Source organism: Xanthomonas hydrangeae (assembly GCF_032697525.1).
GTDB classification, from domain to species: Bacteria; Pseudomonadota; Gammaproteobacteria; order Xanthomonadales; family Xanthomonadaceae; genus Xanthomonas; species Xanthomonas hydrangeae.
In genome coordinates, this window is record NZ_CP103836.1 from 865,071 (window position 1) to 1,095,756 (window position 230,686).

A 230,686-nucleotide genomic window follows, 5' to 3' on the forward strand; every position below is an offset into this window, starting at 1 on the left:
CCTGGTGCGTCTGGCGCTGGAAGAACACGTCATCGCCGAGGGCGCCGGGGCACTCGCCTTGGCCGCCGGTCGCCGCGTTTCAGGCAAACGCAAATGTGCGGTGGTCTCTGGCGGTAATATCGACGCAACTGTGCTGGCCACCCTCTTGTCCGAGGTGCGGCCGCGTCCGCCACGCAAGCCGCGTCGTCGCAATACCGAGCGACTGCGCAACGAACGCAGCGCCAAGGCACTTCCCGAAACACCCGTTCTTTCCCGCCCATCCGCAGTCGCTCCAACGCCTGTCACCGCCATCGCCGTAGAGGAGTCTTCCTGGTGAACACGACCGTATCCAACCAGACCCCGCGTATCCGAATTTTCGACACCACCCTGCGCGACGGCGAGCAATCCCCCGGCTGCAGCATGACGCCCCAGCAAAAGCTGGTGATGGCGCGCGCGCTGGACGAGCTCGGCGTGGACATCATCGAAACCGGCTTCCCGGCCAGCTCGCATTCCGACCGCGAAGCCGTCGCGATGATCGGCCGCGAATTGCGCCGCCCCACGCTGGCGGTGCTGTCGCGCTGCCTGCAGGCCGATATCGAAACCTCCGCACGTGCACTGGAAGCAGCCGCCAATCCTCGCCTGCATGTGTTCCTGTCCACCAGCCCATTGCACCGCGAGCACAAGCTGCGCATGAGCCGCGAACAGGTGCTGGAGTCGGTGCACAAGCATGTGACGCTGGCGCGTGGCTACATCGACGATGTCGAGTTCTCCGCCGAAGACGCCACCCGTACCGAAGAGGATTTCCTGGCCGAGGTCACCCGCGTGGCGATCGCCGCCGGCGCCACCACGATCAATCTGCCGGACACGGTGGGCTTCACCACGCCGGAAGAAATCCGCGGCATGTTCTCGCGCCTGATCGCCAGCGTGGAAGGGGCCGACACCGTCATCTTCAGCGCGCACTGCCACAACGATCTGGGTCTGGCGGTGGCGAATTCGCTGGCGGCGATCGAAGGCGGCGCACGGCAGGTCGAATGCACCATCAATGGCATCGGCGAGCGTGCGGGCAACTGCGCGCTGGAAGAAATCACCATGGCACTGAAGGTGCGCGGTGCGTTCTACAACATCGATACCGAGATCAACACGCCGCGCATCGTGTCCACTTCGCAGTTGCTGCAGCGCCTGGTCGGCATGCCGGTGCAGCGCAACAAGGCGGTGGTGGGCGGCAATGCGTTCGCGCACGAGTCGGGCATCCACCAGCACGGCATGCTGCGCCATCGCGGCACTTACGAAATCATGCGTCCGGAAGACGTGGGCTGGGAGTCCTCGCAGATGGTGCTGGGCCGTCACAGCGGGCGTGCGGCAGTGGAGCAGCGTCTGCGCGCCTTGGGCTATTTGCTGGAAGAAGACGAGGTCAAGTTGGTCTTCGAGCAGTTCAAGGCATTGTGCGAGAAGCAGCGCGTGGTCACCGACGCCGATCTGCAAACATTGATGCAGGATGCCACCGTGCAGGAAGGCTACCGCCTGGCCTCCATGACCATCAGCGATGTCGGCAGCCGTGCGAACGCGCTGGTGGAGTTGTCCGATCCGGAAGGCAATCGCGTCGCCGAAACTGCGCAAGGCAATGGTCCGGTGGATGCGCTATTCGGTGCGCTGGCCTCGGCCACCGGTGTGAAGCTGGAACTGGACAGCTACCAGGTCCACAGCGTGGGCATCGGAGCGGACGCACGCGGCGAAGCCAGCCTGAGCGTGCGCCACGACGGCGTGGAATACGAAGGCACCGGCACCAGCAAGGACATCATCGAAGCCAGCGCGCTGGCGTGGTTGGATGTGGCCAACCGCCTGTTGCGCCAGCGCCAGCGTTGCGTGGTTGCCGGCAAGACGGCCGCGGTGGCGTAGCGCTGTCATCTGCTAAACGATGTAAATCTGACGGCCGGCGGAGTGATCTGCTGGCCGTCTTGGCTTTTGGTGGTTGGTGATTTGAACGTTTTCTAAGAATGTATTGCTTGCCGATCAGCAGCCGCAAAGAGTGGGAGCGCGGCGCCGCATCGACCAATCCCACGCACGACGTCTGCCGGTTTCGCGCAAACGCCTCGATCACTGAGGGCGCTTGCACGCGTACCGGCGTGGGACACGCCGCAAGTACGTCCGTGTAGGCTCTTACGCGGCATCCATGCCGCGTAAGGTCCCACGCCGGTACGCGCGCAAGCACCTCCGAATATTGTTGGTGGCTGAAGGAGAAGCGTTACTTGATTGATTGATCATGCTTTGGAGCGCGACCTTCGCTGGCGGAATATGGCAAAGCAATAGACGAAAAACTGCATCGACTACCGACTACCGACTACCGACTGCGGAATCTGCAAGCATCACGCCTACCAAAAGGCATTGCTTGCCGATCAGCAGCCGCGAAGAGTGGGAGCGCGGTGTCGCGTCCGGGGGCGGGACCGTGTGGCGGCATGGATGCCGCCACCGAGCCTACATGGACGTACTTGCGGCGTGTCCCGACACTGGATGCGGCACCGCGCTATTGATGACCCTCAAAAACGAAAGCGGCCATCGCCCAATAAAGCGATGACCGCTGCTAGCTCAACGAAAGACAAGCTGTACGATCACGCTTACAGCGCAGCAACCACCGCATCACCCATTGCGACCGTGCCGACCTTGGTCGTGCCTTCCGACCAGATGTCGGCAGTGCGCAGGCCTTGGTCGAGCACCTTGCCGACAGCCTGCTCGATCGCATCGGCAGCGGCGGCCTGCGCGAAGGTGTAGCGCAACATCATCGCCACCGACAGGATGGTCGCCAACGGATTGGCAATGCCCTTGCCGGCGATGTCCGGCGCCGAGCCATGACACGGCTCGTACATGCCTTTATTGTTGGCATCCAGCGAGGCCGAGGGCAGCATGCCGATCGAGCCGGTGAGCATCGATGCTTGATCGGACAGGATGTCGCCGAACATGTTGTCGGTCACGATCACGTCGAACTGCTTGGGTGCGCGCACCAGCTGCATGGCCGCGTTGTCCACGTACATGTGCGATAGCGCAATGTCTGGATAATTCTTCGCGACTTCCTCCACCACCGCACGCCATAGCTGGCTCGATGCCAACACATTGGCTTTGTCCACCGAACACAACTTCTTGCCGCGCAAACGCGCCATCTCGAAGCCGGCCTTGGCGATGCGACGGATTTCGCTTTCGCTGTACGGCAAGGTGTCGTAAGCCTGACGCTCACCATTTTCCAGCGTGCGCGTACCACGCGGTTGACCGAAGTAAATGCCGCCGGTGAGCTCGCGCAGGATCAGTAGATCCAGCCCCGCAACGACCTCCGGCTTGAGCGTAGAGGCATCGGCCAGCTGCGGATACAACAGCGCAGGACGCAGGTTGGCGAACAAGCCCAGCTGCGAGCGGATCTTGAGCAACCCACGTTCCGGACGCAGCGACGGATCGATGGTGTCCCATTGCGGCCCGCCGACCGCGCCCAACAGCACCGCATCGGCAGCGCGCGCGCGCTCCAGCGTTTCGTCGGCCAGCGGGCTGCCGTACTTGTCGTAGGCCGCGCCACCCAGTTCGTCGTACACCAGGGTGAAACCCAGGCCATGTTGCGCGTCGATCCGCGTCAGCACCTTGACCGCTTCGGCCATGATCTCCGGGCCAATGCCGTCGCCAGGAAGAATCAAAATCTGCTTGCTCATGCAATCCTCGTGAGTTGGCGCCGTAGCGCCGTTTGAATCAATGCAACGCAGCACGCATCTGGCGCGACTAATCGTTGATGGATGCTGCCGAATTCACTGCAGTGTGCCGAACAACCACGGTTGGCGCACGCGATGGCCTTGTTCGAAGCGACCGATCGCATCGGCGTCCTGCAAGGTCAGGCCGATGTCGTCCAGCCCGTTGAGCAGGCAGTGCTTACGGAACGCATCGATCTCGAAGCTGTATTCCACGCCATCGGGCCGGCGCACGCGCTGCGCGTCCAGATCCACGGTGAGTTGGTAGCCCTCGGTCGCCAGGCATTGTTGGAACAGCGCATCCACTTCCGCTTCGGCCAGCACGATCGGCAGCAGGCCGTTCTTGAAGCTGTTGTTGAAGAAGATGTCGGCAAAGCTCGGCGCAATCACCGTGCGGAAGCCGTATTCGTCCAGCGCCCACGGCGCGTGCTCGCGCGAGGAACCGCAGCCGAAGTTCTCGCGCGCCAGCAACACGCTGGCACCCTGATAGCGCGGGAAGTTGAGCACGAACTCCGGATTGAGCGGGCGCTGGCTGTTGTCGCGACCGGGCTCGCCGATATCCAGATAGCGCCACTCGTCGAACAGGTTCGGACCGAAGCCGGTGCGCTTGATCGACTTGAGGAATTGCTTGGGAATGATCTGGTCGGTATCGACGTTGGCGCGATCCAGCGGCGCGACCAGTCCGGTGTGTTGAGTGAAAGGGGTCATTGAGAGGCCGGGATTTGGGATTGGGGATTCGAAAAGGCTGGGGATGGCGGAGCGGTTTTTTACGAATCCCGAATCCCCACTCCCGAATCCCCGAGTTCACGCACATCGACAAAATGACCGCTCACCGCCGCTGCCGCTGCCATCGCCGGGCTGACCAGATGGGTGCGACCACCGGCGCCCTGGCGGCCTTCGAAATTGCGGTTGGAAGTGGACGCGCAATGCTCGCCGCTGCCCAGCTTGTCCGGGTTCATCGCCAGACACATCGAACAACCCGGCTCGCGCCATTCGAAGCCGGCGTCCAGAAACACCTGGTCCAGGCCTTCGGCTTCGGCCTGCGCTTTCACCAAACCCGAGCCCGGCACCACCAATGCTTGCTTGATGGTGGAAGCGACCTTGCGGCCCTTGGCAACCGCAGCGGCGGCACGCAGGTCTTCGATGCGCGAGTTGGTGCACGAGCCGATGAACACGCGATCCAGATGGATCTCGGTGATCGGCTGATTGGCGCGCAAACCCATGTATTTCAGCGCGCGCTCGATCGAGTCGCGCTTGGTCGGATCCTGTTCGGCGGCCGGATCCGGCACATGCTGATCCACCGCCAGCACCATCTCCGGCGAAGTACCCCAGCTGACCTGCGGCTTGATGTCTTCGGCGCGCAGTTCCACCACTGTGTCGAAGTGCGCATCGGCATCGGACACCAGCGTGCTCCACAACGCGACCGCCGCGTCCCAGTCGGCGCCCTTGGGCGCGAATGGGCGACCTTTGACGTAGGCAATCGTCTTGTCGTCCACCGCCACCATGCCGACCCGCGCGCCGGCTTCGATGGACATGTTGCAGATGGTCATGCGGCCTTCAATCGACAAATCGCGGATCGCGCTGCCGGCAAATTCCAGCGCATGGCCGTTGCCGCCAGCGGTGCCGATCTTGCCGATCACCGCCAGCACGATGTCCTTGGCGGTCACGCCGAACGACAACGTGCCCTCCACCCGCACCTGCATGTTCTTCATCTTCTTGGCGATCAGGCATTGCGTGGCAAGCACATGCTCGACCTCCGAGGTGCCGATGCCATGCGCCAGCGCGCCGAACGCGCCGTGCGTGGAGGTATGCGAATCGCCGCAGACCACGGTCATGCCCGGCAAGGTGGCGCCCTGCTCCGGGCCGACCACATGCACGATGCCCTGGCGCGCGTCGTTCATCTTGAACTCGAGGATGCCAAAGTCGTCGCAGTTCTCGTCCAGGGTCTGCACCTGCAGGCGCGAGACTGCGTCGGTGATCGACTCCAGCCCGCCCTGACGCTCGGCACGCGTGGTCGGCACGTTGTGGTCGGGCGTGGCGATATTGGCGTCGATGCGCCAAGGCTTGCGCCCGGCCAGGCGCAGGCCTTCGAAGGCTTGCGGCGAGGTCACTTCGTGCAGGATGTGGCGGTCGATATAGATCAACGACGAACCATCGTCACGGCGCGTGACCTCATGCAGTTCCCACAACTTGTCGTACAGCGTCTTGGCAGTCATCGCAGCAACCCGATTGGCGGATGGTGGGTGCGCCCACCTGGCTGAGTTCGATGCTAGGAGCTTGCCTTGGATAACGCAAATTCATATTGTTTATTCAACAAATGAATTTCAGGAATAGTAATGGACCTGGGCAGCCTCAGCGCGTTCGTGGCAATTGCCGAGAGCGGTAGCTTCTCTGCCGCCGGCGAGGCGCTGCACCTCACCCAACCGGCGGTGAGCAAGCGCATCGCCCTGCTGGAAGGGCAATTGTCTGCACGCCTGTTCGATCGCCTCGGCCGCCAGGTGGTGCTGACCGAAGCCGGCCAGGCCCTGCTGCCACGCGCGCAACGCATCCTGGCCGAGCTGCAGGACACCCGCCGCGTGCTGGAACACCTTGGCGCGGCGGTCGGCGGGCGCCTGAGCCTGGCCACCAGCCACCACGTCGGCCTGCACCGTTTGCCCGCCCTGCTGCGCCGCTTTGCTGCAGAACATCCGCAGGCGGCGCTGGACATCCAGTTCCTGGATTCGGAACTGGCCTATGCAGCCGTGCTGCGCGGAAAGGTGGAACTGGCGGTGACCACGCTGGCGCCGGACACGCGTGCGCCGCTAAGCGCGCGGCCGATCTGGCATGACCGCCTGCAGTTCGTGGTGGCGCCGGATCATCCGTTGGCATCACTGCGCGCAGTGACGCTGGAGGATGTGGTGGCGCACCCTGCGGTGCTGCCGGACCCGGGCACCTTCACCCATCGCATCGTCGCCGGCCTGTTTGCCGAGCGCGGGCTGGTGCCGAGCCTGCGCATGACCACCAACTATCTGGAGACGATCAAGATGCTGGTGTCGGTGGGCCTGGCCTGGAGCGTGTTGCCGGAGCGCATGATCGATCATCAGATCGTGGCGCTGCCGCTGGCCGATGTCGCGCTGTCGCGCGAGCTCGGCTGCGTGACGCATGGTGGGCGCACCTTGTCGCGGGCCGCGCAGGCATTTGTTGCACTGTTGCATGCGGAGGCGGATCAGGGGCAGCTGTAAACATCACCGCCCCACCAAGCGATCCCGCCCCTGCCGCTTGGCCTGATACAGACGGCGATCGGCCAATGCCAGCAATTCGCGCCGGCTGGGCGCTTCATCGCTCATCGCCATGCCCATGCTGGCGGTGCAACGCACGGTGGTGCCCTGGGCGTCGACATCGATCGTTGCAAGCCGTTGGCGCATGCGCTCGAACAGCGCGCGCGCCTGCGCCGCGTCCAGGCCGATGGCCGCCAGCAGGAACTCTTCGCCGCCATGCCGGGCGGCAAAGCACTGCGCCTGATCGTGTTCGCTCAATGCCTCGCCAATCGCAGACAACACCGCATCGCCGACCTCATGGCCGTAAGCATCGTTGATGCGTTTGAAGTGATCGATATCCATCAGCGCCAACGCCAATGCCGCACCACCGGCGCGCGCTTCGTCGAACCATTGCTGCAGCACGCGCTCGGCCTCGCGCCGGTTGGGTAGCGCGGTGAGCACGTCGTGGCTGGCGCGATACTCCAGCTGGCGCATCAATGCTTCGCGCTCCTGGCTGGCCTGCTGCAGCGCGAGGTTCTTGTCGCTCAACTCGCGTGTGCGCCGGTCGATCACCGTGTTGAGCTGACGCTGGCGTCGGCGGTAACTGGCCGTGCGCCATAAGTAAAACATGTAGATCACACTGCCCAGGCCAAGGATGCCCAGCGCGATCACTTCGCCACGCCGCCACCATGGCGGCGCCAGTTCGATGACCAGGCTGGATTCGCCCAGCAACGCGGTCTGCCGCCAGTCCACCGGCAGCGACATCGCCTGCACACGGAAACGAAAGCGGCCCGGCGGCAGATTGGTGTAGATCGCCTCGATGGCGCTGTCGGCATCCACCCACTCCGGATCGAAGCCTTCCAGCCGGTAGCGATAACGCACCTTGTCCGGCCCACGAAAATTCAACCCGGCATAGCCAATGGCGATACGCCGGGTGTCTGCGCCGAATCGATGCGGGTCGTTCAACGGCTGCACCATGCCATCGACCAGCAAGCGCTCGAACACGATCGGCAAGCGATGGCCTTGCAAGGTGCCCACACGCGCCGGATCGATCACCCCAAGACCGGCTGCGGTAGGAAACAACAGCTGCCCAGACTGCGTCATCCAGCCAGCCGGCGCGCTGCTGCCGTTGCCCTGATTGCCAGGCATGCCGTCGCTGCGATCCACCACTTCCACACTCAATTGCTCGCGCGTGCCCGCATCGAGCTGGTCGAAATCGCTGCGCGCGATGCGGAACACGCCATGGTTGCTCGACAACCAGAAATAGCCGCGGCCGTCGTCGATCACCCGAAACACCTTGTCGCGCGGCAGCCCGACCCGATGGTCGTAGACGCGGAATGTCTCTCCGCGCAAGCGCAACAGGCCGCGATCGCTGGCGATCCACAGATCGCCATTTGCATCGCGCAGGAAGTCGAAGGCGTTCTGCCCGGGGAAATCCTGCTCGCCCAGCCATGCGCGGGTGCTGCCGTCCGGCGACAGCGCGGTCATGCCGCGATCGGTGCCGCTCCACACGATCCCCTGCGCATCGCGGTACAGCACCTGCACCGAACCGTCCGGCACGCCGTCGGCGGCGGTGTAGTGACGCGCCTTGCCGTTGCGCCAACGCACCAGCCCGGCGGTGGTGCCGATCCACAGATCCTCGCCATCGGGCAGCACCGCGCGCACCGACATCGACGGCAAGCCCTCGGCTGCACCGATGCGCACCAGCACGCGGCCTTGGGCATCCAGACGCACCACGCCCTGGCTATAGGTGCCCGCCCACACGCCGCCGTCGCCGGCGTCGGCCAGCGCCAGCACCGACTGTTCCAGCACGCGCCCGCCCTCGCTGGGCGACAACGACACCCGGCTGATCTGCTCGCCGCGCCAGCGGTCCAGGCCCACCGCGCTGCCCACCCACACCGTGCCATTAGGCGTCTGCAGCACGCTGCGCACGTAATCGGAGGTGAGGCCATCCTCGTGGGTGACACCATGCGCGGCGCCTTCGGCAACCCGGAACAAGCCGTGTGTGCTGCCGACCCAGATCAGGCCTTCGGCATCTTCCAGCAAGGCCGGGCTGGCCACACCGGAAATGGCGATCTGCTCGTCCGGATCGTCCGCGCCGCTATGCACCACCAGCAGCCCGGTCGACAGACTCATCCATAGATGCCCGCGTCGATCCAGCAACAACGAATCCACGCGCTGGCCCTGACGGAAGCGTTGCAGGCCGCCGCCGCGGCTCCACCACCACACCCCGTCGTCGCCAGCCACCAGCAACCCACCTTCGCGGTCGCTGGCCAGCCGTCGCACCGGCGCATCGCGCATGCCATGCGCCTTGCCCCAGGCGGTTGCCTGGCTGCCATCCTGCGGCAGGCGATACAGCCCGACCTCGGTACCCACCCACAGATCGCCGTCGTCGTCTGCCGAGAGCGCGGTGACGCGTGCACGCGGCAGCCCGGCCTGGCGGCCCACATCGACCACCCGCCCATCGGCCTCGATCCGGTACAGCGTCTGCGGGGTGCCCACCCACAACGCGCCATCGGCACGCCGCAACAATGCGCTGACCGCCAGATGCCGCGCGGAGGCATCGCCCAGCTGCTGCCAGTGGCCGTCCTGATAGTGGTAGACCCCATCGAATGCGGTGCCGAACAACATCCCGCCGGTGCTGTCGCGTACCACCACGAACACACCGCCCAGCTCGACGCCCGGGGTGTTCTGACGGTCGTAGACCGTAAAATCGCGGCCGTTGAAGCGCGCCACGCCTTCCCAGGTGCCGAGCCAGATCAGGCCGTCTTCGCCCTGCGCCACCGCATGCACCAGGTTGTGCGGCAGGCCGTCGTCCATGCTCCAGCGGGTGACGGTGTGATACGCGGTGTGTTTGAGCGGCTGGCCGAAGGCGGGCCAGGCGCCGAGCAGCAGGCCGCACAGCAACGCGCATCGCCACAGCGACGGCCACAACGGCCCGATCCGCAGCACGTACCTGCTGCGGACGCAGCCTGTATGCGTTTGCGCCCCGACCCTGTCCACGCCTTCGTCCCTCGTCCGTCCCGTCTGAAGGTCGCCGACATACGCCGACGTACCGTCAGTCAATCTATCACCGGGGTTTTTTCAGCGCCCTAGGGGGATCCCCTACAGCGGCCAGGCGGACGATGACACCGGGAGGCATTCAGATGAAACAATTAACGGCGATAAGCAAGCCGGTGCGCGACGCTCAGCAACGGTGGCGGGGCAGATGCCACAGTTTATGAGCGCTTCAATGCATCCCATAGGCATCGAGTATAAATATAGAACCCGATGGTCTAGTATTGGCGATATGTCCAGTTCGCCCCCCCTCAAGTCCAAGACCAAGAGCAACGGTCCTGGGCGTCCCAAGGATCTTGGGAAACGCGCCGCCATCCTGGGCGCCGCCCGCACCATGTTCATGGAGCAGGGCTTTGCAGGGGTCAGCATGGACGGCATCGCCGCAGCCGCCGGCGTCTCCAAACTGACCGTTTACAGTCACTTTGGCGACAAAGAAAGCCTGTTTTCCGAAGCGATCCGCGCACAATGCCAACACATGATGCCGGACGATCTGTTCGACCACGCCCCCAAAGGCAACTTGCGCGACCAGCTGATCGAAATCGCCAATGCCTTCTTTACGATGGTCAGCGCCGACTCGGCGATCGCCACCCACCGCATGATGATGGCGCCCGGTACCGGCGACGTGCATGTGCGCGAAATGTTCTGGGATGCCGGCCCCAAGCGGACCCAACAGGCGCTGGCGGATTTCCTGTCGGCGCGGGTCGCCGATGGCCAATTGGAAATCCCCGAGCTGGAGCGCGCTGCTTCACAGTTTTTCTGCCTGCTGAAAGGCGAGCTGTATGCGCTGATGATGTGCGGCCTGCATGGCCAACCCACCCGCGCACAGGTGGATGAGCACATTCAGGCCAGTGTGGATTTCTTTTTGAGGGCGTATGCGCCGCGCTGATAGCACCGCGACGTTGGTGGCGATGACTTCCGGCACTGCGTGCTTTGGCCGCGCGCGGCGATGCTAGATGCGCCAGTTGCCTCGCGCACCGGTAAAATGCCTGCCCCACTGCGTTGGATAGCCGCACCATGACGATCGATTTCTCCCAAGCCCGCGAAAAAATGGTCGAACAGCAGATCCGGCCGTGGGATGTGCTGGATCTGCGCGTGCTCGACGTGCTGGCGCGCCTGCCGCGCGAGGCCTTCGTGCCGGAGGCTTACAAGACCCTGGCCTACGTCGACGTGGAAATTCCGCTGTCGGCCGGCCACAAGATGATGAAGCCGGTGGTCGAAGGCCGCATGCTGCAGGCGCTGGATCTGCAGCCGGGCGAAGACGTGCTGGAAATCGGCACCGGCAGTGGATTTTCCACCGCCTGCCTGGCCGCACTGGCCCGCGAAGTGGTGAGCCTGGAGATCGATCCGGCACTGGCCACCGCCGCACGCGCCAATCTGGACAGTACCGGACTGGGCAGCAACGTACGCATTGAAACCGCCGACGCGTTCGGCTGGCAGAGCGAGCGTCGTTTCGATGCCATCTGCATCACCGGCGCAGTCGACACCCTACCGACCCAGTGGCTGCAGTGGTTGCGCCCGAATGGCCGGCTGTTTGTTGTGCGTGGTCACGAACCGGTGATGGAAGCAGTCCTGGTGCGTGGCGACGTCAACGCTCCGCGCATCGAATCGTTATTCGAAACCGACCTCGCCTATCTTCAGGGCGCCGCGCCGACGCCCCGATTCCAATTCTGATTCCCAAGGAAGCTTCCCCGATGATCCGCCGATCCCTCGTTCTGGCCCTGGCCGCCGCCCTGTCTCCGATGGCAGCACATGCCACCGATCTGCTGCAGGTCTACGAAATGGCCCGTAACGGCGATCCGCAGCTGGCCGTGGCCGAGTCCACTCGCCTGGTCAATCGGGAGGGTCAGGTACAGGCGCGTGCGGCGCTGTTGCCGCAGCTCAACGGTGCTTACGACTACAGTAAATCCCACCGCGAAATCGAAGGCCAAGATGGCCGCATAACCACCTCGTCGCGCTCCAGCCAAATCCAAGGCTCCCAGACGATCTTCAATTGGGCGCAGTTCTCCAACCTGCGCGCTCAGCGCGAAGTTGCAAGGGCAGCCGACTTCACACTGGCATCTGCCAATAATGACCTGATCACCCGCACCTCAGCGGCGTATTTTCAGGTCCTGGTGGGCATCGAGTCGCTGGCGGCTGCAGAGACCAACGAAGCCGCAGCCAAGAAGCAGTTCGACTACGCCGACAAACGCCTGGAAGTGGGCCTGGCCCCGATCACCGACGTGCATGAAGCGCGTGCTCAGTACGACCAGGCGCGTGCAGATACGATCAACGCCCGCAACACGCTGAAGGACTACTACCAAGCACTTACCGAGTTGACCGGCCAGCCGGTAGTTGGTCTACGTGCACTGCCGGAAGAGTTTCGCCCCGAGGTGCCTGCCGCCTACAGTGACGTCGACCAGTTGGTGGCGACTGCCATCGCAGACAACCCGGCGTTGAAGGCGCAGCAATTGCAGGTCAGCGCGGCCGAGGCCAGCATTACCGCAGCACGTGCCGGCCATTTGCCCACCGTCAATCTGACCGGCAGCGTGGGACGCAGCAATAGCTGGGGCACAGGGGCTGCGGAAAGCGGTGTGTTTACGACCCAAGGCCGCGACATCGATACCGATTCGATCGGCATCAGCGTGTCAATTCCAATCTTTGCCGGCGGCGCAACACAATCCGCAGTACGTCAAGCACTCTCGCAGCGCGATATCCAGCAAGATACCTACGAGCAGCAGAAGCGCGCACTCGATCGCAACACGCGCAATGCGTATCAGACCGTGGTCGCCGGCATCAGCGAAGTGGAAGCACGTCGTCTGGCCGTGGTCTCCGCACAGGCCGCATACGACGCGTCGCAGGTGGGTCTGGAAGTCGGTACGCGCACCGTGCTGGACGTAGTGCAGAACCAGCGCACCTTGTTCCAGGCTCAGCTGAACTATGCGCAGTCACGCTACAACTTCCTGCAGAACCGTCTGCTGCTGGGCCAGGCCATCGGCAAGCTCGACATCACCGATCTGCAGGATGTGAACCGCCTGCTGTCGCAGGACGCCGAGTCCAAGCTGCAGGGTAGTGGCTCGCTGCAGTAAGGCACTAAACAAAGCAAAAGCAGAAGGTGGGCTTAAGCCCACTTTTTTTGCGCCAAGTACACCGTAATCAACAGCACATGGCGCTAACTCCCACATAAAAAGTAGGGGAATCCCTACCAAACAACCAGACATCACATTACAGCTCAGCGCTGCATTGAGCCCGAACATCGTGGAGCCGGATGTAGATTCGCAAGAATTACTGAATCAAACAGGGCATCTTTAACTATGGAGCTGACATGAAAAAAATTATTTCCTCCGTTTTAGTAGCCGCCACTACCGTCTTAATCTTCCCTATGGCCCAAGCGGTAACTTACCAGACTGTTACCGAGGGCTACGCGCGCGATATTCAAGGAACTGTTGATGCAACTCCCCAGTGCCCAGCTGGATTCACCCCAGTATCTGGAGGATGGAATACAGGAGACCCTAACTCAGTGCGATTTTGGGGAAGGCGAGCCGAGAATAGCAACTTACAGGAAAACATGAACCTCGGTCGTTTTGCTGTCGTTGGCAGCTATCCATCAGGGAATGGCTGGCGCACTTACGGTTACACCAATGGCCCAGTTGTTGTAAATATCTATACCGTATGTGCTTCCAGCTAAAAGCTCGCATCTCAGCCACACATTCCCCCAGACATAATTAGCCGTAGTCGAGCCACCTAGTAACTGTGAAGCTCGCCGATTCGCTTAGTCCGACCGGCTTCACAGTTACCACTTCTTTTTCCGAATCTTTGTGCTACCTGGTGATTTACGCGCCTAGATAGCACTACTTCCGGCACCTGCCACACTTAGCCAAGCGCTTAGCCCCCCAACCTATGCGCTTTAAATATTTGAAGCGGAAAGACAAGAGATTGCATTAACCGACTGAGCCCCCCCCTCCCCCGGCATAGTGCGCACCAGCGACCCACGCCACAATTAAACGCGGGAATGCAAATATGTGTCCGCCAATACTTTAGGAGGCCATGCCATCACTCACCACCGGCGGCAGGTCCGGCGCAATCTGCACCAGCGTGCGCGTCACTGCGCCCTTGCCGTTGGCGACCAGCGCCAGGCCTGCGGCCGCCATCGCCTCGCGCTGGGCCGGGTCACCGAGCAGGCGCGCAAGATCGTGATACACGCTGTCGGCATCGTCGCAGATGGTCACCGCATCGGCCTCGCGCATGCGCCGCGAGATCTCCGAGAAATTATGCAGATGCGGGCCGGTGACTGCCGGCGTGCCGACCGCTGCCGGTTCGAGCAGGTTGTGCCCGCCGATCGGCTGCAGACTGCCGCCGACGAAGGCAACCTGCGCGCAGGCATAGAAACTCATCAGCTCGCCCAAGGTATCGATGATGAATACCTTGTCATGCGCCTGCGGCCACTGCTGGGTCTTGCGTGTGGACACGGACCAACCACGTTCGCGCGCCAGCGCCTCGACCTTGGGAAAGCGCTCGGGATGCCGCGGCGCCCACAACATCAACAGATCAGGAAATTGCAGTAGCAGGCGCGCGTGGATGTCGGCCACGGCTGCCTCCTCGCCTTCGTGCGTGCTGGCGGCAATCCACACCGGTCGCGTTACCGGCACGTGCGTATGAAACTGCGCGACCAGAGCCTGCAACTGTGCGGGCGCGGCGATATCGAATTTGAGATTGCCCAGCGCGATCACCTGATCGGCGCGCGCGCCCAGCGTGAGGAAACGCTCGGCATCGTCGTGCGATTGCGCCGCCACGCAGGTGACGGTGCGCAGTGCGCGGCTGATCAATGGTGCCAGCACGCGATAGCCGCGCAGCGAACGCGCCGACAGCCGCGCGTTGAGGATGTACACCGGAATGTTGCGGTCGCGGCAACCGAACAACATGTTCGGCCACAGCTCGGTTTCCAGAATCAACGCCAACCGCGGGCGGAAATGCTCCAGGAACCGACCCACGCTGCCAGGCACGTCGTAGGGCAGATAGACATGGTCCACCGCATCGCCCCACACCGCGCGCACCCGCTCGGAGCCGGTGGGGGTAATGGTGGTGATGACCCAACGGATATCCGGGCGCTGCGCACGCAAGGCATTGACCAGCGGCGCGGCAGCATTGACCTCGCCCACCGACACCGCATGCACCCACACGCGCGGGCGACCGCAGGCATGCGTGTAGGACGCATAGCGCTCGTTCCAGCGATTGAAGTATTCGCGCACGCGAAACCCGCGCCACACCAGGTGGTACACCGTCACCGGCAGCAACAGGTACAACAGCGCCGAGTACAGCCCGCGCAACAGCCATTCGATCGGGTCTTTCCGCATGCGTGCAGGATACGGGAGCGCCCACACGTGCGCATGTGCACGCTGCCAGGCGCACGCAATCACTTAGAATTAGGCCATGTCCGAGCCCGCCAACGTCGCCGTCCGCCCTTCCCTGGGCACCCCCAAGCACTGGCCGATGTATCTGGGCCTTGCATTGATGGTACTGGCCGGGCGACTGCCCTGGATGCTGCAACGCGCATTGGGCCGCGGGGTCGGCTGGCTCACGCTGCGCCTGGCCGGCACACGTCGGCGTGCGGCCGAGGTCAATCTCAAGCTGTGTTTTCCCGAACAGGACGATGCCTGGCGAGCGCGGCTGTTGCGCGATAGTTTCGATGCGCTGGGCGTGGGCCTGTTCGAATTCGCGCGCGCCTGGTGGGGCAGTATCGATGCCATTCGTCCGGGCGTGCAGGTCGAAGGGCTGGAGCATCTGCAGCGTCTGCAGGAGCAGAAGCGCGGCGTGTTGCTGGTGTCCGGCCACTTCATGACGCTGGAAATGTGCGGGCGGCTGCTGTGCGACCACGTGCCGTTGGCCGGCATGTACCGCAAGCACCGCAACCCGGTGTTCGAATGGGCGGTCAAACGCGGGCGGCTACGCTATGCCACGCACATGTTCGCCAACGAGGATCTGCGCGCCACCATCAAGCATCTCAAGCACGGCGGTTTTCTGTGGTATGCGCCGGATCAGGACATGCGCGGCAAGGACACCGTGTTCGTGCCGTTCTTCGGGCATCCGGCCTCCACCATTACCGCCACGCATCAGCTGGCGCGGCTGACCGGCTGCGCGGTGGTGCCGTATTTCCATCGGCGCGAGGGTGGCCGCTACATCCTCAAGATCGCACCGCCGCTGACAGACATCCCCTCCGACGATGTGATCGCCGATACCACGCAGGTCAATGCGGCGATCGAGGACATGGTGCGCGAGGCACCGGACCAGTACCTGTGGATCCATCGGCGCTTCAAACGCCAGCCGGGCGGGCGCAGCGATTTCTATCGGTGAGGTAGACGCAGCGCAGCTGCGTCACGCATGCATTCGCAGATGACTGCCTTGGTTTACGGAACCAGCCAGGCGTGCGTCGCGAGCGATCGTCGGGATGAGTGCGCACGTCGCGCACGCAACCGCAGTGGACGCGTGATTCCCGCCTGCCGTGTCGATCTCCCGCTAGGCGCAATCGTCTTGAGCGCCAAGCCTATCGCGACGGCGGCTGATCTGCGTCGTCATTGAGCAAGGCACCGGCATACAAGCCGGCCAGCATCAGGCTCAGGCCACCCCAGAAGCTGGAATAGAACGCCAGATGCGTGTTGAGCGGAAAGACCGTTGCCACCAACGCGATCATCGCCGGACGCGCCTGCTCACGCGCCGCAACGCTGGAATAGCGCCACGCGCGCCACGCCTGCGCCGCGCCGGCCAGCCATAGCAGCAATCCGATGACGCCGGTTTCGGCAAGAATTTCCAGCACGATCTGGTGCGCATGGAAGGCAGGGCCGCCGCCCCATGCCGGCGCCTGTTCGGGTGCCGGATCGCAGGCCGGATATGCCTGGCGGAACCCGCGCGCGCCCACACCGTTGAGCGGATGCGCGCGGATCATGCACAGCGCCGCGCCCCAGATCTGCGCACGCCCGGACAAGGCCTGGTCGACGCCTTGTTCGCCATTGCTGAAGGCCAATGCGGTGCGCTGGATGCGCTCGCGCGCTTGCGGTGCCATTGCCACCACGCCGACGGCCAACAGCGTGCCGACCACCGCCACCGCGAGCAGCCGACGGCCGCCCAGCAACTGCCAGCCGGAGAGCAGCACGATCACGCCGTAGGTGATCCACGAGGCGCGTGAACCGGCCAAGACCAGCACCACGCCCACAGCTGCCGCAGCGCCCGCCCACGCCCAGGCAGTGCGCCGCCCGAGCGCAAGCAGCAGGAACGGCGACAAACTGGCCAGGGTCTGCCCGAACTTGAGATTGCACGGGCCCAGCACGCCGCTGAGGCGGTCGACCAGTGCCAATTCTTCCGCCGTACACAGGCCATGCCCGCTGATCCATTGCTTGATCTGATCCAGGCCGAAGAACAACGGGCTGCTGCCGAATGCGGCCTGCAGTAGCGCGTCCAGCGTCCACACCCCGCCGATCACCGCCAGGCCGATGAAGGTGCGCCGGCGGCGCTGCGCATTGGCCACCGCGATCGCGCACAACCACATGAAAGGCAGATAGCGCAGATCGGTGGCCGATTTACGCAGCGCGCGCCCCACGTCCACCGCATCGAATGCCGACAACATCTGCGGCAACCAGTACGCGAAGAACAACACACTGGTCAGCGCCCAGGCAGCGCCGCTGAGCAACCGCGTGCCACCACGGAAACGCGCATGCAACAAGCGATAAGCGGCGAACACTGCGCCCAGCGACAACACCGTTTCGGCCAGCCCGGGCGTGGGCCATAGCGCCACGAACAGGATCACCCACAGCGGTGCCCAGCGACCGGCATCGGGCGTCAACGTGGGCGCGGGTGGGATGGCCTCAGCGGCGGAGTTCGTCATAGACCTTCAAGGTGGCCGACTGCATGGCCTGCAACGTATAGGGGAGCACAGCTGGCGGTGTCGGCGCCTGCTGCAGCATGCCGAGTGCCTGAGTGCTTAGCGCCTGGGCATCGAACGTCGGCACTGCGCCGGCAGGCTGCAGTTCGGCCAGCAACTCGCCGACACCACCGTGTGCCCAGCCCAACACCGGCCGGCCCACCGACAAGGCCTCCACCACGGTGCGGCCGAACGCCTCGGGCTTGCGCGAGAGCTGCAGCACCAGATCGCTGGCCGCATAGGCCTCGGCGATGCGTGCGGTGGGCTCGGTGAAGGCGACCGCCTCGGCCACGCCCAGTCTGCCAGCCTCGGCTTCCAGCTCGCGCACATAGGCTTCGCGGCCCGGCTCACGCGCGCCCGGCAGCCACAACCAGGCCGGCACGCCGGCAGCGCGCACGTCGGCCAGCAGTTGCAGGCCGTCGGCATGTCCTTTCAGGCGCGTACCGCGCCCGGGCAGCAGCAGCAAGGGCGCATCGGCCGGCAAACCGGGCAACAGCGTCCGTGCCCACTTGCGCGCACGGTGATCAGGGTGCGGGCGACGCGGAAACTGCGCGATATCAACCCCGCGCGGGATGGTGCGCAAGCGTGCAGTATCGGTCTGCGGATAGTGCGTACACACGTAATCGCGAACCGTCTGCGAGACACAGATCACCCGCTCGCCGTATGTCATCACCGCGCTATAGCGACTGGGCGAATTGAGCCCGTGCACGGTGGTGACAAAGCGCGGCCGCGTGGCCTGGGGCATGCCGCGCAGCGCGTACCAGCCCAGCCAGGCAGGCAGGCGCGAGCGCGCGTGCACGATGTCGGCACCGAGTTCGGCAAAGAGCCGGCGCAGGCCGACCACATGGCGCAAGGTCAGCAGCGACTTGCGCCCGATCTCCAGAGTGAGATGTTCGCCGCCCGCCTCCAGCAGCGGCTGGACCAGGCGACCGCCGGCCGAGACCACCACGGCGCGGTGGCCGGCACGCACCAGCGCAGCGGCGATTTCCAGGGTGGAGCGCTCGACGCCGCCGGACTGCAGCGCCGGCAGCAGTTGCACCACGGTCAGGCGGTGCATCCGGCCAGGATCAGTCGGCGAGCACGAACAACGCGCCGCAATACGGGCACTTGGCTTCGCAGTTGGGCTCGTCTTCGATCGGCAGGTACACGCGCGGATGCGAGTTCCACAGCGCCATCTGCGGCGTCGGGCAGCTCAGCGGCAGATCGCCGCGGTGCACGGTGTAACGCGATTCGGCATTGGCGGGCGCGGTGGCGGTCTGGCTCATGGCGGCACGATCGTAAAGGCAAGGCAGAGTGCGGATTCTAGCAGCCTGCGTGGTGAGCGGCCCGTTGACCGCGCTGCGTGGGTTGGGATTGCGATGGTCTCGGCGGGAGGCCGGACGGCGGCGGATGGCGCTGTGGCTGGTCCGGCAATGACCTGCCGCGCCGCCGGCACGGCAGCGCCACGCCACCACGCCGGAACATCGCGCTTATCATCACTGGGCAATTGCGCATCGGGATCGGATTGGGTGATCTGCAAAGACCGCGCACATCCGTCAACCGTACATGCCCTGCTACGTCGCTAGCCAAGGAGACATCACTACGTGACCTCGCCTGTCGTTCTGCTGCGTCCGCGTGGCTCGTTGTTCTCGATTGCCGTTGTCCTGGCCTGCGCTGCGCCACTGTCTGTCAGTGCGGCGACCGGCTTTTCGAGTTCGTTCGAAGAGGGTGAGCCCTTGCCGGTCGGCGCTGCGGCAGGCGATGTGCAGATTGCGATCGGCACGGGCCCCGCTGCACCGTATGCAGCCAGGCCGAACGCCGGCTACAGCGGTGCGCATGCGTTGCGGTATGACAGCCGTGGTGCAGGTGGGCGATGCACCTTGTTTACCAACGATGCTCTGATCGGTGCCGATACGACGCTGTCGTGGCTGGTGTTGCCGGAAAGTGTGGGCAGCGATCACGTGGCCTCGACCTATGTGTCGTTGGATCTGCTGCTGGACGACGGCACGCGCGTGTCTGCCAGGGCTGCGCGGGATCAACATGGCGTCGCACTTGGTGCACGTGCGCAGGGCGATTCGAAGACGCTGTATCCGCAGCAATGGACGCGCAAGGCGGTACGGCTGGGGGACGTGGCCGCTTTCCGTGGGCACCGCGTGGTGGCGATCGAATTGGAGGTTGCGCCGCCTACAGGTGCGACCAGTGCCGGTTGGATCGACGATATCGCCATTGCCGATGTGCCGCTCACTCCTGCAACGCGTCCTTCGGACTGGGTGCTGACCACGCGCGGCACACAGTCAAACGGCACGTTCTCGCGTGGCAATAATTTTCCTGCAACCGCAGTGCCGCATGGCTTCAACTTCTGGACGCCGGTGACCGATGCGGGAACGCTGACCTGGCTGTATCGCTGGAACGAGCACAACGCTGCGGACAACCGCCCGCGCCTGCAGGCGCTGTCGCTCAGCCATCAGCCCAGCCCGTGGATGGGCGACCGCCAGACCTTTCAGGTGATGCCGTCGCTGAGTAAGGGCGCGCCGGAGGCCGATCGCAGCAAGCGCGCCCTGGCCTTCTCGCATGACACCGAAATCGCGCGACCGTATCGCTACGCGGTGCAGTTGGACAACGGAATCCAGGCCGAGATCGCACCGACCGATCATGCAGCGCTGTTCCGCTTTCGCTTCCCGGCGCTGGGCGATGCCAATCTGCTGTTCGACAATGTGGACGCGCGCGGTGGATTGCACCTGGATGCTGCGACACAGACGCTCTCCGGCTACACCGATGTGCGTAGCGGCCTGTCGACCGGCGCGACGCGGATGTATGTCTATGCCAGCTTCGATACGCCATGGAAAACCAGCGGACTGAGCGACACCGGCCGGCCCACCGGTTGGATCAAGTTCGATGCGGGCAGCACGCGGCAGGTGCAGATGCGCATCGCCACTTCGCTGATCTCGCTCGATCAGGCCAGGCGCAACCTTGCGCTGGAGATCGCGCCGCAGGCGACCTTGGAGCAGATCGCTGCGCGTGCGCAGGATGCATGGGATGCGCTACTGGAGCGATTCGAAGTTCCCGACGCCACTGCCGGCCAGAAGACCACGCTGTATTCCAATCTGTACCGGCTGCATCTGTATCCCAACTCCGGCCATGAAAACGCCGGTAGCAACAGCGCGCCGGACTGGCGTTACGCCAGCCAGAGCAGCTGGTCGGACGACAACATCGATGGCAGTGCGGTGCGCAGTTTTGCGCCTATCCGCGATGGCCGGGTCTACGTCAACAACGGCTTGTGGGACACCTTTCGCACCGCGTGGCCGGCGTATGCGTTGTTCGCATCCGACGATGCCGGCGCATTCGTACAGGGCTTCCTGGAGCAATCGCGTGCAGGTGGCTGGGTGGCGCGCTGGTCCTCGCCCGGTTATGCCGATCTGATGGTGGGCACCAGTTCCGATGTGGCGTTTGCCGATGCGTGGCGCAAGGGCGTGCAGGGTTTCGACCCGGCCGAGGCGTACGCTGCCGCGCTGAAGAATGCGACCGTGGTGGCGCCGGATCGCCACGTCGGCCGCAAAGGCATGGCGCGTTCCACCTTTCGCGGTTACGCCGATACCGACACGCACGAAGGCATGTCGTGGTCGATGGAAGGCGCGCTCAACGACTTCGGCATTGCCAACATGGCCGATGCGCTGTCCAGGCAAGCGACGACGGCAACAGCGCGCGAGCGTTATGCCACCGAAGCGCTGTATTTTCGCCACCGTGCGGCCGGGTATTCGGCGTTGTTCGATCCGGCGATCGGCTTTTTCCAGGGCCGCAAGGCCAATGGCGATTGGCGTGTGAATGCTGCACAGTACGACCCGCGCGTGTGGGGCAACGATTACACCGAATCCAGTGGCTGGACGTTTGCATTCACCGCACCGCACGATGGCGAAGGCCTGGCCACGCTGTATGGCGGGCGCGCGGGACTGGCCGCGAAACTGGATACGTTCTTTACCACGCCCGAAACCGCCGAAGCCACGTTTGCCGGCTCGTATGGCGACACCATCCACGAGATGACCGAAGCGCGCGACGTGCGCATGGGCATGTATGCGCACAGCAATCAGACCGCGCACCATCTTCCGTGGATGTATCTGTACGCCGGGCAGCCGTGGAAGACGCAGCGCATCAGCCGCGAGATCCTCGCGCGCTTGTATCTGGGCAGCGAGATCGGCCAGGGCTATCCCGGCGATGAAGACAACGGCGAAATGTCGGCGTGGTATCTGTTCGCGGCACTTGGGCTGTATCCGCTGCGCATGGGCGCGCCGGAGTATGTGATCGGCTCGCCGCTGTTCAAGCATGCCAGCGTGGGTCTGCCCAAGGGCGGCATGTTAGTTGTCAATGCGCCACAGAATTCGCCGCAGAACGTGTATGTGCAATCGCTCAGGCTCAATGGAAAACCCTGGCGCAAGACCTGGTTGCCGCATGCGGACATTGCAAAGGGCGCGACGCTGGATTTCGTGATGGGGCCGACGCCGTCGCGCTGGGGCACCGGGCCTGACGATGTGCCGCCGTCATTGACTGCGCCTGGGGAGCGCCCTGCCCCGCTGCAGGATCTGCTTGGAAACACTGCGCGCATCACGCTGGACGATGATGGCGATGTCGCTACGTTGCATGACGACGATGCGGGAACGGTCGCTGCAGTTGCATCGACATCGACGCTGACGTTCAGCGGCATTACGCCCGGCACGCCGACGCTCTACACACTGACCAGCGGCAATACGGCGATTTCTGCAGGTGGGTGGACCTTGGAAGCCCGTGCGGCTGGTGGTGCGTGGACGATGATTGATCAGCGTCGTGATGAAGCGTTCGATTGGCCGTTGCAGACGCGGCCGTTTCGGATCGCTCGGCCTGGAGCGTATGTGGAATATCGACTGCGCTTCAGCGCGCCTGCGAAAGTGCAGCTGGCGGAGCTTGAGTTGTTGGGTGTGAAGCCTGCGGTGCGTTAAGGCTGGCGCTGTCCGCGATCCATCGTCGCGTTGTCATGGCATGACGATTTGCCGCACTCAGACAGGCGCAGGTTGCGCTCGCGCAGTTGTGGAGCACAGGCTCTGCTGCTGTCATAGAGAATCGCGCAGTACGGAAAACAAAGCGGAGAATTCGCTTGCCTTGACTGAGTCATGTCAACGACGCGCCAAGGCGGCAGCGTGGCCGGGGATTGGCGGAGAGCGGCACACGGATGTGCCGCGGCGGCGAGTCAGACAGGATGTCTGACCGAGCCGAAGAGCCGATTCCCGGACGCGCTGGCGCCCCTCACCGAAGCCAGAGACCGACAGCCGTTGCTTGGCACTCCCTGGAGAAACCGTACCCTCACCCCAACCCCTCTCCCGGGGGGAGAGGGGCTTTCGAGCATTGCTTGCTCAGCCGCCGCTTTTCATGGCCTCGGCCGCTGCCTTTCCTATCGTTGCTTTATCAGCAACCGATCTCTCAACCATTCCCCTTATCGGCTATCGCTTTTTCGGCATCGCGCTGCTTGCGGATCTGCGCATCCACCGCCGCGATCGCCGTCATGTTCATCACCCGGCGCGAGGTGGCGCTGGTGGTGAGGATGTGCACCGGCTTGGAAATGCCCATCAGGATCGGCCCGATCGCCACGCCGTCGGTGAACACGCGCACCAGGTTGTAGGCGATGTTGGCCGCTTCCAGGTTCGGCAGCACGAACAGGTTGGCGCGGCCCTTGAGCGTGCTGTTGGGCATGATCTGCTTGCGCAGCGCTTCGTCCCAGGCGGTGTCGCCCTGCATTTCGCCGTCGATGTTGAGCTCGGGCTTGCGCTTGAGCAGTGCTTCGCGCACCGCACGCATCTTCAAGGCATCGCGCGAATCGTGGCTGCCGAAGTTGGAGTGCGACAGCAGCGCGATGTTGGGCTCGATGCCGAACAACTTGAGGCGATACGCGGCCTGCAATGTGGCTTCCACCACTTGTTCGACCGTCGGGTCTTCCTGCACATGCGTATCCAGGAAGAAGAACACGCCCAACTGGTTGATCACCCCGGTCATCGCCGAGGTGGAGCTCACCCGCGGTTCCAGCGGAATCACGCTGCGGGCGTAGCCCAGCTTCTTGTGGAAGCGGCCGACCACGCCGGACAGCATCGCATCGGCCTCGCCACGCGCCACCATCACTGCGGCGATCAAGGTCGGGCGCGAGCGCATCAACTCCTTGGCGGCGGTGACGGTCACGCCACGACGTTCGGTCAGTGCGTGGTAATACTGCCAATACTCGTTGAAGCGCGGGTCGTCGTAGATGTTGGTGATTTCAAAGTCCACCCCTGCGGTCAGGCGCAGACCCATGCGTTCGATACGCGCCTCGATGACGTCCGGGCGGCCGATCAGGATCGGGAAGGCCAGGCCTTCGTCGACCACGTTCTGTACCGCGCGCAACACCACTTCCTCTTCGCCTTCGGCATACACCACGCGCTGCTTGTCGGCGCGCGCGCGGTCGTAGACCGGCTTCATCATCAGGCTGGTGCGGTAGACGAACTGGCCGAGCTTGTCGCGGTAGGCCTCCATGTCGTCGATGGGCCGCGTGGCCACGCCCGAATCCATCGCCGCCTGCGCAACGGCGGACGACAGCTCCACCAGCAGGCGCGGGTCCAGCGGACGCGGAATCAGGTATTCCGGGCCGAAGCTCGGAGTCTCGCCGCCGTAGGCCGCGCCCAGGTCGGAGGCCTCGCGCCGTGCCATCGCCGCGATCGCCTTGACGCAGGCGATCTTCATCTCTTCGTTGATGCCGGTGGCGCCCACGTCCAGTGCGCCGCGGAACAGGTACGGGAAGCACAGCACGTTGTTGATCTGGTTCGGGTAGTCCGACCGGCCGGTGCCGATGATGCAATCCGGGCGCACCGCCTTGGCCGTTTCCGGGGTGATCTCCGGATTGGGATTGGCCAGCGCGAAGATCACCGGCTGGCGCGCCATCGTGGCGACCATCTCCGGCTTGAGGATGCCGGCCGCCGACAGGCCCAGGAAGATATCGGCGCCCTCGACGATTTCGGCCAGCGTGCGCTTGTCGGTGTCGCGCGCATAGCGCTGCTTGTCCGGGTCCAGATCGGTGCGGCCGGTGTGGATCACGCCGTCGCGGTCCAGCGCCAGGATGTTCTCCGGCTTCAGGCCCAGCGAGACCAGCATGTTGACGCAGGAAATGCCGGCCGCGCCCATGCCGGTAGTGGCCAGCTTGACCTCTTCGATCTTCTTGCCGGTGACCACCAGCGCGTTGAGCACGGCGGCGCCGACGATGATCGCGGTGCCGTGCTGGTCGTCATGGAACACCGGGATGTTCATGCGCTCGCGTAGCTTGCGCTCGACGATGAAGCACTCCGGCGCCTTGATGTCTTCCAGGTTGATGCCGCCGAAGGTCGGCTCCAGGCTGGCGATGATGTCCACCAGCTTGTCCGGGTCGTTCTCGTTGATCTCGATGTCGAACACGTCGATGCCGGCGAACTTCTGGAACAGCACGCCCTTGCCTTCCATCACCGGCTTGGACGCCAGCGGGCCGATGTTGCCCAGGCCCAGCACTGCGGTGCCGTTGGTGATCACCGCCACCAGATTGCCGCGCGCGGTGAGCTCGCTGGCCTGGGTGGGTTCTTCGACGATCGCCTCGCAGGCGAAGGCCACGCCCGGCGAATACGCCAGCGACAGATCGCGCTGGGTCAGCATCGGCTTGGTCGCGGTGACCTTGATCTTGCCGGCCGGCTGCTGGCGGTGGTAGTCGAGGGCGGCCTGTTTGAAGTCGTCGTTGGACATCGGCTGTGTGGGTCTCGAAGGCGCAGGAGGGCTGAATTCTACCCTCCTGCCTGAACAAGGGCCTGTCGCGCAGCTGTCAGCGCGGCAGGGAAATCGCATGCTGCAGCGCGTCGCGCACTGCGGCCAGGGTCTGGCTCAAAGCGAAAACGGCCCTGCATCCCGCCGGCAGTGCCGACGGAAGACAGGGCCGCAGGAAGCATCAGCGTGCGCTGATCGGGGCGACAACGTCGGTCGAGGCCACCGGTGCCTGCAACGGCGGCGAGCCGCCATCCAGCACCAGCTTGAGCTGATCGCGGTCCAGTGCATTTTCCCAGCGCGACACCACCACCGTGGCGACCGCGTTGCCGATGAAGTTGGTCAGCGAGCGGCACTCGCTCATGAAGCGGTCCACGCCCAGGATCAGCGCCATGCCGGCTACCGGCACGTCCGGCACCACCGACAAGGTGGCGGCCAGGGTGATGAAGCCGGCGCCAGTCACGCCGGCCGCGCCCTTGGAGCTGAGCATCGCCACTGCCAGCAGGGTGATCTGCTGGCCCAGGCTCAGGTCCACGTTGGTGGCCTGGGCGATGAACAAGGCGGCCAGGGTCATGTAGATGTTGGTGCCATCCAGATTGAACGAATAGCCGGTCGGCACCACCAGGCCCACCACCGACTTCTCGCAGCCGGCCTTTTCCATCTTCTCCATCAGCGAGGGCAGCGCCGACTCCGACGAGGAGGTGCCCAGCACCAGCAGCAGTTCGGCCTTGAGATAGCGGATCAGCTTGAGCACCGAAAAGCCGCACAGGCGACAAACAATGCCCAGGATCACCAGCACGAAGAACAGCGAGGTCACATAGAACGAGCCCACCAGCCAGGCCAGATTGACCAGCGATTCCACCCCGTACTTGCCGATGGTGAAGGCGATCGCACCGAACGCACCGATCGGCGCGGCCTTCATCAGCATGTGCACCAGCCGGAACACCGGCGCGGTCAGCGCTTCCAGGAAGCTCAGCACCGGGCGGCCACGCTCGCCGACCAGGGCCAGCGCGATCCCGAACAGCACCGCCACGAACAGCACCTGCAGGATGTTGCCATCGACGAACGCGCTGACCAGCGTGGCCGGGATGATGTCCATCAAAAAGCCGACCAGGCTCAGCTCGTGCGATTTCTGCACGTAGGTGTTGACCGCGCTCTGATCCAGCTCGGCCGGGTTGATGTTCATGCCGGCACCGGGCTGCACCACGTGCGCCACGATCATGCCCACGATCAACGCCAGCGTGGAGAAGAACAAAAAGTAGGCCATCGACTTGGCGAAGACCCGTCCCACCGTCTTGAGGTGGGTCATGCCGGCGATGCCGGTGACGATGGTCAGGAAGATCACCGGGGCAATGATCATCTTCACCAGCTTGATGAAGGCGTCGCCCAACGGCTTGAGGCTTTCGGCGAAGGCCGGCTCGAAATGGCCGAGCAAGGCACCCAGGACGATCGCCACCACCACCTGGAAGTACAGCTGGCGGTAGAAGGGGACAGACGCCGGCAACGGGCCGGCAGGCTTGCTGATGTGCATGACACCACTCCGAGGGAACAAAGAGGGCGCCTGAGCAGGCACCCGGTGCACGCATTCTGGCCGCACGTCACAGCCAGGGCCGATAGCCCATTGGTACTACGCACTGTCCGCGGGCTGAACGCCGTCTTACACTTCAGCGGCGCCACCGCCGGCCGTTAATTTCGTTTAACACAGACAACGATTCCCTGTGCGTTCGATGCCCGGAACCTGCGCGCTTGCTGAAGCTGTTTATTGCGACCGCCATGGCAGGACGCCCGGCCCCTTCTCATTGCCGAAGATCATTCCTATGCGCCTCAATCCGCTCGTTCTTGCGTTGGCCATCGCCGCCGCGCCCGCTGCCGCCAATGCGGCCACCTCGATCGAAAACTGGCCGACCAAGTACACCTTCGGTGATGGCACCGAGCTGGGTCTGACCGGCAACTACGCCTACGACGACAATAACTTTTCCGGCGACGACCGCCTGGAAGACCGCACCGATTTCCGCCGCAAGGAATTCGGCGCCACCCTCAAGAAGAAGGGCGTCTACGACGCCATGGTGTACTTCGACTTCGAAGCCAAGCTGTGGCTGGACGTGTTCTACCGCTTCGAGACCAAGGCGCTGCTGGGCCAGGATTACGGCCGCGTGCGGCTGGGCTACATGAAGGTGCCGGTGGGTCTGGAAGCGGTGCAGAGCTCGCGCGCGGGCAGCTTCATGGAGCTGGGCCTGCCGGTGCAGGCGGTGTTCCAGGGCCGGCGGACCGGTGTGGAGTGGACCCTGGAGCGTCAGCAGTACCTGCTGCAGGCCGGCGCGTACGGCGGCCAGGATCTGCAGGGCGACAACCCGGGCACCACCCAGGCCGTGCATGCGGCATGGACCCCGTTCAAGGCCGAAGGCGACGTGCTGCACCTGGGCATCGCCGGCTCGGTCGAAAACCCGCGCGGCTTCAGCGACGGCCGCGGGGTGTCCTTCAGCCCGCGCGTGCGCCTGCGCGCCCGCCCGGAAGCCGGCCTGACCGACGTGCGTCTGATCGACACCGGCACCATCCTCGATGTGGATCACGTGATCCGCACCGGCGTGGAAGCGGTCTGGATCCACGGCCCGTTCTCGCTGCAGAGCGAAGCGCTGCGTGCCGAAGTGGCGCGTAACGACAACCTGCCGCACTTCATCGCGCAGGGCCAGTACCTCTACGGCACCTGGTCGCTGACCGGCGAGTCGCGCACCTATGCCGGCGGCGTCCCGGGCAATATCAAGCCGGCGCACGACTACGGCGCGGTCGAGCTGACTGCCCGCTACAGCCGTCTGAATCTGGAAGACAACAACGTCCACGGCGGCCGCCAGCACGACACCACCATCGGTGCCAACTGGTACCTCACCAGCCACTTCAAGATGCAGGCCAACTACAGCTGGGTGGATTCCTCGCGCAATGGCGTGCATGAGACCCCGCACGTGATGGAACTGCGTGCGCAGGTGCAGTTTTAAGCGCTGTTGAGCAGATGCAACGCGGGCCTGGTTGGCCGCGCGTTGTCTTGGTTGGCCGCTTCAACGCGGTGATGCTGTAACGCACACCAGCGTGTGTGCCTATGCGGCCGCATCCTTCCGAGGATGCGGCCGCAGTCGTTTGTCGGGGGCTCGTTTGGTGGTCATGCGGGGCGGTCGTCGGTGCGGATATCCGCGGCGACAGCTGCACGATGTACCAGCGCACCGCCATACTTGGCGCATGTACGCCTCGCAACACCGCCGCCTGCTGTTCACGCTGTCCATCGTATTGGGCGGCATGTTGGTGGCCATGTTCGCGGCCGGGCATTTTGTCGAGCAGAACGCCTTGCGCGACGAAAGCGCCACCGTGCGGCGTCAGCTGCGGCTGTATGCGCAGGCCTTGCAGCAGCGTATCGATCGCTATCGCACCTTGCCCCAGATTCTGGCGCTGGACCCGGAGCTGCGCGCTGCGGTGTCCGGGCCGTTGTCGGCCGCGCAGGTGGAACAGCTCAACGCCAAACTCGAACGCGCCAACAACGTCACCCAATCGTCCACGCTGACGGTGATCGACCGCAGTGGTATCGCGTTGGCGGCCAGCAACTGGCGCGCGCCGCGCAGCAATGTGGGCGTGGACTACGCGTTCCGCCCTTATTACCAGCAGGCACTGGCCACCGGCAGCGGCAGCTTTTACGGCATCGGCATGACCACCAGCGAGCCGGGGTATTTCCTGTCGCAAGCGATCGTCGACTCTGCCGGCCAGGTGCAGGGCGTGGTGGTGATCAAGATCGCGCTGGCCGCACTGGAACGCGAATGGCTGCAGACCCCGGACATCGTGCTGGCCTCCGATGCGCACGACGTGGTGTTTCTGGCCAGCCGCCCCGACTGGCGCTACCGCATGCTGGCACCGCTCAGCCTGCGCGATCGCAGCGAATTGCAGAGCACCCGCCAGTACGCCGACCAGGGATTGCTACCGTTGCAGCGCCGGCTGATCGAGCAGACCGGCAACGGCGGCGTATTGGCCGAGGTCCGCGAGCCAGCGCTCGCCGGCCCGGTGCTTTGGCAGACTCTTGAATTGCCCGAAAGCGGCTGGCGCCTGCATCTGCTGCACGACACCCGCGCCAGCGCAGCCGCCGGCCGCGCCGCTGCGATTGCCGCCGCCGGTGCGTGGCTGGCACTGGCCTTGCTGTGGTTGTTCGTGCAGCAACGGCGGCGGCTGGCGGCTTTGCGTCAGCGCAGCCGGGACGAACTGGAAACACTGCTGCAACAACACGCCGAAGAACTGCGCACCGCCCAGGATGGCGTGGTCACCGCCGCGCAGCAGGCCAATGCCGGCTTGAGCCGCAGCCTGGAACACCTGCCGCAAGGCGTGGTGGTGATCGACGATGCGCTCAATCTGGTGGCGTGGAATTCGCGCTATGTCGAGCTGTTCCGCTTCCCGCCGGAGTTGCTCAAGATCGGCCGCCCGATCGAAGACCTGTTCCGCTTCAACGCACGCCGTGGCCTGCTTGGTCCGGGGCCGATCGAAGCGGCCATCGAGCGCCGTTTGAACCATTTGCGCAGCGGCAAACCGCATATGCGCGAGAGCGAGAAGGAAGACGGCACGGTGCTGGAAATCCGCGGCAACCCGCTGCCCGATGGCGGCTTCGTCACCAGTTACGCCGACATCACCAGCTACAAGAACGCCGCGCGCGAACTGCGCTCGTTGGCCGACGCGCTGGAACACCGCGTGGCCGAACGCACCCGCGACCTGGCCGCCGCCAAGCGCGAGGCCGAGAGCGCCAACCGCTACAAGACCCGCTTCGTCGCCTCGGCGGTGCACGACCTGCTGCAGCCGCTCAACGCCGCGCGCATGTTCGTTTCGGTGTTGCGCGGGCAGGTGCGCGAGACCGGCAGCGCACGTGTGGTCGACAACATCGAAGGCGCGCTGGCCGCGCAGGACGCCATCCTCAACAGCCTGCTGGATATCTCGCGGCTGGAAGCGGGCAGCCTGAAAACCCAGGTGCGCGATTTTGCCATCGCCCCACTGCTGGAAACGCTGGCACGCGAGTTCGGGATCCTGGCCGAAGACCGCGGCCTGGTGCTGGATTGGGTGCCCACCTCGGCGGTGGTGTTGAGCGATGAAAACCTGCTGCGGCGCATCCTGCAGAACTTTCTCTCCAATGCGATCCGCTACACCCCGCGTGGGCGGGTGCTGATCGGCTGTCGTCGCCGTGGCGGCTGGCTGCGCATCGAAGTGCACGATCAAGGGCCCGGCATTCCCGAAACACTGCAGCATGAAATCTTCGAAGAATTCCGCCGCCTGGACGATGGCGTGGCCAACGATCGCGGCGCCGGTCTGGGGCTTGCCATCGTCGAACGCATCGGCCGCCTGCTCGGTCACCGCATCGGTCTGCATTCCACGCTGGGGAGCGGCAGCGTATTTTCGGTCACGCTGCCGCTGGGCGAGCGTGCCGCCATCGCCAAGCAATTGCCGCCGCCCACCACCACTGCAGAAAACGCCAACGACCCGATCCTGCACGGCTGCCGCGTCTGGTGCGTGGACGATGAGCCACGCGTGTGCGAAGCCACGCGCGTCTTGCTCGAACGCTGGGAATGCCGGGTGGATTTTGCCGGTGGCCCCGACGATGCACTGGCCGCCGCCAACGCCGACGATGTGCCGGAACTGCTGTTGCTGGACGTGCGCATGGGCGAGCACTACGGCCCCATCTTGCTGCCGCAGTTGGTGCAACGCTGGCAACGCGAACCGCGCGTAATTTTAGTCACCGCAGAACCCGATCCCGCACTGCGCGAGCATGCGCTGGACCTAGGCTGGGGATTGTTGTCCAAACCGGTGCGCCCGCCGGCACTGCGTGCGCTGGTGACGCAGATGTTGCTGCGGCGTGGGTAATGCTGCACGCAGCCACACACGCCACGTTCGGATCGTGCAGCACGGCTTCGTGCTCGCTGGTGCAGCAGCTCAGAATCTGCTCGACCATTGCAGCCTGCCCCCGAAAGCTGGAAATGCGATGTTCAAGACAACGCTACCGCTGCTGATGTCACTGCTCTTTGCGAGCTGTGCAGGGGGATTTCCAGCGCAGGCGGAAACGTCCTCCGGCGTCACGCAGCCAGCGCCGCCATCGCGCGTGACCATGGATCCCTACACGGTCAATAAATTGAATGCCGTGCTGGATCAGGCCTCAAACCATAGGGGATTAAGCCTGGGCCACCTGATCGACGCGATCTCGGCAGAATTTCTAGGCACGCCCTACCGCGACCATGTCTTGCAGGGCTCGGCCACCACGCCAGAGAAACTGATCATCGACTTCACCGGATTGGACTGCTTCACTTATCTGGATTACGTCGAGGCGGCGCGAAAGTCCTACTCACAGCAGGATTTCGTCAATCATCTGGTGCTTACCCGCTACGTCGAGGGCGTTGTCAGCTTTACCCATCGCAAGCATTTCTTTACCGATTGGGCCAACAGACCGTACGAGCTCGCCACCGATATCACCGCAATGGTCAGCCCCAATGCGGTCAGCGTCGCCAAAGCGCTCAACCGAAAAGCCGATGGCAGCAATTATCTTCCAGGTCTGCCGGTGGTTGACCGGACCATCACTTACATTCCCACCGAACGCGTCGACAGCACGGTTGTCAGCCGGCTGCGCACCGGCGACTACATCGGCATCTACACGCCTCTGGCTGGGCTGGACGTCACCCACGTCGGGTTTTTCATCATGACCGACAAGGGCCCGGTGCTACGCAACGCCTCATCCCGCAAGGAAAACATGAAAGTCGTGGACTCTCCGTTCATGGAGTATGTCGCAAGGACCCCGGGCATCATTGTCTATCGGGCCAAGAAGTGACCACGCACCACCGCCAGGCTCGATAAGCGCCGGCGCCCGGCGGCATCTGTGGACGCAGCTGCCGCACGCGCCGCGCCTGCCGCATCGACGCGCGTGGGAGCCGAGCACCGCTGCAGCGTGTGCTGATGTTCAACCTGCATCAGTCGATGAGAAAGCAGCAATTATCAACATCGGCCATCTCCACCAGAATCGATCGCCTCAGATGTTCCGCACATGCATACCTGTCGTGGAGGGCGATCTATGCAGACTTCCAGCCTTGAGGCAAAGGGGCAGTCGAAACTGGGAATGGTGCTGAGGGTGACCTCGGGCAACTTTCTTGAGCAGTTCGATTTTTTCCTGTTCGGTTTTTACGCAACGCAGATCGCCGCGGTGTTCTTCCCGGCAAGCAACGAATTCGCTTCGTTGATGATGACCTTCGCCGTGTTTGGCGCAGGCTTTCTGATGCGTCCACTGGGTGCAGTGATCCTGGGCGCGTATATCGATGATGTGGGCCGCCGCAAGGGCCTGATCGTCACCCTGGCAATCATGGCCAGCGGCACCGTCCTGATCGTGCTGGTGCCCGGCTATGCCAGCATCGGTTTGTGGGCACCGGCCTTGGTATTGCTCGGGCGGTTGCTGCAAGGTTTTTCGGCAGGTGCCGAAATGGGCGGCGTGTCGGTGTATCTGGCCGAGATGGCGACGCCGGGGCGGCGCGGCTTCTATGCGAGTTGGCAATCGGCCAGCCAGCAGGTTGCCATCGTCGCTGGCAGCCATCGGGTATGCGCTCAACCAGCTCATGGCGCCGCAGGATCTGGCGCAATGGGGCTGGCGGATTCCCTTTGCCATCGGTTGCGTCATCATCCCCTTCATCTTCTTGCTGCGGCGCAGCCTGGAAGAGACTGCGGCGTTCGCGCAGCGCACGCAGCGCGTCACGATGCAGCAGGTGATGCGCGGGCTGGCCAACAATGCCGGCACCGTGATCGCCGGCGGGTTGATGGTGGCGCTGACCACGACCGCGTTCTATCTGATCACCGTCTACGCACCGACCTTCGGCAAGAGCGTGCTCAAACTCAGCACCGGCGACGCATTGATCGTGACGCTGCTGGTCGGCATCTCCAACTTCATCTGGCTGCCGATCGGCGGTGCGCTCAGCGACCGGTTCGGCCGCAAACCGCTGCTGGTGACCATGGCGGTGGTGTGCGTACTGAGCGCGTATCCGGTACTCGCGTTCCTGGCCGCCGCACCGAGCTTTGCGCACATGTTGCAGGCGCTGCTGTGGCTGTCCTTCATCTACAGCATCTACAACGGCGCCATGATTCCTGCGCTCACCGAACTCATGCCGGCGCATGTACGGGTGGCGGGATTTTCGCTTGCCTACAGCCTGGCCACGGCGGTCTTTGGCGGCTTTACGCCGGTGATGTCCACCTGGTTGATCCATGTCACCGGCGACAAGGCCGCCCCTGGCTATTGGCTGGTATTTGCGTCCGTGTGCGCGTTGTTGGCAACGCTGTTTCTCTACCGACGCCATGGCAACGCAGCGACAGCGACCGGCCTCGACGCTGCTGCGGGAGCGGCGAAATGATGCGGGCTGTGTGGAAAAAATGGCTGGGTGCGGTTGTCGCCATTACCCTGCTGTCGCCGGCCGCAGGCGCGCAGGATCTGACCGTGATGACCTCGGGCGGCTTCGCTGCCGCCTTCGAGCGCCTGGCGCCGCAGTACAGCACGCAGACCGGCACGACGCTCGAGACGCTGCATGGCCCTTCGATGGGCCAGACGCCGCAATCCATTCCCAGACGGCTCGCACGCGGCGAGCATGCCGATGTGGTGATCATGGTGGGCAGTGCGCTGCAGAAGCTGATCGATGCAGGATTGGTGGATCCCGCATCGCGGGTGGAGCTGGCCGATTCCAGGATCGGCATGGTGGTGCGCAGCGGCGCACGCAAGCCGAAGATCGGCAACGTCGCACAGTTCAAGAGGGCGCTGCTGCAGGCCGATTCCGTCGCCTATTCCGACAGCGCCAGTGGCGTCTACATCGAGACCACGCTGTTCAAGCGGCTGCAGATCGAAGGACCGATGATGGCAAAGAGCCGCAAGATCGAGCGCATCCCGGTGGGCGCGGTGGTGGCCAACGGCAGCTACCAGCTCGGGTTTCAGCAGGTGGCCGAACTGCTTCCGGTGGCAGGCGTGGATTTCGTCGGCAAGATCCCCGAGCCGCTGCAGTCGGTCACGCGCTATGCGGCAGGCGTGCCGGTCACTGCGGCGCATCCGCAAGCGGCAAAGCGCCTGCTTGCCTACCTGCAGTCGCATGAGGCGCAAGCGGTCGCGCGCGCGACCGGGCTGGATCCGGTCTCACCGTGAGCGCGCGGGCATCCGTCGCACCAGTGCAGCCAGTTCGAGCGCGGCAGGTGTCAACGTGCGTCCCCGGCGTTTGAGCATCCCCACATTACGCGCTACCTCCGGTTCGACCAGCGGCACCGCCGCCAGCAGCGGATGCGGGCGGGAGGGCATTGCGATCGAAGGAACCGCGGCAATGCCGACGCCTGCTTCCACCAACCCCAGCAAGGTGGTGACATGGCGGGTTTCGCAGATGCTGGGCCGGTCCGGCGTAAAGGCAGACAGCGCCCGATCGAGCACCAGCCGATTGCCCGATGTCTTGTCGAGCGTGATGTAGTCGTGGCCATAAGCCTCCTGCCAGCTGACCTGTTCGCGCCGGGACAAGGGATGGTCGTGGCGGCACGCGATTACATAGCGCTCCTGCAGCAACGGCTCGAACTCGACCTCCGGTGCCAGGTTGCCGCTGAAGCTGACGCCGAAATCCGCTTCGCCGGAGGCCACTGCCGCACTGACATGACTGGCGCTGCCGTCGAACAGCCGGATGCGGATCTTCGGAAACAGCTGATGCAGCCCGTGAATCGCCTGCGGCATGAAGTAGTACGCCGCGGACGGCACGCACGCCACGGTCACGGTGCCCATCCTGCTCGATCCGGCATCGCCGATGCTCATCAACGCCAGATCCAGATCGTCGAGCATGCGCTCGACCTGCGGCATGAAGGCCTGGCCGACCGTGGTGAGCGCCACCTTGCGCGTCGTACGCTCGAACAACTTGACGTTCAACGCCGACTCGAGTTTGTCGATCCTGCGGCTGAGCGCCGGCTGGGTGATCCGTATCCGTTCGGCGGCGCGGCGAAAGCTGCCGTTTTCGGCAACGGCGCGGAATGCCTGTAGATCGTTGAGGTCGAATTTGATGGTCACGGTGCCGCAGCTGCGATGTTCGATGGCGGTCGGCATAGCATAGACAGTTGCCTGCTTTGCTGCGCAAGCATGCCCGGGCAGACGCATCGCGCACAGCTTGCAGCGTGAGTGCAGAACGTCGTCGAGCTAGGCCTGCACGCGCTGCTGAGCACACAGCGACTGCCTGCACTCGCATCGCAGTGCTCCGGCAGCGTAACGATGCTGCCAAGGCGTGCAGTCGCATGCTCGCAGCAGAGCGGCATGCCGGACGCCGTGGCGCCAGCGCCTGCTAGAATATCGATAATGATTCCCATTTGATCGTCACTTTCGCCCCGGCTTGCGTGTCCTGCACGCGTGCCGCCGCGTTTTGGAGTTCCTTGCACGATGAAATCTCCCGTCTCCGCATCGGCCGGTATGCCGCTGCTTGCCTCGCTCTGCCTGCTCGCCTCTGCCACCGCGTCCGCGCAATCGGATGTCACCGATACGCTGGATACGGTGGTGGTTGCCGCCTCGCGCTCCAACATGACCGTGGCCGAGTCGCCGCAGACGGTGCTGATCATCGACAAGGCGCAGATCCAGCAACAGCTGACGATCTCCAGCAACTCCTCCGACGTGCTCGCCAACCTGATTCCCTCGTACACGCCCAGCCGCGGCAAGATGAACGGTAGCGGCGAAACCCTGCGCGGGCGCACGCCGTTGATCCTGATCGACGGCGTGCCGCAGTCCAATCCGATCCGCCCCACCGGTCGCGAAGCGCACACCATCGACTATGCGATGGTCGAGCGCATCGAAGTGATCCAGGGCGCCAACGCGATCAACGGCCTGGGCGCCACCGGCGGCACCATCAACATCATCACCCGGCGTCCGCAGGATGGTGAACTGAACCAGCACGTCGACGTGCAGGCCACCGCGCCCACCTCGGAAACGCGTGCGGAAACCGCAAGCGTCGAGACCCGTTACCGCGTGGACGGCCGCACGGACAAGCTCGATTACCTGTTCTCGGCCAGCTACAGCGACCAAGGCCTGTATGTGGACGGACAAGGCCGGCCGATCGGTGCCGACAACACCCAGGGCGACCTGATGACGTCCAAGAGCTACGACGTGCTGGCCAAGCTCGGCTACGCGCTCACCGACGCGCAGCGTCTGAGCGTCAGCGTCAACCGCTACCGCATCAAGAACGACAACGACTACATCGGCATCGCCGGCAACCGTGCGCAAGGCCTGCCCACCACCTCGGTGCGCGGCACCCCGCAAGGCACCGCGCCCTGGAACGATGTACTGACCTCCAGCCTGTCGTACACCCACGACGACCTGGCCGGCATGCAGCTGAGCGCGATGGTGTTCAACCAGGAATTCGAAGGGCTGTTCGGCGCCGACAACTCGTCCACGTTTCAGGACCCGCGCATCGCACCGGTCGGCAGTTTGTACGACCAATCGCGTTCGGTCGCCTCCAAGTGGGGCAGCAAGATCAGCCTGACCAAGGATGATCTGCTCGATGGCCGGCTCAAGCTCACCGGCGGCGTCGACCTGCTGGCCGACACCGGCAAGCAGGATCTCTACGGCACCGGGCGCACCTATGTGCCCGAGTCGGACTACCGCAACCTGTCGCTGTTCGTGCAGGGCGAATACAAACTGCTGCCCGAGCTGACCCTGCACGCCGGCGTGCGCCGCGAAGAAGCCGAGTTGAAGATCGACAGCTACCAGACGCTGTGGCGTTACAACCGGGTCGCTGTCGAAGGCGGCACGCTCGACTTCAACCAGACCCTCTACAACGCAGGCCTGGTCTACACACCGGCCGAGGGTGTGAGCTTTTTCATCAGCTATTCCGAAGGTTTCGGCATGCCGGACGTGGGCCGCGTGCTGCGCGCGATCAACACGCCAGGCACGCGCGTGGCCAGCCTGAGCACGCTGGAGCCGATCCTGACCAAGAGCGTGGAAGCCGGCACCCGCCTCACGCGCGGCGCCTTCGATGCGGACCTGAGCTACTTCCAGTCCAACTCGGATCTGGGCACGCGCGTGGTGCCGATCAATGGCGCCTTCATGATGAGCCGCGAAAAGACCCGCGTGCAGGGTGTGGACGCCAGCCTGGGGTATCGCCTGGATGCGGCGCATCGCCTGCGCCTGTCGTACGCGTACACGCGTGGCCGCTACGACAGCGACAACGATGGGCAACTGGATGCCCGCCTGGATGGCCTCAACGTGGCGCCCAATCGGGTGATTGCCTCGTGGTCGGCGCAGTGGACACCGAAGTTCTCCTCGTTCGTGCAGGCCCAGCATGCCTTCAGCCAATCCTTCGACGAGGCCGACAAGCGCTTCAGCGGCTACACGCTGGTGGATGCGACGTTCAACTACGCGTTGCCGCGCGGTGCAGTGCGCATGGGTGTGTCCAATCTGTTCGACAAGCAGTACATCACCTACTGCCCTGGTCGAACCGCTGCGCTACTTCGCCGGGCGCGGCCGTACGTTTACGCTGGGTTATTCGCTGGATTTCTGATGGCGTCGCGTGACTGTCGGCAGCTTGCGCACGATACGCCTGCGTAAGCGTGCTGCTGCGCCTGGATATCGAGTCGTAGCGCCGCTTAGATGCAGTCAGCAGCCAGTTAGTCGAATGCGCGGTGCCCTCACCGCCCGCGGGACACGCCGTGAACCCGTCCCTGAAGTGACCCCCAAAAGCTGGACAGTTGGGCGATCAGGCGACCAGCTTGCTCTGCTCCCGGTATTTTACCGGACTCAGGCCCTTCAATTTGAGCTTGATCCGGTCTTCGTTGTAGTACCTGATGTACTCCACCAGCCCGGCTTCCAGACTTTCGACGCTGTCAAAGCTGTTTAGATAAAAGAATTCGGACTTCAGCGTCCCGAAGAAGCTCTCCATGGCCGCATTGTCCAAGCAGTTGCCGCGTCGGGACATGCTTTGTTTCAGAGAGTGCTTTTCGAGTTGATGCCGGTAGTTCTCGTGCTGGTAGTGCCATCCCTGGTCAGAGTGGATCATCGGCCGAGCGTCGGGCGAAAGTTTTTTGATTGCCTGATCCAGCATCTGGCCCACCAGGTCGAATACCGGTCGGCGTTTCATCTGATAGGCCACGATTTCGCCGTTGTACAGATCCATGATCGGTGAAAGATAGAGCTTCATGCCCTGCACCTTGAACTCGGTGACATCGGTCACCCACTTCTGGTTGGGCATCTGAGCTTCAAACTGGCGGCTCAGTTCGTTGGCTACGATGACATTGGCTGCGCCCTTGAATGCGCGATAGCGCTTGATGCGCACCCGCGATCGCAGCCCCAGTCCGGCCATCAGGCGCTGCACCCGCTTGTGGTTGATCCTCTCACCCTGATTGGCCAGTTCCAGTGCGATGCGGCGGTAGCCATAGCGCCCTTGGTTTTCATCGTAAATCGCGCGGATGCGCTCACACAGGTCGATCTCACCTTCATCGGGACGGGCCAGGGCACGAATCTGGTAATAGAACGTGCTGCGCGATAGCTCGGCCGCCTTGAGCAAAAGCGGCAGTGCGTAGGTCTGCCTCAATCCGTGGACGGCTTGCGCTTTGCGCGCTGCGCCGCCTGCTCTTCCTGGATCAAGGCATCGAGTTTTTTTAAGTAGGCCGTCTCCGCACGCAGGTAGGCCACTTCCTTAAGCAGCTCATCGCGGCTCATGTCCTCGGCGGGCTTGGACGAGCGTTTTTTTTTCATCGGCTTCTGGGGCGGCGATAACGCTTGGGCGGCGCCGTCAGCATACAGCCGTTGCCAATGCGCTACCGCACCGGCGCTGCCTATCTGGAAGTAGGTCGTGGCCTCGCGCGCAGACATCCCCTCTTGGCGCATCTTTTCAAGAACTTCCAGCTTGAACGCAAGATCATAGGAGCGGGCCTTGCGGTGAAACCCGCGCCAACCGTGCAACTGATAGGTCGCTGCCCAACGCCTGACCGTGGAGAACTCCAGACCATGACGGCGAGCCACCGCCTTGACCGAGATGGAGGTCTTGCAGGCCTCCTTGGCGACCTGAAGTTTGAAGCGAGCGTCATATCTGTGCATGAAATCCTCGGAGTTGGACGGAGTGTCCAACTTCCGGGGGTCACTTCACCCTGGGGGCTCGGTGCCGGCATCCATGCCGCCACACGGTCCCGCAATCGGCGAGGGCACCGCACCAGAGAGTTGCTCGGCTGCTTTTCTTAAAAGCTTTTCCGTTGCTCGGCCTGTGTTGGGAACATGATCGGACGCGTCGTATCCGAACAACGCACGTCGTGCATTGCCTGTACCTTGCACACCGACCATCTCGACAGGTCATTGCCCGCCCACCGTCGCGGGACCTTACGCGGCATGGATGCCGCGTAAGAGCTTACAGGGACGTACTTGCAGCGTGTCCCGCGATGGTGGGCGGGCAAGGGCCCTGCAGCGAAGTCGCAGATCCTGGCGTCTTGGTCGCTCACTCGCCGCCCAGCAGGGCGCACCCCTGCCTGTCTGTGATACTCCCGCCCAGTGCGGGCCGTGCGAGCGCTGCGCGCGTGTTAGTCGGCGCATTGCAATCAACGTAGCAATGCGCCATGCACATCGCATGCAAGGCTTTGTCTTGCGCGATGGTGCTGCGTGGACGATTCGGACGATCAGGCAAGGATGCCGGATAACCAGGCTCACGCTGACTCACCGGCCCGCGGCACAGTGCATCGCATGACGCACGACGCCATTACCGGGAGAACCAACGCATGAGTCGAACATTTTCGCTGGACCACTATCGCTTGCTCGGCCGCTCCGGGCTGCGTGTTTCGCCGCTGTCGCTGGGCACCATGACCTTCGGCGAACAATGGGGCTGGGGGGCAGACGCGGATGAATCCAGGCGCATCTTCGATGCCTATGTGGACCTTGGCGGCAACTTCATCGACACCTCGGTCAATTACACCAATGGCGGCTCCGAGCGCATTCTGGGCACGCTGATCAAGGACTGTTGCGAACGCATCGTGTTGGCGACCAAGTTCACCATGTCGCGCGATGCGCACAACATCAATGCCGGCGGCAATCATCGCCTCAATCTGATCCGCTCGGTCGAGACCAGCCTGCGACAGTTGGACACCGATCGCATCGATCTGCTGTATCTGCATGCCTGGGATTTCACCACCTCGCCGGAGGAAGTGATGCGCGGTCTGGACCATCTGGTCCAATCGGGCAAGGTGCTCTACCTCGGCATCTGCAACACCCCGGCCTGGCGCGTGGCGCAATTGCAGACACTGGCCGATCTGCGCGGCTGGTCGCCCCTGGTGGCGCTGCAGATCGAATACAGCCTGGTCGAACGCAGCGTCGAACACGAGTTACTGCCAATGGCACGCGCACTGGGCCTGGGCGTGCTGCCATGGTCGCCGCTGGGCGGCGGCATCCTGACCGGCAAATACAACCGCGCCGCTCTCTCCGACGACAACGCGGCCGAGGTTTCGACCAGCCGCAAGGGCGTGATCGCCTCGACCGGGCATCTCAACGCGCGCTCGCTGGACATCGCCGATGTGGTCGGCACCATCGCCGACGAACTGGGCGCCTCGCGTTCGCAGGTGGCGCTGGCCTGGACCTTGCGCCATCCAGCCGTGGTCTCGCCGGTGATGGGCGCACGCACGCTGCAACAGGCCGAAGACAATTTCGGTGCGCTGGAGATCGTCTTGAGCGACGAACAACTGGCGCGACTGAATCAGATCAGCGCGTTGCCGCCGATCTTTCCACAGCGTTTCATCGGCCGACCGATGGCACAGCAACTCATCTACGGCGCCCACAAGGTGCAGTTGCGCAGTTGATGGATGCATCGCCATGGCAGATTCCTCGGCAGCGATGAACTTCCTCACGTGGAATGATCTTTCACCGACAACGGCACGACCGATCTACCCGTCGCGTCATCCCGCGTTCGCATCGCCGTTCTGCACGGCGCTGCGTCCGAGCGCGCCATGGTCATCGCAACACACGATGCAGCACACGATCACCAGGAGCACTCAGCCCTCGCCTTCCGGCTCCAGCGCCTTGACCAGTACAGCCGCTTGCGTGCGGCTGTAGCAGTCCAGCTTCTTCAGGATCGCGGTGACGTGCACCTTGACGGTGTTTTCGGCCAGCCCCAGCTCGTGCGCGATCTGCTTGTTGAGCAGGCCGTCGGCCAGGCTCAGCAGCACGCGAAACTGTTGCGGGGTGAGCTGGGCGAGTTTGGAGGCCAGTTGCGCGTCGGCCTCGGAGCGCTCGGCGGTCATCGGCGGGAACCAGGTGCCGCCCTCCAGCACGCTGGCCACCGCGGTACCGATCGATTCGGCCGGGGTGGATTTGGGAATGAAACCGGCCGCGCCGAACTGCTGCGCGCGCCGGATCACGCGTGGGTGATCGTTGGAGGAGATCACCACTACCGGGATGTCCGGGTGCTCGCCACGCACGTGCAACAGCGCCGAGAAGCCGCGTGCGCCCGGCATCGCCAGGTCCAGCAGCACCAGCTCGGCCTGCGGGTGCGAACGCAACATGGCGCTCAGCGTGGCGGCGCTGGAGGCTTCCACCACATCGGCCTGCGGCAAGGTCTGCTGCAGCACGTGGATCACGGCGGCACGGAACAGCGGGTGGTCGTCGGCGACGAGGATGGTGAGATCGGCCATGCGCCAAGTCTGGCACATGGTTGCGACCGATGCCGCGCGCTAGCGCGGCGGCTGCGTGCTGGCGCGCCAGGCGTCCAGGAACTGCCGGCGCTTGAGCTTGTCCAGATACACCAGCAGGCCCGGGCCCAGCGGGATCGGGCGGAACGGCGGTTGCGCCGAGCCACCACGCCCACCGGCGGCCGGCAGGATCGGCATCAATCGCGCCTCGCGCGAAAGCACCTGCTGGCCGCGTGGCGAAAGCAGATAGTCGAGGAATCTGCGCGCCTCGGGCGCATGCGGCGCGGTCTTGGGGATCACTGCGGTGCGCAGCGCCACCAGCGTGTAGTCCTGCGGCTGCACGATGCCCAGCGGGGCGCCGGCATCGATGCGCGTCTGCGCGTATGAGCCCAGCACGTTGTAGGCCAGCAGCAGCTCGCCACGGCTGACGCGGTCGAGCAAGGTGCCGGTGCGTTCTTCCAGCCTGACCTGGTTCGCGCCCAACGCGGCCAGCAGCGCGCCGGCGATGCTGCCGACCTGCCCGTCCTGGGTGGCGAACAGATAGCCCACGCCGCTGCGCTCGACATCGTAGGTGCCGACCCGGCCGCGCAGCGGCGCATCGGGCGCGCGCAACAGGGCCAGCAGCTGTCTGCGCGTGCGCGGCACGCGTGCGGCCGCCAGCTTGCGGGTGTTGTAGACGATGGCCACCGGCTCGTAGCTGATGCCGAACACTTCGTGCCGCCACTGCGCCCACGCCGGCAACGCTTCGGTCTGTACGGAGCGGTGCGCCAGCGCGTGACCGTCGTTCACCAGCTTGGTCTGCAGATCCATGCTGGCGCTGATCAGCATGTCGGCGGCGGGTGTGGCCTTGCCTGGATGCAGATAGCGCGCATAGATGTCCCAGGCGATCACGTCTTCGTAGATCACCTCGGTGCCCGGATGCAGGCGCTGGTAATCCTGGATGACCGCGCCGAACACTTCCAGATCGGTGGAGCCCTGCACGCGCAATTGCGCCTGCATCGGGCCCTGCGCGGGAAACCGCCGTACATCGCCGGGCGCGGCGCAGGCGATGCCATGTGCCAGCAATACCACCATCAGCAACAGCACGCGCATCAGCGTGTCCCTCCAGGAAAATGCAACGAGGCGATCAGCCCGCCGCCGACGCGGTTGGCCAGATCGATGCGCCCGCCATGCGCCTCGACCACGCGTTTGACGATCGCCAGCCCCAGCCCCGCACCGCCGGCCGGCGCATCCGGCCCGCGCGCGAAACGTTCGAACACGCGCTCGGCTTCGGCTGCAGGAATGCCGGGGCCGTGATCGGCGATGGTGATGACGTGGTGGCTGCCATCGCTGGTAAGCGCCACCTGCAATGGCGCGCCGCCACCGTACTTGCAGGCGTTGTCGATCAGGTTCTTGAGCGCCTCGCGCAACAGCAAGGCATCGCCATGCAACAGCGCCGGTTGCGGGTCGATCGCCAGGTGCACGCGCGGCGCCCTGTCGCTACGCGGTAGCGCTTCGTGCAAGGCCTGGTGCAAGACCTCGGCCAGATCCACCGTGGCAAAGCGCTGCAGATTGGCGCGATGGATCACGCTGGCATCGCTGAGCAATTGATTGAGCAGCCGGCTCATATGGCTGGCATTGCGCTCGATCGCCACCAGGCTGCGCTGCATCTCGCGCGGGTCGTCCTCGTCCATCGCCAGCTGCGCCTGCGCGCGCAAGGCAGCCAGCGGCGTACGCATCTGGTGCGCGGCTTCGGCCATGAACGCGCGCAAGGTTTCGTTGCTGGAGGAGAGCCGCGCCATGAAGCGATTGAGCGCGGTCACCATCAGCTGCATTTCCTGCGGTGCCGACACGCTCAGCGGTTTCAGGTCGGAGGGCTCGCGCCGCGACAGATCGCGCTCGATGCGCTGCAACGGGCGCAACGCGCGATACACGCCCAGCCACACCAGGCCCAGGGCGAGCAGCGACAAGACGCCGATCGCCACCAAGGCATTGAGCACCACATCGCGCGCCAGCGCATCGCGCGCGCGGCGTGTCTGGCCCACCTGCACGCGCACCTCGCCCTGCCCGGACGCCGATGCCACCCGATGCATCACCACCGCAAAGCGCACCGGCTCGCCGCTGTAGTCGGCATCGAACAACAGCGGGCGCTCGTCGCTTGGCGGGCGCGGCGGCAGAGGCAAATTCTCTTCGCCGGTGATGGTGCGGCCTTGCGCATCGAACACGCGATAGAACACGCGGTCTTCCGGCGCCATGCCGAGCAGATCCAGCGAGGCATACGGCAGATCCACCTGCCAGTCGCCGCCGACCAGGGCCACGCTGTCGATGATCGACAGTGCCGAGGACACCAGCAGATGGTCGTAGGAGCGATTGGCCGCACGCTCGCCGTAATCGCGCGCGGCAAAGAACAGCACTACCGCGCCGAGCAGCGACAGGCTGCCCAGATACAGCAGCAAGGTGCGCCTGATCGACGGCGCCACCGTCAGCGGCTCAGCCATCGACGCCCGGCTCCACCGGCGCGTGCGGGTCGGCTTCTTCGAGTTTGTAGCCGGCGCCGCGCACGGTGACGATGCGCAGCGGCGCCCCCGCCAACTTGCGACGCAGGCGGCCGACATACAGCTCGATCGCATTGGGCCCGGCATCGTCGTCGAAACCGAACAAGCCGTTGCCGATCTCGTCCTTGCCCACCACCTGCCCCAGCCGCCCGATCAGGATTTCGAACAGCCGGTATTCGCGATTCGGTAATTCGATCGGCACGCCGTCCAGCACCAGCGTGTGCGCGGCGTTGTCGAACACGAAACCGCCGATCTGCACCACCTCGCTGGCCTGGCCACGATTGCGCCGCAGCAGCACCCGACAGCGCGCTTCGAACTCGCGGAAGTCGAACGGCTTGCCCAGGTAATCGTCCGCCCCGACATCCAGCGCCTGCACGCGGTCTTCGATGCCATCGCGCGCGGTGAGCATCAGCACCGGTGTGGTATCGCCGCGCTCGCGCATCCCGGCCAGCACCCGCAAGCCATCCAGCTTGGGCAAGCCGATATCCAGCACCACCAGATCGAAACTCTGATAGCGCAACACACTCGCCGCCGCCAGGCCATCGGACTGCCAATCCACCGCATGCCCGCTACGGCGCATGCGCCGCACGATGGCATCGGCGAGGTCGGCGTTGTCTTCGACTAGCAGCAGGCGCATTGGGCGGGCAATCGAGAATGGAGAATGGGGAATCGGAACGGCGGTTGGCTGCGGCCGGAAGGTAACAGGCCGCGCAGACAAAAGCTCTTAACGCTCTTGCGATTCCCCATTCCCGACTCCCCATTCCCGCCCCAACGACAGGTCCATGACAGCTTCGCCGGACTAGGCTGCAGCCAACGCGCCGCAGAGTGGTTGTGCGGTGCATCGCTGAACGTGATTCACACATGTACCTGGGAGGGTCTGTGAGCAACGACACCTTGCGTCTGCGCGTCTTCACCGCCTGCGCCGCGATCTGCCTGGCACCGGCTGCCCGCGCGGCCGATGGCGACGGTCCGGTCACTGCCGAGGTGGGTGGGCGCGTGCACTGGGACTTCACCATGTTCGACAACGACGAACGCGGCACGCCCGAGCGCAACGACACCCAATTCCGCCGTGTGTGGCTCGATGTGGCGGGCAAGTTCTATGGTTTCAACTACAAGGCCGAAGCGGAATTTGCCGGCCTGCAGTACGAGTCCGGCAGCCGCGGCATCCTGGCGCGCGATGTGTATATCGCCAAGAAGTTTTCCGCCGGTACGCTGACCGTGGGTCAGTTCAAACAGTATTTCTCGCTGGACGATCGCACCGGTTCCAATTACGGCCCGTTTCTGGAACGCGGCTATGCATCGACCACGCTGGCGCCGATCTATCGCAAGGCGATTTCCTGGCAGGCCAGTCGCCCCGATGCGACCTGGTCAACGGCGGCCTACAGCCTGGAAAGCATCGACAATTCGTCCACCAAGGGCGGTGCGCTCGGCACCCGCCTGACCTTCGCACCGGAGATGGGCGAGGCGCGGCTACGCCACCTGGGCGTGTCGCTGGCGCACGAGCGCTATTCGCATCCGGGCAGCGGCGGTGCGGCGCCGTTGCTGATCCGCCCACGTCCGGAGAACGATCTGGCCAACAACAGCCGCATCACCCTGGCACGCTTTGCCGATGGCCGCGATACCGATTTCGACAAATGGTCGCTGGAATACGCCGAAGTGCTGGGCCCATGGTCGTGGCAGAGCGAATTCAGCGGCGGCCTGCTCGATGACGGCGGGCAGCATGCCAAGGTGTTGGCCAGCTACGGCTTGGTCAGCTGGTTCGTCACCGGCGAGTCGCGCGGCTACGACCGCAAGACCGGGCGTTTCAGCCGCATCAAGACGCCCAATCGCCCGTCCGGCGCGTTCGAGCTGGCCTTGCGCTACGACTACATGCGCGGCGACCAGCACATGGATGGCCAGCCCAACTTCATTGACGCCAGCACGCAGTCATGGACGCTGGGCGGCAATTGGTATTTCAAGCCGAACCTGCGCGTGATGCTCAACGTGATCGACAGCCGCAACCGCGACCGCATGGTCGATGCAGTGGTCGATCACACGCTGGCGGTCACCGGTCGTTTTCAGTACGACTTCTGATGTGTCGTTCGTGACCGAGCCAGATTTCAGGCAACTGCATTCGCGTCATCGCTTCCGCGCTGCATGCGCACGCTCCACCCTCTCCCTGTTGCACGTCTCAAAGGATTTTCCCGCATGCTGACCGCGCTCGGTTTCGGAATGGTGATCACCTTCATGTACCTGATCATGAGCAAGCGGCTGTCGCCGTTGGTGGCTCTGATCACGGTGCCGATCGTGTTCGCGTTGCTGGGCGGCTTCGGCACCGGCATCAACGAGATGATGCTCGACGGCATCAAGAAGATCGCGCCCACCGGCGTAATGCTGATGTTCGCCATCCTCTATTTCGGTGTGATGATCGACGCGGGCCTGTTCGATCCGCTGGTCGGCCGCATCCTGCGCCTGGTCAAGGGCGATCCATTGAAGATCGTGATGGGCACGGCGATCCTGGCGATGCTGATCTCGCTCGATGGCGACGGCTCCACCACCTACATGATCACCGTGTCGGCGATGCTGCCGCTGTATCAGCGCCTGGGCATGAACGCACTCAACCTCACCTGCGTGACCATCCTGGCCAGCGGGGTGATGAATCTGACTCCGTGGGGCGGCCCCACGGCACGCGCCGCTACCGCCCTGCATGTGGATCCGGCCGATGTGTTCGTGCCGCTGGTGCCGGCGATGGCGATGGCGATCGCCGGCATCATCGCGCTGGCCTGGTTGCTGGGCATGCGCGAACGTCGTCGCCTGGGCGTGGTGCGTCTGCCGGCCGACGGCAACTGGCTGGACACCAGCCTGCCCGAGGAAAACGACGCGTTGCCGCGCGTAGAAGACACCGAGTACATGAAGCGGCCCAAGCTGCTGTGGGTGAACCTGATCCTGACCCTGGCGCTGATGGCCGCACTGGTGGTCGGCGTGCTGCCGATGCCGGTGCTGTTCATGATCGGCTTTGCGCTGGCGCTGATGATCAACTACCCCAACCTGGCCGAGCAGCGCCGCCGCCTGGTCAATCACGCCGGCAATGTGCTGTCGGTGGTGTCGCTGATTTTTGCCGCCGGCATCTTCACCGGCATCCTGTCCAACACCGGCATGGTCGAAGCGATGTCGCGCAGCTTTCTGGCGGTGATCCCCGACAGCTGGGGCCCGTATCTGGCGGTGATCACCGCGATCGTCAGCATGCCGTTTACGTTCTTCATGTCCAACGACGCGTTCTACTTCGGCGTGCTGCCGATCCTGTCCGAAGCGGCCGGCCACTACGGCATCACCCCGGTGGAAATGGCCCGCGCCTCGCTCGCTGGTCAACCGGTGCATCTGCTCAGCCCCCTGGTGCCCTCGACCTATCTGCTGGTCGGCCTGGCCAAGGTCGACTTTGCCGACCATCAACGCTTCACGCTGAAGTGGGCGGTGTTGATTTCGATGCTGATGTTGGCGGGCGGATTGTTGTTCGGCTTGTTCCCGTTGGCGCGCTGATCGCGCGCCGGGAATGGGGAATCGGGAGTTGGGAATCGTAAGGGCGGCGCTGTGCTGTCGTGTCGATTCCTGACTTCCACATGGACAACAGACACCGCAAGCGCGGCTCCTGCTCTACCGATTCCCCACTCCCGATTCCCCATTCCCAAACTCCGAAGGAGTTACACCAATGACACTTCGCATCGCATACGTCACCAGCGGCATGGGCAGTGTGGGTACCGCGATCTGCCAGAAGCTGGCGCGCAGCGGGCATACCGTGGTCGCCGGGTGCGGTCCCAATTCGCCGCGCAAGACCTCCTGGTTGCGTGAGCAGCGCGAACAAGGCTTCGAGTTCGTTGCCTCCGAGGGCAATGCCGCCGATTGGGATTCCACCGTGGCCGCGTTCGCCAAGGTCAAGGCCGAGGTCGGCGAGATCGATGTGCTGGTCAACAACGCCGGTGGCAGTCGAGACACCTTGTTCCGGCAGATGACGCGCGACGACTGGAACGCGGTGATCGCCAGCAATCTGCACTCGTTGTTCAACATCACCAAGCAGGTGGTCGATGGCATGACGTCGCGCGGTTGGGGACGCATCGTCAACATCGGCTCGGTCAGCGCGCACAAGGGCCAGATCGGGCAGATCAATTTTGCCACCGCCAAAGCGGCAATGCATGGCTTCAGTCGCGCGTTGGCGCAAGAGGTTGCATCGCGTGGCGTCACCGTCAACACCATTTCGCCGGGCTATATCGCCAGCGCCTCGATCAGCAGCTTTCCACCCGACGTACTCGACCGCCTAGCCACCTCGGTGCCGGTGCGCAGGCTCGGCAAACCTGCAGAGGTCGCAGGTTTGTGCGCGTGGCTGGCTTCCGATGAGGCCGCGTACGTGACCGGTGCGGACTATGCCGTCAACGGCGGCCTCTACATGGGCTAGAGCGGCCATCAAAACTACTGCGCTCACCGCCAGGCGTGCGCGGCCGGTGCACGCTACGTTTTGTCGGCCACTGTGAAGCGTCATGCCTGGCGAGTGGCAAGCACACGCTGCAAGGTGTGCACTTGCACCGGTGTGCGTACTTGCAGTGGGTCATCGCCCGCAAGCAACCGCCACTGCGATGAGTAACCCGCCTGCTGCGCGAACTGATTACACTCTGGTTTTCCGCAGCGCGTTGTCATGGCCAAACCTTCAGAACGCGCAACGCCGGGCGCCCGCCCGCAGATGGCCGATATCGCCCGCATGGCGGGCGTGTCCGAATCCACCGTGTCGCGCGCACTCGCCGGCAGCCCGGTGGTGGCCGAGCGCACACGCGCCTACATCAAGCAGATTGCCGCCGATGCCGGCTATCAGGTCGATCCGATCGCACGCAGCCTGCGCGCCAAACGCTCCAACACCGTGAGCGTGGCAGTGCCGATGATGCATGCACTCGATCAGCCGTTATCCGATCCCTTCATGATGACCATGCTGGCGTTGCTGGCCGAAGAACTGACCGGGCGCGGCTACAGCATGCTGCTGTCCAAGCTGGATCGGCATCAGGATGGATGGGTCGAACAACTCGCACGCGGCAGCCGCTCCGATGGCGTGATCGTGCTCGGGCAAAGCTCCGAACACGATGCGCTCGATGCCGCCGCGCGCGACGGTCTGCCGATGGCGGTATGGGGCAGCAGGATCGAAGGGCAGTCGTACATCAGCGTGGGCAGCGACAACTTTCAGGGCGGCGCGCTTGCCACCGAGCATCTGATCGCCAGCGGCCGTCGCCGCATCGCCTTTCTGGGCGACGACCAACTGCCCGAGGTCGCACCGCGCTTTGCCGGGTATCGGCACGCACTTGAGCAGCACGGGCTCGAATTCGACACGCGCCTGCATGCACGCAGCCACTTCCTCAGCGAGGACGCCTACCGCCTGACCCGCGCGATGCTCAAGAAGACCGACCCACCGGACGGGCTGTTCGCGGCCTCCGATGTGATCGCAGTCGGTGCGATTCGCGCCCTGGTCGAAGCCGGCCATCGTGTGCCGCAGGACATTTCGCTGGTGGGCTTCGACGACATCCCGCTGGCCGCCTACAGCCAGCCGCCGTTGACCACGGTGCGGCAGGATCTCGGGCTGGCCGCACGCCTGCTGGTGGACCGGCTGCTGGCGCTGATCGCTGGCGAGTCGGTGGAATCAGTGGAGATGGCGGTGAAATTGGTGGTGCGCGAGTCGGCGTGAAGCGGGGAATCGGGAATCGGGATTGGGGAATCGCAAAAGCGGAGGCGCTGCGCGCAGCCGTACTTCCTCGCCTCCGCGAGCGCACTCGACGGCGCCCGGTATGCAGCAATGCAGGCGTGGCGACTAAGAGCGGCCAAGAAACCTAGCGAGCGGTCGCCTGTCAGTGAGTGCAGTGATTTTGTCTGCCGCATCTTGGTGGATGCAGTCAAAAGTCCAGGTCGAACGCTGAGTCGGTCGAGGGCGCGGTGCCCTCACCGCTCACGGGACACGCCGTAAATCCATCCGTCGAGGCTCGGTGGCGGCATCCATGCCGCCACACGGTCCCGCAATCGGCGAGGGCACCGCACCAGAAAGATTGCTGCTCGCTTTGTTGAAAGCCATGCACACCGACCATCTCGACTGGTCCTTGCCCGCCCACCGTCGCGGGACCTTACGCGGCATGGATGCCGCGTAAGAGCCTACACGGACGTACTTGCGGCGTGTCCCGCGATGGTGGGCGGGCAAGAGCCCTGCAGCCAAGCCACAGATCAGCCGCTCTGCCTTGCGGCGTGTCCCGCGATGGTGGGCGGGCAAGGGCCCCGCAGCCAGGCAGCCAGGCAGCAGATCAGCCGGCCTGCAGTAGACCGGCGTGAAGTCGTTTCGTCAGTCGCTCTAAGCCGCCACCGCCTTGGGCTTGCGGACGCGCACGCATAGCATCGCGATCGCCGCGGCCAGCATCAGCGCACCGGCAAGCCGGATCACGTTGCGCGGGTCACCCTGCAACAGCCGCTCGTAATACAGCGGCAAGGTGACGATCTGGATCAGCATCGGCAGCACGATGAACAGGTTGAACAGGCCCATGTACACGCCGGTGCGCTCGGGCGGAATGCTGTCGGCCAGCATCAGATACGGGTTGCCCATCATGCTGGCCCAGGCCAGGCCAATGCCGATCATCGGCAGCAGCATCAGCCAGCGGTCCTGGATGCCCGGCAACACCCACATGCCGATCCCGGCCGCGACCAGACAGGCCGCATGCGTGTATTTCGGGCCGAAGCGGCGCACCACCGGCACCATCGCAAACGCCGCCAGAAACGCGATGAAATTGTAGAAGCCACCGATCTGCCCGTTGACCAATCCTGCCTCACGGAAGCCATGCGAGTTGGCCTCGGTGGTGCCGAACAACGTGGTCGACAGCGACAGCACGATGTATTGCCAGTAACAAAAAATCCCGTACCACTGGAACAGCATCACCGGTGCGAGCTGACGCATGGTCGGTGGCATCGCGCGCAAGGCACTGACGATTTCGCGCACCGTCGCGCCCAGGCCCGCGCCGGTCTGGCGCATACGGGCAATCTCTGCCGGCGCAATCGCCGGCTCGCGCACGCTGCGCGCGGTGAGCAGGATCGAGGCGGCAGAAAACCCCGCGCCAATCACGAACGCAGCGATGGTGACGTAGGGAATATGGTGCGCATTGGCGGCGTCCTGATTCATGCCCAGCCACACCAGCAACGGTGGGGTGAGATAGGCCAGCGTCTGCGCAAGACCGGTGAATGCACTTTGCGTGAGATAGCCAAGCGGCCGCTGCGGCGGCGCCAGCACATCGCTGACCAGGGCACGGTACGGCTCCATCGCCACGTTGTTGGCCGCATCCAGGATCCACAGCAGGCATACCGCCATCCACAACGCAGTACTGAACGGCATCGCCAGCAGGCACAGGCTGCATACCAGCGCGCCCAGCACCATGTATGGCATGCGCCGGCCCCAGCGGGTCACCGAGCGGTCGCTCCACGCGCCCACGAACGGCTGCAGCACCAGCCCGGTGATCGGCCCGGCCAGCCACAGGTACGGTAGGCTGGCGTGGTCGGCACCCAGATAGTTGTAGATCGGGCTCATATTGCTCTGCTGCAACCCGAAGCTGTATTGCACGCCAAAAAAGCCGGCGTTGAGCGCCAGGATGCGCAGGAAGGAAAGCGGTGGAGCGTTCGACGACATACAAGATCCTGAGCTTGGGTGCGGCGATCGGTGGCCGCAGCGCACTGTACGCTGACGCTGATGCAATCGATTGTAACGCTGCGATGCAACACGCTTCCGCTTTGAAGATTATGTCTTTTCAGCATGCATTGGATTGCTGCAATGCAGGATTGCAATCGATTGTATTGCAGCGTATTACTGCGCTCGCACTGCAGGCCACACGGCCACTCCCTGGGAGGGGACGATGCAGCGATCGGCACACCACCATCCGTGAGAGAGAGAACCGCGATGTCCACTTTGCACACCCTTCGCCTGCATGCCCTGGCCTGCGCGGTCGCCTCCTGCCTCTGCGTGCCCGCCGCGCTGGCGCAGGACGCCACCAGCGCAACCACCACCCCGCCGGCCGCCGACAGCGCCGCGGTCAATCTGGATTCGGTATTCGTTACCGGCACCTCCACGGCCACCACCAAGCTCAAGTCCAGCGTGTCGGTCAGCACCGTCGGCGCCGAGGCGATCGAACAATCGGCGCCGCGCAGCACTGCCGAGATCTTCCGCAACATCCCCGGCATCCGCTCCGAATCCAGTGGTGGCGAAGGCAACGCCAATATCGCCGTGCGCGGCCTCCCCGTCGCTTCGGGCGGCGCCAAGTTCCTGCAATTGCAGGAAGACGGCTTGCCTGTGATGGAGTTCGGCGATATCGCCTTCGGCAACTCGGACATCTTTCTGCGTTCGGACTTCACCCTCGATCGCATCGAAGCTATTCGCGGTGGCTCGGCGTCGACGTTCACCAGCAATGCGCCCGGCGGCATCATCAACTTCATCAGCAAGACCGGCGACACCGAAGGCGGCAGCGTCGGCGTGAGCCGCGGCGTGGATTACGACAGCACGCGCGTGGACTTCAACTACGGCGCACCGTTTGCCGAGCATTGGCAGTTCAATATCGGCGGCTTCTTCCGCCAGGGCGATGGCGTGCGCGACGCCGGTTACACCACCGAAAAGGGTGGCCAGCTCAAGGCCAACCTCACCCGCCTGTTCGAGAACGGCTACGTACGTGTGTACGGCAAATACCTCAACGACCGCGCCGCCGGCTATCTGCCGGTGCCCACCTCCGTGCGCGGCCGCGACGGCTCGCCGGACCTGGGCGGCTTCGCCGGCTTCGACCCCGGCAACGACACCTTGTACAGCCGCAATTTTCGCAGCGATGTGGGCCTGGATGGCAACAATCAGCCGCGCCGCACCGACCTGGGCGACGGCATGCACCCGATCTCGCGCACCATCGGCGCCGAAGCCTGGTTCGACCTGGGCAACGGCTGGAACCTGAGCGAGAAATTCCGCATCGCCGACAACAGCGGCCGCTTCGTCAGCCCGTTCCCGGCCGAAATCACCGATGCCGCCTCGCTCGCCTCTTCCATCGGCGGCGCTGGCGCGCAACTGGTGCAGGCCAGCGGTGCAGATGCGGGCCAGGCCTACACAGGCAACGCAATCCGCACGCATCTGTTCAACGTGGCGATCAACGACCTGGGCAACGTCACCAACGACCTCAGCGTTTCGCGCGCGTTCGACGGCGATGGCCGCACGCTCACCCTGCGCATGGGCTATTACAGCTCGCGCCAGACCATCGACATGGACTGGACCTGGAATTCCTACGTGCAGACCCTGGGCCGCGATTCGCGCCTGCTCAACGTGGTCGATGCCGGCGGCGTGTCGCGCTCGCAGAACGGCCTTTACGCGTACGGCACCCCGTTCTGGGGCGACTGCTGCATCACCCGCAGCTACGACGTGCGCTACGACGTCAACGCGCCGTACATCGCGCTCACCTTCGACAGCGGCAAGTTCAGCATCGACGGCAGCCTGCGCTACGACATGGGCGATGCACGCGGCAACTATGCCGGCACTGCGATTGCGCAGAACCTGGACGTCAACGGCGACGGCGTGATCCAGCCGGTGGAACAGCGTGTGGCCACGGTCGATACCGCCAACGCGCGGCCGGTGGATTACGACTGGAATTACCTGTCGTATTCGCTGGGCAGCAATTACCTGATCAACGACGACCTGGGCGCCTTCGCCCGCATCAGCCGCGGCGCACGCGCCAATGCCGACCGCCTGTTGTTCGGTGTGGTTCGCGACGACGGCTCGGTCTCTTCCGACGAAGGCGTCAACGTGGTCCGCCAGGCCGAAGCCGGCCTGAAGTGGCGCCGCGACGGCCTGAGCCTGTTCGCTACCGCCTTCTCGGCACGCACCGAGGAACAGAACTTCGAAGTCACCAGCCAGCGCTTCTTCAACCGTAGCTACGAGGCGCACGGCGTGGAGCTGGAAGCCAGCTACCGCTACGAAGGCTTCACCGTCAACGGCGGCCTGACCTGGACCGATGCAGAGATTTCCAAGGACCAGATCACGCCGGAAAACACCGGCAATGTGCCGCGCCGCCAGGCCGATGTTGTCTGGCAGCTGACTCCCAGCTACCGCGGCGACGGCTATCAGTTCGGCGTGAACCTGATCGGCACCACCGATGCCTACACCCAGGATTCCAACCAGCTGAAGATGCCCGGCTATACGCAGGTGAACCTGTTCGGCGACTACCGCGTGACCGATGCGCTCACCGTCGCGCTCAACGTCAACAACCTGTTCAACACGTTTGGCCTGACCGAAGCCGAGGAAGCCACCATCCCAGCCAACGGCATCATCCGCGCGCGTTCGATCGCCGGCCGTACCACCAGCATCAGCCTGCGCTACGACTTCTAAGGACCCCTCGCCGGATTCTTCCCGGCGCTTGCCAATGAGTACCTCCCCCATCGATTTCACTGTAGTGCGCGCAGCCTTTGCTGCGCCGTTGGATGCGCAGCGTGCGAATGCGCTGTTGCCGCGCTTCGATCAGCATGCGCCGCGTCTGCTCGACGCGCTGCAAGCGCTGTATGGGCAACGCCCGGACTATGCGTCGTGGTTGACGCAGTGGTTGAGCGCGCTCGGCAACACTGCGCAACAGCGCCCGCAGCCACTGCAACAACTGGACACAACGCGTCAGCCCGGCTGGTTTGGCGAACAACACATGCTGGGCTACAGCGCCTACGTGGACCGCTTCGCCGGCACGCTGCAAGGCGTGGCCGAGCGTGTGCCGTATCTGCAGGAACTGGGCGTACGCTATCTGCACTTGCTGCCGTTCCTGCGCGCGCGCGCCGGCGATAACGATGGCGGCTTTGCGGTCAGCGATTACGGACAGGTCGAACCGAGCCTGGGCGACAACGACGACCTCATCGCACTCACTACGCGCCTGCGCGAGGCCGGCATCAGCCTGTGCGCGGATTTCGTACTCAACCATACCGCCGACGATCACGCCTGGGCAAAGGCCGCGCGTGCGGGCGACGCACGCTATCTCGATTACTACCATCACTTTGCAGACCGCGCGCTACCCGATCAGTACGAAACCACGCTGGGGCAGGTCTTCCCGCACACCGCCCCTGGCAACTTCACCTGGGTGGACGACACTGCGCAGTGGATGTGGACCACCTTCTATCCCTATCAATGGGATTTGAACTGGAGCAACCCGGCGGTGTTCGGCGAGATGGCGCTGGCGATGCTGCAGCTGGCCAATCTGGGCGTGGAGGCATTTCGGCTGGATTCCACGGCATATTTGTGGAAGCGCACCGGCACCGATTGCATGAATCAGCCCGAGGCGCACACCTTGCTGGTGGCGCTACGCGCGGTCACCGATATCGTGGCACCCTCGGTGGTGATGAAGGCCGAAGCCATCGTGCCGATGACGCAGCTGCCGCCCTACTTCGGCACAGGTGCGGACCAGGGACACGAGTGCCATCTCGCGTATCACAGCACGCTGATGGCAGCCGGCTGGTCGGCCTTGGCGCTGCAACGCGGCGACATTCTGCATACCGTCATCGCGCATAGCCCGCCGTTGCCGCACAACTGCGCGTGGCTGAGCTATGTGCGCTGCCACGACGATATCGGCTGGAATGTGCTGCAGCATGAGGCGGCCGGCAATGCCGAGCAGCCACCGTTTGCGTTGCGCGATGTCGCGCGCTTCTATGCCAACGATGTGCCGGGCAGCTACGCGCGCGGCGAGAGCTTCCAGAGCAGTGGCGACGGCGTGCACGGTACCAATGGCATGGCCGCTGCGCTTTCGGGGATCCAGGCGGCACAGGAGGCAGGCGATGCGGTGGCGTTGGACACTGCGGTGGATCGGTTGGTGCTGCTCTATGCGATCGCGCTTGCAATGCCGGGCGTGCCGTTGATCTATATGGGGGACGAACTCGCCTTGCCCAACGACATCAGTTATCGCGGTGACCCGCACCGTCAGCACGAAGGCCGCTGGTTGCATCGTCCGGTAATGGATTGGAAGGTTGCTGCTCAACGTGAGACTGCGGATAGTTTGAGCGGCAAGGTGTATCGCCGGTTGCGTGCATTGATCCGGCAACGTGCTGCGCTTTCTGCTTTGGCAGCCGATCAGGCATTGGGCAGTGTGGCGCTGGGCGATCCGCGACTGTTTGCGTTGACGCGTGGCGATGGTTTCTTGGCCGTCCACAATTTCGGCGATCAGCCGCTGACGGTGGAGCTTGCTGCGATCGGGGATGGCCGATGGACACTGCTGGCTGATGACAGCGACGCAACGGTCGAATCGCTGAGCGATGACATGCGGCTGGTGCTGCCGGCTTATGCGGTACGCTGGTTGGAGCGTGGTGCCTAAGCGGTTTTGGGCAGTTGTGAAGCGCACTTCAAAGCGGATGATCTGCCAGAGCGGGCGATCTGCGGCTTGGCTGCAGGGCCCTTGCCCGCCCACCATCGCGGGACACGCCGCAAGTACGTCCGTGTAGGCTCTTACGCGGCATCCATGCCGCGTAAGGTCCCGCGACGGTGGGCGGACAAGGGCCAGCGGAGATGGTCGGTGCGCTTGGTTGCGTTGCGAGCACTTGATTGCGTCGAGCTGTCGGATGCTGCGGAATTCTGAAAGCGCACGACCAAGAGTTGAAAACGCACGACCAAGAGCAGCTACAAAACTGCTGCTCTCACCGTCAGTCGGGCGCGGCTGGTGCTCGGCATCGACATGTACAACTCGTACGTGCCAGCTCCTTCGCCCCGTCCGCACCCACCTGACGACTAATCGCTACGTGTTGTCAGCCGCTCCAAGTCAAAAGGCGCGGCTTCCTCCGGCGGTCGATGCACGACCACACGACGACCGCAAAATCAGCGCTTCAACAGCTCGAGCAACGTCTCGGCGGCCTTTTCGGAAGAGGCAGGATTCTGCCCTGTCACCAGCGTGCCATCGGTCACCACATGCACGCCCCAGTCGGCGCCTTTCTCGTAACTGCCACCGAGTTCGGTCAGCACGTCTTCGACCAGGAACGGCACGATCTTGGTCAGGCCAACGCCCTCTTCTTCGCCATTGGTAAAGCCAGTGACGCGGCGGCCATTGACCAGCGGTTTGCCATCGCTGCCCTTGACCCGACGCAGTACGCCCGGCGCGTGGCAGACCAGGGCATGCGGTTTCTCGGCAGCGGCGAAGGCTTCGATCAAGGCGATCGACTGCGCGTCTTCGGCCAGATCCCACAACGGTCCGTGGCCGCCCGGATAGAACACCGCATCGAAGTCCTCGGCCTTGACGTCCGCCAGACGATGCGTGCTGGCCAATGCCTGCTGCGCGTCGGCATCCTGCTTGAAGCGCTTAGTGGCGTCGGTCTGTGCGTCGGGTTCGTCGCTCTTGGGATCCAGCGGCGGCTGGCCGCCCTTGGGCGAGACCAGCGTGATGTCGGCGCCAGCGTCCTTGAACACGTAGTACGGCGCGGCGAATTCTTCCAGCCAGAAGCCGGTTTTCTTGCCGGTATCGCCGAGTTGGTCGTGGGAAGTGAGCACCATCAGGATTTTCATCGCATTGCCTCGTGTCGTTGCCCATCTCGGGCGAGGCGAGCAGTGTGTGGATCAGCCCGTTGCAACATCGTGTAGAACGTGTCGGCACGATGCATACGGTTCAGCGCCACTTCCGGCGAGCCACACAATCGCAAGGCCCGCTGCATCCGCAAGGGACGCGCGACTACCAAGAGCGGCTAACAACGCGTAGCGATTAGGCCTCAGGTGGTGCGGGCGGCACGGAGAAACCGGGGTGTACGAGTGGCCATGCCGATTCCGAGCATTGGCCGCGACCGCCTGACGGTGAACGCAGTGGTTGTTTCAGCCGCTCTAAAATTGCGGTGCGTGTTCGCACCTACCCGGCAAGTGTTCGCACCCTCTCGTAACGACGCTCAGACATTCATCGCCGGCGGCTGCAGCTGATCCATGCGGATGCGATTGGCGAACAACGAAAACGCCAGCATGCCGGCCAGCCCGCTGACCCGGCTCACCCACGGCGGCAGCCAGCGCGGTGCAACCAGCACGCCGCTGTCGAACAAGGGCGCAAAGCGCGCCACATCGCCCAGCGCCATCTTGCCGGCGAACAGATAACGGCACAGCTGCAGCTGGTCGCGCTGCAGGGAATGCCGGAAGAACGTGTGCACCGCGACCAGACCACGCAGATACACCGTGTCCTTGGTGAAGGCACCGCCGCCTGCGGTGGGCACCCCGCGGAACACGCGTTGCGCCGAGGAAAAACTTTCGGTTGCGCTCTGCCCGCTGCTGGTGAAATAGCGGAACACGTCGATGAAGTCCGCACCCGAGCGCGCCATCGCAATCGCCTCGATGCGCAGGCTGATGCGCTTCATGCGTTCGATATCGATGCTGCCGGTGATCTGCTCGGCGAACGTGGCCAGCCCTTCCTGGGTGGCCGTGGTGCGCGGCGAAGAGATGCCCAGGCTGGGCAGATGCACCTGCGCGCGGCCATTGAGCGCGGTAAGGGAATGCACCAGCGCTTCGTGATGGAACAACTGCGCGCGGTCGTAATCGCTGAAGGTGGCGCCGCTGCGCAGGCGGATGCGGTGCGCGCCTGCGGCCGCCTTGGCGAGCAGATCCGGGTCCAGCGTGACCGTGATGACGCGGCCTTCGAAGAACGCATCCAGATCGTTCTGCAGCTGCATGCGCAAGGCCGTCGCCGACACCGGCACCTGTTCTTCGGGCGCCAGCAGTTCGCGGTCCAGTTCCTGCGCAATCTGGATGAAGTGGCGTGCGGCTTCGCGCGTGCTCGGGCCGTTGCCTGGCATCGGGTCGTCGGGCACGCCGAACAACTGCGCCGAGTAATCGCTGACTGCGGTGGTGCCCAACGATTCCAGCAGGCCGGCCGCCAGACTCCAGCTGTGCGCCGAGTCGATCAGATACGCGCCCAGCGGATGATGCGGATCGGCGGCCTTCGCAATCGCCGCCAATTCGCGTCGGGTATCGCCGAAATCCAGCGCCGGATACTCCACCTGCGGCAGCTCCGGCTGACCACGCGCCACGCTCTGCAGAAACGGCTCCTGCAGCGAACGCGGCCAGCTGGCCAGGGCCAACAGACGCACGCCGCGCACCGCCTTGACCAGGCGCACATCCAGCGCCGCGTGATGGACGATGTCCGGCGGCGCCTTGCGCAGCGGCATTTCAGCGGCGCCCGGTGCGATCGACGCTGGCAGGCCGCCGGCCCGAGCCCTTGCCCCGGTTGTTCTGCGCCAGGCGCGTGGCGAGTTTTTCGGCCGCGGCGGCCACTTCCACGCGCAGCTTCATGTAGTTGGCCACCCGCTCCGGATCCAGCGTATCGGCCTCGATCGCCGCACGCACCGCGCAGCCGGGCTCGGCGATATGCGCGCAATCGTTGAAGCGGCATTGCGCCGCCAGGGCCTCCACATCCAAGAAGCCGCCCTCGGCCAAATCTTCCTCGCCGGTGGGCTTGAGCTCGCGCATGCCGGGCGTATCGATCAGGCAGGCACCGGACGGCAACGGAATCAACGCGCGATGGGTGGTGGTATGCCGGCCACGCGAATCGTTCTCGCGCACCGCATTGGTCTTCATCTTCTGTGTGCCGAGCAAGGTGTTGGTCAGCGTCGACTTGCCCGCGCCCGACGAGCCGACCAGCACCGCAGTACGACCATCGCCCAGCCACGGCCGCAGCGCAGCCACGCTCTCGGGATCCTTGGCATTGACCGCACGCAACGCGATGTTCTGCGCCTCCAGCTCCTCCAGTACCGCCAATGCATCCTCGGCATATTCGGTCTGATCGGCCTTGGTCAGCACCACCACCGGCTCGGCACCGCCGCCGCCGACCAGCAGCAGATAGCGCTCGATGCGGCGCGGATTGAAGTCCGCATCCAGCCCGCACACGATGAACACCGTATCGATATTGGCCGCGATCACCTGCTGGTGGTAATGCTCGCCGGCCGCCCCGCGCTTGATCGAGGTGCGCCGCGGCAGCAGCGCCACGATGCGCTTGCCCTCCATCAGCACCCAATCGCCCACCGCCGCCCGCTCATGGCTGGGAAACCGCGGCCGCTGCCACTCCGGCAACGACTCGGCCTTGAGACTGGCCTCCGGCGTATCGGCCACCACATAGCCGGTGCGATGCTGCTCCACCACCCGCGCCGGCATCGCCTGCGGATGCGCGGCAAAGAGCGCCTGCCAGGACGGGTCCTCGGGAGGGCCAGGCCAGGGCCAGCCGATGGATTGGAGAGTGGGGTAATCGGGGGGTGCGTTGCTCATGGGGCGATTCTAGCTGGCTGGCCGCTGCGGCTTGTGCAATCGGCCCTGCGCCCGGGCTGAAGCGCCCCTTGACATCGTTGCCGATGCAAGCATGCCCGCCTGCCCTATTTCCGCTACCATGCCAAGCCTCACGCCTACAACCGGCCTGCCGTATGTCCACAGCCCAGCAAAAGCCGCTCGTCATTCGCGAGCGTCTGTCCGAAGTCCGCTACGAGATCCGGGGCGAGCTGGCGCGGCGAGCGCGGGAGCTGGAGGCGCAGGGCCGCAAGCTGATCAAGCTCAATATCGGTAATCCAGGCGCGTTCGGGTTCCGTGCGCCGGAGCATCTGCAGCGCGCCATCGCCGACGACATGGGCCGCACCGATCCATACACCCATCAGCAGGGCCTGCCTGAAGCGCGCGAGGCGATCGCCACCGCATATGCGCGGCGCCAGCATCCGGATGCGCATCCGGACCGCATCTTCATCGGTAACGGCGTCAGCGAGCTGATCGATCTGTCGCTGCGTGCGCTGCTCAATCCCGGCGACGAAGTCCTGGTGCCCTCGCCTGACTATCCGCTGTGGTCGGCCGCCACCATCCTCAACGATGGCCGCCCGGTGTATTACCGCTGCGCGCCGGAGAACGGCTTCCAGCCGGACCCGGTGGAAATCGAGACGCTGGTGTCCTCGCGCACCCGCGCCATCGTGCTGATCAATCCGAACAATCCCAGCGGTGCCAGTTATTCGCGCGAGTTGCTGGAGCGCATCGTGGCGATTGCCAGCAAGCACAACCTGTTGCTGATGGTCGATGAGATCTACGACCAGGTGCTCTACGACGATGCCGCATTCGTGCCGGTCGCGCCGCTGGCAGGCGCGCATCCGTGCATCACCTTCGGCGGGCTGAGCAAGGTGCACCGCGCCTGCGGCTGGCGCGTGGGTTGGGCGCTGCTGTCGGGCGAGCAATCGCGCATCAACGATCTGCGTAACGCGATGGACCTGCTCGGCGCCCTGCGCCTGTGCGCCAACGTGCCGGGCCAGTACGCCATCGATGCGGCAGTCAACGGGCCGGACACCATCTCGGCGCTGTGCGCGCCGGGTGGGCGTTTGTACGAGACCCGCCGTGCGGTGATCGAGGCCTGCGCAGCCAGCGAGCATTTGTCGCTGGTGGCGCCGGCCGGTGCGCTGTACGCGTTCCCGGCGGTGGTAGGTCCCGCCGCGCGTAATTTCGATGACCACGAATTCGCGCTCGAGCTGATGAACGAGGAAGGCGTGTTGGTGGTGCCGGGTTCCAGCTTCAACGTGCCCTATCGTCACCACTTCCGCGTGACCCTGATGCCCGAGGCGACGGTGATGCGCGATGTGTTCGCGCGTATCGACCGTGCCCTGGCACGGCGCGCCGAAGCAGTCACCAAGGTCGTGCCGCTCAAGTCGCGCAGCGTGGCCTGATGACGGCGCCTGGTACGCCGTTGCGCTATCTGGCGCTCGGCGATTCCTACACCATCGGCGAAGGCGTTGCGGCTGCGCAGCGCTGGCCGGTGCAATTGGTCGAGGGTTTGCGTGCCTACGGATGGAACGTGGCGCCGCCGCAGATCATCGCCACCACCGGCTGGACCACCGACGAGCTGCAGGCCGGTATCGATACGGCCGCACCGCAGGGGCCGTTCGAGCTGGTGAGCCTGCTGATCGGCGTCAACAATCAATACCGCGGGCGCTCGCTGGACGAGTACCGCAGCCAGTTCGATGCGTTGTTGCAGCATGCGATCGCTTTCGCGGGCGGCCTCGCAGCGCGTGTGTTTGTGCTGTCGATTCCCGATTGGGGGCTCACCCCGTTCGCGCACGCGCAGGGCGCCGATGCGGCGCTGATTGCCGCGCAGATCGATGCCTTCAACGGCGTCGCCTCCGATCTCTGCGCCAAACGTGCCGTGCGCTTTGTCGACATCACCGCCACCAGCCGCGATGGCGGTGACGCGGCGGACATGCTGGTGGACGATGGCCTGCATCCCTCTGGCGCGATGTATGCGCGCTGGACCGCATTGGCACTGCCTGCGGCGCGCGATGCTCTAAGCTAGCCGCGCACCACGCCTCACTGCCAAGGAACGACATTGCAGACCACCGCCACCCAACCCATGAGCCGCGCCCAGGCGCTGGCAATCGCGCGCGCGTTTCTGCCGCCGCATCCGCTGGGCAATCGCTACGATTACTACTACACGCAAGCCAAGCTACGCACCGATCCGTTATATCCGGGCGTGCTGGCCGAATTGCGCAGCACCACTGCGCCAGTGCTGGATCTGGGCTGTGGGCTCGGCCTGCTCGCGCATGCGTTGCGTGCCGATGGTCAGGCGTTGGCGTATCACGGGGTGGATGTGGATGCGTCCAAGATCCGCCGCGCGCAACACATCGCGCAGCGCTCGGCACTGGGCAGTACCCAGTTCGCCGTGGTCGATCTGAGCGTGGCATGGCCGCAACACCGCGGCAGCGTGACCATCTTGGACGTACTGCAGTATCTGCAGGAAGACATGCAGGCCAACCTGCTGCGCAGCGTGGCGCAGATGCTCACACCCGGTGCGAAGCTGGTGATCCGCAGTGCCTTGGGCGATGCCAGCAGCCGTGGCCGCACCAGCCGCGTCACCGACGTGCTGGCACATCTGAGCGGCTGGATGCAGCGCATGCCGCGCAGCTATCCCACCCGCGAAAGCCTGCAGGCGCAGTTGGATGCCGCCGGTCTGCGCGCGACGTTTGCGCCGTTGTATGGCAATACGCCGTTCAACAACTGGTTGATCGTCGCCGAACCGCGCTGAGGCGATGCACGAAGTGCTTGGCTCGACTTAGAACGGCTGACAGAACGTAGCGAGCGGTCGTCAGGTGGGTGCGGACGGCGCGGAGGAACCGGTGTGTACGCGTGGTGCACACCGCAGCGAGCAGCGGCCGCGCAGTCGTTTTAACGGCCGCTCTTGACGCTATGTGGATGATCCCACGCTGCGTTGGTCGAGTGCGCGGTGCCCTCGCCGCTCGCGGGACACGCCGCAAGTACATCCATGTAGGCTCGGTGGCGGCATCCATGCCGCCACACGGTCCCGCAATCGGCGAGGACACCGCACCAGAAAGTTGGTCGGTCGTTTGATGAAAGCCAGCCTGTTGATCGCGTTGCGTTTTGCGTTGCGAAGCTGATCGGCCGCAGCGTTATCCGAACAACGCACCTGATGCATTGCTTGCACCATGCACACCAACCATCTCGACGGGTCCTTGCCCGCCCACCGTCGCGGGACCTTATGCGGCATGGATGCCGCATAAGAGCCTACACGGACGTACTTGCGGCGTGTCCCGCGATGGTGGGCGGGCAAGGGCGCTGCAGCCAAGCCGCAGATCAACCGCTCTACAACTGATCTGTCCACGCTGACCAATCATTTCAGGACAACCAGGTTATCGAGTCGCAGCGTCGTTTAGATGCAGGCAAAGGCTTGGTTAGTCGAGTGCGCGGTGCCCTCGCCGCTCGCGGGACACGCTGCAAGTATGTCCCTGTAGGCTCGGTGGCGGCATCCATGCCGCCACACGGTCCCGCAATCGGCAAGGGCACCGCACCAGGAAGTTGGTCGGCTGCTTTCTAAAAAGCTTGTTGGTTGCTCGGCTTGCGTTGGAAAGCTAACCGAACCCACCGTTATCCGAACGACATGCATCGTGTATTGCTTGCACCATGCACACCGACCAACCCGACTGGTCCTTGCCCGCTCACCGTCGCGGGACCTTACGCGGCATGGATGCCGCGTAAGAGCCTACACGGACGTACTTGCGGCGTGTCCCGCGATGGTGGGCGGGCAAGGGCCCTGCAGCAAAGCCGCAGAGCAGCCGCTCTACAACTGATCTATCCACGCTGACCAATCACTTCAGGACAACCGAGTTCTAGAGTCGCCGCGTCGTTCAGATGCAGGCCAAGGCTTGGTTAGTCGAGCGCGCGATGCCCTTACCGCTCGCGGGACCTTTGGCGGCATGGATGCCGCCAGCGGCTCGCGCCTTGAGCAAAATCAGAACTTCCAGGACACGGTCAGCTCCACATCGCGCGGGTCGCCGTAGATCAACTGGCTCTGATAGACGATGTTGGCGTAGTACTTGCGGTCGAACAGATTGCGCACGTTGAGCTGCGCCGACCAGGCTTGATTGATGTCGTAGCGCGCCATCGCGTTGGCCAGCAGCACGCTGCCCTGGGTCAACCGCTGCGTGGTGCCCTGTGGCCCGGACATCAATTCGTGAATGGCCGACTGCCAACTTAGACCACCACCCACGCGCCACGGCCCGGTTTGCCAGCTGGTGAACAGCGTGGCTTCGCGACGCGGACTGGTTGGATTCACATCGACGCCGCTGGCGTCGTTGGCATCGAACTGGGCAAAGCCGAACGCAATGCGCCATTGCTCCGAAAGCTGGCCATCGAGCTGGAATTCCACGCCCTGGCTGACCGTGCCCTTCGCCGCAAGATATGCCTGATCGGTGGTACCGGGCACCAACTGGCCGGGGTCGTTGACCGCGAGGTTGTCCTGCTCGATACGGAACAGCGCCAACGCCGCATTGAGCTGGCCGCCGAGGTATTCGCCCTTTGCGCCGACCTCGTAGCTGTTGCCTTCCAGCGGTTCGATATACCGCCCGCTGCGGTCGCGATTGCTCTGCGGTTTGAAGATGCCGGTGTAGCTGGCGTAGAGCGAATGATGATCGTCCACATCGAAGATCAGGCCCGCGTACGGCGTGGTGCGGCCGCGGCGTTCGTAAGAGTTGGCCGGCACCAGTTGGTCGGTGTTCTTCCAGTCGGTGATGCGTGCGCCGACGATGGCCTTGAGCGCATCGGTCAGGCTGAAACGGCCGGCAGCGTAGGCGGCAACCTGGCGCACATCGCGCTCTTCGCCCTTGCTCAGCGGCGTCCACTCCGGCTGCGCCATGCGGCCGGTCCAGGCGTAGACGCTTTCGGCGCTCAGCGGTTGCAGTGGTGCGTTGGACCAGCTGCGCAGGTTGCGATTCATCCAGGTGGCGCCGGCCACCAGTTCGTGCTCGCGGCCCCACAGCATCAGCGGCACCGTGGCGTAGGCATCCAGACTGTTCTGCGCACTCAGTGTGGGATAGCGTCCACCAAAGTTGCTGGCAAGGCCCAGGCCGGTGTCCCGGTCCGGGTAGTCGAGATAGCCGAACAGCACCGATTTCCAATCGGCCTCGAAACGCTGATGCGAATACTCCACATGCAGCTGCGCACCGTTGTCGAAGCGATGGGTCAGGCCGGCGAAGGCATTGGTGGTGTCGGCCACGCCGCGCGCCCAGCGCGGAGTGAACGAATCCGAGCGCGCAAAATCCGTGCGGCTGCCATCGCTGAAGTATGCCGACACGCCGCCCCAGGTGGTGCCGCGACCGTCGTTGCGCTGCTTGTTGACGCCGATGTAACCACTTGTGGCATCGCTGAAATCGGCATCGACAATGCCGTAGAACAGCGACGATTGCTTGCTGTAGTAATCGCGGAACGACTGCTTGTCTTCGTAACTGGTCACCACCCGTCCGCGCACGTTGCCTGCCGTGTTCAATGGCGATTGCAGGTCCACGGTGCCGCGATAGCGGTCCCAGCGCCCTGCCGACAGATCCACGCGGCCGGTGAACACGTCGCTGTCGGCATGCTTGCGCACCAGATCGATCGACGCGGCCGGGCTGCCCGCACCGGAGGTCAGTCCGTTGGCACCGCGGATGATTTCCACACGGTCGTAAATCGCCATGTTCTGCTGCACATCGCCGCTGTAGTCGGTGGGGATGCCGTCGATGCGGTAGTAGTCCACTTCGAAGCCGCGCGCGTTGATATAGGTACGCTCGGTATCCCAGGTCGGCGAGTTGAAGCCGGCCACGGTGTCGGTAACGTCCTGCAGCGATTGCAGATTGCGGTCGACGATCTGCTGGCGGGTCACCACCACCACCGATTGCGGCGTTTCGCGCAGCGAGAGCTGCAGCTTGGTCGAACTGCGCGCGACATCGGCGGTGTAGGCGTCGGTGCCCTCGGTGGCAGCGCCGCGATGCGCATGGATCTGCATGCGGTCCAGGTCGACCGGATCGCGCGTGCCCGACTGCGCCATCGCAGACAACGGCCATGCGCAGGCCAGCGCCAGCAAGGAATACGACAGGCGAGCGTTCAACAAACAGACATCCGCACGCACAACAGCGCGCGCAGGAGCAAAGCGGTAAGACATGGTGTCAGCCTCATGAGCGAAACATTGCCGTCCGGGACAGCCGCTGAGGCTGGCGTCATGCACGCCATCGAAAGGCACGCACCGTTTGCTGGCTGGGCGCGCATGTTCGATCCAGGTGAAAGGGCTGTCAATAGATCAGGGCACAAGGTCTGCCGCTGACGGCTGCGATTGGCGTCCGTTTGTTGCAGCGGGTGATCGCAAGCCGACAAACCCGGCGGCGACGCCGCGACAGGCACATGAGACTGCGCGCGCGTCATATCGGGCGCTGTGTCAGCTGCATCCCGGTACAGCTGACAGAGCGCAGCGAGCGGCCTCAGGCGGGCATGCACGTCGAAATCAGCACGACGTGCCGGCATCGAAGGACTAAGCACCGGGCGCGCCTCGCGGTGAGCACAGCCGCCCTGCCGGGAACCTTCAGTCCGGACGCCGCCCCACCAAGCCACGCTCCCGCATCGCCTCCAGCACGCCCCGCAGGATGGTCAGGTTGTGGCCGTGCGCGGCGCCTTCGTGCAGCAGCACGATCGCGCCGGGGCGCAGGTCGCGCACGATGCGGGCGACGGTGGCGTCCGGCTCGCAATGCACGCCATCGAAGCCGCGTGCGCTCCAGGCCACACGGGTCAGGCCGTGCGCACGCAGCGGCGAGGCGACGAACGGGTTGGTCATGCCCACCACCGAGCGGTACAGCCGTGGCGCCTGCCCGGTGATGGTGGCCAGCACGCGCTGCGCCTGGCCGATTTCCTGCGCCATGCGGCGCGGCCCCAGCGCCCAGAACCAGGCCTGCGGATGGGTGTGGCTGTGGTTGCCGATGCCATGCCCGCGACGCACGATCTCGCGCACCAGGTCCGGCCGCTGCTCGGCGCGTGCGCCGACCACGAAGAACGTGGCCTTGGCATCGTAGGCGTCCAGCAATTCCAGCATCGCCGGGGTGTCGTCGGAGGGGCCATCGTCGATGGTCAGCCACACCTGCGGCGCGTGTCCAGGCAGGCGTGCCAGTACCGGCGCATACAGGCGCGCGCGCGGCAGGAATACCGGCACCACGAACAGCGCGTGCGACAGCAACAGCGCCGGCACGCCCCAGATCCAGCCCAGGTGCCACCACAACAGCGCCACCGCGGCCTGCGAGAGGACCAGCAGGCCAACCCAGCGGTAAGGATGTGAGGGAATGCGATACAGCGTTTGCAGCGTGGTCATACCGCATGATGCCACGCGGCGTAGAATGGTCCGCCTCCACGATCTGACCGAAGTGCTGCCATGTCCCTCGATCCCGCCCTGCGTTCCCGTATCGATACGCTGCTGCAGTCCAGCCGCGTGGTGCTCTTCATGAAAGGCCAGCCCGGCATGCCGCAGTGCGGTTTCTCGGCCAAGGCGGTCGGCGTGCTGGACGGCCTGGGCATCGACTATGCCCATGTCAACGTGCTGGCCGACCAGGACATCCGCGAAGGCATCAAGGCCTATGGCGACTGGCCGACCATTCCGCAGTTGTACGTGGATGGCGAGTTGGTCGGCGGCAGCGACATCATCCTGCAGATGGCCGACAGCGGCGAGTTGAGCAGCATGCTCGGCCTGCAGGCGCCAGACCGGACTCCGCCCAAGATCACCGTCACCCCGGCGGCGGTCGAGATGCTCAAGGGCGCTCTGGCCGATGCGCCGGACGCCTCGCTGACGCTGTCCATCGACGCCGACTTCCAGCCGAACTTCCAGCTGGCGCCGACCAACCCGAACGCCATCGCGGCCGAATCCAACGGCCTGCGCGTGCAGTTCGACCTGGCCAGCGCGCGCCGCGCCGACGGCATCACCATCGACTGGGTGGACGACATCCGCGGCCGCGGCCTGGCCATCGACAACCCCAATGCGCCCAAGCCGGTGCAGGAGCTGTCGGTGCGCGATGCCGACGACCGCCTCAAGGCCGGCACGCTGACCCTGGTGGACGTGCGCCCGGCCGACGAGCGTGCGCTGGCTTCGGTTGCCGCCCCGTTCCGCACGCTGGACGCGCACGAGCGTGCCGCCATCGAGCAGTTGCCCAAGGACACCCCGCTGGCGTTCCTGTGCCACCGCGGCGGCCGCAGCCTGCAGGCGGCCGAGCACTTCCGCAGCCTGGGCTTTGGCAACGTCTACAACGTCACCGGCGGCATCGATGCGTGGTCGGACCAGGTGGACAACGGCGTGGCGAAGTACTGAGTACCACGACAATTGCGCAGCAGTTTTGACGTAGCTGTTGATTTGCCTGTGCGTATCGTTGCTGTCTCGGTTTAGAGCTGTGGTGTTCCATCGAGGGTCGAGGGCACGGTGCCCTCGCCAGAAAGATTGCTGGTCGCTTTGTTGAAAGCCATGCACACCGACCATCTCGACTGGTCCTTGCCCGCCCACCGTCGCGGGACCTTACGCGGCATGGATGCCGCGTAAGAGCCTACACGGACGTACTTGCGGCGTGTCCCGCGATGGTGGGCGGGCAAGAGCCCTGCAGCCAAGCCACAGATCAGCCGCTCTGCCTTGCGGCGTGTCCCGCGATGGTGGGCGGGCAAGGACCCTGCAGCCAAGCCTCAGAGTGAGCCACTTTTAGCCGTTCGGAAGAGAGCGCAGGGACGTACTTGCGACGTTTCCCGCAATGGTGGGCGGGCAAGGGCCCCGCAGTGAAGTAACAGCCCTAGGGACGCTGTAACTTAAACAGCGCCGAGAAACCCGCCGCCGCGCCTCAACCGGCAAATCCACCGTCATCGAGAAACTGCTGTTCTTCCGCAGTGCTCTCCCGCCCCAGCACCGCATTGCGATGCGGGAAGCGCCCGAAGCGCTGGATGATCTGCTGGTGTTGCACTGCCCAATGCGTGGTTTCGGCATCGTCCAACGCAGTGATCAGCTGCACCGCGCGCGCCTGCTCCTGCAGATCTTCCGCATGCCCGAACGGCAAATAGAAGAATAGCCGCAACTGCGCGGAGACCTGTCGATCGAAACCGCTGGCGAGCGCCTGCTTGGCATGCTGCAGCGCCAGTCCGTCGGTGGCGTAGGAATGCGCGCTACCGCGGAAGGCGTTACGCGGGAACTGGTCGAGCAGGATCAGCAAGGCCAATGCATCTTCGGCACCTTCCATCCAGTGCGCATACTCGCCGCGAGCGGCCGCAAAGTGCTGCTCGCTGAAATGCTGGCGGAAGTTGGCATCGAAGGCATCGTTGTGCGTGAACCAGCGGGCCGAGCCGGCCAGCTCCCAGAAAGCCAACACCACATCGGCCTGTTTGTTGCGCTCTGATTTGGCAATCATCGACGTTTCCCCTGACGAATACGGCACAGCATGCACGCGCGCATGTGATGAGCCCGCCGCCACCGAGAGCGCAGCACTTGGCAAGCGTCTCGCCGGCCGCTAGGTTTGCTGCTGACGTTTTCGTTGCACCGGGGAAATCTATGCGTTCCATCCTGTTCGCCGCGCTCGGCGCGGCTGTGCTGTGCGGGCCTGCGTCTGCGGCATCGCGCTTCGTGCAAGACCCGTATCCCAGCACCTATCACGCGCTCGCCTCCGGGCCGGTGCTGATCCAGCACGCCACCGTCCTCACCGGCACCGGGCAGCGCCTGGACGATGCCGACGTGCTGCTGCGCGACGGCAAGGTGGCCGCGGTCGGGCGCGGGCTGGAGGCGCCGGCCGATGCGCGTCGCATCGACGGCACCGGCAAGTGGGTCACGCCCGGCATCATCGACGTGCACTCGCATCTGGGCGTGTATCCCAGCCCCGGCGTCAGCGCGCACAGCGATGGCAACGAGATGACCGCACCGGTCACGCCCAATGTCTGGGCCGAGCATTCGATCTGGCCGCAGGACCCGGGCTTCGGCACCGCGCTGGCCGGTGGCATCACCTCGCTGCAGATCCTGCCGGGCTCGGCCAACCTGATCGGCGGCCGTGGCGTCACGCTCAAGAATGTGGCCTCCACCACCTACCAGGGCATGAAGTTTCCCGGCGCGCCGTGGGGCCTGAAGATGGCCTGCGGTGAAAACCCCAAGCGCGTCTACGGCGAAAAGGGCGGCCCGGCGACTCGCATGGGCAATGTGGCCGGCTACCGCGCCGCGTTCATCGATGCGGCCGAGTACCTGCAGAAGAACGCGCCGAAAAAGACCACCAAGAAGCGCCACTGGTGGAGCAGCGGCGGCGACAACGACAGCAGCGGCGATGCCGGCGGCAAGCGCGATCTCAAGCTCGACACGCTGGCCGGCGCCATCAACGGCGACATCCGTGTGCATATCCACTGCTACCGCGCCGATGAGATGGCGACCATGCTCGATCTGTCCAAGGAGTTCGGCTTCCACATCGCCGCCTTCCACCACGGCGTGGAGGCCTACAAACTGGCCGACCGCCTGGCGCAGGAAGACGTCTGCGGCGCGCTCTGGGCCGATTGGTGGGGCTTCAAGATGGAAGCCTTCGACGGCATCCAGGAAAACATCGCGATGGTCGACCGCCCGGCCAACAGCTGCGCCATCGTGCATTCGGATTCGGAAGAAGGCATCCAGCGCTTGAATCAGGAAGCGGCCAAGGTGATCGCCAATGCGCGCCGCAGCGGCACGGAGATTGCGCCCGAGCGCGCGATCCGCTGGCTTACCAGCAATGCCGCCAAGGCCTTAGGCATCGAGAAGCAGACCGGCGCATTGGAGCCGGGCAAGATGGGCGATGTGGTGGTGTGGAACGGCAATCCTTTCAGCTCCTACGCGCTGGCCGAACAGGTCTATATCGACGGCGCGCAGGTCTACGACCGGCATAACCGCGCACTGCAGCCGGTGTCGGACTTCATGCTCGGCCAGGAGGTGGCACGATGAGCCGCGCAACCGCTGTACGCCCACGTTTGCGCGCGATCTCTGCAGTGATCATGGCCGCGCTTGCGTTGCCCGCATTCGGCCAGCAGGTGTTGATCCGCGGCGCCACCGTCCATACCGCCACCGCACAAGGCACGCTGCGCAATACCGATGTGCTGGTGCAGGGCGGGGTGATCCGCGCCATTGGCAATCACCTGGCCGTACCCACCGATGGACGCGTGGTCGAGGCCAAGGGCCGCCCGCTGACCCCGGCCTTGTTCGGCGGCATCACCGAGATCGGCATCGAAGAAGTGTCCGGCGAAGACAGCACCGTGGACAGCGGCGTCAAGCTGAGCGATCAGCCGATGCGCCCGGAATTCGACGTCACCCTGGCCTACAACCCCGACTCGGTGCTGGTGCCGGTGGCGCGCGTGGAAGGCATCGGTTTCACTGCGTTGGGCGCGACCACCAGCGGCGCGTTTATCGCCGGACAAGGCGGCATCGTGCGGCTGGATGGCAGCCCCGACCCGATCGGCCCGCACGCCCTGTTTCTCCGCATCGGTGCAGCCGCATCCGATCTCACCGGTAGCTCGCGTGCGGCGCAGTGGATGTTGCTCGACCAGTTGGTTGCCGAAGCGCGTGGACGCGTGCCAGCCGACTCGCCGCATGCGCTGCTGACCCCGGTCGGCCGCAACGTGCTGGCCAAGTATCTGGGCGGGCAAGGTCGCATCGTGGTGCAGGTGGAACGTGCCGCCGATATCCGTCAATTGCTGCGCTGGGCGCAGCGCGAAAAGGTCCGCATCGCCATCGCCGGCGGCACCGAAGCCTGGAAGCTCGCACCGCAATTGGCGCAGGCCAAGGTGCCGGTGCTGGTGGATGCGCTGGCAGATCTGCCATCCACCTTCGACCAGATCGGCGCGACCCTGGAAAACGCCGCACGTCTGCGCGCGGCGGGTGTGGAAGTCAGCTTCACCCAGAGCGGCGATGCCTCGCACAACGCACGCAAGCTGCGCCAGTTGGCCGGCAATGCGGTGGCCAATGGATTGCCGTGGGAATCCGGCCTGGCCGGGCTGACCCGCGTGCCGGCGGAGATCTTCGGTGTGGCCGATCGCATCGGCAGCATCGCGGTCGGCAAGCAGGCCGATCTGGTGCTGTGGGACGGCGATCCGCTGGATGTCGCCCACTACGCCGAACAGGTGTGGCTGGGCGGCCGCGACATGCCGATGCGCTCGCGCCAGACCGACCTGCGCGACCGTTACATGCAAGAGGCAGGACCGTTGCCGCGTGCGTATCTGAAGTGAGCGTGCCTGTAACGGACGTGCTTGCCACGCGCATGTTCGTAGTGAGCGTGTTTGTGATGTGCTGCACCGCTGCCCACGCAGGAAGGGGGATTGCGCCGCGCGGCGCCACCCATGCCGAGAGCACACACGGCTGTCATCTGGCAGGCACACCCTGATGCCGATGTCCCCACGCGCACGCATGCTGTACCTGCTGCTCGCACTCGCCGTGCTGCTGATCGAAGTGGCGATCGGCGCCGGTCGGCTCGGTGGGCCGTGGGTGCGCGGCAGCCTGGGCGATGTATTGGTAGTGATCCTGGTCTACTGCGGCTTGCGCGGTGTGCTTGCGCTCTCACCGCGTTGGGCGGCGCTGCTGGCGGTGGCGATCGGGTGCGTGATCGAAGGCTTGCAGGCGATCCATCTGGCCGACCGGCTCGGCCTGCGTCCCGGCAGCGCCGCATCTATCGCGCTCGGCAACACCGCCACCTTGCACGATCTGGCGATGTATCTGGTTGGCGGTGGCGTGGCATACATTGGCGATGTGCTGTCATGCCGTGTCGCCGCAGCTTCCTGGCGACATCCGCAGCAGTGATGCACTCCCCCGGGTCTACCGTATGTCTTGCGCTTCACCATCGGCACTGATCGAAACAGTCGCGGCCTTGCACCGGCAGACGCGGCCGGCCTGCATGGCAGGGGTACCGCGGTGACCTCGCTGTTCCAGGGCAGCGGATTGCGCTCGATCGACCGCGTCGTGCTGCGCCAGGCACCCGCCAATCTGCAACGTGGCTTGGAAGCGGTGGGCGGGCGCTTGATCCTCACTGCCGATGCGCTGCACTTTCAGCCGCATGCCTTCAATATCCAGACCCAGTCGTTGACCGTGCATCTGGTGCAGATCGAGGCGATGCAACTGCGCTGGACACGCTTGTTCGGCTTGCTGCCGGTTGCGCCGACCTCGCTGGTGGTTCAACTGGACGATGGTGGCGAGCATCGCTTCGTGATCGGCAAACGCGAACAGTGGGTGCTGGCGATCCAGTCGGCGCGCGACGCGCTGTACTGACGCATGTCACCGCAGTGAAATGCAGGCAACACCGTCCATCGGTCGCTTCGTTCCTACAGGTTGCAGACAGAGAGCGTGACCTCTACTGCGTTTCGGCACGCCACTTCGAACAGGGCGCACGCTCTGCACGCGTGGTCATCGCTGTCACTGTCCAGCTCGCCTAGCATCGCGCGTCGGCGTCACAGCGCGCCCCACTCGGAGATCGATATGCCCCGCCCTACCCTGCGCATCCTGGCATGCGCACTGTTGTTCTACGCAAGCGTCAGCACACCTGCCATGGCTGCCTTCGGCGTCACCCGCAGCGGTGATCGCTTCATCGTGGATACCGGCGCCCAACTGGTGTTTTCGGTCAACGCCAGCAATGGCGACATCGTGTCGATGCGTTATCGCGACAACGAGTTGCAGACCACCGAGTCCAAGGGCACGCAGCTGGCCTCGGGGCTGGGTAGCGCCAGCGTGGAGGCGCGCACGGTGGGTGGGGCGATCGTGGTCTCGGCCAAGGCCGGCGACCTGACCCAGTACTACATTGCACGCACAGGCCGCAACGCGATCTACATGGCAACCTATGCACCGACACTGTCGAAGGTCGGCGGCGAAGAGCTGCGCTTCGTCACCCGCTTGAATGTCGCCAAACTGCCGAATGCACAGCAGGAACCCGATTCCAACGTGGGCACGCCGGTCGAGAGCGAGGATGTGTTCTTGCTGCCGGATGGACGCACCAGTTCCAAGTTCTACTCGGCACGCCGCATGATCGACGACAAGGTGCATGGGGTCAGCGGTTCGGGGGTTGCGGCGTTCATGCTGATGGGCAATCGCGAGCGCAGTTCGGGCGGACCGTTTTTCAAGGACATCGCCACGCAAAAAACCCGCGTGACGCATGAGCTCTACAACTACATGTATTCCGACCACACCCAGACCGAGGCGTTTCGCGGCGGTTTCCACGGCGTGTACGGGCTGCTGTTCACCGATGGCGCTGCGCCCTCCAGCGCGCAACTGGACACCAGCTTTGTCGATGCCAGCCTGGGCCTGAGCGGTTATCTCGCCGATGCCGGGCGCGGTGCGGTGAGCGGCCGTGTCAGCGGCGTGTTGTCCGGCCAGCCCGCCGTGGTCGGCCTGCGCAGCGACCAGGCGCAGTACTGGGCCACGGCCAATGGCAGCGGCGACTACCAGCTTGCCGGCGTGCGCCCGGGACGCTATCGCCTGACGCTCTACCAGAACGAACTGGAAGTGGCCCAACGCGATGTCGAAGTGTTTGCCAATGCGACGGCGCAAGCCGCGCTACAGGCAGTGGCATTGGCGGGCACGCCGAAGTGGCAGATCGGCATTGCCGATGGCACGCCCGCCGGTTTCCGGTATGCGGATCTGTTGCCGCGCGCGCATCCCTCCGACAAACGCATGAGCTGGGCACCGGTCACCTACACCGTTGGCTCCAGCAGTGTGAGCAGCTTTCCGGCGGTGCAGTGGCGCAGCATCAACACGCCGAACCGCATCGACTTCACCCTGGCGGCCAATGAAGTGCGTGGCTATCGCCTGCGCATCTTCGTATCACTGAGCCAGGTCAGCGCGCGTCCGCAGATCAGCGTCAATGCGCGCTGGAATGGACCGATACAGGCCACACCCAACCAACCCAAGACGCGCGGCATCACCCGTGGCACCACGCGCGGTAACAACACGCTGTACGAGGTGGACATTCCTGCCTCGGCGCTGCAGGCCGGCAGCAACCGCATCGAAATCGGCGTTGCCTCCGGATCGCCGGACGATGGCTTCCTCAGCCCGGCATTCGTGTTCGACAGCATCCAGCTGGTGGCGATGTAAGAGTACCTGCCCGGCATCCACCGCACGCAGACACGTGCGGTGGATGGCACAGCTCAAGAACGATGACACCAACCACTGAGCAGCGCGTCGAATGCACCTGACCGCTGGTTGCAATCGTCCCATACCATCCCTGCGCCTGAGTCCGCGGGAGCATGCCGCTTCCAGCCGCTGGTTACGCGCGGGCCGTTGATCGCCGCGCTTATTTGGCGGTGATCGCCCCACTCAGCGACACCGAACCCATCCCGCCGGTAACTTCGAAGCCGCCCTCCACCACCTGCAGATACAGCGCGTTGCTGTAACGGCCATCGCCACCACGCAACTCCTGCAGCTTGGTCAAGAACGCCTTGACGTCCGCATTGAGATTGCCCTTTGCCGGCAACGCATTGCTGTTGCCCGCGGTGCCGTGCGGGATGAAGGTGTACACGTAATAGCCTGCAGCGGAGTTATTGCCTTCCCACAGGTCATAGGTGACGCCGCCGGAGGTGATGGCACTGGCGGTGGTCAGCGTCCCCAGCGGATAGGAATTGTTGGCGCCCCAGATCATCACTTCCAGCTGCGGGTCGCCCTTGCTGGCGTCCTTGCGGAAGAACAGATCGTAGGCAAAGTCACCGGTCTGCCCACTGCCGCTGGTGGTGAACGCCACTGCGCCGCTCAGGCTGCCGATCTTGGACACCTGATGCGGAAAGTAGCTGTCGGTGGCCGGGTTCATCGTGTAGTGCCAACCGCGGCAAATGGCCGGATACCCATACAACGTTCCGCTGGGCAGGTTGTAGGTCACGGTCATGCTCGGCGTGCTGCCCGAGCCGAAGGTCGCCTTGATGTTGTTGTTCTTGTCGTTGAAATTATTGTTGTAGGCGTACTGCGTGCCGTAGACCTTGGTCTCGCCGGTAGCGGCGCCGGCGCTGGATGCGACCAGTACCAAGGCCAACGCCACAGCGCGCGGCAACCGGTTGGAACCAACAGACGTCAGCGAACGGAAACTGGCGTGCAACTGCATGGGGTGGACTCCGATGATGGATGGATAAACGTTCGTCCACCAGCGTGCAGCGCAACGCGCCGAGCGGTGAACGAACGACCATTACGCATCCGGCGCCATCGACACAGTTGCGCCACTGGCAACGGATACCCTCGCGCTGACGGGGCGAGGACGTGGCCATCCCTGCAGACCGATCACCGTGGCCCCATCCGATGCGCGACGCATGCATGCGTCGCGCACAAGACCACGTTATTGCAGATTACTGTGCGTCGAGCGTGGCGCTGACCTTGGCCCAGCCATTGCCGCGCACCACTTCAAAACCCGCTTCAACCGCATGCAGATACATGCTGTTGTTGTAGCGCCCATCCTTGGACCGGTTGGTCTGCAGCCAGGTGAGGAACGGCTTGGCATCCACGTTGAGGCTGCCGCTGGTCTTGAGCGTGGGCTGGCCGGCAGTGCCGGTCGGGATGAAGGTGTAGACGTAGTAGCCGGCACCGGAGTTGAAGCCTTCCCACAGGTCGAAGGTACGTCCACCGGCAGTGATCACCTTGCTCGCAGTCAGCGTGCCGATCGGCCAGGAGTTGTGGTCGCCCCAGATCATCACTTCCAGCTGCGGGTTGCCCTTGGCGGTATCCCAACGGAAGAAGATGTCATAGGCAAAATCGCCGGCCAGATTGGTACCGCCCGCGCTGTAGGTGAACTTGAGCGGGATCTTGCTCAGCGAGGAAATCTGCTTCGGGAACAAGGTGTCGCTGGTCGGATTCCAGTCGTAATGCCAGCCGCGCACGATCGCCGGATAGCCGTAGAGGTTGTAGTCGGCGAAGTTGAAGGTCACAGTCAACTCCGGCGTGCTGCCGGTGCCGAAGGTGCCCTGGATGATGTTGTTGGGATCGTTGAAATTGTTCACCCACGCATAGTGGTTGCCGAAGATCTTGTAGGGCCCGGCCAGTGCCGCCGGCGCGAGCGCCACCAGACCGATCGCCAATGCTGCTTTCCACCAGCGCGATGCGCGCCGCCGCGTGGTCGGCGCCTGCGCACCGGTGTGAGTGAGGGTGCTGGATTGGCTGTTGTGCATGTTGACTCTCCGTGTGGGTTCCGCGCGGCAACGCCAGTACGGCGTTGTCGAAAGCCGCCTTGCAGCGGTGGCGTCGGACCCTAGCAGCGCCGTTGTGAGCGGAGCTATAGCAATTCCGGCAGCCCTCGCTCGCCATGCACCATAGCGGGTGCTATCTGGCACGCGAAGCGTGCGCGGGTCCTCAGTTTGTGATCATTATCGGCTGCCAGCAGGATGTATCGGTCAGAAGGCACACAACGCCACGACCAGGAATGGTGCAGAGCCGCATCACGCGCAGGCAGCGATTGCGCCATGCAAGCGATCGCTTGTGCATGCCCTGAGCGATGCATCTGTGGCTGCTGCCTGTCGTCACTGGCCGACGCCGCCTCACGCCGATGAACGCGTCACCTTGCACCACGACAGCGACGCGCCAGGCGATAGTCCTACGCGCCACGGCCGTTTTGCGATAGCGTTCGCACTACAGACGACGCAACAGCCGAAGGGGGCGACGATGCGCATCGGAATCGTGGTGGACAGTGCGTGCGATCTGCCGCAGGACTTCATCCAACGCAACAACGTCATCGTGCTGCCGATCAGCGTACGCATCGGCGAAGCAGTGCTGGCCGATCACCGCGATGAAGAGGCCACGCTGAGCTTCCTGCACGCGCATGTGGCCGAGCGCGGTCACGAGGCGGAGACCACACCGTTCTCGGTCAACCAGATCCGCGATCTGTTCCTGCAGCGGCTGGTCATCGACTACGACCACGTGTTCTGCCTGACCATCTCCAAGCTGCGCAGCCAGATCTTCGATAACGCCATGCAGGCCAGCTTCGCGATCCTCAACGACTACAAGCCGATCCGCCAGGCGGCCGGCCATACCTCGCCGTTCGCACTGCGCGTGATCGATACGCTCAACCTGTTCGCAGGCCAGGGCATCACCGCGGTGGAGGCGGTGCGTCTGCGCGAGCAGGGCCAGTGCGTTGCGGCGATTCGCGCCCGGCTCGAGCAACTGGCCGAACACACTTACGGCTACATGATTCCGCGCGATCTGTATTACCTGCGTGCGCGTGCCCGCACCAAGGGCGATCGCAGCGTGGGCTTGATCAGCGCCGCGCTGGGCAGTGCGCTGGATATCAAGCCGGTGCTGCGCGCGTATCGCGGCGTCACCGAACCGGTGGCCAAGTTGAAGGGCTTCGAGCCATCCGCAGAGAAGCTGTTCGGCTTCACCGTGCGCAAGCTCCGCGAGGGCTTGATGACGCCCACCGTATGCGTAGGCTACGGCGGCGAGCTGACCGAGTTGCACGCCCTGCCCGGCTATGCCGCCTTGCAGGCCGCATGCCAGAGCCACGGTGTGGAATTGTTCGAAAGCGTGATGAGCCTGACCGGCATGGTCAACGTGGGCAAGGGCGCACTGGCAGTGGCATTTGCGGCCGGGCCGCATACGTTTTCTGCCTGAAGCAGGCTCGGTCGATGGCTTTGCAGCCAAGCGGCAGCGCTATCGCTCTGCAACTCATTCGTCTACATCCTGCAATCAGCTTACGGCTACAGAGATGATGTCGAATCGTTTAGATGTATTCAAAAGCTGAGTCATTCGAGGGCGCGGTGCCCTCACCGCTCGCGGGACACGCCGCAAGTACGTCCATGTAGGCTCGGTGGCGGCATCCATGCCGCCACACGGTCCCGCAATCGGCGAGGACACCGCACCGGGGAATTTACAGGTTGCTTTGCTGAAAACCCTGCACACCGACCATCTCGACTGGTCCTTGTCCGCCCACCGTCGCGGGACCTTACGCGGCATGGATGCCGCGTAAGAGCCTATACGGACGTACTTGCGGCGTGTCCCGCGATGGTGGGCGGGCAAGGGCCCTGCGACCAAGCAGCAGATCAGTCGCTTTACACCTGATCTATCCGCACCATCCAACCACTCCAACGCAAACCATATTTCGAGTTGTAGCATCTTTCAAATACAGCCGGACTTTTAGATCAAAAGCCCAGCTGGTCGAGTGCGCGGTGCCCCCACCGCACCAGAGAGTTCGCTGGTTGCTTCGTTGAAAGCCACGCACACCGACCATCTCGACTGGTCCTTGTCCGCCCACCGTCGCGGGACCTTACGCGGCATGGATGCCGCGTAAGAGCCTACACGGACGTACTTGCGGCGAGTCCCGCGACGATGGTGGGCGGGCAAGGACCCTGCGACCAAGCCGCAGATCAGTCGCTTTACACCTGACCTATCCGCACCATCCAACCACTCCAACGCAAACAGTATTTCGAGTTGTAGCGTCTTTCAGATACAGGTCAAAAGCTTGGTTCCAAGTAGAAGTGGATCGCAGAGAGCTACATGCCTGCACACCTGTCGACGGAATACTCACCGCCGCTGCACTAACGTGCGACGTCATCCACCAGAGTCTTCGCACATGCCCGTCAGCTATTCGATCAGCCTGCCCGACCCCAAGCTCGCCCGCGGCGGCGATGCAAGCGTGAGCTTCAGCGCACATGGCGCCGAGGCCTTTGCCGAACAGTTGCAGGCAGCCCTGCGCGACCCGGCCTGGTTTGATCGCTGGCGCCAGCTGCAGGCCGACCCGGACGCGGTGGATCCCAGCCTCGGCGTGACCGATCCCTCGGCCACGGTCACCGGCAAGCAGGGCGACCTGCGGATCGATCTGGTCGCCACCACCAGCATCCCCGGCGACCTGCTCAAACAGCGCATGCAGGCGCTGGCCGGACATCACTGGGAACTGCGCGACGTGCGTTGAAGTCCGCTGTCGCCGCGCGTAGGGCGCGGCGGCAACTCCACTCAGGTCAGCACGTTGTCCGCCACCCGCCGCGGCCAACGCCACTTCAGATTCACCGCCAGCGTCCCGATCACGATCAACGCCAGGCCCAGCCATTGCACCGGCACCAGCGCGTGGCCATAGAGCAGATAGTCCAGCAATAGCGTGACCAGCGGATAGAAGAACGCCAGCACCGCAATCGTGGCCACATGCAGATGGCGATAGGACGAATAGAACAGCACATACACGATGCCGCTGTGGATCACGCCCAAGCCCACCAGCCACAGCCAGTGCAGGCCCGGATGCAGCGCGGCGCCACTGGAGAACCCTGCCAGCAATAAGGTGCCGACCCAGCATTGCACGGTCACCACCGCCAGCGGCCGCTCGCGGCTGATGCGGCGCGACATCAGCAACGAGGCCCCGCACAACAATGCCGCCAGCAAGGTGAGCGCGATCCCGATCAGATAACCGCGATCGGCCGCCTGCCACAGCCGCGCCGGATCGGCCGAACAGGCCACACCGACGAATGCCAGCAACGTCCAGCCCAGATCGACACGCCGCGTGCGCTCGCCCTGCAGCAATGCGGCAAGGATCAACATCACGAACGGAAACACGTGGTAGACCATCGTGGCCACACCGATCGACGAGCGCGCCATGCCGGCGAACAACGCCACCCAGTTCAGCACCAGCAACACACCGCTGATGACCGCATCGCGCAACAGCGCACGCTCGCGCCACAGGCCGCGCAGCTGCCCACCGATCAAACCGCACACCGTCAGAAACAGCGCACCGAACAGGCAGCGGTAGAACACGGCAGTCACCGGATCCTGCCCACTTTCGTGCACGAATACGCCCACCGACCCGATCAACACTTCGGCCACCAGCAATTGCCAGATTGCACGTCGCGCTGCGCCCGCCGAGGTCGCTTGAGCAGACAAGGACACGCTCATAGCGCAATCCTTCCCTGCAGATACTGCACAGCGCTGCCGCGCACGTACACATGTTGCGGCTCCACCCGGCAATCGAGTTCACCGCCGCGTGCCGATGCCTGCAGCGCGCGCAGCTGCGTCTTGCCAAGCGTTTGTGCCCACAGCGGCGCCAACGCGGCATGGATCGACCCGGTCACCGGATCCTCGCTACCGCCATTGGCCGGCCAGAAATAGCGCGAGACGAAGTCATGCCCGACGCCGGGCGCGGTGACCGCCACATCGCGCGGCGCCAACGCCAGCATCCGCGCCAGATCGGGTCTCACCTCACGCACCTGTCCTTCATCGGCGTAGACGGCGATGTAGGCCTGCGCGTTTGCATAGACAGCCTGTGGCGCGATCGACAATGACTCCAACAAGGCTTGCGGCACTACCGGCACCAGCGACGGCATCTGATTGGGGAGGCGCAGCTCGAAGGTGCTCTCGGCCACCCTGGCGACCTCGATCTCACCAACCGCCGGCGCGCGCAATCGCAACGGGAACGCAGCGCCTTGATGCGTGGCAATCACCAACGCGCTGGCCAAGGTCGCATGCCCGCAGAAGCCGACCTCCCTGATCGGAGAAAACCAGCGGATGTCGAATACCCCGCTCTCGTCGCGCACGAAAAATGCGGTCTCCGACAGATTGTGTTCGCTGGCAATCGCCTGCATCAACGACTCCGGCAACCAGTCCTGCAACGGCACGACAGCCGCAGGATTGCCCTTGAAACGCACCGTAGTGAACGCATCGACGATAAACACAGGAAGCAGCACGGCCAACCTCACAGAAGAGAACACACACCTGGCGCACCCACCGGGCACAGCCAGTCTGCAGCGCAGCACACGACCATGACAGATTCAGATAGGCTGCAAATTGACCAATACAGATAAAGGGCGCCCGCACATGCTCCTGTACGAATCGCTGGCCACCCAGCTGCGGCAGCAGATCGAAGGCGGTACCCTGCGTGCCGGCGAGCGCCTGCCCTCGATCCGGCAACTGGCCGCCAATCACGGCATCAGCACGGCAACGGCAGTGCAGGCCTGCCTGCAGCTGGAACGCGAAGGACGCGTGCAGGCGCGGCCGCGCTCCGGCTACTTCGTGCGCACCACCGCCTCTGCATTGCCTGTCGCTACACCTGCAACGCGTCGGCGCAAACCCGGCATGGTCGACAACCCTGCCTTGCAGCGCGTGCTCGACACCCTGGCGCGTACCGGCCTGCTGCCGCTGCACACCGCCACTCCCGCGCCGGCGTTGTTGCCGGCTGCACAGTTGGCGGCAGCACTCTCGCGTCAGTTGCGGCGCCAACGCACCGCCGCACTGGACTACGCACCGCCACAAGGCCACGCCGTGCTGCGCCGGCAGATCGCACAACGTTACGTACACTGTGCAACCACGGTAGCCGCAGAAGAAGTGGTGATCACCGCCGGCGCGATGGAAGCGATCAGCCTGGCACTGCGCACCCTCACCGCACCAGGCGATGTGGTGCTGGTGGAAACACCCACCTACCACGGCATCCTGCAGGCGGTGGCCGCGTTACGACTCAAGGTGCTGGAAGTCCCCAACCGCGCCGGCCATGGCATCGATGTCGCGCGCCTGGACGCGCTGCTGCAACGCACGCCGGTACGCGCCGCAGTGCTGGTACCCAACTTCAACAATCCAAACGGCAGCCTCACCCCCGACAGTGCCAAGCGCGCACTGCTCGACAGCTGCGCGCGCCACGGCACCGTGGTGATCGAAGACGATATCTACGGCGAACTGGATTGGTCGGGCCAGCGCCCTCGCCCGCTACGCCACTTCGACACGCATGCCAACGTGATCACCTGCGGCTCGTTCTCCAAGATACTGTCGCCCGGCCTGCGCGTGGGTTGGTTGCTGGGCGGCGACTGGACCGACGCCTTGGTGCGCGCCAAGTACTTTTCCACCGTCGGTAGCGCCAGCCTGCCGCAACTGGCGCTGGCCGATTATCTGGCGCAGCACGATCTGGAACGGCATCTGCGCAAGCTACGCCGTACCCTGGCCGACAACGGCCAACGCCTGCGCGATGCGATCGTGCGGCATTGGCCGGAGGGCACGCGGGTGGGCGACCCGGCCGGTGGACTCTCGCTGTGGCTGCAATTACCGAACGGTGAAAGTGGACAAGCCTTGTTCGAAGCCGCATTGGCCGAAGGTATCGGCACCTCGCCGGGCCATCTGTACTCCAGCCGCGGCGACTACACAGATCATCTACGCCTGACCTGCGGCCAGCCGTGGAGCGACACGCTGGAACGTGCAATGCGACGATTGGGCAAGCTTGCGGCGCAGGTGGCGCGTTAGCTTCGTTGTTGGCATCAACTTTTGAATTGGCGTTGGCTGTTGCTGTGTTGCTGTGTTGCTGTTGCTGTTGAATAACAACAACGATGTCGCCGCACCTACTTGAGGCGAACTTTCAGATGCGCAATGGCGAGCCCCTCTCCCCACGGGAGAGGGGTTGGGGTGAGGGTACGGGGCGAAGCCGTCGTCACTTTCAAACTGCACTAGGCTTCGCTCGTACCCTCATCCGCCCCTGCGGGGCACCTTCTCCCGAGGGGAGAAGGGACATCAGGTTGCCGCTTTACTCATGACACCAGCGCACGCAACACAGCAATGCCAGGCGCCGGGCGCGCCACCTTTCGCCATCCCGGAAACCTTTCGCCATCCCGGAACACGCGCTCCGTTACTCACTCAACCAGCCATTACTCACGCAACGAAAAAATCAACCACGCAACGCCGCAGCATGATGCGCAATATGCTCGCCGATAAAACTCGAGATGAAGTAATAGCTATGGTCGTAACCAGGCTGCAGCCGCACCGTGACCGGATAACCAGCGGTCTGTGCAGCTTCCTCGAATAACGCAGTTTTCAACTGGTTTTCGAGAAATTCATCCGCGTCGCCCTGATCGATCAATAGCGGCAAGCGCTCCTGCGTCTGTGCGATCAACGCAGTGGCGTCATACGCTTTCCATGCATCACGGTCCGGCCCCAGATACTGGCCAAACGCCTTCTCGCCCCATGGCACCTGGCTCGGCGCGACGATCGGTGAAAATGCAGACACGCTGCGATAGCGGCCCGGATTCTTCAATGCGATGGTCAAGGCGCCGTGCCCGCCCATCGAGTGGCCGCTGATCGCGCGCGCGCCGGTGGTGTGGAAGGTCGCTTCGATCAACGCCGGCAATTCGTTCACCACATAATCGTACATGCGGTAGTGCGCCGCCCATGGCGGCTCGGTGGCGTCGACATAGAAACCAGCGCCCTTGCCGATGTCGTAGCCGTCCGCGTCGGCCACCTCGTCGCCACGCGGGCTGGTATCCGGCGCGACCAGAATCACGCCATGCTCGGCGGCATAACGTTGCGCGCCGGCCTTGCTGATGAAATTCTGCTCGGTGCAGGTCAGCCCGCTGAGCCAGTACAGCACCGGCAGCGGGCCATCGGCGGCCTGCGGTGGCAGATACACGCCCACCTGCATGCTGCAGTTCAAGCTCTGCGACTGGTGCCGGTAGACGTCTTGCCAACCGCCGAAGCAGGCACGGTGTTCGATACGTTCCATGAGATTCCTTCGATAAAAACCTGCGGCCGACATGGATGCCGGCCGCGGGGTTGGGCGATCAGTGCAGCAGGCCCTTATGGCGTGCCACATTGGCCGCCAATGCATCCATCAATCCCGGCGACAGGCAGTCGTACGGGGTCAAGCCGAGCTCGTTGAGGCGCGCGCGTACGCCGTCCATGTGATCCGGCGGCGTGCCGGTTTCGATGATGGAGGACACGAACGCCGCAAAGCCCGGCGGCGACCAGCCCGACTGCTGCGACAACTCGGTATGGATGAAGTCCAGACCATAAAACGCATGGTCCTTGTTCTCGATGCGGCCAATCATATGCACGCCGCAACCGGTACAGGCGTGGCGCTGGATCGCCGCGCTTTCGTCGACGATCTTGAGCTTCTCCGCATGCGCGGTGACCGTGACCTTGTCGCGCGGCACCACTGCAATCACCGAAAAGGTCGCGCCTTCCGGCTTCCAGCATTTGCTGCAACCGCAGGCGTGGTTATGCGCGGTCTGCGCACCCACGTCCACGGTCACCTTGTCGCTGGCGCAATGACATTCAAGGGTTCCCCCCTGAAAGCTTTCTGTACCTCCACGCGCAACACCACTGTCTACCGAAGGATGAATCGAGACGCTGGTCATCATGCCCCTCCCGGAGTATCGGGTACCACGTGCGCGGAAGCGGCCGCGCGCCGATTCTGGCCGTACGGTCAGAAATGGATCACGGTGCGGATCGACTTGCCTTCGTGCATCAGGTGGAAGGCCTCGTTGATCTCTTCCAGCGGCATGGTGTGGGTGATGAACGGGTCCAGATCGATCTCGCCCTTCATCGATTGCTCCACCATGCCCGGCAATTGGGTACGTCCCTTGACACCACCGAAGGCCGAGCCGCGCCACACGCGGCCGGTCACCAGCTGGAACGGACGGGTACTGATTTCCTGGCCGGCACCGGCCACGCCGATGATGACGCTCTCGCCCCAGCCCTTGTGGCAACACTCCAACGCCGACCGCATCACGTTGACGTTGCCGATGCACTCGAAACTGAAGTCCACGCCGCCATCGGTCAACTCGACGATGACCTCCTGGATCGGCTTGTCGTAGTCCTTGGGGTTGATGCAATCGGTGGCGCCCATGCTGCGTGCCAGGTCGAACTTGCCCGGGTTGGTATCGATGGCCAGGATGCGCCCGGCCTTGGCCTGCACCGCGCCCTGGATCACCGCCAGACCAATACCGCCCAGGCCGAACACCGCCACGCTTTCGCCCGGCTTGACCTTGGCAGTGTTGTGCACGGCACCAATACCGGTGGTGACGCCACAACCGAGAAGGCAGACCTTTTCCAGCGGCGCTTCCGGGTTGACCACGGCCAGCGAAATCTCCGGCACCACGGTGTACTCGCTGAAGGTGCTGCAGCCCATGTAGTGATAGATCGGCTCACCGTTGTAGGAGAAACGCGTGGTGCCGTCCGGCATCAGGCCCTTGCCCTGCGTGGCGCGCACCGCCTGGCAGAGATTGGTCTTGCCGGACAGGCAGAATTTGCACTTGCGGCATTCGGCGGTGTACAGCGGGATCACGTGATCGCCGACCTTGACGCTGGTGACGCCCTCGCCCACTTGCTCGACAATGCCGCCGCCTTCGTGGCCCAGCACGGACGGGAAGATGCCTTCCGGGTCGTCGCCAGACAGCGTGAACGCATCGGTGTGGCAGACGCCGGTGTGGGTGATGCGGACCAGCACTTCGCCGGCCTTCGGCGGTGCGACGTCGATTTCGACGATTTCCAGCGGCTTGCCGGGTCCGAATGCAACTGCTGCACGGGATTTCATTGGATAACGCTCCTGACGATGAGATTCAAGGACGGGTGCGGCATGCGCCGACCCGGTGGGAGTTCATTTGAGGTAGGACCGGACCAGGCCGAGCAATTCCTGCACCCGCTCGGCGCGTTGCGCATCGGACGTTGCGGCATGCCCGAAATCTTCCCGGATATGCGCTTCAAGCACCTGCGACATCAGCCCATTCACGGCCCCCCGGATCGCGGCGATCTGCTGCAAGACAGGCGCGCAGTCTGCGCCTGCCTGCAGCGCCCGCTCAAGTGCATCGCACTGCCCGCGCAAGCGACGCACGCGTGCTAGCGCCCGCTTTTTCTCTTGCGGCGAATGCGGCATGGCGGCTCCGGTCCAAATACTGGGGGGCAGTATATGGATTCGGACGAAAAAAGCCATGGGCGTCGGGGCGTTGTGTCGAGATGCCAGCTGGCAACGTGATGTCCGATCAACGCAGATGCGCGCGAGAATGCCGCCAGCAGGGACTGTGGCGCGGCCTGTGCACAGACACGCACAGATCGAAGTTCTGCCCTGCGCAGGAAATCCTCGACCGCAAATCAGCGAAGTGGCCGCAGTGCAGCATGACGGAGGCTGATGTGTGCATGTGCAGCATCCAGCGTCATCCCTCATCCCCCTCCAGACGCATGCTTTCCGATACCGGCAGCTCGATGGTGCAGCGCACCCCATCCGGGCCCAGCTCATAAGTGGTTTCGGCCTGCAGTTGATACGGCAGCGCGCGCTCGATCAGCTCGCGGCCGTACCCTGAGCCTTGTGGCGCTTCGCCGGGCGTTGGCATGGTCACGCCGGTTTCGCTCCATTCGATCCGCAGCCGCGTGCCGTTACCGGTGCGCAGCAGGCGCCAACGCACCTGCAGCTGGCCGCCGGGTTGGGCGAGCGCGCCGTACTTGTTGGCATTGGTCGCCAGCTCATGCAGCGCCAGCGCAAACGTCTGCACGGTGCTGGAGCGCAGACGCACGCCGCTGGGGCCATCCAGCACCACCTGCTCACCCTGGCCTTGCGCGTCGATCGCGCCCATCGCCGAGAGTTCGACATGGATCAACGCATCGAACAGGATGCGATCGCCGTCGTTCAAGCGCGAGAGCAATCCCTGCACGCGCGCCAGCGCGTCCAGACGGTCGTTGTAGATCAGCGCCAGCTCGGCGATGGTCTTGCTGCTGCGCTGGGTGCGATTGAAGACCACACGTACCACGCCCATCAGGTTGCGCGTGCGGTGCTGCAGTTCGGCCAGCAACACCTGCTGGCGATCTTCCCACTCCCGGCGGCGGGTGACGTCCTGGCCGATCTTGAGATACCCCAGCGGCTCGACACCGCCATCGCGCAGCGGCCGGGTCGCCCCTTCGATGAAGACGCGGCGGCCGTCTTTGCATTGATGCCAGCGGACATTGGGGGCAAAGCCGGTGTGGTGCGCCTGTTCGATCTCGCGCTGCGGCACCCCGGCCAGGCGATCTTCTGCAACGAAGGTCATGGCGATGTGTTGACCCACCGCTTCTTCGGCGGTCCAGCCGAACACCGCTTCGGCACCAGGGGGCCAGGTCTGGATGTGGCCGCTGGTGTCGGTGGTAAAGATCGCGTAATCCAGCGCGTTTTCAAGAATCACGCGGTAACGCTCTTCGCTTTCGATCAGCGCGCCCTGCGCGCGTGCGCGCTCCAGTGATGCCCAGGTGCGCTCTGCGGTTTCTTCGGCCAGCCGGATCTCGGCGGCCGTCCAATCGCGCGCAGTGCGCTGATTGACCACGAAGCTGGCAACCAGCTGGCCGCTCTTGATCAGCGGCACCACGATCAGCGCACCGATGGCATTGCCCAGATAGGCCGCGCGCTGGTCATCGGGCAATGCCGCATCGATGGCAATGTCGCGCACCACCCATGTCTGCGCGTCGGTCAGCCAGGGCATCGGCCAATCGCTCAGCGCGAAGCGCCGCGCATGACTGGTTTCGCCGGGTTGATGCCAATCGCGTTCCACCACGTACTGCTGCGTTTTGCGATCCACTTCAACGTAGTACGCGCGGCCTGCATGCAAGTGCTCGCCCAGCACGCACGCGGCGTTGCCCTGGATGGCGGCCGGGTCGCTCAGCGGCCGCAGCGCATCGGACAGCTTCAACAGGAACGCATTGCGATCCTGCACCTCGCGCAACGCCGCTTCGGCCAGCTTGCGGTCGGTGATGTCGAGCACGAATTCGAAACCGGTTCCATCCGGCAGCCGCTTGGCGGCGAACAACGCCCAGCGATGCGAACCGTCCTTGCGCAGATATTCGCGCTCATAGGGCGTGGTGCTGCCCTTGGCCTTCAACTCTTGAAAGGCGTGCGCGGTCAACTCACGCGCTGTCGCCGGGGTCAGGTTCTGCCAGTTGAGCGTACCGGCTTCAACATCTGCACGGCTGTAGCCGCTCATCTTCAAGAACGCATCGTTGGCATCGGTCAGGCGGCCATCCATATCGAAATATGTCGCGCCCACGGTTTCGATCGTCAATGCGGTGCGGAAGCGCTCTTCACTGGCACGCAGCAGCTCCTGCGCACGTTTCTTGTCGGAGATATCGCGAAAATACACCGACATGCCGCCATCGCTGGTGGGATACAGACTGATGTCGACCCAATGCCCCAGCACCGGCGAGGCGACATCCAGGCGAACCATCTGCCGCGTTTGCGCGGCCTGCAAATGCGCGGTGTGCGTTGCAGAGCCGATCAATGCGGCGAACTCGTCCCAGATCACCTTGCCCAGCAATTGCGCACGCGAGCGTCCCCACAGCGCCTCGGCCTTGCGATTGATATAGGTAAAGCGCCACTGCGCATCGACGCCATAGAACGCATCGGAAATGCTTTCCAGAATGTCGCGGTTACGCTCGGCCAGCATGCCCAGTTCCGCCTGCACCCGGCGTTGTCCGGTCACGTCCTGCACCACGGTCAATCCACCGGTCACCCTGCTGCCATCGCGCAATGCGACCGCAGTGACACGTAACCAACATTCGGCGGTCCCATCGAGGTGGCGGAAATCGATCGGCGCTGTGGTGTCTTCGCCGCGTAAAGCGCGCGCACCGGGAAACTGCTGCGGTGGCACCGGGTTGCCTTGCTGGTCGATACCCTGCCACTCGTCTGCGTGCACGCTATCGCGCGAGGGAATGCGATCGGTCAACCGATCGCTCAGCTGCGGGTTCTTGTACGTGAAACGGCCTTGCGTATCGAACAGACCGACGCCGATCGGAATCTGATCGAGCACCAGCGCCAGCCGCGCCTCGCTATCGCGCAGGCGTTGTTCGGCCTGCTTGCGTGCGGTGATGTCGGCGGCGGTGCCGAACCATTCGGTGATGTTTCCCTCCGCATCCAGTGCCGGCACGCCCTTGGTGGCGATCCAGGCCAGGCTGCCGTCCGCACGTCGTACACGATGTTCGAAAATGATCGGTGTCTTTGCATGGATGCCGGCATCGATCTTTTGCCGCACCATTGCCCGATCGTCATCGGGAATGTAATCCATCAGCCAGGCGCGATGGGGATCGACCGTGTCGGCCAGAAAGCCTTTCCCGGTCAATGTGCGCATCTCGCCCCAATCCGGGCTCATCCGGTAATGCACTTCGGAACTTGCCAGCGACAACGCGGCCAGCCGCGACTCGCTGGTCCGCAATGCCGCCTGAGCACGATTGCGTTCGACATAGTCGGCGGCGGTCCATGCAAGCAGCTCGAGCAACCTGAGTTCATGCTCTGCCGGCCGATACGGCAGGGTGAATTGCGTACTGAGCAAACCGAGCAACACGCCGGCACGATTGAACAGCGGAGTGAACTGCGCAGCATGAATTCCACTGCACAGCGCGGCCTCGTAATCCGGCGTGCCCTTGAGGGGGGTGAACGATTCGATGTCTTCGATCACCAGCTGCCGGCGCTCGCGGCGCACGGTATCGCAGGTCGCCTGAAAACCGTCCTTCAAGAACTGCTGCACGAACGGGCTGCGCTCGTCATGGCCGCGATAGACACGCAGCTCCATGTCGTTGCTGTGCTCGTCGACCAGTTGCACGCAACCGCACTCGGTGCGCGCGAACGTGCAGGCAAGCGCGGTGATGTCCTGCAGCGCTACACGCATGTCGCTCTGCGCTGCAAGGCTGACCTGTAGCGCGTGCAATTCTCGCATGCCGGCCAGCTCTTCCAGCATGCTTGCAGCGCTTTCGACACTTTCCACGTTGTCGATCTGCTCGCCAGGCGCATGTTTCATCGTGACTGGTTTCTCCCTGCGCGCATTATCCGATCTCTCGCCAAAGTGAAGCGACACAATGCGTAATCGCGAGCGAAGAGGCTGTAGTAGCGTGCTCGACATCTGCCGTGCCGGTGCACGCGCAAGCCCGCGTCTTTGGATGCGCAGCCGACGCGACCGCAAGGTGGTGGTCACTGGTTTGCAGCGTTATCCGGCGAAACGCCTGCAGTTTTGCTCTACGGCAACGTCCGCTAGCGGCAAGGCACCTGCGCGCATCGGTCTCAGCCGTGACGCGGCGGCGGCTCGAATCCCTCCGCTTCCAGGCATTGCAGCAACGATGACGGCAGCGGTCCAGGCGGTGGCGCATCCGGCACCGGCAACGCGATGTCTTGCGCCGTAGCGCAGGCCTGCAGCGCTGCATCGAATTCGGGATCGCGCGGCGGCGGTGGGCCATGATGGCCGCGCTCAGGCGGCGGCGGTGGCGGCGGCGCGCCACCTGGAGCGCCGCAGAGGCTGGCGCAGCCGGCCAGGCTCAGCGCAGCAAGCAGCGCAGCGGTGACGGCAAAGCTGGGGCGTGTTTGGACCATCGTCGATCTCCCTGGATGGATGCACACGTGTGCGTCGTGCATGCACGTGGCAGGGCGGGCAACGCCCGCGCTTTCGTCCAGCAAAGCCTTGCATGTGCGTGTGCCGCGCATGTGTCGCGCGCGTGTCGCCATCCGCCAAGCGCAGGCGTGCGACGGCATGCGCTGATCGTGCCGCATCCCTGCTGCACAAAAGCGCAAGCGCTGATGCGTCAGTTCTCGACGACGGCCGGTGCCACGCTGACGGCGGCGTCAGCGGCATTTTCAGGCAGCGATGCCATCACCGCAGCGCGAAAGCGCACAGCGAAGGCGGCATCGTTGGCCTGATAGAAGGCACGCGCATTGGCCGATAACTGATCCAGCTGCGCCTGTGGCAACGCCAATGCGGTTTCCACCGCGTGCGCGATTCCCGCCGCATCGACGTAGTAATACGAGGCCAGACGCCGCTGGCGCACGTCGGCCACCGGAATCAGCACGCCGTGCTCGGGCCTGACCAATTCGTTCATCGGCTCGCCGTCGGTCGCCAATGTCACCGCGCCCACGCTCAACGCTTCCATCAGGTAATGACCGAAACCTTCGGCTTCTGACGGGCAGATATGGAACAGATGCGCGTTCTGCAGCCGGCGTAGGCCGGCATCATCGATATAGCGGACCCGGTGATCGATGTTCGCAGCAACCACCGGTTTGCCGGCGGTGCGCGGGCTCTGCACCACGGTCAGCAGCGGCCACTCCGGATGCTGCTTCCAGGTCTCCAGCAGCACGCGGGTGCCCTTGGCGGTGCTGCGCCCGGCAAGATGGAAGAATGCACGCTGACGCAGCACCTTTGGATCGTATCGATCCGGGCTGGTGAATCCGATGAACCGCGTAGTGCAGCCCAGATTGCGAAAGATCCGCTCGGCGTGATGGGTCTTGCACAACACCGCGTCGAACTGCGGCAGCCGTGGCAGCCACTTGGGAAGCATCCACTCCGGATTGGGTACCAGCAGATTGGTCCGGCCCAGCGGCAGGCAGCGCGCATACACGCGTTCGGAAAAGATCTGCACCGGCACCCGCCCGAACAGCGCGCGGCTGGCCCATAGACGGGTTTCGCGCAGGGTGTCGTGCACCCGCTGGCTGGTGAATCCCACTTCCTGTACCGGCACACCGCCAGCACGCAGGGTCTGCGCCATCAGCACCATGTCGCGGGTCAGGCCCACGCCATTGTCGCGGCTGATCACCCGCATCATCGGAAACGCCTTGTCATGCGCGTACTCGCCGTTGCAGCGGCACAGTGTCGAGGTGATGGCTTCCTTGGCGATGTCCGGTTCTGTCATGTCGCGTCACACGTGTGCCAATGGATGACAAATTCAATCATTATGATGCGTGCTCCAGCCTTGCAACTGCGAGCACCATGTATCCGGTAGCCACCACCCTGCGCGGCCAAACCTCCGCGCCACCGACGATGACCTCCATGGACCTGCAACAACCCTGCGTTCTTGTGGTTGACGACGACCCGGACCTGCGCAAGCTGATCGGCGAGTTCCTGAGCGCCCACGGCTACCAGGTGGACGTTGCCGAAAACGTGGCGGAGATGCGCAAGAGCATCGCGCAGCGCCGCCCGGACCTCATCGTACTCGACGTGATGATGCCCGGAGAAGACGGGCTGAGCGCGGCCCGGGCCCTGGCCAGCGAGCGCGGTTCACCCGCGGTCATCATGCTCAGCGCGTTGGGCAACGACACCGACCGCATCATCGGCCTGGAAGTGGGCGCCGACGATTACCTGGCCAAACCCTGCAATCCACGCGAATTGCTGGCCCGGGTGCGCGCCCTGCTGCGCCGCAGCCAGGCCAGTAACGAGCAGGCCGACCACCGCGGCAACGTCTACGAGTTCGCCGGCTGGCGGCTGGATGTGGTGCGCCGCGACCTGCGCGACCCCACCGGCATCTTCATCAACCTCTCCGATGGCGAGTTCGCGCTGCTGCGCACCTTCGTCGAGCATCCGCAGCGGGTGCTGAGCCGCGACCAGTTGCTGGACTACGCCCGTGGCCGCGACACCGACGTCTACGACCGCGCCATAGACAGCCAGATCAGCCGGCTGCGGCGCAAGATCAACGAGCGCGTGCATACCGAGTTGATTCGCACGGTGCGTAACGAAGGCTACATGCTGCTGCCGGGCGTCTCGCGTCTGTGAGCAACCCGGCACGTCGCGGGCTGTCGATCTTTGCGCGTACCTTCGTGTTGCTGGCGGTGGCCCTGCTCACCGCCCAGGCGGTCGGCATCGCCCTGCTGGTGATGCGCACCCCGGTCTACGAGCCGCCGGTGCATCCGCCGGAGGTGGTGGCGTTGCTGTCCACGCGCATGCCGGCCGGTACCCAGACCTTGACGGTGCGCGAGTCCGCGCAGTCCCCGCTTCCGCCAGCAGGCCAGGTGCGCGATGCGTTCGCCGAAATGCTGCTGGCGCATTGGCTGGATGTGCCCGAGCAGCGCGTGCGCTTCTACCGCAGCGCCGACGATCGCCCGGGCCCGCGCGTCGGCATGTCGCTGCCGGGCCGACCGCAGGCGTCCGAGGCCAACGACGGCGCTGGCAGCCCTGACGGCAATCGCCGCGCTGCCTTGCAGCGATCGCCGCCAGAGCCGGGGGATTGGCCCCGCGATCGCCACCCTGGCGCCTCGCCGTTCGGCAACGGGCTGCGCCCGGACGATGCCCCCGGTGCCTGGGAAAGCGAGCGACTGACCCCGGGGGTGCCCTTGCTGGATGGCTTCACCGCCGCGCTGCAGCAGCCCGATGGCCGCTGGCGCACGGTGGAATCGCCGCCACGGCGGCTGTCGGCCGAGTTCAAGACCCACGTGGTGCTGCTGTTCCTGGCCGGCCTGCTGGCCAACGTGCCGCTGGCGTGGTGGTTCTCGCGTGCGCTGTCGGCGCCGATCAAGCGCTTTGCCGAGGCCGCCGACCGGCTGGGCCGCAATCCGGATGCCGCCGCCTTGCAACGCAGCGGCCCGCCGGAGATCGTGCGCGCAGCCGACTCGTTCAATGCGATGCAGGCACGCCTGAACCGCCTGATCAACGAGCGCACCCACATGGTGGCGGCGATCGCGCACGACCTGCGCACGCCGCTGGCGCGCCTGTCGTTCCGTCTGGACGGCCTGCAGCCTCCGCTACGCGACAAGGCACTGGCCGACATCGACGAGATGAAGGCGATGATTTCCGCCGCGCTGGATTTCATCCAGAACGATCGCCACCGCGGCAAGCGCGCGCCGCTGGATCTGCGCCTGCTGGTGGAAAGCGTGGTCGACAATGCCACCGACATCGGCGCCGAGGCCGAGCTGCTGCCCGGCCCGGAGATCACCCTGGATGGCGACCCGCTGGCCTTGCGCCGCGCGGTGATGAACCTGCTGGAAAACGCACTGAAGTACGGCAAACGCGCGCGCCTGCAGCTGCAGCGCGATGGCGAGGACGGCGTACTGTGGATCGACGACGACGGCCCCGGCATCGACCCGACCCAGCGCGAACAGTTGCTGCTGCCGTTCGTACGTGGCGAGTCTTCGCGCAACCGCGATACCGGCGGCATCGGGCTGGGCTTGTCGGTGGCGCACAGCATCGTGCTGGCGCATGGCGGCGACCTGCGCCTGGACAACCGTGCGGGCGGCGGTCTGCGGGTGACGGTGCGCCTGCCGTGCATGCCGGAGCGGCGCTAGGCGTACGCTCTTTCGTACGTGAGGTCGACAATGCCGTCTCGCGCCCGAGTCCATTCCTGCAAGCAACGACCGTGCGGTAGCCTAGCGATGCGCTACGACTGCGGCAATCCGCAAGCGCTCAATACGCAAACTCGCGGAACACCCGATCGATATCGCCGTTCCATGCACCGTGATACAGCGCCAGCTTGCGCTCGGCGGCGGTGACACCGCTCTCGGCGATCTCGGCGATCACATCCACAAAGCCGGTTTCGTCCTGACCGTCGGCATTCAAGCGCGCGCGCCGACGCAGGCCTTCGCGCGCGATCTTGACCGCTTCCACTGCCAAATCGCGCACCGTGCCGTTACGGAACGGCAGCCCGAGCGCATGCTTGGGCACGCCATCGCGCAGCGCATGACGCTCGGTGGGGCTGAAGTCCTTGACCAGATCCCAGGCCGCATCCAGCGCGGTGTCGTCGTATAGCAGCCCCACCCAGAACGCCGACAGCGCGCACAGCCGATCCCACGGGCCGGCATCGGCGCCGCGCATTTCCAGATACTTCTTCAAGCGCACTTCCGGAAACGCGGTGGTCATGTGGTCCGACCAATCGCGCAGCGTCGGCAATGCACCCGGCAATGCCGGCAGCTTGCCTTGCATGAAATCGCGAAAGCTCTGCCCGCTGGCGTCGACATAGACACCGTCGCGATAGGAAAAATACATCGGCACATCGAGCAGGTAATCGACGTAGCGCTCGTAGCCGAAGCCGTCTTCGAACACGAAATCCAGCATGCCGGTGCGATCGGCGTCGGTGTCGGTCCAGATGTGCGAGCGGTAGCTCAGGTAGCCGTTCGGCTTGCCTTCGGTGAACGGCGAATCGGCGAACAACGCGGTGGCGATCGGCTGCAGCGCCAGCGACACGCGGAACTTCTTCACCATGTCCGCTTCGGTGGCGTAATCCAGGTTGACCTGCACCGTGCAGGTGCGCGTCATCATGTCCAGGCCGAGCGAGCCGACCTTGGGCATGTAGTTCTTCATGATCTGGTAGCGGCCCTTGGGCATCCACGGCATCTGGTCGCGGCGCCACTTGGGTTGGAAACCCATGCCCAGGAAGCCCAGCTGCAACTCGCCGGCCACCTGGGCCACTTCGTCCAGATGGGTGCCGGTCTCCACGCAAGTGTGATGCAGGGTTTCCACCGCCGCGCCGGACAGTTCCAGCTGGCCGGCCGGCTCCAGCGTCACCGAGGCGCCATCGCGCAGCAGCGCGATGGTGTGGCCGTTTTCCTGCACCGGCTCCCAGCCAAAGCGGGTCAACCCGGTCAGCAGCGCCTGGATGCCGCGCGCGCCTTCAAAGGTGGGCGCGCGCAGGTCGTCGAGCTGGAAGCCGAACTTTTCGTGCTCGGTGCCGATCCGCCAGTCCGCGCTGGGCTTCTCGCCGGAGGCAAGTACCTGGACCAGCTCCGCGCGTTCGGTGATCGGCGTTTCGGCAACGTGGCTGGGACTCGACAAGGGCAGGCTCGCAGAAAAATTGAGGGGAACGATGTGGGGATCCTCCCCAGCCACCGCAAGGCCCGCACTATAACCGCCCAACATGGAAGAATTGCCGCCATCGGCCAGGTCTTAGATTTCCATCCATGCTTACTGCATGCAGATGCAGGCGAACGCCCACCGTCGCGCCGGCAACACCTGCCGGGACTTCACGCACACAGCGACAAGCGCAGGCATGGCCGGGGCTGGTCAAGGTCGGGCAGCGCCGCAGCCCTGCAGATGCCAGATGGCCACGCGAGGCCAGCATCCATGCGTGCAATAGCGCGGCAACCGCGGCGCTGTTCCAGCAAAGACATGCGCACACGATCCTGTAGCATCGCCCGGCCATGACCGTTGCGCCCGCACCCACCGACGCCCTGCTTGCGCAGATGGCCAGCCTGATGCACTGCGAGCGCGCCGAAGGCTTTGCCTGCGTGAGCGCGCGGCGCGCACACGGCGCGCGCTCGGTGGACCTGACCCAGGCGCAATTTGCGATTCTGCTGCAGGGCCGCAAACACGTACGGACCGCGACCCAATCGCTGGAGTTCGTGCCGGGCGACCTGTTCCTGGTGACGCGCCATTGCCGGATCGATGTGATCAATACACCCGACCCATTAACCGGGCTCTACCTGAGCGCGGTGGTGCCCCTCTGCGAAGAGGCGCTTGCTGCTGCGCGCGCATTGTGGAACGAGCCGCTGCCCGACGCCGGCGACGACATCGCGCGGCTGCCCGCGATCGATTTCGGCCCGACGCTGCGGCAATGGCGCGATGCGCTGCAACACGGCCTGTATACCGAAGCCCGCCTGGCGCTGGCCTCGCTGGTGATCAGCTTGTGCCGCCGTGGTCACGGCGGCCTGCTGTTGCCGCCCGCACCAAGTCTCGCCTCGCAGGTGCGCACGTTGATCACCGCGCAGCCACAGCGGGCTTGGCGCTCACGCGATGTCGAAGACAGCCTGGGCATCAGTGGTGCCACCTTGCGCCGGCATCTGGCCGCAGAACACTGCTCGCTGCGCGAGCTGATCACCGACGCGCGGCTCGCGCATGCGATGGCCCTGCTCTACACCACACGCTGGCCGCTCAAGACCGTGGCCGCGCGTGCAGGCTATCGCTCCACCCGCAGCTTCAGTCAGCGCTTCCAGCAGCGTTACGGGCTGGATCCGGCCAGCATCGGCAACAGCCGCTAGATCGCTGCAGCGAGCGCTTCGCGCAGCGCAATGAGCGAATCGCGCAAGTCGCTGCCGCCAGCATGGCGACATCGCGGCGGTTGCCGCCTGCCCTGGAGTTGCTCATGTCTGTTTCCGCCCTGCGTTCGCTGGCGCCGCTATTGCTCGCCGCAAGCGCCACGCTGGCGCACGCCGCTGCGCCCGCGTCCACCCACGCGCAGGTTCCCGGCTTTTACCTGCAGCGCATCGGCACGCTGCGCGTCACTGCGTTGTTCGACGGCAGCGTAGCGTTGACCCGTCAACAGCTGTCCAATGTGGAACCGGCAGCGCGCGACCGCCTGCTCGCGCAGGGCTACGTGCCCGAAGACGACAAGGGGCTGCAGACGGCAGTCAACGCCTATCTGATCCAGGACGGCAGCCACCTCAGCCTGGTCGATACCGGCACCGCGCAGTGCCTGGGCCCCGGCCTGGGCCAGGTGCTGACCAACCTGCGCGCCGCCGGCTACGACCCGGCCCAGGTCGACGATGTGCTGCTCACCCACGCGCATCCGGACCACCTGTGCGGCCTGCTCGATGCGCAGGGCACCCCGGCATTTCCCAACGCCACGGTGTGGCTGTCCGACGCCGACGCCGCGTACTGGCTGGATCCCGCTTCGGAGGCCGGTGCCGCGCCGATGCTGCAGTTCGCCTTTCCGCTGGCGCGCGCGGCGGCCGCGCCCTATCAGGCCCAGGGTCGGCTGCACCGTTTCCAGCCGGGCAAGACCGCATTGCCGGCCGGCATCACGACCTTGGACAGCCAGGGCCACACGCCCGGCCACGTGTCGTATCGCTTTGACGGTGGCGCCGGCAACACGCTGCTGGTGTGGGGCGATGTGTTGCACTACCACGCCGTGCAGTTTGCCCAGCCGAATGCATCGTTCGAGGCCGACAGCAACCGCAGCAAGGCCATTGCCTCACGCCGCAGCATGCTGGCGCAGGCCGCCGACGGCCGCTGGTGGGTGGCCGGTGCGCATCTGCCGTTCCCGGGCCTGGGCCATGTGCGCCGCGAGGGCAACGCGTTCGCCTGGGTGCCGACCGAATTCGGCCCGGTGCCGGCGACGCCTTGAGCGATGGGGCCCCAGGCAAGGTCCCTGTCCCGCAGCGCAGCCCGGCGTCGCCCGGTTCCGATATCGATATCGATGCCGCAAATGAAAACGGCGAGCCCTGGCTCGCCGTTGTGGACTGCCCGCAGGGCCAGGCGTCATGGCGCCCGGCCCGGCTCACGGCTCACTCCGCTGCAGGCGGCGCGCCATCCAGGCCCAGCCAGCCGCCGACGATGCCGCGCAGTTCGTCCACGCCCTGGCGCGATTCGCCGGAGTAGGTCTGCACGGTCACGCTGTCGCCAAAGCGCGAGGTCACTTCCTTCTTCACCTTCTGCAGGGTCTGCATCTGCTGGCCACGGCCGAGCTTGTCGGCCTTGGTCAGCAAGCCGTGCGCGGGCAGGCCGCGTTCGGCGGCATAGCCGAGCATCTGCAGGTCGTAATCCTTGAGCGGGTGGCGGATGTCCATCACCACCACCAGCCCGCGAAGTGCCTCGCGGGTGCGGAAATAGCGGTCGATGAAGGCCTGCCAATGCGCCTGCAGATCCTGCGGCACCTTGGCGTAGCCATAACCGGGCAGATCCACCAGATAGCGCTCGGGCTGGATCTGGAAGAACACCAGCTGCTGGGTGCGGCCGGGGGTCTTGGACACGCGCGCCAGCGCGTTCTGGCGGGTCAGCGCGTTGAGCGCGCTGGATTTTCCGGCGTTTGAGCGGCCGGCGAAGGCGACCTCGTAGCCGCCATCGTCCGGCAATTGCCGGGCGTTATGGGCGGACAGGTGGTAGCGGGCTTGTTCGATAAGGAGCGACATCCCCCTAGGATCGCACGTTCGGCGCCTGGCGGTTTTGCTGCACTGTTCGTTGACCCTGGCGCAAAGGCGTGTCGATAATCGAAGCACGCCTGCCACAGCCAGCCTCAAACGCGCGCAGGTCGGGTCCATACGGAGCTTTAGCTGATGCGCCATGCTCGTGTGCTTGTCCTCGCCGCCCTCGCCGTGCCGGTCATTGCCGCCGTGGCGTTTGCGCAATCGGCGGTGACGCCGATCCCCGATCCGCCACCCGTGCGCGTTGCGCCGTTGGAGGTGGACCTGTCCAAGACCACCTGGGGCGATGCCAAGGCCGGCCAGACCAAGGCCGCCGCCTGCGCGGCCTGCCATGGCCCGGACGGCAACCCGGCGGTGGCGATGTACCCGCGCATCGCCGGCCAGACCGAGCGCTACGTGGCGCACCAAGTCGCCCTGATCGCCAGCGGCGAGCGCAATAGCGGCATGTCGGCGGTGATGGTGCCGTTCGTCAAGGACCTCACTGCGCAGGACATGCGCGACCTGGGCGCCTACTTTGCCACCCAGAAGTCTGCCGCCGGGGTGGCCGACGATGCGGTGGTCAACGAGGGGCCGTACCAGGGCCTGAAGTTCTACGAGGTCGGCGAGAAGCTCTACCGCGGCGGCGACATCGCGCGCGGCGTACCGGCCTGCATGGCCTGCCATGGCCCGGCCGGCAGCGGCAATCCGGGCCCGGCGTATCCGCGCCTGGGCGGCCAGCATGCCGAGTACGTGGCGCGGCGCCTGAAGGAATACCAGGCCGGCACCACCCAGGAGCGCAACCCGGCGCTGTTCAATATCATGGCGCAGGTGGCGCACCCGCTGACCGAGCAGGAGATCCAGGCGCTGGCCAGCTATCTGCAGGGCCTGCACGACCGCGCCGACGATGCGGCGGCCGCGCAAGCACCCGCTGCCGGGACGCCCGCACGCTCATGAGGTGAATGCCACGGCTGCCACACCGCTTCACGACGCCGGTCCCACGACCGGCGTTGTCGTTTCCCGTCCTCCCCCTATCCCCACGGAGCCTGCATGAAGCTGTTTTCCCGTCTGTCCCTGCTGTTGTTGATCCTGCTGCCGCTGGCGGCCTGCGCTGCCGACAAGAACGCCCCGCCGGTCGAAGGCGACGACTACATCGTGATCGACGGCGGGCAGCCGTACGCGCCGCTGGCCGGCAAGGTGGAAGTGACCGAAGTGTTCGGCTACACCTGCCCGCACTGCGCGCACTTCGAGCCCACCCTGGAGGCCTGGGTGGCCAAGCAGCCGTCGTATGTGCGCTTCACCCCGGTGCCGGCGGCATTCGGCGGGTTCTGGGACGCGTTCGCCCGCGCCTACTTCGCCGCCGACATCCTGGGCGTGGCCAAGCGCAGCCATCGGGCCATGTTCGAGGCCATCCACGAGAAGCAGACCGTGCCGACCCAGAACGTCGCCCCGGAAGAACTGGCCGCGTTCTACGCCGGCTACGGCGTGCCGCAGCAGCGCTTCATCGAGACCTACAAGAGCCAGGCGGTGGACGCCAGGCTCGATGCGGCGCGCGAATTCGCCAAGCGCAGCAAGCTCCCCGGCACCCCGGCCATCATCATCAACGGCCGCTACCTGATCGGCGCGCGCAATTACCCGGACATGCTGCGCGTGGCCGATTACCTGATCGCCCGCGAACACGCCGCGCCTGCCAAACGCTGAACCGCGTAACCGCCACCAACGGCCGCCCGTGGCATCATGCGCCCCGCGGCCGTCCGGCCCTTTTCTCGCCCCACGCTGGAGATCCAATCCGATGAAGACCCGCTTCGCCCTGACGCTGATGGCGCTGCTGCCGATCCTGGTCGCCTGCAAGGCCCAGGACGGTTCGTCCGACACCGCACCTGCCGCTGCCACGCCCGCCGCTGACACCGCGACTGCGCCGGCCGCTGCCGCTCCGGCCGCAGACCCCGCCGCACCGCCGGCCGTTGGCGAGAGCGCCAGCACGCCCCCCGCCGCCACACCCAGCGCCGCCCCGCGTGCACCGAACGGCCCCGAGCCGGTCGCCGGCACCGACTATCTGGATATCGAAGGCGGCCAGCCGTACCAGCAGGCTGCCGGCAAGATCGAAGTGGCCGAGGTGTTCGGCTATGTCTGCCCTGCCTGCAATGCGTTCCAGCCGCTGATCGGGCCGTGGAAGGCCGGGCTGCCCTCGGACGTGCATTTCGTCTACGTGCCGGCGATGTTCGGTGGCCCATGGGACGACTACGGCCGTGCCTTCTACGCCGCTGAAACCCTGGGCGTGCAGGAAAAGACCCACGAAGCGCTGTACAAGGCCATCCACGTCGACCAGACCCTGAAGGGCGAGCGCGGCAAGGATTCGGTGCAGGACATCGCCGCGTTCTACGCCAAGTACGGCGTGGACTCCAAGACCTTCATCGACACCATGAGCAGCTTCGGCGTGTCGGCCAAGACCAACCGCGCCAAGCAGTTCGCCACCCGCAGCAAGCTCACCGGCACCCCGTCGCTGATCGTCAACGGCAAGTACCTGGTCAAGGGCCAGAGCTTCCCGGACATGCTGCGCATCGCCGATCACCTGATCGCGCGCGAACGCGCCACGCTGGCCAAGTGACCCGAGCGATCGCCCTCCAGTGAACGCTTCGGATTCGCGCACCCTGCGGGTGCTGACCGCCAATATCCAGGCCGGCTCCAGCACCCGTCGCTACAGCGATTACGTCACCCGCAGCTGGTCGCACGCGCTGCCGTTGGGCAGCAAGCGCACCAGCCTGGACAGCATCGCCAAGCTGGCCGGCGAACGCGACATCGTGGGCTTGCAGGAGGCGGACCCGGGCAGCCTGCGCTCGGGTTTCACCAACCAGACCCACTACCTGGCCGAGCGCGCCGGCTTCGATTACTGGAGCCATCAGCCCAACCGCCGCATGGGCGGGGTGGCGTCCAGCGCGAATGGCCTGCTCAGCAAGCTGCAACCGCTGGAAGTGCAGGACCATGCCCTGCCCGGCCGGATCGGCGGGCGCGGCGTCCTGCTGGCCAAATTCGGAGAAGGTCGCGACGGCCTGGCGGTGGCAGTGGCACATCTGTCGCTGGGCGCCAATTCGCGCATGGCGCAACTGGCCTTCATCGCCGAATTGTTGTCCGAGCATCCCAACGCAATGTTGATGGGCGATTTCAACTGCATGGCCGACCGGCCGGAGATGCAGGCGCTGTATCGGCATACGCGCCTGCAACCGCCAAGCTGCGAAGTGCACACCTTTCCGAGCTGGCGTCCGGACCGCGCGATCGACCATATTCTGGTCAGCGACAGTCTGACGATCGAACGCATCGAAGCGATTCCCGCCGCGTTTTCAGATCATCTGGCGGTTGGCATGGATATCCGCGTGCCGACGCAGTTGCTGCGTTGAATACCGCGAAAAGTGGCTACGGGTTTGCATAGGCGAACTCGACCGATGACACCCCCTCGACACCGCCTGTGCGATAACGCAGGCGGTTTTTCGTTGGGAGCACAGTCCGTGACACGCCTCTTATGAGTGCGCTGGTATGAGTGCGGTAGAGCCGCAACTGGCACCGGTGCGCACCTTGCGTCCGGTGTTCGTGTTGGCGGCAACGGTGGTCTGTACGTTTGCGTTGCTGGTGTCGTTGTTTCCGTTGGACGCAGGCCGCGTGCTGCTGGATGCGCAGACCTGGGCCTCGCGCAATGTCGGCTGGTACTACCTGCTGGCGATGACGGTGTACCTGGTGTTCGTGCTCGGCGTGGCCTTGTCCAGCTACGGCAACATCAAGCTCGGCGCCGACCACGACGAACCGGAATTCAGCTATCTCTCCTGGGCGGGCATGCTGTTCGCCGCCGGCATCAGCATCACCTTGTTCTTCTTCTGCGTCTCCGAACCGCTCACCCATTATCTGCAACCGCCACAAGGCGGCACCGGCAGCGGCGAAGCGGCCGCACGTCAGGCGATGCAGTTGTTGTTCCTGCATTGGGGCCTGCATGGCTGGGGCGTGTTCGCGCTGGCGGCGATGGCACTGGCTTACTTCGCGTTTCGGCACAACTTGCCGTTGGCCTTGCGCTCGGCGCTGTATCCGCTGATCGGCAAGCGCATCAACGGGCCGATCGGCTACACCGTGGATGCGCTGGGCATCGTGGCCACCGTGTTCGGTATCGGTGCGGACATGGGCTTTGGCGTGCTGCATCTCAATGCCGGGCTGAGCACCTTGTTCGATGTGCCGCATACGCACTGGGTGCAGGTGGCGTTGATCGTGGCGATGATGGGCGCGGCGATCCTGGTGGCGGTGTCCGGCGTGGGAAAAGGCGTGCGCTGGATGTCGGACATCAACATGCTGCTGGCGATCGCGCTGCTGTTGTTCATGCTGTTCGCCGGCCCTACGCAATACCTGCTCAACGCGCTGATCCAGAACCTGGGCGACTACCTTGGCAGTGTGGTCAACAAGAGTTTCGACGTGTATGCCTATGGCGGCCGCAGCGATTGGCTGGGCAACTGGACGGTGTTCTATTGGGCTTGGTGGATCGGCTGGGCGCCGTTCGTGGGCCTGTTCATCGCGCGCATTTCGCGCGGCCGCACCATTCGCGAGTTCGTGCTCGGGGTGTTGCTGATCCCGCTCGGCTTCACCCTGGCGTGGCTGTCGATCTTCGGCAACAGCGCCCTGGACCAGTTGCTGCATCACGGCCAGGGCGCATTGGCGCAGCAGGCCATCGATGCGCCGCAGACGGTGTTGTACTCGCTGCTGCAGGGCTACCCGTGGAGCCGCACGGTGATCACGGTGACGGTGGCGATCAGCTTCGTGTTCTTCGTGACCTCCGCCGATTCCGGCACGGTGGTGTTGTCCACGCTGTCCTCGCACGGCGGAGAGCCGCACGACGATGGCCCGCGCTGGCTGCGCGTGTTCTGGGGCGTGCTCACCGCCGTGGTCACTGCAGGCTTGCTGCTGGCCGGCAGCATGGACGCCCTGAAATCGGCCGTGGTGCTGGCCTCGCTGCCGTTCTCCGCGGTGCTGCTGCTGATGGCCTGGGGCCTGTCGCGCGCGCTCAGCGAAGAATCGCAACGCAAACGCGCGCAGCTCTACAGCCCCAGCCCGCTGATCGGGCAATCGCGGCATCACCGCGGCTGGCGTCAGCGCCTGGGCCAGGCGATGCACTTCCCGGCGCGCGATGAGGTGTATCGCTTCATGCACGACCAGGTGCGCCCGGCGATCGAAGCCGTCACCACACAATTGCAGGAAGAAGGCTGGCAGGTCAGCAGCCGGCTCGACGACGACGATATGGAAATCAGCGTCGATCACGGCGAGCAGCAAGGCTTCCGCTACCAGGTGGTGATGCGCGGTTACCTCACGCCCTCGTTCGCCGCCCAGCGTCTGCGCAATCAGCGCTATTACCGCGCCGAGGTGTATCTGTACGAAGGCAGCCAGGATTACGACCTGGTCGGTTACAGCCGCGAACAGATCATCAACGACATCATCGATCAATACGAGCGCCACCTGCAGTTCCTGCATCTCACGCGCTGAGGTGCCGCCGCTGCCGCGTGCGCCCCACAGGAGGTTTGTCATGCCACGTTTTCCCGACCAGTTGCTGTATATCGGCGGCCGTTATGTTCCCGCCCGCGGCGGCCACACCTTCGAGGTCGTCAACCCTGCCACCGGCGAAGTGCTGGCCAATGTGCACAACGCGGGCGCCGACGATCTGGACGCGGCGGTAGATAGCGCCAAGGCCGGCCAACAGCAGTGGGCCGCGCTGACCACGGTGCAACGCTCGCGCATCCTGCTGAGCGCGGTGGAGTTGCTGCGGGAGCGCAACGACGCACTGGCCGAACTGGAAACGCTCAACACCGGCAAGCCGCTGAGCGAAACCCGCAGCGTGGATATCGTCACCGGTGCGGATGTGCTGGAGTACTACGCCGGGGTGGCGCAGGCGCTGCAGGGCGCACAGGTGCCGTTGCGCGAAGGCAGCTTCTTCTACACGCGGCACGAGCCGCTGGGCGTGGTCGGCGCGATCGGCGCGTGGAATTACCCGATCCAGATCGCGCTGTGGAAGGCCGCGCCCGCGCTGGCGGCCGGCAACGCAATGATCTTCAAGCCCAGCGAAGTCACGCCGCTGACCGCACTCAAGCTGGCCGAACTCTTCACCGAAGCCGGCCTGCCCGATGGCGTGTTCAACGTGCTGCCCGGCGACGGCGCCAGCGTGGGCACCGCGCTCACCGAACATCCGCAGATCGAAAAGATCAGCTTCACCGGCGGCACCGCGACCGGACGCAAGGTGATGGCCAGCGCATCGAGTTCATCGTTGAAAGACGTGACCATGGAACTGGGCGGCAAGTCGCCGTTGATCGTCTGCGCCGACGCGGACCTGGATCTGGCCGCCGACATCGCCATGATGGCCAACTTCTACAGCTCCGGGCAGGTGTGCACCAACGGCACGCGCGTGTTCGTGCCGCGCGCGCTGCGCAATGCCTTCGAGGCGCGGCTGCTGGCACGCGTGCAACGCATCCACATCGGCGACCCGCTGGACGAGCGCACCACCTTCGGCCCGATGGTCAGCGCCGCGCACATGCAGCGGGTGCTCGACTACATCGAACAGGGCAAGGCCGAGGGCGCACGCCTGCTGTGCGGCGGCGAACGTCTGCGCGATGGCGCACTGGCACAGGGCTGCTATGTCGCACCAACCATCTTCAGCGATTGCACCGACGTGATGACCATTGTGCGCGAGGAGATCTTCGGGCCGGTACTGAGCCTGCTCACCTACGACGACGAAGACGAAGCGATCGCACGCGCCAATGCCACCACCTACGGCCTGGCCGCAGGCGTGGTGACGCCGGATCTTGCACGCGCGCATCGTCTGATTCATCGCCTGCAAGCGGGCATCTGCTGGATCAACACCTGGGGCGAATCGCCGGCACCGATGCCGGTGGGCGGCTACAAGCAATCCGGTGTGGGCCGCGAGAACGGGCTGGCCACCTTGCAAGCCTACACGCGCACCAAGTCTGTCCAAGTCGAACTGGAACGCTACGCGTCGGTGTTCTGACTGGCTGACGCCCCTGACAGGCAGTCGCCCAGCGGCACCGGCAACACGCGTGAGCCGCTGCCTGCGAATCGTGCTGTCGGATTGAGGCTGCCGTTTCGAACAAAGACCGCCGGCCCACTGCGCAATCGTTTTGAAAGCCGCTTCAACCGGCACCGCAACAAGGAGAACCTCATGCAACGCGAATACGACTACATCATCATCGGCGCCGGCTCGGCAGGTAACGTGCTGGCCGCGCGCCTGACCGAGGATCCGGGCGTCAGCGTGTTGCTGCTGGAAGCGGGCGGGCCGGATTACCGGCTGGACTTCCGCACCCAGATGCCGGCGGCGCTGGCCTTCCCGTTGCAGGGCCGTCGCTACAACTGGGCCTACGAGACCGAGCCGGAGCCGCATATGGACAACCGGCGCATGGAATGCGGGCGCGGCAAGGGGCTGGGAGGCTCGTCGTTGATCAACGGCATGTGCTACATCCGCGGCAATGCGCTGGATTTCGACCATTGGGCCAGGCGGCCGGGTCTGGAAGACTGGAGTTACCGCGATGTATTGCCGTACTTCCGCAAGGCCGAGACGCGCGACATCGGCGCCAACGATTATCACGGCGGCGAAGGCCCGGTCAGCGTGGCCACGCCGAAGAACGACAACAACGTGCTGTTCCAGGCCATGGTCGACGCCGGCGTGCAGGCCGGTTACCCGCGCACTGACGATCTCAATGGCTATCAGCAGGAAGGCTTCGGGCCAATGGACCGCACGGTGACACCACAGGGCCGTCGCGCAAGCACCGCGCGCGGCTATCTGGACATGGCGCGTCCGCGCGATGGCCTGCACATCGTCACCCATGCCACCACCGATCGCATCCTGTTTGCCGGCAAGCGCGCCGTTGGCGTGCACTATCTGGTCGGCAACAGCAGCGAAGGCATCGACGCGCGTGCACGCCGCGAAGTGCTGGTATGCGCAGGCGCAATCGCCTCGCCGCAGCTGCTGCAACGCTCCGGCGTCGGCGCACCTGATTTGCTGCGTGCGCTCGACGTGCAACTGGTGCACGACCTGCCCGGCGTTGGCCAGAACCTGCAGGATCACCTCGAGGTCTACATCCAGTACGCCTGCACCAAGCCGGTGTCGTTGTATCCGGCATTGCAGTGGTGGAATCAACCGGCGATCGGCGCGGAGTGGTTGTTCGCCGGCACCGGCACCGGTGCCAGCAATCAGTTCGAGGCCGGCGGCTTCATTCGCACGCGCGAGGAATTCGCCTGGCCCAACATCCAGTACCACTTCCTCCCCGTCGCGATCAATTACAACGGCAGTAATGCAGTGAAAGAACACGGTTTTCAGGCGCATGTGGGCTCGATGCGCACGCCCAGCCGTGGACGCGTGCATGCCAAGTCGCGCGACCCGCGCCAGCATCCGTCGATCCTGTTCAACTACCAATCCACCGATCAGGATTGGCAGGAATTTCGCGATGCGATCCGCATCACCCGCGAGATCATCGCCCAACCCGCACTCGACGCTTACCGCGGCCGCGAGATCAGCCCGAGTGCGGACTGCAAGACCGATGCCGAACTCGACGCCTTCGTGCGTTCGCGCGCAGAGACGGCCTACCACCCCTCCTGCTCCTGCGCGATGGGCACCGACGACATGTCGGTGGTCGATGGACAGGGCCGCGTGCACGGCATGGAAGGCCTGCGCGTGATCGATGCCTCGATCATGCCGCGCATCATCACCGGCAACCTCAACGCCACCACCATCATGATTGCCGAGAAGATCGCCGACCGCATGCGTGGTCGCAGCCCATTGCCACGCAGTACGGCGGACTACTACGTGGCAGGCGATGCGCCTGTGCGTGGGTGATCTGTATTTAGTAAAGGCCGCGATTTAACCTGCTCGCAAGGTGAACTGGTAACTGCTGCGGCCGTAAACCTGGGTAGTCGAGGGCGCGGTGTCCTCACCAGACAGTTAGCCGGTTGCTTTGCTGAAAGCTATGCACACCTATCAACTTGATTGGTCCTTGCCCGCCCACCGTCGCGGGACCTTACGCGGCATGGATACCGCGTAAGAGCCTACAGGGACGTACTTGCGGCGTGTCCTGCGACGGTGGGTGGGCAAGGGCCCTGCAGCCAAGCCGCAGATCAGTCGCTCTACACGTGATCTACCCACACTGTCCGATCATTTCGAAACGACGGAAATTTCGACTCGTCGCGCAGTTTGGGTGTATCAAAAGCCCAAGTCGAAAGCTTGGGTCGTCGAGTGCGCGGTGCCCTCACCGCTCGCGGGACACGCCGCAAGTACGTCCATGTAGGCTCGGTGGCGGCATCCATGCCGCCACACGGTCCCGCAATCGGTGAGGACACCGCACCAGAGAGTTTGCTCGTTGCTTGGAAAAGAGCCACGCGCACCGACCATCTCGACTGGTCCTTGCCCGCCCACCGTCGCCGGACCTTACGCGGCATGGATGCCGCGTAAGAGCCTACACGGACGTACTTGCGGCGTGTCCTGCGATGGTGGGCGGGCAAGGGCCCTGCAGCCAAGCCACAGATCAGCCGCTCTACACGTGATCTACCCACACTGTCCGATCATTTCGAAACGACGGAAATTTCGACTCGTCGCGCAGTTTGGGTGTATCAAAAGCCCAAGTCGAAAGCTTGGGTCGTCGAGTGCGCGGTGCCCTCACCAGAGAGTTTGCTCGTTGCTTGGAAAAGAGCCACGCGCACCGACCATCTCGACTGGTCCTTGCCCGCCCACCGTCGCGGGACCTTACGCGGCATGGATGCCGCGTAAGAGCCTACACGGACGTACTTGCGGCGTGTCCTGCGATGGTGGGTGGGCAAGGGCCCTGCAGCCAAGCCACAGATCAGCCGCTCTCCGCTTTACGAACGACCCGACCTGATGGACTAAAACTTCAAATCCACACGCGCATACCAGAAGCGCCCACCGGGAATGTCGTAAGTGGATGCGTCATAGCCGTTGAGGGAGCACGACAGGCACAGCGGCGGATCCTTGTCGAACACGTTGTTCAAACCGGCCGTGAGTTGCAGACCCTTGAGCCAATCGACGCGATAACCCACCTGCGCATCGTGATAAGTGATCGCATCCAGCCGATTGGTGCCCACGGCAGGATCGGAACACACCGCAAATTCCACCGCATCGCCGCATTGCTCGGTGAGTTTGGAAATGTGGCGCGCCGTCCATGATGCGGTCCAATTGCCCAGCGACCAATCCAGCACCGCATTGCTGGTCCACTCGGGAATCGCGCTATCCACCACCTCGATGCCTGGACCTTGCGGCTGCCGTTGCCCTGCCGCACCGAGTGCCTCGTAGCGGCCCACGAAGGTGTTCTGCCAAGACAACTTGAAACGGCCGAACGCGCTCTCCGGCAGCGTCCAGAACAGATCCACATCCCAACCATCGGTCTTGATCGAACCCAGATTGGTCAACCGATTGTTGAACGCATTGATGCCCCCGGTGGATGCACGCGTGATGCCGTCGCAATACAGCGCGTCCAACGTATCCACGCACAGATCCAGCTGCGTTTGCGCATTGATCGCCTGGATCGCCCCATCCACATGATGGCGATAGAACGTCATCTCCAGATCGAGCCGATCCGACCAGCTCGCATTGCTCGCAAAGCCCGGGCTGAACACAAAACCGGCACTGAAACTGCGCGAGCGCTCGGGATCCAACTGCTCGTTGCCCCCCGTGGTAACCGAGATCTGCTGATTGGCCTGTTGATAGCCCACCGGTGCACCGAGCGCAGCGCAGTTGGCAGCACTGCCGCGCGGCGCGGTGCCGCCCAGCCCGATCGAACACGGATCGGACAACTGCAGGTCGGCGCGCGCCGCCGAACCGAACAACTCACCGATGGTCGGCGCGCGGAAGCCCTCAGCGTAGCTGGTGCGCAACACCAGCTCGTCGGTGACTTGCCAGCGCAGGCCGTACTTGGGCGTGAACTCGCCGCCGAAGGTGGAGTAATCCGAATAGCGGCCGGCAATATTCAAATCGAGTTTGTCGCCCAACGACGAGTTGGCGAAGATCGGGATATTGAGTTCGAGATAGGCTTCGTTGACGTCGTAACTGCCCGAGGTCGGCAACGATGGCACACCGTTGTAGCGGCCGGCCACGGTGAGCGGATCGGGCTGATACGAACCCTCGTACTTGCGGTATTCGTAGCCGGTGGCGAACGACACCGCGCCGCCGGGCAACTGGAACAGCTCGCTGCTGAGGTTGGCGGTGAACAGGCTCAACTCGTTCTGGCTGCGGTCGCGCACCACCGGCTGGATCCAGCGCAACATCTCCGGCGTGATGCTGCCGGCGCCGCTGAAGATATCCAATGGCACGCAGCCGGCCACTGCCGCACACGCGGCCGGATCGCCCAACCCCAGATTGATGTTGAACAGGTTGTAGCTACCGTAGTTGGTCTGCTCGGCCTTGTTCTTGCTGTACATGCCGTTGACGTCCCAGAACCACGTGCGCGCCGCGCCTTCGAAGGTGCCCACCAGGCCGGTACCGAAGTATTGCGTATCGACCTGCTGCTCGAACCGACGCGCCCCGCCTTCCACCGGGCGGCGGCCGATCTGGATCAGGTTAGTGGCCGAGTTCAACTCGAAGCCGAACGGATTGAACGGATTCAGCGCCGAGATCACGATGTTGTCGGCCAGCGGATTGCCGGTACCGGCATCGGGGCCGAGAAAGATCGGCTCGGGTGCAGCCTGGTTGGTCGACTCGCGCCGGTTGCCCAACGCTTTGACGTACCACTGCACATCGTCATTGAAGTAATAGCGAAACTGCGCAAACACGCCCTTGCGCTCGGACGGCGTCAGCAGCAGATTCTGCTCGGCGAAATTGTAGCGGTCGGCCGTGCCGAAACAGTGGTAATCGTCGCTGCGTGTACAGCCGCCGCTGCCATCGTATTGCGGTGTTCCGACACCGGCATTGGGCGTCAGGTTCTGACGCACACCGGTGTTGGGGTCGACGAACTGGAAGCGGCCATCCGGCGTTGCCGAGCTGGCGAAGGTCAGCCCGGTGCCGGGAATCGGAAAGCGTGCCTGCGCGCGATCGCGCGCGTAGATCGGGTCCTGCTTGACGTAGCTGGCACCCAGAAACAGGCTGAAATCCTCGCCGCTGGTGCCCCAGGCCAGGTCCATGCCCTGGTTGGCGCCATCGCCCTTGCCGTACTGCCCGTAGTTGAGCGTGACCTGCGCACCATCGAAGCTGCGCCGGGTGATGATGTTGACCACACCGGCAATCGCATCCGAGCCGTACAGCGACGAAGCACCGTCTTCGAGCACTTCGATGCGCTCCACGATCGCCAACGGAATGGTGTTGAGGTCGGTCGACGAGCCCACGCCGGAGGCCGAGGATTCATTGACCCAACGGATGCCATCGACCAACACCAGCACGCGCTTGGACCCGAGATGGCGCAGATCCACCTGCGCCGAGCCCGCACCCACACCACCACCATCGGGCGGAAAGCCGAAATTGCCGGACGAGTTGAACTTGGCATTGAGCGCCGAGCCGGACGCGGTGAGTTCCTGCAGCACCTCGCCGATCGAGGTCAGGCCGGTGCGTTCGATGTCGGCGCGGTTGAGCGTCTGGATCGGCACCTGGCCCTGCAGTTCGGCGGTTTTGATACGCGTGCCGGTGACCTGCACGCTGTCGAGCGTGCGCGTGCTCGGGGCGGCCTCGGGCTGTTGTGCCCAGGCGAGTGTGGGAATCAGACACAACGACAACTGCACGGCCAGGCATGACCGATGAGGGCCAATCAGACGCTTCATCCGTTCTCTCTCCAGAAGGATTTCGAGTATCCGCACGCCCCCGTGCCCTGCGGTCCGCTCCAACTTTTAAACGAAACCTTAACGCGCCGCAAGCTGGCAGTGCAGCACTGCGCAGCAGGCCGCAGTGGCTGCCATCGCGCGCGCACGAACGCGAGCGTGCGATGACGCATTCCCTCACACGCTACGCCCGCACGCTGAGATGTGCGCGTTCGCAACGCTGCAACGCGTATTCACTCAAGCGCTCATGCGTGCTTCGGTATCATCGCGCAATGACTTATGCCCCCCGTCTTGCCACTGTTTTCGTCGGCCTGTTCTGCCTTGGCAGCACTGCACTGCATGCGCAAAGCCGCGACCCGCAACTCACCGCCATGCGCGATGCCATCGCCGCTGCAGAGCGCGGTCAATCCGATGCCGGTCAGCTCAGTGCGTTGAGTCGCCATCCGCTGTATGGCTGGCTGGAATTCGCCACGCTCAAGCGCAGCATCGACAGCGTTTCCAATACGCAAGCGCAGGGGTTTCTGCAGCGTTATGCGGGCCAACCGGTGGCGGAGAGCTTCCGCAGCACGTGGCTGCCAGCGGTGGCACGGCGCCAGGACTGGACCACGCTGCTGGCCAACTGGAAATCCACCGACAACCTCGGCCTGCGCTGCGCACAGCTCACCGCGCGCCAGGCCACCGGCAAGGCCGATGCGCAATGGAGCCGCGATGCGCTCACGCTATGGCGCAGCGGCAAGGCGCTGCCCGATGCCTGCGATTCGGTGGTCGCCGGGCTGGAGTCGCGGGGTGAGCTCACTCCGGCGCTGCGCTGGGAGCGCGTGGAAGCGGCGGCCGATGCACAACTGCCAGCGGTGATGCGCACCGCCGCGCGCGGCTTGCCGGCGGCTGATCTGGCACTGGCCACCGATTACGCCGCCTTTCTGGATAAGGTGCACCCGCGTGCACTGGGTTGGCCCAAGACCGAGCGCAGCCGTGGCATCGCTGTCGATGGGTTGGCCAAGCTGGCCAAGAGCGATCCGGACGCGGCCGAGCAGCAGTTGCCGCAGCTGGCCACCGCACTCGGCTTCAGCGAGGCGCAGCGCGGCCAGGTGCTATATCAGATCGCGTTGTGGACAGTGGCCTCGTACCTGCCGGATTCGGCACGCCGCCTCAACGCAGTGCCCGATGCCGCGTACGACGAACGCCTGTACGAATGGCGCGCGCGTGAGGCGATGTCGCGTGGCGACTGGCCGGCTGCATTGGCGGCGATCCGCAAGATGTCGGCCACCCAGCGCAGCGATTCGCGCTGGCAGTATTTCGAAGCGCGCCTGGCCGAGAAGACCGGCGCGGCTGCGGCCGCACAGCCGCTGTATCGCGCGGCCGCGCAATCGCCGACCTTCCACGGCTTCCTGGCCGCCGATCGTCTGCAGCAGCCGTACCGGCTGTGCCCCTGGGAGCCCAAGGACAACCCGCAGGCCAAGGCCGCGGTTGCGCGTGATCCGGCGTTGATCCGCGCGATTGCACTGTTCCAGATCGATCGCCCCGGTTGGGCGGTGGCCGAGTGGAACGATGCCGCCACCCGCTTCGACGACACCCAACGCCGTCTGGCGGTGCAAGTGGCCAGCGAAAACGGCTGGTTCGATCGCGCGGTGTTCGCGCTCGGCAAGCAGCCGGACGAACAACGGCTGTACTCGCTGCGGTTTCCGTTGCATCACGATGAGAGCATCCGCCGCGAAGCGGCCAGGAACGCGATCGACCCGGCCTGGGTGGCAGCAGAGATCCGTGCCGAGAGCATCTTCAATCCACGCGCACGCTCGCCTGCCAACGCGATGGGCTTGATGCAGGTATTGCCGGGCACCGGCGCCGCCGTGGCCAAGGGCATTGCCCTGCCCGGTTACGCAGGCGCCACCAGCCTGTACGAGCCGGACACCAATATCGCCATCGGCACCGCCTACCTGCGCCAGTTGCTCAACACCTACGGCCTGCCCTACCTCACCATCGCCGCCTACAACGCCGGCCCTGGGCCGACCGGGCGCTGGCAATCGCAGCGGCCCAACTTCGAGCCGGACTTCTGGATCGAAACCATCAGCTACAAGGAAACCCGCGAGTACGTGGCGCGCGTGCTGGCCTTCAGCGTGATCTACGACTGGCAACTCAACGGCGACATGCTGCCGTTGAGCGACCGGCTGATGGGCAAGCTGGTGGACAAGCGCTTGAAGCCGGTGTGCACGCCGGGCCAGACCGCCAACAACGCGGCGCAGGATTGATCTCCGGTTAGCCGACGAGCACGGCTGCCGTATGAGGTAGTCATGCTTGGGTCTTTGCGCTTCGGCCAAGGTGCGAATCAGACAATCTTCGCTGACGACTGTCGTATCAACATCCTCTAACGCTTCAAGGCAACGGAGGGTCGTTGCATAGGTTAGGTGCAGTCAAAAGCTTAGAACGGCTAACAAAACTACTGCGCAGCCGCAAGGCGGGTGCGGCCGGTGCTCGGAATCCTTATGTACCACTCGTACACTCCGGTTCCTGTGCGCAGTCCACACGCACCTGACGACTGCTCGCTCGGTCGAGGGCGAGGACACCGCACCAGGAAGTTGGTCGGGTCAAAACCTGCCTATCGCTACGTCTGCCTTGGGACGCTGAGAAGGTTGTAGGTCACTTGTTGAAAGCCCGCTTATTCCTCTGCTTGGCTTGGGAAGCTGATTGGGCGCGTCGTTAACTAGACGGCACACTTCATGCATTGCTTGCACCTCGCACACCGACCATCTCGACTGGTCCTTGCCCGCCCACCGTCGCGGGACCTTACGCGGCATGGATGCCGCGTAAGAGCCTACAGGGACGTACTTGCGGCGTGTCCCGCGACGGTGGGCGGGCAAGGGCCCGGCAACCAAGTCGCAGATCAGCCGCTCTCCGCTCTACGACTGATCTATCCGCACCGACCAATCGCTCGATACGCTGACCTCTACGTGTTGGTATCACTTGGCCACCCAAGCCTAGCCAGACGCCGACCACAATCAGTTCGCGGTGTTTCGACTCGCGCACCGCATCGGGCATCATGTAGCGATGAAGATCTATCTCGTTGGCGGCGCAGTCCGCGATGCCCTGCTTGGCCAGCCTGCCGGCGACCGCGACTGGGTCGTGGTCGGTGCCGATCAGGCGCAGATGGAACGCCTGGGCTTCAAACCGGTGGGAAAGGATTTCCCGGTGTTTCTGCATCCGCACAGCGGCGAGGAATATGCGCTGGCGCGTACCGAGCGCAAGTCCGGGCGTGGCTATCGCGGCTTTGTGGTGGATGCCGACCCGTCGGTGACGCTCGAAGAAGATCTGCTGCGCCGCGACTTCACCATCAATGCGATCGCACGCGACGAAGACACCGGCGGGCTATTCGATCCCTACGGCGGCGCGCGCGATCTGCAAGCACGCGTGCTGCGTCATGTAGGCCCGGCGTTCGTCGAAGATCCCGTGCGCGTACTGCGCGCAGCGCGCTTCATGGCGCGACTGGCACCGCTGGGTTTCAGCATCGCGCCGGAAACCGCAGCGCTGATGCGCGAGATGGCCGCCAGCGGCGAACTCGACAGCCTGGTGCCCGAACGCGTGTGGCAGGAATTGCGTCGCGTACTGGCAAGCGCGCAGCCCTCTGCATTTTTGCGCACGCTGCGCGACACCGGTGCGCTGCGCGTCATCCTGCCCGAAATCGACGCGCTGTACGGCGTACCGCAACGCGCCGAGTTTCATCCGGAAGTGGACACCGGCATCCACCAGGAAATGGTCAGCGACATGGCCGCACGACTGGCACCGGGCGATGCGCTGGTGGGCTTTGCCGCGCTCACCCACGATCTGGGCAAGGCACTCACACCGCGGGAAGAGTGGCCACGCCACATCATGCACGAGCAACGCGGCGTCGCCCCGCTGCAAGCCCTGTGCGAACGCCTCAAGGTGCCGCAAGAGTATCGCCAGCTCGCCGTCACCGCCTGCCGCGAACACTTGAACGTGCATCGCCTGGCCGAACTGCGCGACCGCACCGTGCACGAGCTGCTGGTGCGCTGCGACGCGTTCCGCCGCCCCGAGCGCGTCGCACAGCTCGCCCTGGTCTGCGAAGCCGACAAGCGTGGCCGACTGGGCAGCGAAAACGCAGCCTATCCGCAGGGCGAAGAACTCAAGCGCTTGCATGCTGCTGCGCTCGCAATCAACGCACGCGACCTGGCTGCAGAAGGTCTGCAAGGCCCGCAGATCGGTGAGGCATTGGCGAAGGTACGGATTGCCGCGATTGCGGCGGCGCGCGTGCTCGGCCGCAACTAAGGCGGCTGGGGCCGTTGCCCACATCGGTTATTTACGGACGTAAGTATCAGTTTTCAAACCATCACACCGCTAGGATCAAGACGCGGCAGCATCTGCACGCGCATCCTCTCGGTGATGAACGGGCTCGATGTTCGTGCCAATTGTTTCAGCCTGCCGCATCACAACCGTCGCACCTCAATTCAAGACAAAGGATCTGCTCATGAGCGAAGAGAGTCGGAACGATCTGGTGGAGTATTGGCGTAGTCATGCCGGCGATGACAATCCTGCCGGTCCGTTGTTCGTAAGCGGCGCGTATGCAGAGGCAGACATCGGCTGCGAGGCGGCTGCGGTGACCGAGCAGTGCGGCACCATTTGTACGGGGTCAGCCACGTTCCAGTGTTGTTGAGGCGGCATGGTCTCCGGCCAGCATGGCGGTGACTTCGCCACGTCGCTGGGCTGCCTGATTTCGTCACCGATCGAGAAACTGGCAGTCCAGCTCAGCGAGATGGCCTCGCTTGAACACAGCGAACGCGATGTCATCCTCCAAGCAACGCGCGATACGTTGCTGGCAGCGCTGCATGGCAAGCTCACCCGACTTCTGTTATTGGAACTCAATGCTGCGCGAGTCAACGACAAACTCGATGGCGATACCGCAGAACAGCGCTGGCTGGAGTTTCAGCAACTCACCTGCGCGTCAGATTACTGGCAATCACTGGCCCCGCATTATCCTGGCCTGATCGAGCGTATCGATACCCTGATTGCACACCGGTGTACTGCAGCGGCAATGTTCGCGCAGCGCTGGTGTAGCGATCGAAACACGTTGACGACCTTGCTGCTCACGGCGCCCGGCGTCCTTCTGGAACTGGCGTTCGGAGCCGGCGATAGCCATTGTGGCGGCCAAAACGTGGCGCTGGTGCGCTGTACTGGCGGCCAGTTGGTATACAAACCAAGATCGGTCGCGATCGATCTGGCATTGGCAACATTTGTCGGCATGCTCGCGGAGGCTCTGCCCACCAGCATGCGCGTTCCTCGTGCCATCGATTACGGCGCTTATGGGTGGGTTGAGTTCGTCGCGCATCAACATGCCGGCACGCCGGCCGGGCAGCAGGATTTCTATCGCGGCATCGGTCATTGGTTGGCGGTCATGCGGTTACTGGCCGGCACCGATCTGCACGCAGGCAACCTTATTGCGCATGGTTCCTCGCCAACGGTGATCGACTGCGAGACGCTGTTCACTCCGCGTCTTCCTGCTCCTCCGTCAGGGCTAGGCGATGCGACGGATCTGGTGGCTGCCACGATCGCAGGCACGGTCGCCAACATCGGACTGCTGCCCGGACGTGCCACCGGGCTTGGATGGCGCGGGGTCGACCATTCGGCGCTGGGATCGTTGCCCGGCCAGCAGCCGGACGTGCCGCAGCCTGCGGTGATCGATGCGGGAACCGATCAGGCGCGCATCGGGATGGGCATGGCGCGCGGAATGCCGAACGCACAGAACCATCCGGATGCACGCCCCGAACTGGCGCGCTATTGGCCCGATGTGCTGAGCGGCTTCGGCGAAATGACGCAAGTGCTGCAGCAGTTGGACGCGCGCGATGGATTAAGTCCACGCCTGGAACAGTTCGCCGGCTGCGTGGTGCGCTTCGTTGCGAGGCCAACCGAAACCTACGCCGAAATCGGCCGCATGCTCTGGCACCCGGTGTCGCTGCATAACCCGGCGCAGGCACGCCAACGCGCGTATGACTTGATGCTGCGCATGGCCGACAACGTGGGATCGGTGCCGCACGACCCCGCCATTCTGCAGGCGGAGATCGACGACCTGCTGGCTGGCGACATCCCATATTTTTCCACCATTACCGACGATGGCTGCCCGAAAGGTCCAGGAAAAACTCACTGGAAGATTGCCGACAACCTGATCGCCGCCGCGCTAGCGGATTGGCGCAACGCCGATCTCGCGCTTGAGCGTGAAGTCATCCACGCCTCGCTGATCAGCGCGTTCGTCAACGACGGCTGGATGCCGGAAGATCGCTCGTTGCTGCCAGTGGTGCCGCGACGCGGCGACATCGAGCAGCGGCGCAGGCAACAGCTTTCCGCACTGATGCGTCGATTGGTTGAGCATGCAGTCGTGGGCAAGGACGGCAGCATCGCGTGGCTGGCACCGGTGCTGGCCGCCAATGGCTGGTCGGTGCAACCGCTCGGGCCGGATGTGTATAACGGCGTAGCCGGCATGGCGCTGCTGCTGGCGGCCTACCGGCGCGAATCCGCCGAAGGGCGTGCCGATCCGGTGGATGGCATCGACCACTGCCTGCAGGCCTGCGTCACCACCTTGGCAATGGGCGATGCCAAGCGACGTCGACTCATCCGCGATGGAATCCGTTTCCGCCCACTGCCGCCTGGCGGTTATATCGGACTGGGATCGCAGCTGTGGGCATATCTGGTGCTTGCCGATTTCGGCATCGATGCTGTGTTGGAACATGCTGCAGCGCTGACGCAGGAATTTACCGATGCCGCGCAGGCCGACCAGGTGTTCGATGTACTGGTCGGTTGCGCCGGTGCGATCGTGCCGCTGATTGCGCTGGCCAAACGCACAGGCGAGCAACGTCATCTGGAGACCGCCACGGTGATCGGCAATCGTATCTGCCAGGCGGGCACGCGCAATGGCGACACGCTGCATTGGACGCATACCCGTTGGCCCGACGGCATTGGAGGCTTTGCCCACGGCGTGACAGGGATCGGCTGGGCATTGACCAAACTGGCGCGGGTGACGGAAAGCTCGCTGCATGCGGGTTGTGCAGAGGCCGCCTTCGCCTTCGAGGACACGCTCTACGACCCCACGTATGACAACTGGCGCGATCTGCGCATGCTGGCCGGCAACCCGACCGCAGCGGCCTGGTGCCATGGCGCAGTCGGCATCGGTCTAGCGCATGCAGACCTGGATCCACAACTAACCCATCCGCGCACCCGCCAGGTCCTACGGATCGCCGTTGACGCAACTGCCCGTCAAGGGCTTGGCTGGAATCACTGCGCCTGTCATGGCGACTTGAGTGCATGGGAGTTGTTCGACACCGCAGCGCGTCTGCAACCAGAGATGCACGGCAACGCACCTGCCGATCTGCTGGACAGCGTGCTGACCAGTATCGAAGATCACGGCGCATGCTGCGGTCTGCTGCGCGACACCTTGTCGCCCGGCTTGATGCCGGGGTTGGGCGGCATTGCGTATCAATTGCTCAGGACGCATCCGCAACATCGGATCCCATCGATTCTGGTGCAGGGAGGACTGGGTTTGTAACGCCATGGCAGAGCAACCGGCACAGATCCAGAACCCGTACTGGCGTATCGCATGCGACGCTTCCGCACAGGGCCTGGGCGCAATCATGGTCAAGCTGACCAGCGCGATCCGGCCGGTCCTGAGCATCGCCCGACGTGCCGCGCCGGCCGCGATCCGCATACTGGTCGCCAGCCAACTGCTGGCGGCAGCGGCAGCGGTCTGGGGATTGCTGTTGCTCAGGCAGGTGTTGGGCGTGCTGCTCTCCGGCGTCACCGCGTCCACATTGATCGCGCAGTTGCTTCCCAGCGTGTCGTTGCTGCTGGTCGCGCAGTTGCTGCGTGTTGCCGCACGCGCCGCGAGCCTGTCCGCGCAAGCGCGGTTGGTACCGAAGGTAAGGCATCTGGCCGACGACCAGATCCTGGCCGCCAGCCTGTCCATCGATCTAGCTGCATTCGACGACCCGCACTTCTTCGATCGTATGCAGCGCGCGCGCGACCGCGGCGCATTGCACATCGAGCGCGTTGCGGTTTGCCTGTCCGAAATACTGTCGGCGCTGCTGGCGGTGATGGCCGCATCACTCGCGTTGCTGTGGCTGCATCCGCTGCTGCTGCTCGCCTTGCTGGTCGCCTTTATCCCCGAAGGCTGGGCGGCGCTTGCCACCGCACGGCTGCACTATGCCGGCATGGACAAGACCATCGCGCTGACCCGGCATGCACGGATGATCGCCGAACTTGCCACCTCACGCGATGCAGCCGCAGAGATCCGTGCCTGCCAGGCGCAGAACTACGTGCTTGGCCAATACCGGCGCAGCGCGATTCCACTGCAGGAGCATCTGATCGACCAGGCCACCGTCGAAGCCCGAACGATGACGCGTGGCCGCCTGCTCTCGATGCTCGGCCTATTGCTTACCTTTGCCGGTCTTGCCGCGATGTTGCAGACAGGCTGGTTGAACCTGGCTCTGGCCGGCACTGCAGTCATCGCCATCCAGATGACCACCAGTGCATTCGCGCAATGCTTGCGCATGCTGCACGAGATCTCCGAGCGCGCGCTCTACATCGCCGACTATCACGATTTTTTAGCGTTGGCGGCAATGCAGGTTGCGGCAGGTGGCGACAAGATCCCGCCCGCGCAGCCGGACGAGATCGTGCTGGATCGTGTCGGCTTCCGTTACCCAGGCATGACCGAACGCATCGCGCTGCAGGGCATTAGCTTACGCATCCAGGCAGGTCAGACGATTGCCCTGGTTGGTGAAAACGGATCGGGCAAGACCACCCTGGCCAAACTGATTGCGGGGCTCTACCGGCCCAGCATCGGTGCGATTTATTGGGATAGTGTCGATTTACGCCAGTTTCAGACACAGGCATTACGTGAGCGCGTGAGCATCGTGCAGCAGCATCCGCTGCGCTGGCCCGGTAGCGCGCGCGACAATCTCCGGCTCGGTCAACCCGAACGTCACGACCCCTCGGACGAGCAGCTGCAGCGTGCCGCTGAGCGCGCGCAAGCCACCACAGTGATCGAGGGGCTACCTGGCGGTTGGGATTGCCTGTTGTCGCGTGAATTCGTGGGCGGTCACGATCTCTCCAGTGGTCAATGGCAACGGCTTGCAGTGGCGCGTGGCATCTTTCGCGACGCCCCGCTGGTGATCTGGGACGAACCCACCGCTCCGCTCGACGCCAAGGCCGAACACGCCGTCTTCGAATCGTTGCGCGAGCTCGGGCGCGAGCGCACGGTCGTGCTCATCACGCATCGCCTTGCGAGTGTGCGCGAAGTGGACCAGATCTTCTTTCTGCAGGAGGGCCGGTTGATCGAACAAGGCACGCATGCAGAGCTGATGCGACACAGTGGCGCCTATGCGGAGCTATATCGCCTACAGGCACGACAGCACGACACCCATGACCGACACCGTCAGGAATGACCGGAGCGGCTACGTCGCATCAGCCGCTCCGAGCATGACCCTCAAAGCTTGAAATTCAGACTCAACATGAAAGAACGGCCGTTCTTGTAGATGTAGTACGGCTGGTTCTTGTTGCCGATGTAGCTGAAGTAGGTTTCGTCCAGCAGATTGGTGGCTTCCAGCGCCACGCGCAGGCGCTCGGTGGCCTGGTAGCCGAACGAGGCATCGACCTGGGTAAACGCATCGGTCATCTGCTGGCCATTGAGCCGGCCGATCTGGGTGAAGTACTCCGAGCGCCAGCCCAGATTCACCCGCGCGCTCCATTTGCCCTGCTCGTAGTACGGGCTGATGTTGTAGGCGTTGCGCGAGTTGTACGGCAGGCTGTAATCGCCGTCGGTCTTGGAATCGGAATAGGTGTAGTTGGCCACCACGCCGAATCCGTTGCCGAAGTTGTGCTGCAGGTTGAGCGCCACGCCACGCACCTTGGCGTCGCCGGCATTGGTCGGCACGGAGGTCTGATACGTGCTCGAACCGCCGGTGGCGTTGTTGAAGAACACCCGGTCTTCCACCGTGGTCAGGATGTAGTTGGAGATGTCGCGTGAGAAGAATTCGCCGCTGAGCAGGCTGCTGTCGGAGAAATACCACTCCAGCGATGCGCCCAGATTGGTCGACTCGTACGGGCTCAGTCCGGGATTGCCGGTGGATGCGGTGAGCGTGGTGTCGTCGGTGGCCACGTACGGGGTCATGTTGGTGTAGCGCGGCCGTGCGATCACCTTGGAGGCGGCAAAGCGCACCATCAGATCGTCGCGCAGGTCGTAGGCGATATTGAAGGCCGGCAGCCACTTGCCGTAGCTGTTGAGGAAATTGACCGGCGTGTAGCCGCCGCCCGGCGCGTAGCTGAAGCCATCGGTGGAATCGCGCGTGTGCACATACCGTACGCCGATGTTGCCGCGATAGCGCTCGCCGGAAAAATTGGCTTGCAGGAACCACGCACGGTTCTGCTCTTCGATGCTGTAGTTGCCGGCGTAGCTGATCGGCAGCCCGTCATCGCCTTCCAGTCCGCTGATGTACTGGCTGATCGCGCCGCTGTTGATCGTCGACCACTGCTGCATATCGGCGCTGGTGGATATGCCATCCAGATAGCCCGACGGCGTGGTGCCCGGCGAGAACGCAGCGAGCGTGCTGCCATCGTTCGGCGTCCAGGTGCGGCTGTACGCCGATTGCCCGGTGGCGTGATTGGTGAGTTTGATGCCGGTCAGAATCTGCGTGAATGGCCCCCACTCCACCGCATGATCGAAGTCCAGCTGCAGATAGCGCTCCTTGTCGTACTGCGGGCTGTGGCTGGCCGATGCGTTGTTGAGTTGCATCGCTGCCGCGTTGGTGGGGTCGGTGCTGTAGTCCATCGCGGTGCGGCGCCCGTCGATGTTGTAGCTGTAGCCGGCAAGATTGCGGAACTGGATGCCGTAGATGCGCTCTGCACCGCCTTGCGAGCTGGTGTAGCCAACCTGGCTCGACGCATTCCAGCCATCGCCATGCCAGTCGGCACGCAAGTGGATGCTGCCGGTGGTGACGTCGCTGTTGCGCAGATAACCGTCCAGGAACGTGGTGGATTGATCGCCGAACGTACCCGAGGTGGCCACGCCATTTTCGAAGCCCAGCGCCTGCGCATCGCCCGGGTTGGAGCCCCAGTAGCCGTAGCGGCTCTGGTTGTAGTTGTCGAAACTTTCCTTGACGTACAAGCCAGTCAGATTGAGCTCGAAATCGGCATCGGGCTTCCATTGCAGTGCGGCGCTGACACCGTCGCGCTTGCGCGTCTGCTGAAACAAGGCCGTGTTGATCGAGGTCGGAAACACACCGGTGTTATTGCCCACCACACCCGGCGGAAACCCTGCGCCTTCCACGTTGTCGTAGCCGAAAATTTCCACCCCATCGCGGCGCAACACGCGCTGCGAATGCATTACCGAGGTGAGCACGCCCAGCGTTTCGTCCTGGTTCTTCCAGCTGTACAGCGCCGATGCGTTCGGCTTGGGGTCTTCGGAGCGATCGTTATAGCCGTAGCTCACCGTGCCGGTCAGCGTATTGCGCTCGAGATCCAGCGGTTTGCGTGTGTGCACGATCACGGTGCCGCCGATGGAGCCTTCGTCGATACGCGCTTCCGGGGTCTTGTAGACCTCCATCAAGCCGACCACTTCCGGTGCCAGCGTGCTGTAGTTGAACGAACGGCTATCCGGGTCGTTGGGGTCGCCGCCCCAACTGGTGGAGGCAATGGTCTGGCCATTGAGCAGCACACGATTGAGCGCCGGATCGGTGCCGAGGATGCTGACTTTTTCGCCTTCGCCGAACTGGCGGTCCACGGTGATGCCGGACAGGCGCGACAGCGACTCGGCGACGTTGGTGTCTGGGAATTTGCCGATGTCTTCGGCACTGATCGCATCGACGATCGCATCGGCATTGCGCTTGACGTTGAGTGCCTTGCCGAGGCTGGCCTGATAGCCCACCACCTTGATTTCATCCAAGGTGGACACCGATGGATTGGTTTGCGCGGGTGCCTGTTCTTGCGAGGCTGCAGCCTGCTCCTGCGCACCTGCAGGCAACGCGGCAACGCCTACCAGGGCAGCGCCACCGATCAACAGATTACGGACTGCAGTACTCAATGGCGTGCGCCGCAACGGATGCGCATGACAGAACACGTGACGGGACAACTCGAACACACGGGAAGACGGCATTGCGTAGACCTCTTGACGGATGTCAGGTGGCAACCATGTGGTTGCACGACAGCGCGCGATGCGCGTGACATGCCCGCACTCCGTCCCCTGTGCCGGATGCGAGCAGCGTCCCGCATCACCGTAGCGGCGTGCGGGTCAGCGCCAGTCCGACCAGCAGCCGGACGACAACGCTTTCAAGAATTCAGAAGTGGCTCCTGCTCGCTGACAACGTTATCAGCGAAGGTGCCTTTCGCAGCCGGGGCTGTCAACTCGCTGCCACAAATGGCCACTTTCATGCCTGAAACTGCACCGACGATGCAGATATTGGAATGACAGCGTGATCGCGATCGCATTCATTTGCTTCGATGAGCAGACCACTGCGCGTAGCGGCCTGATGCCACAAGACTGCGCAGCCCGATGTTGCGATGCAGGGTGTGTTGAAAGCGGCGATGTGGTGCATGCGGGCGTTTTATTGGTGCGCAGGCAGTATTCGCGCAATGCACCTCGCCCTGCGAACGCTGCACTCCGTGGCTAAGTAAGTCGTGGCCACCAACTCAGTTCCATACAGCTGAAGGTGCACCGACACCGGCCGTTCGTCACAATGTTTACCCGATGCACCAGCCCCCGTACAGGACGATCACTTCGAACGGACGCAGGCCTGCGTCCGCAGCCACTGTGCAGCCGCGTCGATCATATCGACCTGCGAGTCAAGCAGGACATCCGGTTGCAGCCGGCCATCATTGCGGTGCTCGTTGCGATCCTGCGTGTAGCTGGCGGCAATCGCAAGAACACCGCCGCCAGGCAGTTCCACCGAGCGATTGCCGGTGGTCTGACCGGCGCTTGGCTGACCGAAGCTGCGCGTGTTCGCACGGCCACGGAAAGAGATCGCAACCATCTCGCCCGCACTCGCCGTCTTCGGGCCGATCAAAACGGCAACCGGGCGATCTGTTTGCAGGCCGTCGGGCGAGGCAGTCGAGCGTGGCGCAGGCCGTGCCCGCCATGGCGATTGCTTGCCGGCTGCATCGACGAAGCTGCCGAGCGCTACATTGCCCAGTAGCGCATGCAGCCCGTTGATCATTGGCCACATCGTGCCGCCGGTGTTGTGGCGTAAATCGACAAGCCAGCCACAACTGGCCTGTGCGGCAGCTTGATCAAGCGCCCTCGCGAGCGATGTCTGGTAAGCACTGCTGACTTCTCTGGAGGATGTCATCAGGCCGGGGACGTCGATATAGGCAATCCCGGATGCCAACAGGCGTGTCTGCATGGCAGGCAGCTCGCGCTGTGCAACTGCTTCCACGCGACGCCGCCTGGAAGGACGCATCAGGAAACTATGGCCGTCATCGAGCTGGGCGATCAGCGCCTCGATAGCAGCATACGCATCGGCCTCGCGCATGCCTGCTGCCTGCGTACGCAGCTGCGGCTCACGCGTGGCCCAATCGATGCGGGCACTGTGCAGCGCTTGGTCCCGGATCGCGGGGATGGCGATATCCAGGATCGCGCTGGCCGATGCGGCATCGACGATTGGCTGGACGGTCAGGCGCAACTGGCTGACATCCAGCGCTCCATCGCCTCGCAGCACAACGCCGATGAACACCTTCTGCGCACCCGTCGGCACCTGCAGCGCAATGGAGCGGCTTGCACGCGTCGTGCCGCTGACCGGATCGGTTTGCGAGCTTTCGAACGCCAGGCGTTTGCCATGCGCGTCATCGGCGCGCATCCATAGCGTGGCGCCCTGCATTGCGTTGGAGGTTGCCAAGACGCCGGACAACAGCAACGACTGGCCGCGCAAAGAAACAGCGTCCAATTGTGCGGAGGCAGCGCCGAATGCTGCAGTCCGCGCGGCAACTGCGGTCAGACGCAATTGCGCACCTTCACCAGACTGCACGTCGCCTTGCACCGCAGTCAGTTGGTAATCAGCACCACCGGCAGCCGAATACCAGTCTGGATTCGCCGCCGTCGCCTGCACGCTGCACCACAGACTCAGCACCAGCCACCATCGCATCCGTGCGTACTTCATCCGTTACTCGTCGCAATCTGGGGTCAGACGCAACTCTAGCAGCCATTGCATGCGCTGCAAGGCCGTGCGCGGGCTGCGACATCCAACCCGCCGGATGTGGCAACTGGTGGCAACGCGGCTGCCGATCGCGCGCGACAATTGCGGTGGTCGGGCAGCACACCCCGCGTCGCGCGCTCATCGCTGTCTTTGGGCACGAGCGTATTCGGCCTGAGCGAGACGCCTAACCGCGCTGGCCGGCCACCCAGGTGTTCAACACCTGCACATCCGCATCCACCAGCACCAGATCGGCTTGATAGCCCGCCGCAATCCTGCCCAGGCGATCGCCCAGGCCGATGCACTGCGCGGGATACGTGGACGCCATGCGCGCGGCTTCGGCCAGGTCCACGCCCAGCCACTGCACGCTGTTGCGCACGGCGGTGGCCATGTCCAGCGCGGAGCCGGCCAGTGCGCCGTCGGCGTTGCGCACCACACCGTCCACGGCAGTGATGGTTTCGTCATACAGATCGAAGCTGGGGCTGTCGGCACCGACCATCGGCATGGCGTCGGTGACCAGCAGCACCTTGCCGCGCGGCTTGGCCGCCAGCGCCACGCGCAGGCTGGCAGGGTGCACGTGCACGCCGTCGACGATGACGCCGCACCACACGTTGGGGTCTTCCAACGCAGCGCCTGCGGCGCTGGGCTCGCGCCCGGTCAGTTGCGACATTGCGTTGTACAGATGGGTGAAGCCACTGACACCGGCAGCGATGCCGGCGTGCGCCTGCTCGTATGTCGCCGCGGTGTGGCCGGCGAACACGATCGCGCCACCGGCGACGAAGGCGCGGATGTCGTCCAACGGCACACGCTCGGGTGCGAGCGTGATCAGGGTGACGCCGTTGTCCAGCGAGGTATCGACCGCAATCTCGTGCGCGTCCGGCAGGCGGAACTTGTGCGCGTCGTGCGTGCCCTTGCGCGCCGGGCTCAGGTACGGGCCTTCCAGATGGATGCCGAGCACGCCGGGCACGCCTTGCGCGATGGCCTGACGCGTGGCTTCGATCGCCTCGGCCATCACCTCGGCAGTGTCGCTGATCAGCGTGGGCAACATGCCGGTGGTGCCGAAGCGGCGATGCGCCGCAGCGATCGTGGCCAGTGCCTGCGGGTCGCGCGCGTTGTTGAACAGCACGCCGCCGCCGCCATTGACCTGAATGTCGATAAAGCCCGGCAACAAGGTGGCGCCGCCCAGATCCACGCGTGTGTGCGCCTGCGCAACACGCGCATCGTCGGCCGCCACCACCGCCTGGATCTGCGTGCCCGCCAGCAATACGACCAGTCCATCCTGCAAGCCGTCGTCGGCGAGCACGCGTGCATTGCACAACGCTTGAATCGGGGAAGCATCCATGTTCAAACCGTTTCCGTAACCTTGTTCAAATGCGGCGGCAAATCGGGATTGTGGCCACGCTGCAGTGCGAGCGCATTGATCGCGCGATAGAAGCTCTGCACGGTCAGCAGCGGTGCGCTGGCCGGATGTGCGGCATCGGCCAGCGACAGGTCGCCATCGGGCGCGGCCAGCCACACCTGCGCGCCACGCGCGCGGAATTCGGCGGCGAGTGCGCGCGTGCCGGCACCGGTTTCGTCCGGCTGGGCAAATACCAGCACCGGGAAGCCCGGCCCCACCAGCGCCATCGGGCCGTGTTTGACCTCGGCCGAGCTATACGCTTCGGCGTGCAGGCCGCAGGTTTCCTTGAACTTCAAGGCTGCTTCCTGCGCCGCGCCCAGGCCCAGGCCGCGACCGAGCACGAACAGGTTGTGTGCGGGCACCAGGCCGGCAGTGAGTGCGGACCAGTCCGCCTGCCAGGCGTTGCGCAACTGCTGCGGCAATGCATCCAGCGCGGCCAGCAATGCGGGGTCGTTCTTCCACACCGCACCCAGGTGCAGCACTGCGGCGAGCGAAGCCAGATAGCTCTTGGTGGCGGCCACGCTTTTTTCCGGGCCTGCGCCCAGCGGAATCACCACCTCGGCCAACTGCGCCAGCGGCGAATCTTCCACGTTGACCAGGGCGACCACGCGCGCGCCGGCGGCTTTTGCGGCTTCGGCATTGCGCAGCAGGTCAGGACTCTTGCCCGATTGCGAAATCACGATGTACAGCGCGCCGCGCAACTGCAGCGGCGCTGCGTAGACCGAGCCCACCGACGGCGATGCGGAAGCGGTGACAATGCCAAGCTGGGTTTCGAACAGATACTTGGCGTAGGTCGCGGCATGATCGGAGCTGCCGCGCGCGCAGGTCACCACGAACGGCGGCGGGTTGTCGCGCAGCGACTGCGCAAGTGCGGCGATGGTGTCGGCGTTGCGGGCGAACTGTGCGGCGACCACGTCGGCGGTCTGCGCCGCCTCGCGGAACATCAAGGTATCGGTTTGGAGGGGAAGGCTCATCGGGCTCAGACGGATTCGGTGGGAGAGGATTTGGCGGCCGGCGGTTGCGCCGGTGCAGTGGAACCGCGCACGACCAGTTGCGGCACGAAACCGCGGTTCTGCAATTGCGCGGGCTGATCGTCGTAGGCATCGCTGCGCAGCTGGCTGATCAACAGACGCGCAGCGTGCCGCGCGATGTCGTCGGTGGCCTGCTTGGCGGTGGTCAATGCCGGCCACGACTGGCGCGAGAACGGGCTGTCTTCGAAGCCGGCGATCGAGAGTTGATACGGTACGTTCATGCCGGTGGACTTGGCCGCGGCCAGCACGCCGGCGGCGATTTCATCGTTGCTGCCGAAGATGGCGGTGGGCGGCTCGCGCAGCGACAACAGCCGGCGCGCGCCACGGAAGCCATCGTCGAAGGTGTAGTCGCCGGGAATCACCAGATGCTTGTCCAGGGTGATGCCGTAATCCTTCAGCGCGGCCTCGTAGCCGGCGTAGCGCTCGCCGCTGGAACGGTGCTGTGGGCCGCCCCACAAAAAACCGATGCGCTGATGGCCCAGTTGCACCAGATGTTCGGTGATCTCATACGCCGCAGCGCGGTCGTCGATATACACGCACGGGCCATCGCCGGGATCGTCGGTGGCGGCGATGATGCGCACGCTCTTGATGCCGCGCGCGGCCAGCCCGGCCATCAGCTCGGGGCGCTCTGACATCGGTGCGGTCAGCACCACGCCGGCCAGACGCGAGCGTTGCACCCATTCGGCCAATTCTTCGGCCAGCAACGGCGAGGTGGAATCGCAGGGATGGATCTGCAGACCGAAGCCGGTTTCGCGGCACGCGGCGAGCACGCCATTTTGAATGGCGATGATGTGATACGGGTTGGGGTTGTCGTACACCAGACCGATCACGAACGGCGTACCGCTGCGCAGATTGCGTGCGGACGGATCGGGCTCGTAGTCGAGATCGGCGATGGCGCGCAGCACGCGCGCGCGCGTGGCCTGCATCACCGATGGCTCGTTGTTGATCACGCGCGACACGGTCTTCAACGAGACCTTGGCGCGCTCGGCGACATCTTTGATGGTGGGCCTGCGCATGGAGGTACCTTGTTCGTCGGAACGCATCATGCCGCGTCGCTCACTTGGCCTGGGCCGGCAGGCCCACGCGATGACCGCGCAGCGAATAGAACAGGATGTACAGATAGCACGGCACCATCAGCGCAGCGAACACGACCTGGAAGTCGTAGTGCTGTTTGAGAATGGCGAATAGCTGCGGAATGATCGCGCCACCGGCAATGCCCATGACCAGCAATGCCGAACCGATTTCGGTAAAGCGGCCGAGCCCGCGAATGGCCAGCGGGAAGATCGCCGGCCACATCATCGCGTTGGCAAAGCCCAGCGCGGCAACGAAGCCAACCGACACATAGCCATGCGTGAGCAAGGCACCGAGCGAGAACAGCACACCCAGCACCGCCGACACGCTCAGGTAGCGTGCCTGCGAGATCACGCGCGGAATCAGCACCAGGCCAGCGATATAGCCCACCAGCATCGCTCCCAGCGTGTAGGAGGTGAACAGTTTGGTGCTGTCCAACGGCAGATTGAAGCCGTGACCGTAGGTGCCGATCGCATCGCCGGCCATCACTTCCACGCCCACGTACACGAACAGGCACAACACGCCCAGCCACAGATGCGGAAACTGGAAGATGCTGGATTTCTGCACGCCGGCAGCGCCGGGCGTTGCATTGGCCTCGGAGGCCTTGAGTTCGGGCAACGGCGAGAACAATACGCCGATGGCCAACAGCAACAGTACGCCGGACATCACCAGGTACGGTGCGTGAATCTTGGCGGCAAACGCAGTGAGCAAGGTTTCCTTGGTCGCGGCATTGGCACTGGCCACCTGCTCGGACAGATCGCCGATGCCGTGCAACACCAGCGAGCCGATCAGGATCGGCGCCAGGATGCCGGCGATCTTGTTGCAGATCCCCATCAGCGCGATACGCCGGGCCGCGCTCTCGATCGGGCCGAGGATGCTGATGTACGGGTTGATCGCGGTCTGCAGCAGCGCCAGGCCGCTACCGATCACGAACAGGCCGCCCAATGCGCCCGGATACCAGCGCTGGGTGGCGAACTGGCCGAACGCCGCCGCCCCCACCGCCATCACCACCAGACTCAGCGCCAGGCCTTTCTTCATGCCGGTGCGCTTGAGGATCCACGACGAGGGCAGCGCCAGAAAGAAATACGACAGGTAGAACACCATCAGCACCAGAAACGCATTGACCTCGTTGAGGTCGAACGCCAGGCGCACGAAGGTGATCAGCGGCCCGTTGATCCAGGTGAAAAAGCCGATGATGAAAAACAGCACGCCGACGATGGCGATCGAGACAACGGGATTTGCGGGCCTGGCAGTAGTCATGGATCGGCTGGCTCTGAGGTTGTCGTTGGGGGACGCCGGGTGGAATCAGCGGCGCAGTTCGGCGACGAAATCGTAGAAGTCGTTGTGGCAATAGGTGTCGGTCAATTCGATCGCGCTGCCGTCGCGGGCGTAGCCCACGCGCACCACATGCAGGATCGCCTCGCCGGTCTTCATGCGCAGGTGTTCGGCCAGCCGCGCGGGCAGATTGATTGCGCGGAAATACTGCAACGCGCGTACCACCGGCGTGCCTTGCGCATCCAGATAGCTATAGAGCGAATCGCCGATCTGCTGCGGGTCGGCGACGATGCGTTGCGGCAGCACCGCGTGCTCGTAGGCCATGACGCGGTCGTCGGCGCTGCGCAAGCGCGTCAGCGAAGCCACGGCCGCATCCGGCGACAGACCGAGCCGCAGGATTTCTTCGCCATGCGCCGGGCGCAGCCGCCGCTCCAGCCAGCGCGTGCCCGGCTCGTAGCCCTTGATGCGCAGCGTCTCGCTGAAACTGGTCAGGCCGCTGAGCTGATGCTGGATCTGCGCGGTGACGAAGGTGCCGGCGCCCTGACGGCGCGAGACCAGGCCTTGTTCGACCAGCACGTCCACCGCCTGGCGCAGGGTCACCCGCGAAATCTGCAGCCGTTCGCACAGCTGGCGCTCGGCCGGCAGCGCCTCGCCGGCCTTCCACTCACCGCCGCGGATGGCGTCGGTGAGCTTGCCTGCCAGTTGCAGGTACAACGGGGTCGGCGCGGACGCGTCCAACGCCAGATCGTCCACCCGGGGATCGGTGTCGTTCCGGGGTGCCGCCTTGGGTTTGGCCATTGCTTGTCCTCCGGACCGACTTGGATTCGTTAGGTCCAATATAGTACCAATTTGGCCGTAGCGCATCTGTGCGTTGCCGATCCCGGCGACAGCTCGCACTGCCCTGCCAATCGCAAGGTTCCGCGCATCACGCGGCGGCCGGGGCTGGCAGGATCTGGCAGGATCTGGCGGCGACAACCTGCAAGCATCGGCAGCAATGCAATCACTTGGCTCGCCGTGGCGTCACAACCGCAGATACCAGCGCCGCCGATCCATCCACCAGCCCATGCCCCAGCACAGCAGCGTGTAACTCAGTGCGCATAGCAGCGAGCCGAGCGGCCCCGGCGCGATGGTCTGGAAGACGCGGATACCGGCCCAGGCATACAGGTCCAGGCCGGAGCTGCCGGCCGGGAGCAGGCGCAGCACCACCACGAACAGTTCGGAGAACAGATAGATCGCCAGCGGGTTGCGCCCCAGCACGGTGAAAAAACCGCTGCCGCCGATCCATCCGCACAGCTCCAGCAGGTAGACGAGCAGGCCCAGGGCCAGTAGATCCAGGCCCACGGTGCAGGCGACGAACGACCCGCTCCAGAGCTTTTTCGACAGCGGCCAGGCCGGGTTCCACAGCAGCGCCAGCAGCACCAGGCCGGCGCCGGCCAGCAGCAGCGTGCGCGTGGCCGCAGCGGTCTTGCCGCGCCGCTGCAGGAAGCGCCCGGTCAGATAGCCGGCCAGCACGTTGACCGTGGCCGGCAGCGTGCCGAGCAGGCCTTCCGGGTCGAAGCCGTTGTCTTTGCGATACAGGTGCGCGCGCCCGTACAGCCACAGATCCAGCCGGGTGCCGGCGTTGCCGGTCTTGCTCAACTCGGCGCCGGGCTGGCCGAAGACATACAACACCGCCCAGTAGCCCAGCAGCAGCGCCACGCAGGCCGGCGCGATGCCGCGTGGCGGCAGATAGCGCACCAACAGCGCTGCGAGCAGATAGCACAAGCCGATGCGTTGCAGCACGCCGGTCAAGCGGAGTTGATCGATCGCGGTGAATGCCCATCCCTCACCGGGCTGCAGATGGAAGAACGGAAACCAGTACATCAGCACACCGCATAGGAAAATCAGCGCGGCGCGCTTGCCCACCCGGCCGAGAAACGGCCGATGCGGCGTGTCTGTCGCCAGCGCGAAGCTCATCGCGCTGCCGACTGCGAACAGGAACGAGGGAAACACCAGATCGGCGAGCGTGAAGCCGAACCAGGCCGCATGGGTCAGCTGCGCATACGCCTGTGCACCCGGCCCGGCAGTGTTGACCAGGATCATCAGGAAGATGGTCAGGCCACGGAAGACGTCCAGCGATAGAAAGCGTTCGCGCTTTGGCGTTAGCGTTGGCGATGCAGTGATCGCTGCAGCAGCGGGTACTTGTTCGCTCATTGCAGTTCCTTGCCCAGGCACTGCAGGTGGGTGCGAGGTGTGCGTTTGATGCCGATGGCGTGCGTGATTGCATCGCCGCTGCAGCGGTCATGCATGCCGAAGAAGCGCAAGACGGATCCGCTCATTGGGCGGCGCCTTGGACAGTTCCGTGCGTGGCGCCCTGCATGGCGTCGTCCGCAATTCCTTGCACCTCGCCTTGCACCTCGCTTTGCAGAGCGCTCGGCACATCGTCTTGCGCATCCACCTGCGCCAGCAACGTGCGCAGCCAGGTCAGTGGATCGCGTGGTGGCTGGCGCTTCGGCACGCTGCCCTGCTCTGCCCATTGGCGTTCCCAGGCTGCAAGCTGTTTGTTGAAGGCCGCTTCGTCGAACGGCGTGCCCGCCTTGCGCGCAGCCCGGTAGGCGCTCAGAAAGCGCGTCCAGCGTTGCAGATAGAAGTCCGCATACATGCCTTGCCATGCCTTGGACGCGTAATCGGCCAGATTACCGTCGCCGCCCCAGACGCTGACCTGCGCACGTGCGTTGCCGACATACACGCGACGCAACGCGGCATCGTCGCCCGCGGCAGCGGCCGCCTGGCCGGTCCAGTCGGCCAAGGTTTCATGTTGGCCGCCGACCAGTGCATCGAGTCCCTGCACCAATCGCGTCGTGCGCGCCAACAGCGCATCGCCGCGTGCGAAGTCGCCGGCGGCGTAGGCCTGCACCACCGCCTGCAGTTGGCGGTCGGCGTGCAGGCTGAGGTAATGCCGCGCGTCTTCGATCAGGTCGTAGCGGTACAGCGGTGCGTCTGCGTAACGGTCGGCTTGCTGCAATAGCGCGTCGATGGCGCGGCGCAGGCGTTGCGGATCGCCGGGGCGATCGTCGAATCCGACGATGTCGGCAGTCGGCCGCTTGAACAACAGATACGCGCCGGCCCGCTTGTTCCACCAGCGCGGCGACCAGTAGCGGGTCTGATAGATGCCCGCTTCCAGATCGGACCAGGCCTGCAGCAATGCCGCATCGCTACGACCGTAGCGGGCGCGCGTGTACTGCGTGAGCCACTGCGACCAGGACTGCTGCGGGCCTTCCCAGGCTAGCGCGTAGAGATACTCGTAGACTACCGAGTTGCTGTGCAAGCCTTCGGGAAACACGCCGAAGCCGCGCAGATTGCGTTTGTCCGGATCGGCCAGCAAGGCCTGCAGATCCTGTCGATAAAACGCAAAGTCGCCGTACAGCGGATTGCTGGCGCCGTAGTTGTGCACGTAGCCGTAGATCCATTGCTTGTTGTCGAAGGCCTGCGAGGCCTTCCAGGTGCCGGGATAACGGTCGTTGCCGATGTCCAGCACCATCAATCGCGCGTCGGGCACCTTGCCGAGAAACGCGGCGATCGCCTGCGGTTGCCAGAACTCGCGATCGGCACCGAACAGCCAGCCCTGCATCACCCAGGTGGCCTGCGGATTGACCTGGGCGATGGAGCGATACAACGCTTGACCGTACTCGGCCAGGCGTGCATCGCGTTGCGCTGGCGGCACCGCCTTTGCGCGTGCGGCATCGGAGTTGGCGATGCTGTCGCCGTACTTCGCCGCGGCCACGTCGCTGCCGTCGTCGGCCACCGGTGGCAGCATTTCGTTGAAGGCATCGGCCAGATAGAACTCGCCTGCGCCGTAGGTTTGCGTGTACAGCTCAAGGAATCGGCGCGCGACTTTGGCGAACAACGGATCGCGCGGATCCAGCCAATAGGTTTCGTGAAACCCCTCCCAGGCGCGCATGCGATAGATGCGCGCGTTCGGATGCGCCTGCGCGAATGCCTTGGGCACGTAGCCGGCAAACGCCGGGAGCACCGGCTGCATGCCGAGCTCGCGCATGCGCGTGAGGATCTGCGTCTGCAGCACGCGCTTGCTGTCGATCCACTGTTGCGGCAACGGCGCGCGATAACCCTCGATATTGCCCATGCGCTGCCACGGGGTGAACGCCGGGCCGGAGAAATACTCCGCCAACGCAGCATCGCCCACATCGAACTCGCGCCACAGCGCTTGCCAGATCGCTTCCTGCCCCTCCATCGCCAGCGGCATGTCGATGCCGTGCAACGCCATCCAGTCGATCTCGCGCTGCCAGCGCGGCCAGTCCCAGAACGGCGTGGTGTAGCCGTAGGTGCAGGTGTTGAGATAGGCGCGATGGGCAAACGGCGTGCGTACCTGGCCGCTGCTGTAGGCAGGCCATTGCGCCGGCAGTGCCACGCGGTCGCCTTCCCAACTCATCGAGGCCGCACCGGCCTGGCCGAGATACGCGTAGGCGCCGCGCGCCAAGGCCACCTGCGAGGAGCCGGCAATACGCACCGTGTCGCCACCGGCATCGATGCGATACCAGTCCGCGCCGTCGCCGCGTGGCGCCATAGTCATCTCGAACTGCGCCGCGCGCGCGCCGATCAGGCGTTGCACCACCGCTTGTGCGGGCGGCGCGGCCAGCACGGCGACTGGAATGGCGAGCAACGCGCTCAGCACTGCACCAGCAAACAGGCGCGCATGCGACGAGGGTGAAAACGATGAAGCGATCATGGCGAGGTCCGATAATGCACGGTGACGACGTCGTGGAAACCAAACGGCTGATCGGCGGCGACCTGCACGATCACCGCCAGCGTGCGCGCACCGGTCGCCGGCGCAAGCACCAAGTTGATCGGCGTGCCTGCTGCCGCTTGCGCCACCGCGCGGCCATCCAGAAACACCTGGGCCGGCCCGCTGAGCCGGCCCAGATCGAGCACGCCGCCGTGAGTCTGCACACCTTGCCACGGCGTGAACTGGGTGCGGTACAACACGTAGCCGGCGCGCTCGGGTGCGGTTTCCAACGTACCGGGTAGCGTATTGCTCCAGCTGTTGTTGTCGTTGGGACGGCGCGACAGATCCGGTGCCGGCGGCTGCGCGAAGGCGGCAGTATGGCGCCAGCTTTCGACCACCATCACTGGTGCGGTCACTGCCACAGCCGCTGGTAGCGGCACCGCCGTGCAGGCGATCTCGGTCACTGCATCTTGCAGTCCTGATGCACGCGCCTGCAGGCGCAGTACGCCGGCACCGCGGCCTGCCTGCACGATGGCCTGCGCCAGCCCGTTGAACAAGGCCACTTGCGTGGCCTGATCGGGTGCGTGCGCATTGGGGTCGCCATTGCCCACGCCCAGCAGCCGTCCGCCGCTGATCTGCAGCATCAGCGTTGCCTTGCAATCGGGCACGTGGCGGCCTTGCGCGTCCACCGCTTCCAACGTCACCGGCTGCGCATCGCGGCCATCGCCGCGTAGCTGGGTGCGGTCGGGCGTCAATCGCAGCGCGACCGCTGCGCCGGTGGTTTCCACCCGCGTACGCGCCACCTCGCGACCATCACGCCAGGCCACCGCTTCGAGGACGCCTGGCGCGTACTGCACCTGCCATTGATTCATCTGCGCGCGGTCCACCGCTTGTTTTCCCAGCGAGCGGCCGTTGAGCCACAGCTCCACCTGCGCGGCATTGCAGAACGCCATCACCTTGATCGCCTGACCTTCGCGGCCCGGCCAGTTCCAGTGCGGCAACAGATGCAGCACCGGCGCATCGTCGATCCACAACGCGCGCCGCAACCAATACGCTCCCTTGGGAAATCCGCACTGGTCCATGATGCCGAAGAACGAGCCCACCGACGGCCATTCGAACGGTGTGGGCTCACCGCGATAATCGAAGCCGGTCCACACGAAGCTGCCGGCAACGAACGGGCGCTCGGCAATCAGCTGCCAGGCGCGGCGATGGGTATTGCCCCAGTCGGCGGCCAGGCTGTCGTCTTCGGCCACCACGTGTGCGTCCAGATCGGTGAACCACGCACCGCGGGTCTGAAACGCGCTGGTGTCTTCACTGGACAGCATCGGCGTGCGCGGGCGCGCGGCATGCACGCGGTCGTAGTTGTACTGGCGATAGTTGAAGCCCAGCACGTCCACCACGTCGGCCGCGCCGCGCGTGGCGAACATGCCATCGTTCATGCCGGCGGTGATCGGGCGGGTGTCGTCCAGCGTGCGCACCACGCTGGCGGCGCGCGCCATGATGGCGTAGCCGGTGGCGGTGCCCTGCAGCGGCTCTTCGTTGAGCAGCGACCACGCAAACACGCTGGGATGGTTGCGTTGGCGCCGCACCATCGTTTGCAACAGCGCCACGTACTCGGGTGCGGGGTTGAACAGGCGGTTCTCGGCCATCACCAGCATGCCGAGCCGGTCGCAGGCCTGCAGCAATTCCGGCGCCACCGCGTGATGCAGGCGGATGGCATTGCAGCCCATCGATTTCAACCGACGCAGGCGAAACGCATGCAAGGCATCGGGCAGCGCCACACCGACCCCGGCATGGTCCTGATGCAGGCACACGCCCTTGATCTTGAGCGGCCGGCCATTGAGAAAAAAGCCGTGGTCGGCATCGAAGCGCAGGCTGCGAAAACCGATCTCGCACTCGATGCTGTCGCTACGACCGTCTTCCCCGCGCACATTCGCAAGCACCCGATACAGCACCGGTACGTCCACGCTCCAGCGCTGCGGCTGCGCGACCGAAACGCTCGCTTTTGCCTGCGCAGTGCCGAATGCAGCGACGCGTAGTTGCGTCTCGCCATGTGCCACCACAACATCACGTGCATCGCGTAGTTCGACATCTACCCAGGCCTCGGCAGGCTGCTCGCCACTGTTGACCAGCTCCAGCTCCACCGGCACCTGCCAGACATCGCCCGGGCCTTCGCGCGGCACCGCTGCCAGGCCATCGCCAGCAACATGCAACGGCGTACGCAACACCAGCCAGGTGTGCCTGTAGATGCCGCCGCCCTCGTACCACCAACCGTCCATCGCTTCGGCATCGACGCGGATGGCGATGCTGTTCAAGGCGTTGCCGTAGCGTGCAACGGGGGTCATGTCGATCACCAACCCGTTGTAGCCACTCCAGCTGCGCGCCATCAGCATGCCGTTGACCCATACGGTGGCATGGCTGGCGATGCCGTCCAGACGCAGCTCCACCGCCTGGCCGCGCGCGGACTCTTCCAGCCGCAACGTGCGCCGGTACCAGGCGATACCGCGCGGGCGATAGCCCTGCGCAATATTGGCGTCGGCACGCACCGGCTGCTCCACCACAAAATCGTGCGGCAGTTGCAGCTGGCGCCAGCCGGTATCGTCGAAGTCCGGCGCAGCCGCGCCCCAGGCCCGCCCGGCCTTGGCGTTGTCGTAGGTCTCGTCCTGCGCAAGCAGGCGCGGGAATGGCAGATCGCCGGCGTGGAAGCGCCAGCCTTCGTCCAGATCCAGCCATTGGCCACTGCCATCTTCAACCGATGGCGGCGGAGTGGCACGCGGCTTTCCGGTAACACCGGCGCGCGCAGTTGCGGCGCACGCCATGCCTGGAATCAGCGTCGGCACACCGAGCAACGACGAGGCGCAGACGCTGCCGGCGAGGAAGTCACGCCTGCGCATGGCAGCGCCCGACCGACAGCGTTGCGTACATGCCCCGCGGCCGACGCGCAGCAGCAACACCCGCAGCATCTTTGAAGTGCGCTTCCACAACAGCTGCAGCATTGCATTCGATGCGTGCTGCAGCACGCAGCCGTGCACACTGGCGCTGCGCTCCCTCCCCCGCCATCAAAGCATGTCCCACTGCATCGACAGGTAGTAGCTGCGACCGGTGACGCCAGTCATCTGCCAACGGCTGGTGATGTCCTTGTAGGCCTCTTCGGTACGGTTGGTGAGATTCAGGCCGCCCAGCTGGAAGCTGAGCTTGTCGCTGACCTGATAGCCGAGCACAACATCCAGCTGCGTGCGCGCCTTCATGGTGTGGCCTTCGCGCGCGAAGAAGCTGTCGCTGCTGTCCTGCTCGTACTCGCTGCGATGGTTGAGCGAGACGCGCGCCGAATAATGCTGGCTTTCCCAGTATGCGGTGGCGTTCCAGGTCTGCTCGGACAGATTGCGGATCTGGAATGCCGTATCGCGCTGCGGAATCACGCGGGTGAAGTTGGAGGTCACGCCGAAGCCGTAGATCGGCAGCCAGGCATCCAGCGATTGCGTCCAGCCAAGCTCGTAACCGCGAATCTTGACCTTGCTCGGATCGTTGGTGGTGGCGGTGATCTCGTAGATGTTGCCGCCGCCGTCCACGCAGTCGCCGGCCGCATTGCTGGACAGCGCGGTGCCGTTGAACGCGCCTGGGCAGACGATGCTGTTGAAGGTGCCGTTCTTGATGTTCTTCCAGAACCCGGCCACGGTGAGCGCGCCACCGTTGCCGTAATACCACTCCAGGCTCAGGTCGGCCTGGTCGGCGGTCAATGCCTTCAGATCGGTCTGGCCCTGGGTGACGATGAACGTGGTCGTCCCGCCGGTATTGGTGCCGGTGGAGATCGTTGAAGCGATGGCGGTGTTGCTGTCCAGGATCGGCCGCACCAGCACCTTGGCGGCGGCAAAGCGCAGCAGCAGGTCCTCGCGCATGTCCAGCACCAGATTCAGACTGGGCAACCAATTGGAATAGTCGTACGGCGCACGCGCGGTGCCGATCACCACGTTGGCGTCGTCGCTGGCGGCCTGCGCCTGGGTGAGGTAGGTGTCGGTGGTGCGTTTGGTGTTTTCATAACGCATGCCCACGTTGCCACGCAGGCGCATGCTGCCGATGTCGGTATCGATGCGCGCCATCGCATAGGCCGATGAAATGTCGTTCTCGATGCTGTAGCTGCTTTGCGGGGCGAACAGCACCGGCACGGTGATGCCGGCAGCCGCCAGCGAGCGCGCGTAGGCCGCGATGTCCGGGGTGACCCAGCTGTCCTGCGAGGCGAGTTGTCCGTCGAGGAAGTTGCTCACCGTGCTGTTGGCGGCCGACAGTTCCGGGAACATGTCGAAGCCCGACACGGCACCGGTTCTGAGCAGATACAGAAAATCGCGCCTGCGCACATCGCGGTCGAAGGTTTCGCGGCGGTATTTGGCACCAAAGCGCACCGCGTTCAACGCGCCCAGGTCCAGATAACGCTCGGCATCCAGTTGCAACGACCATTCCTTGTTGCTGAGCGACTGGATGCCGCCGTTGGGATACTCGCTACGCACCAGATTGGCCTTGTCCCAGGCGCTGGCATCGGTGGCGTCGGCATCGGTGATCAGCGAAATCGCATCCGGGTTCGAGGTATCCAGCAGCGTCGAGGTCGGCTTGCGGCCCAGGATCGCCGCGCGCTCGTTTTCGTCGGTCTTGCCTTCTGTGTAATTGGCCGCGCCATTCAAGGTCCAGGCATCGCCCTTCCACTTGAAGTCGTAGGTCAGCAGCCGCGTGGACAGATCGTGCTGTTCGATCTGGCGGTTGTTTTCCAGCCAGTAGTCCGACGCCGACACCTGCGTGGCGGTAAGCCCGTTGGTCTGCAGCACGGTCAGCGGGCTGCGCTCGAACGAGTACACCAACTGGTTCATGTCGTTGGCGGTCTTGTCCTGCGAATACAGCGCAGTGAGGTTCATTTCCACACTGTCGCTGGGCTTCCACTGCAGCCCGCCGTTGAACATCTTGCGGGTGGTTTCGCGCTCGATCGAGCGATAGCGCGGGCGGCGTGGAATGTACAGGGTGCCGGCGTCGGTTTGCTGCGTATACCAACGGTCGATCCACAGATAATCGGCGCGATCCTTGAGCTTCTGATACCCGGCGCTGAGCAACACGCCCAGATCGCCGCCACCGAATTTGAACTGGTCGATATAGGTCAGCACGCCCTTGGGCGTGGGCGCACCGCCGGCGAATTCGGCATATTGCGCCTTGGCCGAAAACAGCAGCTTGGTCTGCTTGTAGTCCAGCGGTCTGGTGGTGTTGATGTTGACTGTGCCGGACAATCCGCCGGCATCCATGTCGGCCGATGGCGACTTGATCACCTCGATCCCGGCGGCCACTTCCGGCTGGATGATGTCGTAGCGGAAACCATCGGTGAAATCGGCGCTCTTGATCACCTGACCGTTGATGGTGGTGGCTGAATACTGCGGGCCCAGACCGCGCACGCTGATGGTGGAGCCGCGCCCGTTGATGGTGGAGATCTGCACGCCGGGAATGCGTTGAATCGCCTCGGCGATGTTCTCGGCGGGAAACTTGCCGATGTCCTGCGCGGAAATGCCGTCGGTCATACGCACGTCGTCGCGCTTGTTGTCCATCGCGGTGATCAGGCTCTTCTGGTACGAGCTGGTGACCTTGACCGTATCGAGCTGGGAAATCTGCGCAGCGTCCGCAGGCGGCGACTCCTGCGCCTGCGCGCTGGCGCCGCAGGCAAGCAACGACAGCGCGATGGCGATGGACAGCGAGGAAGGCGAACAACAACGCAACGAGGCACGCGAGACAGGTGACATGGGAGATCCTGAGGTGGAATGGCTGGACGACGACGCGACTGGCATTCCGATCGATCAGCGATGACAGATCCCGGCGTTGGGCAACCCACCCGCACGCGCACAGGCCCCCAGTCCCGGACATCCGGAACCGCCTGCGATCTGTTGTTTGAGACACACCCCGTACGGCCCCCCGTGGGTGCCGATGCCGCCCCCTCCCAGGACGGACATCGCATGCCATTGCTGATCAACGGCCCTGACTGGCAAATACCAATTCAGTGGATTTGATTCTTATGGTCTTTAAAAGATTCTGTCAACAGTCACTATCGAAAGAGTTCGATGGCGCTGCCGGATTCGGGCTTCAATCCATCTTTTAACGGGTTTTAGTGGTGCGCGCCGGATCATCCGGGTGCAGCCCGGGTATCGTTGTCATAGGACCAGTCAGTAACCAATTCACAGACACCAGACCACTTTTTGCCGGCTCCGGACTATGTACGGCGCAGCGGAATGGGTGGAAGCTGCATCACAGTCCATCATTCCGGGCTCCTGCGTGACCGAACGCGATACGTGCGCTTCATCACTACAGCCGGTCGACTGCCGCGATGACTGCAGGCTGCGAAACGGCGACAACGTTGTCAGCGGACGGATCGGGTGTGGCGCTACATCGGCCTGGACGAAGACACCGGCCGCCACACATGCACGCTAATGGTGCAGAAGAAAGAGTGCCTGGCGCGTAGCAGGCAAAGCTGCGCTCAGCGCAGTTGACCCTGGTCGATGCGCAACAAGGTGCGCTCCGGGGTGGCGGCGAAGCCCAGCAATTGCAGGCCCACACCCAACACCGCGTCCTGACCCGGATCGACGCGCGACTGCAGCTGCCAGCGTCCGTCGCGCCACAGTTGCAGCTGTGCGCTGGCCTGCACGCCTGCAGGCAGCGCGGCGTCCGGCAGCAGCGTCAGCACCGCCGTGTCGTCCACGCACACCGGTTGCCCGGACAACCGCAACGGCGGCAAGCCCGGCAGCTCGCCCGCGCCACTCGCCAGCAGTTGCAGGCCGACCCGCCCACCTGCCTGCACGCAGCCGGTGGCATCGAACAGCAGATCCACCTGCTGCAGCTCCAACGCCAGATCGATCAACGCCATGCCCGCTGGCTGACGTACCAGCAGCTGCCCTTGCGCATCGCCGATACCGTGTTGCGTGCCATCCATCAGCAGCAGTTGCAGCTGCGTGGTCTGCAAGTGCACCTGACGCTCGCCACGCAACAACGGCCAGACGCGCGGCCGCACCGTGACATCGCCGAACGCGATGCCTTGCCATTGCACCTGCCGCAACGTGCCGGCCCATACCGGCCCTTCCACGTCCAGGACCGAGAACGGCAGCCCTTCGCGTGGCAGCACCAGGCGCAGTGGCAGCCATGCCAGCATTGCGACCAACAACATCAGTGCAAATACCAGAATCCAACGCGTGCGCGTCACGGTGCGGGCTCCGCAAACCCGCAGCGTACCCGCAGTTGGCCCTGGTCGCGCACGATGCTCAGCAGCATCGGTACCAGGCCATGTGCTTGCCGCAGCCGCTCCAGCCAGGCGAACAAGGTGGTAGCGCTCACCCCATCGATCTTCACTTCCACGCCGCCCCCAGCGCTGCGCTGCTGCGAGGTGATGCCGATACCGGCATCGCGTGCACTGCTTGCGATGATCTCGGCCAGCCCAGCTGTGCCCGCTGCGATGGGACGCTTGGTTGCCGACCTCTGCGCGGATGCATCCAGTACCATCTGCGCCGCATCTGCGTAACGCGCCTGCGCCTGTACACGCCAGTGCCGCAGCGGCAGGTAAAGCGCATACCAACCGACGAACGCGGCCACTGCGGCACACATCACGCCCAGCATCACCCGCTCGCGCGGCGCACGCGTTTGCCACCACTGCATCCCGCGTTGCAGACGTGCACTCATCGCAGGGGCTCCAGCACGAATGGCGTGCGCAGGCGATCGTCCTCGCTCTGACTGGTGCCAGCTTGCAACTTCCACCCTGCCTCGGCCAGCCGCGCGGATAGCTGCTGCACGCTGGCGGCATCGGTATGCAGCAATGTGGCCCGCAACGGCTGTGCGGATTGATAGTCGAGCTGATCCAGTTCGGCAGCGGGAATGGCATCGACTGCGGCGAACAAGGTGCCGAGCTGCACCGCCAGGGTATCGACCGCTGCGCCCGCATGCCGACGTGCCTGCAGCGCTGCCGGCACCGCCGCTGCGTCGTGCACGCTCAACTGCGCGGCGGCGCGCGACTGCAGCATGCGCGCACCGATCTCGTAGCGCAGCGTCTGCGCCAGCATCAGCAACAGTGGCGACAGCAACACCAGCGCAGCCAACGCCGCAAGACGACGCGGCGTGACCATCTGCGCAGTGGCCGGCTTTGCGGCGAATGCCTGCTGCAGCAGATTGATCGGCGCACGTGTGGCGCATCGGGCAAAGCAGGCGATCGTCAGCGCAGGATCGGACGTTGCCGGCTGTACCGGTGCGCGCTCGCCCAGCAGCATGCGTGCAACCTCGGGCTCCAGGCTGCAGGCCAGGCCTGCGGCGCGGATCAGCCAGCGGCCATCCCAGTCCATCACTGCCGCCGCAGCGTCGGCGCCGGGCTCTAGCAGCAGGCAATCGGGCACCACGGCATCGGGGGTGACGCCTAGCTGCGCTGCGCGCGCCAACCACTGCTGCATCACCGCGCTCTCCACCGCAGCCACCAGGCGCGTGCCATCGGCTTCGGCAGTCTCGGCGATCACCACATGCAAGGTCTGCGTCTCCACGGCCAGGTGCTCGGCCAGTTGCAGGCGTGCGGCGGCAACCGATTGCGCGATGCTGCGGCCAGGCAATGTCAGCCAGCGCAACTGCACGTCCACGCCCGGCACCACCAGCACGCAGCGTGCAGACGCTTCAAACGGCGCGCTGGCCGCGCGTTGCGACAGCACCTGGCCGTGCGCATCGACGCGCACGGCAATGGCTTGCGCAGTGGCATCGTCGGTCAGCAACAGCAAGGTGGTACTCATTCGTCGGAACTCCATTGGCGTGCCACCAGCCGCACACGCCCCGCAGGATCTTGCTGCAACAAGGCATCCAGCATGACCTGCGCGCCGGCATGGTCGACCTGGCTGTAGAGGGAGAAATAGCTGGTGCGTAGTGCGAATTGTGCCAATACGGCGTTGGAAGGCTCGGCCTGTATCAGCGCAGGCTGGCTCAGGAACGTCTTGGCGTCGCGCCATCCTCCGGCCGGCCGCGCGGCAATGACGCGTCGCGCAGCTGGCAATCCCAACGCGCCTTCGGTCAGCGCCACCAACACCGGTGCCTCTTCCAGGCTGAGCGTATTGATATTGATCGGCGACAAGCGCCCCTCCGGCAATGCACACACATACGGCCGCAGCTGCGCGATCACCTGCGGCGTATAGCCGGCGATGGCGCGCAGTTCGCTGACGCCCGCCAGCAAGGTCGCCCCGGTGCGCAACGGCACTGCCAGTTGCAGGTAACGATCGTCTTCGGCGCCCTGCGCACCGGGTTGGCTGTCGCTGTCGATCCAGTCCACCAGCGCATCGCTCAAGGCCTGCGCCTGGTGCGGCGCGATGCCGAGCACCTGCAGCAACGCGACGTATTGGCGTGTGCCCTCGTCGTTGCGTTGCCATTGCTCGGGAGCGCCGGCGACCACACTGTTGAGATTGAAGCAGCCGCCGCGGTCGCGCAAACGCACGCTCACCGCGCCGTCGTCCAGCGGGAAGGTGATCGGTTGATCGTTCCAGCCGCCCTCCAGCGTGGTGCGCATCGGGTCGCGCCTGGCCAATGCCTGCAGACGTTGCCGCGCAACGGTTTCGGTGCCCAGCGCGTACCACTGCGCCTGCGTCATCGCCTCGCCATTGCCGCTACGACGCAGACCGAAGCGCAGATCGTCCAGCACCGCCACCATCAGCAGCGTCATCACCGCGACCAGCAACAACACCGTCAGCAGTGCGACGCCGCGTTGCTGCGTGCGTGCGTTCAAGGCCGTCATCCGCGCCCCTCCGGCAGCAGGAACAACTGGCGCACGCGGCCCCATTGCTCCAGATCCAGCTCCAGCGAAATCGCATCCGGCAGTGCGTCGAGCCCACCACTCCATCCATCGCTCCATTGCGCGCGGTAATGAAAGCCCACGACTGCAGAGCGCACACCGTGCAACACCACCTGCGGCGTGCCGGCGACAGCGCCGTCGAGTGCTGGGCGTGCACTGCGCTCCAGGCGTCCATCGACCAGGCGGTATTCGACGTATTGCAATGACGCGCGCGGCGTCTGATCCGGGTTGCTCCAACCGCGCCGCACAAAGCCAAACAACGGCCCAGACACACCCGGCGGGCTTGCAATGAACGCGGTGCGTGCAGCGCCACCCTCGCTATTGCGCGTGCGCCGCACTGCGGCCTGTTGTAGATCGCTGCGTAGCAGACCGTGCGCAAGTTGAAACTCGCGAATCTGCTGCAGGCGTGCACGCACCGCATCGCGCTGATCGATGCTCTGCCGCATCACCACCACTGCCGCGACTGCCACCAATGCGAATACCGCCAGTGCGACCAGCAGCTCGATCAAGGTGAAGCCGGCACTGCCATGGGTACACACTGCGGCACGACGTGCGCGGATCATTCGGCGCTCCGCAAGACGCTGAGGCTGGCGATTTCCTGCGCCTGGGCTGCAGCCCGCACCTGCACCTGGATCCGCACAACGCCTGCGCCGCCGGCCGGCATCGACGTTCGCTGCCAGTCCCATGTGCGTCCGCCCAGTGCCTCTTGCCCATTCGCCGGCGCCAGCGCTGCGGCCGTAGGCGCAAGCATCGCTTCGACTGCCTGATTCTCTGCAACTACCGCAGCAAACGCACGTTCTTCCAGCACCGCCGCAGTGCGCGTACTTTCGCCGGACAAATTCAGCAAGCCAACCACGGCCATACCGAAGATCGCCAGCGCGACCATCAGTTCGAGTAGCGAAAATCCAGCGCTGTCATGGCGATTAGCGTTGTGGCGCATCGACCCGCACCACGCCGGCTGCATCCACCAAGACCTGCACCTGCTGTTGACCGTCAGCCAGCGCGATACGTTGCGGCGTCGCCGCGCCGGTAGGATCGAAACGCACGCTCACTTGCGTGCCGCCAACCGGCAATGCGGTCTGCACGCCATCCGGCCAACGCATGGCAACGAAAGGTTTTTCATCCAGCGGCACCCAACGCTGCTGCGCCTGACGTCGGAATGCATATCCACCCGCATCGACGGTCACCTCGACCATGCGCAGGCTCAGGATCGCCTCGTCGCGTGCGTGCAGCAGCGCGCTGGCCAAAGCATCGGCCTGGTCGTGCAGATCGCGCCGCGTATCGGGCAAGGTCATCACCACCAAGGTGCTGGCGAGTGCGGTGATCACCAACACCACGAGCAGTTCGAGCAAGGTGAAGCCACGCGTGCGCGCAGGCGACATGCGCACGGGTGATGGTCTTGCGGTGGCCGTCTGCGCGAGCACCGTTGCAACTCAGCGCCAGTTGCCGATATCGGCATTGTCGACGTCGCCGCCTTCCACGCCATCGGCGCCGAACGAGTACACATCGAAGCCACCACTGCGGCCCGGGCGACGGTACTGATACGCATGGCCCCATGGATCTTCCGGCAGGCGGCGGATATAGCCGCCCTGGCGATACCGCTCGGGCCGGGTCAATCCGCCCGGTGCACTGAGCAGCGCCTGCAAACCTTGTTCGGTACTCGGGTAGCTGAGGTTGTCCAACCGATAGGTTTCCAGTGCCTGTTCCAGCACCGCCACATCGGCGCGCGCCTTTTCCACCATGGCACGGTCCTGGCTGGGCATCACGTTGATCATCACCACCGTGGCCAGCAGGCCGATGATGACGATCACCACCATCAACTCGACCAGGGTGAAGCCGCGCATGCGCCCGCGCGATGTGAGCAAGCCGATGCGTGCGCGAGGATGGATGGACTGCATGAGGATCTCCAGGGATAAGCGGCCGCGCTCAACCAAGCGCGAGGGTGTTGAATTGCAGGATGGGCAGCAGGATCGACAGCACGATCACCGCCACCACGCCGCCGAGCAGCACGATGATGGCCGGCTCCAGCAGGCTCATCGCCGCGGTGGTGAACGAGGCGAATTCGCGCTCCAGATAATCGGCGGCGCGTTCCAGCATCGGCGACAGGCGCCCGCTGTTTTCGCCGCTGGAGGCCATGTACAACAGCGTCGGTGGAAAGACGCCGGCCCGCTTCATCGCCGCGGCCAGGCTGCCGCCCTCACGGATCGCGGTGACCATGTTGTCTGTGGCCAGCCGCAACGCGCGGTTGTCGACCGTGCGCGCGGCGATCATCAAGCCTTCCATCAACGGCAGCCCGCTGTTGACCATGATGGCCAGGGTGCGCGCCATGCGTGCGGCGTGCAGATCGCGGATCAACCTGCCGAGCAAGGGCGCACGCAGCACCGCGCGATCGGCCGCCAGGCGCAGCTCCGGGCGCTTGAGCAACCGCAGCGCCGCGATCACCGCAATGACCAACGCCACCAGCAACGGAATGCCCGCATGCAACAGAAAGTTGGAGACGCCAATCACCATGCGCGTCAGCAACGGCAACGCACGCCCCATCGAATCGAACTGGTCCACCACCTTGGGCACCACGAAGGTCATCAGCACGATCACCACCGCACCGGCGGTCAAGGCCAACGCCGCCGGGTAGACCAGTGCAGACTGCAACTTGCTGCGCACCTGCGCCTGCCGTTCCAGCAAGTCCGCCAGACGCTCCAGCACCTGCGGCAACGCACCGGCGCTTTCGCCCGCGGCCACCATCGCGCGATACAGCGGCGGAAACGCGTTGCCCTGGCGCGTCATCGCATCGGACAGACGAAAGCCTTCGACCACCAGCCCGTGCGTCTGGCTGGTGACCCGGCGCACGCCGCGGCGTTCGGACTGGGTGCCGATGGTGCGCAGCGCTTCTTCCAGCGGCGCGGTCTCCACCAGTGTGGCGAGCTGGCGGGTGAACAACACCAGATCCTTGCCGCTGAAACGCGCCGGGCGCACGCTGCTGGTCGCTACCGCCGCCTCCACGCGCACCGGTACCCACTGCCGCTGTTCCAACTGCGCACGCGCACTGTGCGCGTTGTCGGCAGTGATCACGCCCTGGCGGCTGTGCCCGTGCAGATCGAGCACGGTGTAATCAAACCGAGGCATGCGCATCGTCCTGTTGGCGGGTGACGCGCAACGCTTCTTCCAATGTGGTGAGACCCTGGAGCACCGCCGCGCGCGCGGCATCGCCCAGGCGCGGTACGCGTGCAAAGGCCACCGCCGCCAACGCGTCTTCGTCGGCGTTGTCGCCGATCAGGCGCCGCATCGCATCGTCCACCGCGATGGCTTCGTAAATGCCCACGCGCCCGGCATAACCGCTGTGGTGGCAGGCCGTGCAGCCCACTGCGCTATAGATCGTTGCCGCGTCCGTGGCATCCAACATCTGGCACGTGCCGGCATCCAGCGGGCGCGGTGCGCGGCACTGCGTGCACAGGCGCCGCACCAGCCGCTGCGCCAGAATCAATCGCAGGCTCGATGCCAGCAGAAACGGTTCGATACCCATGTCGCGCAGGCGCGTGACCGCACCCACCGCATCGTTGGTGTGCACGGTGGACAGCACCAGGTGGCCGGTCAGACTGGCCTGCACGGCAATCTGCGCGGTTTCGGTGTCGCGGATCTCGCCGATCATCACCACGTCCGGATCCTGCCGCAGGATCGCGCGCAAGCCGGCCGCAAACGTCATGCCCACGCGCGCGTTGACCTGGGTCTGACCGACACCGTCGATGGCGTATTCCACCGGGTCTTCCACCGTGAGGATATTGCGCGAGCCATCGTTGAGCAGGCTCAGCGCCGCATACAGCGTGGTGGTCTTGCCCGAACCGGTCGGCCCAGTGACCAGCACGATGCCGTTGGGCACCTGCAAGGCGCGCTGCACGGTGTGCATCACCGCCGGCGGCATGCCCAACTGTGCCAACGACAGCGTGCCCTGCTCCTTGTCCAGAATTCGCAGCACCACGCGCTCGCTGCTGCGCGTAGGCAGCGTGGAGACACGTACATCCAACGCTTTGGCACCCATCACCAACGACACGCGGCCATCTTGCGGAATGCGTTTTTCGGCGATATCCAGGCGTGCCATCACCTTCACGCGCGACACCAGCAGCGGAGCAATGCGTCCGGGCAAGGTCGCCGCTTCGCGCATCACGCCATCCACGCGCAGCCGCACGCGCAGGCGCGATTCATAGGATTCCAGATGCACGTCCGAAGCGCCCAGGCGCGCGGCCTCGGCGATGATGCCGTTGATCAAACGGATGATCGGCGCATCGTCCTGGCTGTCGAGCAGATCGGCAGTGGGGATGTCGTCGATCAACGAATCCAGGCTGCCGTGCAGGTCCAGCGCCTCCACCTGCACGCCCTGCTCCATGCCGGCATCGGCGTAGGTCTCCGACACGTGCCGGTCGAAGACCGACGGTGCCAGCGTGCGTACCTGCAATGGCAGGCCCAGCGCACGCCGCAGCTCGATCAGGGCCTGCACATCGCCGCCTTCGCGCAGGCCGATCTGCGCGGCGCTGTCGCTGCCGAGCAGCACCACGCCGTGGCGCTTGGCGAACGCATAGGAAATGCTGGCGCGCGCAGTGTTCATGGCATCAGCGCTGCACGGGACGCGCGCCGGGCGCAGGCGTTGCTGCCGGTGCAGGCACGGCCGACGAGGGCGCAGCCGGCAGCTGGGGCGGCTGTGCGCGCAGGTAGTCGCGCACCAGTGCATCGAGCGCGGCTTCCGGGTCGCCATCGGCCAACTGGCGATCGCGCAGATAGCTGTAGCGCGGTGCGGTCATGCGCTGCGCATCGGCCGCGTCGCGGATGATGGTCGGGCGGATGAACACCATCAGGTTGGTCTTGTCGCGATTGCGCGACTTGTGCCGGAACAGCGCGCCCAGCCCGGGCACGTCGCCCAGCAGCGGCACCTTCTCCACGGTCTGCCGGTCGTTCTGGTCGAGCAGGCCGCCGAGCGCGACGATGGCGCCGTTTTCCACCACCACGCGGGTTTCGATCTGGCGCTTGTTGAACACCAGCTCCGAGGACTGCGCGCTGACCGGCCCGGCGATCGCCGAGACTTCCTGCTTGATCGCCAGGGTGATGCCGCCGGCGGTATTGATCTGCGGGCGCACTTCCAGCTGCACGCCCACATCCTGGCGCTGGATGGTGCGGAACGGATTGACGTTGGCGGTGCCCAGCACTTCGCCGGTGGTGATCGGCACTTCCTGGCCCACCAGGATGCGCGCCTGCTCGTTGTCCAGCGTCATGATCGACGGTGTGGACAGCAGGTTGGAGCCGGTGTCGCTCTTGACCGCATCGATGATCATGCCGAACACCGCATCGTTGCTTTGCCCGGCCAGGCCGATCAAGCCACCGCTCAACCCCAGCAACGATTGCGCGGCCACATTGCGCGCCTGCTCCAGCACCGAATCTTCTTCGCCATTGTTGCTGCGCGTGCCGGCAGCCGCAGCGGCCAGCGGCACGATGCCCGACGCTGCACCGCTGTATTGCGTGGCGATCAACGGCACCGTGCCATTGCGGCCGGCTAGCAGCAGCTGCACGCCCAGGCGCTTGGCAGCGGTGTCGGAGATCTCCACCACGATCGCTTCGACCAGCACCTGCTCGCGATGCACGTCCAGCTGACGGATGACATCCATCAAGGCGCGCTGGGTTTCCGGGTCGGCGTTGATGATCAAGGCATTGGAGCCGGGGTAGCGCACGATCACCGGGCGCTTGCCGGCAGCCGGTGCAATCACCTGCGTCTGTGCACCACCGGCAGCGGCAGCCACATCCACGGCAGTCGGGCGCGCATCCTGCCCAGGCTGCCCGTCATTGCCTGGCGCCTGCCCGACCAGCTGCTGCAACACGGGCAGCAGTTGCTCGGCACTGGCGTGTTGCAGACGCACCACGCTGACATCGCCACGCCGCTCGGCGCGCCCATCCAGATCCACCGCAGTGCGCACCACGCGCTGCACCAGCGCCGGATCGCCGCGTACGATCAGCGAATTGCTGCTGTCCACCGGCAACACCGACAGCACATTGCTGCGCTCGCCGGCCTGCCCGAACAGCGAGGTCAGCGTGCGTGCAAGTTCCTGCGCCGAGCTATTGCGCAAGGTCACCGTATCGATCGCCGCGCGGTCGGTGTCGATCTGCGCGACCAGGCCGCGCACGCGGCGCAGATTGTCGGCGTAGTCGGCAATCAGCAGACTATTGCCTTGCGGCATCGCCATGATCACCCCGCCGCGCCCGATCAGGGGCTTGAGAATCTCCGCGGCGCTGCGCGCATCCACGCGTTGCAGGGTGAACACCTGCGTGGCAAATCCCAGGTTGCCGTTGGCTGCGCTGCCGGGCTGTTGCGCTGCGGTATCGTCGGGAATGATGCGATAGGTCGAAGGACCACTGGAGACCGCAATCAAGCCGTTGGCACGCAACACCGCCAGCAGCATGCCGAGCAGGTCCTCTTCCGACATCGCCTGCGCACGCGCCACATTGACCGTGCCCTGCACGCGCGTGTCCACGATGAAGGTGATGCCGGTGGCACGCGACACATCCTGGATGAAGGCACGCAGGTCCACATCTTGCAAGCGCACGGCCGGCGCGTCGGCGGCATGCAGCGACACCATCGGCACTGCCGGCAGTGCAAGCAACAACGTGGCTGAAAGCAGCCATACGGGGCGAACAGCAGTCATTGCGGGCGCTTCAAGGTCATGGTGTGGGTCTGGCCGTCGCGGCGGTAGGTCAGCGTGGCCGCCTGGCCATCGCGCAGTTCGTCCTGCAGCTCGCGCAGGTGTTCGGCATCGAGCGTGCGGCCATTGATTTGGGTCAGTACATCGCCCGGTGCCAGGCCGGCCTGGCGCAGCAGTGCGCCATCGCCGCGCGGCATCACGGTAAAGCCGCTGCCATCCGTACTTGCACGCAAGCCGGCGGTCGTCAGCAGTTGTTGCGGGTCGACGGCCGTGGCTGCAGCCGCGCCAGCCACTGTGCCGACATTCGACATCACCGCAGGTGCCGCGCTTGTCGCCGCTGTCGCGCTCGTTGCAGGCGATGCGCTCGGCGACGACGACGCCGTGGATTCGACCAACGCCAGACGCCGCACGCCGTTGCTTGCACGCAGCAACACGTGATCGCTCGCGATCGCGTGCACCACCACGCCAGGCACCACGGCATCGCCAACGCGATACGCGCCTTGCTTGCCATCGCCATTGCTCAAAAACGCGGCCGCTTGCCTACCGCCTGCGCGTACCCCATGCAACACGATGCCGTCGCTGTTGCTCTCGGGCACGCTGCGATAGAACACATCGCGGCGCAGTGCGGGCACATCCGCATTAGCTACCGTGGCGACCTGGCCAGTGCCCAGCGGTCCGATCGGTGTGATCAACACCCACAGCAAGCGCGCGCACTGCAGCGACAACACCGCAAGCAGCACGCAGGCCAACGCGGTGCGTACACCACGCAGCGTCATCAGGGGTTTCGAGGAGGGCAAAACGCGCTGCAAAGCGGACATCCGTCTCAGGATTGCGGTCGGATGACAGAATGCGGCAGCAATGTGTCAGTTCGAAGAAACCGATGACACATGCCGACACACGGCGACACACCATCAAACGCAAAACGCCCGCCATGCGATGCACAGCGGGCGTTTGTATTGACAGCAGCACGCGTTGGATCAGAAGCGCGCTGTCACACTCAGGTCATACGTCACGCCGGGCTGGTACTCGTACAGGTCCACCCGGTTGCTGCCCAGGCTCTGGTATTCCTGATACTTGGTCTTGAGCAGATTGCGTGCCGCAAAGTTCAACGACAGCGTGTTGCCCGACCATACCAGGCCCTTCTTGATCACCAGATCCAGCGAGGTGCCGGGCTTGTCGATGTAATCCGGCTGCCCCGGGCGGCCACGCGCCGACACCCGCTCGCCGACATAGTTGGCGATCAACGTGGCCTGGCTGTGGGTGCTTTCGCTTTCCACACCGATCTGCAGGTTGGCGATGTCGTCGGACTGCCCCTGCAAGGCCGAGCCATCGCGGACGAACAAGGTCGCCTGCACCGGCGCAGTGAAGCCGAACGGCTGCACGGTGTCGCCATCGCTGGCACTCACTTCCGACTTGGTGCGCGTGTAGTTGCCGGACACGAACACCCGGTTGTCGCGCCACCAATCGCCCGCGATCGGCAGGTCCAGATACTTCTTGGCTTCCAGCTCGACGCCGTACAGCGTGGCTTTGGGCGCATTGATGAAGCTCTGCACGATGCCGCCACCGGGCGCATCGTTGACGATGGCTTCGATCGGCTTGTCGATGCTCTTGTAGAACGCGCCAACGGTGACGTACTGGCCCGGCTCGAAGAACCACTCGTAGCGCGCATCCAGATTGACCAGCTCGCTATCGATCAGGAACGGGTTGCCGAAGAACTGGCGGTCGATATCCGGATCCAGATACTGCTGCGGCGCCATTTCGCGGAACTGCGGCCGTGCGATGGTCTTGGAGGCACCGAAGCGCAGCTGCTGGTTTTCGGCAAAATTCCAGGTCACCGTGGCCGATGGCAGCGCGTAGCTGTTTTCCAACGGTGCCACGCTGTCCTGGCGCGTGCCGCTGAAGATGTCGTACGGATGCACCGCCTGCGTGGCGTCTTCGTAACGCACACCGACGGTGGCGCGCAGGGTCGGCACGATGTCGCCCTCGGCCTGCAGATACGCCGCCTTGACCTTCAAGGTCGCATCGTACGCGGCCGCACCGAAGCTGCCGGTGGTTTCGCGCAGGCGCAGCAGATCGTTGCTGAGGTTGTAGTCGGAGATCAGGTAATCCACACGCTGGAACTGGTTGTAGAACGGCATCGGGCCGTCCAGCGCCAGAAAGCGGAATTCGCGACTCCACGCCGTGCGGTCGTTGTCCAGATAAGCCAGTCCCCCCTTGACGGTGAGGTCGTGCTCGATCGGCAAGCGCCAGGTCACATCCACGCCGCCGCTGGCCACGGTGTCGTCGACCTTGCTGAAACGGGTGTAGTTCTGTACGCGCGAGGCATCGTGCGCCCAGTAGCCATCCAGCAGCTCGTAACGAATGCCGGTCTCGTACGGCACATCGCGGCTGGCATTGGCCACCGCTGCGCGCCATTCGATCTTCAAGTCATCGTATTGCCCGAAGGCATGCGTACCGCGCAACTGGTTGTTGATCAGCTGGCGCTCGTACCACTCGGTGTTGTCGTCGCGCACATCGAAACCGGCCAGCTCATCGCGGCCGGCGCGGCTGCGCGCCACCTTCAAGGCGTCGTGCACATACAGGGTGGTCCAGCCGATGGTGTGGCGGCCGTATTCCCAGCCCAGGCCCAGCATGCCGTTGGTGCGCACGTTGTTGCGGGTGGTGGCGAAGTCGTAATTGGAATTGAACTCGACCGTGTCGCCGACAAAGATGCCGTCCTGCTGCTTGCCGGTGCGCGTGCGCCATTCGTTGTCGTAACTGGCCACTGCAATGATGCCCAGCTTGGCTTCGCCCACGTCCATGCTGTAGCCGGCGCTGCCGCCGACATTGACGTCCGGGGCGATGCTGTCCTTTTCCTGCAGCACATACAGGTTGGCATTGTTCAAGCTGCGGCCGATGCTGCGGATGTCCTCGCGCGAGAAGCTGCCCAGATCCACGCGCCGGCCGCTCTGGATCGCATCGCGCAACGCGGCAGGCTGCTTGCGCGTGCCATCGTCATAGCCCCACTCGTCATCGCCGGAGCCGTAGTAGGTCAGGCCTTTTTCGCCGGTGCTGACGCTGTTGACGCCGCCGCCCACGGTCAGCGACAGAAACGGCTTGTCCGGCACCGCCATCGATTGCAGATCGATCACGCCACCGCCGAATTCGCCGGGATAATCGGCCGAATAGGTTTTTTGCACGGTCACGCTTTCCAGCACGTCGCTGGGAAACAGATCCAGCGGCACCACGCGCTGCATCGGCTCGGGACTGGGCAGCGGCGAGCCGTTGAACAAGGCCGAGGAATAGCGCTCGCCCAGGCCGCGCACATACACATATTTGCCGCGCGACAGGCTCAGGCCGGTGACACGCGTCAGCGCCACCGCTGCGCTGCTGTCGCCGGTGCGCTCCATGTCCTCACGGGTGATGAAGGACGCCACCTCGGAGGTCTGCAGCATCGGCTCGGGAATATACTCGCCACGCACCACGACCTGGTCGAGTTGCTTGGGCGCGCTGGTGGCGGTGCTGCTGGTGCCATCGGTGGAGCCGGCATCGGTGGTGGTCGATTGCGCCAGCGCAGCGCCGGAAAACAGCAAGGTGGAAATGGAAAGAGACAGGCCCGTCCGCGAAAGACGGGCGACAGCGGAGGTTCGCATCGTGGGAGCCCTGGCAACTGAAAGATGAAGCTGGACGCATCACGCGGCGACCATCGGGTCGCCGCGTGATGCTGTGCCTCAGCAGGGACGATCGGCGGTCAGACCGCAGGTCCAGCCCTGCCACCAGGTGTCGTTGGCATCACGCACGCCACCGATGTAGTTCACCTGCTGGAAGAAGCTGCTCACCCCATTCAAGCCCTGGAATGCCGGCACGGCGGTTTCGTTGGCGCCATTGACGAAGGTGTTCTGCAAGGTGGACACACCGTTGGCGACGTTGTTGGTACCGGCCGCAAACTGGGTGGCCGCACGCGCATCGCTGCCGAAGGCGGTCGGGCAAGCGAAGAACACCGAGTTGAACGTGCCCAGGGTGTCGGCGTCGGCCAGGTTGAAGCACACCAGGCCATCGCCGGTGCCACCAGCAGGACGCGTAAACACCGAGTTGTAGAACGCGGCCTGCGTGCCCTGATTGAGCATGATCGCCGCACCGGCGCGCGCATTGCCCACGTAGGTGAAGTTGGCCACCTTCGGGCGCGAATACGGCTGGCGACGCAGGCTGCTCCACTCGTTCATGCGGTCGCCGCCACCGGCGCGCTGCACCACGATGCCGAACTGCAAGGCGCCGTTCCAGCCGGCGTCGGTATCCAGCGAATCGTCGTCGGCACCGGTGATCACCACGTGGCTGCCGTTGACCGAACCCCCGAACCATTCGATGCCGTCGTCGGAGCTGTTGTGGATCTGCACGTAGTCCAGACGCGTGCCGTTGCCCACACCGGCCAGGGTGATGCCTTGCAACTCGTTGTTGGGCGAAATTTCGAAGCCCGAATACATCACGCGCAGATAGCGCATGGAACCGCTGTTGTCGGTGACGCTGTTGCCGCCATAAAACGCGTTGGTGCCTTCCACCTGCGCCTGACATTCCGGCGTACCTGACACGGTGGTGCCCGGGCAGTTGTTGATGGCCGCGCGGCCCAACACCACAATGCCGCCCCACAGGCCGATGGTATTGGCGGTGACGGTGCCGTCCAGCGCCTGACGCGCGGTGAACACGATCGGTGCGGTCGCGCTGCCTTCGGCAAAGATCTGCGAGCCGCGATTGACCACGATGTAGTCACTCCCCGACGAGCCGTACAAGGTCGTGCCCGGCTCGATCGTCAAAATGCCCTGCGCGCTGCCAGCGGCCGGCGCGATGGCATTGCCGCCGCGGTCGGTACCCACGTTGACGCGACCGCTGATCGAGTACGCCGTGCCCGCACGTGCCGGTACAACCAGATTGCCGGTGATGGTGTCCGGCAACTGGCAGGCGCGCAGCGTGTTGTTGGCGATGGTGCCGACGTTGGAAAAACCGGTCGGGCAATCCGCAGCCGGGCCGGTCGGCGCGGGTGCAGGCGTCGGTGCCGGCGTCGGCGCCGGGGTCGGTGCAGGAGCGGGTGTCGGTGCGGGCGGAAACGCGCCCTCGCCAGGCGAAGCGACGCGGTCGGCACCACCACCGCAGGCGGACAGCGCCAGTGCGGTACCAAACGTCATCAGTAATGTCTTGCTGCTGTTGCGAACGGCCATGCGGCTGATCTCCAGGTCAAAAGGTCCGGTATGAAGAGGAGTCGTCAAGAATTGGTGGTGTTCCGCGCACTGCAGTGGCGAGCACGTTCAAGATCCCCGTCACTTTTATAGGGGCTATGTGTTGCATTTGTCTTACCGCGACACATTTGACATAAAGCTGCCACACGTTGGCATGCACTGTAGGGCGATGACATCGACCACTATTCCCGCCGCCCTGGGCGATTGGATCATTGCGCAGGCACTGGCCGGCCAACCGCCCGAGCAAGCGCTACAACCGCTACTGGATCAGGGCTGGAACGAGCAGGACGCCATCGACGCGGTAGAAGCATTGCTGCGTGAGCACATCCAGCAACATGCGGTGACACACAGCTTGCCGGTACCGGTGCGCGTGCCTGCGGTGTTGCAGGACAACGATGCCTCGCTGCTGGATCTGGGCGACCGCCAGGTGCGGGTACTGGTCAGCCTGCTGCTGCCGCGCGTGGTGGTGCTGGGTGGTTTTCTGTCCGATGCCGAATGCGATGCCTTGATCGCACTGGCACAACCACGCCTGGTACGCTCGCGCACGGTGGACAACGACAATGGCGCGCAGATCGTGCACGCCGCGCGCACCAGTCACAGCATGTGTCTGCAACTGGGCCAGGATGCGCTATGCCAGCGCATCGAAGCGCGCATCGCACGCCTGCTCGATTGGCCGGTAGACCACGGCGAAGGGTTGCAGGTGCTGCGCTACGCCACCGGCGCGGAATATCAGCCGCACTACGATTATTTCGACCCAACCGCCACCGGCACGCCGGTGTTGTTGCAGGCCGGCGGTCAACGCCTCGCATCGCTGGTGATGTATCTCAACACGCCCGAACGCGGCGGCGCCACGCGCTTTCCCGATGCACATCTGGACGTGGCCGCCGTCAAAGGCAACGCAGTATTTTTCAGCTACGACCGCCCGCATCCGATGACGCGCAGCCTGCATGCCGGCGCACCGGTATTAGCCGGCGAAAAGTGGGTCGCAACCAAGTGGTTGCGCGAACGCGCGGTGCGTTTGCCGGGGTGAGATCAGCGATCAAAACAGGTCGGCATTCGTCAGGTGGACGACTATCGCTCTGCAACGAAGTTTATCTACATCGCTCGATCAGCTCACAACGACATCGATGCTGAGGCGCAGCGTTGTTTAGAGGCAGTCGAAGGCTGAGTTCAAAAGCTTGGTTAGTCGAGTGCGCGGTGCCCTCGCCGCTCGCGGGACACGCCGCAAGTACGTCCATGTAGGCTCGGTGGCGGCATCCATGCCGCCACACGGTCCCGCAAGCGGCGAGGACACCGCACCAGAGAATTCGCTGGTTGGTTTGTAGAAAACCCTGCACACCGAAACTCTCGACTGGTCCTTGCCCGCCCACCGTCGCGGGACCTTACGCGGCATGGATGCCGCGTAAGAGCCTACATGGACGTACTTGCGGCGTGTCCCGCGATGGTGGGTGGGCAAGGGCCCTCCAGCGAAGTCACAGATCAACCGCTCTGTAACTGATCTATCCACACTCTCCATGCGTTTCAAGACAACCGAGATTTCGAGTCTTAGCGCCGTTTAGATGCGATCAAAAGCTTGGTGAGTCGAGTGCGCGGTGCCCTCGCCGCTCGCGGGACACGCCGCAAGTACGTCCCTGTAGGCTCGGTGGCGGCATCCATGCCGCCACACGGTCCCGCAAGCGGCGAGGACACCGCACCAGACAGTTGGTAGGTAGTTTGATGAAAGCCTGCCTGTTGATCGCGTTGCGCTTCGCGTTGCGAAGCTGATCGGCCGCGGCGTTATCCAAGCAACACACCATGCCTTGCTTGCAACCATGCACACCGACCACCTCGATTGGTCCTTGCCCGCCCACCGTCGCGGGACCTTACGCGGCATGGATGCCGCGTAAGAGCCTACATGGACGTACTTGCGGCGTGTCCCGCGATGGTGGGCGGGCAAGGGCCCTGCAGCCAGGCCGCAGCCCTGAGCACTACGTTTTGCCAGTCATTCCAAAACCGCAAAACACAGAAAAATCAGCGCGACCCAAACATCCGCTGATCCACCCGCAACATCACCAACCGTAGCCGCGTCCATGCAAGACACGACCCGGCAAGGATGCCCAAGGTATCGGCCAGCGCATCGTAGGGATCAGCACTGCGATTGGTCGTCAACGCACCTTGCGCGATCTCGATACCGATCCCCAGCAACACCAACCCGAAAGCCGCAAACAACAACGCCCGACGTGTGGCGAACAATTGCACCGCACCCCAACACAACAACGCGAACGTCAAAAAGTGCTCGGCCTTATCGCTGTTAGAGGGTAGCTCCGGAAACTCCGGCGGCGGCCCCAGGCACACCGCAATCACCACGAAAATTGCCGCGACCCACAGACCCACCCACAACCACGGCCGATGAAACGGGCGCAGCGCAGACGTTACAGCCGCCATGTGAGATCGCCCGCCAGAAATGCAGGCGCAAAATCGACATCGCGCGCAAAACCCATCACCTGGAATCGTTCGCCCATTTCGCTGGGCAAGGTCAGTCGTTTGATCTGCTCGCGCAAGCGCATGCGCCCTACTTCGTCAGTGCGCGTATCGGCCTGCGCCAATAGCGCATCCAATCCGTTGCCGAGCAGAAAGCTCGATTGCGTGCAGTAACCGGCCAATTCGAAACCGGCACCGGTGCCGGCCTCGGCCAACGCCGTGAAGTCTACCGACGCGGTCAGATCCTGCAGACCCGGCCAGCGATACAGATCCTCATGCATGCGATGGCGATAGAACGCACGCAAGGTGCCGTCTTCGCGTTGTGCACGATAGAACTCGCCACGCGGGTAACCGTAGTCGACAAACAACATCGCCCCGCGCTTCAGACCACCGGCCACCGCCTGAATCCAGTACGGCAACTGCGGCAACAACTCCGAACGATAGCCATCGGCGAACGGTTGCTGCAGATAGCGCTCCAGATGACGCACCGCTGCACCCAGCAACGCATCGGCCGGCTGCTCGCCACGTGCGAACTGCTGCTGCGCATCCAGCACCACGGTTTCCTCATACACCTCGCCATCGCGCAGCGCGAAGCGCGGCGTGGGCAATGCATCGATCACTTCGTTGGCGAACAGCACGCCGTCCCAATCGTCCGGAAACGGTGCATCCAGCCACTCGACCAGATCGAACACCGGCGGTATCAGCGTGCGCCCCAACCGCTCGCGCTGACGTTCGCGCAGGTCTGCACTGGGCTCTAGAATCGCGTAACGCTCGGGCAGCGCATCCAGCTCGAGCAGGCGCTTGAGCGTGACTTCGGCAAATGCGCCGCTGCCACCGCCTACTTCGAGCACGCGGGCACTTGGGCCGAGCTGCTGCAGCACCGGCGCCAACGCACCGGACACGGTCGCTGCGAACAACGGCCCAAGCTCGGGCGCGGTGACGAAATCGCCGGCCTCGCCAAATTTGCTGGAGCCGGCGCTGTAATAGCCAAGACCCGGCGCATACAGCGCCAGCTCCATGAAACGCGAGAACGGGATCGCACCGCCGGCAGCGGCGATTTCGGCGCGCACATGCGCAGCCAGGCGGTCGCTATGCGCCAAGGCGTCCGAATCGGGAGTGGGAAGGTCGGCGTGCATGCGGGCACCGGTTGCGGGGACAATGCACAGGATAGCCGAGCCCTTTGCAACGCCGAGCGAGTACGCCATGACAGACAGTTCCAAGGTGGTCTTGATCACCGGCGCAGGCCGCCGTATCGGCGCGCAGATCGCCACCACCCTGCATGCGGCCGGCTACCGCGTGGCCTTGCATGCGCACCGCTCCGGTGACGCGCTCAGCGCGCGCGTGGCCGCATTGTGCGCGCAACGCGCAGGCAGCGCGCTGGCCTTGCACGCCGATCTGCGCTTGCCGGAGGCACCGGCGCAACTGGTCGCCGACTGCATCGCCGCATTCGGCCGCCTGGATGGCGTGGTCAACAACGCCTCGGCGTTCTATCCCACCGCAGTGGGCGAAGCGACCGCAGCGCAATGGGACGAGTTGTTTGCAGTCAACGCGCGCGCCCCGTTCTTCATCGCCCAGGCTGCGGCCGCACAACTGCGCCAGCACCGCGGTGCCATCGTCAACCTCACCGATCTGCATGCCCAGCAGCCGATGCGCAATCACCCGCTGTACGGCGCGTCCAAGAGCGCGCTGGAAATGCTGACGCGCTCGCTCGCACTGGAACTGGCGCCGCAGGTGCGCGTCAATGCGGTCGCCCCCGGCGCGATTCTGTGGCCGGAAGAAGGCAAGGCTTCCGACGCTAAGCAGGCCCTGCTGGCGCGCACGCCGCTGGCACGCATCGGCACGCCCGAAGAGATCGCCGAGGCAGTGCGCTGGTTGCTCGATGAAGCCAGCTTCGTCACTGGCCATACCTTGCATGTGGACGGTGGCCGCCAGCTCAGTTGAGCAACTGTCCAGGCGGCCAGGTGCGCTGCCGCGTACACTCGCTCCATGAGCGCTGCGGATGACGCGCTGCCTGCAGACTCGGCCATGACGGTTCCGGGCGACTCCTTCTACGCCTGCCTACGACGATCCGCAAGCCTTGTCAGCCACGCCTTGCCGGTACTGCAACGCTGCGCTACTGCGCCACATCCGCCGCGACGGGGGCCGCCTCCAGCTCCACCGTCGTAAACGCAGTGCCGTGTTGCGGATGCGCCTGCCATAGCGCCGCCAGCGTCTGCCCGCTCAACGGGTCGACAAAGCCGGGCGCGATATCGGCCAGCGGCTTCAACACGAACGCATGCTTGAGCTCCGGCCGCGGAATACGCAGATGCCCGGGCCCTTCGATGATGCAATCACCGAAGAACACCACATCCACATCCAGCGTGCGGTCACTGAAACGCGGGCCGCTGCGGTCGCGGCCGTGCGCGTCTTCCAGCGCATGCAGCCAATGATCGAGCGCGTGCAGATCCAGATCGGTGTCCAGCACCACCGCGTTGTTGACGAAGTCCGGCCCATCGAAGCCCACCGCCGGCGTGCGGTACGCAGGCGACACGTCGAGCTGGCCAAAGCGCGCGCGCAAGGCGTCGACGGCCAAGCGCAGGTAGTGGGTCGGCTGGACATTGCTGCCGAGGCTGAGAAGCACGGTGGTCATGCGTTATTCGCGCATGCGGCCGGCGTGGGCGTCAACTGTTGCAATCGCATTGCACTTGAACAAGCACGCCTGCAACGCGCGAAAACCCCTGGATCAGGCCATTTCGAGCGCGTGCGACACGGCACGGAACACCCGGCGCATTTCCAGCGGCTTGCGCAGCACATGCACCGGGATATCTGCCGGAAAGTGCATCCGCTGCAGCGGCGCGCCGACATCTTCCAGCACGATCGCCGGGCCCTGATAGCCCAGCTCCTGCATGCTCAACAGCACGCTCACTGCCGAGAGCAGAATGATGTCGCTGTCGATGATCACCAGGTCGGGCATGGCCTGTGGCTGCACCAGTTGCAGCGCGGCTGCGCCATCGGTGGCCAGCTGCGGCTGATAGCCCTGGCTGGATAGTGCATTGCCCAGCAGCGACAGGCGCGTGGCTTCGCCGTCCACCAGCAGGATGCGTTGCCCATGGCCCAGCGGCAGCGGCGGCTCGGTATCGGCAACCGCCACCGCGTTCGAGCGCATCGGCACCAGCATGTCGAAACGCGTGCCCTCGCCCAACCGGCTGTCGACCAGGATGCTGCCGCCGTAGCTTTCGATGATGCGCTTGCACGAAATCAGCCCCAGCCCGGTGCCATCGGCCTTGGTGGTGAAGAAGGGGCTGAACAAGCGCGCGCGGGTTTCATCGCTCATGCCCACGCCGGTGTCGGCCACGCTCATGCGCACGCGCGCATCGTCATGGCGATCGGCCGACAGAATCAATGTGCCGCCACCCGGCATCGCCTGGATCGCGTTCAAGCCCAGGTTGAGCAGGCATTGCTGCAGTTCGGTGTAATTGGCCTCGATGGTCAGATCCAGGGCAATCGTCTCCATCTGCAGGCGCACGCCATCGGGCAGGCTGCTTCTGAGCAGCATCTGCACGCCCTGGAACAGACTGGCAACGGACACCTGCTCGCGCGGCTTGTTGGAGCCGCGCACGAACGAGAGCATCGACTCGGCCATCTCATGCCCGCGCCGGCCGCACTCGGCCACCACCTTGGCCAACTGACGCAGCTGCGGGTCGTCGGTGCGCCCGGCCAGCAGGTCGGGCACGATCAACAACGGCTGCAGGATATTGCGCAAGTCGTGACTCAACCCGGCCGCCAGCATCGCCAGGCTTTCCAGCCGCTGCGCGCGCATCAGTTCGCTCTCCACGCGCTGACGTTCCAGGTCGGCACGCGCTTCGCGGATCGCGCGGATCACCGCACTCGGCAAGCGGGTCGGGTTGTGCTTGATGATGTAGTCGTTGGCGCCGTCCTGCAGCGCCTTGACCGCAGTCTCCTCGCCCATGGTGCCGGAGACGAAGATGAAGGGCGTGGCGCCGTTCTGGCGCACCAGACGCAATGCCTGGTGGCCGGAAAACCCGGGCATGCTCAGATCCGACAGCACGATGTCCGGCTGGAATTCATCCAGCGCGCTGCGCAGCGAGCGTTCGCTGTCCACGCGCTCGAACGCCGCGTCGATGCCGGCATCCAGCAGCTGATCGGACAACAGCTCGGCATCTTCCGGTGAATCTTCCACCAGAAGGATCTTCAGCTGCTCCAGTTTGCCACCCTCTTGCAGCATGGTTCAGTCCAGCTCCGGTGCCTGATTGATGACCGCCCAGAACGTGCCGAGCGTCTTGACCGCATTGAAGAACTGATCGACATCCACCGGCTTGACCACATAGGCATTCACGCCCAGGTCCCAGCTGCGGGCCAGGTCGCTCTCTTCGCGCGAGGACGACAGGATCACGATCGGCAAGCGCTTGAGCGTCTCGTCACCGCGCACCTGCTTGAGCACTTCCAGGCCATCCAGCCGCGGCATCTTGATGTCCAGCAGCAACACCGCCGGCAAGCCTTCCTCGCGATCGGCGAACGCGCCACGACGCAGCAGGTAGTCCATGGTTTCCACACCGTCTTCGACGTGCACGATGGGGTTGGCCAGGCGGGCTTCGCGCAGGGCGTCGACCGCCATTTCTGCATCGGCCGGGCTGTCTTCTGCCAGAAGAATGGTACGGATGGCACTCATGCATTGAACTCTTGGTTGGGCGCTTCATGCGCAGGGGGAAGCACAAAATGGAACGTGGCGCCTTCGTCGACGACACCCTCGGCCCAGACCCGGCCGCCGTGGCGCGTCAACACGCGCCTGACGCTGGCCAGGCCAATGCCGGTACCGGCGTATTCGCTGGCCTTGTGCAGACGCTGGAACACACCGAACAACTTTGCGCTGTACTCCATATCGAAGCCGGCACCGTTGTCGCGCACACTGAATTGATGGCCGCCGTCCGGCAGCGGCCGGTAGCTAACCTCGATCTTGGCCACTTCGCGCTTGGCGCTGTACTTGACCGCATTGCCCAGCAAGTTCATCCACAGCTGGCGCATCATGTTCTCGTCGGCCACCAGCACCGGCAGCGGGGCGATATGCCATTCCACACGGTGGCCGGTGTTCTCGCTTTGCACGCTGGAATCCAGGATCGCGCGCGTCTCCGACACCAGCGACTGCATGTCCACCGCCTGCAGGCGCAGCGCACTGCGGCCCAGGCGCGAATACACCAGCAGATCGTCGATCAGCGACGCCATGCGCCGCGCCGAGCTGCTGATCACTTCCATGTAGTGACGCGATTTTTCGTCCGCCGCATCGCCCAGGTGACGCGCCAGCTTGTCCGAAAAACCGGCCACATGCCGCAACGGTGCGCGCAGATCGTGCGAGACCGAATAGCTGAAGGCTTCCAGCTCGCGGTTGACCTCGGACACCTGATCGACCTTGCCTTCCATCTGCCGGTTGAGTTCCTGGATGCGCTGCTGCGAGGCTTTCTGCAGGCTGATGTCGCTCACCGTCATCAGCACCACATCGTCGTCGTTGGTATCGGGCAGCGGCATGCGTCGCGCGTTGATCAACATGGTGCGCAGCACGCCATCGGCGCCGCGCTGCTCATGTTCGTAATCCCACAACTCGCGGTCGCGCAGCAGCACGTCGGCAAGTCGCTGATGAATCTGCGCATCGCGCCACACGCCATCGCCCACGTCCTCCAGCGACATCGATTCGTTACCGCGCTCTTCCAGGCCATACAACTCGGCGAAGGCCGGGTTGTGCAGCATGATGCGCTGTTTGTCATCCAGCAGCACGATCGGCTCGCGCACGGTCTGCAGCACCGAACTGGCCCGGCCATTGGCACGCAGATATTCCTGCTCGGCCGCCAGGCGGCGGCGGATCTGCCGCTGCAGCAACCAGATCACCGTGCCCAACAGCAGCAACTGCACGGCCAGCGTCGCCCAGCTCAGTACCGCGTAATGCGTACGTTCTTTGATGGCGCGCGTACTGCGCAGTTCCAGCAACTTGCTTTCGGCGCTTTGCAACTCGTCGATCAACAGCCGGATCGGGTTGTTCAAGGTCATGTCGTCGATCAGCGCACGGATCAGCGTGGGATCGGTCGCCACGGCGATACGCTCGGCCAGCAGCAAGCGGCGCTCGATCGTGCTCTGGATGCGCCCCATCCGCACTTGCTGAGCCGGGTTGTCCTTGGTCAGCACGATGAGCTGATGCACCGCCGTCAGCGCTTCGCGCCGGCCACGCCGCATGCGCTCCAGCAAGGCAGGGCGCACCACACCGTGCGAGCGCATCAACGCCGCCGATTCGGTGTCGCGCAGCGCCGCTTCCAGACGCTGCGCGGTTTCCTGCACGTCCTGGCTATGCGAGACCCACACCGCGGCCTGATTGGCGTTGTGCGCCATCTGCTGCAACAGCAACGAGGGCACCACCACAATCAGGAACACGGCAACTGCCAGCAAAGGCAGGCGCCAGCGATCCCATCTGTCTGCTTGGACCGTTGTCTGCATTACTCGATCTGTATCCGCTCGCTGCAAGGACCCGAAGGCACGCCGGTATTATCCCCGACCAGACCCAAGGTGAGATTAATGATTCAGATTTGTCACGCCGATCCGTGACATAGCTGAATGGGCACATCATAAGTGCAGTAAAGGTGAAAACGGTGAGACAAGTACGCCGTTTATCGGCTGTATCGTCGGCACACTGCACGACCGACGTGGCGAAGTGTGTGCAGGCAACCATGCCGCCATCTAGGCGCCGGTCCCAAGCGATCCCAAGAACGCCTGAATGAAAGACATCAAGACACTGGATCTGAACCTGCTCAAGGCGCTGGATGCCTTGCTGGACGAGCACAACGTCACCCGCGCTGCGGCCCGGCTGGGCGTCACCCAACCGGCCATGAGCGGCATGCTGACGCGGTTGCGCAAGACCTTCGACGACCCGCTCTTCGTGCGCGCACAGCGCGGTATCGTGCCCACGCAGCGTTGCCTGGCATTGGCCGGGCCGCTCAAGCAGGTCATCAGCGAAATCGGCGGCTTGCTGCAACCGCTGGTGTTCGAGCCATCGACCGCGGCGCAGACCTTTACGATTGCGGCCACCGATTACGCCTTGCGGGCGATCGCGATTCCGTTCCTGTCTGCACTCAAGCAACAGGCGCCGCACATCCGTGTGGCCCTGGTGCCGGTGGACGACCGGCAGATCTACGTTGAGCTGGAACGCGGCGAGATCGACCTGGCCCTGCTGACGCCAGAAAGCACGCCGCCCGACCTGCATGCCCGCGCGCTGTTCGAAGAACGCTACGTCTGCGTGTTGCGTGGCGACCACCCTGCCCTGCAGCGAAACCGCAAGCGCCTGACGATCGACCAGTTCTGCGCGCTCGACCATGCGCTGGTGTCGTATCTAGGCGGAGGATTCCGCGGTGTGACCGACGAGGCCCTGGCAGCGCTCGGCAAGCACCGCAGGGTCACCTTGTCGGCGCAGTCCTTCCTCATCCTTCCCGAGATCCTGCGCGCCAGCGACATGGTGGCGATCCTGCCCAGCCGGTTGGTTGCCGGCATCGAAGACCTGGCCACATTCGAGCCGCCCATCGCCATCCCGGGCTTTACCAAGATTGCCGCCTGGCATGCGCGTACCCATCACGATGGCGCGCAACGCTGGCTGCGCCAGCTGCTGTTCGATCATTGCGGAGATCGCGCCACGCGCCGCCGTAGATAGGCAGTGCGCGTGACCGCAGGGCGTCGCCATTCAACGATGGCATTCCAGCTCACGCCATCCCGGCAACTGGCAGATGCCGCGCTTACCTGGCGGCGCGGGCAGCGGCAACCAGACCGTCCAACCACTCCTGGTGACCATTGATCATCGGGTTGGGCTTGGTGTTGTGCAGCTCTTCGGCCGGCTTACCTTTCTGGGTTTCCTGCGTGAGGATGCGCACGCGGCCGCCATCCAGGTCTTCCACCAGCCAGGCATGGTGCACGTCCAGTCGCGTCGCGCTGCCCTCCTCGCCCGACCACCCGTGCCACGCAACGCGTCCGGGCTGGCCGTTGGTCGGTGCGACGAACTCGGTGCAGCGGGCATGCACCGGAAATCCGAAGGTTTCGAAATAAAAACGCACACCGTCTTCCAGCTGCGGACCGGTGTCATCGGAAAAACGCACATTGGCCGAGTTGGCGTAGTAGCTGGGCCAGCGCGAGGGCACGCTTAGCAACGGCCAGATCTCGGCGGCAGACAAGCCGGCGACGATGACCTCGTTGGAGGCAAAATTTTCGGTGAAACCCGGCACGTAGCCTTCTGGCCAGATGATCGCATTGGCGTGCGCAACGTTGGTTTGCATGAGAGATAGTCCTGCGTTGGATGAAAGTGGCCTGGATCAGCAGTGCCACGGGCGCGCAATTGCTGCCCATGCCTGTCTGTTCGGCCAAAGATGGCGGCCGAGCAGATATAAATCCAATCCTTACTTTTTATTTCCTCCATCGCCGAATCTGATATTAGCATCCGGACACTGCCACGCGATGCGATACACCTGAGTTGCGCATGATCGATCCTGGAATCGATCGCCACTGTCGCTCACCAGGCCACCGCGTCACTGCGCCAGTGGTGTGTAAGGGCTGAAAAATTCGGCGCCGGCCCACTCCGGCATCTGCACGTCGATCGCCGGGCCCCGTACGAAGCTGGATGCCTTGTCGGGGTCGCCCTTGCCATTCCACGCTGTCGTAAACGGCCAGGGATACACCGGGCGCGCTCGCATGATCGGTGCGGTGGACGGCTTGTCCGGCCCAAGCGCTGCTGCTTGCGTGCCTGGCGCAGGCGCCGCGCGCTCACCGCCCATGCCACCTGCACCTCGCGGCGCTCCAAAATCGCTCGCTGCATACTGCTGCGGTTGACGCGCCTGGATTGCATCCGGCGCACTGCCACGCTCGACCCAGGCCATCATCGGCGTCAGCAGATCCATCTGGTAGGGACCCTCGCCGTTGGAGCAGTGATACATGCCGGGAAATACATACAGGCGTGCAAAGCCGTCGACACGCTTGCTGCCCATGTATTCGCGCATCGCAGTGTAGTAGGCGATGCTGTTGATCGGCGAAATATGCGGGTCGGACCAACCGTGGAAGAGGATCAGCTTGCCGCCGTTGTCGGCAAAGGCCGACAGGTCGGGGTCAGTCGCATCGAACAGGCGATGCCGAAAGCGCAGCTTCTGAAACGTCGCCAGATCGAACTGCATGTCGGCCAGCGTGAAATCGCTCGGCGGATCAACGTCGAACGCCATGTTGCGCAGCACCGGCAGGCTGACCTTCTCACTGAAGATCGCCTCGTTGGCCGACTGCGGCACATACACGCCGGCCCAGGCTAGCTCCGACCCGTACTGCGGGCCACCGGCGCTCAGGCGCGTGCCGGTCGCAGGGTCGCGTGGGCCGTCATAAAACTTGCGGGCGACCTCGATCTCGGCCGCGCTCAGGCAGGCGGAACGATCCCGCGCATCGGCCGGGCATTGCAGCGTTGCCGGATCAAAGTGGCACACCAGCGGATTGCCGATCACCCCATCGGCCAGTCCATCGAGCGCATCGCAAGCTTTGAGCACCGCTGCATGCAGGATCGGCAGGCGCGCTGCCAGCAGCACCGGCTTGCCGTCGGCACCGGTATTGGCACGTGCCTGCCAGGCATGGAAGACCGCGTTTTGCACAATGAAATTCAGCGCGGCGGCACCGGCGATGATGCCGTCGAAATCATCCGGATAACGCTGCGCCTCGACCAAGGCCTCGCGCCCACCATCGGAGCAGCCGCTGAAGTACGCGTAGCGCTGCGGCCGGCCATAATAGGCCCGGACCAACGCTTTGGCAGCCACGGCCGTCAGGTGCTGGCCGCGATAGGCGAAGTCGGCGCGTTTGCCTGCGTCCTTGCCGAATGCGCCATCCTGATCCTGATGCCCCATGTCGGTGGCCGCCAACACGAAGCCGCCGCTATTCAAGGGCGCGCATCCATCGGCAGCGCCGACATTGCCCGCGATGCTGCCGCACAGCCCACCACAGCCAATCTGCAGATAGCGCTGTGTCCAATGCTGCATCGGCAACTGCACTGCAAAGTTGATCGTGGGCGAGAGCGTGCCTTCGACTGCGCAAATCGACCGGCCCGCCTGGTTGGTGGTTTCGACAGCAGCGGTGATCTTGCTGCCCGCCCCCCCGATCGCGCCCAGATCGAACGTCGCCAAGTCCGCGCAAGCCATCACAGGCTTGACGACATCGAGCGCGGCAGCGGCCTTTGGCAGCGCTGCCATGGCTGGAACAACGGCAGTCGGCGCATCCTGGGCCCGTGAGCAGCCTTGCAGCCCGCCGCCAAACACTGCGGCAACTACGCTAATCATGGTCGCCCGGAACAGCTGCTTGTTGCGCATGATGAAACTGGTCGGGCTACACATCGCAAGAATCCTCTTTCTTCAACGAGTCGACGCGTACGCACCGGCCGAATAGGTCAGCTCATAGCTGTGGCTGTAGATTTCCAGGATATTGCCGAACGGGTCTTCCATATAGACCATGCGATAAGGCTTTTCGCCCGGGAAGTATTCACGCACCGGCATGCGCTGCTTGCCACCGGCAGCAACGATCTTCGCCGCCAGTCCTTCGACATCCGGGTCCTGGATGCAGAAGTGAAAGACACCACTCTTCCAGTATTCGAAGTTGTTGGCCGGCTTTTCCGCGTTGCGAAACTGGAAAATCTCAACGCCCATACGATCGCCTGTCGATAGATGCGCGATGCGAAACGAGCCCCAACCGGCTCCGAAGACATCCGTACACATCACGCCGATGGCGCTGGCGTCTTCATTGATCAGGGTCGGCGGCATGATCAGATACCAGCCCAATACATCGGTGTAAAACGCGACAGCGGCGTCGATGTCAGTGACCGACAAACCGATATGCGAGAAGTTTCGCGGATAAGGCTGAGACATGGGGAGCGCACGGCGAATGAGGTGCACCGATACTAAGTGGGGATGACGGCGATGAGACCCTGCAGCGTCTTATGGCCCCGATAAGATCCTGATATAACCGCCACCACGCATGCTCGCAGCAGAAGGCGTCACATCGAGCGCGCACATCGCCGAAAGGCGTGGCAAGCGACCTTCCAGGCCCGATCAGCCACGCACACCAAAAAAAAGGCGCACTCCGTAGAGTGCGCCTTCGTGCTCAGGCCAACCGCCTCGTCGCGGCGGCCCGGCATTTGTGGCTGCGATTACTTCTTCGCAGCAACAACCTTCAGACCCACCGACTTGACGCTCTTGACGCCTTCGATGCCCTTGGCCACAGCCACGGCCTTGTCGTGCTCGGCCTTGGTCGCGACCGAACCGGTCAAGGTCACGATGCCGTTCTTGGTCTCGACCTTGACGTCGGTACCCGACACGTTGTCGGTGGCCAACAGATCGGCCTTCACCTTGGTGGTGATCCAGGTGTCGGTCACCGGCTTCTTGGACTCGTCCATGCTGGCAGCGTGGTCCTTGTGATCGGCATGTTCCTGCGGCGCCGCGAATGCCTGCGAGGCACCCAGCGTCAGACCGAGCGACAGCGACAGAGCCAGCAACTTGCGTGCATGCGTCATGTTCTTCATCCGATACCCCTTCCAGTGAATGTGGCCGCAGTCTGCAGTGGCGTTCGTCGTGCAGGTGTGACTGCCGGATGCAGAGGTTGTGAACCTAGCGCACACGGGTGTGTGCAATACCATGGACGCTTCCTCAGTCGTTGCGATGAACCGTTTTCAATGCCTAAACCGTTCAATCTGGCCGTCGTCGGCTATGGCTATGTCGGCCGCACCTTTCATGCCCCGCTGATTGCCAGCACGCCGGGTTTGCAGTTGCACAGCGTGGTGTCGTCCAAGCCGCAACAAGCGCAGGCCGACTTCCCCGACGTGGCCGTGCTTGCCGATCTGGAAACCGCGTTGGCCGACCCCGCGCTCGATGCGGTGGTGCTTGCCACGCCCAACCAGACCCATGCGCCGTTCGCCTTGCAAGCACTGGCCGCCGGCAAACACGTGCTGGTCGACAAACCCTTCGCACTGGATGCCGCACAGGCGCGCGAGGTGGTGGACGCTGCCGCAGCGGCCGGGCGCATCGTCAGCGTGTTTCAGAACCGCCGCTGGGACGCAGACTTTCTCACCGTGCGCCGGCTGATCGACGAAGGGCAGCTGGGCGAGGTGGTGGAATTCCATTCGCACTTCGACCGCTACCGCCCGCAGGTACGCGACCGTTGGCGCGAGAGCGATATCCCCGGCGCCGGGCTGTGGTACGACCTGGGCCCGCATCTGCTCGATCAGGCACTGCAATTGTTCGGCGCCCCGCAGGCGATCAGTGCGGATCTGCAACGCCAACGCAGCCAGGCACGCAGCGACGATTATTTCCATGTGACCCTGCGCTACCCGCGCCTGCGCGTGATCCTGCATGCCGGCTCGTTGGTGGCCGACAGCAGCCTGCGCTTTGCCGTCCACGGCACCCGCGGCAGTTATCTCAAGCACGGGCTGGATACGCAGGAAGACCAACTCCGCGCCGGGCGTCGCCCGGGCACCGCCGGCTGGGGTGTCGACCCGCTGCCAGGCACCGTCACCCGTGTCGATGAAGAAGGCCGCGTGCACACCCATCAACCCGACACCCTGCCCGGCGACTATCGCAACTGCTACGCCGCATTTCGCGATGCATTGGCCGGTACCGGCCCGGCACCGGTCAGTGGTGCAGACGCCGTGCAGTTGATGGAGCTGCTGGAGCTGGCGCAACGCAGTGCTGCGTCGGGTCAGGTGCAGTGGCTGGATGGCACTGGCGCCAGGTCTGGCGACCGCTGAAACGACTGCGCGCCCGCAAGGCAGGCGCGCATGAACTGCTTCACTCGCTGACGCGTTACGCGTCCTTGCTGCCGATCGTCGGCGGTGTCGCGGTGGTGGTCATCACCGCATGCCCACCGAACTGGTTGCGCATCGCCGCCAGCAACTTGTCTGTGAACGAATCCTTGTCGCGCGAGCGCAACCGCTCCATCAGCGACAGCGTGATGATCGGCGCAGACACCTCCAGATCGATTGCCTCGGCCACCGTCCAGCGGCCTTCGCCCGAATCGGCCACGAACGGTGCGATGCCGGCCATGCTCGGGTTGTGCGCCAGCGCATCGGCGGTGAGATCGAGCAACCACGAACGCACCACGCTGCCATCGCGCCAGATCTCGGCAACCTGGTGCAGATCCAGCGCGAAATCGGTCTTGTGCTGCATCAGCGCAAAGCCTTCGGCATAGGCCTGCATCATTCCGTACTCGATCCCGTTATGGACCATCTTGGTGAAGTGGCCGGCACCGCTCGGGCCAACGCGGCCCCAGCCCTTGTCCGCTGCCGGCGCCAACGTGGCCAGCACCGGATGCAGCGTGGTCACTGCCGCCTCGTCGCCGCCCACCATCAGGCTGTAGCCTTCCTGCAGACCCCAGACGCCACCGCTGGTGCCGCAATCGACGAACGAAACACCGCTGGCCTGCAACAGCGCGGCGCGGCGTTGCGAATCCTTGTAATACGAATTGCCGCCATCGATGACGATGTCGCCGGCCTGCAACAACGGCAGCAGCTGCGCCAGGGTGTCATCGACGATCTTGCCCGCCGGCACCATCAACCACAGCACCCGCGGGCTCGGCAGCGCCGACACCAATGCTGCCAGCGCATCGGCAGTGACAATGCCCTTGGCCTGCGCACTGCTACGCGCGCCCTCGCCCGGGTCGTAGCCGTGCACGCGATGCCCGCCGTGTACCAGACGCTCGGCCATGTTGGCGCCCATGCGGCCCAAACCCACCATACCCAGTTCCATAATCGCTCCTCATGATCTGATCAGTGCAGGGTGCCACGCCGGGCGTACGCTGGCGTGGCGGAATTCTCAATGGATCGTTCCGCAACGGTGCCGGCGCTGCACTGTTGCAGCTGCCAATCGATCCAGCGCCAGTACAAGGTGCTGCGCAAATTGTGCAGGGTCAGGTCGATGGCATACGGCGTGCGCGGATTGCGGTCGAGCAGTCGCGCGACGTGATAGCCGATCGGCTTGACGCCCTTGGGATGCACATAGACCAGAAAGCCCTGATAGAACGGATCGTCCAGTAACGCTTGTAGCCTTTGCAGCTGCGCCTGTTGCTGCGCATCGAGCGTGGCGCGCAGTTTTGCATCGTGCTCGTACAGCAGCCGCTCGAAGCGCCGCTTGCCCGGCCCGCGCACATCTTTGGCCAGTTCCCAGATCTGTCGATTGAGTGCGTCGTAATGCGCAAAGCCGCCGTGCTGCGCCAAGGCCTGCGCAGCCGCATCGCTGACATCCACCACCACGAAGTTTTCGGCCTGGTTATGGATGTCGTCCAGATACGATTTGTCGAACACATGCGCGATAAAGCCCGGCGCACCGACAAATGCCTGGCGCCCCAGCTGCGCGGTCTTGACTGCCTTGCCGTCGGCAAGGAACTCGCCGGCATGCGCACCCAACAAGATGCTGTCGGTGTCGTGCAAGGTCAAAAAGGTACCGATCGACAACTCGCCAGGCGTGAATACCTGATCGAATCCGGCATCGCCGTACAGCTCGCGCTGCGTGGCCAGCTGCGCCACCTGGCGCCCCACCCCGCATTCGGAACGCACCTGGCCGCTGTAGAACGCATCCAGCGCCTGCGCATTGCTGCCACGCGGCTGATAGCCGCGCCCGAAACTCTTGAATCCACTCCAGCCCTGCGCAGCGGCGCCACGCCAGCCGAAGCCGATCCAGCCCAGTTGCACGGCCGAAAACCGATAGTGCGGATTGTCTTGCAGCTGCGTCGTTGCACGCCGCGTGGCCGCGCCGACCTCGAACGCATAGGCGCACTGTGTGGCGGAATCGTCCAGCAAGGCCTTGAGCGATGCGCCGCGCTGTTGCGCGTTCCAACTTGCCGGAAGCGTCAGCTGCAGATCGCCGGCGGCGCGTGCCTGCGCGAGCGAGCCGCGCGTACACGGTTCTCCGCGTTGGATCACCGGCGCACTGACCGCAGCGCTGCGGATGTCCCAGCCCAGGCGACGCAGCAACGCTTCGACGCAGTCCACCCCTGCAGCGTTGGCTGCCTCACTTGGCGCGGCAACGGCGACCTGCAGCAATTGCGCGGCCAACAAGGCCAGAGCAAACATCCCGTTGCGGCAAGTGCGAAAAAAACTCATCGCTGCGATGTGGTGTGGATCGACAGCACGGCGCTGCACCCTCAAACGTAGAAAGCCCCGGCATGACCGGGGCTCGTAAATTCAATTCAGCAGATTCAACGACGTTCGCAGACGCGCTCGACCTGACGATTGCCGTTGGCTTGCTGACGATTGCCCTGGATGGTGCGGCCCGCAGCACCGCCGGCGACTGCACCGGCCACGGTTGCCAACTTCTTGCCATTACCGCCGCCCACCTGATTGCCCAGCAGGCCACCAACCACTGCGCCGGCAACAGTGCCGCCGACGCGATTGGGGTCAGTCGAATTCTTCTGCACTTCAACGTTCTTGCAGCGAACGCGGGTGCCGTCGTTGAACCTGCGGCCTTCGTCTGCTTCCGTATAACGGTGCTGGCGCGAATGGGTCTGGGCCTGCGCGAAGGTGCTCGTCGCCATCAGGCCGATCAGGGAAATACCCAGCAGGGAATTGCGCATCTTCATCGTGGTCTCCGTCGTTCTCGCCCACTCGGCGAGCCGTGGCTGCACTCTCGCGGCTCGGTAGAGAACGCAACGTGAAAGGCACAACCACCTATTCAGGTTCCGCAGCAAAGCGTGAACCGCGCCGTCACGGTTGAGTGGCTGGCTCGGTCTTCGGCACGTTCGTCGGCGTGGGCGCCGGCGCGGGGGGCGGATCCTGGGCCTCGACCGGTAGCGGCGCAACCGGCGGCTGTTCGACTGTTGTGGAAGCAGACGTTGCGGCAGTGGCCGGCACTACCGTCGCCGGCGTTGCAGCCGCTGCGGTCGGCACAGGTGCCGCCGTCGCTGGTGTGGCCGCTGCCGGATGCGGCGGTGCGACCGGTGCGGGGGCCGCGCTCGCCGCGGCAGGCGCGGCCTGGGTCACATTGGGCAGATACGAGTTCAAGCGCTCGAAAAAGCGCTTGTAGAAGGCCGCGTCCTGCACCGTGGTGGTGGACACACGCACCAGCGAATCGCCCGTGCTGCCCACCGGCAGCGACAACGAGCCCAGCACGCCGACACCGACGCTGGCCGAGGTCGAGCTCTTCTTCAATGCGTAACGATCCTGCAGCGCACTGACGAACACCTGCGCCTTGCTGCCCTCCTGCGTGGCGCAGGAAATGCGCAGATTGAGCTGCTCGCTCTGGTCGGCCTCCTTGAGCTGGAAGTTCTTGCTGCCTTCCACGCCTGCGGCATCGGCGCGCGTGACTGCGTAGCCCTGGCTCAACAACACGCGCCGCGCGGCCTCGCAGGCTTGCATCGAGGTGGCTGCCACACTGCGCGAATAGGTATCGTCGGAATTGAACGACTCGCGCATCAGCATCGTGTCGCCCTTGCTGCCACCGCAGCCAGCCAGGGTTGCCAACGCGCCAAGCAGCGCGCCGCGCGCGATCAGGGAAGAACAAGACATAGACAACTCCGGCATCCAAAACCGGCCAAGAGCATAGCCGCAACCCATGTGCGCGTGGCGTGGCGTTGCCGGATCAGGGCAACGGCGGTTCATCCGCCGGCAATTGCAGGTCCAGCTGCAGGCGGCTGCCATCTGCACCGATGCACTCGGCGCGCAGATAGTGGTGCGCGCGCACCGCGGCCAGCGTCACCGGCGCCCGGCATGGCTCGCCCCACAGGCTCAACACGAATCCCTGCTCGTGTAACCACGCAGTCAGGCGGTCCCATAGTGGCTGCTCGGCTTGCAGGATCAGGTCCAGATCGGCCGGACCCTGGGGCAGCAAGTCCGGCGACTCCAACCAACGCGCGTAGCTCCCGTGCACCACCACCGGCAGACCTTGCGCCCGCACCGCCTGCAGCAACTGCGCCGCCTGCTGCAGGTCCAGCCGCGGACGGCAATGCTGAAAAATCAATGCGTACTCGTGGCTGCGATTGCTCTGCGTGCCGGCATGCGTCAGCGCTGCGCCCGGCCGCTGGTAGCACAGCACCCGTTCTTCGCGCAGCGTGAACAGGCTGGCAAGGATCCGCCCCAGATCCCACGCCTGCGGGATCACCCGCCCACCGACAACGACGTTTTCCACCATCGCCACGCCAAAGGCATCCGGCAGTAATCGCTTGCGAAGCGCATGCAACACCGCACGCATGCCCGACAGATAGCCGGCGTAATCGGCATTGGCATACAGCTGCCCAGGCACTGCTTGGCCGCGCCAGTGGCAACCGAAATACGGCACGTTGGTCACACACAGATCGATCGCCGCAGCAGGCGCGGTGTCGACCAACGTGCCGACCACGACCGGCGCCTGTACGGCATGCCGTAGCAGGCGCGTGCGCGCCAGTTGCGCACGTGCAGGATCGATCTCCATGCCATGCGCGTTGCGCCCTTCCATCGCCGCAGCCAGCAGCGTGCTGCCGAAACCGCAGAACGGATCGAACACCTGCTCCCCCGGCGCACTGAAATGCCGCACGAATGGCCGCATCTGATTGACCCAGCCACAGTCGCGCCCGCCAAGCGGATCGGCTGCGCGCAGGTCGTCGGGTAGTGCCCACGCCGGGTCGTCCGGTGTTGGCGTCCACCAGCTGTGCTGATCGAGTTCATCCATCGGCCGGCTCCCACAGCACATCGGCATCCGGATCCCAACCTGCGCACAAACGGCCGTTGGCGAAGAACACCAGCTTGTAGAGGTCGCCGCTCGCATGCCGCGCGTGCATGGCCGCGTAGTCGGCGCTTTCGAACACCACTTCCAGGCCATCCTCACTGCGCATGCGCAGATTCCAGAAGTAATAGCCCTCGGTCATGCCGTCCGCTTGCCAACGCGACCACCACGGCTGCTGCATGCACTGCGCCAACAAGGTTTCCATACCGATGCGGTGCTGCGCGATATAACGCCAGGTGCCGTTGCTGCGATACGCATCGTCCAGACGCGACAACTCGCGAAAGATCACCTGCGTAGCGCCGCAGCTGTGCGCCCACGCGATGTACTGCGCCACGGCGTCGGCACTGTCCACACCACCGCGTTGCACGATGCAGACCAGTCGCACCGGCACGCGCGCCGCAATGCCTCGTGCCGTATGCTCGAAAGTGGCCGTATCGGCAATCGGCTCGTCGGGGCGAAAGCGCATGATCGCGTCGTTGCCCGCCTGCAGCGGGTGGTGACGCGACAGCTCGATCCACGACAGGCCGAAGTCCACCAAGGCATCGATCAACTGCGCACCCTGCGCACGCGCAAACCCGGCGCCATTGCTGTACAGCACGCGCTGCTCCACACGCGGGCCGTTGGGCGTTGTCGACAAGGTGTGCAGCAAGGCCTGCAACCAATCCGGATCGTCGGTCATCTCCAACCCGGACAAGGAATACGACAACGGCACCTCGTGCAGCAGCTGCAACGCAGCGCTCAACTGTGCGAAGTAGTCCGGCCCCGGACGCAACATCGCTGCGGCCAGGCCGCCGCCGTGCTGGCGCAGATTTTCCGAACAGAAACCGCAGCGCGCCGAACACGGCCGCACCGACGCATACGGCGTAAAAGTGATGGGCAACGCCACCCGATACGCGCGCTCGCCGATGCGCAGCGCATGCCATCGGCCTGTCTCGCTCTGCTGCGGCACGCGCCGCCGCAGGCTGGGCGCCGCAGCGCGCAACCCGGCCAACAGTGGCGATGCAGACAGCAACGAAGCCTCGTCGATGGAAGCGTCCATGCCGCTGCCTGCGCGCCGAATGTCAGCGACGCGCGGCATCGGCACGCGCGCGCACCTGCTCCAACGTCCATTCCTGCTGCATGACGCCGTTTTCCCACACCGTCACCAGCGCATCTTCGCTGTCCGCGCTGGCGGCCACTTCGTCGAGCAAGGCGCTGCGATAGCTGCCATCGTCACGATCGCGCAATAGCGTCAATCGCCCCCGCTTGCTCTGCTTGCCCTTGTCGGTGATCGGATCCTTGTAGACATCGATCCATTGCCCGTCCACACGCACCGCCGAGCACTTCAGCGCGAACTTCTGCGTATCGCGGTCCACCTTCTGCAGCAACGCACCGCCCATGCCGAAGGCGACGTTGTCGGCGGCATACCCGGCAGCAGTGATGCGTTCGAGAATGGCGTGCAGCGATTGCGGATTGATGCCATCGCCCTGGATCACCCGCACATGGTTGAGCACCTTGTAGCCCTTGCCGTTGAGCTGATGGCCGAAGGCGTCGTCCAGCAGCACCAGGCACTGTTCGACCACGTCCACCGGGTCGCCGGAATCGGGGCGGATCACCACCGTCGCGCCGGAGGCGATGATCTCTTCGCGCAAGGTGGTGCCCCAATGCTCGCGAATGGCACGGTAGATGTCGTAGCTGTCGGACACCACCGCCACGATGGAACCGGGCCGTGCGAATTGCGTGAGCATGTTCCGATACGCATCCACCTCGCGCTCGCGGCCCCAGCTGGTGATGGTGCTGTGCTCGGCGGCAGGAATCGAAAACCCCGCCACCGGCGTGTGGTAATGCGCGCGTGCCAGCAACAACGCCGACAAGGTATCGGTGCCGAGAAAGTTCACCAGATGCGCCGCGCCACCGAGGGCGGCCGAGCCAAGACTGGACACGCCACGCGCGCCAAAGTCATGCAGCTTGAAGGGCAACTGCCCTTCCGGGTCGTCGCTGGTGCGCTGCAGGTAATCGCGCACGATCTGCTTCACCTGCCAGCTCACCGTGGCCACGGTCACCGGGTACCACACGCGCAATAGCAGCGTTTCCAGATACGACGGCACCCAGAACGCCTTGGCGTCGGTGGATTCGATGGTCATCAGCACGTTGTGCGTGGGCACCACCGCGCCTTCGGGCACGGCGCGGATTCGGATCGGCAACTGGCCGCCAAGACGGTCGACGATATCGCGCCAGCCGGCTTCGTTGAACGGCTCGCCATGCGCGGCCAATAGTTCCTTCGCATCGTCGATATCGGCGTGCGTCACCGGCCGGTTGATGGCTTCTTTTAGGATCGACTGCAGGCCGAAGAACACGGTCTGGTCGTACACGCCACCGCGCGATTCCACATAGAAAAACGCCGCATCGGTGCCGGGCGGGTATTGCAGCCAGTGGCTGGCCTTGTAGCTGTCGGTGTTGAGCAGCAGGTTATCGAGGTAATGCATGACGGAAGCTCCTTCGCGTCGAGTGAACCAGCGGTCTATCCGCCGGCGGGAGGTCATGGTTCAAGCCAACACCTGGGATGAGCGGCTGCTTGATAGTCAGCAGCAGCACGCAGCAGGTGGTGTCGCTCTCAGCCACGACCCAGGAAAAATTCAAGAATATGCAGATGGTCTTCGTACAAGCGCGGCCCCATCGCCATCACTTCGGCGATCGGAATCCAGCGCGCCTTGTCGGCATCGTCGCCGCCGCGCACGGCGGGCAACTCGCCGGCCGGAAATTCGAAATGGAACGCATGGGTGATGGTGCGTCCGCGCAGGCTGCGCTCGGGGTGATCGAACACCTGGCGCCCGCGCAATGACCCCTTGAGCACCGGCACCGGCACCTTGAGCCGGGTTTCCTCGCGCAGCTCGCGCAGGCAGCCATCCAGCAGGCCTTCGTCCTGGCCGATGAAACCACCCGGCAGCGCCCACAACCCCTTACCCGGTTCGGCGCGACGACGCACCAGCAACACATGGCCCGAATGCACGACCACCGCATCGGTGGTGACGAAGGTCGGCGCATATGGCGCATCTTTCCACGCAGCGCGGTATTGCTCGATAAAACGGTACTCGGCCACCAGCTGCGCATAGCTAGGCGAATTGCGCCGAAACGCTTCCAGCATGTCGTACACCGGCGCCGGCACATTGCCGCGCAACATCAGCAGGCCGCCATGGAAACCGATCTCGCCGGCTTCGAACAGATAGCGGCGCAACTCGGTGGCCGACAGCGTGGCCGTATGCCGCACATCTTCCAGCGGCCACTGCGGAAACTCACGCAAGTAATAGCTGCTAGCGTCCTTGTCCATGCCGATCAAACCGATGCGTGCATCGAGCGCGCCGCCATCGGCCTGCACGGCTTCCGCCACCTGGCGCTGTACGTCGGCGATCCACAGGCTTTCGTTATAGAGATGGTCGCGCAATGGCCGCACTATCAACCGGTCGCTCTCGCCCGGCAACGCGGACTCGATCATCACCGCGCGTTCGGCAACGGTCCACGGATTGCGAATGGTGCGGGGCGTGTCGGCAGAGCCGATCAACACAATGAGCTTGTTCGCCTTGCCCAGCGCGTGGCGGGCGACGGCGGCGTGGCCGTTATGAAAGGGCTCGAAACGCCCGATAAACACGAGATAGTCATACTGCGTTGCCATGAGAATCCCTCACGGTTGAGTGGTCAGCCAGCGGTCTATCCGTTGGCTTGCTGCAAATGCTACGCCGATGTGCGGCGGCGTCAAGCCTGCGCTGCATCGATGCACAGTGATCTATCGGTCATGCCAGCTGACTAGACTTGGCGGTCTGTCCTTATCAGGAATTCGCCTGTATGCCACGCCAATCCATTCGCCTTGTGTCACGTTGCTTGCTCGCTGCAATCGCAGTGCTGTGCATCGCAGTACCCGCATTGGCCGCGCCTGCCCCCGCACCGCTGCGTGTGATGTCGTTCAACGTGCGTGTGCCGGTGGATACCGACGGCGACAAACGTTGGGAGGTACGCCGCACGGCGATGGTCGCGTTGATTGAACAAGCGCACCCCGACGTCTTCGGCACGCAAGAGTTGGTGAAAGAACAGGCGCAGTATCTGGCAGCACAATTACCCGATTACCGTTGGTTCGGTAAAGGCCGCCGCGCCGATGGCAGCGACGAACATATGGGGGTGTTCTACGACAGCCGTGCCCTGACAGTGGTGGAATCGGGCGACTTCTGGCTGTCCGAAACGCCTGAAATTCCCGGCAGCAGCAGCTGGAACACCGACCTGCCGCGCATGGCCACCTGGGCGCTGTTCGAACGCCGCAGCGACAAGCGCCGCTTCTATCTGTTTAACACCCACTTCGCTCACCGCGACCAGGACGAAGCAGCGCGCGAACACAGCGCACGCGTGATCCTGTCGCGTATCGCGACACTGCCCGCCAACATTCCGGTGGTAGTGACCGGCGACTTCAACAGCGATCCCGACAACGGCACCTACCGCACGCTCACCGCTGCACTGGGCGATGCACGCTCACTTACGACCAAGCGACAGGGCCCGGAAAAAACCTTTCAGGACTTCACCACTCACCCGACCCGGCGCATCGACTGGATCCTGTTCCGCGGCCTCACACCGACGCGCTTTTCCACATTGGATCAGCGCCCCGGCGGCGTGTTGCCGTCAGACCACTATCCGGTGCTGGCCGAACTTGCCTGGCCGCAGTGATATCGCCACAGCCCTGCCCTGCCGACCTGAGCGAGCGTCCCTGCGCGCCATTGCGCGTGACCATTGAAGCCTCATCGCACGCAAGCGCATCCACCAGTCACCAGTCACCAGTCACCAGTCACCAGTCACCATCAATGTACTGAAAGGGATGTTGGTACTGAAGGGGATGTTGGCAATGGCGGAGATTTGCTCGGATCGAAAGGAGCCGATCAGGTTGCCCGCCATCGGACGCCCGCGCAGGCACCGCTCGCAACCAGGCACACCGACCAACTCCACTGGTCGTTGCCCGCCCACCGTCGCGGGACCTTACGCGGCATGGATGCCGCGTAAGAGCCTACACGGACGTACTTGCGGCGTGTCCCGCGATGGTGGGCGGGCAAGGGCCCTGCAGCAAAACCACAGGTCATCCGCTCTCAGAGCCGCTCTTAGTCGGCATAAAAAAAAGCCACCGCATGCGGTGGCTTTTCTTGCACTACAAACAACCCACCAAGATCAATCAGCCCAACGTCCCGGCGCAGTCGACTGCGGCAACACCTGCGCCGATAACGGCTGGTCCTGCGACAGCAGACCCAGCGCATCGGCGATGATCGCGGCCGATTCGTGCAACAGCGGATCCGGACGCTTTTCTGCGGCCTTTTCGCGTGCGGTGTCCTTGACGATGTCGCGCTCGTTGCCGGTCAGGCCGTCGTCGCTGTCTTCGGCAAGCGGGTCCAACGGCAGGCCCAGCTGCTTGCGCACCTGCTGACGATCCTTGCGCTGCTGATCCTGCTTCTGACGCTCGGCAACGCGCTCGGCTTCGTTCAACGAGATGAATTTCTTGGCCTTTTCATCGCGGAACTGCTTGACGTCTTCTTCCCACCACTGGAATTCCTTGTCGGTGGCGATACGCGCGGTATGCAGGCCCTGCAACTTGGGCAGCAGCGGCGCAAAGTTGCCGTACTGGGTATGCGGCGCGGCGGCGATGCGTGTCCACGGCAGCGCGTTGTCGTAGGTGCTCTCACCGAACTCGGTGGCATCCACGCTGGCCGGGAATGCGATGTCCGGCACCACACCCTTGTGCTGGGTGCTGGAACCACTGACGCGGAAGAACTGCGCAATCGTCAGCTTGACCTGACCATAGCGCTGACCTTCGGCAGCCGGCCAACGATCAAGATCAACGATGTTCTGCACCGTGCCCTTGCCGAAGCTGGTCTCGCCGATCACCAGACCGCGGCCGTAGTCCTGGATGGCGCCGGCAAAGATCTCCGATGCCGATGCCGAACCGCGATTGATCAACACGCCCAGCGGGCCGTCCCAAGCCACCTTGGGATCGCTGTCGCCATTGACGGTGACGCGGCCGCCGGATTCGCGCACCTGCACCACCGGACCTTGCTGGATGAACAGGCCGGTGAGTTCGATGGCTTCGTCCAGCGAACCGCCGCCGTTGTTGCGCAGGTCCAGCACCACGCCGTCGACCTTGTCGGCCTTGAAGCCGGCCAGCAGCTTGGCCACATCGCGCGTTGCCGAGGCATAGTCGGCCGCGTTGCGACGACGGCCTTCGAAATCCTGATAGAAGCCCGGCAACTTGATGATGCCGATACGCCGCTCCGGCTCGCTGCCCTTGGCCGGCAGGGTAATGGTTTCGCCCTTGGCGGCCTGCTCGGCCAGACGCACCTTCTGCCGGGTCAGCGTTACGGTGCGATGCTTGCCGTCGATGCCCGACTCGGCCGGAATGTACTCCAGGCGCACCTGGGTGTCCTTGCTGCCGCGGATCTTGGCGACCACATCGTCGATGCGCCAGCCGATCACATCTTCGATCGCGCCATTCTTGGCCTGGCCCACGCCAACGATACGATCGCCCGGCTTGAGCGTGCCATCCACTGCCGCCGGACCACCCGGGATCACCTCGCGGATCACCACCATGTCATCCTGCTTCTGCAACTGCGCGCCGATGCCTTCCAGCGACAACGACATCTGCTGATTGAAGGTCTCAGCGGTGCGCGGGGTGAAGTAATCGGTGTGCGGATCGACCGCATTGGTGTAGGCGTTGACGAAGAACTGGAACACGTCCTCGCCCTTCAACTGCTTGACCGAATCGGCCAGCGAGACATAACGCTTGTCCAGCGTCTTGCGAATGTCGTCAGGCTTCTTGCCGGCCAGCTTGAGGCGCAGCCAATCGTTCATCACCGACTGCCGCCACAGCACGTCCAGCTGCTTGTCGTCTGCCGCCCACGGCACGTCCTTGCGGTCGTATTCGAATTTGTCGGTGCCGGAGAAATCGAAGTCCTGCTTGAGCAAATCGCGCGCGTACTTGACGCGCTGATCGACGCGCTTCTTGTAGACCGAAAATACCTGGAACGCCGGCTCCAGATTGCCACCACGCAGCGCATCGCCAACGCCCGTCTGCAACGGCGCAAAGCTATCGATGTCGGCCTGGGTGAAGAACTGCTTGCTGCCGTCCAACGTTTCCAGATAGCGCTTGAAGACGTCCTTGGACATCGTCTCGTCCAGCGTGCGCGGACGGTAGGCATAGCGGCTGTCGGAGAGCAGACCGTAGACCAGCTTGGTCGCGGTGGCCTGGTCGGGCGTGGCTGCCGCCGGCAACGCCGTATCGGCGCGTGCGAGCAATGCCATCGGAGTGGTCAACACCAGCGCCAGCAGGCCGGCCTTCATGGACGTAGAAACGTTGTAGGTCATCGAATGGCTCTCGGCACGGGGCCGATGAAAGGAAGGCGGTGAACGGATCAGACAGCATGACAGTGCCGAAAGTTGCTGGCGTTGTCATCCGCTGCCGAATCAGCCTAGCGCCGGGCCTGTAGCGGATTGTGAACGCGACCGTACCCTGCAGCCGACTGCGCATGGGCCGGATACGACACGGCCCCGCGCTGAGCGCAGGGCCGTGTGGCTTGCTCGACTGCCAGTGCTGACCTCAGGCCGCAACGCCAGCGCCGGCTGCCTGCCGATCGGCGTGATACGACGAGCGCACCATCGGCCCGGAGGCGACGTGGCTGAAGCCCAGTGCATTGCCGTACTCCTCCAGCGCCTTGTATTCCTCCGGCGTCCAGTACCGCATCACCGGGTGGTGGTGCGGGGTCGGCTGCAGGTACTGGCCGATGGTGATCATGTCCACATCGTGCGCGCGCAGGTCGCGCAAGGTGGCCTGCACCTGTTCCATCGTTTCGCCCAGGCCCAGCATGATGCCGGACTTGGTGGCGATGGACGGATGCTGCGCCTTGAAGCGCTGCAGCAAGGTCAGCGACCACTGGTAATCGGCACCCGGACGCACGTTCGGATACAGGTCCGGCACGGTTTCGATGTTGTGGTTGAACACGTCAGGCGGGCTCAGCGCCAGGATCTCCAGCGCGCGGTCCATGCGGCCCTTGCCACGGAAATCCGGGGTCAGGATCTCGATGCGGGTCTTGGGCGAACTGGCCCGGATGGCCGCAATGCAGTCCACGAAATGCTGGGCACCGCCGTCGCGCAGATCATCGCGATCCACGCTGGTCACCACCACGTACTTCAGGCCCATATCGGCCACGGTGGTCGCCAGGCTGGCCGGCTCGCTGGCGTCCGGCGGCTTGGGCCGGCCGTGCGCCACATCGCAGAACGAGCAGCGCCGCGTGCAGACCTCGCCCAGGATCATGAAGGTCGCGGTACCGTGGCTGAAGCACTCGTGGATGTTCGGGCAGCTGGCTTCCTCGCAGACCGTGACCAGACGGTTTTCGCGCAGCTTGGCCTTGAGGTTCTGCACCGCATTGCCGGACGGAATCCGCACGCGGATCCACGACGGCTTGCGCAACACCGGCGCATCGACGAACTGCACCGGCGAGCGATTGATCTTGTCGCCACCGATCTGCTTGACGCCGGTCTGCAGCGGCGCAGGCGCGGCGGTGTCGCCGGAGACGACCTGCAAGGGGATGGAACGGGCGATAGGCTGGGTCATGGCAATAACGGGCGCTCAGGCCGGAAGCGAAAGGTCGGGCAATGCGGAAACAGGCTGCAATACGAGACCGAACTGGCGCGCCAGCTGATCGAGCAGCACCGCCTTGACGGCGTCCATCCCGGAGGGGCCGCCCAAGTCTAGCACCGAGGTCACTTGCAGCCCCTGGTAGCCACACGGGTTGATGCGATGGAACGGCTCCAGATCCATCGCCACGTTGAACGACAGGCCGTGGAAGGTGCAGCCGCGCCGCACCCGGATCCCGAGCGCGGCGATCTTGGCCCCGCCCACGTACACGCCCGGCGCGCCCTCGCGGCGCTCGGCGACGATATTCCACTCGTCCAGCGTGTCGATCAGCGCCTGCTCGATCTTGCACACGTAATCGCGCACGCCGATCTTGAGCCGGCGCAGATCCAGCAGCGGATACACCACCAACTGGCCGGGGCCGTGATAGGTGACCTGGCCACCACGATCGACCTGCAACACCGGGATGTCGCCAGCTGCCAAGACATGCTCGGGCTTGCCGGCCTGGCCGAGCGTAAACACCGGCGCATGCTCGACCACCCACACCTCGTCGGCAGTGTGCTCATTGCGCGCATCGGTGAAACGCTGCATCGCACGCCACACCGGCGCGTACGCCTGGCGGCCGAGATCGCGCAGTTGCGCCGGCAGGATCGGAACCGCTGCCAGCACAGGCTCGGCCGCTACAGCGTCCACTTCACTTCCGGGTGTTCGCGCAGCGCCTGATGGGCGGCATCGAACTGCGCCCGGTCATCGGCGCGAAAGCCGATCCTGATGGACACATACTTGCCGGTGGACGAGTGCTTCCAGCTGATGCTTTCTTCCAGCAACTCCACGCCGGTGGCGGCAAGCAGACGCGGAAGTTCGGTTTCCAGCCCGCGTTCGGCCGCGCCCATGGCGGTGAGCTCGAAGGTGCCGGGAAACTGGAAGCCGTGATCGGGGTTGTCGGAGCTGATTTCCATCCGCCCATTATCGGGCCGCTGGCGGGCAAACCCAAGCCCGTCTGCCACTCTGACGTGTCGCAGATAGCCCAACGGGGCCACATGGGCCCCGTTGGGTCAGACCAGACGCATCACGCCTGACCTGCGTCTTGCCAAAGACTTACTTGGACAGTTCCAGCATGGCCGACGACACCCAGCCACGGTTGCCCATCTCGTCCTCGACTTCCCACATGACGCCTTCCTTGTTGCCGGTCGGGTACAGCATCATGCCCGGCTCGAGCGTGCGTACAGCCGCGCCGGAACCCTTGGCATTGCCCAACAGACGCCCTGCACGCGTGACGGTGACCGCCTGCTGGGAATTGGACGCAGCCGCGTTGCCGGACAGGCCGCCGAGCTGGCTGACGACATCGGTGTAGGCCTGCAGATACGCCAGCGTGATCACCTGGCCGATCTCGGTATTGGCATAACCGCCGGCACCGGCCGCGCCGAAATCGCCGCCATTGAACAGGTTGCCACGCGCGCCCCAGCCCAGGTCGGTCTTCTTGGCGTTGCCTTCGGCCATGGCAACCTGTTCGGACGAGCGTACATCGGTGATGGTCAGGACCACGTCGGCGGTCTTCTTGTTGAGATTCAGGCCACCGACCAGGTTGCCGGCATTGCCGCCGACCAGGCCGCCCAGCATGCCGGCAATGGCGCTGCCGCCGGCATTGTGATTCTGCGAAATGAGGTCCGGCGTCATCACATAATCGGCCGCGCGGATCTGGCCCTTGCCCACGTTGGAACGTGCGCGCAGATCACCGTTCGCCGCCATCTCGCGCTCGCGCTGCGATGCCGCCATGCCCGCGCCACGGTCCACCAGGGTGAAGCAGCGCGACTTGTTGACGAACACCTTGATCAACTTGGACGGCGCCGGCAGCTGCTGACCCGACCACCAGTTGACTGCGTCTTCCGGCTCGATGACCGACAGGCTGCCCAGCGGCTTGGCGCACACCGGAATCTGAGCCACGCCGTCCTTGCGCTGATCCTGGGCCGAGCCCTTGAAGGCATCCTTCAATCCGGCCGATGCCGGCGCGCTGACGCTAGCCAAGGCAATACCCAACACGCTGGACAACAGCGCTGCGCTCACAGAAATCGTCTTGCTCATGTAGTTCCCCTGACACCTGCGCTGCCGTTGGCAAACGCGATCCGTTGGTAATGAAATAGCCTGCGAAAGGCCGCCGTTCCTTGGGGCTGGTTCCCCCGGGGGCGGATCATATGCTATTCGCGCGAGCTTTTCATGGCTGCGCATGCCGTAAATGGAACGGACTGGTGCCGGCAGCCTCAACCGCCGCCCAAGATTGCTCGGGCATGATGCTGGCACACATTCACGCGGCGCAGCAGCGGCCGCAGGCACCTTTGCCGAACACCGTCCTTTCCTACCTTTCCAGGCCCTCCATGCTTCGACCGCGCGCGTTGTCTGCTGCCCTGCTGCTTTCTCTCACCGGGCTTTCGATGCCGGCCCTGGCGGCTGATCAATGCGACTCCAGCAGGCTGGGACGGACCCCGCCGGCGGTGAATTTCCGGGTCGACAACGATTTGTTCGGCGGGGAGGATCAGGACCAGGGCTATTCCAATGGCGCGGTACTGACGCTGGTGTCGCCCAACCTGGTCGACTACACCGACGACCCCTGCCTGCCGCGCACCGCGCGCTGGGTCAACGGTTATCTGGAACGTCTGCATCCGGGCGAGTTCGACCAGCAGAACATGGTGTTCTCGATTGGCCAGGGAATTTTCACGCCGACCGATTCCACCCGGCGCGATGTGATTCCCGACGATCGCCCGTATGCGGGCATCCTGCTGGCAAGCTTCGGCTACAACGCGCGCAACGATGCGCACCTGCGCACGACCCAGTTGCAGATCGGCGTGGTCGGCCCGTGGGCGTTTGCACAGGAGGCGCAGGATGCGATCCACGATGCGCTGGGCGATGAGAAATTCCAGGGCTGGGACAACCAGCTGCACAACGAGCCGCTGATCAATCTGGTGCACGAGCGCATGCGCCGCTGGCCGGGCGATGCGGCGGTCAATGCAGACGGCTTCGGTTGGGATTTCATTTCGCACTGGGGCGGCGCGGTCGGCAACATGGCCACGCACTTGAATGCCGGCGGCGAAGCGCGCTTTGGCTGGAAGCTGCCGGACGATTTCGGCAGCACACCGACCCGGCCGGCCGGCGAGAACACCGCCCCCAGCCGGCTCGGACGTGCCAGCGGCTGGTCCGGCCATCTGTTCGTGACCACCGATGCGCGCTGGGTGCTGCGCGATATCACCCTGGACGGCAATACCTTCCGCAGCAGCCATAGCGTGGACAAGCGCGCGTTCGTCGGCGACGTCGGTTACGGCCTGGCGGTGATGTACGGCCGCTGGAAATTCGCCATCGCCCGCTATCACCGCACCCGCGAATTCGATACCCAGCGCGAGACGCCGGTGTATGGCAGTTTCACGATCAGCCGGATGCTTTGAGGGCCGGGATTGGGGAGTCGGGATTGGGGATTCGCAAGAGCGGGCTGCTGGTGCTTCGCTCCTGCTCTCGCCTTTGCCAATCCCGACTCTCCAATCCCCAATCCCCGCAAAGAAAAAGCCGGCTTTCGCCGGCTTTTTCTTTGAATCACTCCGATTCCCACCACATCCAGAACGCATCCCAGAGGCGCTTGAAAAAGCCACCTTCTTCGACGGCGTTGATGGCGACCAGCGGGGCCTGGGCGATGATCTTGCCGTCCAGGCTGACCTTGACGGTGCCGATCTGCTGTCCCTTCTTGATCGGGGCCTGCAGGTTCTTGGCCACTTCCATGCTGGGCTTGAGGTCGTTGTAGCGACCGCGTTGCAGGCTGACCAGCAGCGGTTGGGCCACGCCCAGCTGCACTTCGTCCTGCTCACCCTTCCACACCTTCTGCTTGGTCACGACCTTGCCGGGCGTGTACAGGCTGTGGGTTTCGAAGAAGCGGAAGCCCCAGTTGAGCAGTGCCAGGCTGTCATCGGCACGCTGGCGCTCGGACGAATCGCCCATCACCACCGCCACCAGGCGCTGATCGCCGCGCTTGGCCGAGCTCAGCAGGCAATAGCCGGCTTCGGAGGTGTGGCCGGTCTTGATGCCGTCCACCGCCGGGTCGCGCCACAACAGCAGATTGCGGTTGTTCTGCTTGATGGTGCCGACCTGGAATTCCTTGATCTTGTTGTAGGCGTAGGTCTCCGGATAATCGCGCACCATCGCGCGGCCCAGCATGGCCAGATCGTAGGCGGTGGAATGATGGCCTTCGGCGCTCAGACCGTGCGCGTTGACGAAGTACGAATCCTTCATGCCGATCTTGGCGGCGTAGCTATTCATCAGCGAGGCGAAGGCTTCTTCGCTGCCGGCGACATGCTCGGCCAGGGCGATTGCGGCATCGTTGCCGGACTGGATCGCCATGCCCTTTTCCATGTCTTCCAGACGCGCGGTCTGGTTGACCGGGAAGCCGCTGTAGCTGCCGTCGGTGCCGGCGCCACCCTCGCGCCAGGCGCGCTCGCTCATCATGACCTGGTCGTCGCGCTTGACCTTGCCGTTCTTGATTTCGGCAGCGACCACGTAGGAGGTCATCACCTTGGTGATGCTGGCCGGCGCCAACTGCTGGTGGATGTTTTCACCGGCCAGCACCTGCCCGGTGGCGTAATCCATCAGGATCCAGGACTTGGACACGGCCGGCGCGGGTGCGGGCGGAACCGGCACGGCGGCCGGCGCAGCGGCAACGGCAACGGCAGGCGTCGGCTGCGGCGCAGGTGTCTGGGCGCAGACCAGGCCGAAGGCGAACGTGGCCACGACAGCGGCGGCGAAGCGGAATTTCATTGAAGAACGACTCCTGACGGGCCCGAAGGCTGGGTAATGCGAAATTGTAAGGTGCGATGGCGATCAAGGCGACGCGCCGCAGGGCATGCACGCTTGCAGAGTTCAGCGTTGTCGTAACCGTGGGGGCCGAGAATGGCTGCAGCAGCGCGTGCGTCGGGATCGAGCGAGGCAGACGACGCTGCATCCAGAGTGAGCGAGTGGACCAGCCGATTCCGCGCGCCAGCCCTGCCGGCCGCGCCAGTCGACGACTGAGCGGCTGCCTTGATCCCCGCGCTTAAGACGCAACGCCTAATTGGCGACGATTTGCGGGCGCCCGAAACCCAGCCCGGCAATGCGCTGGGCGATTTCCGAGGCATTGGCGTGGTCGCGTGCATTGACGCGCAGGCGCCACAGGGTACGCCCGCCACTGACGATGTCGCTGACGCTGGCACCGGCAATGCCGGCCGAGGCCAACTGCGACAGCGCGCGATTGGCGTTTTCGCGACTGGCGAAGCTGGCGACTTGCAACAGGATGTCGCCGAGTGCGCTCTCGGCAACGCTGGGTGCCTTGGCAGGCACCGGTTCGGGCTTGGTCGCACGTAGCGGCGCGCTGCCTGCAGGCTTGACCACCGCGACCGCCACCGGCGCAGCAGGCGCAGGCGTCGATGTCGTGGCCGATGCCGGCCGCGGCGCAACCGCTGCCGGCTTGCCGGTCGCAACACGCACGCCCTGCGACTTCATCCACGCATCGAAATTGTCCGGATTACCGGGCTGGCGCGAATCGGCCACGTGATAGCGCCAACGCTCACCTGCCGCAGTGACCGGCGCGGCGGCGATCGATGTCGCCACCGGCACGGCAGCCGAACTTGCAGCCACCGCGCGCGGAACAACCGTGCCGTTGGGCAGACGCTGCACCAGACCATCGATCTGGCTGACGCCCGAGGCTGGCCGCGCTGCGGCAACGCCGGTAGCGACAGGTGCCACGCCATTGCGGCGCTTGGCCAGCAGATTGCCGTTGTCGGCTTCGGTCAGGCCGCGCACTTCGACATTGCCGGTGCCCTTGCCGGTGATGCCCAGCTTGACCGCAGCGGCGTAGCTCAGATCGATCACGCGGCCATCGTGGAACGGACCGCGGTCGTTGACGCGCACCACCACCGAGTCGCCGGTGTCGGTATTGGTCACCAGCGCAAAGCTGGGCAGCGGCAGGGTCTTGTGTGCGGCGGTGAAGGCGTACATGTCGTAGACCTCCTTGTTGGAGGTCAGCCGGCCGTGGAATTTGCTGCCGTAATACGAGGCGGTGCCGCGTTCGACATAGTCGCCGGGGTTGTCCATCACCACGTAGCGCTTGCCCAGCACTTCATACGGCGAGCGATTGCCCACCGCCGAGCGCGGCTCGTTGCTGACCAGCGGCTCGGGAATGCAGGCAACGTTGGGCACGTGGTCCGGGGTGGTGTCCTTGACGCCGGGTTTGTACAGGCCGCCGGCGGTGTAATCGCCACGCGTGGACGGATCTTCCTTCGCTGCCGCATACGGCGAGCTCGACGGGCATCCGGTGGCGACATACGCCGGCCCCTTGCCTTCGACCTTGACGCCCTTGATCGCGCCGCTGCCTGCGCTGCCCGAACTCTTCTTCGGTGCACTGCTACAGGCCGCCAGGCCGAGCATCAGCGCCATCGGGATCAGCCACTTGGAGCCTGTCATGCTTTTCATGCCGGGGGTAACTCCTTGCCGGCGATGGCCTCGGACAGCTGGAACACGGCCATCGCGTACATCTTGGAAATGTTGTACCGGGTGATCGCGTAGAAATTCTGGAAGCCCAGCCAGTACTGCTTGCCGTTGGCATCGTCCAGGGTGATCGGGGTCGCCGTGCTGCCGGCCACTACGGGCGCATTCGGGTGGTAACCACGCGCCGACAGATCGGCCAGCGTATACACCGGCGACCAGTCGGTGGGATTGAATTCTTCGTGGCCGACGGCCAGCGTGGCCGGTACCGCGACCTGACCGCCGCGCACCCAACCGCCCTTCTTGACGAAGTAGTTGGCGACCGAGGCGAACACGTCGTTGTGGTCGGTGAACAGATTGCGCTTGCCGTCGGCATCGCCATCCACCGCAAACTGGCGGTAGCTGGACGGCATGAACTGGCCCATGCCCATCGCGCCGGCATAGCTGCCGATCAGCGTGGTGACATCGAGCTGCTCTTCCTTGCCGAGCGCGAACAGCTGGCCGAGTTCATCTCGGAAGAATAGCTCGCGACGCACTTCGCGTTCGAGTTTGGCCGGATCGCCGCTGCGCGGATAACGGAATGCCAGCGTGTACAGCGCATCCAGCACGCGGTACTTGCCGGCGTTGCTCCCGTAGCTGGTTTCCACCCCGATGATGGCCACGATCACCTGCGCCGGCACACCGGTGGCCGCCTCGACCTTGCTCAGTTCGGCGCGGTGCTCGGCCAGGAACTTGCGGCCGCCATCGATGCGCGCCTGGGTGATGAACATCGGGCGGTATTCGTTCCACGGTTTGACCCGCTCGGCCGGGCGCGACATGGCGGTGACGATGGCGTCCTTGAATTGCGCCTGCGCCAGCACCGCGTCGATCTGCGCGGCGTCGAGGCCGTACCTGGCGGCGGTGTCGCGCACGAAATTGGCACGGGCGATCTCGAACGGCACCGGGGTCAGGTCCACCGGCGGCAATGCAGGCGCTTCGGCGGCGGCGCTGACGGGCGCGACCGGCGCGCTCGGCGGCCTGGCCGGGGGCGCGCTGGCAGCCGGCGGCGGGGTCGGAGGGCTGGGCTGGGTCGCGCAGGCGACAAGGCCGAGGGTGAGCAGGCAGGTCAGGGTGCGTCGAATCATCGGCCGAGAGTAACAGAGACCAGATGAACTTCTGGCAATAAGACCATGAAACGAAAGAGCTTTAGCCGAAGTCAAGACATGCCGCAGCATTGCCACAAGCTTGCAGGACACCCAGCTGCAGGGCGCAGCACGAAAAAACCTCCATGCAGGCCCGGATGTGTCCGCTGCGATGGAATCGGAAATTCCCTCAGTCCCCACGATGCAGCACCTCGCGGCGCTGCATCGTTTTTCGCAAACGGCATTCGAAAAAAATCAGGCGCAGCCGAAACGCCGGCCACGCCCGATCGATCACAGTGCCGGGAAACGCGGTGCCGTCGAGCAGGTCGGGATTGCACCACTCAGTTGCACGGGGGCGGTCGTGACGCCGGCGCCCAACTTTTCGGCCGTCAGGTCGCTGTTGACCAGCCCGATCTGCGCGTTGCTGGCGGTGACGGCAGTGTTGCCTGTCGCAAGATTGGCCAGCACCAGATCCAGCGGCGTCTGCGCATCGAAGCCCTTCAGGATCCAGCCCTTGCCCTTGAGGCCGACATCGCCCGTGGTACGCAAGCCGTTGACCACGATCTCCTTGAAACTGGGCTTGGTCCCGCTACCACCGGTCGAATAGAACGGGTTGATCACCAGCGGGCTGGTCACCCCGAACAGGCAGATGTTGCGATAGGTGATCAGGCTGACCGGGCCGCCCTTGACGATGCTGGTCTTGATGCGCAGCCCGTTGTTGTCGGTGCTGCGGTTGCCGGCATCGTCGGTGGAGGTGATGGCGTTGTTTTCGATCAGCACATTGTTGACCCCGGACATCACTTCGCTGCCGATCGAGATGCCGTGGGTGCCGTAACAGCGGTTGTCGCGCACACTGATGTTGCCGGACTTGGAGGCAATGGTCTTGATCGCCACGCAGTCGTCGCCGCCCATCACATCGTTATCGACCAGGCTGGCGTTGACCACGCTGTCCAGGTCCAGACCATCGGTGTTGGGGCTGGTGGCCGGCGACTTCACCCGCACGCCCCAGATGGTCAGGCCATCGACGATATGCGCGAAGAAATGGAAGTACGCCGCATTGATCAGGTTGACGTTGTAGAGCGTGAAGGTGTTGGAGTTCTGCACCTTGATCAGGTCCGGACTGTTCTGCACCTGGCCTGCGTTCTTGGCGTTTTCGCCGAATTCCCACCAGGTGGTGTCCTTGCCCAGCATGGGCAGATCGCCGCGGCCGTCGATGGTGCCTTGGCGCCCGCCGGTACGCACACCCATCACGCCCGACTTGAGGCCCTTGACGCTGATCAACGGCAGACACCCACCGCTCTTGGCACCGGCAGTGCCGCAGCCGCTGCCGTAGTCGGCCGGATTGCGCGAGCCGTACAGGGTGACGCCCTGATCGATGACCAAGGTGACGCCGGTGGGAATCGACAGCGGCCCGCTGAGAAACGCAGTGCCGGTGCCGGCCTTGAGCAGCACGCTGCCGTTCTTGCCGGTACAGGCGGTCAGAGCGGCCTGGATGGTCTTGGTATCCGGCGGCGCACTTTCCGATGCAGCGTCGAACAGGCGTCCACTCGGCGTGTGGCTGGCACTCACCGGCTGGCAGGTGGCAGGAATCGCCGGCTCGGAGACTGCGCGCGTATCGCCGGTTGCAAGGTTGATGGCGCCGGCTTGTGCGGCGAGCGTAAGACAGACACCGCCGATGGCGGCGGTTAGCAATTTCATGAAGAAGATCACCTGAGAGAGGAATGGCGCGTGCCTGCTGAAGCAACGCGACCCGGCCGGCAAACTCAGCGGCGTGACGGACTCTACGGAGCAATCACAGTACATGCGCAAGGCAAGCGAACCCGGAACCGCGCGAACGAAGCGGCGCCGCGACGGTGTGTCGGCATTGCAACGCAGCGCGCAGAACGGTGCGCGATTTGCGAAGCGTCAGCTGGGTGACATGTGCGTGTCGCATGCGTGTGGCGCATGCGGCGCGCCGTGCTTAAAGCGACCAACAAAATCACTCGAACGCTGCAGCGACGACGGCAACGTGTTGGCCACATGCACCTTCGTTGACGCGCGCAGCGATGTCGGGATAGCAGTGACTCGCTCGGATAGAAAGGAGCTCCTCAGACCGCACCTCATCGAACAGCCGCGCAACTGCTCGCAACCACGCACCGACCATCTCGACTGGCCCTTGCCCGCCCACCGCTGCGGGACCTTATGCGGCATGGATGCCGCAGAAGAGCCTACATGGACGTACTTGCGGCGTGTCCCGCGGCGGTGGGCGGGCAAGGGCCCTGCAGCAAAGCGGCAGATCACCCGCTCTACAACTGATCCATCCACACTGTCGAATCACTTCGAGACACCGAGAGTCGGGGCGTAGCGGTTTTTAAGATGCAGCCAGAGGCTCAGATCAAAAGCTTTAGTCGGCCGAGGGCGCAATGCCCTCATCACTTGGCGGTATGCGGGTGGGAACCAGAAAGCCGGCCGCACCCATCTGTGGTGAGCGCAGTAGTTTTGCCAGCCGCCGTTCGCCGCACGACACGCCGGCTCAATACCCATGCACCGGACGATGCGCCTTGACCGCCATCACCAGGCCCAATCCGGCCAGCAGCGACACCGCCGAGGTGCCGCCGTAACTCATCAGCGGCATCGGCACGCCAACCACCGGCAGCAGGCCGGAAATCATGCCGCCGTTGACCAGCACGTAGACGAAGAACGCCAGCCCGGTGGCACCGGCCATCAGCCGCGAATAGGTGTCGCGCGCTTGCGAGGCGATCCACAGGCAGCGGCCGATCACGATCAGATACAAGGTCAGCACGGTGGCCACGCCGATCCAGCCGAATTCTTCGCTGAGCACCGAAAACGCAAAGTCGGTGGTCTGTTCGGGAATGAAGTTCAGATGCGACTGCGAACCCAGTCCCCAGCCCTTGCCGTCGAAACCGCCCGAGCCGATCGCGATCTTGGATTGAATGATGTTCCAGCCCGCGCCGAGCGCATCGTTTTCCGGGTTGAGAAACATCATGATGCGGTCCTTCTGGTATGGCCGCAGCAGCCAGAACCAGGCCACCGGCGCGGCTGCCGAGACGCCGCCCACGCCCACCGCCACCCACCACCACGGCAGCCCAGCCAACAGCAGCACGAACACGCCGCTGGCGGCGATCAGCACGCCGGTGCCGAAGTCCGGCTGCAGCATGATCAGGGCAGTGGGCACGCCGATGATCATGCAGGTGACCAGCACGGTGGAGATGCGCGGCGGCAGCGGCATGCGATGCAGATACCAGGCCGCCATCATCGGCAGGCTGATCTTCAACAACTCGGCAGGCTGCAGGTAGAACAGTTTCAGATCCAGCCACTGGCGGCCGTACTTGCCGGTGCCCAGCGCGAACACCGCCAGCAGCGGCAGCATCGACAAGCCGTAGACCCACGGCGTCCAGGCGCGCAGGCGCAGCACCGACATGCGCGAAATGCCCCACATCGCGGCCAGGCCGATGACGAAGCGCACGCCCTGCGCCATCACCAGATGATCGCCGTTGGCGGCGCCGCCGGCGCTCTTGAGCACCGACAGCCCGATCACCATCAGCGCCCCCAGCGCCAGGCACAGCACCCAGTCCAGGCTGCGCGTGAAGCGCGCAACCATGTCCACCAGCCAGCGCAGGATGTCACTCAATGGTCGGTCTCCTGGACCGCGTCCGGCACATCCGGCACCACCGGCTGGGCGGGCGTGTTGGGATCCAGCGCTACGGCGGTCTGGCCGATCACCACCGGCAATTCTTCCAGCGTGGCCGCAGCCGCATCGCCGGCCGCACGCGCATCGGTGGCGCCGGCCTCGAACTGGTTGACGCCCACGGCGGTCATGCCGAGCTCGCTGTCCAGCGGCTCCAGGCCGGCGGGCAGCTTGCCCAGCAGCCAGGCGTCGAAGATCTTGCGTGCGATCGGCGCCGCCGAGCTGGTACCGAAGCCGCCGCCCTCCACCGCCACCGCCACCGCGATGACCGGGTTGTCGGCCGGTGCGAAACCGACGAACAGGCCGCGGTGACGCAAATGCATCGGCAGGCTGCGCGGGTCCACCGCCGCCACGCCCCTGCGACTGACCACCTGCGCGGTGCCGGTCTTGCCGGCCATCAGGTACGGCGCGCCGGGGGTGATGGCATACCCGGTGCCGCCCGGGCGCATGGTGTCCATCATGCCCTCGCGCACCACCTGCACATGCGCAGGATTCGGGCTGATCGGCTTGCCCGGCGGCTGGATCATCGGCTGCCACGGATGATCGAAGCCGGTGCGCTGTTCCAGCACCAGATGCGGGCGCTGCAGCAGGCCGCTGGCGATCCCCGAAATACCGCGCACCAGCTGCAACGGGGTCACCTTCCAGTCGCCCTGACCGATGGCGATATTGACGGTGTCGCCGGGGTACCAGCGCTCCTTGCGGGTCTTGTACTTGTAGGCCGGCGACGGCAGGATGCCGCCGATTTCGCCCAGCAGGTCCACCCCGGTGGGCGCACCGAACCCGTACCCGCCCATGTACTGGTCGAAGCGCTCGATGCCCATATCCACCGCCAGGCGGTAGTAGTAGGTATTGACCGACTGGGCGATCGACTTGCGCAGGTCGGTCCAGCCGTGACCGCCGCGGTGCGAGTCGCCCCAGCCGCGGCTGACGCCGGGCAGGTAGAACATGCCGGTGGAGAGCACACGGTCTTCCGGCCGGCGCAGGCCGCTATCGAGCCCGGCCAGCGCAATCAGCGGCTTGAGCGTGGAGCCCGGCGCCACGCCACCCAGCACCAGCCGGTTGAACTGCGGCCGCGACGGGTTGTCGTTGAGCATGCGGAAGTCGGTATGCGAGATGCCGTTGACGAACAGGTTGGGGTCGTAGCTCGGCAGGCTGACCATGCCCAGGATCTCGCCGGTGCGCGGGTCCATGGCGATCGCCGCGCCTTCGTGCTCGCCGAATGCGGCCACCATCGCGCGCTGCAGATCGGCATCCACCGACAGCCGCAGGTCCGCGCCCGACTGCGGCGCGACCCGGCCGACGGTGCGGATCGCCCGTCCCTGCACATTGGTTTCGACCTGCTCGTAACCGACCTGCCCGCGCAGATCCTGCTCGTAATAGCGCTCCAGCCCGGACTTGCCCATGTGGGTGAGCGCAGCATTGCCCTCGCCCAGCACCGCCAGATCTTTTTCGTCGATGCGGCCGACGTAGCCGATGATGTGCGCGAACAACGGCCCGAACGGATAGCGCCGGGTCAGATACGGCTCCAGCTCCACGCCGGGAAAGCGCCAGCGCTCCACTGCAAAGCGCGCCATTTCCTCATCGCTCATGCGCAGCTTGAGGGTGACCGGCAGGAAGCTGCGGCGCGCCTTGCGCTCACGATTGAAGCGCTCCAGATCTTCCGGCGCGATCGGGATCACCTTGCCCAGCGCGGCGAGCATGGCGGCCATGTCGGTGACCTTGTCGGGGGTCACATCTAGACGGAAGGCCGGCACGTTCTCGGCCAGCAGCCGGCCGGTGCGGTCGTAGATCATGCCGCGCCCGGGCACCACCGGTTTGGGCTTGATGCGGTTGGCTTCCGAGCGGGTGGCGTAGACCTCGTGGTCGAGCACCTGCAGCTTGAAATACCAGCCGCCCAGGCCGACCAGGCACACCACCACCATCACAAAGCCCAGCACCGCACGCCGGCGGAACTGCTCGGCCTCCGCATGCGGGTTCTTGGGGTGACGACGCCCGTGCATGGCTTACTTCTTGCTCCGCTTGCCCAGCCGCACCGCATCCAGCAAAACGAACAGCGGCGGCCACAGCGCCATGCCCAGCAGCGGCGCCCACCAGTAGCTCCACGGCAGGGTCGGCTCGCCCACGGCCAGATGCACCGCCGAGGACACGATGCGGTCGTTGAGCAGCAGCCCGCCGATCGCCAGCGCCTGCTGCGAGACCGGGAAGAAGCGCATCCGCGCGCGAAAGCGCTGCAGGATGAAGGTCAAGATCACCAGCCGCAGCGCCTGCTCGCCGAGCAGCCCGCCGTACAGCAGATCGGCCAGCACGCCGGCCACGAACGCGATGCCCAGCCCGACCCGGTCAGGCTCCTCGATCACCCAGTACGCCAGCACCAAGGCCAGCCAGTACGGCCGCAGCGGCTGCACCACGAGCGGCAGCGGCAGCAGGCCCAGCACCAGCGCGATGACGAAGCTCGCCGGCAGGATCCAGGTGTTGCGCATGCGGGTCATTGGTCCGTCTCCTGCGGAGCCGGGCGGGATTGGGGATTGGGAATTGGGGATTGGTTGGAAGCAGCGCCCTGCGGCGGGGCCGGACGGGAATCGGAAATCGGGGCGTTGGATGCGTTCGAAGCGGGAACGCCAGCGGGCCTGCTGGCAGGGCGGCTGGACGCTGGCGCGCGGGCCGGCTGCGCGCCGGGCGCGGCGGGTGTCGATGCGGACCGTGCACGCGGCGCGGTGCCGGTGCCCGATGCCGCTTCGGCCGTCGGGCGTGCCGGATCGATCGCCGTGTTGGAAACTCCGCCCGCCGGCGTGCGTGGTGTTGCGGTCACCGGCGCACTCGCTGGCGCGCTGGCCGCAGCCGCCTCGACACTGTTGCCGTTGCCGTTGCCGTTGCCGTTGCGAATCCCATCTCCCGACTCCCCACTCCCGGCCCCAGGCACCACCCGCAGCGGCTTGCCCGCGCGCAGCAACAACACATCGCGGCCGCGATCGAGCTTGGCGGCGGGGGTCAGTTCGCCGACCAGGAAGGCGTGGGTATCGTCCGGATGCAGCTCGGACACCTTGCCGACCGGGAAACCCGCCGGGAAGCGGCCGCCGAGGCCGGAGGTAACGATCTCGTCGCCCACCTGCACGCCGGCACTGAGCGGGATGTCGCGCAGTTCGAGCCGGTCGCCGCGGCCGTAGACGATCAGGCGCACGCCGTTGCGCGCCACGCTGACCGGCACCGCGTGGTCGGGGTCGGTCAGCAGCAGCACGGTCGAATGCAGCGGCGTCACTTCGATCACCTGCCCCATCAGGCCGCCGGCATCGATCACCGCCTGGCCCATCAGCACGCCATCGCGGCTGCCGGCATCCAGCAGCAGGCGCTGCCGGGTCGGGTCCAGGTCGATATCCAGGATCGGCGCCAGCTGCACGTCCAGGCCGCGCCGCTCGGCCACGTTGAGCAGTTCGCGCAGCTGCGCATTGTCCAGCGCGGCGGTCTGCAGCCGGGTCAGGCGTGCATTGGCCACCAGCAGCTGATTGCGCAGCGCGCGGGTTTCTTCCACCAACTGCGCGTGGGTGGCGGCGTTATCGCGCACCTGCGAACCGATCCTCCCCGGCAGCCCGGCCACTGCCCAGATCGGCTGGATCAGCAGATTGGCCTGCATGCGCAGCTGGCTCAGCCAGCTACCGCGGCTATCGAGCGCGATCAGCACGATCGCCAGCACCAGATACACCAGCAAGCGCAGCGTGGAGGTGACTTCGCCCGGACGGGAGGCGACGGGAGGACCGGCGTAGGAGGGCACTGTCAGGGCCGGGAATGGGGAATCGGGAGTGGGGAATCGGAGGGCGATGTACTGCCCTCGGTGCGGTTGAGGCGAAAACTCACATGGGCGGGACCGCGTCGCAACCGCTCAGGGCCGCAGGCAGGGAATGCTTTCACGATTCCCCACTCCCGATTCCCGATTCCCGAACGCATCACTCCGGCGCGAAGAACTCGTTGCCGTGCATGTCCACCAGCTCCAGCGCGCGACCGCCACCACGGGCCACGCAGGTGAGCGGGTCGTCGGCCACCTGCACGTGCAGGCCGGTTTCTTCGGAGATCAGGCGGTCCAGGTCGCGCAACAGCGCGCCGCCACCGGTGAGCACGATGCCGCGCTCGGCGACGTCGGCGCACAGCTCCGGCGGGGTCTGCTCCAGCGCCAGCTTGACCGCGGAGATGATGCCCGACAGCGGCTCATGCAGCGCTTCGAGCACTTCGTTGGAGTTGATCTTGATCATCTTCGGCACGCCTTCGGCAAGGTTGCGGCCGGAGATTTCCATCTCCTGCACCACGTCCTGCGGGTAGGCGCAGCCGATCTGCAGCTTGATGCGCTCGGCGGTGGCTTCACCGATCAACATGCCGTGGTTGCGGCGCACGTAGTTGGTGATCGACTCATCGAAGCGGTCGCCGCCCACACGCACCGACTGCGAGTAGACGATGCCGTTGAGGGAGATGACCGCCACTTCGGTGGTGCCGCCGCCGATGTCGATGACCATCGAACCGCGCGCTTCGGTCACCGGCATGCCCGCACCGATCGCTGCGGCCATCGGTTCTTCGATCAGATACACGTCGCGCGCACCGGCCTCTTCCGCCGATTCCTTGATGGCGCGGCGCTCGACCTGGGTAGAGCCGGCCGGCACGCACACCAACACGCGCGGGCTCGGACGCAGGAAGCGCGACTTGTGCACCTTCTTGATGAAGTGCTTCAGCATCGCTTCGGTGTAGGTGAAGTCGGCGATGACGCCGTCCTTCATCGGGCGGATCGTGGTGATGTGGCCAGGCGTGCGGCCGAGCATCTGCTTGGCTTCTGCGCCGACGGCGGCCACCGAGCGCGTACCGCCGATTGCGCGGTCCTGACGTACCGCCACCACCGATGGTTCGTTCAGTACGATTCCCTGCCCGCGCACGTAGATCAGCGTATTGGCCGTGCCCAGGTCGATGGACAGGTCGTTGGAGAACATGCCGCGGAGTTTCTTGAACATCGGGGGAGCCGTTCCTGAGGAGTTGCGTGCCCTGCCGCCAGAGTGGCGAAAAAATGGGCGAAAAACGAAGTCCACTAGCCTAGCAATCCCCCCCGGTGCGAGCAAGGAAAAATCAGGTATTTCGGCCCGGTTTTCATGTGCCGGTCACGCCGGGCATGGCACGCGGTTGTGGCCCTGATCGATCGCAGCCGTTACCCTTTGCGCCGCGGCGTTGGCGCCGTCCCGCCGCCATGCCGGCAACTGGCGGGTATTTCCTTACGCAAAGGCCTGACTCGATGTCCGCACTGATCTGTGGTTCCCTCGCCTACGACACCATCATGGTGTTCCCGGACCAGTTCAAGAATCACATCCTGCCGGACAAGGTGCACATCCTGAATGTGTCGTTCCTGGTCCCGCGCATGCGCCGCGAGTTCGGCGGCTGCGCCGGCAACATCGCCTACAACCTGCATCTGCTCGGTGGCGCGCCGATCCCGATGGGCACCGTCGGCCAGGATTTCGGCCCGTATCGCGAACACTTCGAGGCGCTGGGCATCGACCTGTCGCGGGTGAAGATCATCGATGATCTGTTCACGCCGCAGGCGTTCATCACCACCGACCACGACAACAACCAGATCACCGCATTCCATCCGGGCGCGATGATGCGCAGTTACGAAAACCACGTGAAGGATGTGCCAGGCGTGACTCTGGGCCTGGTCGGCCCGGACGGGCGCGAGGGCATGATCCAGAACGCGGAAGAGTTCGCTGCTGCCGGTATCCCTTTCATCTTCGATCCCGGCCAGGCGATGCCGTTGTTCAACGGCCCGGAGCTGCGCCAGTTCATCGAGCAGGCCCAGTACGTGGTGGTCAACGACTACGAGTCCAACCTGCTGCAGGAACGCACCGGCTGGGACGAGAAGGACATCGTCTCGCGCGTGCAGGCCTATATCACCACGCAAGGCCCGAAGGGCGCGTTGGTGCATACGCCGGAAAAGACCTACGACATCCCGCCGGCACACGAGCGCCGCGTGGTCGACCCGACCGGCTGTGGCGACGCCTTCCGCGCCGGGCTGATCTACGGCATCCAGGGCGGCTACGACTGGCTGACGATCGGCCGGATGGGCAATCTGATGGGCGCACTGAAGGTGGAACATCCGGGCACGCAAAATCAGCGCTTCGATTTCACCGAGTTCAACGACCAGTTCAAGCAGCAGTTTGGTTACGCGCTCTGAGGCTGCTCAGATAAGCAGCGTAGAGCCCGCTCCACCCTTCTCCCATCGGGAGAAGGTGGCCCGCAGGGGCGGATGAGGGTAGAGCGAAGCCTCGCGCAGTTTGAGCAGCACAAGGCTTCGCCTCGTACCCTCACCCCAACCCCTCTCCCGCAGGAGAGGGGCTCGTTGGCCTCGCTCGGTATTGAGCGGACAACTCCCAGATCCGGCGCCTGCCATCGCTGGCCGTGGCATCCGCATCAGCAATGCATTTGCAACAACGCAATTTGCTGCAATGCAGTTGCTGCAATGCAGTTTGAGCATCAGCCCGATCTGTGCCTCTACTGACGCTTCGCGCTCACTGAGGAACGCTGGCCCATGTCCGAGCCAAGCGTTGTCGCCGCTACGTCCATCGCCCTGCCTGAGATCGAACCGGATGTGCTCCGGCAGATCCGCCGGCTGCGCGACATCGCCCCGTTGGCTGCGCCACTGTCGCGCTCGTGGCGACGCTGCCTGGACGAGCATTCGCTGTTGCCCGAGGCACCACCCGAAGCGCTGGTGCACGATGCCTTGCACGTGCGCGAGCGCCAGCAGCGTCTGGGCGAGGTGCTGCGCATCGCCAAGGTGGAAATGGAAAACCTCTACGAACAGATCGCCGGCAGCGGTTATGCGGTGATCTTTGCCGATGCCGAAGCGACCGTGCTGCACAGCGTGCACGACCCGACCCTGCTGCGCGAATTTCGCCAGGCCGGCCTGTTCTGCGGCGCCAGTTGGGCCGAATGTCATCAGGGCACCAACGGGCTGGGCACCTGCGCGGTGGAGCGCACGGCGGTGAGCGTGCACCGTGGCGAACATTATCTGACCCGCCATCTGCCGTTGTCGTGCTGCGGCGCGCCGATCCTGGACCCGCACGGCGGTCTGCTGGCGGTGCTGGATGCCTCCACGCCCGATGCGCAGGACGGCAAGCAGATCCAGCGCCACACCGTGGCCTTGGTGAGCATGTCGGCGGCGCAGATCTCGCGCTCGCATTTTCTCAATCAGTTCGGTCACGCTTTCATCCTGCGCTTCCATAGCCGGCCCGAGTTTGCCGGGTTGCTGCATGAGGCGCTGATCGCGATCGATACGGACGGCCGTGTATTGGCAGTCAACGAGGCGGTACTGGAGCAGCTCGGCAAGATCGATCGTAGCCAGCTGGTGGGCCGCAATATTTCGCAGGTGATGCAGCTGGACTTCGACACCCTTGAGCATCGTGCGGGCAGCGATGCCGGCACCTTGTGGTCGATCCGCTGCGCCTGCCACGGGCGGCGTTTCTACGCGCTGGTGCGCCCGCCGCGTGCACGTCCGGCGCTGCCGGCGGTAGGCGGGCCGGCACAGCTGGCACCGGATACCGAGCTGCAACCCGGCGAGCATGTGGGCTCGGATCCGCGCATGCGCCACAACCTGGCCAATGCGTTGAAACTGGCAGCGCACCGCGTGTCGATTTTGCTGCGTGGCGACACCGGGACCGGCAAGGAAGAGTTTGCCAAGGCGGTGCATCGGGGCTCGCCATGGGCGAATGGTGCGTTTGTGGCGATCAATTGCGCGGCGATTCCAGAAGCGCTCATCGAAAGCGAATTGTTCGGTTATGCACGCGGCGCATTCACCGATGCTGCGCGCGAAGGCCGCCACGGCAAATTGCTGCAGGCCAGTGGCGGCACGCTGTTTCTGGATGAAATCGGCGACATGCCGTTGCCGTTGCAAAGCCGCCTGCTGCGCGTGCTGGAAGAACAATGCGTCACGCCGTTAGGCAGCGAGCGCGCGGTGCCGTTGGAACTGCACGTGATCAGCGCCAGCCACCGCGATCTGGCGCAGCGGGTGGCTGCCGGCGAGTTCCGCGAGGATCTGTATTACCGGCTCAATGGCGTGGTGCTGCATCTGCCGCCGCTACGCGAGCGCAGCGACAAGGCCGAGCTGATCCGCACCTTGCTGCGCGAAGAAAACAGCGAGCACAGCGTGCGCATCAGCGAAGAAGCGATGCACAAATTGCTGAGTTACGCCTGGCCGGGCAATCTGCGTCAGTTGCGCAACGTGCTGCGCACGGCGGCGGTGCTGTGCAGCGATGGGGTGATCCGGCTACCGAATCTGCCGCAGGAAATCGTCGATGCCGGCAGCGCGCCGTGTCTGGTCGATGGCCGCGCGGTGGCGGCCGACGACATGCCCGGCCGCGTCGCACTCGATCAGGCCGAGCGCCTGGTGCTGCAGCAGCAACTCGAACGCCATCGCTGGAATGTCAGCCGCACCGCCGATGCCCTGGGTATCAGCCGCAATACGCTGTATCGCAAGCTGCGCAAGCATGGGTTGGATACGGGCTGAGCGGTGGCGGTGATTTGGGATTGGGAATTGGGGATTCGTAAAAGCCAAAGCAGGGTCTTGGTGCTGATCCTTACAGCGATCAACAGAACTACTTCTTGGCCATCAGGCGGTGGCGAGTTTGCTCGGTGCGGCATGCACCACGTACATGACGTCATTGCGGAGCGGTTGATCTGTTGCTTGGCTGCAGGGTCCTTGCCCGCCCACCATCGCGGGACACGCCGCAAGTACGTCCATGTAAGCTCTTACGCGGCATCCGTGCCGCGTAAGGTCCCGCGACGGTGAGCGGGCAAGGACCCGCCGAGATGGTCGGTGTGCATATTTTCAAAAGAGCAACCGACTAACTTTCTGGTGCGGTGGCCTCGACTTACTGCGCTATTGACTGAAGCTAAGTGCCGCCAAGACTCGAAATCTCGGTTGTCTTGGAGCGGTTGGATAGCGCGGACAAATCGCTTGCAGAGCGGCTGATCTGCGCTTGGCTGCAGGGCCCTTGCCCGCCCACCATCGCGGGACACGCTGCAAGTACGTCCCTGTAAGCTCTTACGCGGCATCCATGCCGCGTAAGGTCCCGCGACGGTGGGCGGGCAAGGACCAGTCGAGATGGTCGGTGTGCAGGGCTGCAAGCAGAGCATGACGCGAGTTGTTTCGGGTAGCGTCGCTTCTGATCATCGTCCCGATGCAACCCGAGCAACGAGCAGCTTTTCACACGACCACCGACTCACTCTCTGGTGCGGTGTCCTCGCCGATTGCGGGACCATGTGGCGGCATGGATGCCGCCACTGAGCCTCCAGGGATGGATTCACGGCGTGTCCCGCGAGCGGTGAGGACACCGCGCCCCGACCAGCGCGGCTTGTGATCATCCAGATGACGAGAGGGGCTTACGGCTTACGGCTTACGAATCCCTAATCACGAATCCCCAATCCCAGCCCCACTCATAACGCCCAGCGCACGCCGATCAGATACTGCCGTGGTACACCCGGCGCGAGAAAACGGGCCGGGCCGGTTTCCACTGGTGCATCTTGCGGGCGCGCCAGTTCGCCATCGGGGAACACGTCTTCGGCCACTGCCGCATACGTCGCGTAGCGGCGGTTGAAGACGTTGTCGACGCGGGCAAAGAGCGACAGCCGTTCGCCGAGTTTCCAACGGGCCTGCAGATCTACCAGCGCATAGCCGGCGGTGCCGATGTCGATGCGCTCGGGCGCGGGCTCGCCGTCTTCGGCGTTGTCGACCTGGCCATCCTCGTTGCCGCTGGCCACGCGCCCGGAAACCGCACGCACACCGGCGCCCAAGGTCAGCGCATCGCGCTGCCACTCCACCCCGAGCTTGAGGTTGTGGCGCGGCAATGCGGCGATGCGAAGGCCGGGACGCAAGGTGATTACACGCTCGCCGGAGAGCAATTCGCCATCACTGCGATAGGTCGCATCCAGAAAGCTGTAGCCGGCCGACCACTGCCAATCGCCGCTGCGCAGGCGTAGCGACAGATCCGCGCCTTGATACCGGGTGCGGCCGACATTGTCGAAGTAACCCAACTGCGTATCCGGCGCGCGCAGGAACAAGATATCGTCGCGATTGTCGGCGCGATACACCGACAGCGTGGCATTGGTGTTGGCCGATGGCGTCCAGCGCGCGCCGAGTTCATACGTGCGCGAGATGATCTGCTCCAGACGTGGATCGGCCTGCAAGCCGGTCGGCAAGCGGCACGGCTGGGTGGGATCGGCGCAGCCCAGTTCGATTGCCGTTGGGGCGCGGCTGTTTTGCGCGACCGAGCCGTATACCGTCAGCCCCGAATCGAGCCGGTGGGTCAAACCCAGGGACGGATTGGCCTTGGCATAGACGAAGCGCTCGCGCGGGCGGTCGCCGTCTTCGGCGGTGGAAAGAATGTTGTCCACCACCACACGGTTCCAGCGTACTGCGGCGGTGAGATGGGTTGCATCGTCCAAGGCCCAGGTGTCGGCGACGAACACGCCCAGCGTTTTGGTGCTGCCGCGCACGCCGGAAAAGAACGCGCGCTCGGCATCCGGATCGGCAGCGACCGAGCGGTCTGGCTGCACCCAACCATCGCCGGCGAATTGCTGGTAACGCACATGGCCGCGATCGAAAGTGACCCCGGTGCTGAGCGCATGCACACCCCATTGCTTGCTCAGGTTGAGCGCAAGCCCTTGCGCTTCCTGGCGCATCTGAGTGGTGTTGAGCGCGCCGGTGGGCAATGCACCGGCATCGGCGCGTGCCACATCGCAATCGGCATCCAGCGTGTTGCCGTCTGCGTCGTAACCGGAGGCGCATTCTTCGACGAATTCTTCGTAGTCTTCACCGATATCGCCATTGACGGTGTCGCGGCGGCCCACGCGCGAGTAGGCCAGTGCATGCAGTGCGGTGTCCGCATCGAAACGATGGTCCAGTTGCGCGGTGAACAACGTATTGCGATTGCGCGTGAGATCGGGCGAGGTGTACACCGAGCGGCGGTCGGCGCGATACAAGCCGGGCTGGGGGCCATCGTCGGTGTAGCGGATATCCGGTAGCAGGCCATTGCCGATCAAACGGCTGCGCCCGTGCAGCACCGACAGGCTCCAATCGGTCTGCTCGCCCTGCTTGCCTACCTTGCCGAACAGCGTGCCAAGACGTCCTTCGGAGGCATCGCGCCAGCCGTTTTCGTCGAAGCCGGTGACTGCGACAAAGCCATGCCACCCGTCCTGACTGGCGAGGCCGTAACTGGCGTCCAAGCGCTTGCGCGCGCCGCTGCCGATGCTTACCTCGCCCTGCAATCCAGGTGCGGTCAAACCGGAGGCGGTGGACAGCACCACCGCGCCACCGAGCGTGTTCGGCCCGAACAAGGGATTGGAGCCGGGCATCAAGGTCACTGCATTGATTGCCGACTCGGGCAGCATGTCCCAGCTGACGATATCGGCGAACGGTTCGTTGAAACGCACGCCATCCAGATACACCGATACCCCTTGCGAGGCGCCCGGCAAGGCGGAGGCGCGAAAGCCGTGGAAGGTGAGATCGTTCTGGAACGGACTGCCTTGCACATCGTTGCCGTCCACACCGAGAAAGCGCCGCTGCAGCAGATCGCTGAGGTTGTTGCTGCGCCCGCGCGACAGCTCGCCATTGGTGGCCGATTGCACCATGTACGGCAACTGCGCCGCGTCGATGGTGGTGCCGGGAATCGGTGTGGCGGTGACCTCGATGCGGTCCAGCCAGGTCACCTGCGGCGCGTCTTCGGCCATTGCAGTGCCGATCGTACCAGCGCACAGCAGCGCTGCGCAGGCGCAGGCAAGCCGATGTCGTTGCAATGCATCGCGGCCATGGCGTGCGGCGCGAAGCGGCGGTGTGCTGCGATACCCCAGTAAGTGATGCGTCGACCTCATGTCGTCTCCCTCAATAAAGCACGATCGATTTGATGCCGCGCGCTGCGCGCAGATCCGCCAGCGCCTGATTGATGTCGTCCAGCGCCAGGGTGCGCGTGATCAACGGCGCCAGCCGGATGTCGCCTTGCAGATAGCGCTCGACGTAGCCAGGCAGCTCGCTGCGCCCCTTCACCCCGCCGAACGCGCTGCCGCGCCACACCCGCCCGGTCACCAGCTGAAAGGGCCGCGTGCTGATTTCCTGCGTGTCGTCGGCCACGCCGAGAATGACGCTCTCGCCCCAGCCCTTGTGGCAGCACTCCAGTGCCGCGCGCATTGCACCGACATCGCCCACGCATTCGAAACTGTGGTCGGCGCCGCCGTCGGTGAGGTCCACGATCACCTGCTGGATCGGTGCGCCGTAGTCGCACGGATCCAGGCAATCGGTGGCGCCCAAGGCACGCGCCAGCGCGAACTTGGCCGGATCGATATCCACTGCGATGATGCGCCCGGCCTGCGCCAGCACCGCGCCCTGCACCACCGACAAGCCGATGCCGCCCAGCCCGAACACCGCCACGCAATCGCCGGGCCGCACATGCGCGCTGTTGAGCACCGCGCCGACACCGGTGGTGACCGTGCAGCCGAGCAGGCAGACCTGATCCAGCGGTGCATCCGGATGGATACGCGCCACCGCGATCTCGGGCAACACCGTGTATTCGGAAAACGTGCTGGTGCCCATGTGATGCAGGATCGGCCGTCCGTTCAATGAAAACCGGCTGCTGCCATCGGGCATCAGCCCGCGCTCCTGGCTGCTGCGAATCGCCTGGCACAGGTTGGTGCGCCCGGAGCGACAGAACTTGCACACGCCGCATTCGGGCATGTACAGCGGGATCACGTGATCGCCGACACGCACGCTGGTGACGCCGATGCCCACGGCTTCGACGATGCCGGCGCCCTCCTGCCCCAGGATCACCGGAAAGCTGCTCGCGTGCCCGTGCGCCAATGCATGCGCATCGCCATGGCAGATACCGGTGGCGACCAGGCGCACCAGCACCTCGCCGGGCCGCGGCGGCTGCAGGTCCACCTCTTCGATGGTCAGCGGCTGGTGCGGACCCCATGCCACCGCAGCGCGTGTCTTCATCCGGCCTCCCTGGCGCGCGTCGGCATGGCCGCCGCTCAGCGCGCGATCACCACGCCCCACGGCAATTCGCCGACGGGGATCTGTTTGATCTGCTGCAACGTCGCGGTGTCGATCACGCTCACCGTGTTCGAGCGCCCGTTGGCGACATACAGCTTGTCGCCGGCCGGTGTCAGCGCCGGATTCCACGGCCGCAGCCCGACCGCAATTTCGGCAAGACTGCGCGCGGTCTTGGTATCGATCACGCTGACCGTACCGGCACCGCCGTTGGACGCGTACAGGCGGGTGCCATCGGCCGACAACGCCACCCCTGCGGTGCGCACACCGGCCGGCAGACTGGCGCGGCGTTGCCGCGTTTTCAGGTCGATCACGTCCACCACGTTGGCGGTTTCCTGCGCGATGTACACGCTGTGCCCGTCCGGTGCGAACGCCATGCCGCGCGGATGGCCGCTGGTGGCGACCACACCGCGCGATTGACGGGTGGCCAGTTCGATCATGTCCATGTCGTTGGAGCCCTCGTTGCTGGTGAGCAACCACTGCCCGTCCGGCGTGTAGGCGCAATGCTCCGGCGCCTGCCCACGCGTGGCGATCACCTGCTGCAGCTTGAACTGCGCGGCATCGATCAACATCACCTGGTTCTGTCCTTCCACACACACCGCGAACTGTTTGCCATCCGGCGACAACGCGATGCCTTCGGCGTTCTCGCCGATCTGTACGCTGCGCAGCACAGAATCTTTTTCGGTATCGAGCTCGATCAAACGATGATGCTCGGCATCGATCAGATACAGATGCCCGTGCGGGCCCGGCAACAGCTGCTGCAGACGCTTGCCCAGTTGCCCTTGCGCGCTGAGCGTGCGCACCACCGTATCGGTGTGCGTGTCGATCACCGACACCGTCCCGCTACGTTGATTGGGCACATACGCAAACACCGGGGGGGTTGATGGCGCCGGTGTTGCTGCAGGGGCTGCGGGATCTGCAGGACTCGCAGCAGCCGTGTTCGCCGCCGGTGCAGCGCGCGACGCAGGCGCGTCAGCGTCGCGCTGGCAGCCCGCCACTGCGAGCAGCGCGCCCAGCACCATTGCGACATAGACGCGCTGCCCCCTGATCAGCGCTGACCTCATTGCGCCTTGCCCGCGGTCTTGTTGATCGAATGGATGAAGGCGAGCAGTTTTTCGGTGTCGCCCGGCTTGAGCACCGGCGCGAACGGCGGCATCTGCCCAACCACTTTTTCATGTCCGACGCGGGTCTTGCCGTGGGTGATCATCGCTGCCGTGCCTTCGCTGATCAGCGCGCGCAAGGTGTCGTCGTCGCTGCCATACACCCAGATGTCGTTGGTCAACGGCGGGCACATGCCACCGCCACCGGTGCCGCCGTGACAGGCGTTGCAACCGGCCGAGAAATAGATCTTCTTGCCTTCGGCAATCAGCTCGGGCGTGACCTTGACCTCGGGTCCCTTCGGAATCGGCACGACCGCAGCCGGCGGCGCCGGTGGCGTGGCCGGATCCGGCGCAGGCCCAGCGGCCGGGTTGGGCACCCCGGCGGTCGCCGCTGCAGGCGCAGGCGCAGCGGCACCGGTGGCCGGCGCAGGCGTACTGGCAGCCGGCGGTGCGGCGGCATCAGAAGCCGGCGCTGGCGGCGCCTCCTTGCCGCACGCGGCCAGCACCACGCTGAGCATCAACGCGCACAGCGGTGCGCGCATGGAACGATCGAAACAACCCACAGTGGACTTGCGCATGGACGAACCTTTCTGATCGGAGGGAACACCGCGCACCCCGTGCACGCGGCAGGTGACACAGTCATTGCCGAAGTCATTGCCGAGACGGACGACTGGTCTGCGTGAGCAGCGTGGCCAGCGCGGTGTCGCCGCGCGCCTGCGCCAATGCGGCGGCGGTCTTGCCGTCGCGATTACGTGCGGCAGGATCGGCACCGGCCGCCAACAAGCGCTTGGCCACTGATTCGCGCCCGGCCGCTGCAGCCAACATCAATGCGGTGACGCCAGCCTGGTTTGCGTGGCCGACGTCGGCCCCACGTGCCAGCACCGCATCGAGAATCGCCGGGTCGTCACGCGCTACCGCAAACATCACCGGCGTGAACCCGGTGGGATTGGCACGCCGCACATTCGCACCCGCTGCCAGCAATGCCTGCACCACGCCGACATCGGCGTAGGACACCGCCAACTCCAGCGCGCTCCAGCCATCGCTGGAGACGGTGTCCACCGGTGCACGCTTGCCCAGCAACTTGGCCACACTGTCGGCATCGTTGGCCCAGGCCGCCTTCATCAACGCGGTCCAGCCGCTGCTATCGCGCGCATCCAGGCGTGCACCGGCATCGAGCAACAGGCTGACCAGATCCGGTTCCTGATTGCGGATCGCCTGATGCAGCGGCGGCTCGCCGAGCAGGTTGGGACGATTGGCATCGGCGCCATGCCGCAACAGCCACGCCGCACGCACGCCATCGCCGGCATCCAGCGCATGCGCCAGTTCCTGGTTCGGGTCGGCACCGTCGGCGATGCGCAGTTGCAGCTGCGCCAGTTCCTGCGACGACGCGGCCGGGCTCGGCGCTTTCGGCGCTGGCGTCGGCGTCGCATACGGCCCGTGCGATGCCAGATCGCCTGCCACCACGCAGTCGCTACACCGCACCAGCGGCACGTGATAACTGCGCAGGATCTGCGCGATCTTTGCCGCACTCTGTTGCATGGCCGTGTTCAACGCATCGCGCAGGTCCGCGTTCTTGCGCGACACCGCCCATGCCATCGAATACTCCAGCACCGCATCGTCGACGGTGTTCAGTGGCACTAAACCCAGACCGCTGCGCTGCGCGTAATAACCGGCCACCGGGCCCCAGGATTCGGCCACATCCAGTTCATTGGCGGCGACGCGTTCGACCAGCTTGCCGGGATGTTCTTCCGGCGCGGTGGCCGAGTCGTAAAACAGGTACTGCACATCGCCGCTGATGCCGTGCTCGTATAACGCCTGGCGTGCGGGCGAACTCTGGAACACGCCCAGCCGCAGTTTTTTCAGCCCAGGATCGTCCAGCGAGGTCGGCACCAGATTCAAGCCCTTGCGCGTCACCAGCACATACGCCGAGCGATACAGCGGGCGCGTGGTCAGGCCCTGCTCGAAATCACTGTTGAGATCCATCAACACATCGCAGCGGCCGGCATTGATGGTGCTGCGTGCCAACCCGCGTTGGTAGTAGGTGCGCCACTCGTATTCCAGGCGCCGGCCCATGGCATCGGCCACGACCTGCGCGATCTTGTTCTGAAAGCCCTCGCCGGCCTTGTTGGACAACGGCATGTTGCCCGGGTCGGCGCAGACGCGCAGCACCGTGGGATCGGGCGCAGGTGGCGGCGTGTTGGCCGGCGTTTGCGCGGAGGCTGGCGCTGCAGTGGATGTAGGCGCCGCTGTGGGCGCCGCACCGGAATCAGAAGCGCGAGCCGTCGGTGAGGACGGCTCGCGTGTGCAGCCTGCGGCGACGAGTCCGAGGCTGCAAAGCACCAGCAGCTGACGCAGCTGCCGGCTCATGCCACGCGCACCGGCAGCGAACTGCCGATGCACGCTTGCAACGCCTTGCCTGGATCTCATCGTGCGGTCTTCGCTGCGGCGTTGGCGGTGCCGCCGCCTGCGGCCGCAGTGGCGGTGGCACTGGCGGTCACAGTCTTGCCGGCGCCGTCGATACGGAAGGTGTGCACCATGCCGCCGAGCGGGATCTTGTCGAAACCGGCACCGAATGCCAGACCGGCAGCACCCAGCGCGCCATACGGATCGGCCGGGTCCAGACCTGCGGCCACCGGCAAGCCGATCCAGCCACCGATGCCGGAGAACACCGCCACGTACTGGTGCCCATTGGCCTTGTAGGCGATCGGGTTGCCGATGATGCCGGAGGGCAGTTTCATCTCCCACAGCTTCTTGCCGGTGTCCTTGTCCACCGCACGGAACCAGCCATCCAATGTGCCGTAGAACACCAGCCCGCCATCGGTGACCAGGGTGCCGCTCCACACCGGGAACTTCTCCTTGATCTCCCACTTGGACTTGCCTTCCACCACATCGAACGCCTTGACGATGCCCAGCGCACCCGGCTCGTTGGGCTTCATCATCACGTTGGCGAACACGTACGGCAGGCCCATCATGGTGTTGCCGCGTTCCTGCGGTTCCAGCTCCATGTGCCAGTTGTTGGTGCCGCAGAAGAACACCGCCGAATTGGCCGGATCCACCGAGCACGGCTGCTGGTCCTTGCCGCCCATGGCCGAGGGGAACGCCTGCACTTTCTTGCCGCGTTCCAGCGGCGAATGCGCGGCCACCTTGACCGGGCGGCCAGTCTTCATGTCGATGCGTTCGGCCCAGTTGGCCGGCACGAACTTGTGCGCGCGCAGCAAGGTGCCGTCGCGACGATCGAGCACGTAGGCAAAGCCATTGCGATCGAACTGCACCACCGACGGAACCTGCTTGCCGTCGATGGTCAGATCGACCAGGATCGGCTCGTTGATGCCGTCGTAATCCCACTGGTCGAACGGGGTCTTCTGGTAGCCCCACACCGCTTCGCCGGTATCGATCTTGCGGGCGAACAGGGTCATCGACCACTTGTTGTCATGCTCGCCGTTGTTGCATTCCTCCTGCGAGGTCTTGCCGCAGCGATACGACGGGCTCCACAGCCCGGGATTACCGGTGCCGTAATAGAGCAGCTTCAACTTCGGGTCGTAGCTGTACCAGCCCCACGCCGCACCGCCGCCACGCTTCCATTCGTCGTTGGGAAAGGTCTTGACGCCCAGATCGCCGAGCTGACCATGCTGCGGATTGGCCTTGTTGAAATCCGCGCCCAGGCAGATCGATTTGTCGGTACCGGCCGCATCGCAGGACCACACCTGCTTGCCATCGGCCAGGCTGTAGGCCGCCACACGCCCGAGCACGCCGAACTCGTTGCCGCTGATGCCGGCGATCACCTTGCCGTCGGCAATGATCGGCGCCATGGTGATGGTCTCGCCCTTGTCCGGATGCCCGAGTTTCTGCTTCCACACTTCCTTGCCGGTCTTGGCATCGAGTGCGATCACATCGCCGCTCAGGCTGCCGAACACCAGCTTGCCATCGGCATACGAGGCGCCGCGGTTGACCGTATCGCAGCACGCCACCGCCACCGAGCGTTCGTCCTGTTGCGGGGTGTATTTCCACAACACCTTGCCGCCGTCATCCTGCGCCGCCAGGTCGATGGCGAACACGTTGTTCGGGTAGGCGCTGACCATGTACATGATGCTGCCGATCACCAGCGGCTGGCCTTCGTGGCCGCGCGTGGCATCGGTCTTCATCTCCCACGACATCTTGAGATTCTTGACGTTGTCGCGATTGATTTCGGCCAGCGGGCTGTGCCGGGTAAGTGCGAAGTCGCGCCCGATGCCGCCCCAGTTGTCCGGGTTGCTGGCATTGGTGGTGAATTCGCCATCGGTGTCGACCACGGCGGCGGCCGGCGGCGCAGCGGCGGGGGCGGCTGCCGGTGCGGGCGCTGCAGTTTCGGTGGCGGCGTCCTTTTTACAGCCGGACAGCGCGGCGCTCAGCGCAAGCATGAGCAGCGCACCGCTGCGAATGCTGCGACAGGAAGATTGATGCATATGCGTCTACCCCTTCGATTGAACAACCAGTCGGTTGAAACATCCGCAGCACAAGCACTGTTGCAGCCAGTTGCGTCGCAGACGTCGGAAACGTCGAGGGAGAAGAGAGCAAACGCCATGCCAATGTGCTGGTGCGATGCACCATGTCGGGGCAGCGGGGCTTTGCTGTGATGGCAGTCGCTTGAGCGAGGCGCACTGTCACGGTTTTGGCACAGTTTGCACCGGGCGTGCTGTTACATCGGTGGCGCAGATGGTTCGGTTTTTCCATGGTTCCAACGCACGGCAGGTAAGTCACCCTCCCGCTTTTGCTTCAGACGCCGACCATAAACGGCGGTGCTTGCGCGCGTACCGGCGTGGGACCTTACGCGGCATGGATGCCGCGTAAGAGCCTACACGGACGTACTTGCGGCGTGTCCCACGCCGGTACGCGTGCAAGCGCCCTCCATGAGCCGAAGCATTCGCACAAGCCGGACAGACGTTGCGTGTGTGGGTTGGTCTGCGCGCGGCGCCGCATCCGGGAGCGGGACACGCCGTGAATCCGTCCGTGGAGGCTCGGTGGCGGCATCCATGCCGCCACACGGTCCCGCACCCGGATACGACACCGCGCTCCCACTGTTCGCGCCTGCTGGTCGGCAAGCACTGCCGGTCGATGCCATGCATTTGGACTTATGCATCCGACGTCGTCGGCATCGATATTTTCTTGGCCGAGGGTCACTGTTAGCCATGTGGACGTTTGACGTTGCGCGATAACGCCCCCTGCGAACTTTCACGCTCTGTGGGGCGAGTCGCTTTCTCCGCTTGCCTGCCATTGCGATCGAATACATCGGGCAAGCTCCGCGATGCGGAGTCGCTCATCATCGTCATTCAAAGACAACGCGGAGAGCTCTGCATCGCAATCGATCCATCCGCACGCTTCGCCTACTTGCGAGACACCACGCCAGCCTTCCACCGCATCAGCAACTGCGTGCAATCCTCCAGACGCCAGTCGGCAAAGCCGGGCCAGGGGTCACCCGGCGTGTTGACCAGCACCGTGCAGGCGCCGACGGCACGACCGCAGGCCAGGTCGTTGTGGTGGTCGCCGACCATCACCAATGCCGCACCGTCGACCGACCAGCGTCGTTCGAAATACTGCAGGCCATCGGGCGCGGGTTTGGGCGCGGCCTCGTCACGGCCGACGATGGTGTCCCAGGCAAATGCATCGTGCAGGCCGATCGCCTGCAACGTCACCTGCGCCAGTTCGCGTGCGTTGCGGGTAAGCATGCCGAGTTGGCATCCGGCCGCCTGCAAGGCACGCACCAGTTCCACTGCACCGGGCGCGGCGCGTGCGGTCCGTGCGAGCTCACGCTCGTGTTCGAGTAGCCAGGCGTGTTTGGCAGCAGCCTGGTCGGCAGGTAGCGATGCCAGGTGATGCAGGATGTCGGCCTCGGGCGGGATGTCCAGCGCGCGTCGAATCAATGCGAAATCATGCACGGCTTCGGTCAGCGTGCCATCCATGTCGAACACCCAGTGGCGGTAGTCGAACAACGCGGGAGATGTCTGTGTGATGGTCATGCAGTCCATACGTGCATACGTGCGAAGACGTGAGAGTGGTGAACGCAACACGGCAGGCGATCGTCAGGCGAAAGCACAGCTTGCGCAATCACCAGGATAGACGCACGGCACACGCCGATGCAGTGCACCGACCGCGCGTCTATGTGCCGCGCGGTCGGCAGTGGCGTCTACTTCCAGCCGGGCATCTGCGTGTTATCCAGCCCGCCCACTTCGAACTCGGCGGTGCGCGTGCCGCCGGCTTTCACCGGAAACGCGATGCTGACGCGCTTGGCATTGCGCACCAATTTCCACAGCGCCTTGTCGTCGTCGATGAACATTGCGATCGCTTCGTCGGTGTCGGGGCGATGCGCGGCCATCGGGCGCGCTGCGCCGCCGTCGGCCGAGACCTGCACCTTGCAGCCGCTGTAGCAGTTGAAGTCGCCGGCCTTGAGCACCAGATAGCTATGGCGCTTCCACTGCGGGTGATCGCGGAACACCAGGCTCACCGGCTTCGGGCCGCTCCCGTCCACGTCCACGCGGTCCTTGGCATCGATCATCGCCGAGCGCTGCGTGCCGCCCTTGGCCGGCACCTGCGAGTACTGCCATAACGCCTGCATGCGGCGCAGTTCGCGCGCCTGCTCGCCCTTGGCCTTGATGTCGGCGTAACCGGGCTCGATGCGCGTGGCCGCAGCAGTGCCGGCGTAGCCTTCCAGCAAGGCGGCGCCATGCGCGCGTGCCATATCCCAGTTTTCAGCCTTCACTGCCTCGTCGTATTGCTTGGCGAGCGCATCGGCTTGCTGTTCCTTGGCTTGTGCCTGCGCGGTCTCCTGCGCCTGACGTTGTGCCTCGCGGTCAGTACAGCCACTCAATGCAGCGACGCACAGGGCCGCGCTCAGCAGATACTTCATCGTCGACTCCGGAAGGCGTGAAAACAGCGGTAACGATAACAGGCCGCATCACACGCGTTGATCAACAGGCAGGCCTGCGTGATGCTGCCGCTGTGATCTGCACCACCGACTCCTTCGTAGGAGCGCACTCGTGCGCGATGGGGCATTCCCGGTGGAGCCCATCGCGCACGAGTGCGCTCCTACAGGGCGATTGCAGGGCACGATGCCGCTAATGGAAGCGGCGGGAGGGCGTCTGCAACGCCCTCCCCTGCCATTACGGCTGCTTGGGCGGTGCCGCCTTGGCCTTGGCGATCATCTCGGCCACCGAGGCGGTGGTGATCGGGTGATAGCTGGGCTTGGCTTTCTCGAAGGCCTGTTCGGCGAAGGCGATGCCGTCCGGGGTCTTCAACAGTTCGGCGTAGATCGGCAGCACCAGCTTGCGGCGGCCGACGCGTTCGATGAACTCGCCTGCAGCGGCGCGCGCATCGGTGTAGCCGCTGCGGATCGCCAGCGGGTACCAACGCATGGCGATTTCGCCGTTCGGGGTGCCGGTGAAGTGGTAGGCATCATCCAGTTGCTTGAGCTGTTCCGGCTTCAAGGTGGCGCCCATGCCGCTGAGGAAATGCACCCACTCCTGCGTGCCCCACTCGCCGGTGACCTGCTTGTTGGGTAGCGTGCCGCTGCCGCTCCAGGCGATGCGTGCGGTGTCCACGATCGAGAAGCTGCGCGAGCGGGCTTTGGTTGCGAAGGCCGGGATGCCCGGCTGCTTCAACCACGCATCCACTTCGGCCGCGCTCACGGTATTGGGATGCTTGTCCAGCAGGTTCTTGTTGAGGTAATCGACGAACTGGTCGGTGGTGGCGCTCTGGAACGCATGATCGTCGAACCAGCCACGCAGGAAGGGGTCGAACACCGCGCGGCCGAAGCGCTGCTCCAGGAACTGCAGGAACCACGCGCCCTTGACGTAGGCCACTTGGCTCAAGGCTTCGTCGGGGTCGCGCTCGGCCAGCGGCGGCAATGCCAATGCCTGGTCGGCCGGCGCCATGTCCTTCACTTCGGCCAGCAGATCGCCCTGGTCGATCTCGCGCTCCATCTCGGCCATCTCCGCGCCGTACAACGCCTCGGTGATGCGCGCCTGCACGTAGGTGGTGAAGCCTTCGTTGAGCCAGATGTCCTTCCAGCTGGCATTGGTCACCAGGTTGCCCGACCAGCTATGCGCCAGTTCGTGCGCGACCAGCGAGACCAGCGACTTGTCGCCAACGATCACGGTGGGCGTGGCGAAGGTCAGGCGCGGATTCTCCATGCCGCCGAACGGGAACGACGGCGGCAGCACCAGCATGTCGTAACGGCCCCAGCGATACGGGCCATAGAGTTTTTCGGCGGCACCGATCATCTTTTCGGTGTCTTCGAATTCCTTGGCGGCCTTGTCGGCCATGGCCGGCTCGGCCCACACGCCCGAGCGTGCGGAAATCGGCTTGAACACCACATCGCCTGCGGCAATCGCCAGCAGATACGAGGGAATCGGCTCGGGCATCTTGAAGCTGTAATCGCCATCGCGCGCGGCCTTGGGGTCGTTGTCGGCGCTCATCAGCACCATCACGTCCGGGCGCGAGGTCACATGCGCGCTATAGGTGAAGCGCACGCTCGGGGTGTCCTGCAACGGCACCCAGCTGCGCGCGTGGATCGCCTGCGACTGGCTGAACATGAAAGGCAGCTGCTTGCCTTCGGTCATCGACGGCTCCAGCCACTGCAGGCCCGAGGCGGTGGGTGCGGTGTGATAGGTGATCACGATCCTGGACGGCTGAGTCGGCGTCTCGATGGTGAGCTTGCTGCCGAAGGTCTTGTCGGCCGGCGCCAGCGCGAACTGCAGCGGCGCCAACGCGCCCTTGCCGTCGTCGGCCTGCACCTGCGCGATGCTCAGCTCGCGCGTGTCCAGCACCAGCTGCTTGGCGGCCTTGTCCTTCCACTGGAGCGTGTAGGTGGCGGTGCCGCCGATCTGCTTGGCGTCGAAATCCAGCTTCAGGTCCAGCGCCAGATCCTTGATGACCACCAGCTGCGGCTGGGCGTAGGAGCTTTCGTCGTGGTTGCGGGCGTCTGCTTTCACGGGGGCCTTGGCGGTGGCGGCCGGTGCCGCGTTGGTAGCGGCCGGCGGCGTGGACTCATTGGAACAGCCGGCCAGCGCGATGGACACGGCCAGGGACAGCGACAGGAACGGGAAGCGCATCGACGGCACCGCAGCAAGGGGGAATCGGGCATTTTAGCGCTCTGGGCCGCTGCCTGCCCGTGCCACCGCTGGCGGCTCAGGTCACCGGATGACTGCGCGGGGTATCGTGCCCGTCGCGCACCAGGCGCCGGCCGCCGGAGAACTTGGCGCGGTACATCGCCGCATCGGCGCGTCGATACAGCTCGGTGGCATCCAGGCCCTGCTCGCATACCGCACTGCCGGCGCTGACATGCAGCGGCGCTTCGTCGGCATCGTCGCGTTCGAGCATCGACAGCCATTGATTGAGTTTGAGCGTGGCCTCGTCTTCGCCGGCATGCACGCCGATCAAAAATTCATCGCCGCCCCAACGCCCGATCCAGTCCTGCGCACCGAGCCAGCCGTACGCCGATTCCACCAGCCGCACCAACACGCGGTCACCGGCCAGATGGCCGAAACGGTCGTTGATCGTCTTGAGGTTGTCCATGTCCAGCACGAACAACACGAACGGCCAGCCTTCGCGCTGCGCGGCGGTGACCGAATCCAGCATCGCCTGCTCGCAGCCGCGCCGGTTCAACGCCTCGGTCAGCGAATCGAACAAGGCGTGCTTCTTGAGATCGCGCATGCCGGCATCGATACCGCGCAGGCTGCGATTGATCCCGCGCAGCAAACGCCCCAACTCGTCGTCGCCATGTTCGGGCAGCGTGGGCAGGCGTTGATCGGCGTAGTACGCATCCAGCGCGTCGGCGGCGATGCGCAGTGGCGCGAGCAGGCGATACAGTGCAGACAGCGTCAGCGCGGTGCCCGCCAGCGTGGCCAGCAATGCCACGATCACCACCGACCATAGCGGGCGTCCACCCAACTCGCTTTGCGATGCCAGCCAGACGATCAGCAACAGCAGCGGCAGATGGATGCCGACAAAGGTCACCGCCAGCAGCTTGGCGCTGAAGGAGCGAGGAAACACGCGCGACAGCCCTGCGTACAAGCGCATCCACGTCTCCAGCGAAAGATGGCCTAGTGTCGCCGACCATTGGTGGAGCCAACGCGACGGGAGTCTCAAAAGTTTGTCGGCAAACGCAGGCGCGCAAGTCGTGATGGCGCGGCAAGCGAACACAAGCGCAACGTCCTTGCGCGATATCCGGCGCGCGATGAACGACGCCGGACCAGACGCTCAGCCAGCGCCGCGTCGGATCACGCTCAGATCTTGTAGCCGGAGTGGATCGCCACGATGCCGCCGGTCAGATTCTTGTAGTGGCAACGCGCGAATCCGGCCTCGCCCATCATGCCCTTGAGCGATTCCTGCGGCGGATGCTTGCGGATGCTCTCGGCCAGGTACTGGTAGCTATCGGCATCGCGTGCGAACAGCTGGCCCAGCTTGGGCAAAATCTTGAACGAGTGGAAGTCGTAGATCGGCTTGAACCACTCGGCGGTGACTTCGGAAAATTCCAGCACGCGCGCCTGCCCGCCCACCTTCAACACACGGTACATCTCGCGCAGCGCGGCGTCTTTATCGGTGACGTTGCGCAAGCCAAAGGAGATGGTCACCAGATCGAAGCTCTGATCCGGGAACGGCAGCGCCTCGGCATTGCATTGCACGTAGTCGAAGCCGGCCACCAGGCCGCGGTTGGTCAGCCGGTCGCGGCCCACCGACAGCATGCCGGCGTTGATGTCGCCCAGCACCACCGCGCCTTCGTTGCCCACACGCTCCTTGAGCAGCACGGCGATGTCGCCGGTGCCGCCGGCCAGGTCCAGCACGCGGTCGCCCGGCTTCACCTGCGCGGTCGCCACGAAGTAGCGTTTCCATGCGCGGTGCACGCCCAGACTCATCAGATCGTTCATCAGGTCGTAGTTGCGCGCGACCGAGGTGAAGACTTCGCCGACCAGCTTCTGCTTGTCCTTGGCAGCGACATCGCGAAAGCCGAAATGGGTGGTGCCGGAGGTATAGGGAGATTCGCTCATGGGCGGATTATCGCACTGCTGACGCCGCCATGACCGCAACCGGACCACAATCGCCGTCTTCTTCAGCGACTGGCCCAGCGAGCATTCGGTGCGCGACAAGTACGTCCAGCGCGACTGGCAGCCCCATGAGAAGCCCACCCTGCCGGGGTCGGCCTCCACGCCCCTGCACCCCACCCGGCGGCGCATCCAGTACGGGCTGGTCGGCGTGGTGGTGGCGCTGACCGGTGGGCTGAGCAATGCGCTGGTCACCGCCAACCTGACCTATCTGCAAGGCACGCTGGGCGCCTACGCCACTGAAATGGCCTGGCTGCCGGCCGCCTATGTGATGACCAACATGTCGGCCAACCTGCTGCTGGTGAAGTTTCGCCAGCAGTTCGGGCTGCGCCGGTTCACCGAAATCTTCCTGGCGCTGTATGCGGCCATCGCCTTCGCGCATCTGTTCGTGCACAGCCTGAGTTCGGCCATTACCGTGCGTGCTGCGCACGGGCTGGTGGGCGCAGCGCTCAGTTCGCTGGGGCTTTACTACGTGATCCAGGCGTTTCCGGCCAGGCACCGGCTCAAGGCGGTGGTGACCGGGCTGGGTGTCACGCAACTGGCATTGCCGTTGGCGCGGGTGTTTTCCACCGATTTGCTGGAATTTGGCGAGTGGCAGGGCCTGTATTTGTTCGAATTCGGTCTGGCGGTGTTCGCGCTGGCCTGCGTGCTGGCGCTCAAGCTGCCGCCGAGCGATCGCTATCGCGTGTTCGAGCCGCTGGATTTCCTCACCTTCAGCCTGTTCGCGGCCGGTTCGGCCGGTCTGGCGGCGGTGCTCTCGCTGGGGCGGTTGTTGTGGTGGACCAGTACGCCGTGGCTGGGCGTGGTGTTGGCCGCCTCCATCGTACTGCTGTGCACGGCGGCATGGATCGAACACAACCGCCGCAACCCGATGATCAATACGCGCTGGCTGGCCAGCGGCGACATGCTGCGGCTGGGCCTGGCGATCCTGCTGATCCGGCTGGTGCTGTCCGAACAAAGCACCGGCGCGATCGGCTTTTTCCAGACCCTGGGACTGGCCAACACACAATTGCAGACCCTGTTCGCGCTGATGCTGCTGGGCGCGGTGGCCGGCGTGGCCGCCAGCGCGTGGCTGATCAATCCGGCGCGGGTGGCCGAGCATCTGATCATTGCGGTGGCCGCGATCTGTCTCGGTTGTTTCATGGATGCCGATGCCACCAGCCTGACCCGCCCCGAGCAGATGTACGTCAGCCAGTTCCTGCTGGCCTTCGGCAGCACCTTCTTCATCGGCCCGGCAATGGTCGCGGGGCTGGGCCGGGTGATTGCGCAACCCGGCAATCTGATCAGCTTCGTGGTGCTGTTCGGCATGGCGCAGAACATGGGCGGCCTGCTTGGCAGCGCACTGCTCGGCACGGTGCAGGTGGTGCGGGAGAAATACCATTCCAGCCAGTTGGTCGAGCATCTGGTGTTGAGCGACCCGCAAGTGGCCGCGCGCGTGCAGGCCTATGCAAGCCTGTACGGCCGCAGCATCGGCGACCCGGCGCTGCGCCAGGCCCAAGGCGTGCGTGCATTGGGCAGCGTGGCCACGCGCGAAGCCAATGTGCTCGCCTATAACGACGTGTTTCTGTTGATCGGCTGCATCGCCATCGCCACCGGGCTATGGATCCTGTCCGTGCTGGTGTGGCGGCGCTATCTGCGCCCACCCTCATCGCCCCTCTCTCCTGCTTCCACTGCGCGCCCATGAATACACCTGCAGATTCAACTTCTCTTGCCGAACAGCAGCGCCGCCGACGTCGTCGCATCGGTGGCGTGGTCGGCTTCGGCGGGCTGGCCCTGCTCGGCGTTGCGCTGGTGCTGTATGCATGGCGCCTGCCGCCGTTCGTCAGTGCCATCGAGCGTACCGAGAATGCGATGGTGCACGGGCAGATCACTGTTATCGCGCCACAGGTCAGCGGCTATGTCACGCAGGTGCCGGTGCAGGACTTCGCCCACGTCAAACACGGCCAGTTGCTGGCAAAGATCGACGACCGCATCTATGCCCAGCAACTCGAACAGGCCAGGGCGCAGGTGCAGACCGCGCAAGCCAACCTGTCCAACTGGGACCAGCAGCGGCATAGCGCCGATGCCACCATCGCCGAACAACGCGCGGCACTGAGCAGCAATCAGGCGCAACGCGATCGCACCCGCTCGGCGTACGCACGCACGCAGCAACTGGCCAGCCAGCAATTGGTCTCCGAACAGGATCGCGACACCGCCTTCGCCGCACGCGCACAGGCCGATGCCGGCGTGGCGCAGGCACGCGCTGCGGTGCAAGCCGCCGAAGAAAATGCACGCAGCGTCACCGTCAATCGCGCCGCACTGGAAGCGGCGGTTGCCAACGCGCAAGCGGCCGTGCAACTGGCGCAGATCAATCTGGACAACACGCGCATCGTTGCCCCGCGCGATGGCCAGCTCGGTCAGCTCGGCGTGCGCCAGGGCGCCTACGTCACCAATGGCACGCAGCTGATGTCGCTGGTGCCGGACACGCTGTGGATCGTGGCCAACTTCAAGGAAACCCAGATGGCGAAGATCCGCATCGGCCAGCGCGCCAGCTTCACCGTGGACGCGCTCAACAATGCACGTCTGCACGGGCGCGTGCAGGAAATTTCCCCGGCCGCCGGTTCGGAGTTCAGCGTGTTGCCGGCCGACAACGCCACCGGCAATTTCGTCAAGATCGCCCAGCGTATTCCGCTGCGCATCAGCGTCGATCCCGGCCAGCCGCTGGCAGCGCGCCTGCGCGCGGGCATGTCGGTGGTGGTGGCAATCGACACCGCCAGCGCAGTCGACTAAGAGCGGCTAACAAAACCTAGCGAGTCGCTTGTCGGTGAGTGCAGTGGTTTTGTCGGCCGTATCTTGGTGGATGCAGTCAGACGTCCAGATCAAACGCTGCGTGGGTCGAGGGCGCGGTGCCCTCACCGCACCAGAGAATCTGCTGGTTGCTTTCTTGAAAGCCATGAACACCGACCATCTCGACTGGTCCTTGCCCGCCCACTGTCGCGGGACCTTACGCGGCATGGATGCCGCGTAAGAGCCTACACGGACGTACTTGCGGCGTGTCCCGCGATGGTGGGCGGGCAAGGGCCCTGCAGCCGTGCAGCCGTGCAGCCGTGCAGCAGATCAGCCGGCCTGCAGTAGGCTGGCATGAAGTAGTTTTGTTAGCCACTCTAAGCCGACGCAGCCGCTATCATGCGGTGATGTCTTCTTCGTCCTCCCACTCGCTCTCGCTGCGCTGGCAATGCCTGCGCTTCGAGCAACTGAGCACCACGCAGCTGTATGCGCTGCTGCGGCTGCGCTCGGATGTGTTTGTGGTGGAGCAGCAGTGCGCGTATCCGGAGCTGGACGGCAAGGATATGTTGCCGGGCGTGTTGCATCTGCTCGGCAGCACTGACGACGCTGCGTTGGCCGCGTATCTGCGCGTATTGCCGCCCGGCGTGAGTTATCCCGAACCCAGTATCGGCCGGGTGGTCATTGCCGCCGCACAGCGTGGTCACGGCCTTGCGCATGCGCTGCTACGCGAAGGCTTGCGCGTGGTGCAGCAACACTGGCCGGCCAGCGCCGTGCAACTGGGTGCGCAATCGCACCTGCAAGCGTTCTACGCCGCACACGGTTTTACGCCATCTTCCGCCGTGTATCTGGAAGACGGCATTCCCCACATCGACATGCGGCGTCGCGCCGACGCCGCCACCCAGGAGCTTGCATGATCACCACCCCCGACTACCGCGCCCTGCTCGACACCGCCATCGCCGAAGCCCGCCAAGGCCTGGCCGAAGGCGGCATCCCGATCGGCGCTGCGCTGTATCACAACGACGGCCGTCTGCTCGGTTGCGGTCACAACCGTCGCGTGCAGGAAAACGACCCGTCCGTGCACGGCGAGACCGATGCCTTCCGCAAGGCCGGCCGCCAGCGCCGCTACAAGGACACCATCATGGTCACCACGCTGGCGCCGTGCTGGTACTGCAGCGGGCTGGTACGCCAGTTCAATATCGGCACGGTGGTGGTTGGCGAGTCGGTCACCTTCCAGGGCGGTGTGTCCTGGCTGCGCGAGCACGGCGTCAACGTCATCGACCTGCAAAGCCAGGAATGCATCGACCTGCTGGGCGGCTATATTTCCGCCAACCCCGATGTGTGGAACGAAGACATCGGCGAGGACTGATGCCAGCTGAGCAGACTGGACAGGGCCTGCCCGCACGGGTAAGCGCAGCGCACGCCGCGTTGCGCGTGCCATCGGCACGCAATGTCTGGCACGCTCATCCGAGTCGATATCAATCAGGGTCTTTTGACGCGCCGGGCGCTAAGCTCGCGTTTTACCCGATGGATCATTGATGGCAGCAGCCAACGAACAGGTGTCCAGCACGTCCACTGCGCATTCCCTGCAGCTGGACATCGTCAGCCTGAGCGGTGCGTTGTGGAGCGGCGAAGTGCGCGAGGTGAGCCTTCCCGGAAGCGAGGGCCGCTTCGGCGTAATGGCACGGCACACGCCGCTGCTGACCATCCTGGCCGAAGGCATGCTGCATATCCACCCGGTCAGCGGCGAGCCGTTGCAGATCTATGTCTGCGGTGGCTACGTGGAAGTGCAGCCGGACAAGGTGTTCGTGCTCGCCGATCTGGCCGCACGCAGCGAAGATCTGGACCAGGCGCGCGCGGAAGCGGCGCGGGCTGCAGTCGCCTCGCCACTGGCCACCAGCCTGACCGACACCGCCTACGCGCAGGTGCACATGGAGTTACTGCATCGCTACAGCGCCAATCTGCGCCATGGCGCTTCCCGCTAACGATGGCACGCAGTCGCCGCGCCGCCTCGTGCATGCGCGCCGCAACCAGGCATGTCACGCACTGCTGATTTCGATGCGCGATGCACGCAACGCAAAGGCCCGCCGAATCGGCGGGCCTTTGCGTTGCAAAACCCTGCATCCCTAGAGGATGTAGCGGCTCAGATCCGGATCCTGCACCAGCTCACCCAACTGCGCATCGACATACGCCGCGTCCACGCTGACGCTCTGTCCATCGCGATCCGGGGCTTCGTAGCTGAGCGTGTCCAGCAAGCGCTCCAGCACCGTGTGCAGACGACGCGCACCGATATTCTCCTGGCGCTCGTTGACCTGCGCGGCGATCTCGGCCAGCCGGTCAACCGCATCGGCACCGAAGGTCAGGTTCACGCCCTCGGTTTGCAACAAGGCTTCGTACTGCTTGATCAATGCCGCCTTGGGCTCGGTGAGGATGCGCACGAAGTCGGCCTTGGTCAGTGCGGTCAATTCCACCCGAATCGGGAAACGGCCCTGCAATTCGGGAATCAGATCGCTGGGCTTGGCCAGATGGAACGCGCCGGACGCGATGAACAAAATATGGTCGGTCTTGACCGTGCCGTACTTGGTCGACACGTTGGAGCCTTCCACTAGCGGCAGCAGATCGCGCTGCACACCTTCGCGACTGACATCGCCACCGGTCGAACCGGCTTCGCCACGCTTGGCGACCTTGTCAATTTCATCGATGAACACGATGCCGTGCTGCTCGCAGGCTTCGATCGCCGCCGCACGCACGTCGTCTTCGTTGACCAGCTTGCCGGCCTCTTCTTCGATCAGCAGCGGCCGCGCGGCCTTGATGGTGAGTTTGCGCTTCTGCGACTTGCCGCTGCCCAGGTTGGAAAACATCTGCCGCAGCTGCTGGCCCATTTCTTCCATGCCCGGCGGGGTCATGATGTCCATGCTGGCGTTGACCGCAACTTCCAGTTCGATCTCGCGCTCGTCCAGCTCGCCATTGCGCAGCATGCGGCGAAACTTGATGCGGGTGTCGTTGTCTTGCGACGACGGCTCGTTACGCGCGGCCTCCGGGTCGAAACCAATCCCTGCGGCACGCCGCGGCAGCAATGCATCCAGGATGCGGTCTTCGGCGCGCTCTTCGGCCTGATTGCGCACGCGCACCTTGGCCTGCTCGCGATACAGCTTGACCGAGGTGTCGGCCAGGTCGCGAATGATCTGTTCCACATCCTTGCCGACGTAGCCGACTTCGGTAAAGCGCGTGGCTTCGACCTTGACGAACGGCGCATTGGCCAAGGTGGCCAGGCGCCGCGCGATCTCGGTTTTGCCGACGCCGGTCGGGCCGATCATCAGGATGTTCTTGGGCATCACCTCGTTGCGCAACTCTTCGGGCAGCTGCATGCGGCGCCAGCGATTACGCAGCGCAATGGCAACCGCACGCTTGGCATCGTGCTGGCCAACGATATGACGGTCGAGCTCCTGCACGATTTCGCGCGGAGTCATGGTTGAAGTATCGGAATTTGGCATTGGGGAATCGAGAATGGGGAAGGGGAATCGCAAGCGCGAAATCAAAAGCCTATGTCGTCGGGGTGGAACCGAAACCGCTGTTGCGATTCCCGATTCCCCACTCCCGATTCACAGCTCTTCGACCACCACATTGCGATTGGTATAGATACAGATATCGCCAGCGATGTGGATCGCTTCGGTGGCGATGGTCTTGGCATCCAGTTGGGTGTGCGCCAACAGCGCGCGGGCGGCCGACAAGGCGTACGAACCACCCGAGCCGATGGCGATGATGCCGTCTTCCGGTTCGATCACATCGCCAGTGCCGCTGATGATCAGCGAGGTCTCTTTATCGGCGACCGCAAGCAGGGCTTCGAGCTTACCCAGGCGGCGCTCAGTGCGCCAATCCTTGGCCAATTCCACCGCTGCGCGAGTCAGCTGGCCATGCTTGTCGAGCTTGGCTTCGAACAACTCGAACAAGGTGAACGCATCGGCGGCAGCGCCCGCAAAACCGGCCAGCACCTGACCCTCGCGGCCGAGCCTGCGCACTTTGCGCGCATTGCCCTTCATGACGGTATGGCCAAGCGTGACCTGGCCATCGCCGGCAACGGCGACATGCCCACCACGCCGGACCGAAATGATGGTGGTGGCGTGAACGATGTTGGGATTCTGGCTGGGGTCCATGGG

General features: G+C 64.6%; 170 protein-coding genes, 4 other RNA genes and 4 pseudogenes (1 of these 178 running past the window's edge). 67 read left to right on the forward strand and 111 right to left on the reverse strand.

What is annotated here, in order from left to right:
• Both NYR97_RS03520 and NYR97_RS03525 read left to right on the forward strand, forming a co-directional pair.
• Positions 1-316, forward strand: the 3' end of a protein-coding gene (locus tag NYR97_RS03520) for a threonine dehydratase (protein ID WP_425613061.1). It extends 755 nt beyond the left edge of the window; 316 of the gene's 1,071 nt are visible here — the last part of the coding sequence; its start codon lies off the left edge, out of view; its stop codon occupies positions 314-316.
• Positions 313-1,875: a 2-isopropylmalate synthase gene (locus tag NYR97_RS03525; protein WP_316696719.1), complete on the forward strand. Its 1,563-nt coding sequence runs from the start codon at positions 313-315 to the stop codon at positions 1,873-1,875. Before NYR97_RS03520 ends, NYR97_RS03525 begins: the two co-directional genes overlap by 4 nt.
• A 716-nt stretch (positions 1,876-2,591) precedes the next feature.
• Here the strand turns inward: NYR97_RS03525 and leuB are convergent.
• The 3 genes from leuB to leuC form a co-directional block, all read right to left on the reverse strand.
• Positions 2,592-3,665: a 3-isopropylmalate dehydrogenase gene (gene leuB, locus NYR97_RS03530; RefSeq protein ID WP_316696720.1), complete on the reverse strand. Its 1,074-nt coding sequence runs from the start codon at positions 3,663-3,665 to the stop codon at positions 2,592-2,594.
• Positions 3,666-3,758: 93 nt separating this feature from the next.
• Complete coding sequence (gene leuD / locus NYR97_RS03535; RefSeq protein WP_316696721.1) at positions 3,759-4,406, reverse strand: 3-isopropylmalate dehydratase small subunit; 648 nt, start codon at positions 4,404-4,406, stop codon at positions 3,759-3,761.
• Positions 4,407-4,465: 59 nt separating this feature from the next.
• On the reverse strand, positions 4,466-5,914 hold the full coding sequence (gene leuC, locus NYR97_RS03540) for a 3-isopropylmalate dehydratase large subunit (RefSeq protein WP_316696722.1): 1,449 nt from the start codon (positions 5,912-5,914) through the stop codon (positions 4,466-4,468).
• A gap of 120 nt (positions 5,915-6,034) precedes the next feature.
• Here leuC and NYR97_RS03545 point away from each other — a divergent pair, with 120 nt between their 5' ends.
• Positions 6,035-6,919, forward strand: coding sequence for a LysR family transcriptional regulator (locus tag NYR97_RS03545; RefSeq protein WP_316696723.1), 885 nt, complete (start codon positions 6,035-6,037; stop codon positions 6,917-6,919).
• Between the two features lie 3 nt (positions 6,920-6,922).
• On the opposite strand, the gene NYR97_RS03550 is transcribed toward NYR97_RS03545, so the two are convergent.
• Positions 6,923-9,937 (reverse strand): two-component regulator propeller domain-containing protein, encoded by a 3,015-nt coding sequence (locus NYR97_RS03550; RefSeq protein WP_316696724.1) that lies wholly within the window; start codon positions 9,935-9,937, stop codon positions 6,923-6,925.
• Positions 9,938-10,223: 286 nt separating this feature from the next.
• On the opposite strand from NYR97_RS03550, the gene NYR97_RS03555 reads away from it, so the two are divergent.
• From NYR97_RS03555 to NYR97_RS03570, 4 genes are all read left to right on the forward strand, one after another.
• Positions 10,224-10,877: a TetR/AcrR family transcriptional regulator gene (locus NYR97_RS03555; protein ID WP_006451155.1), complete on the forward strand. Its 654-nt coding sequence runs from the start codon at positions 10,224-10,226 to the stop codon at positions 10,875-10,877.
• Between the two features lie 128 nt (positions 10,878-11,005).
• Complete coding sequence (locus NYR97_RS03560) at positions 11,006-11,662, forward strand: protein-L-isoaspartate O-methyltransferase family protein (RefSeq protein WP_006451154.1); 657 nt, start codon at positions 11,006-11,008, stop codon at positions 11,660-11,662.
• 20 nt (positions 11,663-11,682) lie between these two features.
• A complete protein-coding gene (locus NYR97_RS03565; protein ID WP_168958262.1) occupies positions 11,683-13,056 on the forward strand; it encodes a TolC family outer membrane protein in 1,374 nt (457 codons plus the stop codon).
• 236 nt (positions 13,057-13,292) lie between these two features.
• On the forward strand, positions 13,293-13,655 hold the full coding sequence (locus NYR97_RS03570) for a hypothetical protein (protein WP_316696725.1): 363 nt from the start codon (positions 13,293-13,295) through the stop codon (positions 13,653-13,655).
• Between the two features lie 349 nt (positions 13,656-14,004).
• Here the strand turns inward: NYR97_RS03570 and waaA are convergent, their stop codons facing one another.
• Positions 14,005-15,321: a lipid IV(A) 3-deoxy-D-manno-octulosonic acid transferase gene (gene waaA, locus NYR97_RS03575; RefSeq protein WP_316696726.1), complete on the reverse strand. Its 1,317-nt coding sequence runs from the start codon at positions 15,319-15,321 to the stop codon at positions 14,005-14,007.
• A 76-nt stretch (positions 15,322-15,397) separates the two neighbouring features.
• Between waaA and NYR97_RS03580 the strand changes: the two genes are divergently transcribed.
• Positions 15,398-16,318, forward strand: a complete 921-nt coding sequence (locus tag NYR97_RS03580; protein WP_316696727.1) for an LpxL/LpxP family Kdo(2)-lipid IV(A) lauroyl/palmitoleoyl acyltransferase — start codon at positions 15,398-15,400, stop codon at positions 16,316-16,318.
• A gap of 190 nt (positions 16,319-16,508) precedes the next feature.
• On the opposite strand, the gene NYR97_RS03585 is transcribed toward NYR97_RS03580, so the two are convergent.
• Genes NYR97_RS03585 through NYR97_RS03595 form a run of 3 tightly spaced genes read right to left on the reverse strand, consistent with a single transcriptional unit; the run spans position 16,509 to position 19,144 of the window.
• Complete coding sequence (locus tag NYR97_RS03585; RefSeq protein ID WP_316696728.1) at positions 16,509-17,843, reverse strand: O-antigen ligase family protein; 1,335 nt, start codon at positions 17,841-17,843, stop codon at positions 16,509-16,511.
• Entirely contained in the window at positions 17,824-18,936 is a 1,113-nt protein-coding gene (locus NYR97_RS03590) for a glycosyltransferase (protein WP_316696729.1), read from the reverse strand. The genes NYR97_RS03585 and NYR97_RS03590 overlap by 20 nt, the downstream gene beginning before the upstream one ends.
• Before the next feature lie 10 nt (positions 18,937-18,946).
• A complete protein-coding gene (locus tag NYR97_RS03595) occupies positions 18,947-19,144 on the reverse strand; it encodes a zinc-finger domain-containing protein (RefSeq protein ID WP_006451050.1) in 198 nt (65 codons plus the stop codon).
• Positions 19,145-19,462: 318 nt separating this feature from the next.
• Here NYR97_RS03595 and NYR97_RS03600 point away from each other — a divergent pair, with 318 nt between their 5' ends.
• Positions 19,463-22,825: a GH92 family glycosyl hydrolase gene (locus NYR97_RS03600; RefSeq protein ID WP_316696730.1), complete on the forward strand. Its 3,363-nt coding sequence runs from the start codon at positions 19,463-19,465 to the stop codon at positions 22,823-22,825.
• Positions 22,826-23,303: 478 nt separating this feature from the next.
• Here the strand turns inward: NYR97_RS03600 and NYR97_RS03605 are convergent, their stop codons facing one another.
• Both NYR97_RS03605 and NYR97_RS03610 read right to left on the reverse strand, forming a co-directional pair.
• Entirely contained in the window at positions 23,304-25,613 is a 2,310-nt protein-coding gene (locus NYR97_RS03605) for an NADP-dependent malic enzyme (protein ID WP_316696731.1), read from the reverse strand.
• Positions 25,614-25,812: 199 nt separating this feature from the next.
• Positions 25,813-27,159 carry a dicarboxylate/amino acid:cation symporter gene (locus NYR97_RS03610; RefSeq protein ID WP_205393777.1) on the reverse strand — a complete coding sequence of 449 codons (1,347 nt, stop codon included), beginning with the start codon at positions 27,157-27,159 and terminating at the stop codon, positions 25,813-25,815.
• A 286-nt stretch (positions 27,160-27,445) separates the two neighbouring features.
• Here NYR97_RS03610 and NYR97_RS03615 point away from each other — a divergent pair, with 286 nt between their 5' ends.
• From NYR97_RS03615 to NYR97_RS03635, 5 genes and pseudogenes are all read left to right on the forward strand, one after another.
• Positions 27,446-28,618, forward strand: coding sequence for an OprO/OprP family phosphate-selective porin (locus NYR97_RS03615; RefSeq protein WP_316696732.1), 1,173 nt, complete (start codon positions 27,446-27,448; stop codon positions 28,616-28,618).
• 238 nt (positions 28,619-28,856) lie between these two features.
• The gene (locus NYR97_RS03620; RefSeq protein WP_316696733.1) at positions 28,857-31,502 is read left to right on the forward strand and encodes a hybrid sensor histidine kinase/response regulator; all 2,646 of its coding nucleotides are present in this window, start codon (positions 28,857-28,859) and stop codon (positions 31,500-31,502) included.
• A gap of 34 nt (positions 31,503-31,536) precedes the next feature.
• Positions 31,537-32,457, forward strand: coding sequence for an N-acetylmuramoyl-L-alanine amidase-like domain-containing protein (locus tag NYR97_RS03625; protein WP_316696734.1), 921 nt, complete (start codon positions 31,537-31,539; stop codon positions 32,455-32,457).
• A gap of 213 nt (positions 32,458-32,670) precedes the next feature.
• A pseudogene (gene tcuC / locus NYR97_RS03630) lies at positions 32,671-34,018 on the forward strand (tricarballylate/proton symporter TcuC).
• Positions 34,019-34,026: 8 nt separating this feature from the next.
• The gene (locus NYR97_RS03635; protein WP_345784969.1) at positions 34,027-34,794 is read left to right on the forward strand and encodes a substrate-binding domain-containing protein; all 768 of its coding nucleotides are present in this window, start codon (positions 34,027-34,029) and stop codon (positions 34,792-34,794) included.
• On the opposite strand, the gene NYR97_RS03640 is transcribed toward NYR97_RS03635, so the two are convergent.
• The gene (locus NYR97_RS03640; RefSeq protein ID WP_316696736.1) at positions 34,786-35,688 is read right to left on the reverse strand and encodes a LysR family transcriptional regulator; all 903 of its coding nucleotides are present in this window, start codon (positions 35,686-35,688) and stop codon (positions 34,786-34,788) included. The two genes, NYR97_RS03635 and NYR97_RS03640, sit on opposite strands and share 9 nt — an antisense overlap.
• A 363-nt stretch (positions 35,689-36,051) precedes the next feature.
• On the opposite strand from NYR97_RS03640, the gene NYR97_RS03645 reads away from it, so the two are divergent.
• Positions 36,052-38,208 carry a TonB-dependent receptor gene (locus NYR97_RS03645; RefSeq protein WP_316696737.1) on the forward strand — a complete coding sequence of 719 codons (2,157 nt, stop codon included), beginning with the start codon at positions 36,052-36,054 and terminating at the stop codon, positions 38,206-38,208.
• Positions 38,209-38,356: 148 nt separating this feature from the next.
• On the opposite strand, the gene NYR97_RS03650 is transcribed toward NYR97_RS03645, so the two are convergent.
• A protein-coding gene (locus NYR97_RS03650) for an IS3 family transposase (protein WP_205394725.1) occupies positions 38,357-39,696 on the reverse strand; the annotation gives its coding sequence in 2 pieces (ribosomal slippage) (positions 38,357-39,261 and positions 39,261-39,696; 1,341 coding nt in all).
• 668 nt (positions 39,697-40,364) lie between these two features.
• On the opposite strand from NYR97_RS03650, the gene NYR97_RS03655 reads away from it, so the two are divergent.
• Positions 40,365-41,435 carry an aldo/keto reductase gene (locus NYR97_RS03655; RefSeq protein WP_316696738.1) on the forward strand — a complete coding sequence of 357 codons (1,071 nt, stop codon included), beginning with the start codon at positions 40,365-40,367 and terminating at the stop codon, positions 41,433-41,435.
• A gap of 192 nt (positions 41,436-41,627) precedes the next feature.
• Here the strand turns inward: NYR97_RS03655 and NYR97_RS03660 are convergent, their stop codons facing one another.
• The 4 genes from NYR97_RS03660 to NYR97_RS03675 are packed head-to-tail and all read right to left on the reverse strand — an operon-like array spanning position 41,628 to position 45,434.
• Positions 41,628-42,266, reverse strand: a complete 639-nt coding sequence (locus NYR97_RS03660; RefSeq protein ID WP_024938967.1) for a response regulator — start codon at positions 42,264-42,266, stop codon at positions 41,628-41,630.
• A 39-nt stretch (positions 42,267-42,305) separates the two neighbouring features.
• The gene (locus tag NYR97_RS03665) at positions 42,306-43,355 is read right to left on the reverse strand and encodes an ABC transporter substrate-binding protein (protein ID WP_316696739.1); all 1,050 of its coding nucleotides are present in this window, start codon (positions 43,353-43,355) and stop codon (positions 42,306-42,308) included.
• Entirely contained in the window at positions 43,355-44,740 is a 1,386-nt protein-coding gene (locus NYR97_RS03670; protein WP_316696740.1) for a sensor histidine kinase N-terminal domain-containing protein, read from the reverse strand. Before NYR97_RS03670 ends, NYR97_RS03665 begins: the two co-directional genes overlap by 1 nt.
• A complete protein-coding gene (locus NYR97_RS03675) occupies positions 44,733-45,434 on the reverse strand; it encodes a response regulator (protein ID WP_316696741.1) in 702 nt (233 codons plus the stop codon). The genes NYR97_RS03670 and NYR97_RS03675 overlap by 8 nt, the downstream gene beginning before the upstream one ends.
• A 242-nt stretch (positions 45,435-45,676) precedes the next feature.
• Between NYR97_RS03675 and NYR97_RS03680 the strand changes: the two genes are divergently transcribed.
• The 4 genes from NYR97_RS03680 (at position 45,677) to NYR97_RS03695 (ending at position 50,492) form a co-directional block, all read left to right on the forward strand.
• Complete coding sequence (locus NYR97_RS03680; protein ID WP_055825079.1) at positions 45,677-46,870, forward strand: OprO/OprP family phosphate-selective porin; 1,194 nt, start codon at positions 45,677-45,679, stop codon at positions 46,868-46,870.
• Positions 46,871-46,984: 114 nt separating this feature from the next.
• A complete protein-coding gene (locus tag NYR97_RS03685; RefSeq protein WP_316696742.1) occupies positions 46,985-48,313 on the forward strand; it encodes a CitMHS family transporter in 1,329 nt (442 codons plus the stop codon).
• 169 nt (positions 48,314-48,482) lie between these two features.
• On the forward strand, positions 48,483-49,223 hold the full coding sequence (phbB, locus tag NYR97_RS03690) for an acetoacetyl-CoA reductase (RefSeq protein ID WP_023905067.1): 741 nt from the start codon (positions 48,483-48,485) through the stop codon (positions 49,221-49,223).
• Between the two features lie 237 nt (positions 49,224-49,460).
• Positions 49,461-50,492 (forward strand): LacI family DNA-binding transcriptional regulator, encoded by a 1,032-nt coding sequence (locus tag NYR97_RS03695; protein ID WP_316696743.1) that lies wholly within the window; start codon positions 49,461-49,463, stop codon positions 50,490-50,492.
• Positions 50,493-51,143: 651 nt separating this feature from the next.
• On the opposite strand, the gene NYR97_RS03700 is transcribed toward NYR97_RS03695, so the two are convergent.
• Complete coding sequence (locus NYR97_RS03700; RefSeq protein ID WP_316696744.1) at positions 51,144-52,463, reverse strand: MFS transporter; 1,320 nt, start codon at positions 52,461-52,463, stop codon at positions 51,144-51,146.
• A 267-nt stretch (positions 52,464-52,730) separates the two neighbouring features.
• Here NYR97_RS03700 and NYR97_RS03705 point away from each other — a divergent pair, with 267 nt between their 5' ends.
• The 3 genes from NYR97_RS03705 to NYR97_RS03715 all read left to right on the forward strand — a co-directional run bounded on the left by NYR97_RS03705 (position 52,731) and on the right by NYR97_RS03715 (position 57,571).
• Positions 52,731-55,184, forward strand: a complete 2,454-nt coding sequence (locus NYR97_RS03705; protein ID WP_316696745.1) for a TonB-dependent receptor — start codon at positions 52,731-52,733, stop codon at positions 55,182-55,184.
• 34 nt (positions 55,185-55,218) lie between these two features.
• Positions 55,219-57,138: an alpha-amylase family protein gene (locus NYR97_RS03710; RefSeq protein ID WP_316696746.1), complete on the forward strand. Its 1,920-nt coding sequence runs from the start codon at positions 55,219-55,221 to the stop codon at positions 57,136-57,138.
• 357 nt (positions 57,139-57,495) lie between these two features.
• Positions 57,496-57,571, forward strand: a non-coding RNA gene (locus NYR97_RS03715) — sX9 sRNA.
• Positions 57,572-57,635: 64 nt separating this feature from the next.
• Here NYR97_RS03715 and NYR97_RS03720 read toward each other — a convergent pair.
• From NYR97_RS03720 to rsgA, 4 genes are all read right to left on the reverse strand, one after another.
• Entirely contained in the window at positions 57,636-58,316 is a 681-nt protein-coding gene (locus NYR97_RS03720) for a type 1 glutamine amidotransferase domain-containing protein (RefSeq protein WP_316696747.1), read from the reverse strand.
• Positions 58,317-58,490: 174 nt separating this feature from the next.
• Positions 58,491-58,564: non-coding RNA, sX9 sRNA (locus tag NYR97_RS03725), on the reverse strand.
• A 123-nt stretch (positions 58,565-58,687) separates the two neighbouring features.
• Complete coding sequence (locus NYR97_RS03730; protein ID WP_316696748.1) at positions 58,688-59,950, reverse strand: flavohemoglobin expression-modulating QEGLA motif protein; 1,263 nt, start codon at positions 59,948-59,950, stop codon at positions 58,688-58,690.
• A gap of 1 nt (position 59,951) precedes the next feature.
• Positions 59,952-61,043 (reverse strand): ribosome small subunit-dependent GTPase A, encoded by a 1,092-nt coding sequence (gene rsgA / locus NYR97_RS03735; protein ID WP_316696749.1) that lies wholly within the window; start codon positions 61,041-61,043, stop codon positions 59,952-59,954.
• A 152-nt stretch (positions 61,044-61,195) separates the two neighbouring features.
• Between rsgA and NYR97_RS03740 the strand changes: the two genes are divergently transcribed.
• The 3 genes from NYR97_RS03740 to NYR97_RS03750 are packed head-to-tail and all read left to right on the forward strand — an operon-like array spanning position 61,196 to position 63,819.
• The gene (locus tag NYR97_RS03740; protein ID WP_316696750.1) at positions 61,196-62,467 is read left to right on the forward strand and encodes a pyridoxal phosphate-dependent aminotransferase; all 1,272 of its coding nucleotides are present in this window, start codon (positions 61,196-61,198) and stop codon (positions 62,465-62,467) included.
• Positions 62,467-63,090 (forward strand): SGNH/GDSL hydrolase family protein, encoded by a 624-nt coding sequence (locus NYR97_RS03745; RefSeq protein ID WP_316696751.1) that lies wholly within the window; start codon positions 62,467-62,469, stop codon positions 63,088-63,090. Before NYR97_RS03740 ends, NYR97_RS03745 begins: the two co-directional genes overlap by 1 nt.
• 57 nt (positions 63,091-63,147) lie before the next feature.
• Complete coding sequence (locus NYR97_RS03750; RefSeq protein WP_205394769.1) at positions 63,148-63,819, forward strand: methyltransferase; 672 nt, start codon at positions 63,148-63,150, stop codon at positions 63,817-63,819.
• Positions 63,820-63,853: 34 nt separating this feature from the next.
• Here NYR97_RS03750 and NYR97_RS03755 read toward each other — a convergent pair.
• The 3 genes from NYR97_RS03755 to NYR97_RS03765 all read right to left on the reverse strand — a co-directional run bounded on the left by NYR97_RS03755 (position 63,854) and on the right by NYR97_RS03765 (position 68,415).
• Positions 63,854-63,929: non-coding RNA, sX9 sRNA (locus NYR97_RS03755), on the reverse strand.
• Between the two features lie 1,111 nt (positions 63,930-65,040).
• The gene (locus tag NYR97_RS03760) at positions 65,041-67,170 is read right to left on the reverse strand and encodes a TonB-dependent siderophore receptor (RefSeq protein WP_345784965.1); all 2,130 of its coding nucleotides are present in this window, start codon (positions 67,168-67,170) and stop codon (positions 65,041-65,043) included.
• Positions 67,171-67,638: 468 nt separating this feature from the next.
• Entirely contained in the window at positions 67,639-68,415 is a 777-nt protein-coding gene (locus NYR97_RS03765) for a polysaccharide deacetylase family protein (protein ID WP_205393758.1), read from the reverse strand.
• A gap of 60 nt (positions 68,416-68,475) precedes the next feature.
• Between NYR97_RS03765 and grxD the strand changes: the two genes are divergently transcribed.
• Positions 68,476-69,402 (forward strand): Grx4 family monothiol glutaredoxin, encoded by a 927-nt coding sequence (gene grxD / locus NYR97_RS03770; protein ID WP_205393757.1) that lies wholly within the window; start codon positions 68,476-68,478, stop codon positions 69,400-69,402.
• Between the two features lie 514 nt (positions 69,403-69,916).
• On the opposite strand, the gene NYR97_RS03775 is transcribed toward grxD, so the two are convergent.
• Entirely contained in the window at positions 69,917-70,477 is a 561-nt protein-coding gene (locus NYR97_RS03775) for a DUF924 family protein (protein WP_316696754.1), read from the reverse strand.
• A 140-nt stretch (positions 70,478-70,617) separates the two neighbouring features.
• Between NYR97_RS03775 and NYR97_RS03780 the strand changes: the two genes are divergently transcribed.
• The 5 genes from NYR97_RS03780 to NYR97_RS03800 all read left to right on the forward strand — a co-directional run bounded on the left by NYR97_RS03780 (position 70,618) and on the right by NYR97_RS03800 (position 76,140).
• Complete coding sequence (locus NYR97_RS03780) at positions 70,618-72,015, forward strand: amidohydrolase (protein ID WP_316696755.1); 1,398 nt, start codon at positions 70,618-70,620, stop codon at positions 72,013-72,015.
• Positions 72,012-73,292, forward strand: coding sequence for an amidohydrolase family protein (locus tag NYR97_RS03785; RefSeq protein WP_316696756.1), 1,281 nt, complete (start codon positions 72,012-72,014; stop codon positions 73,290-73,292). The genes NYR97_RS03780 and NYR97_RS03785 overlap by 4 nt, the downstream gene beginning before the upstream one ends.
• A 151-nt stretch (positions 73,293-73,443) precedes the next feature.
• On the forward strand, positions 73,444-73,860 hold the full coding sequence (locus NYR97_RS03790) for a ribosomal maturation YjgA family protein (RefSeq protein WP_425613062.1): 417 nt from the start codon (positions 73,444-73,446) through the stop codon (positions 73,858-73,860).
• 138 nt (positions 73,861-73,998) lie between these two features.
• Positions 73,999-74,325 carry a hypothetical protein gene (locus NYR97_RS03795; RefSeq protein WP_205394768.1) on the forward strand — a complete coding sequence of 109 codons (327 nt, stop codon included), beginning with the start codon at positions 73,999-74,001 and terminating at the stop codon, positions 74,323-74,325.
• A gap of 207 nt (positions 74,326-74,532) precedes the next feature.
• Complete coding sequence (locus NYR97_RS03800) at positions 74,533-76,140, forward strand: rhamnogalacturonan lyase B N-terminal domain-containing protein (protein ID WP_316696758.1); 1,608 nt, start codon at positions 74,533-74,535, stop codon at positions 76,138-76,140.
• A gap of 199 nt (positions 76,141-76,339) precedes the next feature.
• Here the strand turns inward: NYR97_RS03800 and NYR97_RS03805 are convergent, their stop codons facing one another.
• A complete protein-coding gene (locus NYR97_RS03805) occupies positions 76,340-77,137 on the reverse strand; it encodes a GH12 family glycosyl hydrolase domain-containing protein (RefSeq protein WP_425613033.1) in 798 nt (265 codons plus the stop codon).
• 238 nt (positions 77,138-77,375) lie between these two features.
• Positions 77,376-78,191, reverse strand: coding sequence for a GH12 family glycosyl hydrolase domain-containing protein (locus NYR97_RS03810; protein ID WP_023905092.1), 816 nt, complete (start codon positions 78,189-78,191; stop codon positions 77,376-77,378).
• Positions 78,192-78,681: 490 nt separating this feature from the next.
• On the opposite strand from NYR97_RS03810, the gene NYR97_RS03815 reads away from it, so the two are divergent.
• Together NYR97_RS03815 and NYR97_RS03820 are read left to right on the forward strand one after the other, a co-directional pair.
• On the forward strand, positions 78,682-79,626 hold the full coding sequence (locus tag NYR97_RS03815) for a DegV family protein (RefSeq protein WP_316696759.1): 945 nt from the start codon (positions 78,682-78,684) through the stop codon (positions 79,624-79,626).
• Between the two features lie 958 nt (positions 79,627-80,584).
• Complete coding sequence (locus tag NYR97_RS03820) at positions 80,585-80,923, forward strand: hypothetical protein (RefSeq protein ID WP_023905094.1); 339 nt, start codon at positions 80,585-80,587, stop codon at positions 80,921-80,923.
• A gap of 41 nt (positions 80,924-80,964) precedes the next feature.
• On the opposite strand, the gene NYR97_RS03825 is transcribed toward NYR97_RS03820, so the two are convergent.
• Together NYR97_RS03825 and NYR97_RS03830 are read right to left on the reverse strand one after the other, a co-directional pair.
• Positions 80,965-81,891, reverse strand: a complete 927-nt coding sequence (locus NYR97_RS03825) for a DMT family transporter (protein ID WP_316696760.1) — start codon at positions 81,889-81,891, stop codon at positions 80,965-80,967.
• Complete coding sequence (locus tag NYR97_RS03830; protein WP_316696761.1) at positions 81,888-82,679, reverse strand: PhzF family phenazine biosynthesis protein; 792 nt, start codon at positions 82,677-82,679, stop codon at positions 81,888-81,890. Before NYR97_RS03830 ends, NYR97_RS03825 begins: the two co-directional genes overlap by 4 nt.
• A 130-nt stretch (positions 82,680-82,809) precedes the next feature.
• On the opposite strand from NYR97_RS03830, the gene NYR97_RS03835 reads away from it, so the two are divergent.
• The gene (locus tag NYR97_RS03835; protein WP_316696762.1) at positions 82,810-84,219 is read left to right on the forward strand and encodes an aminotransferase-like domain-containing protein; all 1,410 of its coding nucleotides are present in this window, start codon (positions 82,810-82,812) and stop codon (positions 84,217-84,219) included.
• 418 nt (positions 84,220-84,637) lie between these two features.
• On the opposite strand, the gene fghA is transcribed toward NYR97_RS03835, so the two are convergent.
• The 7 genes from fghA to NYR97_RS03870 all read right to left on the reverse strand — a co-directional run bounded on the left by fghA (position 84,638) and on the right by NYR97_RS03870 (position 93,369).
• Positions 84,638-85,468: an S-formylglutathione hydrolase gene (fghA, locus tag NYR97_RS03840; protein ID WP_316696763.1), complete on the reverse strand. Its 831-nt coding sequence runs from the start codon at positions 85,466-85,468 to the stop codon at positions 84,638-84,640.
• 58 nt (positions 85,469-85,526) lie between these two features.
• Positions 85,527-86,102 (reverse strand): S-(hydroxymethyl)glutathione synthase, encoded by a 576-nt coding sequence (gfa, locus tag NYR97_RS03845; protein WP_316696764.1) that lies wholly within the window; start codon positions 86,100-86,102, stop codon positions 85,527-85,529.
• A gap of 68 nt (positions 86,103-86,170) precedes the next feature.
• Complete coding sequence (locus NYR97_RS03850) at positions 86,171-87,280, reverse strand: S-(hydroxymethyl)glutathione dehydrogenase/class III alcohol dehydrogenase (RefSeq protein ID WP_007974085.1); 1,110 nt, start codon at positions 87,278-87,280, stop codon at positions 86,171-86,173.
• 63 nt (positions 87,281-87,343) lie between these two features.
• Positions 87,344-87,619, reverse strand: a complete 276-nt coding sequence (locus NYR97_RS03855; protein ID WP_023905100.1) for a metal/formaldehyde-sensitive transcriptional repressor — start codon at positions 87,617-87,619, stop codon at positions 87,344-87,346.
• A 277-nt stretch (positions 87,620-87,896) separates the two neighbouring features.
• On the reverse strand, positions 87,897-91,493 hold the full coding sequence (locus tag NYR97_RS03860; protein ID WP_316696765.1) for a PAS domain-containing sensor histidine kinase: 3,597 nt from the start codon (positions 91,491-91,493) through the stop codon (positions 87,897-87,899).
• A 260-nt stretch (positions 91,494-91,753) separates the two neighbouring features.
• The gene (locus NYR97_RS03865) at positions 91,754-92,059 is read right to left on the reverse strand and encodes a hypothetical protein (protein WP_316696766.1); all 306 of its coding nucleotides are present in this window, start codon (positions 92,057-92,059) and stop codon (positions 91,754-91,756) included.
• 209 nt (positions 92,060-92,268) lie between these two features.
• Positions 92,269-93,369 (reverse strand): glycosyltransferase, encoded by a 1,101-nt coding sequence (locus NYR97_RS03870; protein ID WP_316696767.1) that lies wholly within the window; start codon positions 93,367-93,369, stop codon positions 92,269-92,271.
• 137 nt (positions 93,370-93,506) lie between these two features.
• On the opposite strand from NYR97_RS03870, the gene NYR97_RS03875 reads away from it, so the two are divergent.
• The 3 genes and pseudogenes from NYR97_RS03875 to NYR97_RS03880 form a co-directional block, all read left to right on the forward strand.
• Positions 93,507-94,226: a response regulator gene (locus tag NYR97_RS03875; RefSeq protein ID WP_095575415.1), complete on the forward strand. Its 720-nt coding sequence runs from the start codon at positions 93,507-93,509 to the stop codon at positions 94,224-94,226.
• Positions 94,223-94,583, forward strand: a pseudogene (locus NYR97_RS22380) (two-component sensor histidine kinase); the annotation flags it as partial. The gene NYR97_RS03875 and the pseudogene NYR97_RS22380, both read left to right, overlap by 4 nt.
• Before the next feature lie 68 nt (positions 94,584-94,651).
• Positions 94,652-95,731: pseudogene (locus NYR97_RS03880) on the forward strand (ATP-binding protein); the annotation flags it as partial.
• A 118-nt stretch (positions 95,732-95,849) separates the two neighbouring features.
• Here NYR97_RS03880 and NYR97_RS03885 read toward each other — a convergent pair.
• The gene (locus NYR97_RS03885) at positions 95,850-97,214 is read right to left on the reverse strand and encodes a glutamate--cysteine ligase (protein WP_316696769.1); all 1,365 of its coding nucleotides are present in this window, start codon (positions 97,212-97,214) and stop codon (positions 95,850-95,852) included.
• A 365-nt stretch (positions 97,215-97,579) separates the two neighbouring features.
• Here NYR97_RS03885 and NYR97_RS03890 point away from each other — a divergent pair, with 365 nt between their 5' ends.
• Together NYR97_RS03890 and NYR97_RS03895 are read left to right on the forward strand one after the other, a co-directional pair.
• Complete coding sequence (locus tag NYR97_RS03890) at positions 97,580-98,416, forward strand: helix-turn-helix transcriptional regulator (RefSeq protein ID WP_316696770.1); 837 nt, start codon at positions 97,580-97,582, stop codon at positions 98,414-98,416.
• 104 nt (positions 98,417-98,520) lie between these two features.
• A complete protein-coding gene (locus tag NYR97_RS03895; protein WP_316696771.1) occupies positions 98,521-99,501 on the forward strand; it encodes an MBL fold metallo-hydrolase in 981 nt (326 codons plus the stop codon).
• Between the two features lie 160 nt (positions 99,502-99,661).
• Here NYR97_RS03895 and yihA read toward each other — a convergent pair whose 3' ends face one another.
• A complete protein-coding gene (gene yihA / locus NYR97_RS03900; RefSeq protein WP_104533089.1) occupies positions 99,662-100,285 on the reverse strand; it encodes a ribosome biogenesis GTP-binding protein YihA/YsxC in 624 nt (207 codons plus the stop codon).
• A gap of 144 nt (positions 100,286-100,429) precedes the next feature.
• Between yihA and NYR97_RS03905 the strand changes: the two genes are divergently transcribed.
• The 7 genes from NYR97_RS03905 to betA all read left to right on the forward strand — a co-directional run bounded on the left by NYR97_RS03905 (position 100,430) and on the right by betA (position 109,139).
• Positions 100,430-101,230, forward strand: a complete 801-nt coding sequence (locus tag NYR97_RS03905; RefSeq protein WP_316696772.1) for a c-type cytochrome — start codon at positions 100,430-100,432, stop codon at positions 101,228-101,230.
• 93 nt (positions 101,231-101,323) lie between these two features.
• Positions 101,324-101,974 carry a thiol:disulfide interchange protein DsbA/DsbL gene (locus tag NYR97_RS03910; protein ID WP_316696773.1) on the forward strand — a complete coding sequence of 217 codons (651 nt, stop codon included), beginning with the start codon at positions 101,324-101,326 and terminating at the stop codon, positions 101,972-101,974.
• 91 nt (positions 101,975-102,065) lie between these two features.
• A complete protein-coding gene (locus tag NYR97_RS03915; RefSeq protein WP_316696774.1) occupies positions 102,066-102,881 on the forward strand; it encodes a thiol:disulfide interchange protein DsbA/DsbL in 816 nt (271 codons plus the stop codon).
• Positions 102,882-102,930: 49 nt separating this feature from the next.
• Positions 102,931-103,668: an endonuclease/exonuclease/phosphatase family protein gene (locus tag NYR97_RS03920; protein WP_205394766.1), complete on the forward strand. Its 738-nt coding sequence runs from the start codon at positions 102,931-102,933 to the stop codon at positions 103,666-103,668.
• A gap of 136 nt (positions 103,669-103,804) precedes the next feature.
• Positions 103,805-105,784: a choline BCCT transporter BetT gene (gene betT, locus NYR97_RS03925; RefSeq protein ID WP_316696775.1), complete on the forward strand. Its 1,980-nt coding sequence runs from the start codon at positions 103,805-103,807 to the stop codon at positions 105,782-105,784.
• A 40-nt stretch (positions 105,785-105,824) separates the two neighbouring features.
• Positions 105,825-107,297, forward strand: a complete 1,473-nt coding sequence (gene betB / locus NYR97_RS03930) for a betaine-aldehyde dehydrogenase (protein ID WP_316696776.1) — start codon at positions 105,825-105,827, stop codon at positions 107,295-107,297.
• 171 nt (positions 107,298-107,468) lie between these two features.
• The gene (gene betA / locus NYR97_RS03935; protein ID WP_316696777.1) at positions 107,469-109,139 is read left to right on the forward strand and encodes a choline dehydrogenase; all 1,671 of its coding nucleotides are present in this window, start codon (positions 107,469-107,471) and stop codon (positions 109,137-109,139) included.
• Between the two features lie 1,040 nt (positions 109,140-110,179).
• On the opposite strand, the gene NYR97_RS03940 is transcribed toward betA, so the two are convergent.
• Positions 110,180-113,059, reverse strand: a complete 2,880-nt coding sequence (locus NYR97_RS03940) for a TonB-dependent receptor (RefSeq protein ID WP_316696778.1) — start codon at positions 113,057-113,059, stop codon at positions 110,180-110,182.
• A gap of 269 nt (positions 113,060-113,328) precedes the next feature.
• On the opposite strand from NYR97_RS03940, the gene NYR97_RS03945 reads away from it, so the two are divergent.
• The 6 genes from NYR97_RS03945 to NYR97_RS03970 all read left to right on the forward strand — a co-directional run bounded on the left by NYR97_RS03945 (position 113,329) and on the right by NYR97_RS03970 (position 122,493).
• Complete coding sequence (locus NYR97_RS03945; RefSeq protein ID WP_316696779.1) at positions 113,329-115,302, forward strand: transglycosylase SLT domain-containing protein; 1,974 nt, start codon at positions 113,329-113,331, stop codon at positions 115,300-115,302.
• Positions 115,303-115,536: 234 nt separating this feature from the next.
• Positions 115,537-115,610: non-coding RNA, sX9 sRNA (locus NYR97_RS03950), on the forward strand.
• Positions 115,611-116,098: 488 nt separating this feature from the next.
• Positions 116,099-117,334, forward strand: coding sequence for a multifunctional CCA addition/repair protein (locus NYR97_RS03955; protein WP_316696780.1), 1,236 nt, complete (start codon positions 116,099-116,101; stop codon positions 117,332-117,334).
• 199 nt (positions 117,335-117,533) lie between these two features.
• A complete protein-coding gene (locus NYR97_RS03960; RefSeq protein ID WP_255086033.1) occupies positions 117,534-117,719 on the forward strand; it encodes a DUF6229 family protein in 186 nt (61 codons plus the stop codon).
• Between the two features lie 6 nt (positions 117,720-117,725).
• The gene (locus tag NYR97_RS03965) at positions 117,726-120,599 is read left to right on the forward strand and encodes a type 2 lanthipeptide synthetase LanM family protein (protein ID WP_316696781.1); all 2,874 of its coding nucleotides are present in this window, start codon (positions 117,726-117,728) and stop codon (positions 120,597-120,599) included.
• Between the two features lie 4 nt (positions 120,600-120,603).
• Entirely contained in the window at positions 120,604-122,493 is a 1,890-nt protein-coding gene (locus tag NYR97_RS03970; RefSeq protein ID WP_316696782.1) for an ABC transporter ATP-binding protein, read from the forward strand.
• A 41-nt stretch (positions 122,494-122,534) separates the two neighbouring features.
• On the opposite strand, the gene NYR97_RS03975 is transcribed toward NYR97_RS03970, so the two are convergent.
• A complete protein-coding gene (locus NYR97_RS03975; protein ID WP_316696783.1) occupies positions 122,535-125,198 on the reverse strand; it encodes a TonB-dependent receptor in 2,664 nt (887 codons plus the stop codon).
• A 616-nt stretch (positions 125,199-125,814) separates the two neighbouring features.
• Positions 125,815-126,570 (reverse strand): S41 family peptidase, encoded by a 756-nt coding sequence (locus NYR97_RS03980; RefSeq protein ID WP_316696784.1) that lies wholly within the window; start codon positions 126,568-126,570, stop codon positions 125,815-125,817.
• Positions 126,571-126,636: 66 nt separating this feature from the next.
• On the opposite strand from NYR97_RS03980, the gene NYR97_RS03985 reads away from it, so the two are divergent.
• Positions 126,637-126,900, forward strand: a complete 264-nt coding sequence (locus tag NYR97_RS03985; protein WP_316696785.1) for a hypothetical protein — start codon at positions 126,637-126,639, stop codon at positions 126,898-126,900.
• A gap of 514 nt (positions 126,901-127,414) precedes the next feature.
• Here NYR97_RS03985 and nagA read toward each other — a convergent pair.
• The 24 genes from nagA to NYR97_RS04105 form a co-directional block, all read right to left on the reverse strand.
• Positions 127,415-128,569: an N-acetylglucosamine-6-phosphate deacetylase gene (nagA, locus tag NYR97_RS03990; protein WP_316696786.1), complete on the reverse strand. Its 1,155-nt coding sequence runs from the start codon at positions 128,567-128,569 to the stop codon at positions 127,415-127,417.
• A gap of 2 nt (positions 128,570-128,571) precedes the next feature.
• Positions 128,572-129,600 carry an SIS domain-containing protein gene (locus tag NYR97_RS03995; protein WP_316696787.1) on the reverse strand — a complete coding sequence of 343 codons (1,029 nt, stop codon included), beginning with the start codon at positions 129,598-129,600 and terminating at the stop codon, positions 128,572-128,574.
• A gap of 5 nt (positions 129,601-129,605) precedes the next feature.
• Complete coding sequence (locus NYR97_RS04000) at positions 129,606-130,673, reverse strand: LacI family DNA-binding transcriptional regulator (RefSeq protein ID WP_043889880.1); 1,068 nt, start codon at positions 130,671-130,673, stop codon at positions 129,606-129,608.
• A 40-nt stretch (positions 130,674-130,713) separates the two neighbouring features.
• On the reverse strand, positions 130,714-131,988 hold the full coding sequence (locus NYR97_RS04005) for a sugar MFS transporter (RefSeq protein WP_023905112.1): 1,275 nt from the start codon (positions 131,986-131,988) through the stop codon (positions 130,714-130,716).
• Between the two features lie 45 nt (positions 131,989-132,033).
• Entirely contained in the window at positions 132,034-132,756 is a 723-nt protein-coding gene (locus NYR97_RS04010; protein WP_172839323.1) for a GntR family transcriptional regulator, read from the reverse strand.
• A 267-nt stretch (positions 132,757-133,023) separates the two neighbouring features.
• Positions 133,024-134,196 carry an acyltransferase family protein gene (locus tag NYR97_RS04015; protein ID WP_316696788.1) on the reverse strand — a complete coding sequence of 391 codons (1,173 nt, stop codon included), beginning with the start codon at positions 134,194-134,196 and terminating at the stop codon, positions 133,024-133,026.
• Positions 134,193-134,321, reverse strand: coding sequence for a hypothetical protein (locus tag NYR97_RS04020; protein WP_275415014.1), 129 nt, complete (start codon positions 134,319-134,321; stop codon positions 134,193-134,195). The genes NYR97_RS04015 and NYR97_RS04020 overlap by 4 nt, the downstream gene beginning before the upstream one ends.
• Positions 134,318-136,729, reverse strand: coding sequence for an alpha-N-acetylglucosaminidase (locus NYR97_RS04025; RefSeq protein WP_316696789.1), 2,412 nt, complete (start codon positions 136,727-136,729; stop codon positions 134,318-134,320). Before NYR97_RS04025 ends, NYR97_RS04020 begins: the two co-directional genes overlap by 4 nt.
• Entirely contained in the window at positions 136,726-139,620 is a 2,895-nt protein-coding gene (galA, locus tag NYR97_RS04030; protein WP_316696790.1) for a beta-galactosidase GalA, read from the reverse strand. Before galA ends, NYR97_RS04025 begins: the two co-directional genes overlap by 4 nt.
• 165 nt (positions 139,621-139,785) lie before the next feature.
• On the reverse strand, positions 139,786-142,494 hold the full coding sequence (locus NYR97_RS04035) for a TonB-dependent receptor (protein ID WP_316696791.1): 2,709 nt from the start codon (positions 142,492-142,494) through the stop codon (positions 139,786-139,788).
• Between the two features lie 728 nt (positions 142,495-143,222).
• Entirely contained in the window at positions 143,223-143,906 is a 684-nt protein-coding gene (gene gspN, locus NYR97_RS04040) for a type II secretion system protein N (RefSeq protein ID WP_316698007.1), read from the reverse strand.
• A gap of 32 nt (positions 143,907-143,938) precedes the next feature.
• Positions 143,939-144,415, reverse strand: coding sequence for a type II secretion system protein GspM (gene gspM, locus NYR97_RS04045; protein WP_316696792.1), 477 nt, complete (start codon positions 144,413-144,415; stop codon positions 143,939-143,941).
• A complete protein-coding gene (gene gspL, locus NYR97_RS04050; protein ID WP_316696793.1) occupies positions 144,412-145,500 on the reverse strand; it encodes a type II secretion system protein GspL in 1,089 nt (362 codons plus the stop codon). The genes gspM and gspL overlap by 4 nt, the downstream gene beginning before the upstream one ends.
• Positions 145,497-146,489 carry a type II secretion system minor pseudopilin GspK gene (gene gspK, locus NYR97_RS04055; protein ID WP_316696794.1) on the reverse strand — a complete coding sequence of 331 codons (993 nt, stop codon included), beginning with the start codon at positions 146,487-146,489 and terminating at the stop codon, positions 145,497-145,499. Before gspK ends, gspL begins: the two co-directional genes overlap by 4 nt.
• The gene (gene gspJ / locus NYR97_RS04060) at positions 146,486-147,109 is read right to left on the reverse strand and encodes a type II secretion system minor pseudopilin GspJ (RefSeq protein ID WP_316696795.1); all 624 of its coding nucleotides are present in this window, start codon (positions 147,107-147,109) and stop codon (positions 146,486-146,488) included. Before gspJ ends, gspK begins: the two co-directional genes overlap by 4 nt.
• Positions 147,106-147,486, reverse strand: a complete 381-nt coding sequence (gene gspI, locus NYR97_RS04065; RefSeq protein WP_316696796.1) for a type II secretion system minor pseudopilin GspI — start codon at positions 147,484-147,486, stop codon at positions 147,106-147,108. The genes gspJ and gspI overlap by 4 nt, the downstream gene beginning before the upstream one ends.
• A complete protein-coding gene (locus NYR97_RS04070) occupies positions 147,470-147,928 on the reverse strand; it encodes a GspH/FimT family pseudopilin (RefSeq protein WP_425613063.1) in 459 nt (152 codons plus the stop codon). The genes gspI and NYR97_RS04070 overlap by 17 nt, the downstream gene beginning before the upstream one ends.
• 51 nt (positions 147,929-147,979) lie before the next feature.
• The gene (gene gspG / locus NYR97_RS04075; RefSeq protein WP_316696798.1) at positions 147,980-148,444 is read right to left on the reverse strand and encodes a type II secretion system major pseudopilin GspG; all 465 of its coding nucleotides are present in this window, start codon (positions 148,442-148,444) and stop codon (positions 147,980-147,982) included.
• Positions 148,445-148,472: 28 nt separating this feature from the next.
• Positions 148,473-149,669 (reverse strand): type II secretion system inner membrane protein GspF, encoded by a 1,197-nt coding sequence (gene gspF / locus NYR97_RS04080; RefSeq protein WP_316696799.1) that lies wholly within the window; start codon positions 149,667-149,669, stop codon positions 148,473-148,475.
• Positions 149,656-151,143 (reverse strand): type II secretion system ATPase GspE, encoded by a 1,488-nt coding sequence (gene gspE, locus NYR97_RS04085; RefSeq protein ID WP_316696800.1) that lies wholly within the window; start codon positions 151,141-151,143, stop codon positions 149,656-149,658. The genes gspF and gspE overlap by 14 nt, the downstream gene beginning before the upstream one ends.
• A 4-nt stretch (positions 151,144-151,147) precedes the next feature.
• Positions 151,148-153,226, reverse strand: coding sequence for a type II secretion system secretin GspD (gene gspD / locus NYR97_RS04090; protein WP_316696801.1), 2,079 nt, complete (start codon positions 153,224-153,226; stop codon positions 151,148-151,150).
• A complete protein-coding gene (locus tag NYR97_RS04095; protein ID WP_316696802.1) occupies positions 153,223-154,041 on the reverse strand; it encodes a type II secretion system protein N in 819 nt (272 codons plus the stop codon). The genes gspD and NYR97_RS04095 overlap by 4 nt, the downstream gene beginning before the upstream one ends.
• A 159-nt stretch (positions 154,042-154,200) precedes the next feature.
• Positions 154,201-156,855, reverse strand: coding sequence for a TonB-dependent receptor domain-containing protein (locus NYR97_RS04100; RefSeq protein WP_316696803.1), 2,655 nt, complete (start codon positions 156,853-156,855; stop codon positions 154,201-154,203).
• Positions 156,856-156,933: 78 nt separating this feature from the next.
• Positions 156,934-158,412 carry a hypothetical protein gene (locus NYR97_RS04105; protein WP_043889440.1) on the reverse strand — a complete coding sequence of 493 codons (1,479 nt, stop codon included), beginning with the start codon at positions 158,410-158,412 and terminating at the stop codon, positions 156,934-156,936.
• Positions 158,413-158,599: 187 nt separating this feature from the next.
• On the opposite strand from NYR97_RS04105, the gene NYR97_RS04110 reads away from it, so the two are divergent.
• Positions 158,600-159,460 (forward strand): 2OG-Fe(II) oxygenase, encoded by an 861-nt coding sequence (locus tag NYR97_RS04110; RefSeq protein ID WP_316696804.1) that lies wholly within the window; start codon positions 158,600-158,602, stop codon positions 159,458-159,460.
• A 152-nt stretch (positions 159,461-159,612) separates the two neighbouring features.
• On the opposite strand, the pseudogene NYR97_RS04115 reads toward NYR97_RS04110, so the two are convergent.
• From NYR97_RS04115 to NYR97_RS04125, 3 genes and pseudogenes are all read right to left on the reverse strand, one after another.
• Positions 159,613-159,812: pseudogene (locus tag NYR97_RS04115) on the reverse strand (hypothetical protein); the annotation flags it as partial.
• Between the two features lie 628 nt (positions 159,813-160,440).
• Positions 160,441-160,854, reverse strand: coding sequence for a VanZ family protein (locus NYR97_RS04120; RefSeq protein ID WP_205393707.1), 414 nt, complete (start codon positions 160,852-160,854; stop codon positions 160,441-160,443).
• Entirely contained in the window at positions 160,842-162,095 is a 1,254-nt protein-coding gene (locus NYR97_RS04125) for a class I SAM-dependent methyltransferase (RefSeq protein ID WP_023905133.1), read from the reverse strand. The genes NYR97_RS04120 and NYR97_RS04125 overlap by 13 nt, the downstream gene beginning before the upstream one ends.
• On the opposite strand from NYR97_RS04125, the gene NYR97_RS04130 reads away from it, so the two are divergent.
• On the forward strand, positions 162,094-162,831 hold the full coding sequence (locus NYR97_RS04130; protein WP_316696805.1) for a pteridine reductase: 738 nt from the start codon (positions 162,094-162,096) through the stop codon (positions 162,829-162,831). The genes NYR97_RS04125 and NYR97_RS04130 overlap by 2 nt on opposite strands.
• A gap of 172 nt (positions 162,832-163,003) precedes the next feature.
• On the opposite strand, the gene folK is transcribed toward NYR97_RS04130, so the two are convergent.
• The 4 genes from folK to NYR97_RS04150 form a co-directional block, all read right to left on the reverse strand.
• On the reverse strand, positions 163,004-163,519 hold the full coding sequence (gene folK / locus NYR97_RS04135; RefSeq protein WP_316696806.1) for a 2-amino-4-hydroxy-6-hydroxymethyldihydropteridine diphosphokinase: 516 nt from the start codon (positions 163,517-163,519) through the stop codon (positions 163,004-163,006).
• Between the two features lie 93 nt (positions 163,520-163,612).
• The gene (locus NYR97_RS04140; RefSeq protein WP_205393704.1) at positions 163,613-165,115 is read right to left on the reverse strand and encodes an ATP-binding response regulator; all 1,503 of its coding nucleotides are present in this window, start codon (positions 165,113-165,115) and stop codon (positions 163,613-163,615) included.
• A gap of 3 nt (positions 165,116-165,118) precedes the next feature.
• Entirely contained in the window at positions 165,119-165,559 is a 441-nt protein-coding gene (locus NYR97_RS04145; RefSeq protein ID WP_006452631.1) for a response regulator, read from the reverse strand.
• Entirely contained in the window at positions 165,556-167,367 is a 1,812-nt protein-coding gene (locus NYR97_RS04150; protein WP_316696807.1) for a sensor histidine kinase, read from the reverse strand. Before NYR97_RS04150 ends, NYR97_RS04145 begins: the two co-directional genes overlap by 4 nt.
• 277 nt (positions 167,368-167,644) lie before the next feature.
• On the opposite strand from NYR97_RS04150, the gene NYR97_RS04155 reads away from it, so the two are divergent.
• Entirely contained in the window at positions 167,645-168,571 is a 927-nt protein-coding gene (locus NYR97_RS04155) for a LysR family transcriptional regulator (RefSeq protein ID WP_316696808.1), read from the forward strand.
• A gap of 82 nt (positions 168,572-168,653) precedes the next feature.
• Here NYR97_RS04155 and NYR97_RS04160 read toward each other — a convergent pair whose 3' ends face one another.
• The 4 genes from NYR97_RS04160 to NYR97_RS04175 all read right to left on the reverse strand — a co-directional run bounded on the left by NYR97_RS04160 (position 168,654) and on the right by NYR97_RS04175 (position 172,447).
• Complete coding sequence (locus tag NYR97_RS04160) at positions 168,654-169,187, reverse strand: SRPBCC family protein (RefSeq protein ID WP_316696809.1); 534 nt, start codon at positions 169,185-169,187, stop codon at positions 168,654-168,656.
• 249 nt (positions 169,188-169,436) lie between these two features.
• A complete protein-coding gene (locus NYR97_RS04165; protein ID WP_316696810.1) occupies positions 169,437-171,125 on the reverse strand; it encodes a tannase/feruloyl esterase family alpha/beta hydrolase in 1,689 nt (562 codons plus the stop codon).
• Positions 171,126-171,284: 159 nt separating this feature from the next.
• The gene (locus tag NYR97_RS04170) at positions 171,285-171,794 is read right to left on the reverse strand and encodes a lactoylglutathione lyase family protein (protein ID WP_168959420.1); all 510 of its coding nucleotides are present in this window, start codon (positions 171,792-171,794) and stop codon (positions 171,285-171,287) included.
• 281 nt (positions 171,795-172,075) lie between these two features.
• Complete coding sequence (locus NYR97_RS04175; RefSeq protein ID WP_023905139.1) at positions 172,076-172,447, reverse strand: BON domain-containing protein; 372 nt, start codon at positions 172,445-172,447, stop codon at positions 172,076-172,078.
• Positions 172,448-172,597: 150 nt separating this feature from the next.
• On the opposite strand from NYR97_RS04175, the gene NYR97_RS04180 reads away from it, so the two are divergent.
• A complete protein-coding gene (locus NYR97_RS04180; protein ID WP_316696811.1) occupies positions 172,598-173,668 on the forward strand; it encodes an oxidoreductase in 1,071 nt (356 codons plus the stop codon).
• A 55-nt stretch (positions 173,669-173,723) separates the two neighbouring features.
• On the opposite strand, the gene gnd is transcribed toward NYR97_RS04180, so the two are convergent.
• From gnd to NYR97_RS04220, 8 genes are all read right to left on the reverse strand, one after another.
• Positions 173,724-174,665, reverse strand: a complete 942-nt coding sequence (gnd, locus tag NYR97_RS04185) for a phosphogluconate dehydrogenase (NAD(+)-dependent, decarboxylating) (RefSeq protein WP_205393700.1) — start codon at positions 174,663-174,665, stop codon at positions 173,724-173,726.
• Positions 174,666-174,685: 20 nt separating this feature from the next.
• The gene (locus NYR97_RS04190; protein WP_316696812.1) at positions 174,686-175,987 is read right to left on the reverse strand and encodes a hypothetical protein; all 1,302 of its coding nucleotides are present in this window, start codon (positions 175,985-175,987) and stop codon (positions 174,686-174,688) included.
• Between the two features lie 125 nt (positions 175,988-176,112).
• Complete coding sequence (locus NYR97_RS04195; protein ID WP_205393698.1) at positions 176,113-176,493, reverse strand: glycine zipper 2TM domain-containing protein; 381 nt, start codon at positions 176,491-176,493, stop codon at positions 176,113-176,115.
• 124 nt (positions 176,494-176,617) lie between these two features.
• Entirely contained in the window at positions 176,618-177,418 is an 801-nt protein-coding gene (locus NYR97_RS04200) for a DUF2242 domain-containing protein (protein ID WP_316696814.1), read from the reverse strand.
• 73 nt (positions 177,419-177,491) lie between these two features.
• Entirely contained in the window at positions 177,492-178,556 is a 1,065-nt protein-coding gene (locus NYR97_RS04205; protein WP_316696816.1) for a DNA methyltransferase, read from the reverse strand.
• The gene (locus NYR97_RS04210) at positions 178,549-179,649 is read right to left on the reverse strand and encodes a hypothetical protein (RefSeq protein WP_316696818.1); all 1,101 of its coding nucleotides are present in this window, start codon (positions 179,647-179,649) and stop codon (positions 178,549-178,551) included. Before NYR97_RS04210 ends, NYR97_RS04205 begins: the two co-directional genes overlap by 8 nt.
• Positions 179,650-179,671: 22 nt before the next feature.
• The gene (locus NYR97_RS04215; RefSeq protein ID WP_316696820.1) at positions 179,672-181,075 is read right to left on the reverse strand and encodes a nicotinate phosphoribosyltransferase; all 1,404 of its coding nucleotides are present in this window, start codon (positions 181,073-181,075) and stop codon (positions 179,672-179,674) included.
• 128 nt (positions 181,076-181,203) lie between these two features.
• The gene (locus NYR97_RS04220) at positions 181,204-182,259 is read right to left on the reverse strand and encodes a bifunctional nicotinamide-nucleotide adenylyltransferase/Nudix hydroxylase (protein WP_316696822.1); all 1,056 of its coding nucleotides are present in this window, start codon (positions 182,257-182,259) and stop codon (positions 181,204-181,206) included.
• Between the two features lie 170 nt (positions 182,260-182,429).
• Between NYR97_RS04220 and NYR97_RS04225 the strand changes: the two genes are divergently transcribed.
• Positions 182,430-183,296 carry an endonuclease/exonuclease/phosphatase family protein gene (locus tag NYR97_RS04225; protein WP_316696825.1) on the forward strand — a complete coding sequence of 289 codons (867 nt, stop codon included), beginning with the start codon at positions 182,430-182,432 and terminating at the stop codon, positions 183,294-183,296.
• 492 nt (positions 183,297-183,788) lie between these two features.
• On the opposite strand, the gene NYR97_RS04230 is transcribed toward NYR97_RS04225, so the two are convergent.
• The 5 genes from NYR97_RS04230 to NYR97_RS04250 all read right to left on the reverse strand — a co-directional run bounded on the left by NYR97_RS04230 (position 183,789) and on the right by NYR97_RS04250 (position 189,321).
• On the reverse strand, positions 183,789-185,948 hold the full coding sequence (locus NYR97_RS04230; protein ID WP_205394762.1) for a carboxy terminal-processing peptidase: 2,160 nt from the start codon (positions 185,946-185,948) through the stop codon (positions 183,789-183,791).
• A gap of 256 nt (positions 185,949-186,204) precedes the next feature.
• Complete coding sequence (gene lipA / locus NYR97_RS04235) at positions 186,205-187,218, reverse strand: lipoyl synthase (protein WP_205393691.1); 1,014 nt, start codon at positions 187,216-187,218, stop codon at positions 186,205-186,207.
• Positions 187,219-187,233: 15 nt separating this feature from the next.
• A complete protein-coding gene (gene lipB, locus NYR97_RS04240) occupies positions 187,234-187,932 on the reverse strand; it encodes a lipoyl(octanoyl) transferase LipB (protein ID WP_316696827.1) in 699 nt (232 codons plus the stop codon).
• A complete protein-coding gene (locus tag NYR97_RS04245; protein ID WP_205393689.1) occupies positions 187,920-188,198 on the reverse strand; it encodes a YbeD family protein in 279 nt (92 codons plus the stop codon). The genes lipB and NYR97_RS04245 overlap by 13 nt, the downstream gene beginning before the upstream one ends.
• Positions 188,199-188,337: 139 nt before the next feature.
• Complete coding sequence (locus NYR97_RS04250) at positions 188,338-189,321, reverse strand: CsgG/HfaB family protein (RefSeq protein ID WP_316696828.1); 984 nt, start codon at positions 189,319-189,321, stop codon at positions 188,338-188,340.
• A 290-nt stretch (positions 189,322-189,611) separates the two neighbouring features.
• On the opposite strand from NYR97_RS04250, the gene NYR97_RS04255 reads away from it, so the two are divergent.
• On the forward strand, positions 189,612-190,673 hold the full coding sequence (locus NYR97_RS04255; RefSeq protein WP_074058294.1) for a lipid A deacylase LpxR family protein: 1,062 nt from the start codon (positions 189,612-189,614) through the stop codon (positions 190,671-190,673).
• A 145-nt stretch (positions 190,674-190,818) separates the two neighbouring features.
• On the opposite strand, the gene NYR97_RS04260 is transcribed toward NYR97_RS04255, so the two are convergent.
• From NYR97_RS04260 to NYR97_RS04300, 9 genes are all read right to left on the reverse strand, one after another.
• Positions 190,819-192,030, reverse strand: a complete 1,212-nt coding sequence (locus NYR97_RS04260) for a D-alanyl-D-alanine carboxypeptidase family protein (protein WP_316696829.1) — start codon at positions 192,028-192,030, stop codon at positions 190,819-190,821.
• A 288-nt stretch (positions 192,031-192,318) separates the two neighbouring features.
• The gene (locus NYR97_RS04265) at positions 192,319-193,719 is read right to left on the reverse strand and encodes a septal ring lytic transglycosylase RlpA family protein (protein ID WP_316696830.1); all 1,401 of its coding nucleotides are present in this window, start codon (positions 193,717-193,719) and stop codon (positions 192,319-192,321) included.
• Positions 193,716-194,855 (reverse strand): lytic murein transglycosylase B, encoded by a 1,140-nt coding sequence (mltB, locus tag NYR97_RS04270; RefSeq protein ID WP_316696831.1) that lies wholly within the window; start codon positions 194,853-194,855, stop codon positions 193,716-193,718. The genes NYR97_RS04265 and mltB overlap by 4 nt, the downstream gene beginning before the upstream one ends.
• Before the next feature lie 288 nt (positions 194,856-195,143).
• Positions 195,144-196,550 (reverse strand): glycoside hydrolase family 28 protein, encoded by a 1,407-nt coding sequence (locus NYR97_RS04275; protein WP_316696832.1) that lies wholly within the window; start codon positions 196,548-196,550, stop codon positions 195,144-195,146.
• A gap of 814 nt (positions 196,551-197,364) precedes the next feature.
• Positions 197,365-198,483 carry a rod shape-determining protein RodA gene (gene rodA / locus NYR97_RS04280; RefSeq protein WP_023905164.1) on the reverse strand — a complete coding sequence of 373 codons (1,119 nt, stop codon included), beginning with the start codon at positions 198,481-198,483 and terminating at the stop codon, positions 197,365-197,367.
• Positions 198,480-200,540, reverse strand: coding sequence for a penicillin-binding protein 2 (gene mrdA, locus NYR97_RS04285; protein ID WP_210762907.1), 2,061 nt, complete (start codon positions 200,538-200,540; stop codon positions 198,480-198,482). Before mrdA ends, rodA begins: the two co-directional genes overlap by 4 nt.
• 3 nt (positions 200,541-200,543) lie before the next feature.
• A complete protein-coding gene (mreD, locus tag NYR97_RS04290) occupies positions 200,544-201,029 on the reverse strand; it encodes a rod shape-determining protein MreD (RefSeq protein WP_023905166.1) in 486 nt (161 codons plus the stop codon).
• The gene (mreC, locus tag NYR97_RS04295; RefSeq protein WP_316696835.1) at positions 201,026-202,306 is read right to left on the reverse strand and encodes a rod shape-determining protein MreC; all 1,281 of its coding nucleotides are present in this window, start codon (positions 202,304-202,306) and stop codon (positions 201,026-201,028) included. The genes mreD and mreC overlap by 4 nt, the downstream gene beginning before the upstream one ends.
• A gap of 172 nt (positions 202,307-202,478) precedes the next feature.
• The gene (locus NYR97_RS04300) at positions 202,479-203,525 is read right to left on the reverse strand and encodes a rod shape-determining protein (protein ID WP_023905168.1); all 1,047 of its coding nucleotides are present in this window, start codon (positions 203,523-203,525) and stop codon (positions 202,479-202,481) included.
• A gap of 275 nt (positions 203,526-203,800) precedes the next feature.
• Between NYR97_RS04300 and NYR97_RS04305 the strand changes: the two genes are divergently transcribed.
• Together NYR97_RS04305 and NYR97_RS04310 are read left to right on the forward strand one after the other, a co-directional pair.
• Positions 203,801-204,733: a carbohydrate kinase family protein gene (locus NYR97_RS04305; RefSeq protein WP_205393681.1), complete on the forward strand. Its 933-nt coding sequence runs from the start codon at positions 203,801-203,803 to the stop codon at positions 204,731-204,733.
• Between the two features lie 354 nt (positions 204,734-205,087).
• Complete coding sequence (locus tag NYR97_RS04310; RefSeq protein WP_205393680.1) at positions 205,088-207,061, forward strand: sigma-54-dependent Fis family transcriptional regulator; 1,974 nt, start codon at positions 205,088-205,090, stop codon at positions 207,059-207,061.
• Positions 207,062-207,990: 929 nt separating this feature from the next.
• Here NYR97_RS04310 and NYR97_RS04315 read toward each other — a convergent pair.
• From NYR97_RS04315 to ubiE, 11 genes are all read right to left on the reverse strand, one after another.
• Entirely contained in the window at positions 207,991-210,282 is a 2,292-nt protein-coding gene (locus tag NYR97_RS04315) for a TonB-dependent receptor (RefSeq protein WP_316698012.1), read from the reverse strand.
• 151 nt (positions 210,283-210,433) lie between these two features.
• On the reverse strand, positions 210,434-211,540 hold the full coding sequence (locus tag NYR97_RS04320) for an S-(hydroxymethyl)glutathione dehydrogenase/class III alcohol dehydrogenase (RefSeq protein ID WP_316696836.1): 1,107 nt from the start codon (positions 211,538-211,540) through the stop codon (positions 210,434-210,436).
• A 35-nt stretch (positions 211,541-211,575) separates the two neighbouring features.
• Positions 211,576-212,658 carry a beta-propeller fold lactonase family protein gene (locus tag NYR97_RS04325; protein WP_316696837.1) on the reverse strand — a complete coding sequence of 361 codons (1,083 nt, stop codon included), beginning with the start codon at positions 212,656-212,658 and terminating at the stop codon, positions 211,576-211,578.
• The gene (locus NYR97_RS04330) at positions 212,655-213,308 is read right to left on the reverse strand and encodes a c-type cytochrome (RefSeq protein ID WP_316696838.1); all 654 of its coding nucleotides are present in this window, start codon (positions 213,306-213,308) and stop codon (positions 212,655-212,657) included. Before NYR97_RS04330 ends, NYR97_RS04325 begins: the two co-directional genes overlap by 4 nt.
• Before the next feature lie 37 nt (positions 213,309-213,345).
• Positions 213,346-215,121: a quinoprotein dehydrogenase-associated putative ABC transporter substrate-binding protein gene (locus tag NYR97_RS04335; RefSeq protein ID WP_316696839.1), complete on the reverse strand. Its 1,776-nt coding sequence runs from the start codon at positions 215,119-215,121 to the stop codon at positions 213,346-213,348.
• Entirely contained in the window at positions 215,118-217,136 is a 2,019-nt protein-coding gene (locus tag NYR97_RS04340; RefSeq protein WP_345784966.1) for a methanol/ethanol family PQQ-dependent dehydrogenase, read from the reverse strand. Before NYR97_RS04340 ends, NYR97_RS04335 begins: the two co-directional genes overlap by 4 nt.
• 918 nt (positions 217,137-218,054) lie before the next feature.
• Positions 218,055-218,696 (reverse strand): HAD family hydrolase, encoded by a 642-nt coding sequence (locus NYR97_RS04345; protein WP_316696841.1) that lies wholly within the window; start codon positions 218,694-218,696, stop codon positions 218,055-218,057.
• Positions 218,697-218,854: 158 nt separating this feature from the next.
• Positions 218,855-219,574, reverse strand: a complete 720-nt coding sequence (locus NYR97_RS04350) for a hypothetical protein (RefSeq protein WP_074058305.1) — start codon at positions 219,572-219,574, stop codon at positions 218,855-218,857.
• Positions 219,575-219,827: 253 nt separating this feature from the next.
• Positions 219,828-221,777 carry a M1 family metallopeptidase gene (locus NYR97_RS04355; protein WP_316696842.1) on the reverse strand — a complete coding sequence of 650 codons (1,950 nt, stop codon included), beginning with the start codon at positions 221,775-221,777 and terminating at the stop codon, positions 219,828-219,830.
• 76 nt (positions 221,778-221,853) lie between these two features.
• Positions 221,854-222,744: a GGDEF domain-containing protein gene (locus tag NYR97_RS04360; RefSeq protein ID WP_006452547.1), complete on the reverse strand. Its 891-nt coding sequence runs from the start codon at positions 222,742-222,744 to the stop codon at positions 221,854-221,856.
• Between the two features lie 206 nt (positions 222,745-222,950).
• Positions 222,951-223,712, reverse strand: coding sequence for a bifunctional demethylmenaquinone methyltransferase/2-methoxy-6-polyprenyl-1,4-benzoquinol methylase UbiE (gene ubiE, locus NYR97_RS04365; protein ID WP_205393672.1), 762 nt, complete (start codon positions 223,710-223,712; stop codon positions 222,951-222,953).
• Positions 223,713-223,800: 88 nt separating this feature from the next.
• On the opposite strand from ubiE, the gene NYR97_RS04370 reads away from it, so the two are divergent.
• The 5 genes from NYR97_RS04370 to atpC all read left to right on the forward strand — a co-directional run bounded on the left by NYR97_RS04370 (position 223,801) and on the right by atpC (position 228,514).
• Positions 223,801-225,450, forward strand: coding sequence for an efflux MFS transporter permease (locus NYR97_RS04370; RefSeq protein WP_316696843.1), 1,650 nt, complete (start codon positions 223,801-223,803; stop codon positions 225,448-225,450).
• Entirely contained in the window at positions 225,447-226,535 is a 1,089-nt protein-coding gene (locus NYR97_RS04375) for an HlyD family secretion protein (protein WP_316696844.1), read from the forward strand. The genes NYR97_RS04370 and NYR97_RS04375 overlap by 4 nt, the downstream gene beginning before the upstream one ends.
• 404 nt (positions 226,536-226,939) lie before the next feature.
• Positions 226,940-227,446: a GNAT family N-acetyltransferase gene (locus tag NYR97_RS04380; RefSeq protein WP_205393669.1), complete on the forward strand. Its 507-nt coding sequence runs from the start codon at positions 226,940-226,942 to the stop codon at positions 227,444-227,446.
• Complete coding sequence (locus NYR97_RS04385) at positions 227,443-227,898, forward strand: nucleoside deaminase (protein WP_006451321.1); 456 nt, start codon at positions 227,443-227,445, stop codon at positions 227,896-227,898. Before NYR97_RS04380 ends, NYR97_RS04385 begins: the two co-directional genes overlap by 4 nt.
• Positions 227,899-228,067: 169 nt before the next feature.
• The gene (atpC, locus tag NYR97_RS04390; RefSeq protein ID WP_205393667.1) at positions 228,068-228,514 is read left to right on the forward strand and encodes an ATP synthase F1 subunit epsilon; all 447 of its coding nucleotides are present in this window, start codon (positions 228,068-228,070) and stop codon (positions 228,512-228,514) included.
• A 141-nt stretch (positions 228,515-228,655) separates the two neighbouring features.
• Here atpC and hslU read toward each other — a convergent pair whose 3' ends face one another.
• Positions 228,656-230,023 (reverse strand): ATP-dependent protease ATPase subunit HslU, encoded by a 1,368-nt coding sequence (gene hslU / locus NYR97_RS04395; RefSeq protein ID WP_316696845.1) that lies wholly within the window; start codon positions 230,021-230,023, stop codon positions 228,656-228,658.
• A 108-nt stretch (positions 230,024-230,131) separates the two neighbouring features.
• On the reverse strand, positions 230,132-230,683 hold the full coding sequence (gene hslV / locus NYR97_RS04400; RefSeq protein WP_316696846.1) for an ATP-dependent protease subunit HslV: 552 nt from the start codon (positions 230,681-230,683) through the stop codon (positions 230,132-230,134).
• Positions 230,684-230,686 lie beyond the last annotated feature (3 nt).

Bases quoted from the DNA above. Each gene is read 5' to 3' on its own strand.
- leuB (WP_316696720.1), bottom strand. From the start codon at position 3,665: ATGAGCAAGCAGATTTTGATTCTTCCTGGCGACGGCATTGGCCCGGAG.
- leuD (WP_316696721.1), bottom strand. From the start codon at position 4,406: ATGACCCCTTTCACTCAACACACCGGACTGGTCGCGCCGCTGGATCGC.
- leuC (WP_316696722.1), bottom strand. From the start codon at position 5,914: ATGACTGCCAAGACGCTGTACGACAAGTTGTGGGAACTGCATGAGGTC.
- NYR97_RS03545 (WP_316696723.1), top strand. From the start codon at position 6,035: ATGGACCTGGGCAGCCTCAGCGCGTTCGTGGCAATTGCCGAGAGCGGT.
- NYR97_RS03555 (WP_006451155.1), top strand. From the start codon at position 10,224: ATGTCCAGTTCGCCCCCCCTCAAGTCCAAGACCAAGAGCAACGGTCCT.
- NYR97_RS03560 (WP_006451154.1), top strand. From the start codon at position 11,006: ATGACGATCGATTTCTCCCAAGCCCGCGAAAAAATGGTCGAACAGCAG.
- NYR97_RS03565 (WP_168958262.1), top strand. From the start codon at position 11,683: ATGATCCGCCGATCCCTCGTTCTGGCCCTGGCCGCCGCCCTGTCTCCG.
- NYR97_RS03570 (WP_316696725.1), top strand. From the start codon at position 13,293: ATGAAAAAAATTATTTCCTCCGTTTTAGTAGCCGCCACTACCGTCTTA.
- waaA (WP_316696726.1), bottom strand. From the start codon at position 15,321: ATGCGGAAAGACCCGATCGAATGGCTGTTGCGCGGGCTGTACTCGGCG.
- NYR97_RS03580 (WP_316696727.1), top strand. From the start codon at position 15,398: ATGTCCGAGCCCGCCAACGTCGCCGTCCGCCCTTCCCTGGGCACCCCC.
- NYR97_RS03585 (WP_316696728.1), bottom strand. From the start codon at position 17,843: ATGACGAACTCCGCCGCTGAGGCCATCCCACCCGCGCCCACGTTGACG.
- NYR97_RS03590 (WP_316696729.1), bottom strand. From the start codon at position 18,936: ATGCACCGCCTGACCGTGGTGCAACTGCTGCCGGCGCTGCAGTCCGGC.
- NYR97_RS03595 (WP_006451050.1), bottom strand. From the start codon at position 19,144: ATGAGCCAGACCGCCACCGCGCCCGCCAATGCCGAATCGCGTTACACC.
- NYR97_RS03605 (WP_316696731.1), bottom strand. From the start codon at position 25,613: ATGTCCAACGACGACTTCAAACAGGCCGCCCTCGACTACCACCGCCAG.
- NYR97_RS03610 (WP_205393777.1), bottom strand. From the start codon at position 27,159: ATGCACATCAGCAAGCCTGCCGGCCCGTTGCCGGCGTCTGTCCCCTTC.
- NYR97_RS03615 (WP_316696732.1), top strand. From the start codon at position 27,446: ATGCGCCTCAATCCGCTCGTTCTTGCGTTGGCCATCGCCGCCGCGCCC.
- NYR97_RS03620 (WP_316696733.1), top strand. From the start codon at position 28,857: ATGTACGCCTCGCAACACCGCCGCCTGCTGTTCACGCTGTCCATCGTA.
- NYR97_RS03645 (WP_316696737.1), top strand. From the start codon at position 36,052: ATGAAATCTCCCGTCTCCGCATCGGCCGGTATGCCGCTGCTTGCCTCG.
- NYR97_RS03655 (WP_316696738.1), top strand. From the start codon at position 40,365: ATGAGTCGAACATTTTCGCTGGACCACTATCGCTTGCTCGGCCGCTCC.
- NYR97_RS03660 (WP_024938967.1), bottom strand. From the start codon at position 42,266: ATGGCCGATCTCACCATCCTCGTCGCCGACGACCACCCGCTGTTCCGT.
- NYR97_RS03665 (WP_316696739.1), bottom strand. From the start codon at position 43,355: ATGCGCGTGCTGTTGCTGATGGTGGTATTGCTGGCACATGGCATCGCC.
- NYR97_RS03670 (WP_316696740.1), bottom strand. From the start codon at position 44,740: ATGGCTGAGCCGCTGACGGTGGCGCCGTCGATCAGGCGCACCTTGCTG.
- NYR97_RS03675 (WP_316696741.1), bottom strand. From the start codon at position 45,434: ATGCGCCTGCTGCTAGTCGAAGACAACGCCGACCTCGCCGATGCCATC.
- NYR97_RS03685 (WP_316696742.1), top strand. From the start codon at position 46,985: ATGCTGACCGCGCTCGGTTTCGGAATGGTGATCACCTTCATGTACCTG.
- phbB (WP_023905067.1), top strand. From the start codon at position 48,483: ATGACACTTCGCATCGCATACGTCACCAGCGGCATGGGCAGTGTGGGT.
- NYR97_RS03695 (WP_316696743.1), top strand. From the start codon at position 49,461: ATGGCCAAACCTTCAGAACGCGCAACGCCGGGCGCCCGCCCGCAGATG.
- NYR97_RS03700 (WP_316696744.1), bottom strand. From the start codon at position 52,463: ATGTCGTCGAACGCTCCACCGCTTTCCTTCCTGCGCATCCTGGCGCTC.
- NYR97_RS03705 (WP_316696745.1), top strand. From the start codon at position 52,731: ATGTCCACTTTGCACACCCTTCGCCTGCATGCCCTGGCCTGCGCGGTC.
- NYR97_RS03710 (WP_316696746.1), top strand. From the start codon at position 55,219: ATGAGTACCTCCCCCATCGATTTCACTGTAGTGCGCGCAGCCTTTGCT.
- NYR97_RS03720 (WP_316696747.1), bottom strand. From the start codon at position 58,316: ATGAAAATCCTGATGGTGCTCACTTCCCACGACCAACTCGGCGATACC.
- NYR97_RS03730 (WP_316696748.1), bottom strand. From the start codon at position 59,950: ATGCCGCTGCGCAAGGCGCCGCCGGACATCGTCCATCACGCGGCGCTG.
- rsgA (WP_316696749.1), bottom strand. From the start codon at position 61,043: ATGAGCAACGCACCCCCCGATTACCCCACTCTCCAATCCATCGGCTGG.
- NYR97_RS03740 (WP_316696750.1), top strand. From the start codon at position 61,196: ATGTCCACAGCCCAGCAAAAGCCGCTCGTCATTCGCGAGCGTCTGTCC.
- NYR97_RS03745 (WP_316696751.1), top strand. From the start codon at position 62,467: ATGACGGCGCCTGGTACGCCGTTGCGCTATCTGGCGCTCGGCGATTCC.
- NYR97_RS03750 (WP_205394769.1), top strand. From the start codon at position 63,148: ATGAGCCGCGCCCAGGCGCTGGCAATCGCGCGCGCGTTTCTGCCGCCG.
- NYR97_RS03765 (WP_205393758.1), bottom strand. From the start codon at position 68,415: ATGACCACGCTGCAAACGCTGTATCGCATTCCCTCACATCCTTACCGC.
- grxD (WP_205393757.1), top strand. From the start codon at position 68,476: ATGTCCCTCGATCCCGCCCTGCGTTCCCGTATCGATACGCTGCTGCAG.
- NYR97_RS03775 (WP_316696754.1), bottom strand. From the start codon at position 70,477: ATGATTGCCAAATCAGAGCGCAACAAACAGGCCGATGTGGTGTTGGCT.
- NYR97_RS03780 (WP_316696755.1), top strand. From the start codon at position 70,618: ATGCGTTCCATCCTGTTCGCCGCGCTCGGCGCGGCTGTGCTGTGCGGG.
- NYR97_RS03785 (WP_316696756.1), top strand. From the start codon at position 72,012: ATGAGCCGCGCAACCGCTGTACGCCCACGTTTGCGCGCGATCTCTGCA.
- NYR97_RS03800 (WP_316696758.1), top strand. From the start codon at position 74,533: ATGCCCCGCCCTACCCTGCGCATCCTGGCATGCGCACTGTTGTTCTAC.
- NYR97_RS03805 (WP_425613033.1), bottom strand. From the start codon at position 77,137: ATGCAGTTGCACGCCAGTTTCCGTTCGCTGACGTCTGTTGGTTCCAAC.
- NYR97_RS03810 (WP_023905092.1), bottom strand. From the start codon at position 78,191: ATGCACAACAGCCAATCCAGCACCCTCACTCACACCGGTGCGCAGGCG.
- NYR97_RS03815 (WP_316696759.1), top strand. From the start codon at position 78,682: ATGCGCATCGGAATCGTGGTGGACAGTGCGTGCGATCTGCCGCAGGAC.
- NYR97_RS03820 (WP_023905094.1), top strand. From the start codon at position 80,585: ATGCCCGTCAGCTATTCGATCAGCCTGCCCGACCCCAAGCTCGCCCGC.
- NYR97_RS03825 (WP_316696760.1), bottom strand. From the start codon at position 81,891: ATGAGCGTGTCCTTGTCTGCTCAAGCGACCTCGGCGGGCGCAGCGCGA.
- NYR97_RS03835 (WP_316696762.1), top strand. From the start codon at position 82,810: ATGCTCCTGTACGAATCGCTGGCCACCCAGCTGCGGCAGCAGATCGAA.
- fghA (WP_316696763.1), bottom strand. From the start codon at position 85,468: ATGGAACGTATCGAACACCGTGCCTGCTTCGGCGGTTGGCAAGACGTC.
- gfa (WP_316696764.1), bottom strand. From the start codon at position 86,102: ATGACCAGCGTCTCGATTCATCCTTCGGTAGACAGTGGTGTTGCGCGT.
- NYR97_RS03850 (WP_007974085.1), bottom strand. From the start codon at position 87,280: ATGAAATCCCGTGCAGCAGTTGCATTCGGACCCGGCAAGCCGCTGGAA.
- NYR97_RS03855 (WP_023905100.1), bottom strand. From the start codon at position 87,619: ATGCCGCATTCGCCGCAAGAGAAAAAGCGGGCGCTAGCACGCGTGCGT.
- NYR97_RS03860 (WP_316696765.1), bottom strand. From the start codon at position 91,493: ATGAAACATGCGCCTGGCGAGCAGATCGACAACGTGGAAAGTGTCGAA.
- NYR97_RS03865 (WP_316696766.1), bottom strand. From the start codon at position 92,059: ATGGTCCAAACACGCCCCAGCTTTGCCGTCACCGCTGCGCTGCTTGCT.
- NYR97_RS03870 (WP_316696767.1), bottom strand. From the start codon at position 93,369: ATGACAGAACCGGACATCGCCAAGGAAGCCATCACCTCGACACTGTGC.
- NYR97_RS03875 (WP_095575415.1), top strand. From the start codon at position 93,507: ATGGACCTGCAACAACCCTGCGTTCTTGTGGTTGACGACGACCCGGAC.
- NYR97_RS03890 (WP_316696770.1), top strand. From the start codon at position 97,580: ATGACCGTTGCGCCCGCACCCACCGACGCCCTGCTTGCGCAGATGGCC.
- NYR97_RS03895 (WP_316696771.1), top strand. From the start codon at position 98,521: ATGTCTGTTTCCGCCCTGCGTTCGCTGGCGCCGCTATTGCTCGCCGCA.
- yihA (WP_104533089.1), bottom strand. From the start codon at position 100,285: ATGTCGCTCCTTATCGAACAAGCCCGCTACCACCTGTCCGCCCATAAC.
- NYR97_RS03905 (WP_316696772.1), top strand. From the start codon at position 100,430: ATGCGCCATGCTCGTGTGCTTGTCCTCGCCGCCCTCGCCGTGCCGGTC.
- NYR97_RS03910 (WP_316696773.1), top strand. From the start codon at position 101,324: ATGAAGCTGTTTTCCCGTCTGTCCCTGCTGTTGTTGATCCTGCTGCCG.
- NYR97_RS03915 (WP_316696774.1), top strand. From the start codon at position 102,066: ATGAAGACCCGCTTCGCCCTGACGCTGATGGCGCTGCTGCCGATCCTG.
- betT (WP_316696775.1), top strand. From the start codon at position 103,805: ATGAGTGCGGTAGAGCCGCAACTGGCACCGGTGCGCACCTTGCGTCCG.
- betB (WP_316696776.1), top strand. From the start codon at position 105,825: ATGCCACGTTTTCCCGACCAGTTGCTGTATATCGGCGGCCGTTATGTT.
- betA (WP_316696777.1), top strand. From the start codon at position 107,469: ATGCAACGCGAATACGACTACATCATCATCGGCGCCGGCTCGGCAGGT.
- NYR97_RS03940 (WP_316696778.1), bottom strand. From the start codon at position 113,059: ATGAAGCGTCTGATTGGCCCTCATCGGTCATGCCTGGCCGTGCAGTTG.
- NYR97_RS03945 (WP_316696779.1), top strand. From the start codon at position 113,329: ATGACTTATGCCCCCCGTCTTGCCACTGTTTTCGTCGGCCTGTTCTGC.
- NYR97_RS03955 (WP_316696780.1), top strand. From the start codon at position 116,099: ATGAAGATCTATCTCGTTGGCGGCGCAGTCCGCGATGCCCTGCTTGGC.
- NYR97_RS03960 (WP_255086033.1), top strand. From the start codon at position 117,534: ATGAGCGAAGAGAGTCGGAACGATCTGGTGGAGTATTGGCGTAGTCAT.
- NYR97_RS03965 (WP_316696781.1), top strand. From the start codon at position 117,726: ATGGTCTCCGGCCAGCATGGCGGTGACTTCGCCACGTCGCTGGGCTGC.
- NYR97_RS03970 (WP_316696782.1), top strand. From the start codon at position 120,604: ATGGCAGAGCAACCGGCACAGATCCAGAACCCGTACTGGCGTATCGCA.
- NYR97_RS03975 (WP_316696783.1), bottom strand. From the start codon at position 125,198: ATGCCGTCTTCCCGTGTGTTCGAGTTGTCCCGTCACGTGTTCTGTCAT.
- NYR97_RS03980 (WP_316696784.1), bottom strand. From the start codon at position 126,570: ATGCGCGAGGCCGATGCGTATGCTGCTATCGAGGCGCTGATCGCCCAG.
- nagA (WP_316696786.1), bottom strand. From the start codon at position 128,569: ATGGATGCTTCCCCGATTCAAGCGTTGTGCAATGCACGCGTGCTCGCC.
- NYR97_RS03995 (WP_316696787.1), bottom strand. From the start codon at position 129,600: ATGAGCCTTCCCCTCCAAACCGATACCTTGATGTTCCGCGAGGCGGCG.
- NYR97_RS04000 (WP_043889880.1), bottom strand. From the start codon at position 130,673: ATGCGCAGGCCCACCATCAAAGATGTCGCCGAGCGCGCCAAGGTCTCG.
- NYR97_RS04005 (WP_023905112.1), bottom strand. From the start codon at position 131,988: ATGACTACTGCCAGGCCCGCAAATCCCGTTGTCTCGATCGCCATCGTC.
- NYR97_RS04015 (WP_316696788.1), bottom strand. From the start codon at position 134,196: ATGAGCGAACAAGTACCCGCTGCTGCAGCGATCACTGCATCGCCAACG.
- NYR97_RS04020 (WP_275415014.1), bottom strand. From the start codon at position 134,321: ATGAGCGGATCCGTCTTGCGCTTCTTCGGCATGCATGACCGCTGCAGC.
- NYR97_RS04025 (WP_316696789.1), bottom strand. From the start codon at position 136,729: ATGATCGCTTCATCGTTTTCACCCTCGTCGCATGCGCGCCTGTTTGCT.
- galA (WP_316696790.1), bottom strand. From the start codon at position 139,620: ATGCGCAGGCGTGACTTCCTCGCCGGCAGCGTCTGCGCCTCGTCGTTG.
- NYR97_RS04035 (WP_316696791.1), bottom strand. From the start codon at position 142,494: ATGTCACCTGTCTCGCGTGCCTCGTTGCGTTGTTGTTCGCCTTCCTCG.
- gspN (WP_316698007.1), bottom strand. From the start codon at position 143,906: ATGTTGTTGGTCGCAATGCTGGCATGGCTGCCACTGCGCCTGGTGCTG.
- gspM (WP_316696792.1), bottom strand. From the start codon at position 144,415: ATGAGTGCACGTCTGCAACGCGGGATGCAGTGGTGGCAAACGCGTGCG.
- gspL (WP_316696793.1), bottom strand. From the start codon at position 145,500: ATGAGTACCACCTTGCTGTTGCTGACCGACGATGCCACTGCGCAAGCC.
- gspK (WP_316696794.1), bottom strand. From the start codon at position 146,489: ATGACGGCCTTGAACGCACGCACGCAGCAACGCGGCGTCGCACTGCTG.
- gspJ (WP_316696795.1), bottom strand. From the start codon at position 147,109: ATGATCCGCGCACGTCGTGCCGCAGTGTGTACCCATGGCAGTGCCGGC.
- gspI (WP_316696796.1), bottom strand. From the start codon at position 147,486: ATGCGCCACAACGCTAATCGCCATGACAGCGCTGGATTTTCGCTACTC.
- NYR97_RS04070 (WP_425613063.1), bottom strand. From the start codon at position 147,928: ATGTCGCCTGCGCGCACGCGTGGCTTCACCTTGCTCGAACTGCTCGTG.
- gspG (WP_316696798.1), bottom strand. From the start codon at position 148,444: ATGCAGTCCATCCATCCTCGCGCACGCATCGGCTTGCTCACATCGCGC.
- gspF (WP_316696799.1), bottom strand. From the start codon at position 149,669: ATGCCTCGGTTTGATTACACCGTGCTCGATCTGCACGGGCACAGCCGC.
- gspE (WP_316696800.1), bottom strand. From the start codon at position 151,143: ATGAACACTGCGCGCGCCAGCATTTCCTATGCGTTCGCCAAGCGCCAC.
- gspD (WP_316696801.1), bottom strand. From the start codon at position 153,226: ATGACTGCTGTTCGCCCCGTATGGCTGCTTTCAGCCACGTTGTTGCTT.
- NYR97_RS04095 (WP_316696802.1), bottom strand. From the start codon at position 154,041: ATGTCCGCTTTGCAGCGCGTTTTGCCCTCCTCGAAACCCCTGATGACG.
- NYR97_RS04100 (WP_316696803.1), bottom strand. From the start codon at position 156,855: ATGCGAACCTCCGCTGTCGCCCGTCTTTCGCGGACGGGCCTGTCTCTT.
- NYR97_RS04105 (WP_043889440.1), bottom strand. From the start codon at position 158,412: ATGGCCGTTCGCAACAGCAGCAAGACATTACTGATGACGTTTGGTACC.
- NYR97_RS04110 (WP_316696804.1), top strand. From the start codon at position 158,600: ATGACATCGACCACTATTCCCGCCGCCCTGGGCGATTGGATCATTGCG.
- NYR97_RS04120 (WP_205393707.1), bottom strand. From the start codon at position 160,854: ATGGCGGCTGTAACGTCTGCGCTGCGCCCGTTTCATCGGCCGTGGTTG.
- NYR97_RS04130 (WP_316696805.1), top strand. From the start codon at position 162,094: ATGACAGACAGTTCCAAGGTGGTCTTGATCACCGGCGCAGGCCGCCGT.
- NYR97_RS04125 (WP_023905133.1), bottom strand. From the start codon at position 162,095: ATGGCGTACTCGCTCGGCGTTGCAAAGGGCTCGGCTATCCTGTGCATT.
- folK (WP_316696806.1), bottom strand. From the start codon at position 163,519: ATGACCACCGTGCTTCTCAGCCTCGGCAGCAATGTCCAGCCGACCCAC.
- NYR97_RS04140 (WP_205393704.1), bottom strand. From the start codon at position 165,115: ATGCTGCAAGAGGGTGGCAAACTGGAGCAGCTGAAGATCCTTCTGGTG.
- NYR97_RS04145 (WP_006452631.1), bottom strand. From the start codon at position 165,559: ATGAGTGCCATCCGTACCATTCTTCTGGCAGAAGACAGCCCGGCCGAT.
- NYR97_RS04150 (WP_316696807.1), bottom strand. From the start codon at position 167,367: ATGCAGACAACGGTCCAAGCAGACAGATGGGATCGCTGGCGCCTGCCT.
- NYR97_RS04155 (WP_316696808.1), top strand. From the start codon at position 167,645: ATGAAAGACATCAAGACACTGGATCTGAACCTGCTCAAGGCGCTGGAT.
- NYR97_RS04160 (WP_316696809.1), bottom strand. From the start codon at position 169,187: ATGCAAACCAACGTTGCGCACGCCAATGCGATCATCTGGCCAGAAGGC.
- NYR97_RS04165 (WP_316696810.1), bottom strand. From the start codon at position 171,125: ATGGCAGCGCTGCCAAAGGCCGCTGCCGCGCTCGATGTCGTCAAGCCT.
- NYR97_RS04170 (WP_168959420.1), bottom strand. From the start codon at position 171,794: ATGTCTCAGCCTTATCCGCGAAACTTCTCGCATATCGGTTTGTCGGTC.
- NYR97_RS04175 (WP_023905139.1), bottom strand. From the start codon at position 172,447: ATGAAGAACATGACGCATGCACGCAAGTTGCTGGCTCTGTCGCTGTCG.
- NYR97_RS04180 (WP_316696811.1), top strand. From the start codon at position 172,598: ATGCCTAAACCGTTCAATCTGGCCGTCGTCGGCTATGGCTATGTCGGC.
- gnd (WP_205393700.1), bottom strand. From the start codon at position 174,665: ATGGAACTGGGTATGGTGGGTTTGGGCCGCATGGGCGCCAACATGGCC.
- NYR97_RS04190 (WP_316696812.1), bottom strand. From the start codon at position 175,987: ATGTTTGCTCTGGCCTTGTTGGCCGCGCAATTGCTGCAGGTCGCCGTT.
- NYR97_RS04195 (WP_205393698.1), bottom strand. From the start codon at position 176,493: ATGAAGATGCGCAATTCCCTGCTGGGTATTTCCCTGATCGGCCTGATG.
- NYR97_RS04200 (WP_316696814.1), bottom strand. From the start codon at position 177,418: ATGTCTTGTTCTTCCCTGATCGCGCGCGGCGCGCTGCTTGGCGCGTTG.
- NYR97_RS04205 (WP_316696816.1), bottom strand. From the start codon at position 178,556: ATGGATGAACTCGATCAGCACAGCTGGTGGACGCCAACACCGGACGAC.
- NYR97_RS04210 (WP_316696818.1), bottom strand. From the start codon at position 179,649: ATGGACGCTTCCATCGACGAGGCTTCGTTGCTGTCTGCATCGCCACTG.
- NYR97_RS04215 (WP_316696820.1), bottom strand. From the start codon at position 181,075: ATGCATTACCTCGATAACCTGCTGCTCAACACCGACAGCTACAAGGCC.
- NYR97_RS04220 (WP_316696822.1), bottom strand. From the start codon at position 182,259: ATGGCAACGCAGTATGACTATCTCGTGTTTATCGGGCGTTTCGAGCCC.
- NYR97_RS04225 (WP_316696825.1), top strand. From the start codon at position 182,430: ATGCCACGCCAATCCATTCGCCTTGTGTCACGTTGCTTGCTCGCTGCA.
- NYR97_RS04230 (WP_205394762.1), bottom strand. From the start codon at position 185,948: ATGAAGGCCGGCCTGCTGGCGCTGGTGTTGACCACTCCGATGGCATTG.
- lipA (WP_205393691.1), bottom strand. From the start codon at position 187,218: ATGACCCAGCCTATCGCCCGTTCCATCCCCTTGCAGGTCGTCTCCGGC.
- NYR97_RS04245 (WP_205393689.1), bottom strand. From the start codon at position 188,198: ATGGAAATCAGCTCCGACAACCCCGATCACGGCTTCCAGTTTCCCGGC.
- NYR97_RS04250 (WP_316696828.1), bottom strand. From the start codon at position 189,321: ATGAGCAAGACGATTTCTGTGAGCGCAGCGCTGTTGTCCAGCGTGTTG.
- NYR97_RS04255 (WP_074058294.1), top strand. From the start codon at position 189,612: ATGCTTCGACCGCGCGCGTTGTCTGCTGCCCTGCTGCTTTCTCTCACC.
- NYR97_RS04260 (WP_316696829.1), bottom strand. From the start codon at position 192,030: ATGAAATTCCGCTTCGCCGCCGCTGTCGTGGCCACGTTCGCCTTCGGC.
- NYR97_RS04265 (WP_316696830.1), bottom strand. From the start codon at position 193,719: ATGAAAAGCATGACAGGCTCCAAGTGGCTGATCCCGATGGCGCTGATG.
- mltB (WP_316696831.1), bottom strand. From the start codon at position 194,855: ATGATTCGACGCACCCTGACCTGCCTGCTCACCCTCGGCCTTGTCGCC.
- NYR97_RS04275 (WP_316696832.1), bottom strand. From the start codon at position 196,550: ATGAAATTGCTAACCGCCGCCATCGGCGGTGTCTGTCTTACGCTCGCC.
- mrdA (WP_210762907.1), bottom strand. From the start codon at position 200,540: ATGCACGGGCGTCGTCACCCCAAGAACCCGCATGCGGAGGCCGAGCAG.
- mreD (WP_023905166.1), bottom strand. From the start codon at position 201,029: ATGACCCGCATGCGCAACACCTGGATCCTGCCGGCGAGCTTCGTCATC.
- NYR97_RS04300 (WP_023905168.1), bottom strand. From the start codon at position 203,525: ATGTTCAAGAAACTCCGCGGCATGTTCTCCAACGACCTGTCCATCGAC.
- NYR97_RS04305 (WP_205393681.1), top strand. From the start codon at position 203,801: ATGTCCGCACTGATCTGTGGTTCCCTCGCCTACGACACCATCATGGTG.
- NYR97_RS04310 (WP_205393680.1), top strand. From the start codon at position 205,088: ATGTCCGAGCCAAGCGTTGTCGCCGCTACGTCCATCGCCCTGCCTGAG.
- NYR97_RS04315 (WP_316698012.1), bottom strand. From the start codon at position 210,282: ATGGCCGAAGACGCGCCGCAGGTGACCTGGCTGGACCGCATCGAGGTC.
- NYR97_RS04320 (WP_316696836.1), bottom strand. From the start codon at position 211,540: ATGAAGACACGCGCTGCGGTGGCATGGGGTCCGCACCAGCCGCTGACC.
- NYR97_RS04325 (WP_316696837.1), bottom strand. From the start codon at position 212,658: ATGAGGTCAGCGCTGATCAGGGGGCAGCGCGTCTATGTCGCAATGGTG.
- NYR97_RS04335 (WP_316696839.1), bottom strand. From the start codon at position 215,121: ATGAGATCCAGGCAAGGCGTTGCAAGCGTGCATCGGCAGTTCGCTGCC.
- NYR97_RS04340 (WP_345784966.1), bottom strand. From the start codon at position 217,136: ATGCATCAATCTTCCTGTCGCAGCATTCGCAGCGGTGCGCTGCTCATG.
- NYR97_RS04345 (WP_316696841.1), bottom strand. From the start codon at position 218,696: ATGGACTGCATGACCATCACACAGACATCTCCCGCGTTGTTCGACTAC.
- NYR97_RS04350 (WP_074058305.1), bottom strand. From the start codon at position 219,574: ATGAAGTATCTGCTGAGCGCGGCCCTGTGCGTCGCTGCATTGAGTGGC.
- NYR97_RS04355 (WP_316696842.1), bottom strand. From the start codon at position 221,777: ATGCGCTTCCCGTTCCTGTCGCTGTCCCTGGCCGTGTCCATCGCGCTG.
- NYR97_RS04360 (WP_006452547.1), bottom strand. From the start codon at position 222,744: ATGCGCTTGTACGCAGGGCTGTCGCGCGTGTTTCCTCGCTCCTTCAGC.
- ubiE (WP_205393672.1), bottom strand. From the start codon at position 223,712: ATGAGCGAATCTCCCTATACCTCCGGCACCACCCATTTCGGCTTTCGC.
- NYR97_RS04375 (WP_316696844.1), top strand. From the start codon at position 225,447: ATGAATACACCTGCAGATTCAACTTCTCTTGCCGAACAGCAGCGCCGC.
- NYR97_RS04380 (WP_205393669.1), top strand. From the start codon at position 226,940: ATGTCTTCTTCGTCCTCCCACTCGCTCTCGCTGCGCTGGCAATGCCTG.
- NYR97_RS04385 (WP_006451321.1), top strand. From the start codon at position 227,443: ATGATCACCACCCCCGACTACCGCGCCCTGCTCGACACCGCCATCGCC.
- atpC (WP_205393667.1), top strand. From the start codon at position 228,068: ATGGCAGCAGCCAACGAACAGGTGTCCAGCACGTCCACTGCGCATTCC.
- hslU (WP_316696845.1), bottom strand. From the start codon at position 230,023: ATGCCAAATTCCGATACTTCAACCATGACTCCGCGCGAAATCGTGCAG.
- hslV (WP_316696846.1), bottom strand. From the start codon at position 230,683: ATGGACCCCAGCCAGAATCCCAACATCGTTCACGCCACCACCATCATT.